The sequence below is a fragment of the Chryseobacterium candidae genome, assembly GCF_004916905.1.
GTDB lineage: Bacteria > Bacteroidota > Bacteroidia > Flavobacteriales > Weeksellaceae > Chryseobacterium > Chryseobacterium candidae.
Window position 1 is genome coordinate 115,344 of record NZ_SDLV01000010.1, and the last position, 176,387, is coordinate 291,730.

Here is a 176,387-nt window from a genome sequence, read left to right on the forward strand (position 1 = left end):
TTCCGATTGAATTAAATACTTTAGATGCGGAGGTTCAATTGTCTGTATTTAAGAAAGATCCGTTTTTTGAAATTACCGGAGAATTGCTGTTTAATGATATTTCCATTCCTTTTAAAAATATTGTTCTCAGAAATGAGTATTTCGTCTATAACCGAAACATTTTCAGCTTTGTAGACGATCCGGACATGCTCAGAATTATCCGGTTCTTTAAGGCCAATAATGAAATTTTACTGGTTCATTCTTCAAAATATGAAGCGTTTATGCAGAACATTCTCTCTGTTATAGAAGAACGTATTCATATAAATTACAGTTATATACAGACCGCAACAAAAGTACAGCTTGAAGACAAGAATTATCAGACTGAAAAAGTCATTTATCTTCGCCAGCAGGAAAATTATATAGGAATTACTCCCGTCATGAAATACGGTGATGTAGAAGTTCCGGTGTATTCCAGGAAGCAGCTCTTCGATACGGATCAGAATGGTAATCCTTTTAAAATAGAAAGAAATGAATCAGCCGAAGCCCGTTTTACTTCATTGGTGATGCAGCAGCATCCTGATTTTGAAGAACAGATGGATGGCTATCAGTATTTTTACCTTCACAGGGATAAGTTTCTGGATAACAACTGGTTTCTTGACGCATTTGAAACCTGGAGAAATGAAGGAATTATCATATTGGGCTTTAATGAATTAAAAAACAATAAATTAAATCCTCATCGGGCAAAAATCAATATTCAGATTACCAGCGGACTGGATTGGTTTAATACTAAACTGAAAGTGGGATTTGGTCCCAAAGAAGCTTCTCTGAAACAGCTTCACCGGGCCATCCGGAATAAGAGTAAATTCGTTCAGCTGGATGACGGCAGCATGGGAATTCTTCCTGAGGAATGGATGGAAAAAATTTCCGCCTACTTCCGTGCAGGAGAAATTGATGAAGAACTTTTAAAAATTCCGAAAATCAATTTTACGGAGGTGACGGCACTGTTCGAAAAAGAAATCCTGAGCCAGGAGATTCAGGAAGAACTTACCTCCTATTCCACCAAGTTTTTAAAAGTAAAGAACATTCCGGAAGTAGCTGTTCCCGCTGATCTGAATGCTGAACTGAGAGATTATCAGCACGACGGTCTGAACTGGCTTAATTTTCTTGACAGTTTCAACTTTGGAGGATGTCTGGCTGATGATATGGGGCTTGGAAAAACCATCCAGATCATTGCTTTCATCCTTTCTCAAAGAGAAAAACGAGGCCATACCACCAACCTGATTGTCGTTCCCACTTCCCTGCTTTTCAACTGGCAGGAAGAGATGAACAGATTTGCTCCTTCCATAAAAGTTCTGCTTCATTATGGTGCAGACCGGCCAAAAACAACGGCTCACATGCCTGAATACGAGGTTGTTCTTACTACGTATGGAATGCTTCTTTCGGACATTCAGTTTTTGAAAAACCTTAATTTCAATTATGTATTTCTGGATGAGTCACAGGTGATTAAAAATCCAAATTCAGAAAGATATAAAGCAGCACGTCTGCTACAATCCAGAAACAGAATTGTATTAACGGGAACACCTGTTGAAAACAGCACTTTTGACCTCTACAGCCAGCTCTCTTTTGCCTGTCCGGGATTATTGGGAAGCAAACAGTATTTTAAAGATATTTATGCCATTCCTATTGATAAATTCGAATACAGCAAACGTGCCGTAGAACTTCAGCAAAAGATAAAACCATTCATCCTCAGAAGAACCAAAAAGCAGGTTGCCAAAGAACTTCCGGAGAAAACTGAAACAGTCATTTACTGTGAAATGAATACGGAACAGCGCAAAATCTACGATGCCTATGAAAAAGAGCTTCGTGAGTTTATTGCGGCTAATGATGAAGATGATCTGAACAGAAACAGCATGCATGTTCTTACGGGACTTACAAGGCTCAGACAAATCTGTAATTCCCCTGTTCTGATGAAAGAGGGAAATTCCGGTGAAAATGCCGTTAAAATCGAAATTCTGATGGAACAGATCCTGGGGAAGTCCAAAGATCACAAGATCCTTGTTTTCTCACAGTTTGTGGGCATGCTGGATCTCATAAAGGCAGAACTGGAGCGCCACAACATCCAGTTTGAATATTTAACGGGTCAAACTAAAGACAGAGGGGAAAAAGTATCGAATTTCCAGAAAAATAAGGATATACGCATATTTCTGATCAGCTTAAAGGCCGGAGGTGTGGGTCTCAATCTTACTCAGGCAGATTATATTTACCTTGTAGACCCATGGTGGAATCCTGCCGCCGAAAACCAAGCTATTGACCGAAGTTATCGTATAGGACAAACCAAAAATGTAATTGCTGTACGAATGATCTGCTCCAATACCGTAGAAGAAAAAATTCTTACGCTGCAGAAAAAGAAAAAAGAACTGGCTCAGAATCTGCTGACCACGGACGGAAAGAAGCTTCAGGGACTTTCCAGGCAAGATCTTATGGATTTACTGGCATCTGAATCATAATACAAGTTAAAAGCCGACAAATAAAAAACCGACAGGTAAAGGACCTGTCGATTAAAAAACAAAAATTGATATGGATATGATTTAGATATGATGTGTCTATTTTTTAATAATCTTTTCTGTAACTGTTTTCTGATCTTTAGTCTGAATTTTAATCAGATAGGTTCCCGGAACAAAGCTTTCCATAGAAACCGTCATAGAATTACCTTCCAGCATCTTTTGTCCGGACATATTGTAAATTTCATATTTCGCTAATCCTTCTTTCATTTTAATTGTCAATGAACCTGAGGTAGGATTCGGATATATTTTCACCTTGGCTGATGCCTCTTTGGAAACTTCTGATGTTGAAAGATTTTCAGGCTGAATATTTAATGTATAATCCTCTGCCTGACCAATAAACCAATCTGAAGGACACGGAAGATTCTTCAAAGCTCCCATCCATGAATTGGATTCATAGGCTTTTACCAATCTGAAACGGGTTTCTCCCAGCTGTGCTCCTGCCGGAATGGTGATATTACCTGTTGTAACTCCGGATTGCTGACCAGGAACCGGATTGGAGTTATCCAGATAGCCCAGATTAAATTGCTCATCAGCATCAAACTGATTGTTATGGTTAAAATCAATATAAGCATAGGCAGATACGGTAATCTGGCCATGCGTACCTCCTGTAACACTTATAGGATAGCTATTCCCACGGTTGACATTGAAAACCGTTGCTGTGAAGTTTTCAAGTACATCAGAATTCCCATCGAGTGCACTGTTTCTAACAACTCCGGCAAATTCTACCGTACTGATCTCACTCACGGTCAAATTTGTAATATTTTCAGTACCACAGTAAGGAGCAGGGAAAGTTGGGGTATTCCCTGTGATATTGACTGTATAATCCTCTGTCTGTCCTGCTCTCAAGCTGCTGTCACAAGCTGAACTTATAGAATTAGCTGCTGCCGGATTTGAATAAGCCTGAACATTGGTATTCTTAAGAACTCTCATCCTTGTACTTCCACTGGCAGCATTCGCAGGGATTGCTATAGTGGTATTGATTGTAAAAGCATTGGCCGGATTGGCTGCTCCAAGTCTTCCGATATAAAAGCTTTCTCCTGCATCATCAAAATTTCCGTTCTGATTAAAGTCTATGAAAACAACTACATCACTGGGAAATGTACTGGATGGTCCTTCCACAGATATAGGATAGGAATTTCCCGGCTGCAGATCTGTAGATATTGCGGTAAAGTTCTCATAAATTTGTGCATTTGAGGAATTGACTGGTGATGAATTATTAATCGTTCCGAAAGTAACATTGCTGATCATATTGCCGTCAGCTCCATACTGAAAGGTTGGCATACAGTATTGCAGCTGTGCATTCATAAGCGATGCAAGTACAATACCAGAAAGAGTAGTTATTTTTTTCATTTTCTTTATTAAATTTCCTGAGACAAATTTATATTTATTTAGAATGAATAAAAATAACAACGTAATGATATTTGTCAGTTTAACAAAAATAAAATATTAATAACTCTGATAACTATGTCAAATAATTTGATTTATCCGTAGATAATCAATCTTTTATCAAGAAAAAGCCCTTTCTCAGATTTGATTTTAAGAAAGAGCTATTTAAATGTACTAATTAAATTTCAAGTTATTTAATCCCTTTTAGCCTATATTTTCAATAAGAACTGCAGAAGCACCTCCTCCACCATTGCAGATGGCAGCGACCCCGTACTTTCCTTTTTCCTCACGTAAAACATTCATCAAAGTGGTTATAATTCTTGCTCCTGAAGCTCCGATCGGATGCCCTAATGCCACTGCTCCTCCATATATATTTACTTTGTTTACATCATAGCCAAGGATTTTCTGATTGGATAAAATCACCGAGGAATAGGCTTCATTAATTTCAAAAAAATCAATATCAGAAAGCATAAGGCCTGTTTGCTTCAACAGTTTTTCAATGGCTATGGAAGGTGAAGTGGTAAACCATTCCGGAGATTGTGCGGCATCTGCATAGGCTATTATTCTTGCCAGTGGTTTAAAATTATATTGTTCTACAGCTTCAGACGAAGCTAATAAGACAGCTGCTGCACCATCATTCAGATTGCTTGAATTGGCAGCGGTAAGAGTTCCGTCAGCTTCAAATACAGGTTTCAGAAGGGAAATTTTCTCTGGAATCAGTTTATCGATATCTTCATCTTTATCAACAATTGTAGTTCCTTTTCTGCCTTCAATCGATATTGGGATCAATTCATTTGCAAACTTACCATTTTTAGCAGCTTCCTGCGCTCTATGATAGGAAAAAAGCGCATATTCATCAATCTCCTGTCTGGTAAGTCCGTATTTTTTCACCCCCAGTTCAGCTGCACTTCCCATGTGAAAATCATTGTAAACATCCCATAATCCATCTTTGATCAATCCATCAGTAAGATTCGTATCTCCCAATTTTGTTCCCTGACGGATTTTGACATAATGCGGAACATTGCTCATACTTTCCATTCCTCCCGTCATAACGATATGATCCAGCCCAAGCTGGATCTGCTGAGCCCCAATCATCGCTGATTTCATCCCGGAAGCACAGACTTTGTTAATGGTGGCAGCATCTTTATCCACCGGAATTTCAGCAAAGATCGCCGCCTGTCTCGCTGGTGACTGGCCAAGTCCGGCACTGAGTACATTTCCCATATACACACTGTCGATGTGTTCAGGAGAAAGTCCGGCACTTTCATAAACATTCTTAATGGCAAAAGCTCCCAATTGCGGCGCTGTAAATTCTGACAGACTTCCCATAAAACCACCAACCGGGGTTCGTTTTGCTGCTACTATAAATACTTCTTTCATATAATTTATTTTTACAATATACCGATCGGTATATTTTTAATTAAAAAAAACCTTAATTTTTTATCGTGGAATTACAACAAAGATAATCAAAATATACCAATCGGTATATTTATAAATAAGAAAAAATCTTACTTTTTAGTAAGACTTTATCATTTATGCTCTACTTAGCTGATCAAGTTTTTTTAATAATGCTGGAATTCTGTAAGCACCATGCATCTGTGCAACTTTACAATGAACATCATCTACATTCATCCCTCTGGCAGTCACAAAAAGCGGCGTTTTACTTTCTCCACGCACTACACTTCTCCGCTGTGAATCCGGTGTTGCAAATTCATTTTTTGCAATCCCAACTATAGGATACTTTTCTCCCAGCTCTTCGTAAAGGTGTCCGCCGAGACCAATTTTACCATCATTATCCAGGGTAACATATCCGTCAACAATGATGATATCTTCTGGTTTTAATGTTATTTTTTTCAACAGGCTTACAATGCAGGGCAATTCTCTTTTGTAAAAGGCTCCGCTTTCATATTCCGAACTCACAGGAATCTGTTCTATAAAAGTTTCGACTTCCTTTTCAGAGGTCCAGTCTTCAAATGCAATACACACAGTATTGGCATAATCCTCATAATAGTAGGTATCAAATGCGTAAATCATACTTCTTTCTTAAAAAAACTCACCGAAATGCCACAGTATCCCTGATGGATCATGTAGAAAACATTCTTTCCCCCAATCCATCACTCTTACAGGAGTGAGTCTTACATTTTCATATTTATCCGTAAGTTCCAGAGAAACAAGATCTTTCCAGAATTCATCTGTATTGGCAACTTCCATAAAGATCATGGTATTGTCAATCCAGTCTTTTGTATAGTAATCCTGAAGATAAAAGCCAATTTCTTCACGTATAAACAGGGATAATTTGGATTCCAGAACAACTTCTTCAAATCCCAGATCTCTGTAAAAATTTCTGCTGATCTCAAAGTTTTGTGCTCCAATAAAAGGTCTGATGGATTTTAATTTCGGTATCATACTACTTTATTTTTCCAGTTTTTAAAGGTTATTTCAAACTTGATTTCTCCTTTTCCATGGATTCCCATTTCCTTCCAGCCAGATTTTCTGTAAAAGATTTCAGCTCTTGTTCCAGGTGAAGTACCCAGCCATACGGAATCTTTATTTTGTTCAAAATACCAGTCCAGCATGATATCATGGAGTTTTCTGCCGATTCCGCGGTTTTCAAAATCCGGATGTACAAAGAGTGCCCATATATTATTCCCTTTGAGATCTGCAATGGAAAAACCAACAATCTCATCTTCAATCTCACATACCCACCCTTTTCCTCTTTGAAACAAAAACTCACTACAGTCTTCATCGGTAACCAATCCCGGATCCGACAGTGTATTTTCTTTCACAGAGTTTCTTACCCTCTGTATTTGTGGAATATCTTCTGGTTTTGCTTCCCGGATCATAATTTTCATGGTAATGGTATTATTGTGCAAGGATTTTATCTTCGATAAAATTCAATCCTGCTGAAAACGTCTTTCAATCTATTAACTAACCCTTGTCAAGGTTTAAAACCTTGACAAGGGTAACAATTCCAATAAAAACTGGTGATTATTTTCTGTCAACGACAATCCTTTCTTCTCTGTTGGCAATGTCCCAGGCTGTTGTAAAGATGAGCTGGGTTCTTTTTTCCAACAACTGATAATCAATCTTTTCAGGATCATCTCCCGGTTTGTGATAATCTTCATGAATACCATCAAAGAAAAATGCTACAGGAATATTATGCTTGGCAAAATTATAGTGGTCTGAACGGTAATATAACTGTTCAGGATCATTCAAATCATCGTATTTGTAATTCAGTTCCAGGTTGTTGGTTCTTTTGTTAGCTGCTTCGTTAATTACTTTAAGCTGAGAGCTTAACATTTCAGAACCAATTACATAAACATACTGCTTTCCTCTGTTGGCAGGATCATCACGTCCGATCATATCAATATTAAGATCAACAACGGTATTGGCTAATGGGAAAACAGGATTCTCTGAATAATATTCTGAACCAAACAGACCGTGCTCCTCCCCGGTAACATGTAAAAAAAGAATTGATCTTTTAGGTCCTTTTCCTGCTTTTTTAGCCTGCTGGAATGCTTTGGCTATTTCCATTACAGCTACAGTTCCACTCCCGTCATCGTCTGCCCCATTGTATACGACTCCATTTTTTGTTCCTACGTGATCATAATGCGCAGAAACTACTACAATCTCATCCGGTTTTTCACTTCCTTCAATAAAAGCTAAAATATTTTCAGAATCCGGAAGATTTCTTCCTCCTCTTTTCTTCATGAATTCAGACGGTACTTTCTGATAATAAGAGCCTAATGCTTTAGGAGCTGCAATACCCAGGTTTTTATAATAATTAGTCATATACTCACCCGCTTTTTTCTGTCCTTTGCTTCCGGTATCACGCCCTTCCATATCGTCTGCTGCAATAACGTACAGGTTTTTCTTTAAATCCTCTGCATTAATCTCTTTATAGGCGTTGTTAAATGCTTTGTTATGTTTTGTTGAAACAGGATGCGAAGCATTCCCGTCAGATATTTTTGCCGTTCCACAACTGATCACTACAGCCATTGCGAATAACGGAATAAGTATTTTTCTCATAAAGAATAAATTTCTTAAAAATAACAATTTTTATTGAATCCCAGCATCAATAATCAATAGAACAAAATAATATGCCGTTCATTATAAATCTAACAATACACAGTTCTTAAATATGATTTTGATATTAAAATTTTATTATATTTGATTAGAATACAAAATATATGGATGAAATTTACGGATTTACTCACTACTCTTTTTTTACGGACATGTCAGAACTGGCAATCAGACACGGAAGCTTTGATCTTTCTTTGGGACTTCCCGATTTTGATATTGATGAGCGCCTGAAAATATTTTTAAAAGAAGCTGCAGAAAATAGTACTCATCATTATGAACCTCTTGCAGGAAATCCTCTTCTGAGGGAAAGCATTATCCGTTTCAATGCAAAAAGAACCCATGCAATTTCTCTTACAACCAAAGAAATCACCATTATTCCGTGTGCAACCTTTGGTTTATATACTTCCCTCAAATCTATTCTTAATCAAGGTGATGAAGTTATCGTTATTCAGCCTTCTTATTATACGTATGGGCCTGCTGTTGTTATGAATGGAGGAATTCCTGTTTATTATGATCTTGATGGCGACTTTACAATCCAATGGGATCTGTTCAAAAAATGTATAACTAAAAAGACAAAAGCCATCATTGTTAATTCTCCACAGAATCCAACCGGAAAAGTATGGAAGAGAGAAGACTGGAATCAGCTTTATGAACTGATTAAAGATCACGATATTTATTTAATTTCTGAAGAAATCTATGATACTTATTGTTATGATGAAACTGAACATTACAGTTCTTTCATCCATCGTGAACTCAGGGAAAAGACTTTCTGTATTTTTTCTTTTGGTAAAATGTTTCATACTTCCGGCTGGAAAGTGAGTTATATGCTCGCTTCTGAAAGTTTAACCACAAGATTTCAATGTCATCAGCAGTATATTTCTTACAGTGCGAATGCTCCGGCACAATATGCTATCGCAAAATATCTCGATATATTCAATCCGGATATCAATAAAAAACTCATGCAAAGGAAAAGAGATATTTTTAATGAAATGATTAAAGAAACACCTTTTCTGATTGAACAACCAGCCGAAGGAAGTGTTTTTCAGGTGGTAAATTTCAGAAATATTTCTAAAAGCATGACGGATGTAGAATTTTCGAAATGGCTTACTATTGAGAAGAAGGTTTCCTGCCTTCCGCTTTCTGCTTTCTATAATTCAAGGCAAAATTCTGATTATGTAAGGTTTAGTTTTGCTAAAAAAGATGAATTGATTATTCAGGCACTGGAACATTTAAAAAGGAATCTTTGATGTTTCCCACAGACCGCACAGATTTTTACAGATAATGGTGGATATTTTTTGCATGTTTATATTTTTATGATTTGAATAGATCCGAAAAAAGCACCGCCGGAGCGATGCTTTTCTAGTATATTTTATATTGATTTTAGAGAGCCAATACTCTTACGTCAATTCTTCTGTTTTTTGCTTTACATTCGTCAGTATCATTAGCTTCACATACCGGATGCTGTGATCCATATCCTTCAGCTTCTATTCTGTCTGATGCAATCCCCAGCTCAAGAAGTTTGAGTTTGGCTGTCTGCGCTCTCAGATTGGATAATTTAAGATTACTATCCTCATTACCACTGTTGTCTGTATATCCGCCCAATTTTATTTTCAGATCCGGATAAGCATTTAAAATTTCTGACAAAGTATTCAATTGAAGTGCAGATTCTGCTTTCAGGTCGCTGGAACCGGTTTCAAAATAAAGGTTTTCAATAGTGTACCATTTATCAGGATCTAAAATCGATTTATCATTTTGTTTCACCATCGTATAAAGTTGGTAAAGCTGGCTTCCATCGCCTATGGCAATCGTTTTTCCTCCGTCCAGTTTTATTTTCTGAATATTTCCTGTTTCATACACAAAGTCTCCGTTTTCATTAAGATGTCCTTTAATTTCTCCCGGAACTACTGCAATTATTTTGGTATCAGCACCTACACCTGTTGCAGCGGTAGTTATCCCTGTAAGACTTTCAATTTTTGCTTTTCTGTTGGCCTCAATTTTATCTTTATGTAAAACAGCCAAAGTAGGTGCAATAACAAGAGAAACGATGGACATTAGTTTGATCAGGATATTCATAGACGGCCCTGATGTATCTTTAAAAGGATCTCCTACTGTATCTCCTGTTACGGATGCTTTATGAGGTTCCGAACCTTTGTAATAAGTCTGTCCATTGATATCAACTCCTTTTTCAAAAGATTTTTTGGCGTTATCCCAGGCACCTCCTGCGTTGTTCTGGAACATTCCCATTAACACACCACATACCGTAGCACCAGCCAGAAATCCTCCTAATACTTCAGGGCCGAAAATAAATCCGATTAATAAAGGGGAAACAATCGCAATCGCACCGGGCAGCATCATTTTTCTGATGGAAGCATCGGTAGAAATGGCAACGCATTTTTCATATTCAGGCTGTGCTTTCCCTTCCAGAATTCCGGGAATTTCGCGGAACTGCCTTCTTACTTCTTCTACCATCGCCATTGCAGCCTGTCCCACTGCGGTAATTGCCAGTGATGAAAAGATAAATGGTATCATTCCGCCCACAAAAAGTCCGGCAAGAACGTCTGCTCTGTAAATATCAATACCATCAATACCTGCAATTCCTACAAAAGCTGCAAATAAAGCCAATGCCGTTAAAGCAGCTGAAGCAATGGCAAATCCTTTTCCGGTAGCTGCGGTTGTATTTCCTACAGCATCCAGAATATCTGTTTTCTCACGTACTTCTTTGGGAAGTTCACTCATTTCGGCGATACCTCCTGCGTTATCTGCAATAGGCCCAAAAGCATCAATGGCAAGCTGCATGGCTGTAGTAGCCATCATTCCTGCTGCTGCAATAGCTACTCCGTAAAGTCCGGCGCACAGATAAGAACCATAAATTCCTCCTGCCAGTACAATAATCGGAAGTAAGGTAGATTCCATCCCAACGGAAAGTCCGCCGATAATATTGGTTGCATGCCCTGTAGAAGACTGTCTCACAATACTGGAAACCGGTCTTTTCCCCATAGCAGTGTAATATTCTGTAATAATACTCATTAAGGTTCCTACCACTAATCCAACCATTATCGCTCCGAATACCCCCATTTTCGTAAATTCATGTCCTCTTAGAACCATTTTTTCAGGAAGGATATAAGTTACCAGGAAATAGGAAGCAATGGCAGTAATTACAATACTTCCCCAGTTTCCAAGATTTAATGCATTCTGTACGCTGGAAGTGGATGAACCTTCATTGTCATTAATTTTTACAAATAAAGTTCCGATCATTGAAAATATAATTCCTGTTCCTGCAATCAGCATAGGTAAAAGAATTGGGGCAAAACCTCCGAAGGCATCATCAGAAATAGTTTCTCTGCCCAATACCATGGTGGCCAGAACTGTTGCTACGTAAGAACCAAAAAGGTCAGCTCCCATTCCCGCAACATCTCCTACGTTATCTCCTACGTTATCTGCAATGGTAGCAGGATTTCGGGGATCATCTTCAGGAATTCCGGCTTCTACTTTTCCCACAAGGTCTGCACCTACGTCTGCTGCTTTTGTATAGATACCACCTCCTACTCTTGCAAAAAGAGCAATAGATTCAGCTCCAAGAGAAAATCCGGTAAGAATTTCAATTGTTCTTTCCATTTCGTGGGAATCTACTGTGGCTTCAGGGGCAAAAATCTGTTTAATAATAAGAAACAAAGCTCCCAAACCTAAAACAGCAAGCCCAGCTACTCCCATTCCCATCACAGAACCTCCGGTAAAAGATACTTTAAGGGCATTTGAGAGTGAAGTTCTTGCTGCTTCTGCCGTCCTCACATTGGCTTTGGTAGCTATTTTCATCCCGATAAAGCCTGCACATGCTGAGAACACAGCTCCTACCACGAAAGCAAGCCCGATACTCCAGTGTGAATTGGCATTCGTTGATCCCATTACTGCTAACAGAATGGCGACGACTACCACAAAGTACATTAAGATTTTGTATTCAGCCTTTAGAAAAGCCATTGCACCGTCTGCAATATGACCGCTGATTGTTTTCATTTTTTCATTTCCGGCATTCTGTTTATTAACCCAGTTGCTCTGAAGAAATGTATAAAGCAAAGCTATGACACCAAAAACTGGCACTAACATAAATAGATCCATAGTTTATTATTTTATATTAAAAAATTGAGATTAGTCTTATAAATATAATGAAATTATAAACACATAATAAAATTCACTAATAATAATCTATTATTTTGTAAATTTGTTTCTCACCATGATTTGAATTAATTATTTATTTATGAAAAAGATACTATATACTCTTCTTTTATCTGCAGGCATAAGCAGCTGTCATAATAAGATACCTCATGAAAAAGCTGAGATACTCTATTTTGGAGGTCCTATTATTACAATGGAAGATTCTTCTCCCCAGGTTGAAGCTGTAGCCGTTAAAGATGGTAAAATACTTTTTGCCGGAACAAAATCGGATGCAGAGCGTTTCTCAGAGCCAGCCACCAAAATGATTAATCTCAATGGAAAAACCCTTCTTCCGGGGTTTATAGATGTTCATGGACATCTTACTTCAAGAGCCGGGATGATGGATGCTGTAGACCTATCTCCGGAACCTTATGGCACAGTGAATTCAATTAAAGATTTACAGACTACGATTAAGAAATTCATTAAAGACAATACAAGTACAGATCAACAGCCGGTTATCGGAAATGGGTATGATGATGCGATTATGGCGGAACACCGTCATCCTACCAAAACGGAACTGGATGACATTAGCAAAACCAATCCTATTATTGTTATTCATGCCTCAGGTCATGCCAGTGTAGCAAACAGTGCAATGCTGCAACTTCTGGGAATAACAGATGCATCAAAAGATCCTGAAGGAGGACACATCGGCAGGGATAAAAAGACAGGAAAACTGAATGGAAAATTAGAAGAGAATGCGAGTTTCACCGCTTTATTGACCTTAATGGAAAAAATGAATAAAGGCAAAGATACTCATGCTCATGCCATAAAAAATCTGATGAAAGCCCAGGATGAATGGCTCAGCTACGGACAGACTACTATTTGTGATGGGAGAACTATGGGAGAAAGTGTTGCTTTATTAGAAAAAGCAGCGTCCCAACATCTTTTTAAAGCCGATATCGTTTACTTTCCCGATTATGAGTATTTCAAAAAGGATTTAAGCCGTTTCAAACCGAAGTATATGAAATATGAAAATCACTTGAAACTGGCAGGGTTTAAATTTTCTGATGATGGTTCTCCACAAGGTAAAACGGCGTGGCTTACCCAGCCTTATTTAGTGCCACCTGAAGGCCAGTCTAAAGATTACAAAGGATTTCCCATCTTCACGGATGAAATTTTATATAACGATCTGAAAATACTTTTTCAAAATCATATCACCGCACAGCTTCATGTGAACGGAGATGCCGCAATTGATCAGGCTATACGCGTTATTGAAAGATTAAAAGATGAAAATATTTACAAACCGGAATTGCGTGCAACATTAATTCATGTACAAAACAGCCGCCCCGATCATATTCAAAAGATAAAAGAATTGGGTGTAATTCCTTCTTACTTTTCTACTCATGCGTATTTATGGGGAGACTGGCATTATTCAAGTGTTTTTGGCCCTGAAAGAGCTGCTTTTATAAGTCCGGCCAACTCAGCATTAAAAACAGGAATTACGTTTACCATTCATCATGATGCCCCGGTTACACCACCAGACCTGATTACTGCTGTATACGCAGCAGTGAATAGAAAGACGCGTTCAGGAATGATTTTAGGATCCAATGAAAGGATCACTCCCATAGAAGCTTTAAAAGCAATTACCATTAATGGAGCATATCAATTGCAGGAAGAAGACAGAAAAGGTTCTATTAAAGCAGGTAAAATAGCTGACTTTGTTATTCTGGATCAGAATCCTTTAACGATAAGTCCTGAAAATCTCAGAAACATTAAGGTTCTTGAAACTATAAAAGAAGGAAATTCAGTATACAAAAGAAACTAATTCTATTGATATATCACAAAATATTCACAAAGAAAAAGCAGATGAAAATTCATCTGCTTTTTTGTATGCCTTGGGAAAACAATCTTATCCTCCGAATTTTTCTGCGTAATCAGCCTGAGAAGCTTTGATCACTTTTCTTGCGTGCTCAGCTCCGTAAACTTCCTGGATTCTGCATTTTGCAGGCTCATCCGGTAAGTTTTTATACGTCAGGAAGTAGTGCATTAATCTTCTCACTTCAGCTTCCGGTAATTCAGAAATATCTCTGAAATGTCCGAAAGCGTGGTCATTGATCATTACGGCAACAATTTTATCATCCGCTTCACCTCCGTCTATCATTTTGAAACCACCAATTGGAATAGCTTCCATCAATAAACCTCCTGCGTGGATATTGTGAGAACTTAAAACACAGATATCAAGCGGGTCATGATCTCCCATTGTTACATCATCAGCTCCGGCCTCTATAGCAAGTTTCATAACTTCATTGTGGCAGTAAGTTCTTGGAACAAAACCATATAAAGCAGGGATAATGTTAGAAAATTTCTGTGGCCTGTCTACCTTCAAATATCCTGTTTCTTTATCTACTTCATATTTAATAGTATCTGAAGGAACAATTTCCACAAATACGTTTACAACATTTGGCGCATCTTCTCCTGCAGAAATTCCGTGCCATGGATGTGCTTTAAAATTTGGAATCATTATTTATCTGTTATTTTTTTAAGTTATTATTAAAATTTCTTTTCTTAAATCTTCAATAGTTTCAGCAATATAATCGTTGCTTTCCATATAGTTCATGATGAAAATCGTTTTGAACTCATCCAGCTGAACATCTCCTTTCAATCCGTCATACGTTTTATGAAGCAGTTCTATAATGGCATTCTTTGAGTCTACAATGTTCTTCCATGAGTTTTTTGTGATGTATAACTGCTGTGAAGAGTTATACTCAAATTCTTCATTGATTGCCTTTTCCGTAAGGAAAATAAATTCATGAACAGCCAGTTCTCTGTCAAATCTCTGTATAAGGTTTGACGGTTTCATTCTATCCAGAAATAGTGTCATTCTTTCATAAGAATGTGCTTTGTTCTCTGAATTTGATTTCACAGTGAGTAGTTTGATTTCCTGGTTCTTAAGAGTAATGTATGAATGTACAAATTGTCTAAGCAAAACCAGAAAAGGAATTGCAATAATCAATGCAAATGCATAGGGTAAATATCCTGAGAGACTCGTCATAATTTTAGACTGCAAAATTACTAATTATTTTCCGTCTTCTAAAGAGTTTTTAAAGATATCCACTTTAGAAATTTGTATATACACCAATGCAAGGATAATTAAAAGATAAAAGCCAAGCATCATCCTGTTTACCAGAGACGGAAAAACCAAAAATCTCAACATAACAGTTCCATAAATAATCGCAAAAAACAAGATCTGGGCCTGGCTTTTTTTATTATAAAATGAAAAACGATCAGCCAAAATAATCACGATAAAAATCAATAAGACTGGAAAATAGGAAGAGTTGAATTCCAACATTATATTGCCTTTAATAAAGTGAATATAATCTGCAAAGGAAAACGGATCAGGCTGTGAAACAGGATAGATCTGAACTTTGGTAAACTGATTCATAAAAAGTGCAGACCATGAAACCTGATTAAAAAACTGTATTAAAAAGAAGGAAAGAAACAGATAGCCATATGATATCAATAATGGAGCTGTTTTAACCTGAAGTCTGTTTCTGTAAAAATAAATAAGAGCATACATGAATGAATAAAGAATGAAATATTCCGGTCTTGTGAATACACACAGCATGGCCAATATGCCTGCGAAAAAGAAATTTTTTCTTATTAAAAATACATAAAAGCTCAGAAGAAGCAACAGACATGATAAAGAATCTGCAGAAACATGTCGGGCCGACTCTGGCAAAGGCTTGAACAGTGAAATTAAAACAGTAAGGATGAAGGCAAGAGGATAATTTCTAAGAATTTTTATCAAAAAGCTGAAAATCAGAATCAGAATCAATGCATAAGAGATAACTGAAATCAGGGATATAGAGGCAGAAGCACTGAAACCCATTTTAAAGAATGACCAGCTGATAAAGTTATAAAAGGGTTTCACCACAAAAAGCTGCAGCTCTTCTTCATAAGCTTTAGGATTTTGCGAGATAATTTTATAATAAGTACTTTCGCCTTCTGCAACTTCTTTCACCATCGGATCTACAGGACCTAATCCTGCAAAATCGGGATTCTTTTCCCTCAGTTCTTCATAAACCTTCTGATGAATTTCTTCAATTTTCATTTCAGGATATTCCGTTTTATAGATCAGTCCCATATAGGCTTCCATATCAGTGTTGTAATAATGGTGGGTATACAGGTAGTATGACATGGCGCATACATACATTGAAAATATAAAAACAAGAATATTCTTCTTTTTTTCCATACACTGATATTAAAAATACAAATGTAAAAAAACTATCCTGTAAATGTGCTTATGGAAAGTTTTTATAAAGAAGGTTCTTCCCATTAAAGTTCAAAAAGAGCGGGTCTTTGTGTTACTTCATGATAGCAAACACTATTTTCATCGAAGAAGTGGTATACAAGACTTTTTCTCGTTCTGTTTTTATCTGTGTGAGGTTCTCCACCATGAAGAATATTGGCATGCCAGATTAATAAATCCCCTTTTTTGGCTTTAAAAATTTCTTTTTTTAATCCTAATTCTTTTACTTTTTCCTCAAGAAAGGTTTCATACGCTCTGTAGCTTTTCTTTCCTATTTTCAGGGCTGTGCCTTCATTATCGTAATCAGAATTCAGGAAGTAAGGAAGTTTGTGGCTTTTAGGAATATAATGAAGCGCTCCGTTACTCTCATCTACATCTTCCAGGGCTATCCATACTCCCAACAATCCACCTAACGGATAAGTAGTCATGTGAATACTGTCAGAATGGGTTTTCTGCTGACTTCCGTTAATGAAATTGATACTTTGGAAAAGTTTGGATTTTCCGTCAAGCAAAACAGATAAAAAGTCTAACAGTTCTTTATCACTTCCAATATTTTTAATGATTTCTGAATGATGAATCGCAAACATCAGTTTTCCTCCGTAAATAAATTTCAAAGTCCCGTCCTCCATCAGTTTATCAATTTCAGTATTGATTTGATCCGCCGTTTCCGGAGTGAGGAAATTTCTCAGAATCATATAACCATTCTCATCGTACTGAAGAGCACTTTCTTTATTCTCTTCAGAAAGCTTCCTAAAAAAAGGAGTTTCCCTAAGTTTTGTATCATCTAGCGTTCTTTCCCTGGACGGAAGATGAGCAAAATCTTTACTCGAAATACTTGAAAAATAGTTCTTTTTGATTCCATATTTTTTATACAATGGAATATTGTGCTTTAATTTGTCCCTTTTAAACAAGTTATAAAGCATGTATGATAATTTGTACTGACGAATCTTTTGTAACATAACTGTTTTACTAAGTATTTTATAAAGTTACGGAATATTACTTAATTAGAACCAATCTAAACAATGCTTTTCATCATAAAAAAGGCTTTCCTCTCAACATAAGATATCCTAACTTTTTGAAAAGATTTTTTTTTGAATTCTCAATAATTCCGTAAGGTCTTAATTCGGGACGGAATCCTCGGAAAAACTCTTCAATGTTTGGCAGATCTCCTCCTTCAAAATCAAAAATATGAGTTTCAATATTTTCTTTAATAACATGATCAATCAATACAGATGCTCCTGATAATTTCACATAATCTTTATCATTGAAATTCCCTAAAAGCGCTACCATATTGCCGTCCGAATAAGTGGCAATCACATTAACAATCTTATGCTTATAGTAAAAAGCTGTAAATTTCAGGTAACTTAGCTTATAAAAATTTTCAAAAATCCTCATGAATTCAAAAAGATCATGGTCTTTGTTCATTCCTATCGTATTGGATTCAATAAAAGCTTTTGCTTTTTCATAAGAAATCGTTTTGATTTCGGATTCTTTTAAAACAACTTCATCTAACCGAAGTTTTCGCTTTCTTTTGGGCGAATATCTCGAATATACTTTCTCATAAGCCTCAGGATATAACAAAAAGTTCTTCTTGATTCTGATCTTTGTACGAAGCTGATTGACATCGTTAAAAGAATATGCCCTGATCATATAATTTTTTTCCAGATATTCTAAAAAAGCCTCATTAAGATCCACATTATCTTTGGCGGAAAAAACACCAAGCTGCTGACAAAGCTTAGGATTGTGTACAATTTTCATCCCGTATTTCCTTACAAAAGGGACAGGCATTACTGCTTCGTAATCTTTATAAACAAGAATTTCCCAGGGCATTGTAGAAGTAGTATCTAAAAAATGTTTTGCAGCAGAATATTTTCTCTGTTCGGAATTTTCTAAACATTGAGCATATTTTGCAAAATCAATTTCATGGTATTTCAATCTTCTAATCATAATAATCCTGCGTCCGAGAAACTAAAATAAGAATCCTGCGTGACAATAATATGGTCTAAAAGCTGAATACTTAATGTATTTCCAGCTTCTTTTATTTTCTGTGTGATATTAATATCTTCCCTGCTTGGCTTTAAACTCCCGGAAGGATGATTGTGGGCAATGATAATGCCTGTTGAAAAATGATCCAATGCGCCTTTGTAAAGGGTTCTTACATCCACAATAGACTGGCTGATACCTCCCTGTGTGAGTTGGGAAACATGAATCACTTTATTACTGTTATTAAGGAAAATTGCCCAGAATTCTTCTGTTCTCAGATCAGAAAGCTGGTTTCTAAGAACTGCATAAGCATCATGGCTATTCCCAATGATTGTTTTTTCCGGAATTTCCTGCAAAGCCCTTCTTTTTCCGATTTCTAAAGCAGAAATAATTGAAATGGCTTTTGATTCTCCGATGCCTTTAAATTTCATCAGATCTTTGGCAGAAAGTAAGCTTAACTCATGCCAGCTATTATTGACAGAAGTTAAAATTTTTCTTGCCAATTCCAAAGCGTCTTCCTCCCTATTCCCACTTCCCATAATAATTGCCAGGAGTTCAGAATCAGAAAGTGAGCTTTTGCCCTTCTGCAAAAACTTTTCTCTCGGTCTGTCATCTTCGGCTAGGAGTTTTATGGCCATGGAAAAAATTATAGATGAATATTATCAATTAATAGAAAGCATATAAAATGACAGGTTTTGTAGAACTATCAATATATTTTGCTGTTTCTTTAAGTGCATTTACTGAAAGCATCGGACATCCCAAACTGAGACATTCGGGAGCCCGGGATTCTACATCCGGAATACATCCATAAGAATGAAGAACTATTGCTCTTTGCATGGCATTGCTATTGGTAGCATCCAGCCCTGCCAGGCGGTAAGCTTTACCAAACTTTCCTACATAGCTTTCTCCAATAGCATATTTTCCAAGAGATGATTGATAAGAGCCTTCAACATTGCTGAATCTCAAAGCATCCGACTTGGGAATAACAGAACCTGAACCATGAGAAACTACAGCCTTCTGTAGAATTGTATTATTTTTCAGATTATAAATAAAATAACGATACTTTCCAGAGGGAATTTTAAAGTTGATAAAAACAGCCAATTCCTGATTGTACTCTTTTCCTTTAATATAATTTTTAATCTCCAAAATCCTTGTCTGAGGAACACCCAATGGGTTCAACTGCTGAGATTCAGCCTTTGAACAGGAAATTACAATTAAAAGAAGAAAAATAAAGTATTTCATCATCTGGTATGGTATACTGCTACTCTATAATCATTCCGTCTTTCATAACGAGCTTACGGTCTGTTATCTCTGCAAGATTCGGGTTATGCGTTACAATCACAAAAGTTTGGTTGTATTTATCTCTAAGATCAAAAAACAATCGGTGAAGATCATCTGCATTTTTAGAATCCAGGTTACCTGTAGGCTCATCTGCAAAAATGATTTTCGGTGAGTTGATTAAAGCTCTGGCTACAGCTACCCTTTGCGCCTCTCCACCTGAAAGCTGGTTGGGTTTATGGTTCAGTCTCTGTTCAATCTTCAGATCTTCAAATAAAGCATAAGCCTTTTCAAGAGCTTCTCTTTCATTGGCTCCTGCTATTTTAGTCGGAAGCAAGACATTTTCCAGCGCAGTAAACTCCGGAAGAAGCTGGTGAAACTGAAATACAAACCCTATATTCTGATTTCTGAATTTCGACAGCTGCTTATCATTCATATTAATAAATGATTCTCCCGCTATTTCAATCTCAGTATCATATTTGTTTGACTGGGTTGGATGATCCAAAGTTCCTAAAATCTGCAGCAACGTAGACTTACCTGCCCCCGATTCTCCTACGATAGAAACCACCTCGCCCATTTTGATGTGAATATCAACACCTTTCAGTACTTCTAAATTCCCATAAGATTTATGGATATTTCTTGCTTTAATCATGATTCAAAAATAGTGAATTGCCTGCAAATAAAAAACCGCTTTTTGAAGCCGTTTATATTTTATTTCAGTTTTACGGTTATTAGATTTTCTTAATCCATTTATATCAGACTTTTTCTTTAATTTTTTAATTATTTCCGGGAAATTTTTATGTAAAATTTATACAAAAAGTAATGCTTTCTCTTTTCAGAATTTCACTTTTCTAAACCTGTAAGGTTTTTGAAACCTTATAGATTTAACTAGAGATCTGTATTTTAATTTTAAAAAAACAAAAAAACCTCCCGATTTGGGAGGTTTTATTATCTTCACTTCAGAAAATTACAGTAACAATGTTAATGGACTTTCTAAATAGGTTCTTAATGTCTGTAAGAATTGAGCACCTGTAGCACCGTCTACTACTCTGTGATCACACGCTAATGAAAGTTTCATGGTGTTTCCAACTACAATCTGGCCATCTTTAACGATTGGCTTCTCAATAATTGCCCCTACTGAAAGAATTGCAGAGTTAGGCTGGTTGATGATACTTGTAAATGTCTCGATTCCGAACATTCCTAAGTTAGAAATAGAGAATGTAGATCCTTCCATTTCATTAGCTTTAAGACCTTTACTCTTAGCTCTTGAAGCCATATCTTTTACGGATGCAGAAATCTGAGTATACGTCATCTGATCTGTATTTTTCAATACAGGAACCACCAATCCGTCCGGAATAGCTACCGCTACACCAATGTTGATATTTCCTCTGTGGATGATCTTATCTCCTGCCCAGCTTGAATTTACCTGAGGATGTTTTCTTAAAGCAATTGCAGTTGCTTTAATAATCATATCATTGAAAGAGATCTTAGTATCAGGTAAAGAATTGATTTCTTTTCTTGCTTCAATTGCTTTATCCATATTGATCTCCACCATCAGATAATAGTGAGGTGCAGAGAATTTACTTTCAGAAAGACGTTTTGCAATAATATTTCTTACCTGTGAGTTTGGAGTCTCCGTATCTTCACCCTGTACAAAGCTTACTGCAACAGGAGCAGCAGTTGCCGCAGGAGCTGAAGCAGCCGGTTTTGCAGCTGGCTGATAATTTTCAATATCTTTTTTAACGATTCTTCCGTTTTCACCAGATCCCTGAACACTGTTGATATCAACGCCTTTATCCTGAGCCATTTTCTTAGCCAGTGGAGAGATTGCTACTCTGTCAGAAGATGAAGAGTTCGCAACCGGAGCCGCTTTTTCTTCTGTTTTAGCTTCTGTTTTTTGTTCAGCTGGTTTTTCAGTGGACTGACCGGCAGCTTTTGGAGCTCCTACAGCGGAAACATCTGTTCCTGCAGGGCCAATGATTGCTAATACGGAATCCACCGGAGCAGCCCCTCCTTCTTCTACACCCTGCTTCAATAATACTCCATTGAATTCAGATTCGAAATCCTGTACCGCTTTATCTGTTTCGATCTCAGCAAGAAGATCTCCTTCTTTTACTGTATCACCTACATTTTTGTGCCATTTAGCTACCTTACCTTCTGTCATTGTATCAGAAAGTCTTGGCATGGTAATAATTTCTACTCCTGCCGGAACTTCTGCAGCAGGTTCAGCAGTTTCTGCTTTAGGCTGTTCTTCTGATTTTTTTTCTTCAGTTCCAGCACTGGGAGCAGCAGCTCCACCTGTTAATCCTGAAATATCTTCTCCTTCATTCCCGATAATAGCTAAAACGGAGTCTACAGCAGCAGCAGCTCCTTCTTCTACACCTACGTATAAAAGGGTACCTTCTATTTCAGATTCGAAATCCTGAACTGCTTTATCAGTTTCAATTTCAGCTAAAATATCTCCTTCTTTTACTTTATCTCCTACTTTTTTATGCCATTTTGCCACCTTACCTTCCGTCATCGTGTCAGACAGGCGGGGCATCGTAATTACTTCTGCCATAATTTATTTTAATTTGAAAATTTAGCAATCTGAAAATTTGAAAATTAAAAAAGGACATCATCTATCACATTTTCAAATTCTCAAATTGTCAAATTAACTCATTATCTTTTAGTTTTCTAATTTGTCTAGGAATGGATAGTCTTCCTGAGCATATACATACTCATAGATTTTTTCTGCATCCGGATACGGAGAGTTTTCCATAAATTCGATACACTCTTCAACAAAGTCTCTGGACTTGTTATCCATCACTTCCAATTCTGCTTCTGTAGCCCATCCGTTTTCTAAAATTCTATGTTTTATCAATTCGATTGGGTCATCATTTTTATGAAGAGCTACTTCTTCTTTAGATCTGTATGGCTCAGCATCAGACATAGAGTGTCCTCTGTAACGGTAAGTTCTTGCTTCAATGAAAGTAGGTCCATCTCCTCTTCTTGCTCTTTCAATAGCTTCGTAGGCAGCTTCCGCTACTTTTTCAGGATCCATTGCATCTACAGCAAGGCAAGGCATTTCGTATCCTAATCCTAATTTATAGATATCTTCGTGGTTGGCAGTTCTTTTTACAGAAGTTCCCATTGCATATTGGTTGTTTTCCACAACAAATACCACAGGAAGTTTCCAGTTCATTGCCATATTGAAAGTTTCGTGTAAAGAACCTTGTCTTGCAGCACCATCTCCAAAGAAACAGATATTCACTGCTTTTCTGTCGAAATATTTATCTGCAAAAGCAATACCTGCACCTAATGGAATTTGTCCTCCAACGATACCATGCCCTCCGTAAAAACGGTGCTCTTTACTGAAAATGTGCATAGATCCACCCATACCTCCGGAAGTTCCGGTAGCTTTACCACAAAGTTCAGCCATGATTCTTTTAGGGTCTACTCCCATAGCCATTGGATGGATGTGACATCTGTAAGCAGTAATCATACTATCCTTTGTAAGATCCATTGCATGTGTAAAGCCGGCAGGGATAGCTTCCTGACCGTTATACAAATGTAAAAATCCTCTGATCTTTTGTTTTAGGTAAAGAGAACGGCATTTGTCTTCAAACCTTCTCCACATTGTCATATCTTCATACCACTTCAGGTATACCTCTTTAGAAAATTCTTTCATGTGTTAGCTCTTGCTTTTTTATGATGAAATAGTTGAGCAAAATTATGAAAAAAACTTTGTTTTTATTCTATACATACATAACTTTTCGATTTTTCTGTAAAATCTATTTGCGGGCTGTATGGATTATTCTTAATTTCCGACCCCTTGGAAGGATGAAAAAGCAGCATTTTATTCTTTGCCTTCCTCCCGCGATCTACTAGGGATCAGCCTATCCATAGGGCTTTGCCGAAATAACAGTTGATTCGGAGATATTTGAATTTATTACATTTTGTTCTTCTATTTCACTCCTCTTTAATTATTGTTAATATATATTTTGGTTATTTCAACAGCTTCTTTTCCGGAGTAAAACCTGTAAGTTTCAGGATTCTGTCTTCAATTTCATTGACGAAATAACCATATTGCCTTGCAGTTCGGGCTTTCATTTCCTTTCATTCTTTATCTGCCATAAATCCTTCCCATGAAATTGTCATTGCATGTTCATCTTTCCATTCAAGCAGGCAGACAAATTCTGTCTTTTCCTGAAACTCCGATTCCCGGATCGCTACAATCGTAAATCCATATTTTTTCATTATTCTCAACGCATGATCCCTGAAGCGGTCATGGAATACCTGTTTGTTTTCCTTCGGAATTTCATATATTCTTAATTGATGGATAGGTTGTAGCGTAGAAATATTTTCCTTGGAATCTTTTTGACCCAAAGTAAAGTATCCTAAGATTAACATTGATAAAGTGAACAGATGTTTCATGATAATGATGATTAAAACAGATCAATTAAAATTAAACATTTACTTCAAAATTTAATATTAATTAAAAAAAATGAAAAAGTCTAACTCACTAAAACCTACTGATAATGAATTATTTTCTGAATTCACCCATCCATTTCAACCGCATTTTCCTCCTTGTTTTTTGAGGTTATAATGGTATATTTGATTTTTAAACTAAATTATGGAAGAAAAGCAGTCTTCATTCTTACACAACATTTCAAAAGTCATTTCTGATTTTTTTAATCCTTTAGTTTCTCTGATTATTTTTTTTGTATACATGAGCCTCAGGGAATATTCTCTGAAAGATTCTATTCTTTATTTTCTGCCTGTATTATTAATGATTATCATTCCTGTAGTTATATGGCTGGTATGGAATGTAAAAACGGGAAGATATACCAATATGGATGTTTCCAACCGTGTCCAAAGGAAGACCTTATATATATTTATTGCAGTCTGTGTGATCGCCTACCTTCTTTTTAATTACATCAGAAACGGATATATTGATCTTGTCATGCTGTTTATTTTAGTCCTTCTTTTCGCACTTCAGATCAGCAATCTTTTTATCAAAAGCTCGATGCATACTGCCTTCAATGTATTTGTGGCAGCACTCTTTTTCTCCCTGGAATGGAAAATGGGTCTGGTGTGGCTGGGAATCGCTATTTTGGTTGGAATCACCCGTGTTATATTAAAAAGACATACCGTAAAAGAAGTATTTATGGGGGCTGGAATAGCTTTTCTGGTATCTTTTATCTATCTTTATTGCAATATTCAATTTCAACATTAGAATACTTTATGAAAATAAATCATCTTACTGCCGCAGAAGAAAACTTTATGAAGCTGTTTTGGAAAATGGAATCTTTCTATCTGAAGGATGTTATGGAGCAGCATACTGAACCGAAACCACATCAGAATACGGTTTCCACTTATTTGAAAATATTAGTTGAAAAAGGCTATCTATCTACTGTAAAAGAAGGAAGAATCTTTAAATACAGCGTGCTTGTTCCTTTAGAAGAGTATAAAAAATTTCTGTTAAAAGAGCTTTCCCATAACTTTTTTAATAATTCCGGGAAGGAAATTCTTGAGCTTTTATTAAGCGAAAAATTAATCTCCCAGGAAGATATGAAGGGTTATTTTGATCTTAAAATCGAAATAAAGCCGGCCAAGATTGAAGAACCTAAGTTTGAGTTTGCTGAAGAAATCTTAAGTCCGAAAAAAGAGAAGAAAACCAAGGGAAAGGAAAAAGAAAAAGACAGGGACAAAAAGAAAAAAAAGAAAAAAGATTAATCCCAATCCTAAAAACACCAAATCATGAAAACAAAATTCCAGGAAACTCTAAACCGGGCCAATGAAGTCATTTTCCGATATCCTATGGTTTTGGTAATGGCTTTATTAGCTTCTGTTGCCGTCATCTGCATTGTGGAAATCGAACGCAGTGAAATTACTTCTTATATTAAATTCATCATTTGTTCCTGTCTTGGAATTTCTCTGATGTTTGCATTAAAAATGTTGTCCCAGAGAATCGGGAAAGAGTTACTGCTGCAGGTATCCGGTATAATTTTCCTTATAGTTTTTTATTGTATTCTCCCCGATAAAAAAAACAATTTTACAGAAGTTTATGCTTATACCATCGCTGTTACTGCCCTTCTATCCCACTTACTGGTATCATTTGTTCCTTTTCTGGAGAAAGACAGGGAACTCAGATTCTGGCAGTACAACAAAAATCTTTTTATCAATATCTTTCTCACCGTAATATTTACAGGAGTTCTGACTGGCGGTGTGGAATTAGCAATCTTAGCGGTTGATAAACTTTTTGACTTTAACTTCCACGACAGAATTTACAGAGATACCTTCTTTGTTCTCGCTATTTTTGGAAGCAGTTTTATTTTCCTTTTATTTAATGATAAAGGATTAAATAACCTTGAAAAAGATGGCACCTACCCTGTTGTTTTAAAGTTTTTCACTCAGTTCATTCTAATTCCGTTACTTCTTATCTATGTAACGATTCTGTATTTCTATTCTGTTAAAATACTGATCAACTGGCAGCTTCCCAGAGGCTGGGTTTCTTACCTTGTTTTAGCTTACAGCATTGTTGGCATTCTTGCATTACTTCTGGTTCATCCGTTGAAAGAAGAAAATGCAAAATCTTGGGTGAGAATATTCTCAAAAGCATTTTATTACACAATTGCTCCTTTGATCATTCTGCTTTTCACTGCTATTTTTACCAGAATTTTAGAGTATGGTTATACAGAACCAAGGTATTTCGTTCTCCTTCTTGCTTTATGGCTGTTAATCATTGTTGTTTATTTTATTTTCAACAAAAAAGCTACGATAAAGTTCATCCCTGTCAGCTTATTTTTATTTGGAGTTTTTGCATTAATTTTCCCTTACCTTAATGCATTCAGTGTAGCTAAGAGAAGTCAGAAAACAGAATTAATGAATATTTTAAACCAGTATCAGCTAATGAGTGCCGGCAAGATTAACTTTCAGCAAAAAGTTACAGATACCGTCCGTAATGAAATTGCTGATAAATTTGAGTTTCTGGCCGAAAGAAAGCAAAGTAAATTTCTATCATCGCTGCTAAATGAAAAAGATCAGGCTGAATTAGATGATAATATTAAAAACGGCACATTTTATAATATCAATTATAATATTCAGAACAAATTTTCGGAGGTAGATGTCACTGTAAAAAACAGAGCATATGAAATGAACAGACTCGTTCTTGTTCGTGAAGAACAGGCCGTAGAACTCGGGAATTATCAATATTTGATTTCTTTCCATAGGTATAGCAGAGAGACCCAAAAACTAAATAATGACCAGTTTGAACTGACAGACGAACTGACAGAAAAATCCTCATTGAAACTTAATTTAAATTCTCAGGAAGAAATAGATTTCGGACCACAGATTATCAAGCTATTTGAGAAAAATAAAGACAAAACCGGAACCGTAAAAGTGCCGGAAATAGCAATGGAATCTGATGTAGGCAAATATCATGTTAAAATTATTTTCAGTGAAATTACGCGGGAGAAATATTCTGAAGATGATGTTCCCAGCATTTATTATGAAAATGTTTATATATTGCTAAGATTGAAGTAAATGATATCAATTATACGAGACTGCTCTTCTTGGGCAGCCTCGTATAATCTGTATAGGAATGCTATTCTATTAATACTCTCTGTTGCTCTCAACAGTGATTCGCAGAAGAATAAATTCCATAAAAAAAGCGGCTTAAAAGCCGCTTCATATTTTTACCAACGATTTCCGCCTCCGCCACGGTTGTTACCATAGCCTCCGCCTCTATTGTTGTTGTTACCATAACCTCCACCTCTGTTGTTATCAAAGCTTCTTCTTGGCTTTTCTTCTCTTGGCTTAGCTTCAGATACATTTAGAGCTTTTCCGTTGAATTCTTTCTGGTTAAGAGATTCAATAGCTTGCTTTCCTTCTTCATCACCCATTTCTACGAAACCGAAACCTCTGGAACGACCAGTTTCTCTGTCTGTAACGATTTTAGCTGATGATACATCCCCAAATTCTGCGAATAGATCGTGCAACTCATACTCTTTAGTTGCGTAATTGATGTTTGAAACAAAAATGTTCATTTTAAATAAATTAAAAAATTAATAAAAATTTGGTATATAAAAGAAAAACAACATAAATTAATGAACAAATATTGATTCCAAATATAAACGTATGCAAGATACAATTAAAAATTTCAAATCAAAGCTTTTTTTAAATATTTCTTACATTATGTTTAATCTAAAAATAAAACAAGCACATAAAACAAAATAAAACCTCTGAAAATCAAACACTTAAATAAAAACATATTTAATCATAAAGTTAGTTAAAGGTTTAAAAACAAATGCCAATACTGAGCACTCAAAATCAAGTTACTAAGATACACATCATTCTATTTATCAACTTCCTTGCCCCCCTATTCTACTTAACATTTAAAATGCTAAAACAAAAATATAAAACCATACATCACCAATTATACTAACACACTCATTGAAATTACCGAAGACTGCTCTGTTTTCCAGGCACAGGTTCATCCTGAAAAGAAAGAAAAAACACTCGCCAATCTACCATATGAGAAACTTATAAAAGTTCCTATCAATGTTCATCCGATCATCTAATTTTTAAATGCTATGCTATTAAAAATGAAATTTCAGACAACGAAAAAGAGAATGAAAGACAAAAGTTCTTTTCTAAGGGCCAACGCTGCCTCAGATGTTCTCCTTTAGCGAAAAAGTATGGATTGGGATTCCATCATAATCCGGAATGAAAAGTAACGATGATTGCCATAGAAAGTAAAGAATATCAAACACTGCTGAATGATTCTTCTATAACAAAAACGAAAGCCACGCGCTCCAAAAGAAAATGATTGAGAAAATGAATGATTCTTTTCAGATCAATAAATACTATTCTTTTGAAAAGATCAGCTTTTAACACTAAATTTGTGCTGCAAATTATTAACAGATGAACTACCATACCAGAAAATGGGTAAAGCCCGAAGATTTAAACCCCAATCATTCACTTTTCGGAGGAAGACTTCTTCAATGGATAGATGAAGAGGCTGCTCTTTATGCTATTATTCAGTTAGAAAATACCAAAGTAGTAACCAAATTTATTTCTGAAATCAACTTTGTCAGCTCAGCCAAACAAGGAGATATTATAGAGATAGGAATTGAAGCTACTCATTTCGGATCTTCTTCTATTACTTTAAGATGTGATGTAAGAAACAAAATGACTCATCAAACCATCATTACTGTAGAAAGAATTGTCATGGTGAACCTTAACGAAGAAGGCAATCCTGCTCCTCATGGCAAAACCCAGATAGAATTTGTAAAAGACAGGTTAAACAACAACCTATGAAGATCTTTATAAAAAATATGGTCTGCAACAGATGCATTGCGGCGGTAGAAACTATTTTCCGTAATGCAGAGGTAAAGACAGCGAATGTTTTACTGGGAGAAGTTGAAACAGAATCTGATATTTCTGCTCAAACAATGCATATCATAGAAAAAGAGCTGCTTGATACAGGTTTTGAAAGGATTATGGACTCTGCTCATCAGATCGTAGAAAAAATTAAAAACCTGATTATTGTCAAAATAAGTGATCTTGATATCCCGGAAGACTTCCTGCTTTCTGAATTTTTAAGTTCAAAACTTCACAAAGATTACAGCGCTCTTTCAAAAACATTTTCACAAAACGAAAATATCACATTAGAGCAGTTTTTCATTCTTCAGAAAATTGAAAAAGTGAAGGAGCTTCTTTTATACAACGAATTCAATCTTACCGAAATTGCAGGAAAACTCGGTTATAAGAGTGTACAGCACCTTTCTTCCCAGTTCCGTAATGTGACCGGATTCACACCCACTGAATTCAAAAAGCTCAAAGAACATCATCGCAAACCGCTTGACAATCTATAAGTTTGAGTGTTTAGGAGTAAAGGAATTAAATATTCCTATTTCACTTACAAACTCTCATACCTTACAACTCTCAAACCCTCTTACTCTTATAATCTCCCACCCTCAAACTCTTCCACTCCACCTAATTTTATAACTATTATCCTTAAATTTATAACAACCTTCGTTTTCCATTGTGGAAATTTGCAGTATAAATTTAAGAATCATGGAACAACAGTATAAAATACTCGGAATGACCTGTTCCGGCTGCCAGAAAAAGATATCAAATCAACTGAACAGTGTTGATGGTGTTAAAGCCGATGTTAATCTGGAAAACAATACAGTCACCATCACTTCCGATCATGAAGTAAAACTTTCAGTATTAAATGATGCTCTGGCAGAAATAGGAAAATACATACTTGAAGATCCCAATACTCCTGAGACAGCCTTCGCAAAACCTCAGGACCGTGTATCGCCTTCTTCAGTATACTATTGTCCAATGGAATGCGAAGGAGATAAAGTATATTTCAAACAGGGTGAAAGATGTCCTGTCTGCAAAATGTATCTGGTTCCTATTGAAGAAAAGCTGGCTAAAGATCCTAATCATAAACCAGCTTATTCATCAACCAACCTTCCTGAAAGCTTTAAAGATAGTATAGGGAAGCATTATTGTCCAATGTTTTGCGAAGGCGACAAAGTATATGATGAGAAAGGAAGTTGCCCTGTTTGTCATATGGATTTAGAACCGATTACGGAAGAAATTGCCCAAAAAGCAAATTCGCACCAGCATCACTCTCATTTTCAAAGCCATAGTTATGAAACGCCTAAAGTAACTGATGAAATGGCAGGAAGATATTACTGTCCCATGTATTGTGAAGGCGACAAAACCTACGATTCCAATGTAGGATGTCCGGTTTGCGGAATGGACCTTGTAAAATATCCTGAAAAGAAAACCGCAAAATACACCTGTCCTATGCATCCGGAAGTCATTTGTGACGAACCGGGAGACTGCCCTATCTGTGGAATGGATCTCGTAAGAATGCCCGACAGCAGTGATAATGATGAAGATGAAACTTACAATATATTAAAAAGAAAATTCATTACTTCCCTGGCGTTTACTATACCGGTTTTCATTCTCTCAATGGGAGGAATGTTAATCAACTTTCCTTTCTCTCATCAGATTCAGGGATTTATTGAACTTGCTTTAACACTTCCGGTGATGTTTTATTCAGGCTGGTTCCTGTTGAAAAGAGGCTGGGTTTCATTCAAAACATGGAACCTCAATATGTTCAGTCTTATTGTTCTTGGGATTGCTGCAGCATTTATTTTCAGTATTGTTGCTCTGATATTTCCAGACATTATTCCACATGAAATCCGTGGACACAATCATGAAATCCCATTGTATTTTGAGGCAGTCTGTGTGATTTTAACCCTTGTCATTTTAGGTCAGCTGATGGAAGCCGCAGCCCATAAAAAAACAGGAAATGCCATCAAAGAATTAATGAACCTTTCACCGGATGAAGCCAACCTTATGGTAAATGGTGAAGAAAAGAAAGTGCTGCTTTCCCAGGTAAAAATAGGAGATTTATTAAAAGTAAAACCTGGTGAAAAAATTCCTGTAGACGGAAAAATCACTGAGGGTAATTCTATTGTAGACGAAAGTATGATTACCGGAGAACCTGTTCCTGTTGAAAAAAATGTAGACGATAAAGTATCTTCCGGTACCATCAACGGAAATCAGGTATTCATTATGAAGGCAGAAAAGGTAGGCGATGAAACTCTGCTTTCCCAAATCATTAAAATGGTGAATGAAGCCAGCCGCAGTAAAGCTCCTATCCAGAAACTTACAGATAAGGTTTCAAAAGTATTTGTACCTGCAGTCATTCTTATTGCTGTGCTTACTTTTGTTTTGTGGCAATTCTTCGGTCCGGAAGGAAAAAGAACCTTATTTGCTTTTGTGAATGCGGTTGCCGTTTTAATTGTGGCTTGTCCCTGTGCACTTGGGCTGGCAACTCCCATGTCTTTAATGGTAGGAATCGGGAAAGGTGCTAAAAACGGAATCCTTATCAAAAATGCAGAAGCTCTTGAGCAGATGAATAAAGTAAATGTTTTGATTACTGATAAAACAGGAACTTTAACAGAAGGGAAACCTTCAGTAGAACATATTGAAACAGTAAACGGAGATCAGCATCAGATTTTAAAACTGGCTTTTTCTTTGAATCAGAATTCTGAACATCCGCTTTCCAATGCTGTCATAAAAAGAGCAAAAGAAGAGAATCTGACGGCTGAAAAAGCAGATCAGTTTGAAAATATCTCCGGAAAAGGAGTCAAAGGAAATATCAACGGCAAGACCGCTTATCTTGGAAATGAAAGTCTATTGACCTCGCATCAGATTATGATTCCGAAGAGCTTAAAACAGAAAGCATTAGAAGTTCAGTCTAAAGCCCATACGATTTCTTATATCGCACAGGATCAGCAGGTGCTGGGATTTGTAAGCTTTACAGATAAAATCAAAGAAAGCTCTAAAAAAGCCATAAAACAGCTGATGAGTGAAGGAATAGACGTCATCATGATGACAGGAGACAATGAACATACTGCCAAAGCCGTTGCTGATGAGTTAGGAATTAAAAATTTCAAAGCCAACTGTCTTCCTGAAGATAAACTGAATGAAGTAAAAAAACTGCAGCAGCAGGGTAAAATCGTAGCGATGACCGGAGACGGGATTAATGACTCTCCTGCCCTTGCACAATCTGATGTGGGAATTGCGATGGGAACAGGAACAGATGTTGCGATTGAAAGTGCTGAGATCACTTTATTAAAAGGAGATATCTTAGGTGTTGCAAAAGCTAAATTACTGAGTGAAAAGCTCCTCAAAAACATTAAAGAAAATCTGTTTTTCGCATTCATTTATAATGTTTTGGGTGTTCCGGTAGCGGCAGGATTATTGTATCCATTCTTTGGAATTCTGCTATCTCCGATGATTGCAGCTGCAGCAATGAGCTTCAGTTCATTATCTGTCATTCTGAATTCATTAAGGTTAAATTCTGTAGATCTGGATATACAATAATATCTTCTACATAATATGAATTGATGTGTCCCTTCCAGTGAAAACAGTTTCAACAGGTTTAGCCTGACAATGCTTAAAAATTCCGGCTGGTATTCGGGTTGTCACCCTGAGCCTGTAGAAGGGCTGTCAATAAGAAAACCTTTGTTAATCATTAATCTCGAGTATTAATTAAAAGGATAAGCCAATAAATGAGTTTTGTCTTTCTGTAATAACAAAACTCATTTATATATTGATATGCATTATTTTTCCATTAAAACATCAACATTGATGGACGGTTCTCCTGAAGAATATTTTTGCCATTCTCCAAAATAATTTCTGTAGTATGTGTTTTTTGAAAATGCGAAGATATTTCCCCCCAAATAAAGCTCTCCTTTAAAATCTTCAGAAACACGAAATGAAACAAAAAAATCTTGATCTATCCAGATATTTTTATCTGAAACATCAAGACTTAATGTATTATTTTTAATATCATCCTTGGTAAATGTAAGTTTTAAAGTTTCATTCACCTGAGACTCACCTGGAAGATCATTTATAGAATTTTGAACATCAAAGATAATTGCAACAGGCTGTTCAAAAGAAAAATAAGCTAAGCTGATATTAATATTCTTTATTTTAATTCTTTTATTATTCTTTACCTTAATAGCATATTCCCGGAATAGCCTTTCTGGCTTATCAGAATTGTACCCTCCATAAGAACGCTTTGAATTTTTAGTTCCGAAGTTTTTCGTTATATATTTTTTGGAGATAACTTCGATATTGGGAATTTCAATGGATTTATTTTTAAGTAAAACAGTATGATCTGGCAAAACCAAAAAATCAGAAAGTTTCATACGGAAAGTTTCATATCCACTTATCTCTACTTTTACAACTTTACTTTTTGCTATATCCGTAATATCAAGAGTATAGTTTCCTGCATGATCGGTAATATCCCCTACATTCTCATTTTCCACTCCAATTCTTGCATCCGACACCGGGCCTTCTTTATCTGTTAAAATTCTTCCAGAAATCTTCTGAGCAGAAAATTGCCCGGCCAAAAGAACAATAATTAAATATCTAAAACTCATCAATATCAAAATAATCATGCAATATAGTAACAATATTGAAATTCCAGCATTAGTAGAAAAAAACTATCGTTTTCATATTTATAAATGTTAAATTTTACAGAAAAGCAGATCATAAATTTACAATTCATCAGGTAATGCAAACATCGTTTAAAATAAAGTTCTTAAAATAAACTTAAAAAGAAAAATACCTGCACAGCATGGCATATAATTTGTTAATTTTCAGCTGTTATTTTTAACGATTTTTAACAATTTAATACTCCATTATCTTTATGAAAAAAATTTTTGCGGGAAAGTCAAAAAATATGACTTTTCTAGGGATGGTTGCATTGATGAGTGCAACTTCGGCTTTATTAAACAGCTGTAATTTCAAGAATGAGGTGAACAATGTCCCCGTCGTCAGTTCACAGGAACATCCTTCCGCAGAAATAATCCCCAATAATATGGATGATGAAAGTGTTGATCCGGATAAAAGAGTAATCTACCTTACCTTTGATGACGGCCCCAATCAGGGAACTGAAAATCTTTTAAAAATCCTGGACAAAAGAAATGTTTGCGCCACTGCCTTTCTGGTAGGGAAACATGCTTATGGCAGTAAAAAACAGAAGGATGACCTTCTCTTGCTTAAGCAAAACCCCTTGATAGAACTGGCGAACCATAGCTTTTCCCATGCCCACAACAAATACACAGATTTTTATAAAAATGCTGATGCTGTAGTTCACGATTTTGATATCGCCAAAGACAGCCTGAAACTTACCGATAAAATAGCACGAACTCCCGGAAGAAATATCTGGAGGCTCAACAATATTAATGTAACAGATATTAAAAGTTCTACTGTGGCAGCAGATGGTCTTAAAAAAGCCGGTTATAAAGTAATTGGCTGGGATCTTGAATGGAGGCCTTCTCAAAAAATGACTTTAAAAGGAAGTCATGAGGCCATGATTAAGAAAGTAGACAGCATTTTCCTGAACGATCTTGAGAAAACATCCAGACACCTGGTATTCCTTACTCACGATCAGTATCTGAGAGATGCGGATTCTATCAATGAGCTGGACATGTTTATTGAAAAACTGCAGAAGAGCAACAGGTTTGTCTTCAGAAAAATCTCTCAGTATCCAAAGATCAATGAGGTTCTGAATTAATTTTACTGTAAAAGTACCGTGTAAAATGTATTCATCACTGGCAACTGTCAGGGAATTTTCGGAAATTTGCAACTATGAGTATTAAAGAAAATTATAAAACTATAAAAGACCAGCTCCCATCGGATGTCCAGCTGGTTGCTGTTTCAAAAACACATCCGGCTTCTGCAGTACAGGAAGTATACGATCTTGGACAAAAGGTTTTTGGAGAAAACAAAGTACAGGAACTGATGGAAAAAGCCCCTCATCTTCCTCAGGATATACAATGGCATCTGATTGGTCACTTACAGACCAACAAAGTGAAATACATTGCTTCCTTCATAGATACCATACAAAGTGTGGATTCTGAAAAATTATTAACAGAAATCAATAAAGAAGCAGGAAAGAATAACAGAATCATTAAAGTTCTTCTGCAGGTAAAAATTGCAGCTGAAGAAAGCAAGTTCGGGCTTGATATTTCCGAAGCCAAAGATCTTTTCCAACAATACACTGAAGGCAGATTTCCTCATGTTGAAGTTACCGGACTGATGGGAATGGCTACATTCACTGACGATGAGCAGCAGGTTAGAAATGAATTTTTAACATTAAAGATGCTTTTTGATGAATTAAATCAATTAAAAACTTTAAATACCTTATCAATGGGAATGAGTGACGATTTCCCTATAGCCATTGAGTGTGGGGCTAACTCTGTAAGGGTTGGATCTGCCATTTTTGGGAGAAGAGACTACTCCAAATAGAATATTTAGGTACAGTTTTTGCTAATAATTGAAACAAAAAATTTAAATTTGCAACTATGCAAAAAATCCTTATAGTAGAAGACGAAAAAGCAATCTCGGGAGTACTTCACAGTATTCTTTCGGATGAACTCACCGATTATGAATTTGTTATCGCCGAAGATGGCCTTGAAGGTTACAAACAGGTAGAAAAAGAAGATTTCGCACTGGTGATTTCCGATATTAAGATGCCTAAAGTTTCAGGAACCGAACTTTTGAAGCAAAGCCTTGCATTAAAACCAGAAACTACTTTTATCATGATCTCAGGCCACGCAGATATTGATTCTGCCGTTTCCTGTTTAAAGGAGGGTGCATACGATTTTATCTCCAAACCAATTGATATCAACAGATTGATTACAAGTGTGAAAAACGCATTGGTTAAAGAGACTCTGAAGAAAGAAAACAAAAATCTTCAGACTGAAAATAAAACCTTAAAGAAAAAAGTAAGCAAAAAATACCAGATGATTGGTACATCTCCTGCTCTTCAAAAGATTCAGGATATGATCGAAAAGGTAGCCGTTTCCGACGCCAGAGTTCTGATCACAGGACCTAACGGTGCAGGAAAAGAGCTGGTTGCTCATGCTATCCATAATCAGAGTGACCGGGCAAGAGGTCCTATGATAGAAGTAAACTGTGCTGCGATTCCGTCTGAACTAATTGAATCTGAACTTTTCGGGCATGTAAAAGGATCTTTTACGGGGGCTATTAAAGATAAGCAGGGAAAATTTGAGCAGGCAAATGGTGGTACTATCTTCCTTGATGAGATTGGAGATATGAGCCTTATTGCTCAGGCTAAAGTACTGAGAGCGCTACAGGAAAGCAAAGTTTCTCCTGTGGGAAGTGATAAAGAAATCAAAGTTGATGTAAGAGTAATTGCAGCAACGAATAAAAATATGCAGAAAGAAATTGAGGAAGGAAAATTCAGAGAAGATCTTTACCACAGACTTTCTGTTATTGAAATCTATGTTCCGCCATTGGATGAAAGAAAAGAGGACATCAAATTATTGGTTGAGCATTTTTCAGGCATGATTGCTGATGAGCATGGTACTGCTACGAAAAAGTTTGATGATAAAGCTATTGATGCTTTAAAAGCACTTTCATGGACTGGAAATATCAGAGAGTTAAGGAATGTTGTCGAGAGATTGATTATTCTTGGTGGAAACACTGTTTCTGAAGGTGACGTTGCAAGTTTTGTAAGGAAATAATAAACTATTATTTACCATATTATAAAAATTTGCAGTGTTACCACTGCAAATTTTTTTTTTGACCCTATTTGAATGATAAACTATATGAATCTTAAAATATTATGAACTTTTTAAACAAAAACTATACAAAGGAATGCCTGACTTTGGCTCTGCCTGTGATGCTTACCCAGGTGGGGCAGGTTTCAGTAAACTTATTCGACAATATTATTGTCGGAAAACTGTTGGGTGCTGATGCACTGGCATCCGTTTCATTGGGAAATGCTGTTTTTTTCTCCATATTTGTGTTAGCCCTGGGGTTTTCATTCGCCATACCGCCATTGGTTTCGGAGGCGCATTCCAAAGAGGATCATGCTACGATCAATTCTGTATTCAGCCACGGTTTTATTATCAATATGTCTGTCGGAATTATTCTGATGGTCATTCTCCTTTTGGGAATGCCACTCCTCTATCATTCGGGACAGCCTGCCAAGATTATTCCTGATACCGTAGGTTTCTTAAGTATTATGGTAGTCAGTATGATTCCATTCATGGCATTTCAGACGCTTCGTGAAGTTTCTGAAGGTTTATCCTATACCATTGGAGTTACCAAAGCAACCATTATTGCGAATATCATCAATATTGCCTTAAACTATGTCTTTATCAAAGGACTTTGGGGAATTCCGGCAATGGGGGTACAGGGATCCGCACTGGCCACCTTGATTTCCAGAATCTTCATGGTGGTTTTCCTTTATTTTGTGTTGGTAAAAGAAGAAAGAACAAGACGTTATATCAAGGACTTTTCTTTAAAAATTCAGGATTTCTCAAAGCAGATGTTTGATAAAATGGTGAGACTTGGATTACCTACAGCTTTACAGATGTTCTTTGAAGTAACCGCTTTTGCCGGAGCTGCTTTTATCTGTGGACTGATCTCTGCTCACGATATTGCTTCTCACCAGATTGCTTTAAGCATGGCTTCATTTACCTTCAATTTATGTGTAGGCTTCAGTGTTGCCTCTACGGTAATGATTGGCAGAAAACTGGGGGAACAGAATTTTGTGGAACTGAGAAAAGTAGGAATCAACAACCTGAAAATTGCCTTTATTTTCATGTGTATCTGTGGATTGGTATTTATTTTAGGCAGAAATATCCTTCCGACTTTCTTCACGAAAAAAGAAGAAGTGGAAGTTATTACCCTGGCTGCAAAACTGATGATCATCGCTGCTTTATTCCAGCTTTCTGATGGAATTCAGGTAACAGCTTTGGGAATGCTGAGAGGTTTGCAGGATGTGAAAATTCCTTCTATTTATACCTTCATTGCCTATTGGGTAATTACTATTCCATTAGGATATTTCTTCTGTGTTACTTTGGAAATGGGCGCATTCGGAATGTGGATTGCACTTGGGCTGGGATTAACAGTCTCCGCTGTTTTCCTGGTGAAACGATTCCTGAATATGTCTGCGAAAAGAATTAAGCAGAATTCATAAAACAAAATAGCTGTTTCAGATTTGAGACAGCTATTTTTATATTCTTTCGCTTTTTTGCTTAACCGCAGATTTCACGGATGAGCACAGATGATTGTGCATAATTCTTTTTTATAGATTAAATGATTATAAACCTGTTTTACAAGTTTATCTTTTCTCTTTCTCCACAATTATAATTAATCTATTCTTTTTCCTAAAATCTTCAGACTTCTCTCCACGCCATCCAGAATCGCTACATTAGGAAGACTTCCCCAATCTTCAAATCCAAAATGCCTGAACAGTTTTAAACTGGGTTCATTATGAAGGAAAATAAGCGCTACAAGGTTTTTTACTCCAAACTTTCCGGCGTTATCAATGCAATACTGAAGAATAGTTTTTCCATACCCTTTTCCTCTGGAGGTTTCATCCAGATAAATGCTCACTTCTACCGTACCATTGTAAGCCGCTCTTTCATGGAATGAACTGAAACTTACCCAACCAACGGTTTGCTCCTGGCTATCTTCAACTACCCAAAGAGGTCTTGTCTGAGGATTGTGTTCTTCAAACCACTTTAGTTTACTTTCTACAGAGACTTCTTCCATATCTGCAGTGACCATTCTTGAAGCAATGGTTGAGTTGTAGATGGCCACGATTTTATTTAAATCTGCCAACTCAGCATTTCTGAATTTTAATGTTTCCATGAATATTGTAATTCAACTTATTCTCATACAAAAATACTAAATTTTAAAAACACCCTTTCAAAACACATACTTAATTTATTAAATTTTAATATTTAAACCAGCATACCCCTTTGAAATACTATCAAAACACAAGACATTGTATTTGCGAAAAAATTATTTCAAATCTTTTAAAATTCTATTTAAACTTCTTACTGCAATTCCGAGGTAAGCCGCCATATCTTCTTTGGAAATCTGAATATTCTGCTTAGACTGCATTTGAAGCAATTGTTTTAAAGTATGTTCTACCGTATAGAGTTGTTGATAGGAAGCTCTGCTGGATGTATTGATAATTCGTTCCGCAAAAGACTCTAAAAGAAGATTATTCAGTGCGAGATCATTTTTTATCAAAGATCTGAAAGCAGGAATTTTTACTGCGTATGCTTCAACTTCCGTAAGAGCCTCAATACTACACAGGCAGTTTATATTTTTAATCAATTCCACTTCACCGATTATTTCTCCACTTCCCAGAAACTCAACAATATATTCTTTTCCGTTCTCTTCTACTAAATAACATTTGACAATGCCTTCTTTAATCAGCATGACATGAGAAAGCTGATGATCCTGTATAAGCACTTTATCCCCTGCAGAAAAGAGTTTTACTATAATATTATCACTATCATTCTGCTTTTCATACAGATCATTGAGATAGTTTAAAAATGCCTGATTCGTTCTTAACATATTCACCCGGGACAAATGTCCTTTTGTTATTGAGTTTTTATATTGAATTTTGCGGAAAGAAAATTACAAAACAAAAATGAATAATCATATTACTACGATTGCCTTTGATGCAGATGACACACTTTGGATCAACGAACCTTATTTTCAGGAAGCAGAAAAAGAATTCTGCAGGCTGCTTGAAGATTATCTTCCACAGCATTCAATATCACAGGAATTGTTTAAAACAGAAATGCAGAATCTTCATTTATATGGCTATGGAGTAAAAGGATTTATGCTTTGCATGATTGAAACCATCGGTAGAGTTTCTAATAATACAGCATCATTGGAACTAGTAAACAAAGCTATCCAGCTAGGTCAGGAACTTCTTCAGAAACCCATTGAATTGCTTGATGGCGTTACTGAAACCCTTGAAAGCTTAAAGGGAAAATACAGACTGGTTGTCGCTACAAAAGGGGATCTTCTGGATCAGGAACGTAAACTTAAAAATTCGGGATTACAGGATTATTTTCATCACATTGAAATCATGAGTGACAAAAAAGAACACGATTACAAAAAGCTTTTGAAACATCTGGACTGCCAGCCTGAAAACTTTCTGATGCTTGGAAATTCTATCAAATCAGATGTTTTACCAGTGTTGGAAATTGGAGGATCTGCCGCTCATATTCCTTATCATATCACCTGGAGTCATGAACAGCATGATGTAAACCTGGAACATCCGAATTTTATGGAGCTTAAGAGTATTGATGAGATTTTGAAGCGCTTTTAACTACAATATAACTAACACCCCAACTTCCTTATTATTTTTTTTAATCAAAAAAAGAGACTGTTGATAGGAAACAGTCTCTTTTATTATTTATTTCTTCAAGCACTTTTCAAGGAACTGATCCTGCTCCCATAAAAGGTGTAAGATATTTTCTTTCGCCTGGTAACTGTGGGCTTCTTTTGGAAGAAGAACCATTTTTACCGGAGCGCCCAGATTTTTCAATGCCTGAAAGTATCTTTCAGTCTGCAATGTAAATGTTCCCGGGTTATTATCTGCATCACCGTGAATCAGAAGAAGCGGAGTCTTCATTTTGTCGGCATGCATGAAAGGAGACATTGTGTTGTAGATTTCCGGAACATCCCAATAGTTTCTCTGCTCACTCTGGAACCCGAATGGTGTCAACGTTCTGTTATAAGCACCACTTCTTGCAATTCCACATGCAAAGAGGTTAGAATGGGTCAGAAGGTTTGCGGTCATAAATGCACCATAAGAATGTCCTCCTACAGCCACTTTCTTTCTGTCGATATATCCTAAATGATCTACCGCATCAATAGCTGCCGCTGCATTGGCAACCAACTGGGGAATAAAAGTATCATTAGGTTCTGTTTTTCCTTCACCGATAATCGGGAAAGCGGCATCATCAAGAACAGCATATCCTTTCGTTGTCCAATACACAAAAGATCCGTAATATGGGAAAGTAAAGTCATTCGGGTTTTGTGTGTTCTGGCCTGCTGTATTCTTATCCTTATATTCAGTTGGATAAGCCCATATTAGCAACGGAAGCTTCTCTTTTTTCGCTTTTCTGTCGTAGTTGGCAGGTAGATAAAGAGTTCCCGTTAAAGTAACGCCATCATTTCTCTTGTAAGTAATCACTTCTTTGTAAACATCTTTGATGCTTTCAAAAGGATTGGCAAAGTTGGTTACAGCTTCTGCTTTATTAGATTTAATATTTTTTTTGAAATAATTAGGATAAAGGCTTGGTGACTGTTGAGTCGTAAGGACTTCACCCTTAGAGGCGTTAAGGATATCAATAATTTCTTCCTTACCGTTTTTTATATTGGAAGTGTAAAGCCTTTTCTTTTTCAGGGATTTTACATCCATTTCATCAATAAAAGGATGCTGTCCGTCTTTGGTAAATCCATCTCCGATCAGATAAGCTTTTCCTCCTTTCATATCGATTACATACCGTCCATATTGGTTTTTCGTTGTGTTAAATCTTCCCGGATCACTGTATACATCCTGATAATTTCTGTCATCAAAAACTTTAGATTCTCCGTTGTTAATATCTATCAGGTAAGACTTTGTATTTCTTGTGTCATACCAGCCTTCAGAAACAATCGCATAATGATCATTGGTCCAGACTACATCTTGATATCTCTGCTTGGTTTTAAAGAAGGATTTTGGTGCTGCTGTGAATGGGGCTTCCCATGTAAATATCTCATCTCTGAAATCTGCTGTTTTAGACTGATCTCCTCCGTCCAAAGCTTCAGCGTAGGTAAGTGTTGCAGGCGCGTCGCTTCTCCACCCCATATTTCTTTTCCCGGTTCTTACTGAAGAGAATCCTTTAGGCATGATCTCATTTAAGGGAACATCATTTACTGTTTTCACAATATTTCCTTTCATATCATAGACAACCGTTGTGGATGGGAATCTACTGAGCGGAACGATATAGGAAAATGGTTTTTTGATCATAGTAGCCAACATGTAATTTCCATCCGGAGAAAAACTTAAGCCGGCATACATATCCTGATCTTTCAGTTTATTAAGATTTCCTGTAAGATCTACCTTATAAATTTCAGAAGCAGTAAGGGTCTCAAAGTTCTTTTCGTCCTGAGGATTTTTCAAAAGGTCCTGATACGTTCTGTTTTGAGAAACTTTGCCATCTGCTGTTGAAACAATAGGGCCTGTAGGAAGATCTTTAGCGGCATCTATAAGAACAGCTCTGTTCTGTGGAAGTGTTCTGATCAGGAAACTTTGAGAATCATTATACCATACATAAGGCATTCCCAGATTGGCATTCAGATTATCTGCTGTAATTTTTTTGGCAGACGCAGTTTCCATATCCACTACCCAAAGTTCTACTCCTTTAACAGTGGTATTGGTAAAAGCCAGTTTTTTTTCATCCGGTGAAAAAGAAACGTAGGTAATTTTTGGATTGGATGGCAGATTTTTTACCTGAATTTCATTTTTATCATTGATTTTTCTGATCTTCAGATTATTTGAATAAGTTGCAGTGCTAGAAATATTAGTCACCGGATTGATTCTTAGTCCTCCAAGTTTCATTTCCTGCTGGCTGAGATCTTCCAATGTTTTATATGTTGGACGATAGGTAAAAACCACCCAGTCTTTTTTGCTGTTCATCAAAACACCCGGAGGTCTGTCATAATCTGCCAGCTTTAAGATCTCAGCAGAAGGTTTTTGATACGTAATATTTTCCTGTGCATCATAAAAATTGAGAAATGCCAGAAGGCAAATAGTCAGTTTTATCTTCATAAAAAATTCATTTTCTACGAATGTAGTGAATTTTAAAAGAATTTTAACACTGAAAATAAGACTCCTTTTAGTGTCATATTTCTTTTTTTATATTGTTTATCTTACAAATAATAATATGAGAAATTAAAAAAAATGATCAACGGAGGAAATGCTCCGTTATGTGATAACGGTTTGATGGCTTGCAGAGTAAGAGATGAAAACAGAGCTCTGATCTGAAAATGCTTACCACAGTGCAATTATTAATAACAGAAAAGGCACTTCACGAAATGAAGTACCTTCTTTATTTTGTGTTGTTGTAAAATTACCAGTCTGAAGCTCTTTTTCTTCTTTCAATCATATGATCTACTGAAAATTTTCCAGCCCCAATTACCATAAGCAAAAGATAAACGGAAAGATAGATAAGGCTCATTTCTCTTTTTTCGAATGGATCTGCTCCATGTACTACAAAAGCAGCAATGATCATGGTAAAGATCAGAAATCCCAGAGAAATTCTTGTAAAAAGTCCTAATATCAGTAGTATTGAACATACAAACTCAGCAAAAACCGTCAGAATCAGAGATACCTGCGGTCCTAATCCCATAAAATCAAAAAACTCAATTTTACCACCTGCCAATAGCATCTGAAGCTTTGGAAAACCATGAGAAAGCATGGCAAAACCAACAAACACTCTCACAGCCAGTAAAATAATATCTTTAGGTATTGAGCTGAAATTTGAATTATTATAGTTCATGTACTAAAAAATTTACACTAAGGTACTAAAAAAATCTGTTAATACAACGGGATTACAGGCTATTTTAGTCTATCTGTAACCGAAATTTTTAAGATCTCTGTCGTTCTTTCTCCAGTCTTTTTTCACTTTTACAAAAAGGTTTAAGTGAATTTTTTTGGTGAAAAACTTTTCAAGGTCTATTCTGGCTTCTGTTCCAACTTTTTTGATAGCTTCTCCTTTATGCCCGATAATAATTCCTTTCTGAGTATCTCTTTCTACATAAATAATAGAGTCTATAAAGATAATTCCTTCTTTCTCTTTGAACTGTTCAGTCACTACTTCTACAGAGTATGGAATTTCTTTATCATAATTCAAGAGAATTTTCTCACGAATAGCCTCATTAACAAAAAATCTTTCAGGTTTATCTGTATACTGATCCTTATCGTAGTAAGGAGGGTTTTCAGGAAGTAAAGATTTTATTTTAGGTAAAATAACGTCTGTATTAAAGGCATTCAATGCAGAAATAGGTAAAATTTCAGCCTTAGGAATTCTGTTATGCCATTCTTCTACCAATTTTTCAAGGCCTGCCTGATCCGTCTGGTCTACTTTATTAAGAAGAAGAAGAACAGGTACCGGGATTTTATTCAGTTTATCTATTAAAAATTCTGATGGTTCTGCTTTATCGGTAACATCTACAATAAACAGGAAAACGTCAGCATCCTGCAAAGAGTCCTTTACAAAATCCATCATTTTTTCCTGTAGTCCGTATTTTGGATCCAATACTCCCGGAGTATCAGAAAATACGATCTGAAGATCATCTTCATTATAAATCCCAAAAATTCTGTGACGGGTTGTCTGCGCTTTCTGCGTTACAATCGCCAGCTTCTCCCCCATTAATTGGTTAAGCAAGGTCGATTTTCCCGCATTGGGCTTTCCAACTATATTTACAAATCCAGCTTTGTGCATAAAAATAATATTACGAACTGCAAAGTTAGTAAAACAAAATTGGTCTTTACGGTTAATCTTAATTTTTAAAGGAAAAAAGAGAGTTATATTTCTAAATATGGGATGAGAAAAGGAGATTTACAGAGAGTAGATTGCTGCGCAAACCACCCCGTCAAAAATTCGTTAAATTTTTGCCACCGCTCCAAATGGAGCAATTACTGTTCTTTCCATTGTAATTTTGACAATAAATAAGTTGAATTCGGAATAATTTTGATCATCTTTATAATAATATTTCTTACAAAAACTATCGGATAATTTTGTATTGCATTAGTTAAAACTGATATTTTTGACTATTAGAATTCACCTTTATGAATATAGACCAGATTCTTGATAAGGTTTACCTTCTTCCTGAAACCTCAAAAAACAGCTTAAAAGAGCATATTAGTGAAGTTTCCCATCCTAAAGGTTTTTGTCTTATGGAAGCTGATAAAGTGATTCCTTATCTTTATTTTATAAGAAAAGGGATCGCACGTGCTTATTCTTCAACAGCTGACAATGATATTACTTTCTGGTTCGGAAGTGAGGGACAGTGTATTCTCTCGATGAAAAGCTATGTGGAGGACAAACCCGGCTATGAAAGCATTGAACTTCTGGAGGACTGTGATCTGTACAGAATGGAAACAGAAAACCTAAGAAAACTGTTCAATGAAGATATCCATATTGCCAACTGGGGACGAAAGCTGGCAGAAGCAGAAATGATAAAATCTGAAGAACTGATTATTTCCAGACAGTTCAAAACTTCTCTGGAACGTTATAAAGATATTATGGCGTATCAACCTGAACTGCTAAAAAGGGTTCAGCTGGGATATATTGCGTCGTATCTTGGGATTACTCAGGTAAGTTTGAGTAGGATACGGGCCGAAATCAAGTAGATTAAAAATTGAAGGATTAAATGATTAAAAAATTCTGTGATCCTTAATTTATGTTTGGGCTAAAGCCAACGGAATGATTCTTATATTATAAGCGGACTAAAGTCCGCCTATATTGATATTAATATTGATATTATATCTTCTGTTTTTTCTTCCAGCTTACAGCTTTCATCTTTTCCACCGTCTTCATTTTTTAACAATTGTAAAATTTTTTCTCCTGTCAAATTCTGAAATTTGCATTAGAAAAATTTAAAAAATGAATTGGTTAATATTAGTTATCGCAGGATTATTTGAAGTTGCCTTCGCATCATGTCTGGGAAAGGCAAAGGAAACCTCAGGAACTGAAATGTACCTGTGGTATGCGGGATTTTTGATCGCACTGACAATCAGTATGCTTTTGCTGATCAAAGCGACTCAAACACTACCTATTGGAACTGCTTATGCGGTATGGACAGGAATCGGAGCAGTGGGAACTGCCTTAATGGGAATTATATTTTTTAAGGATCCTGTAAGCTTTTGGAGAGTATTTTTTATTGTAACACTTATTGGCTCTGTGGTAGGATTAAAGGCTGTATCTTCCTCACATTAAAAAGCGCACAAACTTCTATCTATAACTAAAAATGGAAACCGTCTTCGTATTGAAGGCGGTTTTTTATTTTATATGGTTGAATATATGTTTTTCTTATTTTTAATTTTACTCTGAAGCAAAAGTATACAAAAGTTCAGAGGATTAGATAAACAAATATTCTTTTGTACAATCAACTTCCAGAAGCATTCACGCATTTACTGGTCATTCTTCATATAAAAACCCGTTTCAACTACTGAAATGGGTTTTGCTTTATTTTTTATAAACTACAGGTAAGATTTCATTATGCCTTAACCCGAATTTTTTTATTTCTTCTTCAGAGAATTTCTGTGAATAGAAGTTCGGTTCTACCTGGAAGCCTGCCTGTCTTAAACGGTCAAAATAATCCATTCCGTACCAACGAACGTGATCGTACTGCCCGAAGTGTTTCTGACGTTCTTTTGGATCTTTAATTGTGAAATCTTCATAGGTTTTCTCCAATGAATTTTTCATCGGAACCTGAAGAATTCCCCACCCGCCGGGTTTCAATACCCTGTACAGCTCGCTCATTGCTTTTGCATCGTCTTCAATGTGTTCCAGAACATGGTTACAGAAAACAATATCAAAACTGTCATTTTCAAAAGGTAAATCCAGAATATCGGCCTTCACATCCACAATGGGAGAATATAAGTCTGCCGAGATATAATTCAGATTGCTCATTCTCTTGAATTTCCTTAAAAATTCCTGTTCGGGAGCAATATGGAGAACTTTATAATTCTTAATGAAAAAATCAGTTTCGTTCTGAAGATACAGCCACATCTGGCGGTGTCTTTCCAAACTTAACGTTCCCGGAGAAAGAGCATTTTCTCTTTGTTTTCCATATCCGTAAGGAAGAAATTTTCTGTAAGATCTTCCATCAATAGGATCAAAGAACTGATCTCCTTTGAAAAACTGATAAATAAGCGGTCTTGCCCAGATACTCATTTTAATAAGCATAGGGCGAGGAATTTTATTCAGTAAAAGCTTCGTTACCTTTTTCATTAAAAATCCAGTTGGAACTGCTTTTCTTCATCACTTACAATCCCTAAAGCTTCGTATACATAATCAAATGTAGAAAGCAATACCGGCTTACCATTGATGACTGCCACATCATGCTCGAAGTGAGCAGATGGCATGTTATCTAAGGTAGTTACTGTCCATCCGTCATTATGGAACTTCACTTTTTCAGTTCCCATGTTAACCATTGGTTCGATTGCAATTGCTAAACCGTCTTTAATCACTTTTCCGCTTCCCTGTCTTCCGTAGTTAGGAACCTGTGGATCCTCGTGCATTTTTCTTCCCAATCCGTGTCCTACAAGCTCTCTTACCACTCCATATCCTTCTTTTTCACAATGTGCCTGAATCGCATGGGAGATATCTCCGATCCTCTTTCCTCTGACACACTGCTCAATCCCTTTGTATAGAGATTCTTTGGTAACCTGCAGTAATTTTTTAATTTCAGGCTTTACTTCCCCAATTTCAAAAGTATAGGCATGATCTCCTACGAAACCGTTCAGAATAACTCCACAGTCTACAGAAAGAACATCTCCTTCTTTTACTATGTCATTGTTAGGAAAACCATGAACTACCTGCTCATTGGGAGATATACAAAGAGAGTTTGGAAACCCTCCGTATCCTAAGAATGCAGGTTCAGCGCCATGATCTTTAATAAAATCATGAGCCAGTTTATCTAAATATAAAGTAGTAATCCCCGGTTTAATTTCTTTTGCCAACATTCCCAGTGTTTTCGAAACCAGATGGGCACTCTCCTTCATCAGACGTAATTCGTCTATCGTTTTTAATTGAATCATTGTATTAATTTACCAATGTATTAATGTATCAGTGTAACAATCTTAATTGATAAATTGGTACACTGCTAAATTGTTTTATTCTACCAGAAAAGTCCTTTTTTCTTTTCTTTTTTAAGTTTTGAATAGGCAAGAACTTCTTTTCCTTCCACACGGAATTCTATTCTTTCCTGAATGATATTGTAAATCTCGCCCCAACCCGGAAATCCTCCTAAATTTCTGTCATCGATAAACCAGTCTGCATCCAATTTTCTGGACTGATTTTCAGGATCAAAAACTTCTCCTTCAAAGCTTGAGTTTACAGCATAAAATTCTATTCCGTTTTTTTTACAGAATTCTACCGCTTCATCTAATGTTTTTCCGTGTCTGTATGTCCAAAGTATCAATCTGAATCCTTCAGACTGAAGTCTTTTTAAAGTTTCGAATGCAAAAGTTTTCGGTTTTCCAATGGCCGGGTAAGCATCATCAACAATAGTCCCGTCAAAGTCAACAGCAATCTTTTTATTATTTAACATTTTGTTCTTTTTTTAGCTTTGCAAAGATAAGAAATAAAAAGAGTGCCAAAAAGAAAGGCACTCAATACTTTTATATTTTAAATAATAATACAGATCTTATTAGCTTTTTACCCAGCTAAACTGGAACTGAAGATCCGGAGTGGAAACTCTGTCTGTGATCTTCTGTAGCCTAGCAGGAAGCTTCATCAGGTATTCCTGAGCTTTTTCTGCTTTTTCTGTAAGTCCTTTTACGTGCTCAATTTTCCATTCATCTAGAAGGTCTTTCATAATATTGATATAATCCTGACCTGTGTAGACCATACATCTTTGTGCAGCATCTGAGAAATGTCCCCAAAGTTCACCAGCTTTTTGTCCGGACTGTCTCATTAAGTGAGCAGGCATTACAATTTTCTTACGCATCATATCTTCAAATGCAAGTATCATTTCTGAGGGGTCTACTTCCAAAATTTTTGCTACGAAATGTTTGTATGCTTTAGCGTGTCTTGCCTCGTCTGCAGCAATAACACCACACATTTTTGCTAATTTCCCGTTTCCGGATTGTTTTGCCAATGTTCCTACTCTTCTGTGAGAGATATTGGTAGCTGTTTCCTGAAAGCTTGTGTAAATGAAATTTCTGTAGGGGTCCATACTTGTTCCCAAATCGAATCCGTCATTGATAAGATATTGAGTTGTGATTTCCACTTCTCTCATGTTTACTCTTCCGCACAGATAAAGATATTTGTTTAATAAATCTCCGTGTCTGTTTTCCTCTGCTGTCCATGCTCTTACCCAGTTCGCCCAGCCTAATTTTTCTTCCTGATTGATTCCGTCAACACCCATCAACCAAGACTCATAAGAAGGAAGAGCTTCTTCTGTGATACAGTCACCAATCAATGTTACAAAAAGATCGTAGGGCATTTCGCGGGCAAAAGTCTGAATTTCTTCTAAGTCATGTTTAAATTCTTCACTTGAAGGATCTGGTAAATAATCGGAAGGCTGCCAGATTTTTTCAATTGGCGTTAAAAATTTATCAAGAAAAGAACCTACTTCCTTTTCCAATAATCCCATTACTTCTTTCCTAACAAGCTTTTGATACATTTTACTATTCAGTTTTAATTAACAAAGATATGATTTATTTATTATTTAACGCATAATAAATTATGCAAGTCATACATTTTCTGACATAAATCATAAAAAAATGCCGTTACTAAAGCATAACGGCATTTTTTTAATAATATTATTGAATTTTAATTAACCAAAACTTCTCCTGTCATTGCATCTGGTATTTCAACACCCATTACTTTAAGAATTGTAGGCGCTACATCGCCAAGTTTTCCCGGCTTGAGATTCCATGTATGCTCTTTATCCATCACGATAAAAGGAACCAGGTTTGTGGAGTGCTGGGTATTAGGAGTTCCGTCTGCGTTGATCATAACATCAGAATTTCCGTGGTCGGCAAGAATGAAAACAGCGTAGCCATTTTCATAGGCAGCTGCAGCCACTTTTTCAATACACTGATCCACAACCTCGGCCGCTTTTACAGCAGCTTCAAAAACGCCTGTGTGCCCTACCATGTCTGTATTGGCGAAATTTAAACAAACAAAATCAGCGGTTCCCTGCTCCAGTTCAGGTACGATAGCATTGGTAATGTCATATGCTGACATTTCCGGTTTCAGGTCGTAAGTGGGAACATCTTTCGGGCTTGGACAAAGAAGTCTTTTTTCTCCTTCAAACTCCTGTTCTCTTCCTCCTGAGAAGAAGAAAGTAACATGTGGATATTTCTCTGTTTCTGCGATTCTGATCTGGGTTTTTCCATTTTTTTCAAGAATTTCGCCCATGGTTTCCGTCAGTACATTTTCATCAAAAACTACCTGTACATTCTGGAATGTTTTATCATAATTCGTTAATGTGATATAATAAAGATTCAGCTTTTTCATATCATATTCCGGGAAATCTTTCTGAGAAAGAACTTCTGTAATCTCTCTACCTCTGTCTGTACGGAAGTTAAAGCAGATCACTACGTCATTATCAATGATTTTTGCCACTGGCACTACATTTCCTGTAGCCTCAGTATTCATTAAAATGATGGGTTTCAGGAATTCATCGGTAACGTTGTTATCATAAGAAGTTTTAATAGAAGCCAACGCATCTGTTGACGACTCGCCTACTCCTTCTACAAGGGCATCATAAGCCAGTTTTACACGTTCCCATCTCTTATCTCTATCCATGGCATAGTATCTCCCAACCACTGTTGCCAGTTTTCCTGTAGTAGCTTCCATGTGCTTCTGAAGCTCATCGATAAACCCTAGTCCAGAGTGCGGATCACAGTCTCTGCCATCGGTAAATGCATGAACAAAAACATTTTCATTTAGTCCGAACTCTTTTGCAGCGGTCAGTAATCCTTTTAAGTGATTGATATGTGAATGTACTCCTCCATTGGAAACCAACCCGATAAAGTGTACTTTTTTATTTTCCCTTTTAGCATATTCAAAAGCATCCTGGATCACTTTTTCCTGCCCCAGTGTTCCATTTTCAACGGCCATATTCAGCTTTACCAGATTTTGGTATACTACTCTTCCGGCTCCCAGGTTCATGTGTCCTACTTCGGAATTTCCCATTTGCCCTGCAGGCAGCCCAACAGCCAATCCACTTGCTTCAAGCGTAGTGTGTGGAAATTTTTGGTAACAGCTGTCTATGAATGGTGTGTTTGCTTTATCTATTGCAGAAACGTTAGGGTTTGTTCCCAATCCCCATCCGTCAAGAATGGCAAGTATTGCTTTTTTCGACATTTTGTAAAACTTTTGTTAGACAAATTTACCTAATTTCCTATGAATAGAAGAATTTGGACTCCTGAATTTTATTTGCCCCCGGTTTCTTTATGAAAAGGCATAAAAAATCTGCGTCTTCAAGAGGATCTACAAGCTCTATTTTTTTTTCTATTAGCAGATTTTAATGATGACGCAGATTGGAATTTTATCTTCTATTGGTTATTCTTTAAAAAAGTCATCGAATTTCATATTGTTTTTCTTTGTATATTCTTTTATATAGCTATCCAGAAAGCCGCTTTCTTTCAGAAACAGCAATGGATTTTTAATATTCAGGATATCATGAATTGCCTTATGCTTGTCTGCCCGTTTATTGAAATAAGATTCGGTTATTCTGTAACCTATCCAGTATCCCAGGTCATTGGGGCGATCATCTTTTTTGCTCACTCCGTACAACCAGTCTTTCTGCTCTTCCTGTTTCAGAATGGATACAAATTCTTTAAACAACTGATCAGAATGCGTTTCCCCGTATTGGAACGGTACGGGATTGATATGTTCTCCGGAGATAAACTCCCCTATAAAATCTGCTCCGCCTTCTACCAAACATTGCTTCAGTAAGGTATTCTTTCCTTCTGCGTTCTGTTCGAAATGAATCAGCTCATGGGCAATAAGTCCGGTAACGCCGTCAAGATTTTTGAGCATTTCAGTTCCGATGATAATTCCATCGTCAGAGGTTGTTCCGCCTGAATTGAATCTTCCGTAAACAAAATATATCGGTGGGAATTTTGCCTCCGGATACCAGTATTTCAGGGCACTGTAGATCGCTCTTATCTTTTTTTCCTTTTGCTTTATCCCAGCCAGCACATTGCGGCTTTTCAAATAGTCTTCCCTTCTCTTTTTTACTTTTGAATATAACGAATCGGCATTGATGATTCTGAATTTCGTAAATCCTTTTACTCCCTGGGATCCGTTTTTGACATAATCTGCAAACGGGTTTTCTTTAGAGGTTTCCATCTTGTCAAATGCTTTCCAGAAGCAGTCGGTATCTCTTGTTTCAAATACGGCATTCAATGGATCGGTAGAAAATCCTGTCTGGGCTTTGGCAATTCCAAAAGTTAAAGGAAGAAATGCAAAAATGTATCTGGCTTTCATACTAGTTTTTAAATATATTGTATCTAACGATCAAAAATATAAAAACTTATGTCTGATTTTTAATTGATTTGTTGTTTCCATACAATTAGCTCTCTCAAGGTTTAAAATCTTAACAGTATTGAAAAACTGAAATTTCGTTACTCATTTCAGTCTATTAATCAGTAAATCTTTTTAATTTTGCTTTATGGATTTACGAGATCAATTGAAGAATCTTTTTCCTGATCATGAAGAGCAGGATTTTGAGATGCCTGAAGAACAATTCAAGCAGAAAGAGCCTTTGGTATGCAAGTTTGAGAAAAAAGGGAGAAATGGTAAGCCTGTAACGATTGTTGAAGGCTGGGAAGGCAGCGAGGAAGACCTGAAAAAAATCTCAAAGAAAATAAAAACCACCTTGGGTATAGGCGGCTCTGAGAAGGATGGAACGATTATCATTCAGGGAGATAACCGTGATAAAATAATGAATATCCTTAAAGAAATGGGATATAAAACCAAACGTGTTGGCGGATAGTTCTAGAAATAGATCTGGGTTTCCGGCAGTAAGGTTTTTAAATTCTCAATGGTAGATTTTTCTATAGGGTTTCCTGTGAGAATCAATGTTTTCAGCTTTTTAAGTTGTTTGATTTCTACAGGAATATCTTTCAGATTATTATTGGCCAGATTCATGCTGACGATATTTTTCAGCCCTTTTACTTTGGGTGAAATTTCTGTGATATGATTTCCGCTTACATTCAGAAATTCAAGATTCTTTGCTTTGAAAAGATTCTCAGGGAGTTTTATGATAGCGTTCTGCTGCAGTTCAAGATATTTTAAATTTTCAGGAAAAGACAGGTTTCCAAGATCATTGATCTGATTATCTGAAAGGTTCAAAAATTTCAGGTTTTTGATCTGATCAAGTTTGTCTGCAATAAAGCTGATCTGGTTTCCCTGAAGATTGATTTCTTCCAGTGCGGGAATTTCCATAAGGGCTTCCGGAAAGGTATTTAGATTATTGGCATCAAAATGTACTGCTCTTAATTTCTGAAGTTTTGCAAGATTGGGATTAATGCCTGTCAGACTGTTCAGATTCATTGAAAAGGTAGTCAGTTTCTTCAGATTGCCTACCTCATCCGGAATATATTTAATGCTGTTTTCATTCACATTTAATATTTCCAGTTCTTTTAGGGCAAAGAGTTCGTGATCCATTTTCTCAAGCTTATTCGCCATAATATTCAAAAAGAATAATGAATCCAGTTTTACAATCTGAGGAGGAAGGTTAAAAAGACCTTTTTCTCTGAAACTCATACTATAGACTGTTTTTTCACTATTTAAAGCATCTTCAATATTGGTAAACGTAGGATACTTCACCGGATCAATCTGTGCTTTAACCTGTGAAAGGGAGATCATGGAAATCAATAAGAAAAGCTTTTTCATAAACATAAAAAGGTCTGCCGGCAACCCAAGCTGCCGACAGACAAGAATTATAAATAATTTATTTCTTTACAAGTTTAACTGTTTTCTGGAATCCTCCTTCTGCTTCAATATTTAAAACCAAAACTCGCGATCCTTCCAACTGTTGTGTGAAATCAAGGTCCAATGCTTTGTTGGTTCCGTTGAACTTCTTGGTGTAAACGATTTTCCCATCCATGCTGTAAGCTGTTACAGAAATATCTTTCAATCCTTTTACAGAATTGATTTTCACGATTCCTGAGGTTGGGTTTGGTGCTACCGTTACTGTATTTTCTTCAATTTTGCTATCAACAGTTCCTAAAGTTCCTTCAGTTCCAAGGTTATTTTTAAGGGCAATTACAATTGTTGCCGATTTCCCTCTGTAATCAATCGTATTCCCTGTAGCATCCACATCGGTAGAGATCGTTGAATCCGGATGCTGAATAGAGAAGAAACCAAATTTGTGATCTGGTGTAAATGTAAGTCCTGTAGGTTCTGCACCTGCCGGCATAGAAGCAAATAATCTTACTTTAGGGTTGGCCTGCGTATGATCAGGAGCAATGACCCAGATATAGTTTTTACCTCCATCCTGAAGCACCCAAAGGTTTCCAAGTTCATCGAAAGTAAGGTTGTCATTTCCGTCTCCCCAGGCTTCAGACTTCGTTCCCTGAGCTGTATTGAAAGAATATACAGAAGAACCTCCTCCTACAAATGTTTCTACCTGAGACGCTGTAGTTCCGTTATCCTGCAGACGATATACCCTGTCTAATCCTTTGGCTGTAAAATAGATCTTTCCGTCTAACGGACTGATGTCCACGTCTTCTACTCCATTGAATTTTGTACCCAAAGATTGTGCAAGTGATGCGGTATTGTTCTGGTCTGCTTTCATTTTGTTTGGAACCTGAACCCATGTTGCCGTAGTTCCTGCCGGATCTCCCGCTGCAGTTAATCCCTGATCTAATTTTAAAACATAAAGATTTCCGGAAGAAAGATCATTGGGAGTATCCATTACATATTTGTATACCATGTGAGTTCCGCCGTCTTCTCCATAGTAAGCTATAGTTCCTGCATTATTAATTACTACATTTTCGTGGTTCATGATTCCCATCTGCCAAAGTTTTCCTTTGGAACCATCAGTATTTTTAGAAATAACCTGTGCTGTTGCAGGATCAATTTCCACTAACCATCCGTAGTCTTTGTACCCGTCATTATTCACATCATTAGATGTAACAGATTCTTCAGCTGTCACCACAGTTCCCCATGGCGTAATTCCTCCTGAGCAGTTTCTGATGGTTTGTACCAAACTTGGATCTGAAAAACTTACGGCTCTTGATTTTGTCAGCTGCCAAAGCTTTGAAGTTGCATTATAATTAATTTCGGCCATGGTAACTCCTCCAGGATTCGTTTCATGGTTTACCGAAAGATATCCGTTGGTACTGCTTCCTGTTTTTGGAACGTAGCCGGTAAAGTCATTCTGACCTCCTACCATTCCTCCTCCTTCAGTATAGCTGTCTCCTTCTTTTAAAATAAGCTGATATTTATGCTCCGCAGGGATAATTAATTTATTGGTTTGTGCTGTAGGAACAATTGAAGTAAAGCAGCTGATATGTGTTCCGTTACAAGCTACAGGTGTAGTTGTATTGGTGGTTGTTTTCAGATAAGCATCAATTCTTAAATCTGAGCTGGTTGTACTTCTGTTGTGTAATTCAATAGAAAATCTGTTGACACCGTTTACAAATTTTGATTTTGGAATGGAGAAAATATTATAAACACTCTCTGCTGCTCCATCTATAGTAGTACTGGAGAAAGTATTAAATGTAACAGCACCTGCAGGCATATTATCTCTTACAACTTCTTCTCCGTTAAGATATACAATAATACCGTCATCTCTCATTACTCCAAGTTCCATAGTATCGGAAAGTGTTGAAAGATCTACTGTAAAATCTTTGGCGAAATAAGCTGTAGTAAGCCCGGAATTGATGGTAGTCGTTACCGGATCTCCATATCCTAAGGGACCGTTTCCGGTTGTCCAGGTTGAAATATCATATGTTGCAGCATTCCATCCTGCCGGCTGAGCCTGGTTGTTATCTTTATACTTCCATGACGCATTCTTATTGAATATCAGAGTCTGCGCCTGAATACCAGAACCGGCCAGTATGGCCAACGCTCCCACTGTGAGTAATTTTTTCTTCATTTTTTATTTTATTTATTAGACTTTGCAAAACTATTTTTTTAGAACTTTTCCTCTGTTAATAGGATTTTAAATCTAAATCACCCAATATTAACTTATCAAAAACCTAATGTTAATGGGATTAATTTTGTGTTAAGTAATCCGGGATACGAGGTGCGGGATCTCGGGTTGGGAGCGAAATGCAATTATTTTATTTACTAATTGTTACCAAACAAGATCTATTTAACACGATAAATCTGCCAGAAAAGAGAAATTTTTATTCGAAACATGAGTATTTTAGAAGATAATTTATTTTAAAAACGAGTTTTATTCTTATCTCTTAAAACTTTATATTTGTTATTATGATTGACACAGCTATGCAAAACAAAAAAATACATCAGGGCAGAAATATTAAACGTTTCCGTGAAATGCTTGGTATCAAACAGGAAGCTTTAGCTTTTGAATTAGGTGACGACTGGAATCAGAAGAAAGTCTCTCTTTTGGAACAAAAAGAAATTGTAGAGTCTGATGTTTTGATGCAGGTAGCTCAGATTTTGAAGGTTCCGGCAGAAGCGATTGAGAATTTTGATGAAGAACAAGCGATAAACATTATTTCTAATACAGCCTCTTTTGATAATTGTCAACAACCAGCCTTTTTTAATAACCAACCCACATTCAATCCCCTTGACAAAATGGTTGAACTTTATGAGCGTATGCTAAAACAACAGCAGGAAATGATTGATAAGCTGGAAAAGCTGATCCAAAACAAATAAAAAGACAGGTTGAGCCAATCTGTAAAGCTTTAGGCTAAATTTTGAAACCTTCATAGATCACATCTATATAAGTTTCAAAATTTAGCCTATTTTTTATTAAAACCATATCATTCCTACCGAATCCCGGTCTTCAGAAACCCGAAACCCCGAATCTCCATCTTCTCACTCTCAAACCCTCAAACCCTCAAACTCCACCTACTTCGCTTTACTCACATCCGTAAGAGCATTCAGAAAGGCGATAATCTGCTTCTTTTCTTTTTCGTTGAGGTTTAATTTATCCGGTGCCAGCGTCTGGTTTTTAATTTTTAATCCTAATCCTTCTCCGCCGCCTTCATTATAAAAGTCGAGAACATCTTCCAGGGTGTTGAAAGCTCCGTTATGGAAATAAGGTTTTGTAAGCGCAATATTTCTAACGGTTACTGTTTTGAAAGAGTAATCATAAATCCATGATTTTTCTTTTTTTACCGGGCTGTTTCCTCTTCCCAAATCTTTGTCAAGTTCCACAGGAAGCTGTTTGATGGGTCTGGTAGTTATTCCCAGTACTTCGGATTCATTTTCATTAAAAAACGGAGGTACCAATCCGGAAAAAGTGGGTGCAAAATGACAGGTTGCACAATTGGCCTTTCCCATAAACAGGTTGAATCCTTTTTTCACATCATCGGAAACATTTTTTTCATTCCTCATAAAACGGTCAAAATCGCTGTCAAATGAATAGAGTGAAGCCACGTAAGAACTTAAAGCTTTTGAAAAGTTTTCTTTGCTTATTCTGCCATCTTTGAAGGCATTTCGGAATGCTTTTCTATATTCTGGTTTTGTTTTTAATTTCTGAATAATGCTTTCATAGCTTGTATTGAATTCCTGCTCATTATAGATGACATGTTCTGCCTGCTGCTCAAGGTAAAAGGCACGAAGATCATAGAAAAATCTTTTGGCAAAAACAGCATTATACAGAGAGGGAGAATTCCTCAGAACCGTCTTCCCTTCTACATTGCTTTGTGATTTTGCTTTAAGATCTATAAAAGCATTTTCCTGAAGGTGGCAGGTTGCACAGCTCATTTTCCCATTACCGCTTAAGTTCTGATCATAGAAAATAGATTTTCCTAGTTTACGGAGTTCCGGGTTATCTTCCGGGGACTTCAGTAAAGTATAAAAATAAGGATCTAAAAAGTTGCTGCTGAAAAAGTTTTTGCTGCCCGCATTCCAGCCTGAAAATTCTTTAAGATCGTCCGGTCTTCCGTCCCATTTCCCCAACTCTTCATATAAAGGTTGTATATATTTTTTATAAAACTCAATCCTGTCAAAGGTTTCAAAATCGGTATTTTTTGAAAGGTAGTTAATTGCTTCTGTTAAAGTTTGATTGGCTTTCTGAGTATTATAATTTTTAAAATAAAGATCATCATTAATATACTTCTGCATTCCCGAAAGAGCATGGCTTGTCTCCTCAGAAATATTAAGAGAACCCGGTGTATCAAAGCCTGAGACTCCAAGCGAGTAGATCCTGATCAGCTCTACACGTAAAGGCAATGTTTTGTTGTTTCCTTTGCTCAATCCATTTTTTAAAGCACTTAGATAAAATCTGGAATAACTGTTGTATAAAAAGGCGGTAATGGTTTTGATCTTTTCTTTCTCGTTTCCTGCCTCTTCTGAAAATATCAGTTCATCAAGCACCTGCAATCCTTCAGGAGGAAGTGTATATGCGGATGTTCCCGCTGCTTCAATATGGAACAATGGCGCTGCGTTAAGGTGGGTTTTTGTAAATTCCGGATAATGGTAAGCAATGTAGAATTCTATTTCTTTGAATGAGTTTCTTGTACTGCTCAGGGATTTCTGCAGTTCTTCTATAGAAATACGGTCTTCAGAGAACTTATCAACATCTGATTTCAGCTGTTCAAGCTTCGTTTTAAAGTTAGACAACCCTTTATTGATAAATGTATTTTCGCTTTCTTTTCCTTTATAAACAGGATTAAAAGACATTACTGCAAATCCTATCAGAAGGACAATTACAAGCAGTGGATAAGCTCTCATGAATTTTTAGCGGCAAAAGTATTGATCTGATGTTATCTCAGTTTTAATAGCAGATTAAATAATGTTTATATTTCTGATAACATATTTTTTACTAATTTTAAACCCCGAAATCAAATTCATTATTCTAAAGAAACGGTTCTTCGAAATACCGAAAAAAATAATGGCGGGAGATTATTGGGAGAGGATATTTTTAATTTAAATTCAACACATCAAAAACAAAAAAATATACATATTATGCTAAACAAACTTGCTGCCTCAGAACTTGTTCTGAATGAAGACGGAAGTGTATACCATCTGAATCTTTTACCTGAAGATATTGCTGACAAAATCATCCTTGTAGGTGATCCTGACAGAGTGGCAAAAGTTTCAAAATACTTTGATACCGTAGAAATCAAAAAAAATAAAAGAGAATTTTATACGCATACAGGAACGCTTCGTGGAAAAAGAATTACCGTAATGTCTACCGGTATCGGAACTGAAAACATCGATATCGTAATGAATGAACTGGACGCTTTGGTGAACATTGACCTTCAAAACAAAAAATTCAAGACTGAACACAAAGCTCTGGAACTTTTCCGTATGGGAACTTGTGGAAGCGTAAACCCGGATGTACAGGTAGACAATATGCTGGTTACTCAGAATGTTGTAGGTTTGGACGGACTGATGCACTTCTATCAGGATTACAACTTCGAAAATGAGTTTTCAAAAAGCTTTATGGAAAAATTCCCTTACGAAAGAATCAAGCCAATGCTTTATTTCTCAGACTGGGCAGAAGAAATGGGAGAATATTACAAAGATGCCAAATACCACGGAAATACGGCAACATTCCCGGGATTCTATGCTCCACAAGGAAGACAGCTTCGTTTAAAGGCAGTAGATGATCAATTCCTGGAAACATTGAATGACCTGGGAATTACCAATTTCGAAATGGAAACCTCTGCGATCTATGCTCTTTCAAAATTATTAGGACACAAAGCCATTACCGTAAACAACGTTATTGCCAACAGAAGACGTGGAGAATTCTCCGCAGACCACCATGCTTCTGAGAAAAACCTTATTGAATGGGTATTAGAAAGAATTATTAAGTAATTATTTTATTTATATAGATAAAAACTCCGGAAACTGTTTCCGGAGTTTTTTGTTTCTTATCCATCCAGCTTTCCATTCCGATTTCCAAATACCGGTTTTTAAAAATAACATAGAGATTCCTGCAGAGTGACAAAGGGGTTTAAAGAAATTCTGGAGGCAAAATAAATCAGGTATTACAAATGAAACGTTCTCGGATCCGGATACTGAAATACATAGTTCAGCTCTGAAACCAACTTTGAAGACAGAACCTTCTTCCCTTTCACCTCAAGCTCTTCATCTTCCGTTATATTTTTCTGAGCATTAATCACCTGACTTTTTGCTGGATGAATGGGAGCTGTAACATTATATAGTTTTGATTGAGTTTTCTTTTCAATCATTTCAGAAATAATCCCGCTGATATCTGCATAATGAATATGATTTACCGCATGATCCAGATTACTAATATTATAGTTTTTCAAAAGCCTGTTATCTCCCATCAGACCACCAAGCCTTAAAATATTAAGCTGCGGATATTTATTTCTCAGCATTCTTTCACCCGGTACATTCTCCCAAGGAATATCTTCTTCTGTAAATTCTTTGGGAAAATCTGGATAAACACCCGTAGAACTCATGAGGAACATCTGTCCTTTAAAATCTCCGATAAATGATGACAAATTCTGAATCCGGTTGTACAAAGAGCTTACACAGCATCTTTTTTCAGAAATATGGACTGTAATAATCAAAACATCAATATTTTCAATATCTGACCATTGAGAATAAGGCTCTGTGAGCTGATAATCCGGGAAAGAAGCTATTACCGTATGGATTCCTTTATTATTCAGCTGATCTGCTTTGTTTTCTGTTGTGGTTGTTGCTGATAAAACGTATTTTCCGGATAAGGAGGATGCTATTCTCTCTCCCAGCCATCCATACCCTATAATTCGTATTTTCTTCATATTTCAGAGAAGATTTTCATTTTTTAATAACACAAAAATAGTCTATTTACCCATGTACAATATCTTATTCAAACAAAATTCAGATAAGTAATCCCCGGGGCAAGCCCACGAGGTATTTAAATGCGCCTAATTATTAAAATTATATAACTAACAATAAACTTCACTAAATTCTGAATAAAAAGCAACTATTTTCCCCGGGTAAAACATTCTTTTATGTGATCATTAACCATTCCGGTAGCCTGCATATGGGCATAAATAACTGTAGATCCTACGAATTTGAATCCTCTTTTTTTAAGCTCACCGGAAATAAGATCAGAGATCTCTGTTGTGGCAGGAATATCGGACAGCTTTTCAGGGTGATTATCAATTGGTTTCCCACCAATAAAATTCCAGATATAATTGGAAAAGCTTCCAAACTCCTTCTGAACTTCAATAAATTTTTGAGCATTGGTAACTGCTGACAGAATTTTAAGTCTGTTTCTGATAATTCCGGGATCATTCATTAATTCCTCAATCTTTTTATCCGAATAGACAGCTACCTTTTTATAATCAAAATGATCAAAAGCTTTTCTGAAATTTTCCCTTTTAGACAAAATAGTATACCAGCTCAGGCCAGCCTGAAAACTCTCCAGAATCAGAAATTCAAATATTGTTTCATCATCATGAACTGGTTTTCCCCATTCTTCATCATGATACTTCCTGTAGAGGTCATCTTTTTCACACCAAGCACAACGGATTTTTTCCATAATTATCATATTTTACAGGTTAAAGTTACTACCGATTTTGAAAGAATATAACAAAACATTATGAAAAGTTTAACACAGGTGTTTAGTTTTAGGAATGGTTATTGTTTATTTATTGATACCAAACTAAAATTTATACTATTATGAACAATTCAGAATACAACAAAGCGGAAAATGCAGTAAACAATGTAGAAAATTCTTTACAGAATGCAACGGACAAAGCCCAATGGAAAATCAATGAATTGGCAGACAAGGCTAAAGATTATATCAATGAGAAGAGGAACAATGATCAGGAAGCCAGCCAGGAAGACTGGCTAGACAGGGTAAAAGCTAATGTATCCGATGCCTGGGAGGATATCAAAGATAAAGCAGATGAAGCATGGGAAAAAACCAAAGATGCGGCAGAAGATGTAAAGGCAGAATGGAATAAGAAAACCAATTAGTATTTCAGTCATATAAATATTTTCAATAAAATGGAGTCTTAAATTGATAAGGCTCCATTTTTTATTATGCCATAAGCACAATTATTGTTACATTTGTAGTATAATAAACATTAAAAAATTATGTCATACGGTTTACTTAAAGGCAAAAAGGGAATTATTTTTGGAGCCCTTAATGAACAATCTATCGCATGGAAAGTTGCTGAAAGATGCCATGAGGAAGGTGCTGAATTTATTTTATCTAACGCTCCTATTGCTTTGAGAATGGGAGAACTTAATGGTTTAGCAGAAAAAACAGGTTCTGAAGTAATAGGTGCTGATGCTACTTCTATAGAAGATCTTGAAAAACTTTTTGATGCCGCTGTTGCAAAATTTGGAAAAATCGACTTTATCCTTCACTCTATCGGTATGTCTATCAACGTAAGAAAAGGAAAACACTATACAGAAATGAATTACGACTGGTTGGAAAAAGGCTGGGATATATCCGCTGTTTCTTTCCATAAAGTAATGCGTGTAGCCTGGGAGAAAGACTGTATGAACGAATGGGGAAGCATTTTGGCACTTACTTATATTGCAGCTCAGAGAACATTCCCGGATTACAATGATATGTCTGATAATAAAGCGTATCTTGAAAGCATCGCAAGAACTTTCGGAAACTATTGGGGAGAAAGAAAAGTACGTGTAAATACCGTTTCTCAGTCTCCAACAATGACTACTGCTGGTAGTGGTGTGAAAGGTTTCGGAGGATTCCTTGGATATGCAGAAGATATGTCTCCGCTAGGAAATGCTACCGCTCTTGAATGTGCAGACTACTGTGTAACTTTATTCTCTGATCTTACTAAAAAAGTGACCATGCAGAACCTTTTCCATGATGGAGGTTTCAGCAGTTCAGGAGTTACTCAGAGAGTAATCAGTAAATATGATGCTGAATAATTAGCAGATTTTTTTTTCAATATAATAAAGGAGTAATCCTATTCAATACAAGCAATGCATTTATGATGCATTGCTTTTTTTACGACCGTAAACAAATATGATGCTGAATAATTAGCAGTTTTTTTTTCAATACAATAAAGGAGTAATCCTATTCAATATAATCAATGCATTGTAAATGCATTGATTTTTCACAACCATAAACAAATACACATTAATAATACAGGCAAATAAAAATATTTATATTAATATTTGAGAAGATTAATATAAATTATTTACAAATACTTCAAAATATCCATAAATTAGTATTACCAAAACAACCTATTTTATGGAAAAAAAATTTAAAGCTTGCACTGCAATAGTACTTATTGCTGCATCTTCACTCTTCAATGTTTCCCAAGCTCAGACCTGCCCAAGCTGGGGCCCTTACCTTGAAGGATTTGATATGACGAACTCCGGAGAACTCTGGTATTCTGAAGTGATGGCAGACAACAGTTGTAAAAAGGTTAATACCTACTACTCTACGCTGAATTTTTCTTTGGGTCCGCGGGGCGGATATGCTGGAATTCAGTACAAACAAAACGAAATCTACAATAACATTTTTTCTATGTGGGATCTGCAGGATGCCAACGTTCCTCAGTGTACTACAGAATATACTGCTCCGAATACTTTTGTAGATGGTTTCGGAGGAGAAGGAACAGGTCTTCATACGGATAATCCTATGCCATGGACGCCAGGAATATGGTACGCTACAGTTGTCAGAAGATGGTCTACCGGTGATGGAAAAACCAGAATCGGGTTCTTTATGTTTGATTACGGCACCGGAAAATGGAAACATTATGTTACGATTATCACTCCTGAAAACGATGCAAAATTCACAGGAACCAAACTGGGAGGTTTTGTCGAAAACTGGAATACAGCAGCAAGCAAGGCAACCCGCTGCGGGTATTTCAGAAATTTTTGGAGCATGAATGCACAGGGAAACTGGTCTAAACCTTCAAGATATACCGCTTCTGCCGGAACCGGTTCCTGGGGAGCAGCAACAGCATTCAACAACACAGCAATTAAAGTAACTTCATGTGGAACTGCTCCTGCACCTGCTGGTAGTTCGGTAACATTTAACGGAATTACTCAGAATGGTACTAAACCTTCAACAACGACTCCTGTGACTGTAACAACCGTCACTCCATCTTACAATACCTCTAACAATTCGGTGAATGTCAATTGGACTAACTCAGAAACTACAAGTCCGCAGCTTACTTATAAAGTTTCATTATATACTGAAGCAAGCTGGGCAAATTCTTACACTCCCGTTGCAGTGGTCACAGGTATTCGTCCTGATCAGAGAAGTGCTCAGGTACCACTTCCTGCAAATTCACAACCGGGAAAATACTATGTGAGTGTTGTTTTGGAAGATATTTTTAAACAAACTTCGAATTTCGGGTATAATAATTTAACGATCAGCAGTATTGTAACTGCACCAACTATTGATCCAAATGCTTATTACCGAATAAAATGTGTGGGAAGCGGCCAATACATCAGTCCTGCCAATTACAGCACTGCATCCAATACTAAAATGGTTCAATACCCTTTTAACAGCAATATGGCTCAACAATGGAAACTTCAAAAAACCGGAAATAATTATATTATTATCAATCGTGCTTCCGGTTTAGCTATTAATGTTCCGGGATCCAATATAACTAACGGCACTACGCTGGTACAATATCCTAAACACGGCGGCAACAATCAACAATGGGTATTAAGACCTTATACCTCAAATACGCTTGTCATAGGAACTGCATTATCCAATATGAAAGCCATGGATAATCCCGGCAATTCACAAAATTCGGGTACTAATATCAACATCTGGGATCAGGATATAAACGGTACCGCTGGAGTAAATCATCAGTGGGTGCTTGAACAGGTAACAGCATCCAAGATGTCAGCGAAACCGGAAATGACTTCTACCGCTTATCCCAATCCTGTAAAACAAGGTGAAAATATTACGATCAGTCTTCCAGAAAATGGAAATAACTATGAATTGACGATCATTAACGCGGAAGGATTAATGATAAAATCCCAACAGGCGAAAGCAGGTACAACAATCATCTCAACTTCAGGAATGAGAACCGGAATTTATTTCTATAATGCTCAAAACAGTAACGGAACTGTTTCCGGAAAATTTTCGGTACAATAACTTTTACCTGTTTCTAAAGATATTTTAAATGCGAATAATGCGAATCGGCGGCCTCGAAGAGGCCGCCGATTCTGTCAAAAATAATGTTAATATGATATTATAAAATTACGGTCTGTATAGAGTGTGCCGGGGCATTCAGTTTGGCAGCCATTCCTTCAATCCATAGATTGGTTGCGATATCATTATCTGAATCGTTCATGATAACGGTTACCAGCTGTCCATTTTCATTCATAAATGCAGAAGATGTAAGCGCTGCTCTGTTCGAAGAACTTCCGATCCTCTGCGCATTTGGCTTGATATATTTTGAAACGTGGCCTATATAATAGTATTCATACGTGTAGAACACTTCTCCAGTTTTGGTATCTGCAATAATTGGGGCAAAGCAGAAATTTCCTTTATGATTAGGTCCTCCGGTTTCATCCAGAAGAATGTTCCAGTCTGTCCATAGTGCATTTCCTTTGTTGAAATCATTCAGCATATTTTTGCTGTAAAGCTCTCCCAGGCTTACATCATAGATTTTATCCATACTGAATTGTTCTTTACATCCTTCGGTGAATGCCAGAAATTTATCCGGAAAAGCTCTGTGTGTTTCTGCTAAATTATCAAAAAGCTGAGTTTTGTTATTCCATGTTTCATACCAGTGATAGCCGATACCGCTGGCATATTTTGCTGTTTCAGGATCGCTTAAAGTGGTGGTTGCTCTTTGGTAGATAAGATCTCTGTTATGATCCCAGATCATTACTTTTTTATCTTTATATCCGTTTTTCCAAAGGGTTGGGCCAAGATTCTTTTTCAGGAATTCTCCTTCTTCTTCAGCAGTATAGATACATGATTCCCAGCTTTGGGTAGCCATCGGCTCATTCTGAACGGTTAATCCCCAGATATTGATTCCTCTTTTTTCGTATTCTTTAATGAATTTGATATAATAGTCTGCCCACGTCTGATAGTACTGATTTTCCAATCTTCCGCCTTTGTATAAGCTTTGATTTGATTTCATCCATGCCGGTGGACTCCATGGTGAGAAATAAAACGTAAAATTATTTCCAATAGCTTGCTGAGCTTCTTTAATCATTGGAATTTTATATTTCTCATCGTGAGCTACATTAAAAGTCTTCAGTGAAGCATCATTATCCTCTACATACGTATAAGAATCGCTGGAAAAATCACAGGAGTTCATATTGGTACGAACTACGGTATATCCCAATCCGTTTTTCCCAAAATAGGCATCCAGAATTTCCTTTTGCTTATTCTTTGGCATCTTATAGAAAGTCTCTGCTGAAGCATCTGTAATAGCACCACCAATTCCTATCAGTTTCTGATATTTAAAATTAGGAGCCACAAAAATACAGGCTTCAGTTTCTTTAGGCTGCCCGAATTTTTCAAATGTAACAGCTCCTTTATCCACCATCTTCTCATTTGCTTTTGAGTTGGTAAGGATTACTTTAGCTGTTTTTCCTGCATTCTTCTTCCAGTAATGCTGAGCATTGACATTGATGACAACACCTATTACAAAACAACTTACAATTAGTTTTCTCATGATTTTTTCTGTTTCCGGACCCGTCTGGTCCTCATTTTCATTATTTATTCTGGTAGACTCTTACATAGTCTATATAATACTTCTGTGGAAAAATAGAATCATCGATTCCTTTTTGTCCTCCCCACATTCCACCTACAGCGAGATTTAAAATGATATAGTAAGGTCTGTCAAAAGGCCATGCTTCATTACTTTTCTCTTTATTTTCATAGGTGAAAAATTTCTTATCATCAATGTAAACATCAATCTTTTCGGGAGTCCAGTCTGCTTTATAGACATGGAACTTTTCACTGGCATCTTTTACAAACAATGTATCTGTTTTCTGTGTTCCCTGGATATGGTTGTACTTTTTGGTATGCACAGAAGCATGGATAAATCCCTGATTAAACCCAACGTGTTCCATGATATCCAGTTCACCGTCATCCGGCCATTTCTTCATATTTTCGCTCATCATCCAGATGGCAGGCCATGTTCCGCGGCCTTTGGGAAGTTTTGCTCTGACTTCTACTGTCCCATATTGAAAGGCAAATTTTCCCTTGGTTAAAAGTCTTGCAGAAGTATACTTACTGTTTTCCCAATTTTCTTTTCTGGCCTCAATAACAAGATTTCCATTTTCCATTCTGGCATTTTCAAGCCTGTTTCTGGTATAAAACTGAGCTTCTTCATTCCCAAAACCGTTTCCTCCGGTATCATAATTCCATTTTAAAGAATCCGGAAGTCCTTTGCCATTAAATTCATCATTCCAGATCAGGGTTCTGCCAGTATCCGGCTTATGTGATGCACAATTGAGAGCCGAAAGAAAGAATATTCCTCTTGCACAGATACTTATTATATTTCTGAATTTGATTTTCATGTATATTAAGTTTTGGCTAAAGCCAGTTTTTCTGACTTCTTTATTAAGCGGACTAAAGTCCGCTCCTATTGAATTCAATTCCAATCAATTTATTTCGTCCAGTTAATTCTTTTGGTCTGCACATGTTGAGAGTCAGTTCCAATCATAATGTCGAATTCTCCACCTTCCCAATCAAAATTCAGATCATCATCAAAGAATTTCAGATCTTCCGGTGTCAATTTAAAATCTACTTTTTTGCTTTCTCCTTTTTTGATGAATACTTTCTGAAATCCTTTCAGTTCTTTTACAGGTCTTACTACTTTTCCGAAAAGATCCCTGATATAAAGCTGTACCACTTCTTCCCCGTCATATTTTCCTGTATTGGAAACATTAACGCTGATGTTCAATGTTTGATTTCCTGTAAGAGTTGTGGAACTTAAAGCCATATCAGCATATTTAAAATCTGTATAGCTTAAACCATATCCAAACGGATATTTCGGGTCATTATCCAGATCTATATAGGCTGAAACATAGTTTCTGTCTGTATTATTTTTTGCCGGTCTTCCGGTGTTATAATGATTGTAGTATACAGGAATCTGACCTTCTGTTCTCGGAAAGCTCATTGGAAGCTTACCTCCGGGATTCACAGAACCAAATACAACATCTGCAATAGAGTTTCCTGCTTCTGTTCCCAGCCACCATGTGTACATAATGGCAGGAATATTGTCGGATGCCCAGTTGAAAATCAGAGGTCTTCCGGCATTGATCATCAGAATGACAGGTTTACCTGTTTTGGCAATTTCTTTCAATAAATCTTCCTGAACACCTGTAAAGCCAATGCTACTTCTGCTTTTTGCTTCCCCGCTCATTGCATGACCTTCACCCAGCGTCATGATGACAACATCTGCTTTTTTCGCCGTTTCTATCGCTTCTGCAAACTGGCTTTTATCCTGATCGTCCACATTGCAGCCTTTTGCATATAATAAAGTGGAGTTTTTATCCAGCTGTTTTTTAATTCCGTCAAATTGTGAAACAATTCTTTGGTTGTCATCTTTGAAAGCAACAGACCAAAATCCGTGGTTCGCTACCGTTTCTTTCCCGAAAGGGCCAATCAGCGCAACGGTTTTTGTAGTTTTTGAAAGCGGAAGAATATTTCCCTGGTTTTTAAGAAGAACGATACTTTTTGAACCGAATTCTCTTCCGAATTTTCTGTTTTCCTGATTATCGGTCTGTTCTTTCTGTCTTTTCTCGTTACTGAACCTGTAAGGATCATCGAAAAGACCCATTTCGAATTTCTTGGTTAAAATTCTTCCCGTTGCGTCATCTACCAGTTTAGGATCTATTTTTCCTTCTTTAACCAATTTGGGAAGTTCTGCCATATACACACGGCTTTCCATATCCATATCGCTTCCGCCTTGTATTGCTTTTTCAGCGGCTTCGGCACCATCTTTAGCATAACCATGAGGAACCATTTCTCCGATGCTTCCCCAGTCTGATACGACAAAGCCTTTATAATTCCATTTTCCTTTTAAAAGGTTTCTCTGAATATATTGATTGGCTGTTGCAGGAATTCCGTTAATATCATTGAAGGAGTTCATAAAAGTGGCTACTCCTGCCTCCGCAGCGGCTTTGAATGGCGGAAGATAAGTTTCATTCAATTGTCTGAGACTCATATCTACAGAATTGTAATCTCTTCCGCCTACGGCCGCTCCGTAGGCTGCGAAATGTTTCGCACAGGCCATCACTGCATCCAAACTTCCCAAACCTCTGCCCTGAAATCCTTTGATTCTGGCTAAACCTATTTTTGTTCCAAGGTAAGTATCCTCGCCTGAACCTTCCATCACTCTTCCCCATCTCGGATCTCTGGCAATATCCACCATGGGAGCAAACGTCCAGTGAATGCCATACGCAGCAGCTTCCGTTGCAGCGATTCTTTCTGATTTCTCAATCATTCCAAGATCCCAGCTCGCTGCCTGCCCCAAATTTACAGGAAATGTGGTGCGGTATCCATGGATAACATCCTGCGCGAACAATAAAGGAATTTTCAGTCTTGACTGCATGGCCAGCTTCTGAAATGCTCTGGTTTCTTCTGATCCCGCAACATTCAGCATTGAGCCTACCTTTCCTTTTTTAATTTCGTCCAGCACCGCAGCGGAATTAGAATGCTGAGGTCCTGTGGCATATTCAAACCCACTATATTGTACCATCTGTCCTACCTTTTCTTCCATGGTCATTTTAGACAGGAGCTCTGCTACTTTCTGATCGATTGTTTTTTGTCCGTAAGCATTCAGTCCCAATACGGAAAATGCCAGTAAGAAATATACTCTTTTCATGGTATCAAATTAAAAAATGTAGGTTGCGGTAGAACGCCCTGAAATTGTTACAGCAGCGGTTTTCCCGGCAAATTTAATATTAAAATTTTCATCTTCTTTATTATCGTTCTGAACAATTAATACTATTTTCCCAAATTGAGTCTTAAAAGCCGCCGTGGAAAGGTTATCGGTTTGGGAGGAAGCAATACGCTGAGATCCTGCCGGAATAAATTTTGAAGCATGGGCAATAATATAATAGGAAACATTTCTGGTGAAGTTTTCACGATCATAAACTGTGATAGCACCTTTACATTCCGTACATCCGCCCTCTGTATGCGGGGCAAATTCCGGATCGTTGGCAAGATTCCATTCTAAAGCTATCTTGCTCCAGTTTCTCATAGAACCAATAATTACATTCTTCGTATGCCAGTTGAGGTCTTCAGTAAAAGTTCCTTTTGAACCTGTCCATTGTTCAGTAAAGTATAAATTTTTATCAGGAAAAGCATCATGCACAGTGTTTAATGCCGAGATATCTCCTTCATACAAATGAAAAGCAGATCCATCAATATATTGGTTGGCTTCAGAATCTTTTAAAATATCAATTGCATATTCAGGTTTGTTGCAATTGTGATCATAGACAACAATTTTGGTGGAAATTCCATTCGTTTTAAAAACCGGCCCAAGATGATTTTTGATAAAATTCCCCTGTTGCTCAGATGGCATATATAAACTAGGATTATTTCCAGGATGTAAAGGTTCATTCTGAGGAGTTACAGCATCAATGGTAATTCCCTCTTTCTTCATTCCCTGGATGTATTTTACAAAGTATTGAGCATATGTACCATAGAATTCGGGTTTTAAACTTCCTCCTTTTGACTTTCCATTGTCCTTCATCCAAACCGGAGGAGACCACGGAGCAGCAATGATTTTAAGTTTCGGATTGATTCCTAAAATTTCTTTCAACATAGCAATCAAAGCTTTATCTTTTGCCAGACTGAATTTTGAAAGAGAAGCATCGGTCTGTCCTTCAGGAAGATCATCATAAGAAAACACTTCTCCATCAAGATCAGAAGCCCCAATACTTAGTCTTAAATAGCTGATGGAGATTGAATTTTTATCATTTCCAAAAAGTTCGTTAAGCAGTGCTTTTCTTTTGGAAGGCGACAACCGGTTGATGACCTCAACACTTCCTCCTGTTAATGTATATCCAAAACCATCAATATATTGAAACTTTTGAGTGTCATCAATTTCAATATTCTGAAAGCTGTTGGTGTTATTTACAAATTTAACAGAGGGCTGCTGCTGCAATTTTACACTTTCATTTCCTTTTGTAAGCCAGTACTGCACTTCATTTCCTTTATGTGATGTCAATGATGTACATGATAAAGGAAAAAGTGCCACACCACTAAGCAGTGCGGCACCTCTAAAGAAACTATATAAGTTGTGAAACTTCATATTTTAGTAACCAGGATTTTGTTTTAAAACTGTATTCGGCAATTCATTGAACGGAATTGGAAGAATTTCATTTTTATTGGCTTTAAATCCTTTAAAGGCCAGCTTAGAAGGAGCGTCTCCCCATCTTACCAGGTCAAACCATCTATGCCCTTCTCCTGCAAGTTCTCTTCTTCTCTCATCTTTTATGGCTTGTAAAGAAACAGGAACTGATGCTAAGCCTACTCTCGCTCTTACTGCATCTAATAAAGCCTGGGCTCTTGCTCCTGCTCCTCCTAAGGCTTCAGCTTCCATCAGATAAGTATCTGCTAATCTTATTGCAATATAATTCTGCCGGAAATTAAGCTCTGCCGGACCTGGAAGTGAACTTTTTAAAGCATTTGTAGGTAAGTATTTATTTAAGAAATACCCTGTATCCGCAAAAGCAGGACTGTAAGAGATTTTACCATCTGTTACCAGTTTTTTTGCATTGAAAACAGTAACATCCAGCCTTGGATCTCCCTGCATGAAAGTAACAAAATTCTCTGTTACAGTATTAAATGCCCAGCCTGAATAGATATCCGGAGCATCATTATTCGGGATGTCTTTTAGTGAATAGGAACGAGGTCCTACCATTACGTTGATAGAGTTTCCTTCATCTTTGCCCTGTCCCCAGAATCCCCAATCGGAATTTCCTTTATTGGTATGCATTACTTCCAGAATAGATTCTGTTGAGAACTTGTAAGGATCTGATAATTCAGGTCCTACTTTAAATAAGTCTGCATAATTGGCTACCAGTTTATATCCATATTGGCTGGTTCCTCCGGGAGTACCGTTCACCTCAGCAAACTGAGCTGCTGCTTGGGGCATTTTTTTATCATAAAGATAAATTTTACCTAAAATGGCTCTTGCAGTTCCCTGTGTAATTCTTCCTTTATCATTCCCGCTTGACACCATCATCAGATCCGGAATGGCAGCATTGATATCACTTTCTATCTGAGTATAAACATCACTAGGATTAGCCTGCGGAATATTCCAATAATCATCATCAAATTTTACAGACTTAAGAATTAAAGGAATATTTCTAAACATTCTTAACAGCTCAAAATAATACAAGGAACGAAGAACCTTTGCTTCTGCGATATATCTTTTCTTAAGATCATCACTCATATTAGCTCCGGGAACTCTTTCTATTAATAAGTTAGCCCGTGCAATCCCCTGATAATAGTCTCTCCAGTAGCTTGCCGGCATTGTATTGGGGTTAATCATATAATTATTCAGCCCTTGGATACCTGCTCCGTCATTTGAGTTTCCTCCTCCTGAATAAAAATCATCAGATCCTGCATTAAAGAAAGTAACGCTATTCTCGAACCCACCTGAATATTTTCTTAAAAGATCATATACAGAAACCAATGCACTAAAAGATTGCTGTTCGTTCTGAAAATATAAATCAGTATTAAAAGATCCTGAATTCTGTACATCATCCAGATAGGAATCACTACATCCCATATTGGTAAAACTCAGACCTGTCAGAAAAGCTACAGCAAGTCCTTTATATATAAAATTCTTATTTTTCATTTTGTTTATCATTAAAATTGAATATTAGCACCTATCAGGAATGTTCTCGCCTGCGGATAGTAAGCTCTGTCTACACCAATAATATCCTGTTCGGAATTATTTCTTCCTGCAATTTCCGGATCATATCCTGTATATTTCGTAAATGTAATAAGGTTCTCTCCCGTGATATACAATCTTACTTTACTCATTCCGAAACGTTGGGTAACATCTTTAGGAATGGTATAGCCTAACTGAACAATTTTCAAGCGTACATAATCTCCTTTCTGAAGGTAATAACTGGACATCCATGAATAGTTATGGTTAGGATCATTACGGGTAACTCTTGGATTATCATTGGTAGATCCTTCAACTGTCCATCTGTCTAAGATTCTGGTCTGGTAATTGGCATCAAGCATATCCAATCTTCTTAAACCCTGGAAAATTTTGTTACCAGCCTGCCCTTGCGCGAACATCATTAAATCAAAATTTTTATAATTAAGATTCACAGTAAGTCCGAAAGTATATTTCGGGATAGAGCTTCCCAGGTTTACTTTATCATTGTCATCAATTTTTCCGTCTCCGTTGTTGTCCTGCCAGATAAAGTCTCCCGGCCTGGCATCAGGTAATAATTTTACTCCGTTCGCATTTACATAATTATCAATTTGTGACTGATTTTGAAAAACACCACTATAAGTTTGTCCGTAGAATGATCCGTAAGGCTGTCCTACAGCTACTCTTGATACAGCTCCCATGGTTTGGAAAGAAGCCAGGTTGAAGTATTTAATATCATCTTCCAGCCTAAGAACTTCATTCTTAATGGTAGCGAAGTTACCATTAACTGAAATTCCGAAATCTTCCCAGTTCTTTTTATATCCCAATTCAAGCTCCAGACCTGTATTCTGCATATCTCCTACGTTTGACCAAGGTAAATTCGGAACTCCTACGTAACCAGGGATATTGATTTGTCTAAGAATATCGGTTGTTTTCTTTTTGTACCAATCTGCTGTAAGGGTAAAATTGTTAAATAGTTTCAAATCAGCCGCAATATTCAGCTGGCTGGTCTGCTCCCATTTCAGATTTGGATTTTCCAGTGTACTTGGTGCATATCCAATGATGATATTATTTCCAGAATTGGTATAATTACTTCCTGAAACCATGAAACTTGCAAACCTGAAATTATCCATCTCATCATTTCCTAAAACACCATAACCTCCTCTTATTTTTAAGTTATTAATTACTCTGTTCTCCGGCCAGAAGTTCTCTTTATGAACATTCCATCCAAGGGACATCGACGGGAAAGTTCCCCAATGCTGGTTGGTCGCAAATTTTGAAGACCCATCTCTACGGATCGTTCCTGTAAATAAATATTTATCGGCATAATCATAAATAATTCTACCAAAATAAGACGCTTTACGTGTTTCAATACCATCCCATCCTGTTGCGGTAATATTATCCTGTGGAATATTAAAATTGAAAGAAGCATCCTGCCAATTATCAATAGGAAGATTACTATAGGTTAGACTCGCCCCTCCAGCAATATTGTATCGGTAAACTCCCTGCCCAATCATAATGTTGATATTATGATTTCCAAACTTATTCTGATAGGTCAACGTATTTTCCATGCTCCATTCGAATTTATTTTCGTCTACCTTATTCAGACTGTTGAAGCTGGTATTGTTATAGTTTGGACTTAAATAATATTTCGGAGTAAAAGAACGGCTTCCCCAATAAGATTTCTTACCATTCAGGCTGGTTTTAAATGTAAAATGATCAAGAAACTTAAGCTCTGCAAAAACATTTCCTACAAAATCATCTGACCAGTTATAATTTCCCTGTTGTATGTGACGGAAAGCCTGTGGGTTAGTCATTTCCTGATTTACATATCTTGAAATTCCATAAGGATTGCCATTGGAGTCCCTAATAATGTAGGGATTGGTATAACCACTAGGATCTACCATAGACCAATCTGTTACAACAACCGGCGTGGTAGGATCCAGGTTTACTGCTGAAGCCAACGGTCCTCCAAATTCTTCGTTTGCACTTACTCCCTGAGATTTCACATGGGTATAGGCAAAGGTTTGCCCTATTGTCAGATAGTCTGTAACTTTATGTGTTGAATTAAATCTGGCATTGATTCTTTTGTAATAAGAAATATCACTCAGTACAATCCCTGACTGATCAAAATATCCGAAGGATGTATAATAGGTAGACTTTTCGTTTCCTCCTGTAATGCTTACTTCATGAGAAGATTTTTCACCTGTTCCAAAAATGGCATCCTGCCAGTTGCTTCCTTTTCCAAACGATTCAGGATTTGTAAACCTGGGTACTTGTCCATCATTAACGAAACCTTCATTAATGATTTTAGCATATTGTGTAGCATCTAAGAGATCCAGTTTTTTAGAAGCGTTGGAAAAGCCATAAAACCCATTATAAGAAAGGCTTAGCTTTCCTCTTTTCCCTTTTTTGGTGGTAACCAGAATTACTCCCTTCGCAGCAGAAACTCCATAGATGGCAGATGAAGCACCGTCTTTTAAGACTTCGATACTTTCTATGTCAGACTGGTTAAGCCATCCGATATTATCAACAACGATACCGTCTACTACCCACAAAGGACTGTTACTTCCCGCCCCAAAACTGGTAATCCCTCTTACCCGTACAGTTGCTGCAGCTCCCGGCTGCCCGGAATTAGTCACTACAGAAACCCCGGCAGCCCTTCCTTGTAAAACCTGTTCCGGCTTACCAGAAGGAATATTTTCTATGTCGCTGGCTTTAATGCTTGCTATAGCTCCTGTCACATTACTCTTTTTCTGAGTACCGTAACCGATAACTACCACTTCGTCTATTTTGTTTTCTTTAGCAAGTGTGTCCTTCGCCTTGGTGGTCTGGGCACTGAAGTTGGCCGTAAAATAGAGGACGGCAACCACTCCTACACTTCTTGATATTCTTACATTCATATACAGTTATTGTTTAATTCTCAAATTGAGACAATAAAAATATATTTTTTTTTAATTAATTAACATTCTATTCATAAATATTTTAATTTTTCTTTTATTTTTCAGGGTTAGAAGCCCTATCTTAGCATCAATATTTCATAAAATTTCATAAAAAATTAATAAAGTTATCTCCCAAAATGATCGTCAAGCCTTCAAAAATTTCTCTTCCATTAAAACTTACCTTTCTCATTTTTTCAATGGTTCTAAACTGTATGGGACTTGTGATTCTACAGTTGTCAGAAGAAAAAATCACCTATGGAGAACTGGGACTTTTAGAATCTTTCAAAGACTTACCCATTGCTTTTATTTCGCTTTTTGCGGTTAGCTTTATCAATAAAACCGGACCTAAAAAAGCATTGATTCTGGCCCTGGCTATTGTTGGATTCTGTTGCTGCCTCCTTCCTTTTGTAAAAGTTTTCTGGTTTTATAAACTGTGGTTTGCGATTATAGGAGCGTGTTTTGCCATTGGAAAAATCTGTGTTTTTGGAATTATAAGGAATAATATTTCGGATGAAAAATCACTGGCAAAGACCATGAATAATGTAGAAGCTTCTTTTATGATCGGGATTTTCCTAGTGAATACGGGTTTTGGATGGTTAATTTCCAGCCAGTACTCGGAATTCTGGAAGTTTGGTTTCCTGCTGATTGCTTTATTATCTGTATTGACTATTTTTTTGCTTTCAAAGATAGAAATAGTAGAGTCCAGGTCTATGGAAAGCAAGAGTATTTTCTCAGAACTGTCAGGGTTTACCATACCTGTGGTAGCTTTATTTTTAGCAGTGGTCTTTTTTATCGTGTTTGTAGAACAGGGATTCAATTCATGGCTTCCCTCTTTTTATAGAAACCACCTGAAGGTCAATTCTTTTTTTGCACTTCAGGCGACTTCTTTTCTATCTATTTTTTCTTATGCCGGGCGAACAGCTACGGCGAGTATAATTAAAAAGTTTTCATTACCCAGGTATTATATTACTTGTATGGCTCTTATTATCGCCTTACTGATTATTATACTGGGGATACAGTATTTTGATTCCGAAGACTCGAGATTCTTACTTTTTTTATTTCCGGTTATCGGATTGTTTCTTTCCCCCCTCTATCCTGTAATCAATTCAAGAATGATTGCGCAGGTGGATAAAGATAAAATTAATCTTTTCACTTCGCTTATTGTCATTTTTTCTTCTCTGGGCAGCTCCGTCAGTTCTATTATTATGGCAATTTTATTTGAAAAACAATTATTAAACTACTACCCTTTATACATCTTATCTTCTGTAATTCTGCTTTTTGTGATTAGTTTTATATATTTTACTGTCACAAATAGAAAATAGTTTTATTTTTACTGCCATGAAAATCAAAGACACAAAAAGTAAAGAAACGCTACAGGAGCTTATTGACACTAAAGATTTCGTAGCGCATATTTCTGTTGACTGCACTATATTCGGCTTTCATAATAATATTCTGAAAGTTCTGCTTTTAAAATATCATGATCTGGATCTATGGTCACTTCCGGGTGGTTTTGTTTTCAATGACGAAGACCTTAGAGAAGCAGCTGAAAGAGTTTTATTTGAAAGAACCCATCTTAAAGGATTATTTTTGAAACAGTTTCACACCTTTGGAAGAATAGACCGTACAGAGAATAATGTACATCAGATTCTCCTTAAAAATAAAGGAATAACCGTTCCTGAAGATCACTGGATTTTCCAGCGGTTCGTCACAGTAGGATACTGCAGCCTAATTGATTTTTCGCTGGCTGACACTTTTCCTGACGCATTTAATGAAAGCTGTGAATGGTTTGAGGTCAGCAAACTGCCCAAAATGGCATTCGACCACGACAGAATTATAGAGACAGGTCTTGAATATCTGAGAATGAATATCAATACAGAAGTAGCGGCCAGCAATCTGCTTCCGGAAAAGTTTACCATGAAGGACCTTCAGGCTCTTTATGAAACTATCTTAGGCCAGAAATTCAGAAGAAATAATTTTCAGCGAAAAATTTTAAGTTTAAATATTCTGGACAGAATGGAAAAACTCTATGATGGTTCTGCCAATAAAGCACCTTATCTGTATAAATTTAAAACTGAAGTTCATAATTCTACCAATCAGTACCCCATCTCTAATGATGAGGAGTCATAAAAGACCAAATTTATCTTAATAAATAAAGTAAAAAATCATTATCTGTCTGAAAACCAATACCAAGATAAGTTTTTAAAAAAATTTTCAGGACACCACGAAAAATGTTACTTTTAACCAAATCAAAAAATCATGTCATATTATCCTCTTACAAGCATCCCTGACTATTATGGAATTGATGCTTTGCTTACTGAAGAACATAAACTAATCCGCCAATCTGTAAGAGACTGGGTTGAAAGTTTTGTAATGCCACAGATAGATCAGGCTGCTCAAAATCATACAGATATTCCTAATCTTATGAGAGAATTGGGGAAAATCGGAGCGCTGGGACCTTATATCCCGGTTGAATATGGCGGTTCAGGTTTAGACCAGATTTCTTATGGTTTGATTATGCAGGAGTTGGAAAGAGGAGATTCTGCAGTACGTTCTGCTGCTTCGGTACAAAGTTCATTGGTGATGTTTCCTATCAACGAATTCGGTTCTGAGGAACAGAAAAAGAAATATCTTCCTAAGCTTGCTGCCGGAGAAATGATCGGATCTTTTGGATTGACTGAGCCTAACCACGGTTCTGATCCGGGTTCTATGGAGACTTATTTTAAAGATATGGGAGATCATTATCTTTTGAACGGGGCTAAAATGTGGATCACCAACTCTCCTTTATGCGACATCGCAGTAGTATGGGCAAAAAATGAAGAAGGAAAAGTACAGGGATTAATCGTTGAAAGAGGAATGGAAGGTTTTACCACTCCTGAAACCCACAATAAATGGAGCCTGAGAGCTTCCAAAACAGGAGAACTGGTATTTAACAACGTAAAAGTTCCGAAAGAAAACCTGCTTCCGGGAGTAACAGGCCTGAAAGGACCTTTATCTTGTCTGAATTCTGCAAGATACGGAATTTCATGGGGAGTAATCGGTGCTGCTATAGACTGCTACTGTACTGCTGTTCAATACTCTAAAGAAAGAAAACAGTTTGGAAAGCCAATCGGTTCTTATCAGCTTCAGCAGAAAAAATTAGCCGAATTCCTGACAGAGATTACAAAAGCTCAGTTATTATGTCTTCAGCTGGGAAATCTTAAAAATGCCCACAAAGCAACTCCTGCTCAGATCTCTATGGCTAAACGTAACAACGTACATATGGCAATTGAAATAGCCAGAGAATCCAGACAAATTCTTGGAGGTATGGGAATCATGGGGGAATTCCCAATGATGAGACATGCTGCAAACCTGGAATCTGTAATTACTTATGAAGGAACACATGATGTTCACTTGCTAATCACCGGATTGGATATTACAGGAATCAACGCTTTCTAAAAAGATAAAAATATAAATAGAGAGTCTGGCCAATGGTCAGACTCTTTTATTTTACTCACTTTTTAGAGAATTGATATTCAGTGAATAATTATTGATATTATAAAGTTTTTGTTGTTTTATTAAAATTATTACTTTAATACCACGCAAAAACAAACAATATGAAAAAAATCACAACTTTTTTACTAAGTCTTACAGCTTCATTCTATTTTGCACAGCAGGCTGGTGATATTGTAAGTGCCGAACAGAAACTGGATTTAACGCCTCAGGGAGTCATCAATTTTATCGCCAACAATCTTGGTGATCAGAATACTCCGGAATTTGCAAACTACCTGAACAGCTTCAATCTTGGGCTGAAAGGATACAAAATCACTTATTACACCAAAAATGAAAACAATGTTCTTGTAAAAGCAACAGGATTGCTGATGTATCCTAATGTACCCTTTAAACTCTCAACAGTAGTGTCGGATCACGGAACTACAGACAGCAGGCATAATGTCCCGTCTAATTTGAAAGGAGTATTAACCGCTGGATTTGTTGTTGAGCTATCCTATGTACTCAACGGTTATATTTTGATGGCACCCGACTACGTAGGAATGGGAACCGGAGACGGAACTCACCCTTATGTAGATTATGCCACCGAAGCCGGAGCTACCATAGATTTTATAACGGCCGCGAATAAAGTATTGGCCCAACTGAACATTAAACGCTATGATGAGTATTTCCTGGCCGGATATTCGCAAGGTGCTCACGCTGCTATGTCTACGCTAAAAAGATTAAGTATTTCAAATCCCACTCAAATAAAATTCAAATATGCTTACATGGGGGACGGGCCTTATGATTTTTCCGGAGTAACGTTAAATAAAGGAGTCCTGGAAAAAGATATTTATCCGTTCACTTCATTTCTGGCAAATGTTCTTCATACCTGCAACAATACAGGATATAAAACGTATAATAATGATATTTCAGAAGTTATATCTGCTGAATATCTTGACAAATACAATTATCATGTGGTTCAGGATAATGGCGGACTTCTATGGGGACCTGTTATATGGAGAAAGCTTTTTACAAACAGCTTTGTTAATGATGTTACTAATAATCCTAATAACAAACTAAGACTATGTATGAAGCCTAAGGATGTCTACGACTGGTATAATAAAACACCTATGACACTGGGACATTCTACCATAGATTTAGCTATTCCACCAGAAAACACCTCCAAAACTATTGATGTTCAGCGTGGCTATTATCCATGGTGGGATCTGAATAAATATAAACTGGATTCTTTTTACTGGGGACCATTAGGGCATGTGGGAGGAATTCTGCCATTCACTTTAGCTTCCAATGCTAAATTCAATATGCTGAGAAGTGGCGGACTTTTTAATGAATGGGCGATTGCAGGATCAGTTTTCGGTAAACAGTCAGCAGAGAAAACTTCTGACAGATCTACCCTTTTATCTTCACAGATAAAACCGGATCTGGGCAATATGCAGCTGGTTGAAATTACAGATTTCAATAAAGAAAAAGCTCAGAGCAGAACGGCCAGCAATCAAAATTTATCCACTCTAAAAGATGGAGTCTATTTATTGAAAGTATCAGAAAACAATGAAAATAAAATAATTCCATACATCAAAAACACGCCTCAGCAAGTTGCCGAAAACGAAATTGTACAATCTGTGAATGAATCGGTTTTACAATTAAAAGTAGATCAGGAAGAACTTACTGTTGTACATATTTTTGATGAAAATAAAACGCTGATCAAAAGTATTTCGCAAAAACAATATCGTGAAACCGGAGGAATCAACATTCAGGATATGGAAAACAAAAACTATACGTTTGAAGTTGTTACTCCTTATTACAATCTTCAGTTCAGCAAGGTTGCTGGAGGAACTGTATCATCAGAAAACAGTACTGATATTTATACTCTCAGACAACAAATTATAGCTAAATCCGGGAATGGTATTAAAAACATTAGCATTTACAGTATTTCTGGTGCTCTGATTGTTCAGCAGGAAATTAACAAAACAGTATTTGAATCCGGAAACCTGGAATCAGGAGTATATCTTGTGCAAGTCACACTTTCTAATGGAAAAACTATCAGCAAAAAGATAAAACTGTAAAATCAATCACTCTTCATATCTCATTTCAAGTTAATTTTTGGCACTTCAGCAATGAAGTGCTTTTTGCTTCAGTAATTTAATTATAGATGGTACATTCCCTTAAAACTTAAATCCGACACTAAAATAGATTCTTGAGAAATCAAGCTGGCTGTTTCGGGAAATATTTAAACCAATAGGACCGATAAGAGATTCGTAACCAAGATTCAATCCGTAGCCAAACATATCAAAACTGTCATTAAAAGGCGAAAACTCTTCACTTACCTTTCCATAGCTGAACGAAGGGGTGATATAAAGTTTTTTCATAATTCTGTACTGAAATGAAATGGCTGCCTTCGCCACCGAAGTCATCGGAAGCTCTTTCTGACGAAGACCATTAAATTCAGGGCTTAACAGATCGTAATTGTATTCGCTGCCTCCCAGATTATACTTTTGATTCAAAAACAGATAGGGAACCTGATCTTCTTTCTTTGATCCAAAACTTGTCCCCAAAAATACGTTAGCCTTTACCGTCAGCCTTCTTGTGATCGGATAGAAAAAATTTTCATTTAATGTGAATGAAACAAGGTTTTTAGGCTCGGAATAGTAAGATTCTTTCGGGTTAAGGATCAGATACAGAAGAGGCTGAACCGTGTTCAGGTCATAAAGCTCATACTGATCTCCGTAATAAAATCTTGTACTCACCTGAAGATGATTTCCTTTTGTAGTAAAATATCTTTTATTGAGATTGTTCTGTTCAAATTTCAGGAAAGTATTGAAATTACTGTGGTTATATAGCTTTTTACTGTAATTGTCCACTTTCGACTGGTCTACTTTATCCAGTAAGCTGTACATTCTTTCTGTACTGAATTCCGTTCCCAGAGACAGATAAGAATTGGGGGTTATATTATAATTCAGAGCAATTTTTCCGGTTATATTACGATACATATGGTTAGGAAAACGGTCACTACCATCTTCACTTATATCATACAGCCTGAAGTTCAGGTCATTACTTTTCAGGTGAACCATCTTGGCTTCCAGATCCAGCCATAGACGCTCTCCGCTATCCAGAAACTGCTGATAAGCAAGTTTAGCTTTAAAACGTTCGGAAACATCTACTGTTGCGAGAAACCTTGATCTGTTCAGCAGGATATTCCTGTACGTATAATTGATGATAATTCCTACAGACTGTTCTGTATCATAGTGCAGTGCCAGTTTAAAAGCTCCTTTTTTTGCTCTTTTCACAAATACATTCATCACAAGACCATCATTTACATTCGTGTAGGTATAGTACACTTTAACGTACTGGCGCATTCCGAATACACGGTCTATGGCTTCATTAACCGTTTTTGCATCGTAATACTTCCCTTCCGTAAGTCCCATCTGCTTTTTCAGTACTTCAATTTCAGCCGCATCAGTAATAGGCGTTCCGTCTTCTTCGTTAAAAGTAAATTTTGTTGTAGGCAGTTTCACCTCTTCAATCATCCTATGCTCATATTGGATTCCGGCTTTTCGCTGCGCCTCTGCCAGAGCTACAAATTCAGGCAGGTGTTTTCTGGCTTCAGTCTCTCCTATTTTGATAATCTTTCTGAATCTGGCAAAATCCTTTGTGGTAATTTCTCCCAATGGATCCACAAAGTCTACGAGAATATTAGAGAGCTCTTTTTGATGTTTAAAATCTTCCACAGAACGGATGGCATGAGTCTGATAAATCATCTTCATCGGATTCTCAATCTCTTTTTTCGTAAAAAGCCTGAAACCGGTATAGCCTCCAATCACAAAATCTGCCCCCATCTCACGAACTTCATTAGCTGGGTAATTACGGTCCAAACCACCATCTACCAGAAGTTTTCCATCAATATAGACAGGAGCAAAAGCGGCAGGAATGGCCAGTGTGGAACGAATTGCCAACGGTAATGATCCTTCTTTCTGCATCACCAGGCCTCCGTTTTCAATATCAGAAGAAGTAAGCTGCACAGGAATCCTCAGTTTGCTGAAATCATTAATATGTTTAGCATTGAAAGTAAGCGTATTAAGCACTTCTCCCATGTACTGTCCTTCAATATAAGAACTCGGAAGAGTAGGAAATCCTTTGACAACAGGAAATTCGAGAATATACTTATCATATTCATCTTTCTCGCTGATATTGACTTTATTATAAGGAATTTTATTACTTAAAATCCTGTTCCAGTCCATTTTATAGATCGTATTCTTCAGCTGGTCAGCATTATACCCCATTGCATACAGACCTCCCAGGATTCCTCCCATACTGGTTCCTGTAATATAATCTACTTTGATTCCCAATGAGTCAATCATTTTCAGAATTCCGATATGGGCAAACCCTTTTGCACCGCCACCACTGAGAGCAAGACCAAATTGGGTATCCTTGGTTACATTCTGAAGCGCAATATTCAGGGAATCGTTTTTTTGCTGAGATTTGATAATAAGAGAGAAAGCAATAGCTAAAAATATCAGGATCTTTTTCATTGGTGCTGCTTAATGTATCTGATTTAAACTTTATAAGTTTTTAATATGTAGTAAATATACACAAAAAGTTACCTGCTTAATGGACTATTCTACGAAGTAAATAAATGTATTTCAGTCTATAAATTAAAAAAATATTCCCTCATTTTTCAGATCAGGCATGTTTTCCAATGCATGTCAGCTATTTTTAATACGTTTTTATGGTTTCCACAAAATTGATATCCGGATTCAGGATTTCAAGAATAAGACTTTTGACAGATTTCATGGCATCATCAATATTTCCTTTATCAAACTGTAACGAAACCATTCCCATTTTAGCGTCTGCAAAACTCCAGATTCCTGTTTCAATCGGGAACCCCCAAAACTCAGGAAGGTGCTGAACAACGTAATGATAAATACAAAGCTGAAGGGCCTGTTTTCTTTCGCTGTTATGAAAATATTTATCTGCATTATCCTGATCAATCTTTACATTGAGATTTTTAATCTTCGCTGTTTTATAATCAATAATTCTTAGAGTACCGTTCAGTTTATCAATCCGGTCAATGAATCCGAAGAAAGAAATCTTATCATTTCCTTCCAGAGGAAAATCTATATTTTCAAATCTTCTTTCGATATCAATAATCTCCAGTTTATTGCCTTGTTTTATCAGCTCAAGATCATGATTTAACACGTTTTCAATTACTTTTTTGGCAATGGCTTTATGGATATAGTTCATCCCTTTTTCATAAAATTCCGGCTGGTGTTTCAGCTTTTCAATGGCAGTATTTATATATTCATCTATTGCTTTAACTGAACTCTTTAAATCACTTTCCTTTAAAACCTTACCCTTCAATACCTCATATACTTCTTGAAGTGAATAATGGACCAGATTTCCATAATTTTTTATCGATAGTTCTTCTTCAATTTCATCTGTTTCCGAGGTATTTAAAATCTTGGAAAGGTAGAAATCGATCGGATTATAAAGATAACTCGTTAAGTGGGAAGCTGATACTTTTTCCTTCCATTTCTGAAGACGCTGCTGCACAATATGTGTCTTTGCAATTTCGATAGGTTTGGTAGTAATAGGCTCCGAAGAATTTTCAATAATGAGATGTTCAATGTCATGAGAACTTTCCATTTCTATCTGTGTAATGAAACGGCTTTTTTCTCCGGTATTTACTCCTGAACTTAATGCGTTGTACAGCAAATGTACATTCTTCGCATCCTGAATCAGCCTGTAAAAGTGATAGGCATAAATGCTGTCATTTTCCAGGAAAGTATGAAGATCAAAGAACCTTCGGATATCAAAAGGAATATAGGTATTCTGAGAGTTTCCAAGCGGAAGTTTTCCTTCGTTTACAGAAAGCAGAATAACGTTTTCAAAGTTCAAAAGACGCGTTTCCAGTAATCCCATGATCTGTAATCCTCTCAATGGTTCTCCCTGAAAATCGATACTTTCAGAGTTGATATGCTGGTTGATCAGAATTTCCAGCGTTTCCATTTTGATCTCAATATTGTAGGGAGTCAGCTGGTTTTTGATGATTCTGAATGCATTTTCAAAGTGAGAGACATTCTCATACTGAATATCGTCTATTTCAAGCCATTTTACCTGCTGGCAGAACCCAATAAGCATATCCAGATAACCATTGGTTCCTGTTGCTTTTTGAAGAAGGCCGTAGTAAGACAGGCCGCCCAGCAGTTCATGTAGAAGTTTCCTGGAAATATAAACAATATTTCTCTCTTCTATTTTAGCTTTAAAATCATTGATAATTTGTTCATCTTCTACAGATTTTGGCAGTTCTTCCAGAATAGGGAAAACATCTCTGTAATAATAAGACAGTTTGTTTTTCTCCAATTGTTTCTGCAGGTAGAAAAGACGTTTCACGGCATTGGAGAAAGATAAATTTTTCAACGGAAATCCCATTGTAATATTCAAATTATCAACATCATGCATCACATCAAGACTGGCAGGAAGAAGATTTTCATCAAGGAGTACCACTGCCGTATTGGAATAGGTTTTATTATTGATCTCTTTAAAGATCTCAGGTAATACTTTGGTCTGGGTTACATTTCCGGACACTTCGTACACCTTAATTTTTTTAGGCTGATTAAAATCGTCTTCTATCCACTGAAAAGCTCTGTCATCATCAAATTCTTTCCAGGTTTTATGATTCCTGAGAAATTTTCCGGCCTCCTGTCTTTCATCATTGAAGTAATAGCGGTCTGCCTGAAAGAAACATTGAGCTTTATTCCACTGCAAAAGGCTTCTTACAAGCTTTTCCTCTACCGGAGTAAAGGCATTGAAACCACAAAAGACAAATTCTTCTTTGGTATTTTTAGCAAAGTCTACAATCCTGGCTTTAGCCGCCTCGTGAATCATTCCGGTAGTTGCCCAGTTTTTCTCCTGTAGTTTTTCTTTTAAAACAGGGAGAAAAACGTTCATATTCTGCCAGAAATTAAGAAACTTCTTTCTCGGGACATCATCATCTTCTCCAAGGTCCTGCGCCCATTCTTTGATTCTTTCCTCATCAAACATATACTGCAGAACTGCCTGATCGCTATCTGAAAATTTGAGAATATCATCCCAGTCTTTCTGTAAGGTGGGAAACCATTTCAGGAAATCTGAAAAATCATCTCTTGGAATAAGATTCAGGCTTCGGTACACATCAAAAGAGAAAAGCCACAGCGGAATCCCCTGAATCGTCTGTTGATCGGCAATTGTGTTGATGAGTTCCTCAATCGTAAAAAAGTTGGGAAGAAACCCTGAATAATTATTTTCTTCCAGGATCTGTCTGATAAAAACGATAGGACGTTTTCCGGGCAGAATGATATTAAACGCAGAAAGGTCAGTGTTTTGTGCCAGCAGTTCGTGGATGATCTTATTGAGGAATTTCAAAGGGTTTGGTAGCTTTTTAAGTTGTCGAGTTGTTCAGAAATTGAATGATTATATTCGGTTTGCTTTTCTTTATCGAGTCCGTGACGGGTTTCTCTGTCATACGCCATCTGAAAGTTTTTATAATCAACGGATATCCCGTTATAAATTGCTTTGAAATATTTGTTGTAGTCTCCGGAATTTTTAATTTTTTCAGCGACTGCTTTTCGGAATTTTCTCACAAATAATTCTGCAATATCAAAATGCTTCTGCTCATGGAGGAGAATATAATCATCCATTCTTTTGACATCTTTCCATGATTTATCTTCGTGAAAAAGCGTCTTAATAGTAATGGTAACCGGTGCTTTGGGATCGGAAGATTTTACAGAATAAAACTCCCAGCCACAATGGGTGTATGCTGCCACATCAGGATTCTTTTTCTTGTTAACCGGACTTTTAAAGTTATCCCAGGTTAGCTTTCTGCCTTCCTCCCAGAAAATTTTCTGTCCGGATACAGCCTGAATAGCCAATATACATAATACAAAAGTCAATCTCATTATTCCACTACAATTGTTTTGGTAATCCAGTTGTTGCCTCCACTCCAGAATTTAAAAGTATAAGTCCCTTTTCTTTGCGGGCTGAAGTTAATCTGATTTACTCCTACATATTTGCCCTGTGTACAAGGTCCGTCGGTAATGTATTTATAGGAAGTAACTGTTCTTTCCAGACTGGTATTATAAATATAATCATATCCATAAAAACCCTCACAATGAGACGGATACGTGGAATACGTTTTGATGCTTTGTATCGAAAAAACACTCATGGTATCATGAACAATCTTTACACTGTCTATTTTGATTTTATCAATAGATTCAATGGTATGATAATCGTCATCATTACACGAAACCAGAAGCACGCTCAACACGAATACTGAAAATCCAATATTTAAAAGTTTTTTCATAACCTTTACTTTTCTGATTATTAACAAATATTAGCAAAAATTATTCCTTATTTACATAAAAATCAGGAATTAAAATTACCTTTTGATACATAAACTACTTTCTTGGTATCAAAAAATTCTTCATCAAAATAGTGTTTGAGATTGAAAATTTCACATTTAAGTCCGGCAAGCTCTTCTGCAAGATCACCTCCTTTTAAATATAAAATTCCGTTATGTTTAGGGTTAAACTGTTCTTTTTCAAACTTTCCTTTCAGCCATCTTAAAAATTCAGGCATTTGGGTTACCGCTCTGCTGACAACAAAATGGAATTTTTCTTTCAGCTTTTCTGCTCTTCCATGGATAGCCGTTACATTGGTTAATCCTACTCCTTCCGATACAGCCTGTACTACACTGATTTTCTTACCGATAGAATCAATCAGAGTAAATTCTACCTCAGGAAACAGAATAGCCAGAGGAATCCCAGGAAAACCGCCTCCGGTTCCGATATCCAATACTTTGGTTCCCGGTGCAAATTCCATCACTTTTGCAATTCCCAAAGAGTGCAGAATATGCTTTTCATACAGCGATTCCATATCTTTTCTGGAAATTACATTGATCTTTTCATTCCATTCATTGTACAGATTTTCCAGTTTTGAGAACTGCTCTTTCTGTTTTTCAGTAAGATCCGGGAAATATTTTAATAGTAACGATGCAGACATGTGAATTATTATAAAGCGCAAAAATAAGTTTTATTTCTCTTGTATTCAAATCTACTTTTCCTGATGCAACTGTAAATTCTGGTTTTTATCAAAATCCATTACTTTGCAATACCCGGAATTACAGGCACACTCAGGTTTCCTGACGGACTCACACTCTGTACAGCAAAAATGTAATTGTCTTTTGAAAGCGGAAGCTTTACAGAAAGTCCTGTTGTAAATATTCTTTTCTGCCATACCGCACTGCCCGTTTCCCTTGCCAGCACATAATATCCTGCCGGAGTTCCGGATTTCGGTTTTTCCCAATGTAAAGTTGTTGAGTTGGTCAGCTCTTTCACATCCATTTCAACTTTCTCCGGTTTTGAAGGAGATTTTGCAAGATTGGCAAGGACTGCAATATTGGCTGCAACATTCTTTTTCAGGTATTTAAAATCTATAAATTCAGGAAGGTCACCATACTGCTTATTGTTTTCTGTTCTTATATCCTGATGCTGATGGTCGTAGTTTTCATAATATTCAGTCAGTCTTACAGAAGGAAATCCGTTATTCACGAAACTTGTGTGGTCTCCTCCACGCAAAAACCTGTCATTTCTGTAGATCAGCTTTATCTCCAATCCTTTGACATATTGTTCTGTAATTTCTTTGATATAACGTGCCAGCTGTCTGGATTCACTGTCGTTTTCAAATCCCAGATTCCTGATCGTCATTGCTTTTTTATCGAGGTCTTTGTAAGGCAGCCCTTCACTGAATACACGAAGAATCCGGGTATTGACCTCTCCGGTTTCTCCTTCTTTGGGATTGCCGATCATATCATTGTTCAGAACCGCTTCCAGCTGTAAATTTTCTTTTTTCATTTTTTCTGCCAGCTGCTTAGATCCCAATAACGATTGCTCTTCTCCGGAAAAAGCCACAAAAATAATAGATGCCGGAAATGAAGATGTACTCAGTATTCTGGCAGATTCTATCACAGCACTTACTCCACTTCCGTCATCATTGGCACCAGGCGCAGAGGAAGTTCTGTTCATCACATCGCTCACTCTTGAATCCAGATGTCCTCCGATGAGAAAAATCCTTTTGTCGTTCGGATCTGTTCCTTTCAGAAAAGCAACAGCATTTCCAAGATTTACTACGTTGTCTATTCGTTTTCCATCAGGCTGAATATCTTCCTGCTGAAGATATACTTCCATTCTGCCACCGGAATTTTTTGCATAATCGTTGAATTTTCCGATCACCCATTTTCTGGCCGCTCCTATTCCCTGTTCAGGATCATTTGTAGAGCTTAACGTATGCCTTGTTCCAAAACTTACCATTTTCCGGATATAAGATTTTAGAGAATCTTGATTCACCTGACTCACATATTTTTTCACTTCATCATCTTTTGAATGTTTTTGAGAGAAAAAAGAACATGAAATGAGCAATAAAAAAACAGAATATTTCATAGAACTGATGTTAGATTGTTTAAAGATACAAACGCTAAGCTGCAAAATTATTCCCTACAATAATTTATTTTGAATTACGTTTTTTGAGCTAAAATAGTATTAAATTCAATCTCTTACTTCAAAATAAAACATTTTTATAATCCAATATATGATTTGACAAAAAACTGATAAAAATCTTTAAAACACCCTTATTTTTATTACCTCCACACCACGTTTTTATTATATATTTGTTCAAATTCAAAAAAATACAATGGATAAACTTTCAGATAGAGTAAAAAGATTAGGATACTCCCAGACATTTGTAATGTCTAACAAAGCCAGAGAAATGAAAGCAAGCGGAATAGATGTGATCAGCTTAACTCTTGGTGAACCGGATTTCGATGTTCCGGACAATATCAAACAGGCAGCATTCGATGCCATCAATCAAAATTACAGCCACTACTCTCCTGTTCCAGGATTTCCGGAACTGCGTGAGGCTATTGCATATAAATTAAAAAGAGATAATAACCTGGAATACAAATCTACCCAGATTTGTGTTTCCAATGGAGCTAAACAGGCAATTATCAATGTTCTGGCAGCTATTATCAATGATGGTGATGAAGTTCTTCTTCCTGCACCTTACTGGGTAAGCTATGATGAAATGGTAAAAATGATGGGTGGAACTTCTGTAATGCTTTCTACATCTTATGTTACCGATTTCAAAGTGACAGCAGAACAAATTGAAGAAGCTATTACAGAGAAGACCAAAGCAATACTTTTCAGCTCACCGTGCAATCCGTCAGGAGGATATTATACTTATGACGAATTAAAATCTATCGCCAAAGTAATTGCCAAGTATCCTCAGATAACGATAATTTCTGACGAAATTTATGAATACATCAATTATGAAACGAATACCACTTCAATTGCACAGTTTCCTGAAGTCTATGAACAAACGGCCGTAATCAACGGAATGTCAAAAGCATTTGCTATGACCGGATGGAGAATTGGGTATTCTGCATGTCCTGAATGGCTGGCAAAAGCTTGTGAAAAAGTTCAGGGGCAGATGACCAGCGGTGCTAATACAGTAGCACAGAGAGCTTCTATCGTTGCATTGAAAACAGATCCTTCCGAATACAGATATATGATTGATGCTTTCAAAAAAAGAAGAGATCTTGTCTATGAACTGATCAAAGAAATCCCAGGATTCAAAGTAGTGCTTCCCAAGGCAGCTTTCTATTTCTTCCCGGATATTTCGTACTACATCGGAAAAACCCTTGATGGAACAGAAATTAAAGATTCTGACGACTTTGCCATGTTCCTTCTGGAAAATGCTCACGTTGGGTGTGTAGGCGGATTCTCTTTCGGAAGCCCGGAATGCATCAGATTCTCTTATGCCGCCTCTGAAGAAGATTTAAGAGAAGCAATGAAACGAATTAAAGACTTATTGGAAAAATTCAATTAACAAATTAATAATCCAAAATAAACACGACAGCAATGAATCTGTTAAAAAAACTAACCATCGTTACAAGTATTGCCGCTGCAAGTTTTGCAGGATATGCTTTTGGCCAGGATTTTCAGTGGAAAGAAGCTACTTCCAATGGCTACAAGTACAAATACGTAACCAATGACCCTACTTCTGCAAGGTACTACACTTTGAAAAACGGACTAACGGTTATTTTAAGCCCTACCAATAAGGATCCGAGAATCCAAACGTATATCGCAACAAAAGCGGGAAGTAAAACCGATCCTGCAGATCATACTGGTCTTGCCCATTATCTGGAGCATATGCTTTTTAAAGGAACAAACCAGTTCGGATCTAAAGACTGGGCAAAAGAAAAACCTCTGCTGGATCAGATTGATGCTCTTTACGAAAAGTACAATCAGACCAAGGATGAGGCTAAAAGAAAAGAAATCTATAAAGAAATTGACAGAGTTTCCGGAGAGGCAGCAAAATTTGCAATCGCAAATGAATATGATAAAATGATGGCCGGGATGGGAGCTGATGGAACTAACGCCTTCACTTCTTTTGAACAGACAGTGTACACAGAAGATGTGCCTGCAAATGTTCTTGACAAATTCCTTGCTGTACAGGCTGAAAGATTCAGAGAACCGGTTTTAAGGCTCTTCCACACGGAACTTGAAGCTGTATATGAAGAAAAAAACAGATCACTTGATGATGACGGAGATAAGGTTTTCGACACCATGTTCGCCAATCTTTTCCCTAACAACAATTATGGTAAGCAAACCACCATCGGAACGATTGAACACCTGAAAAACCCTTCTCTGCACGCTATCAGAGAATATTATAACAATTATTATGTCCCTAATAACATGGGAATCATTATGTCCGGAGATTTTAATCCGGATGAAGTAATTGCAAAGATTGATAAGGCTTTCTCTTATATGAAGCCTAAAGCCATTCCTGAATATAAAGTGGGACAGGAAAAACCGATTACTGCTCCGATTGTAAAAGAAGTGGTGGGACCGAATCCTGAAAACGTAATGCTTGGGTTCAGATTTCCGGGAGCTTCTACCAAAGATGCAAGAATGCTGAATCTTGTCGGAAATATGCTTACCAACGGACAAGCAGGATTAATTGATCTTGATCTGGTAAAAAAACAGAAATTACTGGGTGCTTACGCCGGATCTTATGCGTTAAAAGATTATTCCGTTTTACTTTTACAAGGAAAACCGACCGAAGGACAGTCTCTGGATGAAGTAAAGAATCTTCTTCTTCAGGAAGTGGATAAGTTAAGAAAAGGAGAGTTTTCTGATGATCTGATTCAATCTATTGTTAACAACGAAAAGAAAGGTATTATTCAGAAAGATGAAAAATATTCGTCAAGAGCAAGTATTCTGATGGATGAATTTACTTCGGATGTTGACCACAAAGCATCGTTGGAATATGTTGACGAAATTTCAAAACTTACCAAGAAAGATATCATGGATTTCGTATCCAAATATCTTCAGAACAATAACTACGTTGCTGTTTACAAAAGAAAAGGAGAAGACAAGAGCATTGTAAAAGTTGATAAACCAACAATTACTCCGGTTTCTGTTAACAGAGAAGACCAGTCTCCTTTCCTTAAGAAGATTGACGAGATGCCTGAAAATCCTATCGCTCCGGTATGGTTGAACTATGACAAAGACATTGCCAAAAATAAATTAGCTGATGTGGATGTACTTTCTGTAAAAAACACAGACAACGCTTTGTTCAGAATGTATTACCACTTTGATTCCGGAAAATGGAACAACAAAATTCTTCCATTGGCAGCTGAATATCTTCAGTACTTAGGAACGAAAGACAAATCTTCCGAGGTAATCAGTAAAGAATTTTATAAACTTGCTTCAAGTTTCAATGTAGGAGCCGGAAATGAAGAAACGTATGTATCTCTGGAAGGCTTAAATGAAAACTTCGATAAAACAATTGCTTTATTTGAAGATCTGATTAAAAACTGTCAGGCAGACCAGGGAGCTCTGGATGCTTACAAAACAAGGCTGAAGAAGGCCAGAGCCAACGCTAAACAAAATAAAGGAACCATTATGGCCGGATTGAGAAGCTACGCTCAATATGGTGCACAGAATCCTTTCAACAATGTACTGAGCGATGCTGAACTTGATGCTTTAAAAGCAGAAGATCTGATTAATGTTCTTCATGATTTATTTAATTTCAAGCATAAAGTATTGTATTACGGACCAAAATCAGGAAATGAAGTGGTAGCATCTTTGAAACCTGTCCACAAACTTCCTGCAAGTTTAAAAGATCTCCCTAAGTCTAAAACTTTCGCTCAGATTCCAACTGATAAGAACAAAGTATTATTTGCTCATTATGATATGGTACAGGCTGAAGTGTTCTGGGTAAGAAATTCTGACCAGTATAATCCTTCTACGACTCCAACAGTAAGTTTATTCAACAACTATTTCGGAGGCGGCATGGGATCTATTGTTTTCCAAACGATCAGAGAATCAAAAGCACTGGCTTATTCTACGTATTCCAATTTTGCACTTCCTAGCAAGAAAACAGATAAGGATATGGTAATGGCTTATGTAGGAACACAGGCAGATAAATTCAATGAGTCTACAACGGCTATGAATGAGCTTTTGACTACCCTTCCGAAATCTGAACAGTTATTTGAAACCGCGAAAAGCGGATTGAAAAAATCTATTGCTTCTGAAAGAATCACACAGGACGGAATCATCTTCTCTTATCTGAAATCTCAAAAGCTTGGAAACAACTTTGATATGAGAAAGAATGTCTATGAACAGGCACCAAAATTGTCTTTTACAGACATCAATTCTTTCCACGACAAGGAAATGAAAAATAAGAATTACACATATTGTATTGTCGCTTCCCAAGACAAAGTGAACGAGGAAGATATGAAGAAATTAGGTGAAGTAAAAAAACTTAATTTAACTGAAATATTTGGTTATTAAAATAAACAAAAAGCCCTTATAAACAGGGCTTTTTTATTTAACAGTATACCAAAAACAATTATAGATTTTATTTATCGATTTCAGTTTGTTCGATAGATGAATCTTTTGTATATTTGCACAAGAAATTTAAATATAAAAACAGAAAAATTATGTCTTTAGTAGGAAAAAAATTCCCAAACTTAACAATTGACGCAATGTCTGAGATGGGTGACGATTTAAGAATCAACATCCTTGATGAAGCAGTAAACAACCAGCAAAAAGTTCTTTTATTCTGGTACCCTAAAGATTTCACTTTCGTATGCCCTACTGAGCTTCACGCTTTTCAGGAGGCTTTAGGTGAGTTTGAAAAAAGAAACACTAAAGTAATCGGTGCATCTTGTGATACTAACGAAGTACACTTCGCTTGGTTGAACACACCAAAAGATAACGGAGGAATTGAAGGAGTAACTTACCCGCTTTTAGCTGATACTCACAGACAATTGGCTAACACATTAGGAATTGTTGATCAGGATTTTGAATATGATGAAGATGGAAACGAAGTTTTCACAGGTTCTAACGTAACGTACAGAGCAACTTACCTTATTGACGAAACTGGAAAAATTTTCCACGAAGCGGTAAACGATATGCCTCTGGGAAGAAACGTAAAAGAATTCTTAAGATTAATTGACGCTTACACTCACGTACAAAAGCACGGTGAAGTATGTCCTGCAAACTGGGAAGAAGGAAAAGATGCTATGAAAGCAGACAGAACTTCTACTGCAGAATACTTAGCAAAAAATTAATATCTTAATTTAAATATAACAATGTAACAATCTAACAGTATAACAATTTGAAAAGTCATTTCTTGAATTGTTAGATTGGTCAATTTTTTAGATTGTTACATTGTTTATTTTTTAAAAAATAAACTTATGTACACAGAATTAACCGAAGATACATTACAGAATATAGTTAATGACAACGAAAAAGTAGTTGTTCAATATGGCGCAACATGGTGTGGAAACTGCAGAATAATGAAGCCGAAATTCAAAAAATTAGCTTCTGAAAATGATTCTATTCCATTTTTGTATGTAGATGCTGAAAAGCTTCCTGAAAGCAGAAAATTAGCAAAAGTAGATAACTTACCTACTTTCGCCATCTTTAAAAACGGAGAACTGGTTAATCAGGTTCAATCTAACCAGGCAGAAAGTTTAATTAACCTATTTAACGAATTAGCATAATGAAATTACCCGTAATCAGACAGTTTTATCAGAATCAGACTCCTGAAAACCTTGAAAAAACATTAGAAGTACTGGAAAGTTTCTGCGAGTTCAGAGGAACAAGTGAAGAAGATCTGAATGTTGCAGGAGAGTTGATTACCAACATCTGCGGAGCTTTGGAAGTTCACGCCAACGTACAGAACGGAATGAGCGAGAAAGATGCTTTGAACTCATTTGCACAAAAGGTTTTAGGATCAATCGACAAATAAGATCCTGCGATTTTTCCTAATCAATAGATGATAAAAAACACAATATACGATACCTCTGAGGTTTTCCTCATTACTATACTTTTTTCTATTCTTTAGAATCTTTATTTACAACTGTAAAATGTACTTCAGAAGACCTTAACCAGTCACATGAAGCTGGAAGTTGCATGAAAATTTCAAAAGAATAACCAATTAAAATCCTGGTGATAATATCACCAGGAATATAATTTTAAAAAATAAGAGACAGCTCCTATTAGTTTCTTCTGTTCATCAGAATACTTAGAATATACCAGAATAAAAGCATAATGGAAGCAAAAAGCTGTAATGCCGCTCCTACATATTGGTTCGTTCCATACGAATCTTTCAATTTACTTGTCTGATATAAAATAGTAGCTGAAGCCAAAATTACCATTCCAACAGAGAACCACAATCCAAGGTTAAAACCGAAGATCATCCCTCCTACAATAAGTCCGATAGAAATAAATCCACCGATTACAATGATATTTCTTAAAAAAGAAAAATCTCTTTTAGAAGTGAATGCTACTGCAGAAATACCTGCAAACATTGCAATCGTTAAAGTAGCAGCCTGGAAAATTAGATTAGCTCCTCCTTCAATATTAGTCGCAATAAAAAGCAGTGGCATGAAAATAATTGCCTCTAGTAAAATGTAAAATCCTAATCCCATATATTGGGTAGATTTACTTTGTGAAAGAGACCATTTGGAGGATAAAACAGAAGCCAGCCAGAAAACCCCGATAATTAGTAACCAGATATATTTTTGTTCGAACATCATGAAAATGATTTCTTTCGGAACAGTTTTTAATAATATGGTTTCAACTCCAATAAATGCAAGAATCGATAATGCAACATGCAGATACGTCTTCTTGTAAAAATTCGCTTTCTCCACATCCGAAGAATGAGCGACTAAAACATCTGTCATCATAGTTAATATTTTTTTATTTAATCGAAAATAAGTTTATTTTGCCGGCAATACACCCAAAATCTTTCCATCATCTTCAAATACAGCCGTTATAGCTTCTTTCGAAGAAGATTCTCCTGAATATTTATATTTAATACTTGGATGATTCAAACCATCCATCGTTTTATAATATCCTGCCTTTAAGATTTCAAGCTTTTTATTGGGATCAATGCCATCTTTAACTTTTTTAAGAACATTATCCGTCACAATTTCCTTCACTTTCTCAGAAAGCAGCCCATCAATAGTCTTTCGGTCAGATGCCTGTAAAGCATCAATAAACTTAAGAAAGTTATCATTATACAAACTGATATTTTCCTTACTGATACTAGCCTGCTGCTCTTTTTTGGGTCCGTTTTCAACCTTTGCTCCGGCGACTTTCTGTGCAAAAATCAACTGCCCGCCCACAAGAGCAAGTCCCAGCAATAATTTTTTCATAGTATTCATTTTGTTCTGGTGAAATAAGTGATGGAAGATACGAAAATCAGACCAGTTCTAAAAATTTCATTGTATCTACATTATCTGCATACGTATCAAGTCCCGGATTTTGTGCTTCACCAAAAGGAATGGCATTCATTTTCAATTCCTCTTTTGCCACTACACACTGAATATTTTCTTCATTTTCTGCAATAAAGTTTTTCACATCATCTAATGATTCATATCTGCTGAAATTGATTACAGAAAGCGGACTGAACAGCTTATCATCCTCTTTCAGCATGACAAAATTGTTATCCCAGAACTTATCCTGATTTAAAAGATAAACCGCTCTGTTATAATCATAATTGTTGGCATATTTATTATGGTTGATAATATCCTGGTATCCTAAGAAATTTTCAAACAATCTGTCTATCACAAAATCCTGCGGAATGAAAATTCTCGTCACATTTCTGCATCCTAATCCAAAATACTGGAAAATATCTTTCGCCAGAAGCTGCAGTTCCTCATCCGTTTCATCACCTTTCAAAACCGCAACAGAGGTTCTGTTTTTACGGATAATACTTAAATGATTCTTGAAATAATATTCCAGATATCTCGCTGTATTATTACTTCCCGTAGCAATAACTGCATCAAAATTCTCCAATTTTTCAACAAATTCAAAAGCTACATTTCCATTGGAAAGCTCATTCCACTTCTTTAATAAAAACGGAATCATATACTTATCCTTTGAAGATAATTTAATGACAGGGATATGATTGCTCAAGATAACAGAAAGCACGTCATGAAAGCCAACCAAAGGAATATTTCCCGCCAGAATAAGTCCAACTCTTTTTGAAATTTTTGAGATTGAATAATTTCCAAGCCAGTTCTTAATGTTTTCTTCAGTGAGAAGATCTGTCCATTGCTGTAAAGCAAATTTCTGATTATCAATGGTAAACCACGGATTCTCTATTTCTGATTTTTTTAACAATAATTCAATATCAGAATCATCTTCATTGTGATCTTCCGGTTTCTTCGCTAAAAACGCTTTTATATAATCACTTAATTTAATAAGTCCTAAAACTTGATTTTCGGTATTCATAATTACTTTAAAATTGGGTAAAATTTTGTAATTTTGTGCAAATTTAAAAAAAATTAGCGATGGCTATTAAAATAACTGATGAATGCATTAACTGCGGGGCTTGTGAACCAGAATGCCCAAACAATGCAATATATGAAGGAGCTGTAGATTGGAAAGCTTCTGACGGTACGGCTCTTCAAGGTACAATTACTCTGCCGTCCGGACTTACTGTAGACGCCAATTCACCACAGGAACCCGTAAGTGATGATGTATACTTCATTGTAACAGATAAATGTACAGAATGTAAAGGATTCCACGAAGAGCCTCAGTGTGCAGCGGTATGTCCTGTAGACTGCTGTGTGCCTGATGAGGATCACGTAGAATCTGAAGAAGCTCTTCTTAATAAAAAAGCATTCTTACACGGCGAATAAAAAATTCCGTCTCATTTCCGTGAGGCGGTTTTTTTGACCCAAAATCCAATAAATCAAAATAAAGCAAAGGGGATTTAAAACCCTGAAGCATCAAAAAAAATAAAATATGAACAAAAAGCACAACTTCAGCGCAGGACCATGTATTTTACCACAAGAGGTATTTGAAAAATCAGCAAAGGCTATCCTGGATTTTAACGATATCGGATTGTCTCTTCTTGAAATTTCTCACAGAAGCAAGGATTTCGTTGCGGTAATGGACGAAGCGCGTGCCATTGTAAAAAGATTGATGAATCTTGGTGATGATTATGAAGTACTTTATTTAGGGGGTGGTGCCAGCCTTCAGTTTGCAATGGTTCCTTACAACCTGATGAAAGTAGGCGGAAAAGCAGCTTACCTGGATACGGGAACATGGGCAGCCGGAGCCATCAAAGAAGCAAAAAAAGTAGGAACAGTAGATGTGGTAGGTTCTTCAAAAGAAGAAAACTATTCTTTTATTCCTAAAGACTATACGGTAGGTGCAGAATATGATTATTTCCACTGTACTTCCAACAATACCATCTACGGAACTCAAATGAAATCTTTCCCTGAAGTGGATACCCTGATGGTATGCGATATGAGTTCTGATATTTTCTCAAGACAGCTGGATTTTTCCAAGTTTGACCTGATCTACGCCGGTGCTCAAAAAAACATGGGGCCTGCAGGAGTTACTCTTGTAGTTATCAAAAAAGAAATTCTTGGTAAAACAGGAAGAGAAAATATGTTTTCTATTCTGGATTATTCCCAGCACATTGCTAAAGAATCTATGTACAATACTCCACCGGTTTTCCCTGTATATGCTTCTTTACTTACCCTTCAATATCTTGAAAGAAATGGAGGAATTGCTGCTGCGGAACAAAGAAATGAAGCTAAAGCACAACTTTTATATAACGAGATTGACAGCAACCCGTTTTTCGAAACTTTCTGCGTAAAAGAAGACCGTTCACTCATGAATGTTTCTTTCAAAATTACAGACGAAAGCAGGAAAGAGGAATTTGACAACGCATGGAAAGCAGCCGGGATCAGCGGATTGAACGGACACAGAAGCCTGGGCGGATACAGAGCTAGTTTATACAATGCTTTACCTATCGAAAGCGTACAGGTTTTGGTGGATGTAATGAAGTCAATAAAATAACTTATATTAGGCGACCGAAAAATAAAAGGATATCAGACAAAAGATGTCGGATAACAGACCTCAAAATCTAACTTCTGACACCTTCAATCTAACATCAATAAAATACTCATGAAAGTTTTAGCAAACGACGGAATTTCAAAAGCAGGAGAAAATACTCTAAAAGAGGCAGGAATTGAAATTCTCGACAATAGAGTGGCTCAGGATCACGTTATTAATTTTATCAACGATAATAATGTGGATGTTCTTCTGGTAAGAAGTGCAACGAAAGTAAGACAGGATCTGATGGATGCGTGTCCCGGCCTTAAAATTATCGGAAGAGGCGGTATCGGAATGGATAATATTGATGTAGAATATGCCAAAAGTAAAGGTATCAAAGTAATCAATACACCTACAGCATCTTCAAAATCAGTGGCAGAACTGGTTTTTGGCCACTTTATTTCACTGGCGAGATTCCTTCACGAATCTAACAGACTAATGCCTCTGGAAGGAGAAACTCACTTCAACGCCATGAAAAAGTCATTCAGCAATGCCTATGAACTTTCAGGAAAAACATTAGGAGTTATCGGTTTTGGAAGTATTGGTCAGGAAGTTGTAAAAATAGGAATTGCTTTGGGAATGAAAGTAACCGTTCTGACCAGAAGCCCGAAAACAGAAGTTCTTACGCTGAACTTCTTCGACGGACAGTCTGTGAACTTTGAAATCACCTCCACCAATGATATGGATGCATTCCTTAAAGAGGCGGATTTCATCAGTATCAATACGCCGAAAACAAATGAGTATATTATAGATACCCCTCAGTTTGAAAAAATGAAAGATGGTGTCTATATTGTAAATACTGCAAGAGGAGGTGTCATCAATGAAGTGACCCTTATCGATTATATCGAATCAGGAAAAGTAGCAGGAGCAGCATTGGATGTTTTTGAAAATGAACCGAACCCTGAACTACCGCTGCTGATGAACCCTGCATTATCACTTTCACCTCATGTAGGAGGCAATACAGTGGATGCGCAAGAGAAAATCGGTATCGAACTTGCAGAACAAATTATTAAGCTACAAAAAGAAACTATAAGATAAATATGCCTGTTTTTAAACCTTTCCGTGGAATAAGACCTCATAGAGACTTTGAGAGTACTTTCCCTACCCATCCACTGGATAATTTCACCCAGGAAGAGATCGCAGAGAAGGCTCAAGTTGAAAATACTTACATCAATATGATTAAACCTTATGTTGTAAGTAAATCCAAAGATATTGACCGAAACCTTCGAAAGATCCGTTCTACCTTTGAAGAACTTCTGGAAGAAAAGAAATTGGTCCAGGACAATTCGTCTTACTATCTTTATGAGCAGATCTACCCCAACAAACAGATGTTCAGAGGACTTCTGGGGTTGGCAAGTATTGAAGATTTCTGGAATGGAAAAATCAAAAGACATGAAAGTACCATCCCTCAGAAAAAGGAAAAACTGGCTCACTACCTTGAAAAAGTAAACCTGCAGGCAGAACCTGTACTTCTTACCTACCCTGCCAATTCAAAAATTGAATTGCTGATGAACCATGAGGAAAAAAATGTTCCTATCTTCAATCATGTGGATTCTATGGGGATCAGACATAAAATCTGGAGAATAGACAATCGTCTGAAGCTACAGCAGTTTAAAGAAGTTATTGATCAGATTGATTCATTTTATATTGCTGACGGACACCATAGAATTGGTTCTACAGCAATGAATGCCAAACATCATAAGGAGAAAAACAAAAAACATAATGGTACAGAGCTTTACAACTTTGTATATAGTTTCATTGTTTCCAACCAGTCGATAAAGATTCATGATTACAACAGAATCTTACATGATCTGAATGGTATTTCTCCGGCAGATTTCCTGAAAGAACTTGAGAAATATTTCCTGATTCACGAAAAAGGAGAAGCATCATACTACCCTTCTCAAAAATTCCATATTTCAATGTATATGGATGGGAAGTTCTATTCTCTTCACGTGAAGCACGATCTTCGCTCCAAAGAAATGTCTCTGGATAATCTGGATCACCATCTTTTAGATAAGTATATTTTCAAAAATATTCTGAAAATTGAAGATCCTGACAGCTCTGAACTCATCTCTTACGTAAAAGGAACGTCAAACATTAATGGAATCAATCTTTTAAAAGAAAAAGTAGACAATGGTGAAGGTAAGGTTGGTTTCGGAATTTATCCTGTAAGTTTTAATGATATGATTAAAATTTCAGACCTGAAATTAAGCATGCCTCCAAAATGTACATTTATTGAGCCAAAATTAATTACAGCTCTTTTAATGTACGATATGAAACCTTAATAAATTCCTATTTTTTCCCTACTTTTATCAACGGAAAAGATAAGTAAATAATAAATGAAAAAAATATTCATTATACTTCCACTCTTTTTGAGTGGATTTTTATTTTCTCAAAAAAAGCCACAAAAAAACCCGGCAAAAAAAGGGACTATTGCCAGATTTAACTATCATGATGAATTCCGAAAAATTTCAGATGAAATTATGACCAACGGCACTGCTTATGATAATCTCGGGGAACTTACCAAAGGCATAGGCCCACGCTTCAGTGCAACTCCCGGATATGCAAAAGCCGTAGAATGGGCAGAAAAAAAGTTCAAAGAAATCGGGATTAATATGATCTGGAGACAGGAAGCCAAAGCACCAGTCTGGATCAGAGGAAAAGAATCTTTACAAATCAAATCCGGAAATGGAGATTGGAAAAGCATCAGAATGCTTTCTTTCGGAAATTCTGAAGGAACAGGCGGAAAAGATCTTGTGGGCGAAATCGTTTTAATCAATTCCACATCAGAGCTGAATGCCATGTCAATAGGCCAGTTAAAAGATAAAATAGTTTTTGTGAATGTTCCTATGGATCCGAAAATTATTAATACAAGTGATTCCTATTTACAGGCCGCAAAATCAAAACTAATTTCCGCTTCAGTAATTGCTAAAACAGGTGCAAAAGCATTAATCATAAGATCATTGACAACAGCCAATGATGATACTCCTCATGCCAAGATGATTTACTACGAACCTGATGATAAAGTTAAAATTCCGGCTTTATCAATTGGTGTAAGATCTGCAGATGAGTTGGAGAAGACATTAAAGAAGCAAAAAGTTACGGCTAAAATCAACATGACCGCCGAATCAAAAGGTGATACTACAAACCCCAATATCATTGCTGAAATTCAGGGTAAAAAAGATTCTAAAGTAATTGTTTTAGGTGCTCAGCTTGATTCTTGGGACGTTGGCGAAGGTGCAGTGGATGATGGAACAGGAGTTGTGCAGTGCATCGAAGTATTAAGGACACTGAAAGCGCTTGGATATGAAAACAACCACACTATCCGTGTCGTTCTGTACGCCAACAGTGAAAACGGAGGACAAGGCCGTGAGATGTATGCTGCTTATGTAAAAAAGAAAGACGAAAAACATGTATTTGCCTTAGGGACTGATGCGGGAGGATATTCTCCACGAGGTTTCTCTTTGGACATGTCACCTCAGAGAAGAAGACTGGTGTATCCCTGGAAAGAATATTTTCTTCCTTATGGGGTTTATGATTTCGACCAGACAGAAGCCATTCAGGATATTTCACCTTTAAAAAAACTGGATATTCCTTTAGCAGAACTTGTCGTGGACACACAGAGGTATTTTGATTATCACCACTCCGAACAGGATACTTTTGACAAAGTAAATAAAAGGGAGCTTCTTCTCGGAGCAGTCGCCATCACACAGATGATTTTTATGGTTGATAAAAACTGGTAACAATGAAAAAGATAGCAGGAACGGCATTATTATTTTTCGGAATGGCTGTTTTTGACCAGACTAAAGAAGATTATATCCAGTTCAGAAAAATCTCAACAGAAATCCTGAACAACGGAAAAGGTTACCATGAGCTGAAAGAGAAACATATTTTCGCCCTGAATCTGATGCCGGAGGTTTTTCTCCACGTGGAATGAATGTATACGAAAATGAATGAACCTCAATTAAACCAGATCAAAAGATCGCTATTTTAACGGCCACCATACCGAACAGGATACTTTTGAAAAAGTGAACCGAAGAGAATTACTATTAGGTTCTGCGGTGATGACACAACTTATTTATATGACTGATAAAAATTGGTAAACAATGAAAAAGATACTAGGAACTTCATTATTGCTTTTTGGAATGGTTGCTTTTGGCCAGTCTAAAGAAGATTCTGTCCAGTTCAGAAAAATTTCTACAGAAATTCTGAACAACGGAAAAGGATATACAGAGCTGAAAGAGCTTACAAAAAATATAGGCCACCGCTTAAGCGGATCCGAGGCCTATGAAAAATCTGTTAAATGGGCAGAACAGAAACTTCGTGATGCCGGAGCTGATAAAGTATGGCTTCAGGAAGTCATGATTCCGGTATGGGAAAGAGGAAAAGAATCTCTGAACATTCAAACCTCCAGTGGAAAATGGAAAAGCCTTAAAATGCTTTCCCTTGGGAATTCTGAAGGAACCGGCGGAAAAGATGTTTCCGGAGAAATCATCATGGTGAAATCTATGGAAGAATATGACAAACTTCCTGCTGAAAAAGTGAAAGATAAAATAGTATTCTTCAACTACCCTTTCAGCCAGTCATTTGTAGAGACTTTCAAAGCCTATGGTGATGCTTCAAAATACAGAACAACAGCAGCTTCGTTAACAGCTAAAAAAGGAGGAAAATTTGCCATCGTAAGATCTTTGTCTTCTGCTTTTGATGACGTGCCTCACACCGGAGCAATGCGCTATGAAGAGAAAGTTTCCAAAATACCTGCGATAGCCATCGGAAGTACGACCGCAGATGAACTGGAGGCCTTACTGAAAAGCCAGAAAGTTACGGCAAAACTTAACTCCAACTGTGGAATGAAAGGAGAAAAACTATCCCATTCTGTGATTGGAGAAATTACGGGTAAAAAGGATCAGAGTGTGATTGTTGTTGGTGGACACCTTGATTCCTGGGATGTTGGTGAAGGTGCTCATGATGACGGAGCCGGAATTGTACAAAGCATTGAAGTTTTGAGAACCTTTAAAAAGTTAGGCATTCAGAATAACCACACCATCAGAGTGGTCTGCTTCGCCAATGAAGAAAACGGAGTAAAAGGCGGAATTCAATATGGAAAAACCGTAAAAGAGAAAAACGAAAAACATCTCTTTGCGATAGAAACAGATGCCGGAGGTTTTGCACCGAGAGGAATTGCCCTGGATATGGATGATGCGAAAAGAAATCAGATCAAAAGCTGGTCGAATTTATTCCTTCCCTACGGAGTTTACAATTTTGAAGAGCGATTTTCAGGAACAGATCTTTATCCGCTTCACGATATGGGAATTCCGGCAGCCGAGCTAATGCCGGATTCGCAGCGATATTTCGATATTCATCACACGGAAGAAGATACTTTCGAAAAGGTGAACCGAAGAGAACTTTTACTGGGAGCCACTGCTTTGACTCAGATTATTTATATGATTGATAAAAACTGGTAAAATATGAAACCGTCTGTAAAGGCGGTTTTCTTATTATAATATTATATCACTCTTTAATTCAATAGGAACGGAATTTATTTTTTAATCAATGAATTTCACATTATTCCATTAGTGAAATTTGTGGAAAAATATTGGTGGTATTTGTGGTTATTAAAATTAAACACAAATTACACTAATGATTTCACGAATAACACAAATTCAATAGAAACGGACTATAATCATCAGCTTACACGAAGGAAGCCTGTTTATCTTTATAGAAATCTACCACCTGCTTTAACCAAAACATAGAACTAATTTGTTTAAAAAGCTGTGATCTTTCAAATAAAAAACTACTCTAAAATCTGCGTGATATTATTTCACAATCAGTAGTTACCTATTAAATGATCTTTTAAATCTTCCTCATTCATTTTTTCATTATTCTACAAATATTTTAAGTTACATAAAAATATAATCTCACCGTAATATTTTCTTCACTTCAGATCATTCAAGTTTAAAAATAGAAAATTTTTCTTTGTTTAAGGAAATAATAGATGAAAACATTCTTCAATACTGACCTCATCAATCCCGTGAAACAAAGTGTTAATCGCAAAAACAGAACTTTGGCATGATATTGGCATCTGATTTTGTGAAAAAAATTTTAAAAAAACACTAAGGATGAAAAAAAAGGTTTTCTGTGGATTTTCAGTTTTTCCACCGATTCAAATTCATATCTAGTATATGATCCTTTTTTTTCTACGATGCCTTAAAAGATACGGGTCCGTGATTAGCTAACCCCCGTTAGTTTTTCACAGCAGTTTTGCACCCCCGTATCTAACTGGTATCACAATAACCAAGAATCTTTATTGATTCGAAAAAACAAAAATATCCCGGACTTTGTGCCCGGTGTTATGATATAAATAAATGGCAAAGTCATCGTGAACCTTAGCCCAGTAAAGGAATTTATTCTTTTTACCGTGATGAGTGTGCCTTTATACTATAAATTAATGTATAACCCTTAAAATGTTAGTAATGATGAGAGACTTTTTTGAAATGATTTTTAAGAGAAATGAAGATGCTGCAAAATTGCATATATGGAGCCTAATGCTGGTGTTGAGTTTTGCTGCATTTTCAGTGTTGGTATACGCCTTAAAACCAAGCTTTAACAGCTTAATTATATACCTGACGGCATTTGCCGCTTATATCGGGTTTGGCCTTGTATTCATCAGTTCTTTAGCGGGAACGCGTATGAAGAAAAGATAGCAGAACATATAACTTTTCAATTTATTTTACTGAGAAAACCGTCCTTTTTTGGGGGCGGTTTTTGTTTATAGTCTTACCTCATTTAGTATTATAAATAAGAATCCAGTAATTCCTAACAAAAAAAGCTACTCCTTCCGGAGCAGCTTCCGATAACAAAGTTATCTTAACATCGTAAAAACTTATTCTTTAAACAGATCCTTTCTCATTTCTTCAAGGATTTTCCTGATTTCTGATTTCTTCTTCAACCTTTTTCAACAAGCTCTTCTCTGAAAGTTTAGCAGAGGGCTTTTATTCCAAAGGCTTCGTCTGTTTTTGCAAATTCAGGATGCATACCGTGTTCTTTACACACTTCAGATTCTATTTCGTTCTTTATCTCAGTGTAGTTCAGGTCAAACATATTCTTGTATTTTGTTCTTTTAATTGCATGATAAAGATAGAAGTAATAAAGACTTGCCGAAATCCGTATTTCTACGGTATTTACAAAACAAAAAACTGCTTTTTCAAGCCATATAATCTCAACTATAAAAGCTAATGCTTAACCCCTTTAGAATTTATCCAGAATTTTCTTCGGTAAAACGTTCAAAAGTTCTTTCTTATATTGCTTTTCAAGAATCACAAATTTCCATGCTTTTTTATCTTTTGAAACTGCACAGGCCTTCATATTGGCATTGATGAGATACGAACCTTCATTGGCCAGATATTTAACATTATTTGCACCATATTTAGCTGTTAAAGCACTGTTCATTTTCTTTTTTATTTCATCGTTTAATGAACTGACATTACATTTCAGTTTCAAAAAATAATGGGTAATAGAAAAATATTCACCGGTAATGAGTTCAGGTTTTTCAATATTTCCAAACTTCAGATCCTGTACTTCAATTTTCATGAATGGATTGTTATAGGTCATATTCAAAATCTGCGTCATTTGTTCTTTTGAAACTATAGTGAAGTACTTTGGATATATACAGCTTACTGCCTGATCTATCTGTTTAGATTGAATACCGTTTATAAAATAGGTAAGCGACTTTTTTATCGCAGCGTCATCAGGATTTGCCTTAGTCTGCGAAAAAGTCATAGACGACAGCAGAACGAACAGAAACAGAAGCGATTTGGTTTTCATTTTTTTGATTGTTACGAGTTTTAAGATTAATTTGTATCAGAAAAACAATCAGCCTTTCCAGATAGTCAATGGGTCGTAATCTGTACGCCAATCGTTACAGAATGTATTTAAGTCCAATAAAAAAAGCCATCCTTTCGGACGGCTTTTGATACTATGCTGAAGATTCAGTTATTTCACTTTTACAAGCTCAACATCGAAAACTAACCAGGAGTTTGGCGGGATCACTCCTCCTGCTCCTCTTTCGCCGTAAGCCATTGCAGGCGGGATCAATAATGTAGCAGTTTCACCTTCTTTCAATAAAAGGATACCTTCATCCCATCCTTTGATTACTCTTCCCATTCCGATTGGAATTTCGATTGGCTCGTTTCTCTTGAATGAAGAATCGAATTCAGTTCCGTCTACCAATTTACCTGCATAATGTACAGATACGTTATCACCCGCTTTAGGAGCTTTTCCGTCAGCTGTTTTTGTAATTTTATAGTAAAGACCTGATTCAGTTTTTTGCATACCAGCTTTTAGGTTTTCCACCAATTTCTCCTGGTTAGCTTTGAATTCTTCTTCTCTTTTCTTCTTTTCAGCTTCTTCTTTAGCGATAAAAGCTTTATTGTTTTCTGCAATTTTAGCTTTTCCTTCATTGAAAGTTTTAGCCGCATCGTAGTGCTTGTACTCGTCACCTTTGCTGAAAACAGAAACTTTTTCTAAAACGATATCAGTTTTAGGTTTATCCTGAGCTCCTTTCTCAACGTTGGCAATCGCATCAATCACATCATTTCCTTTTACCACTTTTCCGAAGATCGTGTGTCTTCCGTCTAACCAAGGTGTAGCTACTTCAGTAATGAAGAATTGAGAACCGTTGGTATTGGGTCCAGAGTTCGCCATAGAAAGAATACCTTTTCCTGTATGCTTAAGATCGTTTTTCTCATCCTCGAATTTATATCCGGGATCTCCCATTCCAGTTCCCTGAGGATCACCTCCCTGGATCATAAAATCTTTGATTACTCTGTGGAAAATAGTTCCGTCATAGTAAGGAACTCCTTTAGCCTTGGCTTTGTTGTCGATTTTCCCTTCTGCAAGACCGATAAAGTTGGCTACAGTTACTGGTGCTTTCTTGTCCTCAAACTTTACAATTAAGTTACCTTTTGTAGTTTGAAGATTGGCATAAAGTCCGTCATTAAGACCTTCGTAAGTTTCTTTGTCTACGTTCATTTTTTTATAAATTGGGGTACAACTCATCAGCGAAATACTTACCGCTGCCAGAATTATATTCTTGTTAAACAATTTCATATTTTTATAAAGCTTTTAATTTTATGATTAATGGAATATCGTTGTCTATTTTCTTTTCGTCTCCGTAAGTTCCGTAGGCCAAAGAAGACGGCACCAAAAGTGTTACTTCCTCTCCATCATGTATAAAACGCAAAGCGTTCTCCACTGCTCTCAGTTCATCAAAGTGCCCGAATCTGGCATCTCTTCTTTCAAAAGGCTGATCATAGATTTTAGTCTGATCAAAATCATACAGATCATAAGAATAGGAAATTGTAGTTTCATCTTTCCTTCTTTCCCTTTGATCATAACCTTCTACCGTTACCCAATAATTAAGCTGTGTTGGATAATACTTTACAGACTGGCCGCTGATCCAATCCTGAATCTGCCCACGTTCTATAATGTTAAGATTTTTCATCCTGTTCTTAGAAACATCCAGATCTTTCTGACTCAAAACACCACCTACAGGAGGATGGGCCGTCTGTGCATTTCTGTTGCAGCTCAACAGGCTTATGGCTGATATGAAGATTATTTTTTTCATAAACTTTTGCGAAAATACACATTTCGCGAATCAATTACAAAACTTGACACACAAATATGTAAATGTTGTAATGTATTGATCTCCGCTAAAACGCTTTGTAAATTTTACGTGAATACTTCAATACGAAAAAGCCGGGAAAACCCGGCTTTCATATCGTTATATCAATAGTATTACACTGTTTCCAATACGTGATCTACCATCACTCTCCATCCGAACGGATCTTCAGACAAGTTGGTCTGCAAGTCTACCAAATCTTTCTTAAGAAGAGCCGCATAGCTTTCATCATCAGATAATCTTGGAAGTTCAAGTTTTTCTCCCTGATATCCTAATGCCTGGAACTGAGTGGTTACTACTGCTGTACCTACTCCCCATACTTCTTTAAGCTCACCTTTCTTTAAAGCTTCAATTACTGTTTTCACAGGAATTGGTTCTACTTTTACTTCGATACCTCTTTTCTTAGCTAACTGAATGAAGCTGTCTCTTGTTACTCCGTCAAGGATTTTCTCAGATGTCGGAGGGGTATAAATTGTATCGTTAATTCTTACAAACACATTCATTGTACCACTCTCTTCGAAATATTCGTGAGTAGCATCATCAGTCCAGATGATTTGCTCATACCCTTCTTCAATCGCCAACTGTGTTGGATAGAAAGAAGCCGCATAGTTACCTGCAGCTTTTGCAGAACCTACACCTCCGTTTGCCGCTCTTGAATAGTGATCAGAAATTTTCACAGATACCGGCTCAGAATAATAGCTCTTTGCAGGTGTTGCAACAATGGCAAACATATATTTATTAGATACTCTTGCTTTCAAAGCTTCCTCAGTGGCAAAAATCAAAGGTCTGATATAAAGTGACATTCCTTCCCCCTGTGGAATCCACTCTCTGTCAATATCTACCAAAGCTTTCAATCCGTCTAAAAACATTTCTTCAGTCACTTCCGGCATAGCAAGACGCTTCGCTGACTTGTTGATACGTTCAAAATTCTTTTCAGGCCTGAAAAGGAAAACCTGCCCGTCTTTGTCTTTATAGGCTTTCATACCTTCAAAACAAGCTTGTCCATAATTTACTCCCATCATGGCAGGTGTAAATGGAATCGGACCGTAAGGAACTAATTTTACATCACCCCATTTTCCGTTTTCATACTCACAAATGATCATATGATCAATGAAAGTACCACCAAATGAAAAATTGTTAGGGTCAAATGTAGAAATTCTGGAGTTTTCAGTTTTTTGAATTATCATTTTTTAAAATTTTTACGATGTTCTACAAATTTAACATAATTTTCTAAATATAAAAATTTTAGAGTAAATTTGACAAAAAAATAGCTTGAAAAGAGAAATAAAGACCACTAACGACGGTAGCAAAACATTGTTTATCAATGATTTAAATGAGAACTATCATTCTCATCACGGAGCCCTGCAGGAAGCCGAACACGTGTTTATCAAAAATGGACTTAATTTAGTAAATGATTGCGAAATTAATATTTTAGAACTCGGTTTTGGAACAGGTTTGAATGTTTTGGTAACAATTAATGAATATTTAAAAACTGACAAAAATCATGTCATCAATTATTTTTCGCTGGAAAAATACCCCATAAATGAATCCGAAGTTAAGGATTTGGCTTACTTTGAACTTTTCGATAACCCAGAGTTTAAAAATATTTATCAGAAAATTCATCTGGCAGATTGGGAAAAGTCAGTAGAAATCATTAGTGGATTCAATTTAAAAAAGATAGAATGTGATTTTTTCGATCTGAAAGACATTGATCTGCCAAAAATAAACCTTGTTTACTTTGACTGTTTTGGAGCCAGAGTACAGCCAGATCTTTGGGAAAAGCCATTATTTGAAATGGTTTCTGACAAAATGGCCATTAACGGATTATTAACTACCTACTCTTCTAAAGGCAGTGTGAGAAGAATCCTTCAGGAACTGAATTTCCAGGTTGAGAAAAAGCAGGGACCTCCTGGAAAGAGAGAGATGATTAATGCTATCAAATTATAGGATGGAGGATGGAAGTTGGATGTTGGGTGTTTACAGCCCGCTGCTTAATTAATTTGATTTTTTATTTAAAAATAACAATATATATAATATATGGTACTTCCACTTTATTAAGAATGAATAGTGTTAAAACTTCCTGCTTCGCACTTCCAGCTTTTTCTCAACAAAATTTCTTACATTAGCTATACAAATATTATACATTATATATATGATAGATAAGATCAACATTAGAGTGTATGCGTGTGCAGTAAAAGATAAACAAGTTCTGACTTTATTTGAGGAATATGCCGGCGAACCTTTAATGAAATTTCCGGGGGGTGGATTAGAATTCGGTGAAGGCGTACTGGAATGCCTGCATCGTGAGTTTGATGAAGAACTTAACGTGAAGATCAATGTTCTGGAACATCTTTATACTCAGGAAAACTTTCTTGTATCCCGTTTCAGAGAGAATGAGCAGCTTCTTACCATATATTATATAGTAGATATTGTTAACGAGGAAGATTTCATTATTTTGGACCCCTGCATCGAAAAAACAGAATGGATTGATATAGACAGACCAGATAATCCCTTCCCTCTTCCAATAGATAAGATTGTATTCGATAAACTAAAAGAAAAATTCCTGTAAGTGTTCTTACAGGAATTTATATTATTTCTTTACTTTAAAATCATTGGCTCCTGAATAAGGCTGCAGATAACCTGAGTTCCAGTTGGATTGCAGTAATGATTCTATAAATTCATCACTTCTGTTAGTGTGAGGATTATAGCGTTCTTTCAGATCAATATCAGCCATTTTTCCTTTTACATTCCACCAGAAAGCACTCCATCCGCCTCTTAATTCCTTGATAATTTCAAATACATTTTTACCGGTTGCCCTATTCATCAGCTTTGCAAAAACCTGCCCTTCGGTAGTCGTAAGATCTCTTAATTGTTTTTCATATTGGTCAGCAAGCATATTCTGTCTTTCTCTTACAAATTTTCTTTTGGCTTTACTGTCCATGTCATTCATATCTTTCTGGATATCTCTGTACTGCTGGAGTGCAGTAACAAACAAAGGATAAACTCTGTACAGCTTTTTATTCAGGAAGTAATAGTAATTCTTATCCAGCTGGTTATTAAATCGTGGTTTATTTACTAAAACCAACTCATCTAAAACGACTACAGGCTCACCATTGATTTCATATACCTTAATCTTCTGCTGTTCGTCATAATAATATTTATTACCAAACTCATCCACTTTCAGGGATTCAGGCGGGTACTGATTAAGCGGTTTTGCGACAATACCATCCTTCTGGCCAAAAACATTGACTCCAAAAAAGAGAATAAAAAGGCAGATAGTCTTACTAAAATTCATTATTTTTACACTTATAACAACGAAAATTAAACGCAAAAATCATTCCTTTTTATGAAATTTGAAAAGAAATCTTTGAAATTTTTAGAGAAATATTTAAACACTTCATCACCAACCGGTTACGAACATAAAGGACAGGAAGTCTGGATGGACTACATCAGACCTTATGTAGACAAAGTAGAAGTAGATCATTATGGAACCTGTTATGGGATCATCAATCCTGAAGCTGAATTTAAAGTAGTAATTGAAGCACATGCTGATGAAATCTCATGGTACGTCAATTATATTACGGATGACGGATTGATCTACGTGATCAGAAACGGAGGTTCTGACCAGACGATTGCTCCTTCAAAAGTTGTTCATATTCACGGTGAAAACGGAATTGTAAAAGGAGTATTCGGATGGCCGGCTATTCACACAAGAACCAATCAAAATGAACCTACTCCAAAAATCGAAAATATCTTTATCGACTGTGGCGCTACTTCTAAAAAGGAAGTAGAAGAAATGGGAATCTTTGTAGGATGTATGATCACTTACCCGGATGAATTCTTTGAAATGAATGACAGATATTTTGTCTGCAGAGCTCTGGACAACAGAATCGGTGGTTTCATGATTGCTGAAGTTGCCAGACTTTTAAAGGAAAATAAGAAATCTATCCCATTCGGACTTTATATTACAAACTCTGTGCAGGAAGAAGTAGGTTTATACGGCGCGGATATGATTGCTGACACCATCAAACCGAATATTGCTATCGTAACTGACGTTACCCATGATACTACCACTCCGATGATTGAAAAGAAAAAAGAAGGAGATCAGAAATGTGGTGCCGGACCGGTCGTATTTTTTGCACCAAGTGTTCATCATACCATCAGAGAGTTAATTATTGATACTGCGAAGACCAAGAAAATACCTTTCCAAAGAGCTGCCGCCAGCCGAGCTACCGGAACTGACACAGATGCTTTTGCCCATTCTAACGGCGGAGTACCAAGTGCTTTAATTTCCTTACCTTTGCGCTATATGCATACTACGGTTGAAATGGTATCTAAAGAAGATGTAGGTAATGTAATCAAACTCATCTATGAAACGGTTCTTAAGATCAAGCCGGAAATGAAGCTGAAGTACCATTAATAAAAATGAAGGCTATTTCTGATTTAATAAAAAGACCAACCTTTATCTCTATTGTATTTATTACACTTGTAGGGCTAGGGATTCCTTTAATTGTCTATCAATTATTTACACTCGATCCCAGTGGAAGCTTAGGAATTACAATAGAAATAATTTTCTTTTTAGTACTGTTTGGACTCCTTGTAATCGACAGATTTCTACTCATAAATATTAACAATAAAAAATTATCTGTGATAGAAGGAGTTTTAATAACAGGATATTTAATCTACTATTATTTCACTAATGACCGCTCATTTTCAATAGGATAATAAAAGTAAAAGTATAAAAAGTAAAAATGAAAACGAAGCTTATTGCTCCATCCCTTTTATCGGCAGACTTTGGGAATCTGCAAAGAGACATTGAAATGCTGAACAATTCTCAGGCTGACTGGTTTCACATTGATGTAATGGACGGAAGATTTGTGCCTAACATTTCTTTTGGGTTTCCGGTAATGAAAACCGTTCAGCAGCATGCTAAAAAATTTGTAGATGTTCACCTGATGATCGTAGAACCTGAAAAATATGTTGATGAATTCATCAATCATGGTGCTGATCTTGTTTCTGTACATTATGAGGCATGTACTCACCTTCACAGAACCATCCACCACATTCAGAGTAAGGGAGCAAAAGCAGGTGTTGTTTTAAATCCTTCTACTCCTGTATTAATGCTTGAAGACATTATTGCTGATGTTGATCTTGTATTATTAATGAGTGTAAATCCTGGTTTTGGAGGTCAGAAATTTATTGAGAATACTTATAAAAAGATAGCAGAAACAAAAGATCTGATCTTAAGCAACAACTCTACAGCACTTATCGAGGTAGACGGAGGAGTAAATCTTGACAATGCTTCCAAATTATTTGAAGCCGGAGCTGATGTTCTTGTTGCAGGAAATGCTGTTTTCTCAGCTGAAAGTCCGGAAAGAACAATTGAACTTTTAAAGATATAAAAGAATCAAAATAATAAACAAAAGGCAGCCATTGGCTGCCTTTTCTCTTGTCTGGAAATTTAAGTCGTCTTGGTTATAATCTTTTTTCAACTTATTTGAAAATGTTTAAAACTATCTTGCTAACAATACAAAGATCCGAATAAAACCATACGTACACATCCGTATAAACACTTAATTTAGCAGTAAGTATTTTCACTTAATTCCATTATATTTTTCAAAATTCTTTGTTCCAGATACAGGCACAGACCACAAAAATGATAGAAATAACTGAAAAGACTGTTCTGATATTATTCAGAAAATTCCATTTGTTTTCAAAGCTCTCCCGCATCTGACTGAAAATCATCCTGTCAGAGCAGTGAGAACAGCAGCAGTAATGATCAATACCAATATTGTCATTTTCATATCATTTGATTTTTTTCGCCAGAGAATGAAATTAATAGGGATTCCATTTTTTAATGATATTCTGGGCAGTAAGAATCATTTCAGCATCCCAGCTTTCAGTTTTAAAATAATAAAAATCCAGGTCTTTAATGGTTTCAACATCTGCATTATCATAAAGAAGTTGGGTAAGCCTTGATTGTTCTTCATATAAAACCGGGTCTTCCAAAGGTTTCTCCGAAAGTTCCACTTTCATCTTGCTCCAGTTACTTTTTTCTTTCCCATTCAACTCTGAAGTTTCAATAATGGTCTTAACTTTACTAAAATCATCCAGGAAGTGATCTCTTTCTTCGTCTGTCTTTAAAGTGTGGCCGAGTCTTTCAATGATTACATATTCAAGATTTTCGCATTGTGTAAGTACAGATGGCAGTACAGAAAGAATATCCCGAGGAATAACATCATCATGAGTATCTCTTCTCACCTGTTTTTTTCCATATACACTATCCTGCCAGCTTCCTCCCGAAAGATGAATTTCCTTAACTTTATCCAGCGGGTACAAATCAATGATCTCCTGCATCTCTAATTCAAAATTACAGGATTGGCAGTAAATATTATGAAGGTCAAGAATTAGAAATCCATTAGTATCTTCCGTAAGCTTGTCAAGAAAAACACCTTGTTCTTTCACATCATCAATGGAAAATGAAAATGCCAGATTTTCTATCCCCACGGGAATATTTACGGCTTCCTGCAGCCTGTATAATCTGTCTTTTCCTATTTGTAAAGTTTTGGGGTGTAAAGATACCGGCAACGGTACTCCCTGATGAAAATTTTCGGTATTCATAAAACCAAAATGTTCCGTGATATGATTGTATTTCCGCAGATTAACTTCTTCTTTTAGTTTTTTCAGCCATTCTTCCTGTCTCTCCGTCCACCTGGCATCAAATAAAGAGTAGTAAACCCCATGTCCTATCAAGCGGTTATTTTCAGCGTAAAAATTCAACAGATCCCTAAGCCAATCCGGTTCATTGGCATGATAAAGGGTGTCAAAAGACCACTCCATCACGTCGATGGAATTGTTCTGCAACAATGGCAAAACAGCAGAAACAAAATCCGCTTCTGCCATCATTGATACTCCTAACATTGTTTTTTTCATCTTCTACCCCATTCCGCAAGCCGGGCAGCCATGTCCACGGAGCACAAGTGTATCTTTTTTAACAACCGGCTTGGGTGTTCCTGGTTTTTTCTTTTCAACCGTATCTGTAGAAGTGGCTTTCTTTGCTTTTTTAACGGACTTTTTTGTTTTACCTTCCGGTTTAGTAGTCTGCGCAGATACACTCACCGCTAATAAACTTGCCATTAATATTGCTGGAATTTTCATAATTTCTTTTCAAATCAATTTTACAATAAACGTTCCATTTATAAAAATACAATAATAAGAAACGTTTTGATAACAATTATCAGAAACTATTTTATACTATAATAATTTCTTTATCTATATTTAATGCTAAAATAAATCTGGATATGAAAAATAGTCTGATTAAAGCTGTTTTCCTTGGATTGATGTTATCTGCACACAGTATCGACGCACAGGTTCAGGCAGTGGACAACAGCAAAAAAATGGAATGGTTCAACAATGCAAAACTGGGTATTTTTATTCATTGGGGAATCTACTCTGTCAATGGAATATCCGAATCATGGTCCTTCTTCAATAATTATATTAATCACGAGAATTACATGAAACAGCTGAATGGTTTTTCAGCTTCAAAATACCAACCCGAACAATGGGTAAATCTTATTAAGGAATCCGGAGCAAAATATGCTGTCATTACAACAAAACATCATGATGGAGTATCACTATGGAACTCAAAAGCAGAAAAAGCGACGAGCATTCCTCAAAACTCCCTGGCAAAAAAGGATGTTTTAACCCCTTTTGTTTCAGCTCTGAAAAAATCAGGATTAAAAACAGGACTTTATTTCTCGTTACCGGATTGGACTCATCCGTATTATAATATCAATACCCGGACAAAAAAACGTTACGAACTTAAAAGTGATCCGGCACGCTGGCAGAATTTTATAAGCTATTATCAGGATCAGCTTAATGAGCTTTCTAGACAATATTCTCCGGATCTTCTTTGGTTCGATGGAGACTGGGAACATACTTCCGAAGAATGGAAAGCTTCTCAAACCCTGGATTTACTCAAGAAATACAATTCCAATATCATCATTAATTCGAGGCTTAACAATCACGGAGATTACGATACTCCTGAACAGGGTATTCCTGTTGTCCCACCACAAAATCCATACTGGGAGCTTTGTTACACTATGAATGATTCCTGGGGATATCAGCCTTTTGACAAAAATTATAAGACACCCAACATGATTGTAAGAACACTTGCAGATGTGATCAGCATGGGAGGGAATCTTCTGCTTGATATAGGACCCAGGTCGGACGGAACCATTCCGGAAGAGCAAATTGAAATTCTTAAAAATCTGGGGCGATGGACTTCCAAAAATCAGCATGCCATTTATGAAACCACCCGAGGTATTCCTTTTGACAATTATAAAGGAAAATCTTCTTTATCAATCTCCAAAAAATCTTTATTCCTTTATCTGGAAGAAGCCAAAAACTTTACAAAAATCTATGGAGTGACAACAAAACCTATTTCCGCAAAAATCCTGGGAGATCCATCTGCTGTTATCACAATGGCTTATAATGCTGAAAAAACACTGACACTGAATTTCTCCAATGTAAAATTTGACAAAGATGTCACCGTGGCAGAAATTACTTTTGACACACCTCCTGCATTTCTGAAAGATTTTAATAAAGAAGATCATCCTCTTTCGGAAATACTGGAAAACAAAAATACCCGGGAAGCAGCCTATGATATCGCCAATGCTCTGAACTATGATCAAAATTTACTAACGCAAAAAGGTCTTACCCATGATGGTCTCGACATGAAAATTAAAAAAACGCCTAAAACAAATCCAGAAACCACAGAATGGATAAGCAAACATGCTGAAGCTTTATTTGAGACAGGAAAAGGACTTCCTGCTGGTCATTACTCAGGAATGAGCGCTCTGTCAAAAGACAAACAGACTCTTTATCTTTTTGTGGAAGGAGTGCCTACCGGCCCTATTGCTCTGAAAGGAATAAAAAATGAGATTGCCAGAATAAGAGTGGTTGGTGAAGGCACTATGCTGCCTCATACCATCTACAATAAACTGTACTGGAGCGACAGACCGGGAATTATTTATATTGATGTTCCAAAGGAAAAACTTGATAAACAAATGACTGTCATTGCTGTTTTACTGAATAAACCTATGGAACTCTACAGAGAAAATGTGGGAGCTATTGAAAACAACCTTTAATAAATGAAACACCCATTCATATCAAAACAAAATCCGGAGAAATCTCCGGATTTTTTATTTTGTAAGATGATTTTCTTAGAAAATCTCTCTTCCTGAAAAATGAAACTGAGCTTCGATTAATGCATTCTCATCAGAATCTGAACCATGAACCGCATTTTCTCCGATGCTTCTTGCAAACATTTTTCTGATAGTACCTTCTGCAGCTTCTGCAGGGTTAGTAGCACCGATTAATGTTCTGAAGTCTTCAACTGCATTGTCTTTTTCTAAAACTGCTGCAACGATAGGACCAGAGCTCATGAATTCTACTAATTCTCCATAAAATGGTCTTTCAGCGTGTACTTCATAGAATTTTTTTGCATCAGCAACTGTAAGCTGAGTTAATTTTAAAGCTTTGATTTTAAAACCTCCTTCAGCAATCTTACCCAATATAGCACCGATATGTCCGTCTGCAACAGCATCAGGCTTAATCATAGTGAATGTAATGTTAGACATAAATGTATATTTTTTTAATGGCGCAAAATTACAAAAAATATCTTTTATTTTTATTTTAATTTTTTTTAACATAAAAATAACTTTTATTAAGAAATTGTAACACAAACTTTGGCACAGTAATTGTTTATTATTTTTCGATTCTCATGTTTAATTTGAGTTTTCATGGTTATTAGTTTTTACCCAGCTTCGGCTGGGTTTTTTATTTTCAAAAAATAGTAGTTTTTTTTATTAATTATTTAATTTTATATCTAAAATCGGATTATATTTAATGATTTTCTACATTTTATTTCAATTAGCAAAATAATTTCATTTTTTAAAAATACAATTTCAGAATTGGCAAAAATATGACAAAAGTGGAGTTATCTGCCAAAATTGTAAACCTGAAAAGTAGAGTTATTTAAAAACGAATATTTTTTGGTCTTAAATAAAAAAATATTCGCAGTAAATAATATCCTTTAAAAGCAAGAAGTTTTGAAATCTTAACAAGGGTTTATTTCAGTAAAATAATTTTTAAAACAAAAAAAGAGACCATCCAATGAGAGTCTCTGTATATTTTATTTATAACGAATACATCAAAATCATTTCTGCAGCCAGAGGAAGTTCGTCATTTATGTAATCAGTCTGTAACGGTTAAAATAAAAGATTTTATTGATTATTTTTGAGAAGCTTCTTCTGCCTCATCCATCAGTTTAATATAAGTAGCGTAGCGGGAATGCTGAATCTCCCCTGTCTCAAGAGCATCAATAACGGCACATTTCGGTTCATTAATGTGAAGACAATTGTGAAACTTGCACTCTTCTCTCTTCTTGAAAATCTCGGGAAAGTAATGCTGTACTTCTTCTTTTTCAATATCAATCATTGCAAATTCACGAACGCCGGGAGTATCGATAACGTTTCCGCCAAAATGCCAAAAGTGCATCTGTGCAAAAGTTGTTGTGTGCTTTCCTTTCAGGTGAGTGTCTGAAATTTCAGATGTTTTTAAATTCAGTCCTGGCTGCAGAGCATTCACCAATGTAGATTTTCCACAGCCTGAGTGACCGAAGAATACAGAGGTTTTATCTTTAAGAATCTCCTGAAGCTGATCCAGATTCAATTTTGAATATGACGAAATTTCCAAAGTATTATATCCAATTTCCTGGTATAGGAATTCAATGTCCTTTACAATTTCAATTTCTTCTTCGTGTAAAACATCGATCTTATTAAAAAGAATGAGTGGAGTAATATTATAAGCTTCACAACATGCCAGAAACCTGTCCAGAAATCCTAATGATGTTTCAGGATGTTTCAGGGTAAAGATAAAGCAAGCCAAATCAATATTGGACGCAATAATATGGGCTTCTTTTGAAAGGTTTACTGATTTTCTGATCAGATAATTGGATCGCGGTTCAATTTTTGTGATCCATGCGATATCATCCTGTTCCAGTTGAAACTCAACAAAATCTCCTACAGCAAGTGGATTGGTAAGCCTGGTTTTTATCAATTTGAATTTTCCCCGGATTCTGGCCTCGAAAATTTTATTAGTTTCCAATTCCAAAACCTGGTACCAACTGCCTGTAGATTTAATGATTTTTCCTTTCATAGATAATGCTGGTGCAAATATACGCAATTAGGGCTTAGCATTCAGGAAATAGGTTTAAAAACACATGTTTCAATTGCCCTAAATACCAATGCATAAGCCCTAATTTGTATTTTTTCTAAAATTTTGGTTTTAATTTTCAGGAATTAAATCAAAATCCCAATCTTTAAAACGCGCTGCAATTTATCTTTTGTCGATCATAATATTATTCTGAACTTCAATAGACTCTTCGTGAATAGCTTTGAATACTTTTTCAATGAATTCCTGAGACATTCCTGTTTCTTTTGCTTTTTGAGTAGCGTATTCTGTGATTACTTTCCAACGTTCAGGCTGGAAGATCGCAATGTCATTTTCTTTTTTAAGCTTACCGATCTTTTCAGAAATTTTCATTCTTTGAGAAAGAAGTTCAATTAACTGGAAATCAAGATCAGAGATCAAAGTTCTGTGTCTTCCCATCTCTCCTTCAAAACCTGCAAGATTAGAGCTTCTCACTTTCAGATTTCCGATAAGCTCTGCAAGAACTTCAGGAGTAATCTGCTGGGAAGCATCGCTCCACGCTTCATCAGGATTACAGTGTGATTCAATGATTGCTCCCTGGTATCCTACGTTAAGTGCTTCCTGGGTGATATCCGCAAGACCTGTTCTGTTTCCGCAGATGTGAGAAGGGTCGATTAACATTGGAATGTTGGGAAACTGGCTCTTGAAATCAAGGGCAATCTGCCAGTTTGGATTGTTTCTGTATTTTGTTTTCTGGTATGTTGAAAATCCTCTGTGGATTACGCCCAGGTTTTTTATATCCTGTCCTAAAAGTCTCTCCAAAGCTCCGATCCATAATGCTAGATCCGGATTCACAGGGTTTTTCACAAACACAGGCTTATCTGTTCCTCTTAAAGCCATTGCTATTTCCTGTACTGTAAAAGGGTTCACTGTAGAACGTGCTCCAATCCAAAGAACATCTACATCTGCTTCCAGAGCTGCAAACACATGGTGTGCGTTGGCTACTTCAGTTGCTGTTTTAAAACCATACTCTTCTTTTACTTTTTTCAGCCAGTTTAAACCAATCACTCCTACTCCTTCAAAACCGTTTGGTTTGGTACGGGGCTTCCAGATTCCTGCACGGAAAACCGATACATTAGCATTGGATTCCTTAATTCTCCTGGCCGTTTCAAGCATTTGAGCTTCACTTTCCGCACTACATGGTCCTGCAATCATCAGAGGCTGTGTAAGCCCATCGATCCACTCATTTTTTAAATCATTTAAATTCATTATTCTAAATTTTTGTTGTTTTTTTATATTATTTATTCATTGACAGCAATAGCCCTTTGGATTATAAAATTTAATTTATAATTCTTTTCAAAAAATGCCGTTCAAAACTGTTTAAAGGAATCAGGAAAATAATAGGGCTCTACTTCTCCTGTATTTTTTGGAAAGAAATTCAGTTAACAGTACCAATAAAATCGGTAATACGTTCTGAAATTTCTATAATAAGAAGCAGAAAAACTAAAATAACCGCTAAAAAAGTAATTAGCGGGTGCAAAAAAAGACTGATATGTGTTAATCAATTTTTCCATTCTATTCTGGAAATGTCTTGTTTCAGCGTTTCTAGTTGTAATTTGTTTTTGTCAAAAACTTATTTCTGACAGAAATATTTGACAAATATATAAAAATTATGTCAAATCAAACTTCATTAAATCATCAAGATCTTTCAAAAGCGGATTTTTTTCTATAAATTTTTCAAATAGTTTTCTCTTCGTCACTACCTCAATCTTCAGATTATCAACGTCTCTGAAGTATTCTACTTCAATAATATGATTCTGAATTTTTCTTTTAAAATGATTAAAAAATTCTCCACTTATTTTATCAAATTCTACTTTTGCAGAATCTGAAGGGAATAAAACTTTGATTTTATGCTCTCCGGCTTTTTCCAGCTTGAAGGTTTTTACTGCATTGAAAACAAAGTTATTTTTTACCTGGAGCTGTTTAAGCATAATTTTCCATTCCATCTGCAGATCAGTATCTGTAAAATGGTTTTGGGGAAGGTTTTCAGTTTTCACCACAACATTCTCTGCTGTTTCAACTTTATCCTCCTTATTCAGGAAAGAACTGATGCTAAAACCAGAAGAAATTCCTTGTCTTGATAATGGTTTGGTTGTTTTTGTTACTGAAACTGCCTGAACTTCCTGAGAAGCTGCAGATTGTTGTTCTGCTTTAACGTCTTTCTTCTCCGGAGTTTTTTCCGGCATCTTCACCTCCTGTTTCTCACTGAGAAACGGAGCCAGTATCAGGAATTTTTTTTTTTAGTATCGCCTAAATTAGCTGTCAGTGAAGCCAGCTGCATTAATGCAATTTCAACCGTAAGTCTAGGGTTTTTGGAATTTTTATAATTAATATCTGCATGATTGCAGATTTCAATACCATCAATAAGCTGCTGGGCGGCCCATTTCTGTCCCTGCTCTACAAATCTGGCCTTGGTTTTCTCTCCTACTTCTATGAGTTCCATTGTGGAAGCATTCTGTGCCATCATCAGATCTCTGAAATGATTTCCTAATCCGGCAATAAAAATATGAGGATCAAAACCTTTTTTTACAATCTCATTAAATGCGAAAAGCACTTCAGGAATTTTATTTTCCCTGGCGAGATCCACGATATTGAGATATTGATCATAATCCAGAATATTCAATACCTCGGCGGCTTTGGCCAGTGTAATATTTTTCTGGGAGAAAGTAGAAAGTCTGTCGAAGATGGAAAGTGCATCTCTTAATGCACCGTCGGCTTTCTGAGCAATCAGATACAATGCATCATCTTCATACCGGATATTTTCTTTTTGGGCTATGTTTCTCAGATGATTCTGAATGTCTTCAATGACAATTCTTTTGAAGTCATAGATCTGACAGCGGGATAAAATTGTTGGTATAATTTTATGTTTTTCCGTAGTAGCCAAAATAAAAATGGCATGAGCAGGCGGCTCTTCCAGCGTTTTAAGGAAAGCATTGAAAGCGGCAGAAGACAGCATATGAACCTCATCTATGATATATACTTTGTATTTACCCACCTGAGGTGCAAAACGTACCTGATCTATAAGTTCTCTGATATCATCTACAGAGTTATTGGATGCTGCATCCAGCTCATAGATATTATAAGCAAAGCCATCTTCTGAAACCGAGCCATCTTTCTCATTGATCTTTCTTGCCAGAATTCTGGCGCAAGTAGTTTTACCCACACCACGAGGACCGCAAAAAAGCAATGCCTGAGCTAATTGGCTTTCTTCAATTGCATGTTCTAAAGTATCCGTAATATGGGATTGCCCTACAACCGTATCAAACTCCTGAGGACGATATTTTCTTGCAGATACTATAAAATTTTCCATTGGCCAAAAGTAAGAAATATAGTTTTAATTTGAAAATTAAAAGTTTTCAAATATCAACAAAAACGTATTTTTGCTCAAATCGGAAAACTTTTAATTTCTACTTTTTTTTGCTGTATGCAAAGTCGATCAACTCAACAATAGCGCCTTCAATCTCTTTTCTTCCTTCTTCGGTCTTCAGGTCAATACCGCAGAACTTACTGGCGTTGTATCCTGTATAAAGATTAAGATAGTAAGCACCGGAAACTATTAAAGCCATAATTGCTCTATGCCTTGTTGCTACCCCTTCTCCGAAATAAGGATCTGAGATGTTTCCAAATAAGACTTCTCCTACTTCTTCACGCTGCTCAACCAGTTTCTTAAGAATAGGCTTACTTTCTGAAAGTTCCCAAAGGATAATTTTCTGAAGTTCTTTATTTTTCTTCAGGTTTTCGAACTGATTTAACACTACCATTTTGGTAAGTTCGTGTCCACCGTCAGAGAAATCCATATCAACATCCTGGTTGACCTGGCTCCAGTAATCCTGAGATTTGATATACTCATCAATCAGCTTATCAGTACTTCCAAAGTACTCATAGATTAATTTTTTATCAAATCCGGCTACTGCGGCAATTTTACTTACTTTCAGTCCGGAGTATCCTTTTACTCTTAAAATTTTACCAACTGCAGCAAGCAGTTTCTGTTTTGTTTTTTCTTTGTCCCTAATGGGGCCCTGCACTACTTTTCTAGGCATAATTATTATTTTTTCGCAATATGCAATTTTTTATTTATATCATCAAACGCATTAAGCGTTTTGTCGAGATGTTCTTTTTCGTGCCTTGCCGTTACACTCATCCTGATACGCGCATCTTTTCTTGGTACAGCCGGATAAAGAATCGGATTGGTATAGATTCCTTTTTGTATTAGTAGTTTTCCGGCTTCTCCTGTTACATAGGGATCTCCAATTTTTACGGGGATAATGGCAGAGCAGGTAACACCGGTATCTAATCCTAAATCGTCAAGTCCTTTTTTGAAATAATTGATGTTATCCCAGAGTTTTTCTCTCCAGATAGGTTCTTCGTCAATTAAATCAATGGCTTTAACAATTCCTGCGGATGATGGTGGAGCTGTAGCTGAGAAGATCTGCTGTCGTGAATGGAATCTGATGAATGCAGCTATTTTTTTATCTGCAATGACATATCCTCCAAGGTTTCCGAATGTTTTGCTGAATGTACCTGTGATGATGTCTACTTTATCCAATAAACCAGCCTGTTCCAAAGTACCTCTTCCGGTTTCTCCAAGGATGCCGACCCCATGTACGTCGTCTACCATCAGAAAGGCATTATACTTTTTCACAAGGTCATAGATCTCATTAATACGGGAGGTATCACCATCCTGGGAATACACTCCATCCACAATAACGAGTTTCGTACGGTACAGATTTTCAGATACCTTCAAAATGTGTTCCAAAGATTCCAAATTATTGTGCGGAAATGTTTTTTTATTAGTAAAAGCACATCCTTCGTGCACGCTGGCATGTACAGCCATATCTAAAATAGCCAGATCTTCCTTTTGCATTAAACATTGTAAACTCGCACTATTAGCAGTATAACCTGTTGTAAATACTACGGCTTCATCTTCTGTTCTTTTAAAGAAACCTGAAATTTTCTTTTCTAACGCATTGTGGTAATCAAAATAACCGCCGATAAGAGGGGTTGCCCCAGTACCGGTACCATATTTTTCTATTCCCTCAATGGCAGCTTGTTTTACTTTCGGGTGCTGTGTAAATCCCAAATAATCACTTGATACAAAACTAACAAATTCTCTGTTATGGTTTGCAATATTTACATTCAGTATTGCATTGGTTCCTGAAGTATTCTTCAGTCGGTAATTCATGTGTCCATTAGACTTTACATAGTCTAAATATTCATAAAAAATTTCAGCCCTTTGAGCCATATTATTGTCTGGTATATTCTCAAAGTCTTTGATAGTTGCTGTTGTGAAATTGATGCTCATCCTTAATCTTGTTTGTTGTGGTTTTAAAAAACAAATATATAACTATTTAAAGGGGTTAAGCTCCCTTACTAAGATTAAATATTATTAAAGACACAATAATTTATTCTTATACTCTGGAAACCAAACTCAATTGTATATACATGTTTCTTTTTAACATTTATCTTTTTGAATTAATTAGTTTTTTCTTACCTAAATTTAATAAAAAAAGTAAACAATAAAGAAATATTAATAAATAAATAATAAAAAAAGACAGTTATTTTTCACAACCATCTCATTTATAAAAGATTATTTTCCGGTAATTTTAACATTATAATTCACTAAATTGCCTTTTACAGCAGGAATTCAGCACGATTAAATCCCTACCCAGAGACGAAAAGGGCATCGAAACTCCTGTGGCAGGAATTTTAAAGAATAAAAACAGTCAGTTCAGACGGTATGGGAATCTCTGAATTTTCCAGGAGTGCAACCAGTCATTTTTTTGAAAAATTTTGAAAAATTGGATGGATCGTAAGTAAAAATACGGGCAATTTCTGCTACAGATTTATCCGTAACAATAAGCATATGTTTGGCTTCCCCGATAATTTTTTCATCATAAAAAAAACAGGGATGCTTTCCGGTTTCTTTTTTAATGGTATCGGTAAGATGTTTGTGAGAGACAGCAAGTTTTCCGGCAATTTCATTCAGTTCCAGAAATTCATGGGCTGTTCCCGAAATAACCTCATGGATATGTTGGTCTAAAAAGGTAAAATACTGATGGGTAATTTCTTCACTTCTTTTCATCATGTATGGTTCTTGCTAATGTGTATTCAAGATATAAAATTAAATATAAGTTACAAAATATTATGGTAAACTTTTCGGATGTTTGAAGCTGAATATTTTAAAAAAACTATCTTTAAAAGCCTGGGTAGAATTTTTCACTTTCAACTTTTCCAGGATATTCTGACGGTGCCTGTTTACGGTATTGATGCTTATAGAAAGAATACCTGCAATTTCTTTACTGGCATATCCCTCTCCTAAAAATTTTAAAACTTCCAGTTCTCCTGGGCTTAAAATATTCTTATAATCAAGTTTATTTTTCACCACCACTTTCCCTTTTATTATATTAACAATCATGAAATCGGGAACATTAGATGAAGTCAGAGCCATATGATAAAGACAGAGAGCAAACCTCAATCGTCCGTTATCAGGTGAATAAATATAAAACATACGGTGTTTTACCCATCTGTATGCATGATTTTTATCTTTCATTCTGATTTTTGAAACGACACTATATCCCGTACGTTCCTGCGTTTCCACTGTATCTTTTTTTGATTAAAAAGATATTCTGAGTGTTTAATAACAAAAAAAGAGACTGTTTACTTTTGTACAGTCTCTTTTGTTTTTGAGATAAAAACCGTTTGTGTTCTTAGAATCATTATTTTGACAATAAATCTTCTTAATTGCTGCGAGAATATTTTTGCAAAAATATGAATATCCATAAGCCCTGACAAAGCTATCATGTAGAATAAACCGTCTTTTTTTTGTCGAATTTTTACTACAAAATCATTTAAACAAAACTTCAACTGTTAATCAAAAATTGATAAAATTATTCAAACACAACAATAATTTTTGTTCATAAAATTCTAAAAAAAGCCACAAATCCAGTACAATACTAAGATCTTTAGACGAAAATTTACAATGAATACGGCATAAATTTATCACATATTATTGAAATACGAAAAGATTGAGAAAAATTTTGAATCTCTTATTGTCTGCAATACATGATAAAACTTACAGAAAACAGGACACACAATACTAATTTATCTCCATAATTTCACTATTTTTACACGATCAAAAAATATAAAACACAAAAGACCAGAAAACTTCAATGATAAAAATTTATTCTCAATCGTTCCTACCCTTAAAAAAAACATTGACTTGTACAAATACTATTATTAACCGTCTTCTGCATTAGCAGCAGATATAGATCAGTTTTGCACATATATGAGAGTTTGGGTATTTATTTTTGCTTGTATTTATCTAAATATTTCCGGGCAGCACTACACCTCTATGTGGTACAACATAGACAACGGACTGCCGCAAAGCAGTGCAAAGGCCATTGTAAAAGACAAATATGGCTTCATTTGGATTTCTACTGAAAACGGACTTGTACGGTATGACGGAAGTTCATTTATTACCTTTAATAACTTCAAGGTAAATAATCTACATTTTGGTGAATTTATAGGAGATCCGTGCCTTGACAGCATAACAGTTCTTAATAATTTCCAGAAAAATAAAATTATTATTAAAAACAGGTTTCCCAAATTGGCAGATCTTACTGCCGGTGATAAAATGACCTACTGCAGCGGTAATGATATTCTCCACCGCATTGCCAATAATATCATTACCTCGGATTTCTATAATGACATCCAATATTTTATTCAGCTCAAAAATTCTGTTTATCATTTTACAGAAAAGAATGCCATCATCTATAAGGAAGGAAAAAAAGAAATAAAAATTGTCCTTCCTTTTACCAATGAAGATCTGAATTATATTTTTGTACTGAATAATCACCTGTTCATCAATGATCTGAAAAAAAGAAAAACCTACTCCATCTACAAGGGACGTCTTTCTGTTTCTGATCAACCTACACTTTTTAATCACCCAGACACTAAAATATATTGGCAACAGATTACCAATCAGACATTTATTATCAACCATGATAATATTTACCTTTTGGAAGGAGATGAAAAGGATCTCCGTTTGAAATTTCTTGTCAATTTTGAAGAAATCGGCAATCACTCTTATTGCTCTATGTATTATGATGAGAGTTTCAATAAATTGTATCTGGGAACTCTCAATAACGGACTGAACGTACTTCAGCTTTCCAATTTCAATGTTTCAAGGAAAAATGCTGATTTCTCAAGTAATGTATATTTTGCATCTCTCCCTTTCAGTCAAAATACAATTATTGCTGAGGATGGTACAGAATTCGGAAGAAATGGGATTGTAAACAACCATTTTTTCGGAAACAATGACAACTATGTGATGATGTATGATAATTCCGGAAACATTCTGATCAGGAAACGAAACCGTATTATCAGGTTTTATAAAAATTCTGGATATAAAAAGAAGGATTCATCTTTTGTAAAAAAAGGACTCGAAACATTTATGAAAAGCGGAAACCTTTATGGAACAACCTTTACAGATCTTTCAGGAACAAAGCTTCATCTTTACAGAAAAGATATATTTAGCCAACCGGATTTCACCTATACTTTTAAAAGTTTTATCAATACTTTTTATCAATACAATGAGAATGAAATTCTGACAGGAAACAGTGACGGACTTTATTCCATAGCATTGGGAAGCAATACTATAACTCCCTTAATTAAAAACATCAATGTCAAAAGTATTATCAGAACAAAGGATAATCTGATATGGATTACTACCAACAAAGACGGATTTTATCTTTTCAGGAATCACCAACTTATCAAGATGCCCAACGACATCAATGACTATCTCCAGTCGGCTCATTATATTCTTGAAGACCAAAAGGGATATTATTGGATTTCTTCAAATAATGGGATGTTTAAGGTCTCTAAAAAACAATTGCTACAGTATGCAGAAAACAAAAAAACTGCGGTTTTTTATTATCGCTTCACTAAAAAAGACGGCTTCCTGACCAATGAATTTAATGGAAGTTCAGAACCCAATGCCTACGCTCTTGAGAATGGGGATTTTGTATTTCCTTCAATGGACGGTTTTGTGTTTTTTAACCCGGAAAGTATTCAGACTTATTATCCGGGAAGAAATAAGATTTACATTGAACGGGTAAAAATAGGAAATTCTGAGCCTCAGTATTTTCACCAGATTCTTAATTTGAAAAATAATTACAAAACTGCAGATATCTTTATTGATATTCCTTATTTTTCCAATCCTGAAAATCTTTATATTGAAGCAAAGATATCAGGAAAAGAAAATACTGAATGGGAAAAGATTGCAACAGGAAAAGAATTAAAATACACGATCAGCAACCTTTCTCCCGGTGATTATACTCTGAGTGTAAGGGTATTGATTTCTGCAGATGGAAGATATGAAGAAAAGACTGTACGCTTCAAAATTCAGCCACTTTTCTATCAGACCTTGTTATTCAGAGTATCTGCTTCCATTGTTATTCTTATTTTGATTATCATCATCGTTCAGTTAACCACCAACTTTCTAAGAATAAAAAATAAAGCTTTAAAACAGATTGTTCATAATAAAAATTCTGAACTGAGAGAAACCTCACTTCACCTGGAGGTTGTTAAAAACAACCTGCAAAAAGAAACCGAATATCAGAAAAAACTGGTGGAAACCATCAGCCACGATATCACCACTCCGATCAGATTTATTGCTATGCTTTCTCAGAAACTTCATGAATCTGATGATGTGGAGCTTCAGAAAAAATACTTTGACAGTATTTATAAATCTTCCGAACAGCTGTATCAGTTTACCCTGAATTTGAAAGAATATACTGAACTTTATAAAGCTGAAAATATTTTTGAAGAAAATGAATATCCAATCAACAGAATTCTGGAAATCAAGAATAAATTATTCTGTGAAATTGCAAAAGAAAAAGGGACTGTCATTACCAATCTTACCAAAGGAATCGTATATTCTAAAGTAAATGAAAGTATTTTAACAGCCATTATTCATAATATTCTTGATAATGCTGTAAAAAATACCTTTGAAGGAAATATAACCCTTACGGTTACAGAAAATTTACAAAAAACCACAATAATAATTACTGATACAGGAACAGGGATGTCTGAAGAGCAGATTTCTGTTTACATGAACCTGTTCAGAAATCCTACATTGGAAACACCTAGTTTTAAAGGAAAAGGATTGGGTCTGCATATGGTTATCCATCTGGTAAAAAAGATCAATGCTGAAATGAACTTCAGACAAAACCAACCTAAAGGAACAATTGTGGAAATAACACTCAATAAAAACTAATCTTTATGAATGAAAGAATTCTAATCGCTGATGATCATTATGTGGTAAGGGCGGGAACCTCTTTGGTTCTTGAAACAGCTTATCCGTTACTGAATATAGATTTTGCGGAAAATTATGAACAGGTGAAAAAGAAGCTGGAAGATCAACGGTATGACCTTATTATTTTAGATATTGATATGCCGGGAACTCAGTATAAGAAGATGGTTCCGGAGCTTAAAGATATACAGAATGACCTTAAAATTCTTATATTCTCAGGATATGACAAAGATGTTGCGATTCAATATATCAGAGAAGGTGCTGAAGGCTATCTGAATAAACAAAGTAGTGAAGAAGAAATTAAGAACGCTGTGAAAACAGTAATTGAGAAGGGATATTTCTACCCTGCAGAACTGATTGGCCTTATTATTCAAAACAAAAGAGATAATCCCGTAGAAAAGTTATCATCCAGAGAATACGAAATTTTCAAACTTCTGGCAGACGGCAACGGCAATCTGGAAATTGCCAACAGGCTTAATATTCAGATGTCTACGGTAAGCACTTATAAAAAAAGAATTTTTCAAAAGCTTAATGTCGGAAATATTGCAGAGCTGATTAAAGTCTATGAAATGATGCATTAAGAAAATGGGGCTGAATTTCTTATCATTCCAGCCCCGAAAAAACACAAATCTCATTAGATTTTTAAACAGCTAACCCTTTGATTTTATAGAGTTTTATATAATCACTGTATTTTTAGAATCTTCGGATAACTTATTAGTACAGCCTCTGTACAGAGAGAAACAGCTCCCTTGTGTTATCAGAAGTATTGGAATCTGTGGTGGTAGCATCGCTGCTTCCCGCTGCAGATTTATTGTCTACACGAAATGCATAATACACTCTGTACCATCTTGGTTCCGGCTCTTGTATTGTAATATCAAATGTTACGGTCTCATTATGAGTCTGAGTAAGATAAACTCCATCATCAAACTGCCTGTAAGCTCCCGGTGATAATTTAATATTTCCGTTGTCAGAATCACCGGTATGGGTAGACATTTCCGAAACCCAGATTTTCACATCTGAAGTTCCTACATTATAAAGTCTGGGATTAAAAGTGGTAGCCGCTCCTGTTCCTGCTGAACTGCTGTTAAATTGGGCATCAAGTCTCAGGAAACCTCCCAGAACAGGAAGATCAGTAAGATAGGTACTGGCTAATGTGCTGGCTCCGGAAGGGCCTGCAGGAATACTTCCATGATAGTAGATCAGGTCTCCAATGGTAATGTCGTCATCTTTTCCTCCAAAAGCAAACTTCCAGGTAGTCCCGTTGAACATATAATAGCCGGCTTTATCTACTTTTGCTGTTTTTACAGAAGGTGCAGTTACAGCCTGCGTTACATAGACCAACGCTCCGGTCTGATCTGCCAGATACACATTATCTTTAGCTCTTAGCTGATCTCCTGTCATTCTTGGAGCAATCACTCCGTCTGCCGCAGTAGCAACATCTGGTTTCCCCTCTACATGTAGCGTTACTTTAGGAGAGTCTGTATTAATCCCTACCTGGGAAAATACAGCTGCTGAAAAACACATCATTATGCTGGCAAAAGGTAATTTTATTTTTTTCATTTTAGTATATTTGTTTAAAAATTATTTGATTTATTTAAGAATTGAATAAATCATGCAGACCAATTAACCTATCATCAATCAGCCTTTGTTGAGCTAGCTGGTGCAAAGTTATCTACATTAATAAATCAAATTCACGAATAATCAATGAAAAACCGGAAACAGTTTTACAAAACTCAAACAACTAATAACCAATATATTAAATCAGTCATATTTTGATATTTGACTTTTATAAAACATATTGAAATGATTTAAATTACCTACCGCCACAAATGATTACCGAAAAAGACATAAAAATTGAACAGTACAAAAGACAGCTGGTGTATTATTATAATATTCTGATGTCTGTGATTCTTGCCCTATTTGGATTGATATTTACCTTTATCATTCCGGATAAAATAATGGCATGGTATCTTTTTGGAGGACTTTTTTTACTGGTTTATACTTATCTGATTGTTCGTAAAACCTATTCGGTTAATGTAATGGTGCATTCTTACATTATTATTGCAACACTTTATAATTTTTACATCATGCTGGCTTTCTGGAACAATTCTATAGCGAGTTTTGTATGGCTTATTCCCATTCCTCTGGCAGCCTATGTCTTTTTTTCAAGAAAGTATGTATTTATTTACAGTATGTTTGTTTTGCTGAATATTATTATAGGATATCTTATTTCCAAAACCTTCAGTTTAAAATTTCCGATACACCGGCCTGAAGATGTGAGAATTACCGACACCATCCTTATGATTTCCAATGTAGCCGTAATATCACTTCTGCTCTATTTTAAGGATAAAATAAAACGAGTTGAAATTTACCATGAAATTGAAGAAAAGAATGCTAGTGCTGTAATTCAACCGGTTTCTGTGGCAGAGAAAGCTCCTTTTGCAGATGAACTGTTTGAAAAAATTGAATCTGTGATGAGAGAAAAACAGCTTTATAAAGACGTTAATTTTAATATTTCCAAGCTTTCCGCGGAAATAGAAATCAACAGTAGTTATATCTCAAAATCAATTCGTGCTAAAGGATATCCCAACTTCAATAATTATCTTAATATGCACAGGATTGAATGTGTAAAAAGACTTCTCAAGGAAAATGATCTTGAAAAAGTAACCCTCATGTATATTTATACTGATGCAGGATTCTCCAATCAGTCTACCTTCAACCGGGTATTCAAGCAGATGGAAAATATTACTCCTTCAGAATACATCAGCAGTTTGCAGCTTTAATGATTTGTTTCACCAATCAATATCATTGCGATAATGATTTTTAAATTCCGAAAATAATCAGGAAATTTACAGAACTTAATTTTCTGTCAAACCACTGCATTTTAATTGCAAAAAATCATGAATTCATCTGAAAAAGCTCTTAAGGGAAGCTCACGTTTCCAATCTATAAAACTTTGTATTTTTTTTTCAGGACTCTCGGTTTTTGCACAGCTTTATCTTTTCCAGCCGATGCTGCCTATGGCTGCAGAACAGTTTGGGGTATCTGTAGGTGATACTTCCCTGCTGGTATCATCATCTACAATAGGTATGGCATTGGGATTACTGTTTTTTGCTTTTAAAGCCGACAGTTATTCCAGAAAAAATCTCATGGTTTTCTCGTTAATTTCATCTGCAACCTTAACTATTGTTTCTACCTGGATTCCAGACTTAAGCCTCCTTATTGCTATCGGAGTTCTGAAAGGCTTCGTTGTTTCCGGGGTTTCTGCAGTTGCTCTCGCTTATCTTACAGAAGAAGTGGATGCGTTGGTAGTACCAGCCGCCATCAGCATGTATCTCAGTGGCAATACAATTGGAGGAATGAGCGGAAGGATAATGGCTACCTTGTTTGCAGGGGAATTCGGTTGGCGGAATGCTGTTCTTCTGATTGGCATAGAAAGTTTTATTCTCGGTGTTGTATTCTGGAAACTGTTTCCGGAGTCAAAATTTTTCAATCCACAGAAAACGGATTATTATCTTAAGGTAAAACAGATGAAGTTTTTCCTTACCAATCCTTATATGCTTCGCTTATATTGTACCGCAGCATTACTGATGGGAGTTTTTGTAAGCGCTTATAATTACCTTACATTCAGACTGGAAGCAAGCCCTTTTTCATTAAGCCACTTTATCATTGCTTTTATCTTTCTGATGTATATTTTTGGAGTTTTCGGAACGATGATTGTAGGCCGTCTTTCAAGAAAATTTCCTGTGAATAGCATTCTGAAGGCTTCTATTCTGTCCATGCTTACCGGAACCTCCCTACTATTATCTGAAAATATTTATATCCTTATTTTCGGACTTGGGCTTTTTACCCTTTCATTTTTCGCTGCACATACCATGGCCAGCCAGATGACAGCTTTGTATGCCAAACGTGGGAAATCTTCAGCCACATCTATCTACTGGCTGTTTTATTATTTTGGCTCAAGCATTCTGGGAAGTGGTACCGGTTATCTGCTTCATGCCTATTCATGGACCGTTTTCATAGCAGTTCTTATGATATCTGTTATAACCGCCCTTCTTCTGACCACTTTTAATACAGGTCCAAAAGCAGGAATAAAAAACTAGTACCACATACATACCACACTCTATATTTCATATTCATGTGATAATTCGCTAATAAACGTACTATTTTAACGTATTATTAAATTTTCATATCGAAAATTTAACCTAATCTTTTCCAAAACACGGCATAACAATACAATGTCGGGCATACTATTTGCTATTTTACCGGAGACCATATCACCATTTAAAGTCAAAATATTATGAACGTAGCAGATCTAAAAATCAAGAACTTGGTTGAGTATAAAAATCAGATTTATACCATTACTGAGATCTTTCAAAATGTCGAACAGGCTTATTTTGTTAAAATTGAAAATGATATTCAAAGTATTTCAGTACCGGCAGCAGCAATCAAACCGATTAAAATAACGGAAGAATGGCTTGAAAAGCTCGGATTTTCAAGGACAGACAGTTCAGACCAGAGTATACGGTATGAAAGACCGGAAGCCTTTATAAAATATGATATAGACTTGAGTTCAAGAAAAATAATGGAAGGACTTAAAATATATGGAAATGCTATAAAATGTAAATATATTCATGAATTTCAGAATATTTTCTCAAGTTTATTCGGAAAAGAAACATCTTTGCATTATGGTTATTTGAAAACAGAATCGTAGTTAAATAGTCCTTAGCTGTTGAAGACCACAATTTATATTGTAAATTGTGGTCTTCTTATATACAATCCCTTAATTTAATATTTACGTAAATTTGTACCTGCCGCTATACGTACAAAATCTAATGATAAATACAGATCCAATCCTTTTACAGCTGATAGAACATTTTAAAGAAATAGTTACCTTAGAAGATAAAGATATTGACTGTATTACTTCCAAATTGGAAATCATACAGCTTAAAAAGAAAGATTTTCTGCTTCGTGAGGGGCAGGTTTCCAGGCATATGAGATTCATTGCAAAGGGAAGCCTGTCTGCTTATCATATTGATGAAAAGGGAAAAGAAAATACCACTCAGCTGGGGATTGAAAACTGGTGGGTAAATGATCTTTACAGCTATCTGAGCGGGCTGCCTTCAAGAATGTTTATTCAGGCTAATGAGGATAGCATCATCATACAGATCAGTAAAAATAATCTGGAACTATTATATAAAGAAGTTGCTGCTGTTTCAGAATTCTGGCGTCTGAAAATGCAGTCTGCGTATGTTACTTTACAGGAAAGAACCTTTGAACATTCCCGTGTTGATGCCTACACCAAATACAGAACATTTGTCACTACTTACCGTAATATCGAGCAGCGTTTTCCTCAATACATGATCGCTTCCTACCTTGGAATAACTGTAGAATATCTGAGCTATCTGAGAAAAAAACACCTGTCTGACGTTTCTTAAGATTTCTTAAGTTTATTCCGTTCCGGCCTGAATAATTTTGCTCACAGAATTTTAATGAGTGAAATATGAAGGCTAAATTTATCGCCATAACAGCTCTTGCATCAGCATTCCTGAATCTGAATGCACAGAAGATTTCCTATACTCCTGATCTGGTTTTGGGAAACCGTTCCTATACTTATATGCACAATGTCAATTATCAGCTGAATGAGCGGTTGAAATTAAACAATCTTACCCTGTTTGATACAGAGTATACCAAGGATAAAGAAAACATATTCTTCATCAGAAATACCCTTTCGTATCATCTTACCAAAAGGCTGAGTGCCAATGCGGCATTTGGAATGAAAAATCCCGGAGCATTTTTCAGTGCTTATCTACAGTACAAAATTATCCGTCCTTCCTATTATCTGTCCTACTCTATAGGAACCACTTATCAGAAAGGATTTTCTCTGGAACAGTCTGTATCTTTTGAGTACACACCTCATCTGACAGAAAATTTCAAGGGATATTTCAGTGTTCTGGCTATTGGAAACCTGGATAACAGCGGATATCCCAGAGGCCTTCAGTTTATAAGACTGGGAGTAAAACAGGATAAAATGATGTACGGACTTGCTTCCAACTTTGATCAGTTTAATAACGGAAAAAAGACCCTGGAAAATATCGGGGCATTTGTAAAATATAACTTTTAAAAATGAAGACGTTCCAACTTTTTTTAACTATTAAGATGTTAAGATTATGAAGACAGTTTGCTTAAATTTTAAGTCAGAATGGTTCTTAACTATACTTTAATTATTAAAATAACAGATCGTGCTATGAAAATCATAACACGATCTGAATTATTGAATCTAATTATTTTAAATTTTTCTAGACCGCATATTCTACTGAAGCTTCTTTAGCGGCGGCAACCATTGCTATTAAAGCTTTTTCAGTTTCGTCCCAGTGTCTGGTCTTCAGTCCGCAGTCCGGATTTACCCAAAGCTGATTGGCAGGAATTACATTCTGAGCTTTTCTCAGCAGTTCAATCATTTCTTCTTTCGATGGTACTCTTGGTGAATGGATGTCATATACTCCCGGACCAATTTCATTCGGATATTTAAAGTCTGCAAAAGCGTTCAGCAGTTCCATCTGAGAGCGGGAACACTCTATCGTAATCACGTCGGCATCCATATCGGCAATATTTTCAATAATATCATTGAATTCTGAATAGCACATATGCGTATGGATCTGGGTAGCATCTTCCACTCCGCTTGCTGAAATTCTGAAAGCTTCTACAGCCCATTTCAGATAGTCCTGCCAGTCGGTTTTTCTTAATGGAAGACCTTCTCTTATGGCAGGCTCATCAATCTGAATAATTCTGATTCCTGCTTTTTCCAGATCTACCACCTCGTCACGAATAGCCAAAGCAATCTGCTTACACGTTTCTGAACGGGGCTGGTCATCACGGACAAAAGACCACTGCAAAATGGTAACCGGGCCTGTCAACATTCCTTTTACCCATTTTTCAGTCTGGGATTTGGCATATTGGGACCAATAAACCGTCATCGGAGCCGGGCGGGAAACGTCGCCGAAGATCACCGGAGGTTTTACACAGCGGCTTCCGTAGCTTTGTACCCATCCGTTTTTGGTGAATACAAATCCTTCCAACTGTTCTCCGAAGTATTCTACCATGTCGTTACGCTCAAATTCTCCGTGAACCAGTACATCGATACCAATTTCTTCCTGCCAGCAGATTGTTCTCTGAGTTTCTTCTTTCAGTAAAGTATCATACTGTTCTGCGGTCAGTTCCCCTTTTTTGAATTTCGCTCTCCAGCTTCTTACCTCTGTGGTTTGCGGGAATGACCCTATTGTAGTGGTTGGGAATAAAGGAAGCTGCAATACTTCCTGCTGTTCTTTTTTACGGATTTTGAAAGGGTTTATTCTCTGAGCATCTTTTTCAGAAACAGCATTTGCTCTTTGCTTTACCTGGTGATTATGAATAAGAGAAGAAGTTCTTCTGCTTTCAATTGCTTTTTTATTTTCTTCGAATGCTTCAAGAATCTGTTCATTTTCTGTTCCGGAAACAAGTTCTTTAAGTGTTACTACTTCTTTTACTTTTTGTTTAGCAAAAGCCAGCCAGCTTTTAATTTCCGGGTTAAGATGGGTTTCAAAATCCAGATCACAAGGTGAATGAAGCAATGAACATGATGGAGCGATCAAAATCCTTTCAGATCCTAATTTTTCAACAGCTTTTGTAATGAAAGACAGCGACTTTTCATAATCATTTTTCCATATATTCCGACCATCAATTACCCCTAATGAAAGGCTTAAATTTTCCGGAATATTATTCAGAATATCATCCAGCTGTTCAGGATTTCTCACCAGATCAACATGCAATATATTCACAGGAAGTGAAACGGCAAGTGATGCATTATCTTTTAATCCGTCGAAATAAGTGGCTACAATAAATTTCAGTTTTGGAAATCTTTTTCTGATTTCGGCATACACAGAAAGATAGGTCTCTTTGGCTTTTTCAGTTAAATCTAATGCCAGAAAAGGTTCATCAAACTGAATCCATTCTGCACCCTGCTCCTGAAGTTTGGTTAAAATCTCTGTATAGACTGGAAGAATATTTGCGGCCAGATCCAGCTTATCAAATCCTTCTTCTTTTTCTTTTCCTAATAGCAGATAAGAAACCAGCCCGATAATAACCGGTTTCGCATTGATTCCAGCTTGTTTTGCTCCTGCAAATTCATTGAAAATTTTATCTGAACTCAGCTTAAACTGTTGGTTTTTATAAAATTCCGGAACGATGTAATGATAGTTGGTATCGAACCATTTGGTCATTTCCATGGCAGTAATATCCAATCCGTCTTTCTGATAGCCTCTTGCCATGGCAAAATAAAGATCAAGCTCAGTATTGTTTTTTTTAAGCACTACTTCATGATACCGTGCAGGAATTGCTCCTACCACAAGGCTCATATCCAATACCTGATCATAGTATGAAAAATCATTGCATGGGATAAGATCTATCCCTGCTTCTTTCTGGATATTCCAGTTTTGGGTACAGATAGTTCTTCCGGTGTTCAAAAGTTCTTCCATAAGGATTTTACCTGACCAATACTGCTCGCAGGCTTTTTTGAGTTCTCTTTTGCTACCAATACGCGGATAGCCAAGGATGTGAGTTTGCATTTTTTTAAACTTTTTAATTAAACTTATTGTGAAAGTCCTTTAAAATGCTTCGTTATGTTTTTGCGGAGGAAATTTCAGGAAATAATGATATAGCAGGCAATGCATTTCCAATTGAGAGAAAATACATATCTGATATATCATCTGTATGACCCAAAAGCTTCAGCCCGCGAAAGCATTGTCAATTCAGTAAAGGCAGGTCTCCTGACTTGTAACAGTTTCCGTCATCCTTCCCGTTTTTGGCAGTGGATATGCAAGGACAGAAACTTTTGGCATGTTACTTACAGTTGCGCGACAGCTCGTGATTTGCACACGATTCCCTATTAATCTACCTTAAGTAAAACCTTTCCTGTTTGATGAAGTATCTGCAAAGAACTGTACTTTTACCTCTAACAAAGATTATCAGTAAAAGTTTTTAATTTTGTGTAAAATTAGGAATACCGAATAAAAATACAATTCACAATAAATAATTAAGCAAATTAAACTTTTAAAAATAAAATTAAGAGCATATAATTCTGTAGATTTGACTGTTTTAATCATTTAAAAGAATAATATTCTGTGGAACAACTCGATAATAAGGATTTACAGCTGCTCAGGCTGCTCCAGAAAAATGCAAAATTGACCGTTAAGGAACTTGCAAAAGAAGTGAACCTTTCTACCTCTCCGGTTTTTGAAAGGGTAAAAAGGCTTGAACAGGAAGGTTTTGTCAAAAGGTATGCAGCCATTCTCGATGCTGAAAAACTGAACCGCGGATTTACGGTTTTCTGCCAGATCAAGCTCAAAATTCACGACCGGTCTGTAGGCTATGATTTTGTAAAAGAAATTTTAGAAATTGAAGAAGTTGCCGAATGTTACAATATTTCCGGAGATTTTGATTTCCTTCTGAAAGTTCAGGTAAGAGATATGAAACATTATCAGGATTTTGTATTTAACAAGCTGGGATCTGTAGATTCTATAGGCAGCACTCACAGTACTTTTGTGATGGCTGAGGTAAAAAACAACTATGGATTAACAATATAATTAAATTTATATTAGGGCTTCATTATAAGAATAAAACACCGCCAGATAATGACAGGTCTTATATTGTTTTGAAGCCTCCCTTAGGTTAATTAGCTGCCGGATCAATCATTTCTTCTGTAAGTCCTAATGATTTTAAAAGGTTTTTGCTGTCGAAAAATAATGTTGCATAATGTTTTCCTTTTTTAAAAACCAGTTTTGATCCATCTGGAAATTCACTGTCTGCTGCTAATTTCTGTGTTTTGGCATTGTACTTCCTGAACTTCGTTTTACTGTCCTGTAATGTACTTTTATTCAGAACAAGACCAAAAGGAAGTCCCTCAACAATTACAGGTTTATTATCTGAAGCAACAAAAAACATCTCATTCACAGTATTATCTTTTCCCAAGCTGCAATAAAGTTCCAGCCCTGTTTTAATGGGCCATTTGGCATATTTTTCTTCATTGGCATCTTCATAAAAGATGGCTTTTACGTTCAACGCTTTTGAGATTTTATCAGGAGCTTGCGGGAATATAAATTCTGAATTTCTATCCAATAAAGAACCCAAAGCGGCTGTTTTTTGTGAAAATACAGTCACACTTACTACCAGAAAAAGTATGGTTGCAATAAAATTGAATGGTTTTGTCTGCATGAGAATATTATAAAATTTTAAGGATTTGATGGTTAAAGGTATTAAAATTTTGGATACAGCCTCATTTTAAGCAATTCTTACACATTGTATTTCTGTTTTTTACTATTTTCTTTCCTGCAAATTGAATACGGTGCCGGCAGGATCGGTAATCCAGTGCATATTTTCAGGAAGTTCTTCAATTTCGTCACAGGTTTCCATACCGTTTGACAGCAGATATTGTGTAGCGGCTTCTACATCGGGTACGGTGAGCTGAAGCCATGTTTCAGAATGAGTGTAATTGTCTACACAATCCAGCCATATCATATTATGTCCAAATTTTACTTCATGTGTTCTGGAAACAGTGGGATTTTGTATTGGTTTTTCCTCAACCTTCAATTTTAAAATATCCCGGTAAAAAGCAACTGTTTTTTCGTATTTATTTTTGGGAATTTTTATAGCAATATTAATTCCTGCTTCAAATTTTGTATTCATTTTGTAGATTTTGAACGTTATAAATAGATTTCAACTCTCTAATGGCCTTAATTATTTCAAAAAGCCATTCAGATAGTTTAGAATCATTGCCGTCTGCATCATCAGACTTACATGGGTTTGCCCCGGAGCAATAGCCAACTGAGATTTTGGCATTGCACCCATGTCTGCAAAAACGTCACCTCCCAATAATTTATAGGTTTTTGTAAGTTCTGTTTTATCCAGTCCATCATTATCACCGGCTATAATTAAAACCGGTACCGGAATTTTAGAAATATTATCATCACCAAGGTCGAAAGGCTGTCCGGCAGAAGCCATCATCTGCTCCAGAAATTTAGGCCATTTTGTTTTATCAGGTGCTACAGCATTGTAGGCGGTATGCATGGGACTATTTGTAAAGAGTTCAGGCTTCATTCCTTCCAGGGCTTTATTCACTTCAGGCAGCCAGCCTTGGGTTTTATAGGTTGATGAGATAATAACCAGTTTGCTAAGTTTTTCCGGACTTTGTATAGCCATCTGATAGGCCACTTCTCCTCCAAAACTGTAGCCTGCAACATCTGCTTTATCAATTTTCAGATAGTCCATTACCTTTGTTACATCACTGGCCAAAGTAGCATGTGATAATTTCCTTTCGGAAAAAGGAGTATGTCCATGTCCCTGTAATTCAAGTGCAATTACTTTTCTGTTTTTAGACAATTCCGGGATCAGCTCCCCCCAATTCATATCGATTGTCATAAAGGCACCATGTAGCAATACAAGAGGTTTTCCTTTGCCATAGACTTCGTAGTAGACTTTGATGCCATTAACAGGTGCATAACCGCTTTCAGCAGGTTTTATTTTTTGTCCATATACCTGAGAGTTGGCAAGAATAATAATGAAGAACAATACTGCTGAGAATCTAAATAAACTTTTCATCATATAAGATTTAGAGGATTAATATTAAGTCAAAGTTACCAATCCGATCGGAAAACGGACTTGTCGCAGGACAAGATTTTATGAAAATGAGAGAACTCTTTGGGAAGCCGTTTCAAAGCTTACGCAAAAAAAATAATTTTACTTAATTTTATGAAATGAACATAAAAAATACTGCAATTAAAAAAATAAAATAAATATTTTTTTTAATAATTCTACAATAGTTGATAAAATTTCATTAATTTCGAATTAAGCTAAACGTAAAAATTATTATGAAAAATTTAAAGAAAATCGAAAGACAGGAACTGAAAACAATTAAGGGGGGAATTGACTGCAGAGGCGGTCAGCTATGTTTAATTGGTGGTAAGTGGCAATGTATGCCTTACGACGGATGTGGTGGCGGAAACCAGCCTTAATTTTAAGTTTAACGCAATTACTTGACTATGAAAAATTCTAAAAAAATTTCAAGAGACCAATTGAAAAGTATTAATGGCGGAGCAGCAACCTGCTCTGAAGCGTGTTGCCCACCCCCGGAAATCAAAAGATGCCCTTGGGTGTATTGTGTAGCGCCATGTGAGATTTTAAGCTAAGAGAAGAATCTATTCTCATACTAAGCCCTGTAATTTTGCGAATTGCAGGGCTTTTTATTGCTAGTTACTAATGTAAAAAAACCCTTAAATCAATTGATTTAAGGGTTTTTTAGCGGAGAGTGAGGGATTCGAACCCCCGGACCTGTTACAGTCAACAGTTTTCAAGACTGCCGCAATCGACCACTCTGCCAACTCTCCATTAACTCCGGTAATACCGTTGTTTTCAGTGGTGCAAATATAGAAAGTTTTTTATTACTGACAAAATATTTCTTCAATAAAATTCGGATTTCCGGAGTTTTAAAGAGACAGTTCTGTTCCCAGCAAAAGAAAATATGAATATTAAGAACTCAACATCAAACATTTAGATACACACATGAAACATTTCTACTTCACTAATTTTTTTTAAATAATTTTATAAGATTCAGACAGATATATAATTCTGCTCTGTGATGGATTTCATATTTTATTATGGCTAAAGTCTCAACTGATCATCAATGGTTTCAGTAAATATGGTTATTTCTCTTATTTTCCCCATAATAATCAAGGAATGACCGGACAATTTTTATTTCCATATCTCCCGCTTTAGCTTCTTCTGTAAAGTGAGTGTAAGAAATCTAATAATATCTGGTTTAAGGTTAAAAAAATCCCCAATATGTGAGTCCATAATTTGGAAGCTTATTAAATAAGCAATATTTTAGTTAAAAAATAACCATGATGAAAATAGGAATATGTCTGTGTATTATTATGTCAGCATTTAACAATATCACGGCTCAATCTGCAAAAATTGATACTGAAAAGCTTCTTGAATATTATGAAACACAACGTTATGCTGATGCTGCCCAATATCTTCAGACCATATATTCCGGAGATACACAGGATATAAAGGCTCTTTCACAAATAGCTTATTGTCATATGATGGCCGGAAAACTTCCGGAAGCTGAGAAAAGTTATCTGAAAATAAACACTCTTCAACCCAATAATCTCCCTACTTTATTCAGTTTGGCCAGTATTAATTCCAGACGGGGAAATGCTTCTAATGCCAAGAATTATCTTCAGCAGATCATTCAAATTGACAGTCTTAATTTCAATGCTTATAAACAGCTTGCTATCTATGCAGAAACGCCTGAATCTAAACTTAATTATCTCAAAAAAGCCAATGACCTTAATTCTACCGACCCTGATGTGGCTTATGATCTTTCCATTACCTACAGCGGTCTCAAACAATATCTGCCTGCTTATGATGTATTGAAAACAGCCATTGCTGCCGATACTGAAAATTTCACTTTACAGCAGGCTCTGCTACCAGTTGCCAATCAGTTAACCAAATATCCGGAAGTAATTGAAATCGGTGAAAAGCTCCTGAAAAATCATGCTGATGTTAATGTAATGAACGATATGGGACAGGCTTATTTTTACGTAAAAAATTATCAGAAATGCATTATGCTTTACAAAATGCTGGAAGATACGGGAGTACAAAATGAAGGCACATTATATTTTATGGCACTGAGCTATCGTGAACTGAAAGATTATAACAATGCTGCAATCTATGCGCAAAAGACTATTGATGAAGCTATTTCAGACCATACCAATCTTTACTATGCTGCGCTGGCAGGTATTTATGAAGCTAAAAACCAGTATAATGATGCTTTAACCGCTTATAAAAAAGGATTGACTTTTGGGGTCAGCAATATTATTTATTACCGTTTAGGACTTCTGTATGATCTCAACCTGAAACAGCCTAAGAATGCAGCAATATACTATCAGATGTACCTCAAAAATAATCCTGACCAGGAAAAGGAAAAAGACCAGATTGCCTATGCAAAAGGAAGAATGCTTGTCCTAAAATAATACAAAAAATAATGCAGAATTTTGTGACGGGAAGTCATTTTATATCTATGATGTTTATGATGTGTGTCTGGAAGAGGCCGGATTGCTCATCATGGTATTGAAAATATAATATCACCGAGCATTATAGATTTTATCCCGGCACTTATTATGTTTATTATTAAAAGTAAGTATACAAAAGCTAAATTATCATATAACAATATAATAGCCTCAGAAAAACGAAAACCCTTGCCGTTTGGTAAGGGTATATCATTGTTATGTCATTGCAAAGCTTTCTATATTACTCCTGCATAATCTTTTGAACTTCATTAAACTCTTTTTCAATCACATCATCTGGCTTATAAGTGAATAAAGAAACGATCACATTGGTTAATAAAGAAAGTGTAAACCCGGGAATGATTTCGTACCAGTCTTTCAGTGGATGCTGAAGATAGACCCAGGCTAATACAGTAATTCCTCCTACCATCATTCCGGCAAAACCTCCCTGCCATGTTGCCTTTTTCCATAAAAGAGACAGCAGGATCAATGGTCCGAATGCAGAACCAAAGCCAGCCCATGCATTTCCAACAAGATTAAGAATACTATCCTTAGGGTTGAGGGATAAAAGTACCGCAATGACCGCTACAAGTAAAACAGAAAGTCTGCTCGCCATTAATAATTGCTTAGAAGTTGCTTTTTTATTCAGAAAAGCTTTATAAATATCTTCTGTTAATGAGCTTGAAGTTACCAATAACTGAGAAGAAATAGTACTCATTACCGCTGCCAGAATTGCTGTAAGTAAAAATCCCGCAATAAACGGATGGAATAATATACGGGAGAAATAAATGAAAATAGTTTCTGCTTCCGTCTTTGATCCGTCAAATTTCAACATCATATTCATGTCAAACTTTTGCAGATAAGCGATTCCTACCAATCCTATGGCCAAGGCTCCGGCAACAGTAAAGACCATCCATGTAATTCCTATACGTCTTGCTTTGATCAGATCTTTTGGTTTATCAATGGCCATAAAACGTACCAGAATATGGGGCTGCCCACAGTATCCTAATCCCCATGCCAATAAAGAAACAATACTTACGGTTGTTGTTCCTCTGAACAAATCCAGATATTTTGGATTTTTTGCTTCAATCAGAGAGAATGTCTCTCCCACGCTTCCGATCTGGGTAATCGCTACAATCGGAACAATCACCAATGCCAGTACCATGATGGTGCCTTGTACAAAATCAGTAAGACTTACTGCCAGAAATCCGCCTAGAAATGTATACAGTACTACGACCAGACTTGTCAGGAGTAAGCCTGCCGTATAATCCATTCCGAAAGCGGATTCGAATAGTTTTCCTCCGGATACCATTCCTGCAGAAGTGTACAGGGTAAAAAATACCAGAATGAAAACAGACGACGTGATCTTCAGAAGCTGATTTTTATTTTTAAATCTGTTTTCAAAAAATACAGGTAACGTAATGGCATTCTGTGCCACCTCCGTATAAATTCTGAGTCTTGGTGCTACAATAATATAATTGAGATAAGCACCAATGGTTAGCCCTATAGCAATCCAGGAGCTTGAAATTCCGGACAGATACATCGCTCCCGGAACTCCCATCAAAAGCCAGCCGCTCATATCAGCCGCTCCCGCAGACAATGCTGTTACGGCAGCTCCCATTTTTCGGCCGCCAATTAGAAATTCTTCTGAATTACTTGTTGATTTTCTATAAGAATATATGCCTATACCTATCATTAGTAACAGATACAACCCCACAGAAATCCCTTCATATACTTGCATATCATTATTTTTACGAAGCCGAATATACTTTTTTTTTGAAAAAGAGTGAATTTCCTTCTATCACTAAAATCTCATGAAAAGTCTAAAAAATCAGAAAATCAATAAAACTTTAAGACATTAAAAACAATAAAACCAAAGATAAACGAAATTCATTCTCACATCCCAATTATTAAATATCCGCTTACGAAAAAACTACTTATTGCCGGTTTTAAACCTGATAAGAAACTTCTCATCTTTCAGGAGATACCCTTCTTTAGACCTGAAACTTTTATTGGTGAGTATAAATTCATATTCTTTGCCGGGCTTTACATCTACTCCCAAGACCAACGTTTTATCATTATTTTCCATTCCTTTCACTTTGGTCATCGGCATATATTCTTTTCCTTTATCAGAAAGATTGAAAGAATAATATCCGGGAACCATTTCCTGTGAAAAAGTAATTCTGAGCTCTTTGATGTCAGCACTCACGTCTACGGAACCATTGGCCGGCTCTGTTTTCACTACATACGGTAATTGATTTTGATATTCTTTAGCAAGTGTATTGGCTTTTTCTCTGAAAAATCTTGATTTGTCGAGAAAGTCTTCAACCGCTTTATTATCACCATAGTTCAGTTCAATAATATCTTTGATAGCCTGTTTTTTATTTTTTGTATTCTGGTAATACATTTTACTGATTTCATACCCCACATAATATCCTAAATCGGCTCCTTCTCCTTTTTGTCTTCCATTATAAAACCAGTTGGCAAGATTGCCGGTAAACATTTCTTTTTTAAACCGGGCTTTAATTTCAGCTGCATGAGCCATTCCGTAAGAAATATATTTCCTTTGCGGAGATTCCTTCATCACAAGTTCGGCAATCAGATCACATGATCCTTCCTTGATAGCCTGGTTTAAAACCCTGTTTTGATTTCCGTTCTGCTGGGTATGGATGTATTCATGAATATTCAGGGAAACGATATTATCCAGAGACTGATGGGCAAATATACCCTTCAGCCATTCATCTTTAAACTCCGAGACCTCTGTAGCCCCAATTCCGGTGGCAAGTTCAGCACCTACCAATACCATATTTCCGCTCACGGCTCCACCAGAGTTAAGTGCACCAATAGTAAAATACATTTCAGCATCTTTAAGTTCAGGATACAACTCCTTCAGTCTGGTAACACTGGCTTCCAACTCTTTGGTCTTGGTTTTTATCGTTAAGGTATTCGGTCTTACTGAATTCCAGAATTTTGGATACTTTTCTATGACTTTTACATACACACTATCATTATAATCTCTGGCATTCATAAAAGCTTTTAACCCTTTTGTTGCTTTATCAGTATACAATCTTTTCATAAGATCCAGCTTTCCGGAGTAATCATTTGTTTTTTGGATGCTGTCATAAGCCACCCAAAAGTTATCAATATCTGAAGTAAAAATCCTGGTTGATTTTTGTGAAAAAGCAGTTGCAAATACGAGTGAAAAAATAATGGTAGTAAAACGTTTCATGGTTATTTTAATACAGCAATTATACATACAATTATTGTATTTTACAAATATCTTTTACCTTATAAACACTATAGATTTTAAAAGAACTGAAGATAAAATCATATCATAATAACTCAAAAAAAACGGAGCTAAAATTGGTGCCTTATTATTTATTTATATTAATTCCAAATAATTTTAATTCTTTCCATTTTTTTGTCGCAAATATTTAATACTTTAGCTTAATAATTTGAACGAATGGGAATAATCCTTAAACCAATTGATATTGTAGATGACATTTCACAAGAAGATTTCCGTGAAAAATATCTAAAGCCATGTAAGCCAGTGGTAATCAGAAATATGGCAAGAAAGTGGCCCGCCTATCAAAAATGGACGATGGATTACATGAAAGAAGTAGTAGGCGACGTTGAAGTTCCCCTTTATGACAGTGCCAAAGCAGATCCTGCCGCCCCTATCAATACTCCGACTACGAAAATGCCCTTCCGTGATTATGTTGATCTTATTCAGAGAGAGCCTACTGATCTGAGAATTTTCTTCTTTGATCCTATAAAATTTGCCCCCAAACTCTTGGACGACTATGTTCCGCCAAAAAACCTTATGGGTGGATTTTTAGATAAATATCCAAGTATGTTTTTCGGAGGTAAAGGTTCTGTAACTTTCCTTCATTACGATATCGACATGCCGCATATTTTCCACACTCACTTCAATGGAAGAAAACATGTCCTTCTGTTTGAATACAAATGGAAAACACGTCTGTATAAGCTTCCTTATGCCACCTATGCACTGGAAGATTATGATATTTCCAATCCTGATTTTGAGAAATTCCCGGCATTGGATGGTATAGAAGGAATTGAGTGTTTCCTGGAGCATGGAGATACTTTATTCATGCCTACAGGTTGGTGGCACTGGATGAAATATCTGGATGGATCTTTCTCTATTTCACTGCGTGCATGGGATAAAAGCTGGGCTGTAAAGGCACATTCTCTTTGGAATCTTGCCGTTCAGCGTAATTTTGATAATTTTATGAAAGGCCGATACAAAAAAAGGTATATGGACTGGAAAGAAAGAAAAGCCGTAGAAAAGGCCCATATTGCTTTAAAAAAAGGGCTTCCGAAATAGTGATACGCTTTTTTAGATAATAAATGAGTGGATGATTTAACATGAGTCATCCACTTTTTTATTATGTTTTAAGATGTAATACAAAAATTAGTTAAATTGCAAAAACGTTCCCTTAATATCCTTCTATATGTTTGAAAAGTTGATTGATAGTTTTGAAAAGCTGTGCCTGCAGATTATTATTGAAATATTGCTGGTTCCCGTAACCATCTTCAAATTGTTTCACGATCCCCGTCGCTGCTATGATTTGTCTGTTCACGAGATGGAAAAAGAAGAGACTGAACGCTTTCACGACTTCCTCTCTCCTATCAAACTTTCTGTTTATACCTCTGTGATTGTTTCGGTACTTTTAATGGATTATGGTGGTCAGCACAATATTATTTCCAAAATCAAAGGGCTAAGCATGGTAGAAAAAGCGCTCTTTATATTTTTGATGAATAATATTACTGCGGTAGTATTTACTGTTGTTATATTATGGTATAAAAAAGAAAAAGTGAATACAGTCACCTTCCGGACGTTATTATTTTCTTTTATTTATACAACGGTGTATACATCTACCCCTCTTTTTATATTAATCAGCTCGGCTATGTTTCTGGGACAAACTATGAATGTAGATGCTTATGTTGACAACCTGGGTAAGATAAAAAACCATGGAACAAGAGATTATATATTTTTTACGGCTTTTCTGGTTTTTATCATCATTGCAATTATCGGGATTTTCAAGCTTTTCAAAGCTTTACACTATATCCTCAAGAATAATTTCAGCTACCACCCTTATATTCTATGGTTTTTTACAGTACTTTTCTTCGTCGTTCAGCTTTATTATACCATGGTATTTATTTAAAATTAATATATTTTCAAACATACCAGTCTGTTTATTTCTACATTTGTAAAAAGTTTATAACATGCCCAAACCTCGCGAAAGAATAGTAAGCAATGCTATGGTGTTCTTCCATAGACAAGGTTACAACAATACTGGGATTAATCAAATTATTGACGAAGCTAATGTATTCAACGCCAGTTTCTACCAATATTTTAAATCTAAAAATGAACAGCCAGCTTTACAGATCGAATGAATTGATAAAAAAATCTAAAATAATTGTACAGGATTTACTGAACGTCTCCCATTAATCCTTCATATATGCACATTCCGGATCTTCACTCTTTCTTGAAAACTGACCTTCATTTATTGGTTGAGGTTACTTATCCTGCTAAAACAATCCTGCTTGAAGAAGGAAAAGTTTCAGAAAAAATGTTTCTGGTAAAAAACGGAGCGTTAAGAGTATTTTTCTATCAGGACGGAAAAGAACTTACCTTGGATTTTATAACAGAAAACCAGGCTGTTTCATCTTTTGACAGCTTCCTGAATGGCATTCCATCTGATTTTGTAATTGAAACTCTGGAATCAACTACCGTTTACGAATTACACACTGAAAACTTTCACAGGCTCATGGAAAATCAGGAATTCCAGCATACTTTTCAGCCGCTTTTTTACCAACGTTTCAGTGAAATCAATAAACGGCTGATCTCTTTTATCAGAGATTCTCCCCAGAAAAGGTATCAACAGCTTCTCAAAAACAGACCGGAGCTTCTTCTGCGCTTTCCACAACATTATATTGCCTCTTATCTTGGCATTACAAGTGTTTCATTAAGCAGAATACGCAACCGCAGATAATTTCTTTACAATTGTTATCGTTCAGTCATTCATCTGTAAGGTAATTTTGCTTCAAAATAATAAAGTTATGAAACATTTTATCCGGCAGGTATTTAAAGAAGTATTAGAAAACCCTGTATTTGATGAATTATTAATTGAAAAATATTTTTCAAAGGAATACATTCAGCTTGTAGACCATTCTCAACTGAACTATGAAGAATTTGTTCTGCACATCAAAAAACTCAAAGAAAAAGTAACTGAACAAAAACTTGAGATCATTAACTATGCGGAAAACGGTACTGTCATATTTACCAACCACATCGCAAAATCCACACTAAAAGACGGAAGTAAGGTGGTACATAAAGTATTGGCGGAATTTACCATCCAAAATCATCAGATTATACGATGTGATGAATTGACTTTACTTGTAGAAGGAAATCATACTGAAAAGGATTTAGGATCCGAAAAATAAATGACAGCTCTACTACCCTTCAGTATTGCTTTTCTATATTAACAATTCTTAAGAAAACCTTAATTTTCTCTTCAACACATTCACCAAACAGAGGTCTAATTTTGTTGTGATTTTTATGTAAAATATTAAAAGTAAAGAAAATTTTTACATCTGCTTTATTTTGTGCCTCTGTTTTTTTATATGCCCAAACCGGTTCTTTGTCCGGAAATATCAATGACCACTCAAAAATCGCTCTGCCAGACGCCAGGATTTCCAACGAATAAAACCAGTATCATCACTCAGAATCCTATCGTTTCAAAAGGATAAAGAACAAAAAGGCTCAAAAACATGTTCTTGATGTTTTCAATGCAAAACTTTGTAGATAAAAGGTAAATGTGCTGCAAAATGAAAGAAAAACATCAGAAGATGCATTAAGAAAAGTAGCACAGCAACTTCCATAATTATTCCCATGAAGGACTCTGTCTGACCCAGCACTATCCATCCGTTTTTCCATAAAAAGCTCCGAGTAGCATGACAAAGCTGTTGCATAATATGGTAAGCAGACTAAGATAAAAATCGGATCTTGTAACAGGATGATTTTTTTTCTTTAACTGACTTTTCCGGCAGGTCTTTTCGATAAAAACATACAAACCTATGGAAAACAGGTAAAGGAGAATATTAGCCATCAGACTGAATATGATCCATTCCCGCCATGAAAACTGCCAAAATATCTGTAAATAAACGGAAAGTTCTGCCTGGATAAAATTCATAAGTCCTTCATCCTTCTGCTTGATGATATAAAGGTATGAATTTCACCGTAAAATCATCCGATAAAGTACATTCCTGATCTTATTTCTGTCTTGCTTTTCTTCTGAGCTCCCGCAGTCTTGACGTGAGTTTTTTTCTCAAATCGTTATGATAGGCGCGGTAATTTTTAATACTGTTTTCCAGATTTTTTTTGTTAAGCAGATATTCTTCATACAGATGACCCAGCTCTGAAATCTGTGTAATCACCTCCGAAGGCTGGCTTTCAGGGTCTTCCGCTGCTTCTATCAGCAGACGGTAATATTCAATACGGCTGGTCAGGTTCATGTGAAGTTTTGGTTCTATTCCCTGCATGATTTTATGATTTTATTGTGTTTCTGAATAGGTAAAAGGGTAAAAAAATTTATACTTTTACTATTCGATATATTATTTTACTTTTGAGTTTGGTCAAAATTTTCTTTATCTGCCTTTTCTATCCGCATTACTGCTGCATCATAACCGGAGGCACATCACTCTGAAATAAAATTTTGATATTTCCATTCTTTTCGTGAGCTGGCAATTTGAAATATCCTCCGTTCAGAGCAGAAGAGATAAGGGTTTCATTGGGATCTCCCAAAGGTAATAATGGCAGACCGGCAAATTCATTGATACTGATCTGCGGGGAAATTCCACTGCTGTATTCTCCTGCTCCGCTGGCATTAAATACTTTATAAATCACCGGATGAATCTGCCAGGAAATTTTTCTGGGTTTACGCCTGTCTTCCACTACAAATCCTGCCATATCTTTCCCCAGTGTAGTATCTCCTATTTGAATTACCTGCATGTATGGTTTCAGATTGTTCACCACAATTTCGGCTGCAGAGGCTGTACTGTTTGATGTGAGGATGAATACTTTCTGTAATCCTAATGCATCGGCGCGTAAGGTTGCAAAGTCCAAAGCTTTGGGATCATAAGTAATCTGTTGGGCAAATGTTCTTTTTACTTCGCCTCCGTTTTTATTTCCTTTAAAAATGATGAATGGTGAGCCGGAGGATAATCCTGAAGGAATAAGTGAGCAGAGTGCTGCGGCAGAGGATACTGAACCTCCGTAATTGTACCGGAGATCCAGAATTAATTCCTTCACTCCGGCAGCTTTCAATTCCCCAAACTTTTGGTACAAAGTCTGCGTCATTCCGTCCGGAAAATCATAGATGTACAGATAGCCCACTTTTTTACCGTTTTTTTCAAAAATTTTAGATAAAACAGGTTGTTCAAAAGAGAAACCATAGTAAACAGTAATGTTTTTTTCCTCTGCAATGCCTCCGTTTTGCCACTTTCCAACGGTAAGTTCTACAGCGGTCTGATCTTTAATGGATGAAGCCATTGCTTCAGCATTCGCGGCAGTCATTGCTTTTCCATTCACTTTGGTAATGATCATTCCTCTTTCCAGCCCGGAATTAAAAGCCGGAGAATTTTGAAGAACCAGCTTAATTACAGTAACCACTTCATTATTGGCAAGCTGAACAACCGTGTAATCAAAACCGTACATATTCCTTATAGATCGTGGATAGGAAGAAGAATCTTCAGTATTTACCATAAAAGAAAACCGATCCTCGGAAGACAGCAGAGTTTTGAAAAAATCTTTTACGGGAAGCTTATAATCCGGCTTTGCAGGCATCTGATCTGCCCAGTAATAGTATCTTTTCATACTGTCCTGAACCCATAGATTCACAGATTCTGTACTTCCCTCAGGAAAAACAGGTACGCTTTCTTCATTAGTATTCGTACACGAAATGAGAAAGACAGCAATAGCAATACATTGAAGTTTTAAAAAATTTTTCATACGTAATTACAGATATTCTACTACATCGATATCTCCTTTTACCACCCATTCTCCATTTTCCATTTTTTCCTGAAGAACAATCATATTGGCACCTGTGTGTTGTTTTATTTTCACCTGAATCATTTTAGATCCTGCGTAAGGCTCTGTAGTTCCCGGCTTGTATAACTCAAGGTATACAGGAGCTGTTGAACTGAAAAAACTATAGATTTTCACTGCAGTAAAATTGTCTTTCCCAATGCTGTCAAACTCAGCAAGCACTACTCCGTTTTCTCTTTTCAGAACGCCTTTTACATCTTTAAGTGAGGTTCCGGAAAATTCGCCAAGATTGGGAAAAATAAATTCAAAACCTACTTTCCCGAAGTTCACCTGCGGTTTTACAGCATAGGTCTGCAGATAAATTCCCGGAAGATTAAAAAAGTAGAGGTCTTTATAATCATTTATATTGTCATATGTAATATTGTATTTTGCAATTTCAGTACCTGTTTCATTGTTATAGACAGATAGTTTATTGGTTTCTCCCTGATCCAGAACAAACTGAAGCTGGGTTTCAATTTTGTTGGTATAAGAAGTTTTACCATCTATAGATACAGGTTGTCCGTTGAACCTCAGCTGAAGAACATCAGGTTTGGAAAATCCTTTGATATTAACCTCTCCGGGTTTCTGTACTTTATCATACAACTCCATTGTATTGTTGTCTGTACATGAAAAAAGTACGGTGAAAAATAGTAGCAATGCGAAGATTTTATTCATCTTTCTTTAATTATTTCATTGTAAAACTTAAAAATATTGCCCAACCCGTGAGCCGGGCAATATATAATTATAAAAAAACTAGTTGGATATGTTCTGGATAGTATTTTTTCAATTCCTATCCATTATTGTATTTTAAATTTCTGGTGTTTATAAAATCAGTTTCCAAGGTCAGAAGAATTACTTTTTAATAAACTTCAGTCTTTCCGTAGTCTTTCCGTCTGTAATTTCTGCAATATAATGCCCTGCAGTAAGTCCTGCCACATGGATAACCCCGGAATACTTAATGGTAAGTACTTTCTGCCCTGCTGCATTATAAATATTCACTGCAGTTGTATTTTCTTTCAATGCCGGATTAAGCTGCAGGTGTAAAGATTCTTTTACCGGGTTTTCTGCTATTTGTGTTACAATTTTGTTTCTTTTTACATCCTTAGTTCCCAAAAATGAAGTAGCATAAATTCCTATTTCATCAATATTAATGTTCTGAACGTTATTTCCGCTTGTTTTTCTGTTTGACCACATTCCGATATAGATCTTTTTCCCGGCAAAAGCAGAAAGATCTACAAGGGACTGTACAAACTGGGTAAGATCCGCCGGAAAAGGATTGGCTGAATCACCTACCTGTATTTTGTAAATACTCTGAACGTCATTTCCATCTGCATCTGCTGTCATCGCCTGGAAATCCGATAGCGTAGGAACTTCTTTCTGCGGTGTGCTTACATAGATAAAAAGCTCTCTGGCAACAATAGTATGAGTAGATCTCTGTCTTCCGATATTTGCCGCCAGGGTAATAGTCCCGGTAGTATTGGCAAGATCAATCTGAGGAGAAATAATCCAGTCATTTTCTGTAGTAAATCCGTTAGCATTTCCAGTTGGAACCGAATTGATAGAATGGCGGAGAACTCCGGCAGTTCCATAGGCCAGGGTAGTTCCGTTATGATAGATATTCTGTCCCTGTACCCATCCGTTGCCATTGTTGTTCAGGTCATGAAAGGTCCATCCCTGCAGATCGGCAGGAGTATCAAAAGAATTACCCCATACCAGAGACTGTGCTGCAGCCAGTTGGGATAAAAACAGAACAGATGATAAAATTATTTTTTTCATAATGCTGATGATTAAAATTTTTGAGATAAAAGCAAGGAATCAGCGTGTGCTGTTCCCTGCCTTTTAAAAGTTTTTATTATTCTACAATGGAGAAATTGTATTTTGTCCAAAGTCCCTGGAAGTTTCCACAGTTTCTTGGAGATACATTCCAACCACCTTCGTTGAAGAAAGGCTGGCTCATCCCCCAAAGAGATGCAGGAGTACCAGTCGCCAGATTAGCTGCAGGGATTCCTGCCGTACCTGTACCTGTAACTGAAGTAGTAAATCCGTGGATCTGGATGGTGCTGTATGCTGAAGCTGAAGAAAGTTCAGAACCTGTACCTTCTACTTTGATTCCCACAGGATAACCTGTTACCACAGCGTTATTTAATGTTAATCTTCCGTGTCTTCTGATATGGATACCGTTTTCATATAAAACGCCTTTAGAAGAATTCTTAGCACCGATAATAGTAAGGTTGTTGATCACCGGATGAGTCAGCAATGTTGTAGAAGAACCGTCTGCATTATTATCAAGCTCGATACCGTTAGAATCCGGGCTTGCTCCGCTAAGACTGTGTGTAGAGTTGTAATCTGCCAAAGCTAATGCACAAGTAATGGTTCCTGTATATCCGTTATCGAAGTCGAAGTTATCATCATCAGCTGCAAAAGAAACCAGGTTTGAAGCGTTTACCGTTCCTCCGAAGAATTCAAAAGAGTCATCTTTTCCGAAAGATACCTGAATATGATCCAGAGTAGTTCCGTTTCCTACTCCTCCTAACGTAAGACCGTTGATTTCGTTACCTGAATTCGGAGCTAAAAGATCATATCCTGCAAACTCGATACGTACATATTTCAATGTTCCCCCGTTATGAGAAGCATTGGTACCTCCGTAATAGAAATCAGGACCGGATAACCCTTCAACTGTTTTTGTAAAAGGAGTGTTTGTAGGCGCATCACCTAATATAACAACCCCTCCGAAATCACCAGGAGCGGCTGTTGTATCTTCGTTTCCGTCTAACAATTTGTAGCTGGTGAAAATAATAGGCTGAGCTTCTGTACCTGCTGCGTTGATTTTTCCTGTTTTAGCAATAACCAAAACTCCTGTAGCTGTATTGTTTGCGCTTGGCTTGGCTTTAATGAATGTACCCGGCTGAATTGTTAATGTAGCACCATTTTTTACGGTTACAATTCCATCTAATTCAACTACTCCGCTCCATGTAGTATTTGAAGTAATAGCACCACTTACGGTAGTTACCGGAAGAGCAGAAGCTGTAAGGTACTCAGCAGAAGTAGATTTCATTTCGAATGGAGAAGATGCATCTGCCAGTTGATCGTTTTGACAAGCTGTAAGAGATAATGCTGCCACTGCAATTAGAGTTAGTCTTTTCATTGTTATAATTTTTAATAAATCCGGTTGTGTTGTTTTATACCAGATCAGTTTTTTATTCAGGAATATCTTCCTCTCTATTCCTTCGATTTGTTTTTTGGTGTTCATCCCATCGCTGCAGGAGGAACTGCATTGCGGGAGTTCCCATGGAAACCGTTAAAGCGTGGGAAAAGCTGTTAACGTCCGGTTTTTTCAGAACTTTACTGCTGTGCGCATCATCAGTATTCTTAGTTTTTGACCAGGTTACCGAAACCTGTACGCTGCTATCATGAAGATATCTTTCTGTATTGGTATTTGATCTATTGCTTTCTAAAACATATAGTTTACACTCAGGCTGAACATTCTGCCACTGTAGGCCCTGAACATAATCTTATCAATATTCTTGTCATACCTGTCGGTTGCACCCGGTAAAAGTCCCCATGCTTCCCGTTCCGTTCCGATAGCACTCCCAAGTCCCAGTGGTATCACATAGGAATTGTAATTATTATAGTATTCCTTCACCCTGTTGAATAAGTTTCTTGCATTGAGTTTTAATTCAAGGTTTTTATTGCGTAAAAATTTATACGAGATCTGTGCATCTGCTACGGCGTAAGGGCGCTGTATTTCTTCTCCTTTGTAAGCATATCCAACGGTAATATACTGGTCACCCTTTGCATTGTATAAAAAGCTCAGTCCCAAGCGATCGCCATCATACGTCAATCCAAGATTATAAGCATAAGGAGTCTGCCCGAACAAAGGACGTTTTACTTCATAGGTTTCATCATTGTCACCTGTTTTGTACAGGTCTTTAAAAGCTACTACCTTCGTGTGATTATAGGTAAAGTTTCCGCTTATGAAAAGTTTTTCCAGAAAAGTTCCTTCCGCAATAAATCCTAAGTTCTTTCTGACTTCTGCCTCAACTCCTGCCAATTTTGCATTTTTTGAATTACCGTTATAGAGATATAGATTCCCTTCACTGGAGATATGCCCTTCACGTTCTATAGGCCTGTCTATATTTTTATAATACAATCCTGCTGAAAATATTTCTCCAAGGCCGGGAAACCATTCAAATTTGAAATCATAATTATTAATAACAGAAGAGGTCATTTCTGTATTATAAATCAAACCATTGGCAACCGGATCAAAATAAGGAAGTCCTGTTCGTTCATTAAACTGCGGACGGATGACAGATTTATTATAGGCAAGTCTGAAATTGATTTTATTCGTAGGGCTGTAAGTAAAATTCGCAGAAGGCATCCATTGCCACGGTTTATCCTCAATGGCCGCCCTTTCAACATTCTTTGTATCACTTGGGTCCAGTTGTTGGGAAATAAGATCATACTTAAAATATTCTGCACGAACTCCCCATACCAATCTTAATTTCTTCCAACGGTTATCAAACATCACATAAAGAGCGTGTTGTTTCACTTCTCCTTCATATTTATCGTTTTTATACAATGCTTTGGTTTCCCACCCTATACCTCCCGGTGCATAGTGAGATCCATTGAACCAATCTGAAAGAGTTCCATACATCGTCAGGTGATTTTTTTCACTATTCGGAACATTTCTGTTCTCATCCACTCGCAGAAAGAATTTTTGCTGTTGGTTGGTATTATTCTTCAATGTACCTGCGTATCCTGTCTTCACCGTATTTTTTAAGTTTCCGAAATCCAGATCCCACTTCACTGAAGCTCCGTAATTGTAATCTGTTTCTTTATTGGCGATATATCCTCTGTAAAAATTTCCTCCGGTATTATAGATTTTATGATAGGTCAGAATTTCACTTCCAATAAAATCATAAAGAGTCAAGTATTGTGTATAATCTTTCGTATCAGAGGTTATCCCGGTTCTTGCTGCAAACCAGCTGACTTCTGTATTGCCTATTTTGTGGTTCCCTTCCAGTTTATTCTGCAAAAGGGTTTGAAAAATCGGGTAATTGGTGTTATCACTATATGGTCTGTCTAAGTTTTTGATCTGAGCAGGATCATTATTGGGGATGATTCCGTTATAAAAATAATTGTAGGCTAATTCTGCATTGGAAGCCATGGCACTTCCGGTAGTATATTCATTCCAGCCGGTAACTCTTGTCAGGGTATTATCAAAAATATGGGTGTAGGAATTACGGAATGAAATTCTGTTCTTGCCCAGCTGCAGTCCAAAATTTAGCATTCCTGCCAACGTAGAGTTATAATTGTAGGAAGCCCCCTGATTTTTAAAATTATAAAATGGTATAGGAGCTACTCCTTTTGTTTCCCAGTCAGCAATATAAGGTCCGGTGGTATCCAGCCAGTTTCCCCTTCCTGTGTGGTCAATGTCCAGTTTGTTTTGCTCATTTCTGATGACAAATGCTCCGGCAAAACCCCATTTATTATTGTTTTTAAGCGCATACGTTCTTCCTAATGCCAGCTGTATATTAGATCCCATGTCACCTTTTGTTTTATAGGTGCTGAAATTATCATGGGTAAACTGTCTGGACTGTTCAAAAAATCTTGGGTCTGTCCAGTTCATCGGTTCTAATCCTTTGGGAAAATCCCTTGTTCCGTCATCATACCCGAAATAGTCATACTTTCCACGCTGACGGGTCAGAAATTCTTTGAAGGCCGACTGATCATTATATGAAGTTCCCAATGTTACGGTTGTAAAGTTTTCGTTGGGAATATCCTTGGTTCTTACTTCTACATAACCTCCTGCAAAACTGGCATTCATATCCGGGGTTGCAGATTTGCTTACCACCACACTTTCTACCATGGCAGTAGGAATGATATCAAATGAAAAGTTCTGGTTATAAGCTTCTGTACTTGGCAGGTTGATTCCGTCCATGGCAGCAGTGTTCCAGCGTTCTCCCATAGATCGTACTACTACATATTTATTATCAATGGTGGTAATTCCCGTCACCCTTTTCAAAGTTCCTCCCACATCGCTGTCTGGTGTTTTGGAAATCTGTTCTGCCGAAATACCATCACTCATCTGGGCTGCTTTCTTCTGCTGGGCAAGAAGTCCCGCCTGGGTATCTGCTTTACGGGCTGCTGTAATCACAACTTCTTTGATATCTGTAATTTTATCAGAAGCTTTGTTTAAAGCAAATGAAACCGAGCTTGTTTCTTTATTGCTAACAGAAAGCTTTTCAACCCTCAGCGTATTATATTTAGGAGCTTTTATGATCAGATTATGAGATCCCGAAGGAAGCTCTATGGTAAAATCTCCGTTATTGTCAGTCACAACCGTCCTTTGAGCTGCAATAACTTCTGCTCCTGTAATGGGATTTCCCACCTCATCCACTATTTTACCGGAAATTCGTCCGTTTCCCAATACGGAAATAGTAGAACTTTCATATTTTACCGAAATAAGGTCACCATGCAGCCGGTACACAACAGGAAGTCCTTTGGTAATATCTTTAAGACAGTTATTGACGGAAGTATTTTCACATTTTATCCCTCTTACCTTCAGCTCTTTAATATCTACTTTGGAATAAGCCAGTCTCATCCCTGTTTTTCCGGCAAACTCTTCTAAAACTTCAATCAGCGGTCTGTTGGCAGGTACAGAAAATGTTACTTTCTGAACCAGCTCCTGAGCTTCTGCGGCTACAGTAAAAAATAAGGCTGCTATGGTAATCCCACATTTCAAACTTTTCATACTTAATAGTGTTCTCTTGATTATGATTATTTTTTTTTGAATAATGATTTATTTCTTAAGGATATAGGTATTTTCTTTTTTATGTACTTCTAATCCCAGGATGAAGGCTAATGACTCAATATTCTCACCCACAGTACCACCAGTGAAATCTGCAGTGATCTTCTTATCTTCAGCTTCCTTAGGATACTGAACCTTTGTATCATAATTGCTTTCCAGGACGGCTGCTACTTCTTTTAAAGGAACATCGTTAAAGCTCAAAGACAATATTGCAGGAGCTTTGTTTACTGGGCTTTTCACAGGTTTCAATGAAATAATTGCTGTAGTATGAGCAATTCCGAAATTGGTCCATTTCTGATTAGGCTTAAGGAAAGAAACCGGAACACCCGGGGAAGAAACAGCCACCTTCCCTTCATAAAGATCAACCGCTTTTTTCTTTCCTGACTGTGAAATTTTAAATACTGTTCCCAATACTTTAGTACTGAAACCATCCGCACGAACGATGAAAGGATGCGTTTTAGATTTTGCCACAGAGAATATAGCATCTCCTTTTAAATCCACCACTCTTGTAGAAGCAGGAAAAGATTTTTCTACAGTCAGTTCAGCGCCAGGCAAAAGAGTAACTACAGATCCGTCTTCAAGATGAACAATTCGGCTGCCGGATTCTCCAAGATAAACATCCGGCTTAATGAAGATGGTGTAGGTAAAAACTCCGCCCAATGATAAAAGCAGGATAATAACCGCAGCTATTTTATACAGATGTGTGGTAAAGCTTTTTGCAGATCGGATAGAAATAATATCTGTTTGAGGAAAGTAATACTCCAGTCCGGACAATACTCTTTCTTTGGATTCTTTAAGATGAACAATATCCAGATCTTTTTCTGCAAGATTTTTCCATTGCTTTAAAAGTTCGTTTTCTTTTTCAGAAATTGAGTCTTCCGTAACTTCCCGTTCCCAAAGTCTGAAAACAAAGGCTTCAATATTTTTATAGGTTAAACGTTTTTTCATAAGGTCATGTCATGTATTCACAGATACTTCTATCTATAAGACCGTGAAAATGAAAAACTTCCCCAGGGCATCTTTAACGTTATATTCACATTACAACCAAATTGTTAATAATTTTCATCAATTTTCACATTTACTCAACATTAGCATCCCATTTAAGTCTCGCTTTTCAGAAATATTTAATCTTATCACACCCAAAGTTCACAAAAAGTTAATTTTCCTTTAGGTAATTTTGTATCACAATATGAGCCCAACAGATTATACATTATTAAAGAAAATAAAATCAGGCGACCGTCCTGCATTTATGCTGCTGTATGACCGGTATTGGGATAGTCTGTATCGCTTTGTTTTTATACGGACACGGGATAAGGAAGCTTCTGAAGAAATTCTGCAGAACTTATGGATGAAAATTCTTGAGAATACGGATGCCATACAGACCGATGATACAGAAAGTGCCAAAGGCTACCTTCTCCGCCATCTTCATTATCGGATTATTGATTTTTATAACAGCTATAAAAAAGCGCCTCCAACTCTGAGTATTGACGAGTTTGATATTCCTAATGAAATAGAAATTGCAGATTCAGAGTATTTTGAAATCCTTGAGGAAAATGAGATCAGTGCTTTATTAACCATGATTGATGAAGTAGTTTCCCAGCTTTCCTCAACGGAACAGCAGGTCTATGATATGAGAATCCGGAAAAACATGTCAGTTAATGAAACAGCAGAAGCTCTGGGCATCAGTAACAAGACAGTGAGTAATAAATTAAGCAAAGCTTTGGGAGAAATCCGTGAACAGCTGAATCCTGAGTATCAGTCTTCTAAAAAAATGGCATCCATACTCTTGCTGATGGAAATCATGATAACATATTGATTTCCAGTTTTATATCAATCAATATTTTTGAGTTTTCTGATATACTCTGAAGGAGTCGTCATGGTTTTCTTTTTAAATGCACTGATAAAAGTTGTTGTACTTTTATAACCCGCTTCTTTCGACATTGTCTGTATGGTATATTTACGGAGAACCGAATTATTCTGAAGTTCACTCACAATATAATCTATTCTCAGATCATTTACGTATTCAGAAAAGCTCATTCCTTTATGCTGATTAATAATCTGTGACAAATAAGCAGTGTTGGTATTGAGCTGCTTGGCAAGATTTGAAAGCTTAAAATTATTGGATAGAAATTTTTTTCCCGACTCAAGATCTTCAAGCTTTTTTAATATCTGATTTACCAGCTCATTATCTATGATAAGCGGTATACCTTCTGTGAAGGGAATTGCATCATGCTCTCTCTCCTGATACGCAGTTCCGGAATATGTATTGCTTTTTCTTTTATAATGATAAATAAACAACACAATAGTAAGTGTTGAAATAAATATAATGACAGTAATCAGTATAAAACTTTTCTTTTCATTTTCTTCAATCATCTTTTTTGAGGATAATATTATTTCCTGCTGTTCATATTTTCCTAAAAAGTAATTTCCAACATGTTTTTGCTGATTTATTCTATCAATCTCAGACAAGCTTATTTTGGCATATTTATATGCATTTTTATTATCTCCGATGTTCTCATAATTAAGACTTAGCAAATGAAGTATTTTAAGCTTATTTTCATAGCTGCATTCCGAATTTTTCTCATTATCTATTTTATTGATATAATAAAAAGCAGAATCCGTCTTTTTAAGATAGGTGCAGGTTTCAGCCTTTCCAACCCATACACATTCTCTGGATAAATTCTTATTCATAAGTTCAGGATTTTTCTCACACCTAGTGAAAAGTGTACCTGCATCATGATACTTCTTTTGCAGTAAAGCAGTATTGGCCTGTCTGTAAAGATGCAGCGCTTTGGAATAGTTTGAAAAATAGGGTGAATCCTTCATTATATTAAACGCCATATTATAGCTGTATCTGGAAGAATCAAGATATTTTTTTTCTCCTGTGCTTTTATACCATTTTATAAAAGCATCTCCTTTAGTATTATAAGTTGCCGCGGTTTCTTTATCATGCAAAAATTTACTGAACAGAAGATGATTGTAATCTTCTTTTATATCTTTCAAACGGCTGTTCAAGATTTCGATTCCCTTTTTATAATTTCCCAACTCTATATGAGCCACTCCAAAAAGAAGTTTTTGCTTTTTCCTGTAAACAGGTTCCATTTCAGATGAAAAGAAAGATAAATATTTGAGTCCCTGCGAAACATTTCCAAGTCTTTTTTCTATATAGAAAAGTCTTGTTACAGCAATATGATTCAATGGTGAATAATATGATTTAAGCTCTTTCTTATTATCGTGTATTTCTTTAATGATACGAAGCAAAGCTTCTCCGGATTGAGGATATTTTCCTTTTTTGTATAAAACTGTTACAGAATCAAGCTTAATCAGCAGGTGATAATGAAGCGGATATCTGGAAAGCCTTTTGAATTGGGTATTCTCATCAGTCAGCTTATAATGTGCCAGATCCCATTGGTCTTTTTGTATCAGGCTGTCTATTTCCCTTGAATTTCTATACGAAATCTGGCAGTATACTTTTATAGACAAGAGGAAAAATAAAATAAATACTTTTTTTAATACGATCATTGTGTGTTTTATTTTTACAAATCTATGCAGAATTCAAAAAAATAATCAAAATTGAGACTTATAATAAATAAACAGCAATAAAACAAAAGTATATGTTATAACAAATCATCAATTTTATTTCCAAATACTTACCTAATTCATCATTATAAAGTTAAGATATTTTAAAAATATCCCCTGCTTTTTATATGGAACCCCATAGAGAAAAAAAAAAGAACACAACAATCTATATATCAACTAATTAAATTATTTTTAATTTATAAATCCAAATATCATTTTTATAAATTTGGTCAACTATTTATTTCACTTCCCGATGAATCTATATATGTTTGATAAAAAATCATCAGCAATGAAAAAAATTATCTCTTTATTTGGATTCATACTGGCAATGCATATTTATGCTCAAAGCCCGTTATCCAAATTTTCAGTCACAGTTGCCGGCAGTAATACGGTTAATTTTCTGGATGAAAGTACCGGATCACCAGCCGCTTTTTCGTGGGAGTTCACCGGAGGCAATCCTTCAGTTTCATCCGTTCCAAATCCCAGCGTTACATACAACACGCCCGGGATTTATAAAGCTAAGCTCACTGTAAGTAATGCATCAGGAACTTCAGCTTCTGTAAGAACCATCAAGATTACATCCGGAAGCATAGTAGATCTGGGATCGGGAAGAAATGATGACGGAACCATGATGTCTGATGCCGGCATCCCAGATCCGGATTGGACATACACAGATCCTAACGGAGCTGTAAGTGTACCTGTAACACGTTATACAGCTACTGCAGCAGGATGGTCTTCAGCTTCAACAATAGGGACTGGGGCAGGAATTACAAGATGGATAACAGGTAATAATGTGATTACTGGCTATCATTTTTATGTAAGCAAAGAATTTGAAATCCCTGTAGGAGTTACAACAGCAGTCTTAAATCTGAGATCATTATCTTTTGTCAGAAACTGGACCTACCTTGTTAAAAAAAACACAGACGGCAGTGAAACGGAAACTCTCATTACAGCTACGGCATGGATGAGTGATGGAGCTAGAGGATGGCTAAACAGCCGTAGCCCGGAAGTTCTGAACTATCCATTAACTCCCGGAAAATATTATATCCGGGTGAAAGCCTATACTAATACTGCAGGACAAAGGCAGGCAATAGACGTAAATGCCAGTGTAAATTTTGGAAACTCTGTTTCCATATCTCCTGCTGTAGAGTTTTCTGCAGTTCCTACCTCTTCATATATAGGCAGCAATATACAATTTACCAATCTGTCTCAAGGAAGTCCTTTATCTGTACAGTGGAAATTTGATGACGGAGCAGGATTGATCCATTCAACAGAAAACAATCCGGGAATAACCTTCACTACAGCAGGAAATCACTATGCAGAATTAGAGGCAGATTATGCGGATAATCTTACCTCATCCCTGAAAATTGACAACTATATTCAAATCGCACAGGTAGATACACCCACTTTATCTGTAACACAGCCTACATGCAGTATCCTGTCTGGTTCTATTACTGTAACTTCTCCACTTGATGGAGTAACATATAGTTTTGATAACGGAGTCACATTCCAGGCTTCCAATACCATCTCAGGCTTACCGCAAGGCACCTATAAGGTAAGGATTAAAAATTCTTCAGGAGCTGTTTCGGAAGCTGTTTCCGCTATTATAGAATCTGCTCCATTAATACCTGCTGCTTTTTCAGCTGCTATTACAAATCCTACATGTACTGTAAATACAGGGAGTATTACAGTAAACACTACGGATACTAACCTTCTATACAGTTTTGACGGAGGTGCTACCTACCAGCAGAGTAATACTAAAACCGGATTACAGCCGGGAATCTATCAGATTGTCGTAAAAAACACTAATGGATGCACTTCAAATACAAATGCTATTATTAATGCTGCAGACTGCAGAGACTGGACTAAAGCTCCCAACAGCTATATTTTTGACTCCGGACAGAATAATAATGGCTTATATATCCCTGTAAAAAAAGCATATGCGATGTGGAGTGACGTCAATGGTTTGCTTAATGATCCTTCAACGCTAAACGGATCTTTGCAGGCCGAAGTATATTGGGAAGATGTTCCGGGGTTAATTCGTTCTTCCAATTATATTCTGCCGGTTGAAGGCTCAGGAGATGCTGCAAAAATAAAAGTGGAAGTAGATAAATCAAAAGGAAAAGGAAATGCTGTTATTGCTTTAAAGATAAACAATAAGATTGTCTGGAGCTGGCATGTCTGGGTTACTGATGATCCTACTAACGGAACTACCTATGGATTTGTTTCTGACAATAATACAATTGCGGGCAGTCCTAATGCCAAATTTACAGTGAATGGCGTAACCCAATCTTTTGTTCCCAAATGGATGGACAGAAATATGGGAGCTACCAATAGAGACTTTATAGGATATGACTGGAATAAATCCGGAGGTCTGGTATATCAATGGGGAAGAAAAGACCCGTTTCCTCCTTTAGAATATAAAGATGGATCAATGTATGAGATCAACGGAACCTCAGGAGTGAAAAAGCATCTGTACGACTATGCTGATGCAGGCACGGCAGATGATATTAAATCCGTACAAAGACCTTTTGATGACATAAATAATAATGTAAAGTACTCCATTAATAATCCTCTGGATCTTATTTATAACAATAAAGCAGGAGGCAGCGCATGGTTCCAGAAAACATTAGATACAGATAACGCCTCAAGAAAAAAAGCAAATTTATGGGGAGATAATTCTGAAAATGCAATGGGAACATCCGGATCAACAGTGAATACCTTCAAGCCTAAGGCACCATACGATCCTTGTCCTAACGGATGGAGAATTCCTTCTCATATCAACAATACTGCAGGAACAACAAATCATTTTTCACCATGGGGAAGAAACAGATACCGGTTTACAGGAGCCAGTAGTGATGTACAGTCAGGATTCAATCTAATAAAGCCAACTACTGTACATCCTCATCTAAACGGAATAAAAATATATGGTGGTCTGGGAATGGATTTTACCAATACCTTTACCGCTTACAGCATGGGTGATTTTTCCAGAAATATGGGAATATATCCTGGAAATGGTAAATATGTAGTTGGAAGTACCGGAGGAACTTATCATCAGGATCCGCATGAGATTGTGGCACATTCTTCAACAATGCTTAATCTCAGCACTGTACAGACTTATTTCTTTTATGCCTTTGCTGATCCGGGAAGGATTGACGTAAGTCCTGATTCAGTAACATTCCCCGGAATGAAAGGAAAATATTATCTTAATCCATTCGAAACGACCAGTACAATGGGAACCGGAGCCTGCAGATGTATGGAAGACAAATACGCTTCAGGTTATGACTTTCCTACTGAGTTCTTTGTAAATCCTTCCATAGTAAATTATACAGAAGGTCTTAATACCCCTAACTCTTATGTAGTGACCAAAGCCGCAACTGAACAAGAAATTCAGGTTCCTGTAAGTAAAGCATTTTCAGTATATAATCAGTATCTTTCTGATCATGGGATGAGAGACTTTGGTAATCTGAAGGTGAATGTTTACTGGACCGACAATACCGCTCTGGTTTCCAATATTAAAATCGTAAACCCTCCTGCAGATGTTAATGCTATAAAAAATGCATATATCTCTGTAAAAATACCGGCCAATCAGTCAGGTAATGCATTAGTGTCTTTACATAACGGTAATGTTGAAAATCCTGTTTACTGGAGCTGGCATATATGGGTGAGCAATACGGATATAGGAGAAATAGCTTATCAGACAGAAGATGTGCTTTTACCATCTAATGCAAATTATGTAAACTTTACCAATTCTGGCTCCCAGCCAATGAAGAGTACGTTTATGGATAGAAACTTAGGAGCAACAGATGTCTTTCCCGTTGTAATTAATCCTTCAGCTCCTACAGGGAATGAACTTTTAATGATTGGCAACTCTGCAGGAATGCAATACCAATGGGGAAGGAAAGATCCTATACCTACTTTCATAAAACCGGGAGTAAATGTATCAGGCGGCTACACCAATACCGGAACATACAGTATATGGAAATCTTCAGGACCTGATACCAATGGAAATATTATTCCATCATCTTATACCGAGATTACAGGCACTTCTTATACGAGTACCTACACGAAACGCCGGGATATTGATTATGGCACAACAGGAAGTACAAAAGCAGAAAAAATCACAAACACCCTGAAATATTCTTCAGAAAACCCACTTGCATTTATGATTCCTGGTCAGAAATATACCAATAGGTCATCATTTAATGCTGCCTATGGACAGGATTGGCTTTATTCTGTTCCTAACCAGATGATGGAAAGATGGGGACATGCTACCAGCAAATCTCCTTTCGATCCATGTCCCGGTGGATGGAGAGTTCCTGATATTTCAAACGGCGTTACAGACACTAACGGGAAAGGAGATAAAGGCAGTTCTCCCTGGTTCAATGGATTCTATGCTCCTAATGCAACTGTAGACAAATATAGGATTTTCAGTATGGGAGTATTGCAGAATGTAGGCTATGATATCAAAGAACCTACAGACATCTATAACGGAGGTATTCCTTATTATACCGGTAAAACAGTAAAAAATGCTAACACAGTATGGGGATATCAGCTGGGATCCGACAATACGAATAATCCTAACTCTAAGTACAAGATCGGGAATTATCCTGTAACGGGATACAGAGGTTTCTACAGTAATGAAGCCATATCTTCTGCTATGAGACTTGGAATCTCAGGAGTATGGACAGCTGCTTTACGATCAGCAAATTCATACGGAGCAGCATTCCATTTAGGATTTGATACTCAAAATATTACTACCTCCAAACTTATCTCTTTAAGTGATGCTTATACCGGACATCCTATGAATGCAATGAATGTAAGATGTGTGAAAGAGGAACCAAGATTCGGTCAGGTTTTAGAAATGGCAGCGAATATGGGTATGACCAATAAAATACTGAAAGCAGCGAAAAATAAAATGTCATCTGCTGCTGCCGAAGAAAGAAATTCAGATGTTAAAGTATATCCTAATCCTTTTAATGAATCCTTTACAGTTAAAGGAGATAATCTGGAATCCTATGAATTGTACGATATGTCCGGAAAACTGATTAAGAGTGGAAATCTTTCTCAAAGCACCATTCAGTCAAACAATCTTAGCCAGGGAGAATATATTTTAAAAATAATAACCATTCAGCATACTATAATTACAAAAAAATTAATAAAGAAATAGAAAATCTGCTTTACTAATTTACTTATCGATGAAGAGAGTGTCCTCAAAATCAGATACACCCTCTAAGAATCAAATATCAATATATTCCTACTGTATAGGGGTACGAATAAAATCAGCAAATAAAGTGGTTGTCCAAACTTTCAGGACAGCCTCTTTATTTTTATACGAAACCCCAATCAATATAAATAAATTGATTTTCAAATCTTTATGGATTGATACATGCGAACTACTGACTGATTTTATAGACACAGCGCTGCCCTCCCGAAATAATATGGTCTATTCTTTCCACTTTATACTCTTTTCCTATCAGCGATTGGAAATTGGACAATTCTGCACGGCAGAAACCCTGACATTCTTTTGCTGCAGCGCATATCGGGCAATGATTCTCAATCAGATAATAGTCATCACCTTCTTTTTTCCATTCTGCCATATAGCCTTCTTCACTACGCACTTCTGAAAGAGATTCAAGGCGCTGTTCCAGTGATTTTGCCTTTGAAAGTACTTTTTCATAACGCTCATGAGTATTCTTCTCACGGTCACTGATTAATAGATCCAATGCATTTTCACCCAAAAGATTTTTTACTGATTTCAAAATCTGAACTGTTACATCTGCATGGGTATCAGGAAACTGAGCCAATCCTTTTTCTGTAAGAGTATAGTATGTAGATGGACGGCCAACGCCTTCGCTTTTTACCGAAGACCGGATCAATCCTTCCTGAGCAAGATTCAGCAAATGTTTCCTTGCCCCTTCCTTGGTAATCGACAATTCTTCAGCAATAAGAAGCGATGTAGCCTCACCCCTCATCTTTAAAAACATCAGAATACGATCCGCAGCCGGCTTCTTCATTTGACAATATTTAGGTTGTTTTATTTTTCAACAACAAATATAGTCATTTTCTATAACCTCAAAAATTAAAGCTTAACACAAAGATTTACAATCTTTTATTCATTTCAAATGCAAAATCAATAAAACAACCTAAAAGTTGTTTTATTGAAATATATTTTTACCTTTGTACCACATTAATCAAAAAAATAAATACAATGACTTCATTTTCGTTACCCCAGTTACCTTATGCTTATGATGCTTTGGTTCCTTTTATAGATAAACAAACGATGACCATTCACCATCAAAAACATCACCAGGCTTATGTAGACAACCTGAATGCTGCACTGGCACCAACCAATGAAGCCAATCCGGATCTGGATTCTCTACTGCAGAGAATAAGCGAGTATAGTCCTGCTGTAAGGAATAATGGCGGAGGTCATTATAATCATTCTTTATTCTGGGAAATTCTTTCACCACAACCTAAGCTGAATCCTGCGGGCATACTTGATGAAGCTATTGTTTCAACTTTTGGTAGTCTTGAAAATCTTAAGGCAGAAATGAAGAAAACAGGTTTATCACAGTTCGGTTCCGGATGGGTGTGGTTATTTGTAAAATTCAACGGATCACTGGCCATCAGTTCTACTCCTAACCAGGATAACCCGATGATGGATATTCTTTCGATGAACAGAGGTTTCCCCATTCTTGGGATAGACATTTGGGAACATGCCTATTATCTGAATTATCAGAATAAACGTGCAGATTATCTGGATGCTTTCTGGTCTGTACTTGATTGGTCGGCTGTTGAAAGAAAATATGAAGAAGCTTTGTCGAAAGTAAGATAAGTAACACTGAAAGTAAACCAACTATGACTGAGGAAAATTTTATCAATAAAGCAAAGGCTTCAGGCATTATTGCTCTTGACCTTTCAGATTACAAACCGACTACGGAAATTGTAGAACTGGATATCAAAGATCACCTTTTCATGGGAATGATTGTTAAGGAAAAAGAATTTAAAGAATCAATTGCTGCGGTGGACTTTTCTGTTTATGACGAAAAAGCAGTAGCAATCATCTGTTCTACGGATGCTGTCATTCCACCCTGGGCCTATATGCTGATCATGGAAAAATTGTCTCCCTATGCTTCTTATGTTGATCTAAACAATGCAGAAACTGTTCTCCTGGATCTCTGGAAACGACGTTTCATCTATGCAGACCTGAAACAGTATAGAAATCAGAAAGTGGTTGTACGGGCAAGTACCTCTCATGATCCTTCTCTATATTTATTAGCAGCGGGATTATTGAAACCTCTGGTTAAAACACTGATGTATGGTGAGATTGGCTTACCCAAAGTAATTTTTAAACAATAAAAAATGAAAGCTATTATATTCAACGGATCGCTGGAAAGAAGAACTGTATCTACTTCCGGACTGATTTCAGACTATTTTTCAGAACGTATAAAAATGCTGGGAATTCAGACTGATATTTTTACCCTTGCTAATTCCGGCATTCCTTTATTCGATGTTACACTCACCAAAACTCCTTTGGCAGTAGAGCGTATGATACAGATGTTCACAGATGCTGATCTGCATATCTGGCTGGCTCCTCTTTACCATGGAAGCATTCCGGGAGTGATGAAAAACTGTCTGGACTGGCTTGAGGTAACCGCCAACAGGTACGAGCCTTATCTCACGGATAAAACCGTAGGACTGGTGTGCTGGGCAGACGGGCTGCAGGCCATGCAGGGAATCAACACTATGGATTCTATAGCCAAATCACTGCGTGCCTGGCCACTGCCATTCAGCGTTCCGATTGTCAGATCATCATTATTTGCAGCTGACCCATCCACTCAAATTTCAGAACTCTATTCCGGGAAGTTTGATAAACTTATCAGCATTGCAACTTCTAAAAAAATTGCCATTATCAACTAAATTACTGCATATTAAAGATTTAAAATAAAAACAGCACACTTTATGCTGCTTATTTTCAAAAAACAGTGTTAAACTGCTGTCATTAAGTTTAGCGGGGATTTCCCAATCGTTCAAGGCTGAAGAAATCTCTTTTTTAAACCCTTTAAATTCAAACCATATGGCTATAAAAATAACAGATGCCTGTATCAACTGTGGAGCCTGCGAACCTGAATGCCCCAACTCAGCCATTTACGAAGGTGCTATCGACTGGCGCTGGAAAGACAAAACAAAACTTTCAGGACATATAACATTTCCTGATGGTACTGAAGGCGATGCCGATGCCTACCATCCGGCTGTCTCAGATGAAGTGTATTATATTGTATCCGGAAAATGTACAGAGTGTAAAGGTTTTCATGAAGAACCTCAATGTAAAGCTGTTTGTCCTGTAGACTGCTGTGTGGATGACCCGGATCATCGGGAAACTGAAGAAGTACTATTGGACAGACAAAAATTCATGCACAGTGCTTAATAAACTTCTATCTTTTATATTTAATTTCAATGGAGGGCGGGCTAAAGCGCGCCCTATTATATTTAGATTCTTTTTCGGTTCAGCTAAAATTTATTTCTCTTTAATTTCAGTACAGACTTCTTGTGTAAAAGGGTTTCTACTCCAGGAATACCGTATGAGAAAGAGAACTGCCGCTACCAAACAGGAATCCCAGGAAAATAGAGAACGGATGCATTCGGAAAAATCAATAATGACAATGCTTTAATTTTTTAACAGTCACCTGAATTCATAAGTAAGAACAAAAGGCTGCCCCTTGATGAGACAGCCTTTTTCAGTTCAATAAATCTTTTTTCTCCCCGCTTTTTTAGATCCTGATGTGCGAAGATTCATTTGTGTTATTTCTTGATCAATTTAGTATTATAAGTATTCTTATCATCTTTTATAGTGATCACATACATTCCTTTTATCAGAGAAGCAACGTTGATCTTTCCTTCAATTTTACCTTGCTGAACTAATCTTCCGTCTGCACTGTAGATTTTGTAATCTGCCTTACCTTTAAGGTTCTTCACTTCTATAAATGTATCCGCAGGGTTAGGATAAATAGATACTTCGGATGATTTTGTGTCAACTATATCTTTAACAGCAAGGTTAGCATTTTCCGAAATTCTAACAGAAAAATCTCTGAAAGACCCTACAGAAACAATTCCTCCACCATTTACAGGTACCGTAGGGCTTCCACAAGGTCCGCTGGCTGCATTAAAGAAAGTACTTGCGACTCTCATTCTCAGCAATTTTTCACCAGAGTATGCCGTATCAGGTACTGTAAATGTTACATTTCCATCACGAAGATAAGCCTGTGCTGCAGCAACATAGGCAGGAAGTGCTCCGTCAGTTGCTACTTTTTCAGAGCTTTCAAATACTCCGTTCCTGTTGTAATCTATCCAGATTTCAAGCCAGTCATTATAATTTCCTCCAGCAAGGTTTCTAAAGCTTGCGGTATACTGAGTTCCTTTTGTTAAATTAACAACTTTGGTTGCATCTTCACTAAAGTCAAGATATGTTTTGTAAACATCCAATCCGGTAAATACATAAGCCAGGTTAGATAATGTCAATCTTACAAGACCGCTATTAAAGCTTCCGCCATTTCCTCCTGTAGTCATTAAACAATAATCTGTACCAGTTCTCAGCCCTTTTGTTTTAAAAGTATAATTAGTTGAGAATGCACCAGGAACAGTGTTCACAACAGCAGCTACCTGTACTTCATAATTGGTTTCATCTTCGAGGTTTGACAGCAATACAGAGTTGACAGCGCTTGTTGTATTCGACCAGCTTGCGGTTCCTACTTTTCTGTAATTGACAGAGTAAGTAGCTCCCGGTACTTTATTCCATGATATTCTCGCCGTTGTTTTTAAAACTTCTGTGTCTATTACAGAAACTCCTGTTGGAGCAGCTGTAGTAGAAGTAGGAGCTGCCCCTACTGTTACAGCAGGAGATACAGCATAGAAAATATTACCTATGGCTGATATTCTTAATTTAACAGCACCTGTTAGATTAGCCGGCATTTGTACAGTATAGCTTCCCGTATTAGGTGTAGAGGCTACCAGATCTGTCCATGTAGTTCCATTATTGGTTGTATAATCTATTTTTACAGCCGCTACATTATAAGGAGCGTTATTGGTGTTTGCAGCATCCCATGTAATGGTGTTGGATGCATCATTATATAAAACAGATGTTGTTGTAAGTCCGCTGAACTTGAAAGGTCCGTCATTACCTACCGTTACAACTGTCTCAGCAGTAGAAGTCATGGGTCTTGATGCATTCTGATCTCTTACGGTTACTGCATAGTTCAGTGTTCTTGGGATATAGGAAACGGTTTCCCATACTTGTTTGTCTGTCAGCACACCATTCATTACGGTTTCCAGTTTAGGAAAATATCTTCTGCTGTTAGCTGTTCCCGGTAAAGATCTTGCGATAGCACCTTCTGCATTATACCCCCATCCGCTATCTCCGGAAATGGTATTTCTGTCTCCTACACTGTTGTATTGTTCCCATGTATAAGTAAAAGGGTCACTTTCTGCATCTGCTGCTACAGCATCAAGATAATAGGCAGTTCCTTTAGGTATAGAATAATTAGCCAGTGGGGTAATCACCGGTGCGGTATTGTTGATGATATCAACAGCAACACCACATCCTACTTTAGCTTCAAGGTTATTCAATACCTGAGAAATAGATTTATAATGGAAATATCCATCCATATTGGCCTGAATATTATCCTGAGTAATTCCCGGATATCCCATGATCGTTGTTCCTCCCCAAGGCTCAACATTGGCACCTGAAGCTTCAGTTCTCATAGAGAAGGTATGGTTGGCTCCCAGCTGGTGTCCCATTTCATGAGCGGCCATTAAATCAAATACTTCTCCTACAGGGTCAGGGCTCATTGAAAAAGCGGCACCTTTTCCTAAAGAAGTATTAGTGGCAGGATTTGTACAAACAATTCCTATTCCTCCGGCATTTCCATTTCTGCTTTGTCCTGCGTTGCAATGAAATACGTGTCCAATATCATAATTGGCATTTCCAACATCATTTGTCAGCTTTTGTTGCAGCTGTAAATTTAATGACGGATTACCCGCCGCCTGAGGTATGTAAAAATCGTTAGCAGGATCTGTATAAATAATTCCAGGAAGATCCAACACATTAAAATGAGCTCCAAAATCTCTCTCAAAAACCCCATTGATCCTTGTCATTGTGTTATTGATAGCAGCGACAGCTCCGGCAACTGTACCCCCGTGAAATTGTGTATATTCACCGGTAACAGCCATAGCCATTCTGAAAGTTCTGTATTTGGTATTGGTAGGTCTGTTGGTAATGCCTACATTAGAAAGCATTTTTTTCCCGTTTTCCTCCAATTTACCAATCTCTTTAAGATCATGCTCCGTATCACATTCAAACCCATGCATGTCTCCTTCCTCCTTTGTTTTATAAAAAACACCATAAGTTTGTTTATCAGCACTTATTGGCTCTATAAACTGGAATATACCGTCTTTAATGATCATAGACTGCATATCTGTAGGGGATGTACTGAATCTTAAATACTTAGAAGCATCATCCACACCAATCCCGACATATGAGCCTAGCTGATATCTGTCTGCAAGTGATTGATCCATTACAGGATTGCTATAGACCGCAAATTTTTCAATCTTGCCTTCTGCTGTTGGTAAAGAAATAATAACAGGACGTGCATTTTTTCCAGTCTCTTCAGCATTTTTCAGCATTTCTCTCAGAGATTTCAAATCCACTCTGTAAGAATGCTGCACTTCTACTCCATCTCTTATCTGTGAAGTTTTCTGAGAGACAGACTCCCATCTCTGGGCATTGAAAACCGTAAAACAAGACGCTAATGCGCAAACAAATAAAATTCTTTTTTTCATAGATTTATTTAAAGTTATTTT

Annotated in this window: 153 protein-coding genes, 1 tRNA gene, 1 pseudogene and 1 riboswitch (1 of these 156 only partly in view); of the genes and pseudogenes, 68 read left to right on the plus strand and 87 right to left on the minus strand. The window is 36.5% G+C overall.

All coding sequences use genetic code 11. The annotated features are described in order from the left end of the window. Positions 1-2,486 carry the 3' portion of a DEAD/DEAH box helicase gene (locus EK417_RS05380; protein ID WP_136521546.1) on the plus strand. It extends 856 nt beyond the left edge of the window, so only the last 2,486 of its 3,342 coding nucleotides appear in the window; its start codon lies beyond the left edge, outside the window; it ends in the stop codon at positions 2,484-2,486. A 96-nt stretch (positions 2,487-2,582) separates the two neighbouring features. Here EK417_RS05380 and EK417_RS05385 read toward each other — a convergent pair whose 3' ends face one another. The 6 genes from EK417_RS05385 to EK417_RS05410 all read right to left on the minus strand — a co-directional run bounded on the left by EK417_RS05385 (position 2,583) and on the right by EK417_RS05410 (position 7,958). Continuing rightward, positions 2,583-3,893 (minus strand): GEVED domain-containing protein, encoded by a 1,311-nt coding sequence (locus tag EK417_RS05385; protein WP_136521547.1) that lies wholly within the window; start codon positions 3,891-3,893, stop codon positions 2,583-2,585. 240 nt (positions 3,894-4,133) lie between these two features. Continuing rightward, positions 4,134-5,309: an acetyl-CoA C-acyltransferase gene (locus EK417_RS05390; RefSeq protein ID WP_136521548.1), complete on the minus strand. Its 1,176-nt coding sequence runs from the start codon at positions 5,307-5,309 to the stop codon at positions 4,134-4,136. A gap of 153 nt (positions 5,310-5,462) precedes the next feature. Further along, a complete protein-coding gene (locus EK417_RS05395) occupies positions 5,463-5,963 on the minus strand; it encodes an endonuclease V (protein ID WP_136521549.1) in 501 nt (166 codons plus the stop codon). Positions 5,964-5,972: 9 nt separating this feature from the next. Then, a complete protein-coding gene (locus EK417_RS05400) occupies positions 5,973-6,335 on the minus strand; it encodes a VOC family protein (RefSeq protein ID WP_136521550.1) in 363 nt (120 codons plus the stop codon). Then, positions 6,332-6,781 (minus strand): GNAT family N-acetyltransferase, encoded by a 450-nt coding sequence (locus tag EK417_RS05405; protein ID WP_228457890.1) that lies wholly within the window; start codon positions 6,779-6,781, stop codon positions 6,332-6,334. The genes EK417_RS05400 and EK417_RS05405 overlap by 4 nt, the downstream gene beginning before the upstream one ends. Before the next feature lie 136 nt (positions 6,782-6,917). After that, the gene (locus EK417_RS05410; RefSeq protein ID WP_136521551.1) at positions 6,918-7,958 is read right to left on the minus strand and encodes a M28 family metallopeptidase; all 1,041 of its coding nucleotides are present in this window, start codon (positions 7,956-7,958) and stop codon (positions 6,918-6,920) included. Between the two features lie 161 nt (positions 7,959-8,119). Between EK417_RS05410 and EK417_RS05415 the strand changes: the two genes are divergently transcribed. Continuing rightward, the gene (locus tag EK417_RS05415) at positions 8,120-9,259 is read left to right on the plus strand and encodes an aminotransferase class I/II-fold pyridoxal phosphate-dependent enzyme (protein WP_136521552.1); all 1,140 of its coding nucleotides are present in this window, start codon (positions 8,120-8,122) and stop codon (positions 9,257-9,259) included. 133 nt (positions 9,260-9,392) lie between these two features. Here the strand turns inward: EK417_RS05415 and EK417_RS05420 are convergent, their stop codons facing one another. After that, the gene (locus tag EK417_RS05420; RefSeq protein WP_136521553.1) at positions 9,393-12,125 is read right to left on the minus strand and encodes a sodium-translocating pyrophosphatase; all 2,733 of its coding nucleotides are present in this window, start codon (positions 12,123-12,125) and stop codon (positions 9,393-9,395) included. 139 nt (positions 12,126-12,264) lie between these two features. Between EK417_RS05420 and EK417_RS05425 the strand changes: the two genes are divergently transcribed. After that, entirely contained in the window at positions 12,265-13,986 is a 1,722-nt protein-coding gene (locus EK417_RS05425) for an amidohydrolase (protein ID WP_136521554.1), read from the plus strand. A gap of 84 nt (positions 13,987-14,070) precedes the next feature. Here EK417_RS05425 and EK417_RS05430 read toward each other — a convergent pair whose 3' ends face one another. The 11 genes from EK417_RS05430 to EK417_RS05480 form a co-directional block, all read right to left on the minus strand. After that, positions 14,071-14,682 carry an inorganic pyrophosphatase gene (locus tag EK417_RS05430; RefSeq protein WP_136521555.1) on the minus strand — a complete coding sequence of 204 codons (612 nt, stop codon included), beginning with the start codon at positions 14,680-14,682 and terminating at the stop codon, positions 14,071-14,073. An 18-nt stretch (positions 14,683-14,700) separates the two neighbouring features. Continuing rightward, positions 14,701-15,213, minus strand: coding sequence for a DUF7935 family protein (locus EK417_RS05435; RefSeq protein WP_076597718.1), 513 nt, complete (start codon positions 15,211-15,213; stop codon positions 14,701-14,703). Positions 15,214-15,237: 24 nt separating this feature from the next. Further along, positions 15,238-16,413, minus strand: coding sequence for a hypothetical protein (locus EK417_RS05440; protein WP_136521556.1), 1,176 nt, complete (start codon positions 16,411-16,413; stop codon positions 15,238-15,240). A gap of 83 nt (positions 16,414-16,496) precedes the next feature. After that, on the minus strand, positions 16,497-17,429 hold the full coding sequence (locus EK417_RS05445; protein ID WP_110366025.1) for a phytanoyl-CoA dioxygenase family protein: 933 nt from the start codon (positions 17,427-17,429) through the stop codon (positions 16,497-16,499). Between the two features lie 73 nt (positions 17,430-17,502). Further along, positions 17,503-18,417 (minus strand): hypothetical protein, encoded by a 915-nt coding sequence (locus tag EK417_RS05450; protein ID WP_083688926.1) that lies wholly within the window; start codon positions 18,415-18,417, stop codon positions 17,503-17,505. Beyond that, positions 18,414-19,091: a RadC family protein gene (radC, locus tag EK417_RS05455; protein WP_076597722.1), complete on the minus strand. Its 678-nt coding sequence runs from the start codon at positions 19,089-19,091 to the stop codon at positions 18,414-18,416. The genes EK417_RS05450 and radC overlap by 4 nt, the downstream gene beginning before the upstream one ends. A gap of 28 nt (positions 19,092-19,119) precedes the next feature. Further along, a complete protein-coding gene (locus EK417_RS05460; RefSeq protein WP_136521557.1) occupies positions 19,120-19,698 on the minus strand; it encodes a murein L,D-transpeptidase catalytic domain-containing protein in 579 nt (192 codons plus the stop codon). 16 nt (positions 19,699-19,714) lie between these two features. Next, entirely contained in the window at positions 19,715-20,383 is a 669-nt protein-coding gene (locus tag EK417_RS05465; protein WP_076597724.1) for an ABC transporter ATP-binding protein, read from the minus strand. Positions 20,384-20,698: 315 nt separating this feature from the next. After that, the gene (locus EK417_RS05470; protein ID WP_136521558.1) at positions 20,699-22,291 is read right to left on the minus strand and encodes a dihydrolipoamide acetyltransferase family protein; all 1,593 of its coding nucleotides are present in this window, start codon (positions 22,289-22,291) and stop codon (positions 20,699-20,701) included. A gap of 108 nt (positions 22,292-22,399) precedes the next feature. Beyond that, positions 22,400-23,401 (minus strand): pyruvate dehydrogenase (acetyl-transferring) E1 component subunit alpha, encoded by a 1,002-nt coding sequence (gene pdhA / locus EK417_RS05475; RefSeq protein ID WP_034696713.1) that lies wholly within the window; start codon positions 23,399-23,401, stop codon positions 22,400-22,402. A gap of 428 nt (positions 23,402-23,829) precedes the next feature. Continuing rightward, positions 23,830-24,147 carry an NIPSNAP family containing protein gene (locus EK417_RS05480; protein ID WP_228457891.1) on the minus strand — a complete coding sequence of 106 codons (318 nt, stop codon included), beginning with the start codon at positions 24,145-24,147 and terminating at the stop codon, positions 23,830-23,832. Positions 24,148-24,346: 199 nt separating this feature from the next. Between EK417_RS05480 and EK417_RS05485 the strand changes: the two genes are divergently transcribed. From EK417_RS05485 to EK417_RS05495, 3 genes are read left to right on the plus strand one after another with little or no spacing between them, the layout of a single operon-like run. Continuing rightward, a complete protein-coding gene (locus EK417_RS05485) occupies positions 24,347-24,949 on the plus strand; it encodes a phosphatase PAP2 family protein (RefSeq protein WP_076597726.1) in 603 nt (200 codons plus the stop codon). An 8-nt stretch (positions 24,950-24,957) separates the two neighbouring features. Then, entirely contained in the window at positions 24,958-25,449 is a 492-nt protein-coding gene (locus EK417_RS05490) for a BlaI/MecI/CopY family transcriptional regulator (RefSeq protein WP_076597727.1), read from the plus strand. A 24-nt stretch (positions 25,450-25,473) separates the two neighbouring features. After that, positions 25,474-27,258, plus strand: a complete 1,785-nt coding sequence (locus EK417_RS05495) for a DUF4153 domain-containing protein (RefSeq protein WP_136521559.1) — start codon at positions 25,474-25,476, stop codon at positions 27,256-27,258. Positions 27,259-27,410: 152 nt separating this feature from the next. On the opposite strand, the gene rbp is transcribed toward EK417_RS05495, so the two are convergent. Continuing rightward, complete coding sequence (gene rbp / locus EK417_RS05500) at positions 27,411-27,761, minus strand: RNA-binding regulator (RefSeq protein ID WP_076594521.1); 351 nt, start codon at positions 27,759-27,761, stop codon at positions 27,411-27,413. Between the two features lie 381 nt (positions 27,762-28,142). Here rbp and EK417_RS21635 point away from each other — a divergent pair. From EK417_RS21635 to EK417_RS05515, 4 genes and pseudogenes are all read left to right on the plus strand, one after another. Further along, positions 28,143-28,543 (plus strand): annotated as a pseudogene (locus EK417_RS21635) (DUF6157 family protein). Between the two features lie 95 nt (positions 28,544-28,638). Beyond that, positions 28,639-29,034: an acyl-CoA thioesterase gene (locus EK417_RS05505; RefSeq protein ID WP_076594520.1), complete on the plus strand. Its 396-nt coding sequence runs from the start codon at positions 28,639-28,641 to the stop codon at positions 29,032-29,034. Beyond that, positions 29,031-29,591 carry a helix-turn-helix domain-containing protein gene (locus tag EK417_RS05510; protein WP_076594519.1) on the plus strand — a complete coding sequence of 187 codons (561 nt, stop codon included), beginning with the start codon at positions 29,031-29,033 and terminating at the stop codon, positions 29,589-29,591. Before EK417_RS05505 ends, EK417_RS05510 begins: the two co-directional genes overlap by 4 nt. A gap of 202 nt (positions 29,592-29,793) precedes the next feature. Continuing rightward, on the plus strand, positions 29,794-32,634 hold the full coding sequence (locus EK417_RS05515) for a heavy metal translocating P-type ATPase (protein ID WP_136521560.1): 2,841 nt from the start codon (positions 29,794-29,796) through the stop codon (positions 32,632-32,634). Positions 32,635-32,873: 239 nt separating this feature from the next. On the opposite strand, the gene EK417_RS05520 is transcribed toward EK417_RS05515, so the two are convergent. Further along, positions 32,874-33,698 carry a hypothetical protein gene (locus EK417_RS05520; protein ID WP_136521561.1) on the minus strand — a complete coding sequence of 275 codons (825 nt, stop codon included), beginning with the start codon at positions 33,696-33,698 and terminating at the stop codon, positions 32,874-32,876. A gap of 269 nt (positions 33,699-33,967) precedes the next feature. On the opposite strand from EK417_RS05520, the gene EK417_RS05525 reads away from it, so the two are divergent. The 4 genes from EK417_RS05525 (at position 33,968) to EK417_RS05540 (ending at position 38,275) form a co-directional block, all read left to right on the plus strand. After that, positions 33,968-34,837 (plus strand): polysaccharide deacetylase family protein, encoded by an 870-nt coding sequence (locus tag EK417_RS05525; protein WP_076594517.1) that lies wholly within the window; start codon positions 33,968-33,970, stop codon positions 34,835-34,837. A gap of 74 nt (positions 34,838-34,911) precedes the next feature. Then, on the plus strand, positions 34,912-35,571 hold the full coding sequence (locus EK417_RS05530; RefSeq protein WP_136521562.1) for a YggS family pyridoxal phosphate-dependent enzyme: 660 nt from the start codon (positions 34,912-34,914) through the stop codon (positions 35,569-35,571). Between the two features lie 56 nt (positions 35,572-35,627). After that, positions 35,628-36,812, plus strand: coding sequence for a sigma-54-dependent transcriptional regulator (locus tag EK417_RS05535; RefSeq protein ID WP_110366016.1), 1,185 nt, complete (start codon positions 35,628-35,630; stop codon positions 36,810-36,812). 101 nt (positions 36,813-36,913) lie between these two features. After that, positions 36,914-38,275, plus strand: coding sequence for an MATE family efflux transporter (locus EK417_RS05540; protein WP_076594514.1), 1,362 nt, complete (start codon positions 36,914-36,916; stop codon positions 38,273-38,275). 173 nt (positions 38,276-38,448) lie between these two features. Here EK417_RS05540 and EK417_RS05545 read toward each other — a convergent pair whose 3' ends face one another. Further along, positions 38,449-38,952 carry a GNAT family N-acetyltransferase gene (locus tag EK417_RS05545; RefSeq protein WP_136521563.1) on the minus strand — a complete coding sequence of 168 codons (504 nt, stop codon included), beginning with the start codon at positions 38,950-38,952 and terminating at the stop codon, positions 38,449-38,451. A gap of 153 nt (positions 38,953-39,105) precedes the next feature. Continuing rightward, positions 39,106-39,669, minus strand: a complete 564-nt coding sequence (locus tag EK417_RS05550) for a Crp/Fnr family transcriptional regulator (protein ID WP_136521564.1) — start codon at positions 39,667-39,669, stop codon at positions 39,106-39,108. A 76-nt stretch (positions 39,670-39,745) separates the two neighbouring features. Here EK417_RS05550 and EK417_RS05555 point away from each other — a divergent pair, with 76 nt between their 5' ends. Then, positions 39,746-40,435: an HAD family hydrolase gene (locus tag EK417_RS05555; RefSeq protein WP_136521565.1), complete on the plus strand. Its 690-nt coding sequence runs from the start codon at positions 39,746-39,748 to the stop codon at positions 40,433-40,435. Positions 40,436-40,522: 87 nt separating this feature from the next. On the opposite strand, the gene EK417_RS05560 is transcribed toward EK417_RS05555, so the two are convergent. From EK417_RS05560 to era, 3 genes are all read right to left on the minus strand, one after another. After that, entirely contained in the window at positions 40,523-42,925 is a 2,403-nt protein-coding gene (locus EK417_RS05560; RefSeq protein ID WP_136521566.1) for an alpha/beta hydrolase family protein, read from the minus strand. A gap of 301 nt (positions 42,926-43,226) precedes the next feature. Further along, positions 43,227-43,655: a DoxX family protein gene (locus EK417_RS05565; protein ID WP_110366011.1), complete on the minus strand. Its 429-nt coding sequence runs from the start codon at positions 43,653-43,655 to the stop codon at positions 43,227-43,229. A gap of 69 nt (positions 43,656-43,724) precedes the next feature. Further along, positions 43,725-44,600, minus strand: coding sequence for a GTPase Era (gene era / locus EK417_RS05570; protein WP_076594509.1), 876 nt, complete (start codon positions 44,598-44,600; stop codon positions 43,725-43,727). 347 nt (positions 44,601-44,947) lie between these two features. Here era and EK417_RS05575 point away from each other — a divergent pair, with 347 nt between their 5' ends. Both EK417_RS05575 and EK417_RS05580 read left to right on the plus strand, forming a co-directional pair. After that, positions 44,948-45,511 (plus strand): Crp/Fnr family transcriptional regulator, encoded by a 564-nt coding sequence (locus EK417_RS05575; RefSeq protein ID WP_076594508.1) that lies wholly within the window; start codon positions 44,948-44,950, stop codon positions 45,509-45,511. A 253-nt stretch (positions 45,512-45,764) separates the two neighbouring features. Then, complete coding sequence (locus tag EK417_RS05580; protein WP_110366010.1) at positions 45,765-46,097, plus strand: DMT family transporter; 333 nt, start codon at positions 45,765-45,767, stop codon at positions 46,095-46,097. Positions 46,098-46,346: 249 nt separating this feature from the next. Here the strand turns inward: EK417_RS05580 and EK417_RS05585 are convergent, their stop codons facing one another. The 6 genes from EK417_RS05585 to EK417_RS05610 all read right to left on the minus strand — a co-directional run bounded on the left by EK417_RS05585 (position 46,347) and on the right by EK417_RS05610 (position 52,331). Beyond that, positions 46,347-47,114, minus strand: a complete 768-nt coding sequence (locus EK417_RS05585; RefSeq protein ID WP_076594506.1) for a class I SAM-dependent methyltransferase — start codon at positions 47,112-47,114, stop codon at positions 46,347-46,349. After that, entirely contained in the window at positions 47,114-47,923 is an 810-nt protein-coding gene (gene map, locus EK417_RS05590; protein ID WP_136521567.1) for a type I methionyl aminopeptidase, read from the minus strand. Before map ends, EK417_RS05585 begins: the two co-directional genes overlap by 1 nt. A gap of 80 nt (positions 47,924-48,003) precedes the next feature. Next, a complete protein-coding gene (locus EK417_RS05595; RefSeq protein WP_062670258.1) occupies positions 48,004-48,435 on the minus strand; it encodes a BT0820 family HAD-type phosphatase in 432 nt (143 codons plus the stop codon). Positions 48,436-48,534: 99 nt separating this feature from the next. Beyond that, complete coding sequence (locus tag EK417_RS05600) at positions 48,535-49,512, minus strand: acyl-ACP desaturase (protein WP_047431293.1); 978 nt, start codon at positions 49,510-49,512, stop codon at positions 48,535-48,537. Positions 49,513-49,661: 149 nt separating this feature from the next. Then, the gene (gene gpmI / locus EK417_RS05605) at positions 49,662-51,203 is read right to left on the minus strand and encodes a 2,3-bisphosphoglycerate-independent phosphoglycerate mutase (RefSeq protein ID WP_136521568.1); all 1,542 of its coding nucleotides are present in this window, start codon (positions 51,201-51,203) and stop codon (positions 49,662-49,664) included. Positions 51,204-51,401: 198 nt separating this feature from the next. Continuing rightward, the gene (locus EK417_RS05610; RefSeq protein ID WP_110366007.1) at positions 51,402-52,331 is read right to left on the minus strand and encodes a DUF2268 domain-containing putative Zn-dependent protease; all 930 of its coding nucleotides are present in this window, start codon (positions 52,329-52,331) and stop codon (positions 51,402-51,404) included. A 184-nt stretch (positions 52,332-52,515) separates the two neighbouring features. Here EK417_RS05610 and EK417_RS05615 point away from each other — a divergent pair, with 184 nt between their 5' ends. Next, positions 52,516-52,839 (plus strand): translation initiation factor, encoded by a 324-nt coding sequence (locus EK417_RS05615; protein WP_034696743.1) that lies wholly within the window; start codon positions 52,516-52,518, stop codon positions 52,837-52,839. 2 nt (positions 52,840-52,841) lie between these two features. On the opposite strand, the gene EK417_RS05620 is transcribed toward EK417_RS05615, so the two are convergent. After that, entirely contained in the window at positions 52,842-53,741 is a 900-nt protein-coding gene (locus tag EK417_RS05620) for a leucine-rich repeat domain-containing protein (RefSeq protein WP_136521569.1), read from the minus strand. 58 nt (positions 53,742-53,799) lie between these two features. Next, positions 53,800-55,950 carry an alkaline phosphatase PhoX gene (locus tag EK417_RS05625; RefSeq protein ID WP_110366005.1) on the minus strand — a complete coding sequence of 717 codons (2,151 nt, stop codon included), beginning with the start codon at positions 55,948-55,950 and terminating at the stop codon, positions 53,800-53,802. A gap of 353 nt (positions 55,951-56,303) precedes the next feature. Between EK417_RS05625 and EK417_RS05630 the strand changes: the two genes are divergently transcribed. After that, positions 56,304-56,699: a helix-turn-helix transcriptional regulator gene (locus EK417_RS05630; RefSeq protein WP_438830158.1), complete on the plus strand. Its 396-nt coding sequence runs from the start codon at positions 56,304-56,306 to the stop codon at positions 56,697-56,699. A 195-nt stretch (positions 56,700-56,894) separates the two neighbouring features. Here EK417_RS05630 and EK417_RS05635 read toward each other — a convergent pair whose 3' ends face one another. Then, positions 56,895-58,724, minus strand: a complete 1,830-nt coding sequence (locus EK417_RS05635) for a cytochrome-c peroxidase (RefSeq protein WP_136521571.1) — start codon at positions 58,722-58,724, stop codon at positions 56,895-56,897. 234 nt (positions 58,725-58,958) lie between these two features. On the opposite strand from EK417_RS05635, the gene EK417_RS05640 reads away from it, so the two are divergent. Further along, complete coding sequence (locus tag EK417_RS05640) at positions 58,959-59,813, plus strand: nucleoside phosphorylase (RefSeq protein WP_136521572.1); 855 nt, start codon at positions 58,959-58,961, stop codon at positions 59,811-59,813. 173 nt (positions 59,814-59,986) lie between these two features. On the opposite strand, the gene EK417_RS05645 is transcribed toward EK417_RS05640, so the two are convergent. Both EK417_RS05645 and EK417_RS05650 read right to left on the minus strand, forming a co-directional pair. Continuing rightward, the gene (locus EK417_RS05645; protein ID WP_136521573.1) at positions 59,987-60,748 is read right to left on the minus strand and encodes a Rossmann-fold NAD(P)-binding domain-containing protein; all 762 of its coding nucleotides are present in this window, start codon (positions 60,746-60,748) and stop codon (positions 59,987-59,989) included. 185 nt (positions 60,749-60,933) lie between these two features. Further along, entirely contained in the window at positions 60,934-61,494 is a 561-nt protein-coding gene (locus EK417_RS05650) for a DNA-3-methyladenine glycosylase I (protein ID WP_076594496.1), read from the minus strand. A 140-nt stretch (positions 61,495-61,634) separates the two neighbouring features. On the opposite strand from EK417_RS05650, the gene EK417_RS05655 reads away from it, so the two are divergent. From EK417_RS05655 to EK417_RS05665, 3 genes are all read left to right on the plus strand, one after another. Next, entirely contained in the window at positions 61,635-61,934 is a 300-nt protein-coding gene (locus EK417_RS05655; protein WP_076594495.1) for a DUF883 domain-containing protein, read from the plus strand. Between the two features lie 120 nt (positions 61,935-62,054). Beyond that, a complete protein-coding gene (locus EK417_RS05660; protein WP_062670284.1) occupies positions 62,055-62,864 on the plus strand; it encodes an enoyl-ACP reductase FabI in 810 nt (269 codons plus the stop codon). Between the two features lie 325 nt (positions 62,865-63,189). After that, positions 63,190-65,058, plus strand: a complete 1,869-nt coding sequence (locus tag EK417_RS05665; protein ID WP_136521574.1) for a DUF3472 domain-containing protein — start codon at positions 63,190-63,192, stop codon at positions 65,056-65,058. A gap of 97 nt (positions 65,059-65,155) precedes the next feature. Here EK417_RS05665 and EK417_RS05670 read toward each other — a convergent pair whose 3' ends face one another. The 6 genes from EK417_RS05670 to EK417_RS05695 form a co-directional block, all read right to left on the minus strand. Then, a complete protein-coding gene (locus EK417_RS05670) occupies positions 65,156-66,595 on the minus strand; it encodes a glycoside hydrolase family 30 protein (protein WP_136521575.1) in 1,440 nt (479 codons plus the stop codon). A 40-nt stretch (positions 66,596-66,635) separates the two neighbouring features. After that, positions 66,636-67,445: a glycoside hydrolase family 16 protein gene (locus tag EK417_RS05675; RefSeq protein WP_136521576.1), complete on the minus strand. Its 810-nt coding sequence runs from the start codon at positions 67,443-67,445 to the stop codon at positions 66,636-66,638. 89 nt (positions 67,446-67,534) lie between these two features. Beyond that, on the minus strand, positions 67,535-69,757 hold the full coding sequence (bglX, locus tag EK417_RS05680) for a beta-glucosidase BglX (RefSeq protein ID WP_136521577.1): 2,223 nt from the start codon (positions 69,755-69,757) through the stop codon (positions 67,535-67,537). Between the two features lie 9 nt (positions 69,758-69,766). Beyond that, on the minus strand, positions 69,767-71,191 hold the full coding sequence (locus EK417_RS05685; RefSeq protein ID WP_136521578.1) for a glycoside hydrolase family 30 protein: 1,425 nt from the start codon (positions 71,189-71,191) through the stop codon (positions 69,767-69,769). Positions 71,192-71,194: 3 nt separating this feature from the next. After that, entirely contained in the window at positions 71,195-72,745 is a 1,551-nt protein-coding gene (locus tag EK417_RS05690; RefSeq protein ID WP_076594542.1) for a RagB/SusD family nutrient uptake outer membrane protein, read from the minus strand. 11 nt (positions 72,746-72,756) lie between these two features. Next, on the minus strand, positions 72,757-75,678 hold the full coding sequence (locus EK417_RS05695) for a SusC/RagA family TonB-linked outer membrane protein (protein WP_136521579.1): 2,922 nt from the start codon (positions 75,676-75,678) through the stop codon (positions 72,757-72,759). A 176-nt stretch (positions 75,679-75,854) separates the two neighbouring features. On the opposite strand from EK417_RS05695, the gene EK417_RS05700 reads away from it, so the two are divergent. The 4 genes from EK417_RS05700 to EK417_RS05715 all read left to right on the plus strand — a co-directional run bounded on the left by EK417_RS05700 (position 75,855) and on the right by EK417_RS05715 (position 81,269). Continuing rightward, the gene (locus tag EK417_RS05700) at positions 75,855-77,039 is read left to right on the plus strand and encodes an MFS transporter (protein WP_136521580.1); all 1,185 of its coding nucleotides are present in this window, start codon (positions 75,855-75,857) and stop codon (positions 77,037-77,039) included. Positions 77,040-77,055: 16 nt separating this feature from the next. Then, the gene (locus EK417_RS05705) at positions 77,056-77,844 is read left to right on the plus strand and encodes an NUDIX hydrolase (RefSeq protein ID WP_076594487.1); all 789 of its coding nucleotides are present in this window, start codon (positions 77,056-77,058) and stop codon (positions 77,842-77,844) included. A gap of 129 nt (positions 77,845-77,973) precedes the next feature. Beyond that, a complete protein-coding gene (locus EK417_RS05710; RefSeq protein WP_076594486.1) occupies positions 77,974-79,152 on the plus strand; it encodes an acyl-CoA dehydrogenase family protein in 1,179 nt (392 codons plus the stop codon). Positions 79,153-79,310: 158 nt separating this feature from the next. Continuing rightward, on the plus strand, positions 79,311-81,269 hold the full coding sequence (locus EK417_RS05715; protein ID WP_136521581.1) for a T9SS type A sorting domain-containing protein: 1,959 nt from the start codon (positions 79,311-79,313) through the stop codon (positions 81,267-81,269). Positions 81,270-81,368: 99 nt separating this feature from the next. Here EK417_RS05715 and EK417_RS05720 read toward each other — a convergent pair whose 3' ends face one another. From EK417_RS05720 to EK417_RS05745, 6 genes are all read right to left on the minus strand, one after another. After that, the gene (locus EK417_RS05720; protein ID WP_136521582.1) at positions 81,369-83,732 is read right to left on the minus strand and encodes a patatin-like phospholipase family protein; all 2,364 of its coding nucleotides are present in this window, start codon (positions 83,730-83,732) and stop codon (positions 81,369-81,371) included. Positions 83,733-83,916: 184 nt separating this feature from the next. Beyond that, positions 83,917-86,604 (minus strand): PD-(D/E)XK nuclease family protein, encoded by a 2,688-nt coding sequence (locus EK417_RS05725; RefSeq protein WP_136521583.1) that lies wholly within the window; start codon positions 86,602-86,604, stop codon positions 83,917-83,919. Beyond that, positions 86,601-87,137 carry a DUF922 domain-containing protein gene (locus tag EK417_RS05730; protein ID WP_136521584.1) on the minus strand — a complete coding sequence of 179 codons (537 nt, stop codon included), beginning with the start codon at positions 87,135-87,137 and terminating at the stop codon, positions 86,601-86,603. Before EK417_RS05730 ends, EK417_RS05725 begins: the two co-directional genes overlap by 4 nt. After that, positions 87,137-87,541 (minus strand): hypothetical protein, encoded by a 405-nt coding sequence (locus EK417_RS05735; protein ID WP_076594481.1) that lies wholly within the window; start codon positions 87,539-87,541, stop codon positions 87,137-87,139. Before EK417_RS05735 ends, EK417_RS05730 begins: the two co-directional genes overlap by 1 nt. A 62-nt stretch (positions 87,542-87,603) precedes the next feature. Beyond that, positions 87,604-88,239: a 16S rRNA (guanine(527)-N(7))-methyltransferase RsmG gene (gene rsmG, locus EK417_RS05740; protein ID WP_076594480.1), complete on the minus strand. Its 636-nt coding sequence runs from the start codon at positions 88,237-88,239 to the stop codon at positions 87,604-87,606. 98 nt (positions 88,240-88,337) lie between these two features. Further along, positions 88,338-89,675: a M20/M25/M40 family metallo-hydrolase gene (locus EK417_RS05745; protein ID WP_136521585.1), complete on the minus strand. Its 1,338-nt coding sequence runs from the start codon at positions 89,673-89,675 to the stop codon at positions 88,338-88,340. Positions 89,676-89,925: 250 nt separating this feature from the next. On the opposite strand from EK417_RS05745, the gene EK417_RS05750 reads away from it, so the two are divergent. The 5 genes from EK417_RS05750 (at position 89,926) to EK417_RS05770 (ending at position 95,556) form a co-directional block, all read left to right on the plus strand. Next, a complete protein-coding gene (locus tag EK417_RS05750; RefSeq protein ID WP_076594478.1) occupies positions 89,926-91,119 on the plus strand; it encodes a pyridoxal phosphate-dependent aminotransferase in 1,194 nt (397 codons plus the stop codon). 32 nt (positions 91,120-91,151) lie between these two features. Then, the gene (locus tag EK417_RS05755) at positions 91,152-94,091 is read left to right on the plus strand and encodes a M16 family metallopeptidase (RefSeq protein WP_136521586.1); all 2,940 of its coding nucleotides are present in this window, start codon (positions 91,152-91,154) and stop codon (positions 94,089-94,091) included. 149 nt (positions 94,092-94,240) lie between these two features. Beyond that, positions 94,241-94,873 (plus strand): peroxiredoxin, encoded by a 633-nt coding sequence (locus EK417_RS05760; RefSeq protein ID WP_034698496.1) that lies wholly within the window; start codon positions 94,241-94,243, stop codon positions 94,871-94,873. Positions 94,874-94,999: 126 nt separating this feature from the next. Continuing rightward, a complete protein-coding gene (locus EK417_RS05765) occupies positions 95,000-95,308 on the plus strand; it encodes a thioredoxin family protein (protein ID WP_034698499.1) in 309 nt (102 codons plus the stop codon). Beyond that, positions 95,308-95,556: a DUF6952 family protein gene (locus EK417_RS05770; protein ID WP_002980002.1), complete on the plus strand. Its 249-nt coding sequence runs from the start codon at positions 95,308-95,310 to the stop codon at positions 95,554-95,556. Before EK417_RS05765 ends, EK417_RS05770 begins: the two co-directional genes overlap by 1 nt. Positions 95,557-95,806: 250 nt before the next feature. Here the strand turns inward: EK417_RS05770 and EK417_RS05775 are convergent, their stop codons facing one another. The 3 genes from EK417_RS05775 to EK417_RS05785 are packed head-to-tail and all read right to left on the minus strand — an operon-like array spanning position 95,807 to position 98,048. Beyond that, positions 95,807-96,496 (minus strand): Bax inhibitor-1/YccA family protein, encoded by a 690-nt coding sequence (locus EK417_RS05775; protein WP_136521587.1) that lies wholly within the window; start codon positions 96,494-96,496, stop codon positions 95,807-95,809. Positions 96,497-96,529: 33 nt separating this feature from the next. Further along, positions 96,530-96,967, minus strand: coding sequence for a peptidylprolyl isomerase (locus EK417_RS05780; protein WP_228402409.1), 438 nt, complete (start codon positions 96,965-96,967; stop codon positions 96,530-96,532). Between the two features lie 46 nt (positions 96,968-97,013). Then, on the minus strand, positions 97,014-98,048 hold the full coding sequence (locus EK417_RS05785; RefSeq protein ID WP_136521588.1) for an acyl-CoA reductase: 1,035 nt from the start codon (positions 98,046-98,048) through the stop codon (positions 97,014-97,016). Between the two features lie 59 nt (positions 98,049-98,107). Between EK417_RS05785 and EK417_RS05790 the strand changes: the two genes are divergently transcribed. From EK417_RS05790 to EK417_RS05825, 8 genes are all read left to right on the plus strand, one after another. Further along, on the plus strand, positions 98,108-98,458 hold the full coding sequence (locus tag EK417_RS05790; RefSeq protein ID WP_076594473.1) for a 4Fe-4S binding protein: 351 nt from the start codon (positions 98,108-98,110) through the stop codon (positions 98,456-98,458). A 106-nt stretch (positions 98,459-98,564) separates the two neighbouring features. Next, positions 98,565-99,629: a 3-phosphoserine/phosphohydroxythreonine transaminase gene (serC, locus tag EK417_RS05795; protein WP_076594472.1), complete on the plus strand. Its 1,065-nt coding sequence runs from the start codon at positions 98,565-98,567 to the stop codon at positions 99,627-99,629. A 108-nt stretch (positions 99,630-99,737) separates the two neighbouring features. Further along, a complete protein-coding gene (locus EK417_RS05800; RefSeq protein ID WP_136521589.1) occupies positions 99,738-100,703 on the plus strand; it encodes a D-2-hydroxyacid dehydrogenase in 966 nt (321 codons plus the stop codon). A gap of 2 nt (positions 100,704-100,705) precedes the next feature. Further along, positions 100,706-101,950: a DUF1015 domain-containing protein gene (locus EK417_RS05805; protein WP_076594470.1), complete on the plus strand. Its 1,245-nt coding sequence runs from the start codon at positions 100,706-100,708 to the stop codon at positions 101,948-101,950. 54 nt (positions 101,951-102,004) lie between these two features. Next, on the plus strand, positions 102,005-103,408 hold the full coding sequence (locus EK417_RS05810; RefSeq protein WP_136521590.1) for a M28 family peptidase: 1,404 nt from the start codon (positions 102,005-102,007) through the stop codon (positions 103,406-103,408). 2 nt (positions 103,409-103,410) lie between these two features. Continuing rightward, positions 103,411-103,602 carry a hypothetical protein gene (locus EK417_RS05815; protein ID WP_136521591.1) on the plus strand — a complete coding sequence of 64 codons (192 nt, stop codon included), beginning with the start codon at positions 103,411-103,413 and terminating at the stop codon, positions 103,600-103,602. A 169-nt stretch (positions 103,603-103,771) separates the two neighbouring features. After that, on the plus strand, positions 103,772-105,130 hold the full coding sequence (locus tag EK417_RS05820; RefSeq protein WP_136521592.1) for a M20/M25/M40 family metallo-hydrolase: 1,359 nt from the start codon (positions 103,772-103,774) through the stop codon (positions 105,128-105,130). A 1,008-nt stretch (positions 105,131-106,138) separates the two neighbouring features. Beyond that, positions 106,139-106,369: a hypothetical protein gene (locus tag EK417_RS05825; RefSeq protein WP_136521593.1), complete on the plus strand. Its 231-nt coding sequence runs from the start codon at positions 106,139-106,141 to the stop codon at positions 106,367-106,369. A gap of 274 nt (positions 106,370-106,643) precedes the next feature. Here the strand turns inward: EK417_RS05825 and EK417_RS21520 are convergent, their stop codons facing one another. The 5 genes from EK417_RS21520 to EK417_RS05845 all read right to left on the minus strand — a co-directional run bounded on the left by EK417_RS21520 (position 106,644) and on the right by EK417_RS05845 (position 110,531). Continuing rightward, entirely contained in the window at positions 106,644-106,766 is a 123-nt protein-coding gene (locus tag EK417_RS21520; protein ID WP_262709811.1) for a hypothetical protein, read from the minus strand. Positions 106,767-106,913: 147 nt separating this feature from the next. Continuing rightward, the gene (locus EK417_RS05830) at positions 106,914-107,489 is read right to left on the minus strand and encodes a hypothetical protein (protein WP_110365982.1); all 576 of its coding nucleotides are present in this window, start codon (positions 107,487-107,489) and stop codon (positions 106,914-106,916) included. Positions 107,490-107,657: 168 nt separating this feature from the next. Further along, complete coding sequence (locus tag EK417_RS05835; RefSeq protein ID WP_228402413.1) at positions 107,658-108,695, minus strand: peptidylprolyl isomerase; 1,038 nt, start codon at positions 108,693-108,695, stop codon at positions 107,658-107,660. Between the two features lie 82 nt (positions 108,696-108,777). After that, on the minus strand, positions 108,778-109,290 hold the full coding sequence (locus EK417_RS05840; RefSeq protein ID WP_110365981.1) for an FKBP-type peptidyl-prolyl cis-trans isomerase: 513 nt from the start codon (positions 109,288-109,290) through the stop codon (positions 108,778-108,780). Between the two features lie 170 nt (positions 109,291-109,460). After that, entirely contained in the window at positions 109,461-110,531 is a 1,071-nt protein-coding gene (locus EK417_RS05845; RefSeq protein ID WP_076594464.1) for a branched-chain amino acid aminotransferase, read from the minus strand. A gap of 85 nt (positions 110,532-110,616) precedes the next feature. Here EK417_RS05845 and mnmC2 point away from each other — a divergent pair, with 85 nt between their 5' ends. Both mnmC2 and EK417_RS05855 read left to right on the plus strand, forming a co-directional pair. Continuing rightward, positions 110,617-111,291 (plus strand): tRNA (5-methylaminomethyl-2-thiouridine)(34)-methyltransferase MnmC2, encoded by a 675-nt coding sequence (mnmC2, locus tag EK417_RS05850; RefSeq protein ID WP_136521594.1) that lies wholly within the window; start codon positions 110,617-110,619, stop codon positions 111,289-111,291. Between the two features lie 205 nt (positions 111,292-111,496). Beyond that, complete coding sequence (locus EK417_RS05855) at positions 111,497-111,913, plus strand: NUDIX domain-containing protein (RefSeq protein ID WP_110365978.1); 417 nt, start codon at positions 111,497-111,499, stop codon at positions 111,911-111,913. 21 nt (positions 111,914-111,934) lie between these two features. Here EK417_RS05855 and EK417_RS05860 read toward each other — a convergent pair whose 3' ends face one another. Continuing rightward, positions 111,935-112,639 carry a DUF4294 domain-containing protein gene (locus tag EK417_RS05860; protein WP_076594461.1) on the minus strand — a complete coding sequence of 235 codons (705 nt, stop codon included), beginning with the start codon at positions 112,637-112,639 and terminating at the stop codon, positions 111,935-111,937. Positions 112,640-112,690: 51 nt separating this feature from the next. Here EK417_RS05860 and chrP point away from each other — a divergent pair, with 51 nt between their 5' ends. From chrP to rpe, 3 genes are read left to right on the plus strand one after another with little or no spacing between them, the layout of a single operon-like run. After that, on the plus strand, positions 112,691-113,764 hold the full coding sequence (chrP, locus tag EK417_RS05865; protein WP_136521595.1) for a chryseobasin maturation metalloprotease ChrP: 1,074 nt from the start codon (positions 112,691-112,693) through the stop codon (positions 113,762-113,764). A 5-nt stretch (positions 113,765-113,769) separates the two neighbouring features. Next, positions 113,770-114,069 (plus strand): hypothetical protein, encoded by a 300-nt coding sequence (locus EK417_RS05870; RefSeq protein WP_136521596.1) that lies wholly within the window; start codon positions 113,770-113,772, stop codon positions 114,067-114,069. Between the two features lie 26 nt (positions 114,070-114,095). Continuing rightward, positions 114,096-114,746 (plus strand): ribulose-phosphate 3-epimerase, encoded by a 651-nt coding sequence (gene rpe / locus EK417_RS05875; protein ID WP_034698534.1) that lies wholly within the window; start codon positions 114,096-114,098, stop codon positions 114,744-114,746. 433 nt (positions 114,747-115,179) lie between these two features. Here rpe and chrH read toward each other — a convergent pair whose 3' ends face one another. Together chrH and chrA are read right to left on the minus strand one after the other, a co-directional pair. Then, a complete protein-coding gene (chrH, locus tag EK417_RS05885; RefSeq protein WP_168801929.1) occupies positions 115,180-116,265 on the minus strand; it encodes an MNIO family chryseobactin maturase in 1,086 nt (361 codons plus the stop codon). Positions 116,266-116,280: 15 nt separating this feature from the next. Further along, on the minus strand, positions 116,281-116,502 hold the full coding sequence (gene chrA / locus EK417_RS05890) for an MNIO class RiPP chryseobasin precursor ChrA (protein WP_076594458.1): 222 nt from the start codon (positions 116,500-116,502) through the stop codon (positions 116,281-116,283). Positions 116,503-116,645: 143 nt separating this feature from the next. On the opposite strand from chrA, the gene EK417_RS05895 reads away from it, so the two are divergent. Next, entirely contained in the window at positions 116,646-118,493 is a 1,848-nt protein-coding gene (locus tag EK417_RS05895) for an alpha-L-fucosidase (protein ID WP_136521598.1), read from the plus strand. Between the two features lie 75 nt (positions 118,494-118,568). Here EK417_RS05895 and EK417_RS05900 read toward each other — a convergent pair whose 3' ends face one another. The 9 genes from EK417_RS05900 to EK417_RS05940 all read right to left on the minus strand — a co-directional run bounded on the left by EK417_RS05900 (position 118,569) and on the right by EK417_RS05940 (position 127,216). Then, positions 118,569-118,985, minus strand: a complete 417-nt coding sequence (locus EK417_RS05900; RefSeq protein ID WP_034687444.1) for a nucleoside-diphosphate kinase — start codon at positions 118,983-118,985, stop codon at positions 118,569-118,571. A gap of 652 nt (positions 118,986-119,637) precedes the next feature. Beyond that, positions 119,638-120,564: a ribosome small subunit-dependent GTPase A gene (gene rsgA / locus EK417_RS05905; RefSeq protein ID WP_110368167.1), complete on the minus strand. Its 927-nt coding sequence runs from the start codon at positions 120,562-120,564 to the stop codon at positions 119,638-119,640. Between the two features lie 180 nt (positions 120,565-120,744). Beyond that, positions 120,745-121,827 (minus strand): chorismate mutase, encoded by a 1,083-nt coding sequence (locus EK417_RS05910; RefSeq protein WP_076594455.1) that lies wholly within the window; start codon positions 121,825-121,827, stop codon positions 120,745-120,747. Between the two features lie 401 nt (positions 121,828-122,228). Then, positions 122,229-122,804 (minus strand): DUF8439 domain-containing protein, encoded by a 576-nt coding sequence (locus EK417_RS21365; RefSeq protein ID WP_083688760.1) that lies wholly within the window; start codon positions 122,802-122,804, stop codon positions 122,229-122,231. A gap of 38 nt (positions 122,805-122,842) precedes the next feature. Further along, positions 122,843-123,928: a DNA polymerase III subunit gamma/tau gene (gene dnaX, locus EK417_RS05920; RefSeq protein ID WP_076594454.1), complete on the minus strand. Its 1,086-nt coding sequence runs from the start codon at positions 123,926-123,928 to the stop codon at positions 122,843-122,845. A 97-nt stretch (positions 123,929-124,025) separates the two neighbouring features. After that, positions 124,026-124,658 carry a TetR/AcrR family transcriptional regulator gene (locus tag EK417_RS05925; protein WP_136521599.1) on the minus strand — a complete coding sequence of 211 codons (633 nt, stop codon included), beginning with the start codon at positions 124,656-124,658 and terminating at the stop codon, positions 124,026-124,028. A gap of 5 nt (positions 124,659-124,663) precedes the next feature. Beyond that, positions 124,664-125,920, minus strand: a complete 1,257-nt coding sequence (locus EK417_RS05930; protein ID WP_136521600.1) for an aminotransferase class I/II-fold pyridoxal phosphate-dependent enzyme — start codon at positions 125,918-125,920, stop codon at positions 124,664-124,666. A 426-nt stretch (positions 125,921-126,346) separates the two neighbouring features. Continuing rightward, a complete protein-coding gene (locus EK417_RS05935) occupies positions 126,347-126,703 on the minus strand; it encodes a helix-turn-helix domain-containing protein (protein ID WP_136521601.1) in 357 nt (118 codons plus the stop codon). A gap of 57 nt (positions 126,704-126,760) precedes the next feature. Further along, a complete protein-coding gene (locus EK417_RS05940) occupies positions 126,761-127,216 on the minus strand; it encodes a response regulator transcription factor (RefSeq protein ID WP_228457893.1) in 456 nt (151 codons plus the stop codon). 753 nt (positions 127,217-127,969) lie between these two features. Here EK417_RS05940 and EK417_RS05945 point away from each other — a divergent pair. Together EK417_RS05945 and EK417_RS05950 are read left to right on the plus strand one after the other, a co-directional pair. Next, positions 127,970-130,894: a ligand-binding sensor domain-containing protein gene (locus EK417_RS05945; protein ID WP_168801930.1), complete on the plus strand. Its 2,925-nt coding sequence runs from the start codon at positions 127,970-127,972 to the stop codon at positions 130,892-130,894. A gap of 5 nt (positions 130,895-130,899) precedes the next feature. Further along, on the plus strand, positions 130,900-131,511 hold the full coding sequence (locus EK417_RS05950) for a response regulator (RefSeq protein WP_076594449.1): 612 nt from the start codon (positions 130,900-130,902) through the stop codon (positions 131,509-131,511). 133 nt (positions 131,512-131,644) lie between these two features. Here the strand turns inward: EK417_RS05950 and EK417_RS05955 are convergent, their stop codons facing one another. Continuing rightward, positions 131,645-132,490, minus strand: coding sequence for a phage tail-like protein (locus tag EK417_RS05955; RefSeq protein WP_110368171.1), 846 nt, complete (start codon positions 132,488-132,490; stop codon positions 131,645-131,647). 269 nt (positions 132,491-132,759) lie between these two features. Here EK417_RS05955 and EK417_RS05960 point away from each other — a divergent pair, with 269 nt between their 5' ends. The 5 genes from EK417_RS05960 (at position 132,760) to EK417_RS05980 (ending at position 137,054) form a co-directional block, all read left to right on the plus strand. Further along, positions 132,760-133,713: a helix-turn-helix domain-containing protein gene (locus EK417_RS05960; protein WP_136521603.1), complete on the plus strand. Its 954-nt coding sequence runs from the start codon at positions 132,760-132,762 to the stop codon at positions 133,711-133,713. 117 nt (positions 133,714-133,830) lie between these two features. Next, a complete protein-coding gene (locus EK417_RS05965) occupies positions 133,831-135,033 on the plus strand; it encodes an MFS transporter (protein ID WP_136521604.1) in 1,203 nt (400 codons plus the stop codon). Positions 135,034-135,230: 197 nt separating this feature from the next. After that, complete coding sequence (locus EK417_RS05970; protein ID WP_110368173.1) at positions 135,231-135,644, plus strand: hypothetical protein; 414 nt, start codon at positions 135,231-135,233, stop codon at positions 135,642-135,644. Positions 135,645-135,765: 121 nt separating this feature from the next. Beyond that, positions 135,766-136,368, plus strand: a complete 603-nt coding sequence (locus EK417_RS05975; protein ID WP_181416155.1) for a Crp/Fnr family transcriptional regulator — start codon at positions 135,766-135,768, stop codon at positions 136,366-136,368. 65 nt (positions 136,369-136,433) lie between these two features. Beyond that, positions 136,434-137,054 (plus strand): hypothetical protein, encoded by a 621-nt coding sequence (locus EK417_RS05980; RefSeq protein ID WP_136521605.1) that lies wholly within the window; start codon positions 136,434-136,436, stop codon positions 137,052-137,054. Between the two features lie 175 nt (positions 137,055-137,229). On the opposite strand, the gene metE is transcribed toward EK417_RS05980, so the two are convergent. Continuing rightward, positions 137,230-139,533 carry a 5-methyltetrahydropteroyltriglutamate--homocysteine S-methyltransferase gene (gene metE, locus EK417_RS05985; RefSeq protein ID WP_136521606.1) on the minus strand — a complete coding sequence of 768 codons (2,304 nt, stop codon included), beginning with the start codon at positions 139,531-139,533 and terminating at the stop codon, positions 137,230-137,232. Between the two features lie 174 nt (positions 139,534-139,707). Then, positions 139,708-139,893, minus strand: a riboswitch (cobalamin riboswitch). Positions 139,894-140,088: 195 nt separating this feature from the next. On the opposite strand from metE, the gene EK417_RS05990 reads away from it, so the two are divergent. Continuing rightward, positions 140,089-140,550 carry an Lrp/AsnC family transcriptional regulator gene (locus EK417_RS05990; RefSeq protein ID WP_076594441.1) on the plus strand — a complete coding sequence of 154 codons (462 nt, stop codon included), beginning with the start codon at positions 140,089-140,091 and terminating at the stop codon, positions 140,548-140,550. A gap of 85 nt (positions 140,551-140,635) precedes the next feature. On the opposite strand, the gene EK417_RS05995 is transcribed toward EK417_RS05990, so the two are convergent. From EK417_RS05995 to EK417_RS06005, 3 genes are all read right to left on the minus strand, one after another. Then, the gene (locus EK417_RS05995; RefSeq protein ID WP_136521607.1) at positions 140,636-141,178 is read right to left on the minus strand and encodes a hypothetical protein; all 543 of its coding nucleotides are present in this window, start codon (positions 141,176-141,178) and stop codon (positions 140,636-140,638) included. Between the two features lie 102 nt (positions 141,179-141,280). Continuing rightward, complete coding sequence (locus EK417_RS06000) at positions 141,281-141,649, minus strand: VOC family protein (protein WP_136521608.1); 369 nt, start codon at positions 141,647-141,649, stop codon at positions 141,281-141,283. Positions 141,650-141,700: 51 nt separating this feature from the next. Next, positions 141,701-142,561, minus strand: coding sequence for an alpha/beta fold hydrolase (locus EK417_RS06005; RefSeq protein WP_136521609.1), 861 nt, complete (start codon positions 142,559-142,561; stop codon positions 141,701-141,703). Between the two features lie 269 nt (positions 142,562-142,830). Between EK417_RS06005 and EK417_RS20985 the strand changes: the two genes are divergently transcribed. Both EK417_RS20985 and EK417_RS21765 read left to right on the plus strand, forming a co-directional pair. Continuing rightward, positions 142,831-142,974: a bacteriocin-like protein gene (locus EK417_RS20985; protein WP_002980068.1), complete on the plus strand. Its 144-nt coding sequence runs from the start codon at positions 142,831-142,833 to the stop codon at positions 142,972-142,974. A gap of 27 nt (positions 142,975-143,001) precedes the next feature. Continuing rightward, on the plus strand, positions 143,002-143,148 hold the full coding sequence (locus EK417_RS21765; RefSeq protein ID WP_410493433.1) for a bacteriocin-like protein: 147 nt from the start codon (positions 143,002-143,004) through the stop codon (positions 143,146-143,148). Positions 143,149-143,261: 113 nt separating this feature from the next. On the opposite strand, the gene EK417_RS06010 is transcribed toward EK417_RS21765, so the two are convergent. Beyond that, a tRNA-Ser gene (locus EK417_RS06010) sits at positions 143,262-143,346 on the minus strand. Positions 143,347-143,859: 513 nt separating this feature from the next. Here EK417_RS06010 and EK417_RS06015 point away from each other — a divergent pair. Further along, positions 143,860-144,996 (plus strand): tetratricopeptide repeat protein, encoded by a 1,137-nt coding sequence (locus tag EK417_RS06015; protein WP_136521610.1) that lies wholly within the window; start codon positions 143,860-143,862, stop codon positions 144,994-144,996. Positions 144,997-145,273: 277 nt separating this feature from the next. Here the strand turns inward: EK417_RS06015 and putP are convergent, their stop codons facing one another. Continuing rightward, positions 145,274-146,770: a sodium/proline symporter PutP gene (gene putP, locus EK417_RS06020; RefSeq protein ID WP_136521611.1), complete on the minus strand. Its 1,497-nt coding sequence runs from the start codon at positions 146,768-146,770 to the stop codon at positions 145,274-145,276. A gap of 192 nt (positions 146,771-146,962) precedes the next feature. Next, the gene (locus EK417_RS06025; RefSeq protein WP_136521612.1) at positions 146,963-148,258 is read right to left on the minus strand and encodes an Ig-like domain-containing domain; all 1,296 of its coding nucleotides are present in this window, start codon (positions 148,256-148,258) and stop codon (positions 146,963-146,965) included. A gap of 234 nt (positions 148,259-148,492) precedes the next feature. Between EK417_RS06025 and EK417_RS06030 the strand changes: the two genes are divergently transcribed. The 5 genes from EK417_RS06030 to EK417_RS06050 all read left to right on the plus strand — a co-directional run bounded on the left by EK417_RS06030 (position 148,493) and on the right by EK417_RS06050 (position 151,497). Continuing rightward, positions 148,493-149,374, plus strand: a complete 882-nt coding sequence (locus tag EK417_RS06030) for a cupin-like domain-containing protein (RefSeq protein WP_076594435.1) — start codon at positions 148,493-148,495, stop codon at positions 149,372-149,374. Positions 149,375-149,501: 127 nt separating this feature from the next. Beyond that, positions 149,502-150,215 (plus strand): hypothetical protein, encoded by a 714-nt coding sequence (locus EK417_RS06035; RefSeq protein ID WP_110368180.1) that lies wholly within the window; start codon positions 149,502-149,504, stop codon positions 150,213-150,215. 61 nt (positions 150,216-150,276) lie between these two features. Then, positions 150,277-150,447, plus strand: coding sequence for a TetR/AcrR family transcriptional regulator (locus EK417_RS06040; protein ID WP_136521613.1), 171 nt, complete (start codon positions 150,277-150,279; stop codon positions 150,445-150,447). Between the two features lie 65 nt (positions 150,448-150,512). Further along, positions 150,513-151,046 carry a Crp/Fnr family transcriptional regulator gene (locus EK417_RS06045; RefSeq protein ID WP_136521614.1) on the plus strand — a complete coding sequence of 178 codons (534 nt, stop codon included), beginning with the start codon at positions 150,513-150,515 and terminating at the stop codon, positions 151,044-151,046. A gap of 67 nt (positions 151,047-151,113) precedes the next feature. Continuing rightward, on the plus strand, positions 151,114-151,497 hold the full coding sequence (locus EK417_RS06050; RefSeq protein WP_110368181.1) for a hypothetical protein: 384 nt from the start codon (positions 151,114-151,116) through the stop codon (positions 151,495-151,497). 473 nt (positions 151,498-151,970) lie between these two features. On the opposite strand, the gene EK417_RS21290 is transcribed toward EK417_RS06050, so the two are convergent. The 8 genes from EK417_RS21290 to EK417_RS06090 all read right to left on the minus strand — a co-directional run bounded on the left by EK417_RS21290 (position 151,971) and on the right by EK417_RS06090 (position 161,897). Continuing rightward, on the minus strand, positions 151,971-152,246 hold the full coding sequence (locus tag EK417_RS21290) for a hypothetical protein (RefSeq protein ID WP_181446069.1): 276 nt from the start codon (positions 152,244-152,246) through the stop codon (positions 151,971-151,973). Positions 152,247-152,325: 79 nt separating this feature from the next. After that, complete coding sequence (locus tag EK417_RS06060) at positions 152,326-152,595, minus strand: hypothetical protein (RefSeq protein WP_062670440.1); 270 nt, start codon at positions 152,593-152,595, stop codon at positions 152,326-152,328. Positions 152,596-152,722: 127 nt separating this feature from the next. Beyond that, entirely contained in the window at positions 152,723-154,063 is a 1,341-nt protein-coding gene (locus EK417_RS06065; RefSeq protein WP_136521615.1) for a S41 family peptidase, read from the minus strand. A gap of 6 nt (positions 154,064-154,069) precedes the next feature. Beyond that, complete coding sequence (locus tag EK417_RS06070; RefSeq protein ID WP_228402402.1) at positions 154,070-154,813, minus strand: hypothetical protein; 744 nt, start codon at positions 154,811-154,813, stop codon at positions 154,070-154,072. Between the two features lie 177 nt (positions 154,814-154,990). Continuing rightward, on the minus strand, positions 154,991-155,914 hold the full coding sequence (locus EK417_RS06075) for a T9SS-dependent choice-of-anchor J family protein (protein ID WP_136521616.1): 924 nt from the start codon (positions 155,912-155,914) through the stop codon (positions 154,991-154,993). Between the two features lie 76 nt (positions 155,915-155,990). Continuing rightward, a complete protein-coding gene (locus EK417_RS06080) occupies positions 155,991-157,283 on the minus strand; it encodes a beta-helix domain-containing protein (protein ID WP_136521617.1) in 1,293 nt (430 codons plus the stop codon). A gap of 306 nt (positions 157,284-157,589) precedes the next feature. Next, positions 157,590-160,892, minus strand: a complete 3,303-nt coding sequence (locus EK417_RS06085) for a TonB-dependent receptor (RefSeq protein ID WP_136521618.1) — start codon at positions 160,890-160,892, stop codon at positions 157,590-157,592. A 48-nt stretch (positions 160,893-160,940) separates the two neighbouring features. After that, positions 160,941-161,897 (minus strand): FecR family protein, encoded by a 957-nt coding sequence (locus tag EK417_RS06090; RefSeq protein ID WP_136521619.1) that lies wholly within the window; start codon positions 161,895-161,897, stop codon positions 160,941-160,943. A gap of 241 nt (positions 161,898-162,138) precedes the next feature. Here EK417_RS06090 and EK417_RS06095 point away from each other — a divergent pair, with 241 nt between their 5' ends. Continuing rightward, the gene (locus tag EK417_RS06095; RefSeq protein WP_136521620.1) at positions 162,139-162,765 is read left to right on the plus strand and encodes an RNA polymerase sigma factor; all 627 of its coding nucleotides are present in this window, start codon (positions 162,139-162,141) and stop codon (positions 162,763-162,765) included. A 14-nt stretch (positions 162,766-162,779) separates the two neighbouring features. On the opposite strand, the gene EK417_RS06100 is transcribed toward EK417_RS06095, so the two are convergent. Beyond that, a complete protein-coding gene (locus EK417_RS06100; RefSeq protein ID WP_136521621.1) occupies positions 162,780-164,471 on the minus strand; it encodes a helix-turn-helix domain-containing protein in 1,692 nt (563 codons plus the stop codon). Positions 164,472-164,817: 346 nt separating this feature from the next. Here EK417_RS06100 and EK417_RS06105 point away from each other — a divergent pair, with 346 nt between their 5' ends. After that, positions 164,818-169,698: a PKD domain-containing protein gene (locus EK417_RS06105; RefSeq protein ID WP_168801932.1), complete on the plus strand. Its 4,881-nt coding sequence runs from the start codon at positions 164,818-164,820 to the stop codon at positions 169,696-169,698. A 226-nt stretch (positions 169,699-169,924) separates the two neighbouring features. On the opposite strand, the gene EK417_RS06110 is transcribed toward EK417_RS06105, so the two are convergent. Further along, entirely contained in the window at positions 169,925-170,545 is a 621-nt protein-coding gene (locus tag EK417_RS06110; protein ID WP_076594421.1) for a helix-turn-helix transcriptional regulator, read from the minus strand. A gap of 194 nt (positions 170,546-170,739) precedes the next feature. On the opposite strand from EK417_RS06110, the gene EK417_RS06115 reads away from it, so the two are divergent. From EK417_RS06115 to EK417_RS06130, 4 genes are all read left to right on the plus strand, one after another. Further along, entirely contained in the window at positions 170,740-171,366 is a 627-nt protein-coding gene (locus EK417_RS06115; protein WP_136521623.1) for a superoxide dismutase, read from the plus strand. A gap of 23 nt (positions 171,367-171,389) precedes the next feature. Further along, positions 171,390-171,890 carry a DUF2480 family protein gene (locus EK417_RS06120; RefSeq protein WP_076594419.1) on the plus strand — a complete coding sequence of 167 codons (501 nt, stop codon included), beginning with the start codon at positions 171,390-171,392 and terminating at the stop codon, positions 171,888-171,890. Positions 171,891-171,893: 3 nt separating this feature from the next. Beyond that, the gene (locus tag EK417_RS06125; RefSeq protein ID WP_136521624.1) at positions 171,894-172,451 is read left to right on the plus strand and encodes an NADPH-dependent FMN reductase; all 558 of its coding nucleotides are present in this window, start codon (positions 171,894-171,896) and stop codon (positions 172,449-172,451) included. Positions 172,452-172,608: 157 nt separating this feature from the next. Beyond that, the gene (locus EK417_RS06130; protein ID WP_076594417.1) at positions 172,609-172,959 is read left to right on the plus strand and encodes a 4Fe-4S dicluster domain-containing protein; all 351 of its coding nucleotides are present in this window, start codon (positions 172,609-172,611) and stop codon (positions 172,957-172,959) included. 374 nt (positions 172,960-173,333) lie between these two features. Here the strand turns inward: EK417_RS06130 and EK417_RS06135 are convergent, their stop codons facing one another. Beyond that, positions 173,334-176,366 (minus strand): reprolysin-like metallopeptidase, encoded by a 3,033-nt coding sequence (locus tag EK417_RS06135; RefSeq protein WP_136521625.1) that lies wholly within the window; start codon positions 176,364-176,366, stop codon positions 173,334-173,336. Positions 176,367-176,387 lie beyond the last annotated feature (21 nt).

Coding starts and splice junctions, on each gene's coding strand:
- EK417_RS05950 (WP_076594449.1), top strand. CDS start 130,900: ATGAATGAAAGAATTCTAATCGCTGATGATCATTATGTGGTAAGGGCG.
- EK417_RS06080 (WP_136521617.1), bottom strand. CDS start 157,283: ATGAAAAGACTAACTCTAATTGCAGTGGCAGCATTATCTCTTACAGCT.
- EK417_RS06070 (WP_228402402.1), bottom strand. CDS start 154,813: ATGAATAAAATCTTCGCATTGCTACTATTTTTCACCGTACTTTTTTCA.
- EK417_RS05400 (WP_136521550.1), bottom strand. CDS start 6,335: ATGATACCGAAATTAAAATCCATCAGACCTTTTATTGGAGCACAAAAC.
- EK417_RS05775 (WP_136521587.1), bottom strand. CDS start 96,496: ATGATGACAGATGTTTTAGTCGCTCATTCTTCGGATGTGGAGAAAGCG.
- EK417_RS06120 (WP_076594419.1), top strand. CDS start 171,390: ATGACTGAGGAAAATTTTATCAATAAAGCAAAGGCTTCAGGCATTATT.
- EK417_RS06025 (WP_136521612.1), bottom strand. CDS start 148,258: ATGAAACGTTTTACTACCATTATTTTTTCACTCGTATTTGCAACTGCT.
- EK417_RS05650 (WP_076594496.1), bottom strand. CDS start 61,494: ATGGAAAAAATCCGTTGTGCTTGGTGTGAAAAAGATGACCTCTACAGG.
- EK417_RS05550 (WP_136521564.1), bottom strand. CDS start 39,669: ATGTTAAGAACGAATCAGGCATTTTTAAACTATCTCAATGATCTGTAT.
- EK417_RS05805 (WP_076594470.1), top strand. CDS start 100,706: ATGCCTGTTTTTAAACCTTTCCGTGGAATAAGACCTCATAGAGACTTT.
- EK417_RS06090 (WP_136521619.1), bottom strand. CDS start 161,897: ATGAAAAAACGTTTAACCTATAAAAATATTGAAGCCTTTGTTTTCAGA.
- EK417_RS05810 (WP_136521590.1), top strand. CDS start 102,005: ATGAAAAAAATATTCATTATACTTCCACTCTTTTTGAGTGGATTTTTA.
- chrH (WP_168801929.1), bottom strand. CDS start 116,265: ATGTTAGGAGTATCAATGATGGCAGAAGCGGATTTTGTTTCTGCTGTT.
- map (WP_136521567.1), bottom strand. CDS start 47,923: ATGATTCAATTAAAAACGATAGACGAATTACGTCTGATGAAGGAGAGT.
- EK417_RS05625 (WP_110366005.1), bottom strand. CDS start 55,950: ATGAAGAAAAAATTACTCACAGTGGGAGCGTTGGCCATACTGGCCGGT.
- EK417_RS21290 (WP_181446069.1), bottom strand. CDS start 152,246: ATGAATTTTATCCAGGCAGAACTTTCCGTTTATTTACAGATATTTTGG.
- EK417_RS05585 (WP_076594506.1), bottom strand. CDS start 47,114: ATGAAAAAGGTAACGAAGCTTTTACTGAATAAAATTCCTCGCCCTATG.
- EK417_RS06110 (WP_076594421.1), bottom strand. CDS start 170,545: ATGAAGAAGCCGGCTGCGGATCGTATTCTGATGTTTTTAAAGATGAGG.
- EK417_RS05925 (WP_136521599.1), bottom strand. CDS start 124,658: ATGCCTAGAAAAGTAGTGCAGGGCCCCATTAGGGACAAAGAAAAAACA.
- chrP (WP_136521595.1), top strand. CDS start 112,691: ATGAAATTTGAAAAGAAATCTTTGAAATTTTTAGAGAAATATTTAAAC.
- EK417_RS06115 (WP_136521623.1), top strand. CDS start 170,740: ATGACTTCATTTTCGTTACCCCAGTTACCTTATGCTTATGATGCTTTG.
- dnaX (WP_076594454.1), bottom strand. CDS start 123,928: ATGGAAAATTTTATAGTATCTGCAAGAAAATATCGTCCTCAGGAGTTT.
- gpmI (WP_136521568.1), bottom strand. CDS start 51,203: ATGTCGAAAAAAGCAATACTTGCCATTCTTGACGGATGGGGATTGGGA.
- EK417_RS05895 (WP_136521598.1), top strand. CDS start 116,646: ATGAAAAATAGTCTGATTAAAGCTGTTTTCCTTGGATTGATGTTATCT.
- EK417_RS05655 (WP_076594495.1), top strand. CDS start 61,635: ATGAACAATTCAGAATACAACAAAGCGGAAAATGCAGTAAACAATGTA.
- EK417_RS05440 (WP_136521556.1), bottom strand. CDS start 16,413: ATGGAAAAAAAGAAGAATATTCTTGTTTTTATATTTTCAATGTATGTA.
- EK417_RS06050 (WP_110368181.1), top strand. CDS start 151,114: ATGAAACATTTTATCCGGCAGGTATTTAAAGAAGTATTAGAAAACCCT.
- EK417_RS05415 (WP_136521552.1), top strand. CDS start 8,120: ATGGATGAAATTTACGGATTTACTCACTACTCTTTTTTTACGGACATG.
- EK417_RS05420 (WP_136521553.1), bottom strand. CDS start 12,125: ATGGATCTATTTATGTTAGTGCCAGTTTTTGGTGTCATAGCTTTGCTT.
- EK417_RS06005 (WP_136521609.1), bottom strand. CDS start 142,561: ATGAAAAGTTTATTTAGATTCTCAGCAGTATTGTTCTTCATTATTATT.
- EK417_RS05505 (WP_076594520.1), top strand. CDS start 28,639: ATGAACTACCATACCAGAAAATGGGTAAAGCCCGAAGATTTAAACCCC.
- EK417_RS05705 (WP_076594487.1), top strand. CDS start 77,056: ATGAAAATCAAAGACACAAAAAGTAAAGAAACGCTACAGGAGCTTATT.
- EK417_RS05480 (WP_228457891.1), bottom strand. CDS start 24,147: ATGAAACATCTGTTCACTTTATCAATGTTAATCTTAGGATACTTTACT.
- metE (WP_136521606.1), bottom strand. CDS start 139,533: ATGCAAACTCACATCCTTGGCTATCCGCGTATTGGTAGCAAAAGAGAA.
- EK417_RS05825 (WP_136521593.1), top strand. CDS start 106,139: ATGATGAGAGACTTTTTTGAAATGATTTTTAAGAGAAATGAAGATGCT.
- EK417_RS05460 (WP_136521557.1), bottom strand. CDS start 19,698: ATGATGAAATACTTTATTTTTCTTCTTTTAATTGTAATTTCCTGTTCA.
- EK417_RS05780 (WP_228402409.1), bottom strand. CDS start 96,967: ATGAAAAAATTATTGCTGGGACTTGCTCTTGTGGGCGGGCAGTTGATT.
- EK417_RS21765 (WP_410493433.1), top strand. CDS start 143,002: ATGAAAAATTCTAAAAAAATTTCAAGAGACCAATTGAAAAGTATTAAT.
- EK417_RS05770 (WP_002980002.1), top strand. CDS start 95,308: ATGAAATTACCCGTAATCAGACAGTTTTATCAGAATCAGACTCCTGAA.
- EK417_RS05470 (WP_136521558.1), bottom strand. CDS start 22,291: ATGGCAGAAGTAATTACGATGCCCCGCCTGTCTGACACGATGACGGAA.
- EK417_RS06030 (WP_076594435.1), top strand. CDS start 148,493: ATGGGAATAATCCTTAAACCAATTGATATTGTAGATGACATTTCACAA.
- EK417_RS05745 (WP_136521585.1), bottom strand. CDS start 89,675: ATGAAATATTCTGTTTTTTTATTGCTCATTTCATGTTCTTTTTTCTCT.
- EK417_RS06075 (WP_136521616.1), bottom strand. CDS start 155,914: ATGAAAAAAATAATTTTATCATCTGTTCTGTTTTTATCCCAACTGGCT.
- EK417_RS05465 (WP_076597724.1), bottom strand. CDS start 20,383: ATGATTAAAGCAAGAAATATCCATAAATCTTATGGGAATTTAGAAGTA.
- EK417_RS20985 (WP_002980068.1), top strand. CDS start 142,831: ATGAAAAATTTAAAGAAAATCGAAAGACAGGAACTGAAAACAATTAAG.
- putP (WP_136521611.1), bottom strand. CDS start 146,770: ATGCAAGTATATGAAGGGATTTCTGTGGGGTTGTATCTGTTACTAATG.
- EK417_RS05640 (WP_136521572.1), top strand. CDS start 58,959: ATGCTAAACAAACTTGCTGCCTCAGAACTTGTTCTGAATGAAGACGGA.
- EK417_RS05695 (WP_136521579.1), bottom strand. CDS start 75,678: ATGAATGTAAGAATATCAAGAAGTGTAGGAGTGGTTGCCGTCCTCTAT.
- EK417_RS05545 (WP_136521563.1), bottom strand. CDS start 38,952: ATGGAAACATTAAAATTCAGAAATGCTGAGTTGGCAGATTTAAATAAA.
- pdhA (WP_034696713.1), bottom strand. CDS start 23,401: ATGAAAGAATTTTCTAAAGAGGTATACCTGAAGTGGTATGAAGATATG.
- EK417_RS05580 (WP_110366010.1), top strand. CDS start 45,765: ATGAATTGGTTAATATTAGTTATCGCAGGATTATTTGAAGTTGCCTTC.
- EK417_RS05630 (WP_438830158.1), top strand. CDS start 56,304: ATGCAAAACAAAAAAATACATCAGGGCAGAAATATTAAACGTTTCCGT.
- EK417_RS06100 (WP_136521621.1), bottom strand. CDS start 164,471: ATGATCGTATTAAAAAAAGTATTTATTTTATTTTTCCTCTTGTCTATA.
- EK417_RS05665 (WP_136521574.1), top strand. CDS start 63,190: ATGGAAAAAAAATTTAAAGCTTGCACTGCAATAGTACTTATTGCTGCA.
- EK417_RS05820 (WP_136521592.1), top strand. CDS start 103,772: ATGAAAAAGATACTAGGAACTTCATTATTGCTTTTTGGAATGGTTGCT.
- EK417_RS06130 (WP_076594417.1), top strand. CDS start 172,609: ATGGCTATAAAAATAACAGATGCCTGTATCAACTGTGGAGCCTGCGAA.
- EK417_RS05635 (WP_136521571.1), bottom strand. CDS start 58,724: ATGAGAGCTTATCCACTGCTTGTAATTGTCCTTCTGATAGGATTTGCA.
- EK417_RS06065 (WP_136521615.1), bottom strand. CDS start 154,063: ATGAAAAATTTTTTAAAACTTCAATGTATTGCTATTGCTGTCTTTCTC.
- rsgA (WP_110368167.1), bottom strand. CDS start 120,564: ATGAAAGGAAAAATCATTAAATCTACAGGCAGTTGGTACCAGGTTTTG.
- rsmG (WP_076594480.1), bottom strand. CDS start 88,239: ATGTCTGCATCGTTACTATTAAAATATTTCCCGGATCTTACTGAAAAA.
- EK417_RS05800 (WP_136521589.1), top strand. CDS start 99,738: ATGAAAGTTTTAGCAAACGACGGAATTTCAAAAGCAGGAGAAAATACT.
- EK417_RS05945 (WP_168801930.1), top strand. CDS start 127,970: ATGTGGTACAACATAGACAACGGACTGCCGCAAAGCAGTGCAAAGGCC.
- EK417_RS05760 (WP_034698496.1), top strand. CDS start 94,241: ATGTCTTTAGTAGGAAAAAAATTCCCAAACTTAACAATTGACGCAATG.
- EK417_RS05965 (WP_136521604.1), top strand. CDS start 133,831: ATGAATTCATCTGAAAAAGCTCTTAAGGGAAGCTCACGTTTCCAATCT.
- EK417_RS05390 (WP_136521548.1), bottom strand. CDS start 5,309: ATGAAAGAAGTATTTATAGTAGCAGCAAAACGAACCCCGGTTGGTGGT.
- EK417_RS06135 (WP_136521625.1), bottom strand. CDS start 176,366: ATGAAAAAAAGAATTTTATTTGTTTGCGCATTAGCGTCTTGTTTTACG.
- EK417_RS05485 (WP_076597726.1), top strand. CDS start 24,347: ATGGAAGAAAAGCAGTCTTCATTCTTACACAACATTTCAAAAGTCATT.
- EK417_RS05790 (WP_076594473.1), top strand. CDS start 98,108: ATGGCTATTAAAATAACTGATGAATGCATTAACTGCGGGGCTTGTGAA.
- EK417_RS06040 (WP_136521613.1), top strand. CDS start 150,277: ATGCCCAAACCTCGCGAAAGAATAGTAAGCAATGCTATGGTGTTCTTC.
- EK417_RS05835 (WP_228402413.1), bottom strand. CDS start 108,695: ATGAACGTAGACAAAGAAACTTACGAAGGTCTTAATGACGGACTTTAT.
- EK417_RS05555 (WP_136521565.1), top strand. CDS start 39,746: ATGAATAATCATATTACTACGATTGCCTTTGATGCAGATGACACACTT.
- EK417_RS05720 (WP_136521582.1), bottom strand. CDS start 83,732: ATGAAAAAGATCCTGATATTTTTAGCTATTGCTTTCTCTCTTATTATC.
- EK417_RS05660 (WP_062670284.1), top strand. CDS start 62,055: ATGTCATACGGTTTACTTAAAGGCAAAAAGGGAATTATTTTTGGAGCC.
- serC (WP_076594472.1), top strand. CDS start 98,565: ATGAACAAAAAGCACAACTTCAGCGCAGGACCATGTATTTTACCACAA.
- EK417_RS05685 (WP_136521578.1), bottom strand. CDS start 71,191: ATGAAGTTTCACAACTTATATAGTTTCTTTAGAGGTGCCGCACTGCTT.
- EK417_RS05670 (WP_136521575.1), bottom strand. CDS start 66,595: ATGAGAAAACTAATTGTAAGTTGTTTTGTAATAGGTGTTGTCATCAAT.
- EK417_RS21365 (WP_083688760.1), bottom strand. CDS start 122,804: ATGCCGGAAAAAACTCCGGAGAAGAAAGACGTTAAAGCAGAACAACAA.
- EK417_RS05645 (WP_136521573.1), bottom strand. CDS start 60,748: ATGAAGAAAATACGAATTATAGGGTATGGATGGCTGGGAGAGAGAATA.
- EK417_RS05710 (WP_076594486.1), top strand. CDS start 77,974: ATGTCATATTATCCTCTTACAAGCATCCCTGACTATTATGGAATTGAT.
- EK417_RS05860 (WP_076594461.1), bottom strand. CDS start 112,639: ATGAATTTTAGTAAGACTATCTGCCTTTTTATTCTCTTTTTTGGAGTC.
- EK417_RS05750 (WP_076594478.1), top strand. CDS start 89,926: ATGGATAAACTTTCAGATAGAGTAAAAAGATTAGGATACTCCCAGACA.
- EK417_RS05715 (WP_136521581.1), top strand. CDS start 79,311: ATGAAAAAAATCACAACTTTTTTACTAAGTCTTACAGCTTCATTCTAT.
- EK417_RS05520 (WP_136521561.1), bottom strand. CDS start 33,698: ATGAGTTTTAGATATTTAATTATTGTTCTTTTGGCCGGGCAATTTTCT.
- EK417_RS05385 (WP_136521547.1), bottom strand. CDS start 3,893: ATGAAAAAAATAACTACTCTTTCTGGTATTGTACTTGCATCGCTTATG.
- EK417_RS05445 (WP_110366025.1), bottom strand. CDS start 17,429: ATGTTACAAAAGATTCGTCAGTACAAATTATCATACATGCTTTATAAC.
- EK417_RS21520 (WP_262709811.1), bottom strand. CDS start 106,766: ATGTTTGACCTGAACTACACTGAGATAAAGAACGAAATAGAATCTGAA.
- EK417_RS05575 (WP_076594508.1), top strand. CDS start 44,948: ATGAATATAGACCAGATTCTTGATAAGGTTTACCTTCTTCCTGAAACC.
- EK417_RS05830 (WP_110365982.1), bottom strand. CDS start 107,489: ATGAAAACCAAATCGCTTCTGTTTCTGTTCGTTCTGCTGTCGTCTATG.
- EK417_RS05675 (WP_136521576.1), bottom strand. CDS start 67,445: ATGAAAATCAAATTCAGAAATATAATAAGTATCTGTGCAAGAGGAATA.
- EK417_RS05855 (WP_110365978.1), top strand. CDS start 111,497: ATGATAGATAAGATCAACATTAGAGTGTATGCGTGTGCAGTAAAAGAT.
- EK417_RS05690 (WP_076594542.1), bottom strand. CDS start 72,745: ATGAAAAATAAGAATTTTATATATAAAGGACTTGCTGTAGCTTTTCTG.
- rbp (WP_076594521.1), bottom strand. CDS start 27,761: ATGAACATTTTTGTTTCAAACATCAATTACGCAACTAAAGAGTATGAG.
- EK417_RS05490 (WP_076597727.1), top strand. CDS start 24,958: ATGAAAATAAATCATCTTACTGCCGCAGAAGAAAACTTTATGAAGCTG.
- EK417_RS05980 (WP_136521605.1), top strand. CDS start 136,434: ATGAAGGCTAAATTTATCGCCATAACAGCTCTTGCATCAGCATTCCTG.
- EK417_RS05900 (WP_034687444.1), bottom strand. CDS start 118,985: ATGTCTAACATTACATTCACTATGATTAAGCCTGATGCTGTTGCAGAC.
- EK417_RS05735 (WP_076594481.1), bottom strand. CDS start 87,541: ATGAAAAAACTTTTAAATATTGGATTTTCAGTATTCGTGTTGAGCGTG.
- EK417_RS05785 (WP_136521588.1), bottom strand. CDS start 98,048: ATGAATACCGAAAATCAAGTTTTAGGACTTATTAAATTAAGTGATTAT.
- EK417_RS06045 (WP_136521614.1), top strand. CDS start 150,513: ATGCACATTCCGGATCTTCACTCTTTCTTGAAAACTGACCTTCATTTA.
- EK417_RS05730 (WP_136521584.1), bottom strand. CDS start 87,137: ATGAGATTGACTTTTGTATTATGTATATTGGCTATTCAGGCTGTATCC.
- EK417_RS05450 (WP_083688926.1), bottom strand. CDS start 18,417: ATGATTAGAAGATTGAAATACCATGAAATTGATTTTGCAAAATATGCT.
- EK417_RS05995 (WP_136521607.1), bottom strand. CDS start 141,178: ATGCAGACAAAACCATTCAATTTTATTGCAACCATACTTTTTCTGGTA.
- EK417_RS05600 (WP_047431293.1), bottom strand. CDS start 49,512: ATGTATCAAAAGCTTGTTAGGAAAGAAGTAATGGGATTATTGGAAAAG.
- EK417_RS06000 (WP_136521608.1), bottom strand. CDS start 141,649: ATGAATACAAAATTTGAAGCAGGAATTAATATTGCTATAAAAATTCCC.
- EK417_RS05870 (WP_136521596.1), top strand. CDS start 113,770: ATGAAGGCTATTTCTGATTTAATAAAAAGACCAACCTTTATCTCTATT.
- EK417_RS06095 (WP_136521620.1), top strand. CDS start 162,139: ATGAGCCCAACAGATTATACATTATTAAAGAAAATAAAATCAGGCGAC.
- EK417_RS05595 (WP_062670258.1), bottom strand. CDS start 48,435: ATGTTAAATAATAAAAAGATTGCTGTTGACTTTGACGGGACTATTGTT.
- EK417_RS05525 (WP_076594517.1), top strand. CDS start 33,968: ATGAAAAAAATTTTTGCGGGAAAGTCAAAAAATATGACTTTTCTAGGG.
- EK417_RS05560 (WP_136521566.1), bottom strand. CDS start 42,925: ATGAAGATAAAACTGACTATTTGCCTTCTGGCATTTCTCAATTTTTAT.
- EK417_RS05700 (WP_136521580.1), top strand. CDS start 75,855: ATGATCGTCAAGCCTTCAAAAATTTCTCTTCCATTAAAACTTACCTTT.
- EK417_RS05615 (WP_034696743.1), top strand. CDS start 52,516: ATGGATTTACGAGATCAATTGAAGAATCTTTTTCCTGATCATGAAGAG.
- EK417_RS05510 (WP_076594519.1), top strand. CDS start 29,031: ATGAAGATCTTTATAAAAAATATGGTCTGCAACAGATGCATTGCGGCG.
- EK417_RS05910 (WP_076594455.1), bottom strand. CDS start 121,827: ATGAATTTAAATGATTTAAAAAATGAGTGGATCGATGGGCTTACACAG.
- EK417_RS05425 (WP_136521554.1), top strand. CDS start 12,265: ATGAAAAAGATACTATATACTCTTCTTTTATCTGCAGGCATAAGCAGC.
- bglX (WP_136521577.1), bottom strand. CDS start 69,757: ATGAAAAGAGTATATTTCTTACTGGCATTTTCCGTATTGGGACTGAAT.
- EK417_RS06085 (WP_136521618.1), bottom strand. CDS start 160,892: ATGAAAAGTTTGAAATGTGGGATTACCATAGCAGCCTTATTTTTTACT.
- EK417_RS05410 (WP_136521551.1), bottom strand. CDS start 7,958: ATGAGAAAAATACTTATTCCGTTATTCGCAATGGCTGTAGTGATCAGT.
- EK417_RS05930 (WP_136521600.1), bottom strand. CDS start 125,920: ATGAGCATCAATTTCACAACAGCAACTATCAAAGACTTTGAGAATATA.
- EK417_RS05960 (WP_136521603.1), top strand. CDS start 132,760: ATGATTACCGAAAAAGACATAAAAATTGAACAGTACAAAAGACAGCTG.
- era (WP_076594509.1), bottom strand. CDS start 44,600: ATGCACAAAGCTGGATTTGTAAATATAGTTGGAAAGCCCAATGCGGGA.
- EK417_RS05530 (WP_136521562.1), top strand. CDS start 34,912: ATGAGTATTAAAGAAAATTATAAAACTATAAAAGACCAGCTCCCATCG.
- EK417_RS05610 (WP_110366007.1), bottom strand. CDS start 52,331: ATGAAAGCCAGATACATTTTTGCATTTCTTCCTTTAACTTTTGGAATT.
- EK417_RS05970 (WP_110368173.1), top strand. CDS start 135,231: ATGAACGTAGCAGATCTAAAAATCAAGAACTTGGTTGAGTATAAAAAT.
- EK417_RS05515 (WP_136521560.1), top strand. CDS start 29,794: ATGGAACAACAGTATAAAATACTCGGAATGACCTGTTCCGGCTGCCAG.
- EK417_RS05755 (WP_136521586.1), top strand. CDS start 91,152: ATGAATCTGTTAAAAAAACTAACCATCGTTACAAGTATTGCCGCTGCA.
- EK417_RS05845 (WP_076594464.1), bottom strand. CDS start 110,531: ATGATAATTCAAAAAACTGAAAACTCCAGAATTTCTACATTTGACCCT.
- EK417_RS06035 (WP_110368180.1), top strand. CDS start 149,502: ATGTTTGAAAAGTTGATTGATAGTTTTGAAAAGCTGTGCCTGCAGATT.
- EK417_RS05815 (WP_136521591.1), top strand. CDS start 103,411: ATGAAAAAGATAGCAGGAACGGCATTATTATTTTTCGGAATGGCTGTT.
- EK417_RS05435 (WP_076597718.1), bottom strand. CDS start 15,213: ATGACGAGTCTCTCAGGATATTTACCCTATGCATTTGCATTGATTATT.
- EK417_RS05430 (WP_136521555.1), bottom strand. CDS start 14,682: ATGATTCCAAATTTTAAAGCACATCCATGGCACGGAATTTCTGCAGGA.
- EK417_RS05495 (WP_136521559.1), top strand. CDS start 25,474: ATGAAAACAAAATTCCAGGAAACTCTAAACCGGGCCAATGAAGTCATT.
- EK417_RS05955 (WP_110368171.1), bottom strand. CDS start 132,490: ATGAAAAAAATAAAATTACCTTTTGCCAGCATAATGATGTGTTTTTCA.
- EK417_RS05935 (WP_136521601.1), bottom strand. CDS start 126,703: ATGATGAAAAGAAGTGAAGAAATTACCCATCAGTATTTTACCTTTTTA.
- EK417_RS05765 (WP_034698499.1), top strand. CDS start 95,000: ATGTACACAGAATTAACCGAAGATACATTACAGAATATAGTTAATGAC.
- EK417_RS05975 (WP_181416155.1), top strand. CDS start 135,766: ATGATAAATACAGATCCAATCCTTTTACAGCTGATAGAACATTTTAAA.
- EK417_RS05620 (WP_136521569.1), bottom strand. CDS start 53,741: ATGAAAAAGCTTTTCTTATTGATTTCCATGATCTCCCTTTCACAGGTT.
- EK417_RS05540 (WP_076594514.1), top strand. CDS start 36,914: ATGAACTTTTTAAACAAAAACTATACAAAGGAATGCCTGACTTTGGCT.
- EK417_RS05840 (WP_110365981.1), bottom strand. CDS start 109,290: ATGAAAAAAATAATCTTCATATCAGCCATAAGCCTGTTGAGCTGCAAC.
- rpe (WP_034698534.1), top strand. CDS start 114,096: ATGAAAACGAAGCTTATTGCTCCATCCCTTTTATCGGCAGACTTTGGG.
- EK417_RS06060 (WP_062670440.1), bottom strand. CDS start 152,595: ATGCAGGGAATAGAACCAAAACTTCACATGAACCTGACCAGCCGTATT.
- EK417_RS06015 (WP_136521610.1), top strand. CDS start 143,860: ATGATGAAAATAGGAATATGTCTGTGTATTATTATGTCAGCATTTAAC.
- EK417_RS05405 (WP_228457890.1), bottom strand. CDS start 6,781: ATGAAAATTATGATCCGGGAAGCAAAACCAGAAGATATTCCACAAATA.
- EK417_RS05565 (WP_110366011.1), bottom strand. CDS start 43,655: ATGAACTATAATAATTCAAATTTCAGCTCAATACCTAAAGATATTATT.
- EK417_RS05395 (WP_136521549.1), bottom strand. CDS start 5,963: ATGATTTACGCATTTGATACCTACTATTATGAGGATTATGCCAATACT.
- EK417_RS06125 (WP_136521624.1), top strand. CDS start 171,894: ATGAAAGCTATTATATTCAACGGATCGCTGGAAAGAAGAACTGTATCT.
- chrA (WP_076594458.1), bottom strand. CDS start 116,502: ATGAAAATTCCAGCAATATTAATGGCAAGTTTATTAGCGGTGAGTGTA.
- radC (WP_076597722.1), bottom strand. CDS start 19,091: ATGGCCATAAAACTCCTAGCCGAAGATGACAGACCGAGAGAAAAGTTT.
- EK417_RS05535 (WP_110366016.1), top strand. CDS start 35,628: ATGCAAAAAATCCTTATAGTAGAAGACGAAAAAGCAATCTCGGGAGTA.
- EK417_RS06105 (WP_168801932.1), top strand. CDS start 164,818: ATGAAAAAAATTATCTCTTTATTTGGATTCATACTGGCAATGCATATT.